Source organism: Aquamicrobium defluvii, assembly GCF_004363725.1.
Lineage (GTDB): Bacteria > Pseudomonadota > Alphaproteobacteria > Rhizobiales > Rhizobiaceae > Mesorhizobium > Mesorhizobium defluvii.
On sequence record NZ_SNZF01000006.1, the window covers coordinates 1 to 184,175 of the forward strand.

A 184,175-nucleotide genomic window follows, 5' to 3' on the forward strand; every position below is an offset into this window, starting at 1 on the left:
CCCTGCAATCAACCAGCAGGGGTGGGTTCAAACATGGGTCACTTCTCAATGGAAAAATCCCTCAATCCCGGGTCAGCTCTCAGCGGAAATCAACACGCCGAGAACGGCGCGACATTCCACACCTCGGCCCAGTAGCCATCGCCTGGCGCGCGCTGGACAGGCGGCCTTGTCCGGATCGAATTCGCGTTGCTCGATGTCGTCGGGCCGTGCATTGCGGTAGATGCGGATCGGTATCCGATGTGTCGGCGTGCCGATGGCCGTGTCCGTTGCCGTTACCCCCTGAGGGTGACCGGCATGAAACGCGCGGCACATGCTGTCACAGGTGTGCCGCTGCCCGCCAACGCTCCGTTCGACTGCGTCGGCAGGATAGAAGCTGTTGGTGCGCTCGATGAAAGCCCATGTCTCGGCATCGATCAGCTTCGAATAGTCCGTCCTCTCATCTGCCCTTCCAGACAGGATCGCGGCCTTCGGCGAAGGCACGCGGACCTTCCGCATGATCCTCCGAATCATAAAGGATATCGACGGCCGGCAATTGCCGGCGCGTCACCTTGTTCATCGCCTCCTGGAAGGGCAGTCCTTCGGCGGCACGCACCGTTTCCTTGATGGCCGCGAAAACCAGCGGCGGGCCGCTTTCCAGAAGCCGGGCGACCTCCCACACGCGCTCTTCCAGCCTGTCGGCCGGCAGCACCTCGTTGACGAGCCCCCAGCGCTGGGCTTCCGCGGCATCCATCCAGCGGCCGGTGAAGAGCAGATCCATCGCGACATGATAGGGCATGCGCTTCGGCAGCTTGATCGTGGCCGCATCGGCCAGCGTGCCGGCGCGGATTTCCGGCAGCGCGAAGCTGGAATGCCCGGAGGCGTAGATGAGGTCGCAGGAAAGCGCCAGCTCGAAGCCTCCGCCAACTGCCATGCCGTTGACGCAGGCGATCACGGGCTTGTTGAGGTCGCGCAGTTCCTGCAAGCCGCCGAAGCCGCCGACGCCATAGTCGCCATCCACCGCATCGCCGCCTGCGGCCGCCTTCAGGTCCCACCCGGCGCTGAAGAATTTCTCGCCGGCCGTCCGCACGATGGCGACGCGCAATTCCGGATCGTCCCGAAACGCCTTGAAGGTTTGCCCCATCAGCCGCGATGTGGCGAGGTCGATGGCGTTGGCCTTGGGCCGGTCGAGCGTGACCTCAAGAATGCCTCCTTCGCGGCGGGTTTTCACGACATCGGACATAAAGCCTCCTCCTTGTCCGGGACCGCGACAGGGGCCGGACGCACCACCAGCAGCGCATCGGCAATCCACGCGCCCCTTCCCTGTTCGCAGACGATCAGCGGATTGATATCCAGCTCCTCAATCTCCTGCGCGTGGTCTAGGACGTAACCGGCCAGCGCATGGATCGCATCGACAGCCGCACCAAGATCGGCTTTTGCGCGTCCGCGATAACCATCCAGAAGCGGGAACAGCCGAAGACTGCGCAAGCCGGCTTCGATCTCTGCCGGCGTGGCAGGCAGGAGCAGGGTTGTGCTGTCCCGAAGAAGCTCCACCAGAACGCCACCACTGCCCAGCGTCATCACCGGCCCGAAAACCGGATCGCGCGTCACGCCGACGATCAGTTCCGCCACCGCGCCCGAAACCATGCGCTCGACATAGAGGCCCTGCCCCGTAACCACGAGCTTTTCAGCCTGCGCACGAACCTCCTCACCTGATTTCAGGTTGAGTTTCACCGCGTCCAGTTCGCTCTTGTGGCCCACGCCAAGCGCCTTGAGCGCTACAGGAAAACCCAGCCTTTCCGCGGCAGCCACGGCTTCTTCCACAGCAGAGGCGCGCAGGCCGGCAGGGACCGGAAGCCCGGCGGCGGCAAGACGCGATTTCGCCTCGGCTTCATCGGGCACCGTTGCCTGCGCATGCCGGGTGCCGTCCACGCCAGCCGCAAACACCTTCTCGGGAGCGGGCTTTGCCCATGCCTCTCCGATGAACGCAGCAGCCTCCGCCGCCTCCAGCGCTTCCGCAATGCCATGCAAAGGCACGATTCCGCGCTCGATCAGCTGTTCGGCATGATGCTCCGGCAGATTTTCCGGCATGGTGGCGACGATGGCCCCGCGCGCGTCATTGGCCTTCAATGCCGCCTCGAAGGCAGCGGAGGCGGTCGCCCAGTCGGCATCCGAGCAACGGTCCGCGCGCGGATAGTCGAGCACCAGCATGTCGAGATCGAAGCCGCCTTGCACGAAAATGCCGAAGGCCGCCTGCATCGCCGGGCCGTCGTTCCAGATGAAGGTGTGGTAGTCGAGAGGATTTGCCGGCGCGACCAGCGGGCCCAGCACATCGCGCACCCGTTGCCGGTGCCCCGCAGAAAGCGCCGGGAAGCCGACTCCCCGGCCGACCGCAGCGTCCGCGATTACCGAGGCTTCCCCGCCAGAACAGCTCATCGACGACAGGCGGCGCCCCGGCAGGGGGCCATGGACATGGACGAGCTTCAGCGCTTCCAGCAAGGAGGGGATGGAGCCGACACGGGCAATGCCCAGCCGCCGCAGAAAAGCTTCGGAGCCGGCATCGGAACCGGCCAACGACGCCGTGTGCGAGATGGTGGCCGCGCGTGCCTGTTCGGAACGGCCAACCTTCATCGCAATTATGGGCTTGGCGAGTTCGCGGGCGCGCGCGGCCAGCCTTTCGAACCCGGAAACGCTGTCGAACCCTTCGATATGCAGGCCAAGGCAGGAAACGCGTTCATCCTCGATCAGGCCCAGCGCCATGTCGGACAGGCCGGTCTGCGCCTGATTGCCCGCCGTCATCAGATAGGCCACCGGCAAGCCGCGCTGCTGCATCGACAGATTGATGGCGATGTTGGAGGACTGGGTGATGATGGCAGCGCCACGTTCGCCGGGTTTCAGCCGCCGCCCGCCATGCTGGTCCGGCCACAGCAGCGCCCCGTCGGCATAGTTGATGAGGCCATAGCAGTTCGGGCCGATGACGGGCATGTCGCCCGCCGCGGCAATCAGCTCCCGTTGCAGGCGTGCGCCTTCCCCCTCGTCCTCTCCGGCTTCCAGAAAACCGGAGGCGAAGCAGATGGCCCCGCCAGCCCCCATCGCCGCCAGTTCCCGGACGATGCCGATGGTGGCGAAGCGGTTGACGCCGATGAACACCGCATCCGGCGCGCCCGGCAATTCCGCCAGCGAAGCATAGGCGCGAACGCCCTCGATCCCGGTGCGCCTGGGATGCACCGGCCACACCTCGCCGGCAAACCCCATTTTCAGCGATTGCACGACCACATTGGGAGCGTATGCCCCGCCGCCGATCACGGCGATGGACTTTGGCCGCAACAGGCGTTCGAGGGGGTTTACCGACACATCAGCCTCCCACCGCCCTCAACAAGGCACGCGAAATGATGTGGCGCTGGATTTCAGACGTGCCTTCCCAGATGCGCTCGACACGGGCGTCGCGCCAGATGCGCTCCAGCGGCAGGTCGTCCATCAGGCCCATGCCGCCATGGATCTGGATCGCCTCATCCGCCACGAAAGCCAGCATCTCCGTGGCCTTCAGCTTGGCCATGGCCATGTCCTGATCGGTGACGGTGCCCTGATCGTATTTCCAGCCAGCCTCCAGAACCATCAGCTCGGCCGCCTTCAGTTCCGTCGCCATGTCGGCCAGCTTGAACGAGACGCCCTGGAACTTGCCGATCCGCTGGCCGAACTGCTCACGCTGCGCGGCGTAGTCGATGGCGTGGGAAAGCGCCCGTTCGGCTCGCCCGAGACAGGTGGCCCCAACCTGAAGGCGCGTTGCGCCCAGCCAGCTGTTGGCCACCTCGAAGCCTTTGTGGACCTCCCCCAGCACCTGGCTCTTCGGCAGCCGGCAATTGTCGAACTCCAGCACCGAATTGGTGTAGCCGCGATGCGAGACGTTGCGATAACCGTCGCGCACGGTGAAGCCGGGCATGCCCTTGTCGACGAAGAAGGCGGTGATCTTCCTGCGCTTGCCGCGCGGCCCGTCCTCCTCGCCGGAGGCCATGAAGCAGATGGCGAAATCGGCAATGTCTGCATGGCTGATGAAATGCTTGGTGCCGTTGAGCACCCAGTCGTCGCCATCCTGCACGGCGCTCGCCTTCATGCCGCGCAGGTCCGAACCGGCGCCCGGCTCTGTCATCGCCAGGCAATCGGATTTTTCGCCACGAATGCAGGGATAGAGATATTTCTCCTTCTGCTCGTCCGTTCCCGCAAGCAGGATGTTGGAAGGGCGCGCCACGCAGGTCCAGTGCAGGGCATAGTTGGCGCGGCCAAGTTCCTTTTCGTAAAGCAGCCACGTGACCGTATCGAGACCCGCGCCACCCACCTCTTCCGGCATATTGGCGGCGTAAAGGCCGGCAGCGATGGCCTTTTGCCTGATCTCCGCAACCAGTTCGGGGCGCAGATGCCCTGTGCGTTCCACCTCCGTCTCATGCGGGTAAAGCTCGTTTTCGACAAAAGCGCGTGTGGTTTCGACAATGGCGCGCTGTTCCTCGCTCAGCCCGAAATCCATCGCCTTACACCTTCTGCCCGGAAGCCAGCTTCGCCAGGCGGGCCGTGTAATCGTTGAGCAACTCGCCTGCTCCCCAGCCCTTGCCGTCGTTCTGGCGGCCGAGGGCCTGCATCATGGCGACGAGGTTGTCGTCGCGAATCTGCTCCAGTTCGCGGATCGACCATTTTCCGGACTGCTCGTCGGACTGACCGGCAATCAGATCCACCAGTTCATCGTTGAATTCCGGCACATCGGTCAGCTTCGTCCACGGCCATTCCAGGCAGGGGCCGAACTGGGCCATGAAATGACGCATGCCGGCCTCGCCGCCGGCAATGCGGTAGACCTGGAACATGCCCATCTGCGCCCAGCGCAGGCCGAAGGAATAGCGCATGATGTCGTCGAGTTCCTCGACGGTACAGATGCCGTCCTTGATCAGCCACAGCGCCTCGCGCCACATGGCTTCAAGCAGCCGGTCGCCGACGAAAGCCTCGATCTCCTTGCGCACCACCACCGGCTTCATGCCGATGGAGGCATAGATTTCCCTTGCCTTTTCGATCGTATCCCGCGCGGTCGCCTCACCGCCCACCACCTCCACCAGAGGCAGCAGGTAAACCGGATTGAACGGATGGCCGACCACCAGCCGCTCCGGATGCTTCTTCATCGCGGACTGCATATCGCTCGGCTTGATGCCGGAGGTGGACGAGCCGATGACGGCATGCGCAGGGGCATGCGCATCGATCTCGGCCAGCACCTTGTGTTTCAGTTCAAGCCGTTCCGGCACGCTCTCCTGAATGAAGCCGGCATCCGCCACAGCCTCCGCGATGGTTTTTGCGAAGGTGAGCGTGCCTTCCCGCGGCAAGCCTTCCGGGCACATCTGCCGGTAGGCGCGGCGTGCGCCCTGCATCACCTCATCCACCTTGCGGGCGGCTTGCGGATCGGGATCGAAAATCGAAACGTCGATGCCGTTGAGCAGCAGGCGCGCCACCCAGCCAGCGCCGATCACCCCGCCGCCGACGGCGGCTGCCTTGTGAATGGTCATGATTGCGCCTCCCTCAGATCGCCAGCGGCGCGCGCTTGGTGAGATTGAGCTTCCTGCGCACCTCTTCCGGCCCGATGACGCGCGCACCCAGATTTTCCACGATGCTCACAGCGCGTTCCACAAGCTGTGCGTTGGTGGCGAGCTGCCCCTTGCCGAGCCACAGATTGTCCTCCAGCCCGACGCGGACATTGCCGCCGGCAAGAACCGCCGCCGCCGCATAGGCCATCTGGTTGCGGCCAAGCGCGAAGGCCGAGAATGTCCATTCCTTCGGCACGTTGTTGACCATGGCCATGAAGGTGTTGAGGTCGTCCGGCGCGCCCCATGGCACGCCCATGCAAAGCTGCACCAGAGCATCAGGGGCCAGAACGCCTTCCTTCACCAGTTCCTTCGCGAACCACAGATGGCCGGTGTCGAAGGCTTCGACCTCAGGCTTGACGCCCATTTCGGTCATCATGGAGCCCATCGCCCGCAACATGCCGGGCGTGTTGGTCATCACATAGTCGGCCTCGGCGAAATTCATGGTGCCGCAGTCGAGCGTGCAGATTTCCGGCAGGCACTGGCGCACATGCTCCACGCGTTCCGCAGCACCCGCCATGTCGGTGCCCTGCTGCTTCAGCGGCAACGGCGCCTCGGGGGAGCCGAACACCATGTCGCCGCCCATGCCGGCGGTGAGGTTCAGCACCACGTCGACTTCCGCCGCGCGGATGCGCTCGGTCACCTCGCGATAGAGGTGGATGTCGCGGCGGGGCGCGCCGGTCTCGGGGTCGCGCACATGGCAGTGCACGATTGCCGCCCCTGCCTTCGCGGCCTCAATAGCGGACTCGGCAATCTGCTGCGGCGAGCGTGGCACGTGCGGGCTGCGGTCCTGCGTGCCGCCCGATCCGGTGACGGCACAGGTAATGAACACCTCGCGATTCATCTCGAGCGGCATGGGGGCGTCTCCTCCAATTGACGTGCGCCATCATTGCACGCTTGCAGGCTTCTGCTTTGCGTTTTACGAACGCAAAATGGCAAAAAGCGAAAAACCGAGCATATTCCGGGCCGAGCACGCCCCGCTCAAACTGACGTTCCTGCTATTCTCCGGATCGTCGATCATGTGCGTGGCCTCGGCCATCGACCCGCTGCGCGCCGCCAACCGCATCGCTGGCGAGCGGCTGTTCGATTTCAAGCTGGTGTCGATGAACGGCGAGCCCGCCATGACCACCAGCGACCTGCCGGTGCCGGTGAGCGGACGCTTCGACCCGCGCGAGGCCACCGACGTGCTGGCCGTCATCGGCGGTTTCGGCGCAAAGAATCACGGCACCGCCGCGCTGCTTTCGGGACTGCGCCAGGCGGCACGCCCGGCGCGCGCCATCGGCGGCATCGAAGCCGGCACATGGCTGGTGGGCCGTGCCGGCCTGCTGGAAGGCCGCGCCGCCACCACGCACTGGGAGGATCTGGAGGATTTCGCCGCCGCCTTTCCCGGTGCCGATGTGCGGCCCGACCGCTACGTCATCGACGGTCCGGTGTTCACCTCGGGCGGCGCCTCGCCCACCTTCGACCTGATGCTCCACCTGATCCGCACGAGGCTCGGCATGGCGGTGGCGCTGGATGTCGCCAGCGTCTTCATCTACGACCAGACCCGCGCCGCAACCGACGCCCAGCCGCTGGTCTCGCTCGGCCGCCTCGACGGCTACGATGCGCGGTTGGCACAGTCGATCCGGCTGATGGAATCCCATATCGACCAGCCGCTGACCATCGCAAGCGTGGCACGGCGCGTCGGCCTCACCCCACGGGCGCTGGAGAACATCTTCCGTTCCTCGATCGGGGAGACGCCCGGCGCCTATTATCTGCGTCTGCGCCTCAACGCGGCGCGCCGGCTGGTGGCCGACACGCGCCTGCCGATGGCCGACATCGCGGCCCGCACCGGCTTCTCGTCGGCCACGACCTTCTCGCGCGCCTTCGCCAAGGGGTTCGGCAAGGCGCCATCCATGTTGAGGAACGGTTGATCAGGCTGCGTTTCGGCTGCGTTGCCCGCCCTGCTCCAGAAGGGCCCGCATCTGCCTGGACAGGTGTGCCTGAAGGCGGCTGGCGACGGCGCGGTCCCACTCGTCGCAGGCTTCGCTGGCGGCCGGGCGCGGCAGCGCCATCAGCCGGTCGAAAATGGAACCCGTGCCCCCGTTCGACAGAAGGGCGTCGATTTCGCGATCCTGTTGCATATCGGCTCGCCTCGTTTCAGCCAGTTACGAGGCTCGTTTATAGGATATGCGTGACGGCCACATGAAGGCAGCACGGCGGCATTGTGGCGGCAATTCGGGGACCCTTTTTCCAGGTTGCCACGATTGCGCGAAAACCGCCAAACCGGCTATTCGGGGTCGCCTAATGCCTTTTCGAAAAGGACCGTGGTGAGGCCGCTCTGCCATTCCTCGTCCGGATAGCGCCCCATCTCGACATAGCCCAACGCCTTGTAGAAGCTCTGGCTCTGCTCGTTGAAGGTGTCGGTTTCCAGCCGTGCCTGGCGGAACCCCTTCGCGGCCATCTCCCGCTCCGCCAACTCCATCAGGCGTCGTCCCACGCCCCTTCGCTGAAAGCCGGAAGACACATGCAGCGCATCGACGAAATCGTCGACGCAATGGATCAGCCCCGCGATCTCGCCGCCGATCTCGGCCACCAGCATATCCGCTCCGCAGCGCTCCACAAAGCGGCCGCCGATATCGGTGTCGACATAGCGACGGATGGAGGCTTCCGTGATCTGAGGCCGCCAGGTGCTTTCGAACGTATCGCGCAATATGGCCTTCATGGCCGGAAAGTCCCGCGGACGCGCGGGCCGCACAATAATTTCATCCGTCATTTCATCCCGCGCGCTTTACCTTACACATAGCGGTTGACCACATTCTCCAGATATTCCTGTCGGCCGGAGCGCGGCTGCGGCTCGATGCCATCCTTCACCACGCGCTCGGCCACCTGTTCCAGCGTGCGCTTGCCGCCAAGAATCGCGTTGGCCTCCTCGCCGTTCCAGCCGGCATAGCGCTCTTCGAGCGGCTTGATAAGGGCCTTGTCCTCGATCATGCGGGCCGCCGCCTTCAGGCCGCGCGCGCAGCAATCCATGGCGCCGACATGGGCGATCAGCAGGTCTTGCGGGTCGAGCGACTGGCGGCGCAGCTTGGCATCGAAATTTGTGCCGCCGGTGGTGAAGCCGCCGGCCAGCAGCACCTGATAATAGGCCAGCGCCATTTCCGGCACATTGTTGGGGAACTGGTCGGTGTCCCAGCCGGACTGGTAGTCGTTGCGGTTCATGTCGATGGAACCGAAGACGCCGAGGGCACCCGCCAGCGCCAGCTCATGCTCGAAGGAATGGCCGGCGAGGATGGCATGGCCCTGCTCGATGTTGACCTTCACCTCCTTCTCCAGCCCGAAATCCCGGAGGAAGCCGTAGACAGTGGCGACGTCGTAGTCGTACTGGTGTTTTGTGGGCTCCTGCGGTTTCGGCTCGATCAGGATCGTGCCCTTGAAACCGATGCGGTGCTTGTAGTCGACGACCATCGACAGGAAGCGGCCGGCCTGCTCGCGCTCGCGCTTCATGTCGGTGTTGAGCAGCGTCTCATAGCCTTCACGCCCGCCCCACAGCACGTAATTCTCGCCGCCGAGCCGTTTCGTGACATCGATGCAGGATTTCACCGTGGCGGCCGCATAGGCGAAGACGTCCGGATCGGGATTGGTCGCGGCACCCGCCATATAGCGGCGGTGCGAGAAGAGGTTGGCCGTGCCCCACAAGAGCTTCACGCCGGTCTCGGCCTGCTTCTTTTCGAAGACGCCGGCGATCTCGTCGAGGCGCGCGGCGCTCTCGGCAAAGTTCTTCCCTTCCGGGCGCACATCGGCGTCGTGGAAGCAGTAGTAAGGCACGCCGAGCAGCGAGAACATCTCGAAGGCCACATCCGCCTTGAGGCGCGCCTTGTCCATGTCCTCGTCCTTGCCCCCTTTTGGGAACCATGGCCGCTCGAAGGTCTGGCCGCCGAAGGGATCGCCGCCCGGCCAGGCGAAGGAATGCCAGTAGGCGACGGCAAAGCGCAGATGGTCCTCCAGCCGCTTGCCAAGCACGATCTCGTCGGGATCGTAGAAGCGATAGGCGAGCGGATTGGTGCTTTCCGGGCCTTCGTAGCGGACGGGCGCGATGTCGCCGAAGAAGCCGGTGCTCATGCTGTAACTCCCTTGATGGCAGGATAGAGGGCGCGGTAGCGCCGATAGGCATCCGCATAAGCCTGGGCCAGCGCGGCATCCGGCTCGGTGGTGGCGCTGGTGGCGGGCGGGGTGCAGATAGTGCGCGGATCGGCCCCGGTCGCGGCGATCAGGCCAAGGCGCGCCGCGCCGAAGGCTGCCCCGAAATCGCCATCGGCCGGCACGTCCACCGGAATGCCAAGCGCCGTCGCAATCGCCTTCAGCCAGTAGAGCGAGCGCGAGCCGCCGCCGATGGCGGTAACCCGCTCCAACCGCGTGCCGGCGCTGGCCAGCGCCTCCAAGCTGTCGCGGAAGGCGAAGGCGACACCTTCCAGAACTGCCTGCGTCAGCGCAGCGCGGCCGCTCTCATGGGCGAGACCGGCGAAGACGCCGCGGATGGTTGCGTCATTGTAGGGCGTGCGCTCGCCCGACAGATAGGGCAGGAAAGTCAGGCCCGAAGGCGCCCTGAGATCATCTCCAAGCTCCGCCGTCAGCTCGGCCGCCTTACGGTCGGTGATGCCGGCCAGCCAGTTCAGCGAATCCGTGGCCGACAGGATGACGCCCATCTGGTGCCAGGTCTGCGGCAGGGCGTGGCAGAAGGTGTGCACGGCGCTGGCCGGATTGGGCAGGTAAGCTTCATTGGCGGCGAACAGCACGCCGGAGGTGCCGAGCGAGACGAAGGCATGGCCTTCGCCCACCGTGCCCATGCCGCAGGCCGAGGCCGCATTGTCCCCTGCCCCGCCGGCAATCGGGATGCCCGCCTGCATGCCCCATTTGGAAGCGAGTTCCGCGCGCAGCGCGCCGGCCTGTTCCGTTCCCTCGACAAGGGCGGGCATGCGGCTCTCGTCCAGCCCGGTCGCGGCGAGCAGTTCGCCGGACCAGCGCCGCTTTCCGACATCCAGCCATGAGGTGCCGGCCGAATCCGACATTTCTGACATGCGCTCCCCGGAGAGCCACAGGCGCAGATAATCTTTCGGCAGCAGCACTTTCGCGATACGCGCGAAAATCTCCAGCTCGTTGGCCTTCACCCAGACGAGCTTGGGCGCAGTGAAGCCGGGAAAGACGATGTTGCCGGTGATCCGGCGAAAGTGCGGATCGGCGTCGAGGCTGGCCGCTTCGGCATGGCTGCGCACATCGTTCCAAAGGATGCAGGGGCGCAGCACCCGGTCGTCGCGGTCGAGCAGCGTCGCGCCATGCATCTGGCCGGAGAGGCCGATGCCCTTCACCGCCGCCAGTTCCTTCGGATGCGAGGACTTCAGCTCGCCGATGGCGCGCTCGCAGGCTTCCAGCCAATCGGCAGGGTCCTGCTCCGACCAGCCGGGATGCGGGCGCGAAACGTCGAGGTCGCCATGACCGGAGGCGACCGGCCGCTGATCGCCATCGATCAGCAGCGCCTTGACGCCGGACGTGCCGAGGTCGAGCCCGAGATACATGCACTTCCTCCCGATCCGCGACGATAGCGGAAAACCGGAAACGCAAAACGACCCTTGTCGTTCGATATTCCGATTTATTTCGAATATCGTAAAAATTCGCGGTTCGCCAGCCAAATGTGTCCCGGACGACAAGCCGCGATGGTCGCCAACACATTTTTCCCTTCCACGGGTGATTTGCCATCTTGCCGTCACGAAGCACAATGTAATAACATCACATCACTCGATCCCTCGACGGACCCGCATTCGCCACATGGCTGACGCCTGCATCACATTCCGCGACCTGACGCTGGGCTACAACAGCCATCCGGCCGTGCATCATCTGTCCGGCACTGTGCGCAAGGGCTCGCTCACCGCCGTTGTCGGCGCCAACGGCTCCGGCAAATCCACGCTGATGAAAGGCGTGGTCGGCATGCTGAAGCCGATGGCCGGCTCGGTCGCCGTGACACCCGGCACGCGGGTCGCCTATCTGCCGCAGCAGTCCGAGCTCGACCGCACCTTTCCCGCGCGGGTGGCGGACCTCGTCTCGCTCGGCCTGTGGCCGAAGCGCGGCCTGCTTGGCCGCCACACGGCGCAGGATCGCACAGCCGTATCGGAAGCCCTGATGGCGGTGGGGATGGAAGGTTTCGAACAGCGGCCCATCGATACGCTCTCCGGCGGCCAGCTCCAGCGCGCCCTGTTCGCGCGGGTTCTGGTGCAGGATGCGGAGCTGATCCTGCTCGACGAGCCCTTCAACGCCATCGACGCCCGCACCCTCACCGACCTGATCGCGCTGATCAAGCGCTGGCACGGCGAGAACCGCACCGTCATGGTGGTCGTGCACGACCTCGACCTTGTGCGTACCCATTTCCCGGAAGCGCTGCTTCTGGCCCGCAGTCCCGTCGCCTGGGGCGAGACGAAAGCGACGCTGGCGCCTGAAAACCTGCTGCGCGCCCGCCAATTCCACGAAGCGTGGGACGAAAATGCGCCATGGTGCGCCGCGGATGGCGATCACGACCACGCGCATGAGCACGATGGACATGAGCATCACCATCATGCCCATGATGAGGCCGGGCACGCGGCGCGCGAGAAGGTTGCCTGATGGACGCGCTTCACCAGTTCCTCGTCGCGCCGTTCACCGAATTCGCCTTCATGCAGCGCGGACTGCTGGGCACGGTGCTGCTGTCGTTCAGCGCCTGCCCGATCGGCGTTTTCCTGATGCTGCGGCGCATGAGCCTGACCGGCGATGCCATGGCGCACGCCATCCTGCCGGGCGCCGCCGCCGGCTTCCTGCTCTATGGCTTGCAGATCGTGCCGATGACCATCGGTGGGCTGCTGGCCGGCGCCATCGTGGCGCTCGGGGCCGGCGCGGTCTCGCGGCTGACGATCCAGAAGGAGGATGCCTCCATGGCCGCCTTCTATCTGATCTCGCTGGCCCTCGGCGTCACCATGGTGTCGTTGCGCGGCTCCAGCGTCGACCTGATGCATGTGCTGTTCGGCACCGTTCTGGCGCTCAACAACGCCGCGCTCACGCTGATCGGCATCGTTGCCGCAGTGACGCTTGCCGCCCTTGCCGTGTTCTGGCGCGCGCTGGTGGCGGAATGCCTCGACCCGCTGTTCCTGCGTTCGGTGTCACGGCTCGGAACGCCGGTGCACTTCATCTTCCTCGGGCTGGTCGTGCTCAACCTCGTCGCCGGCTTCCAGGCACTGGGAACGCTGCTTTCGGTCGGCCTGATGGTGCTGCCGGCCGCCGCCGCCCGCTTCTGGACGCAGCGCGTCGAGACCATGGCCGTGCTGGCCATCGCCTTCGGGCTCGTCTCGTCCATCAGCGGCCTGCTCTTGTCCTATCACGCGGCGCTGCCCTCCGGCCCGGCCATCATCCTTTCCACCGGCATGCTCTATTTCGTGTCGGTGCTGTTCGGCACGCGCGGCGTGCTGGCAACCCGCCGGCCGCGCCACGCCCACCGGATCGCCTGACAACAGGAAACCTCACGAATGACACTCTTCAAAAAGCTCGCCTCGGCTTTGATTGTTATAACATTCACGCTGCCTGCCTCGGCGGCGGAAAAGCTCAATGTCATCGCCAGCTTCTCCATCCTCGGCGATTTCGCGCAAAAGGTCGGCGGCGACCGCATCGAACTGCGCACCATCGTGGGACCCGACAGCGACGCCCATGTCTACGAGCCGAAACCGGCCGATGCCATCGCGGTGGCCAGGGCCGATGTGGTGCTGGTCAACGGGCTGCTGTTCGAAGGCTTTCTCCAGCGCCTGATCGAGGCCAGCGGCACTTCGGCCGAGGTGGTCGAGGTCAGCCAGGGCGCTGAAATCCTCAACGACCCGGCCGGGGGACACTATCACTACAATGGTGGCAAGGCCGTGTTCCATGAAGCCCCTCTCGACCCGCACGCATGGCAGTCGGTGGCCAATGCCCGAACCTATGTGAAGAACATAGAAGCGGCCTTCTGCGAGACGGACGCCGAAGGTTGCCCGGCCTATCAGGCGAATGCGAAAGCCTACGATGCCGAGCTCGACGCGCTGGACAGGGAAATCCGCGACACGCTCGCCTCGATCCCGCAGGATCGCCGCGTCTTCGTGGTCGCGCACAATGCCTTCCGCTATTTCGAGCACGACTACGGCGTCACCTTCCTCGCTCCGCAGGGTGTCTCGACCGACTCGGAAGCCTCGGCGGCCGATGTCGCCGGCGTCGTGCGCGAGATCGCCGGCCAGCGCGCCACCGCCGTGTTCGCGGAAAACATCTCGAACTCGCGGCTTGTAGAGCAGATCGCCTCGGAGGCCGGCCTGAAACTCGGCGGCTCGCTCTATTCGGATGCGCTGTCGAAGCCTGACGGAAAGGCCGCGACCTATATCGACATGATGCGCCGCAACCTCGCCACCATCAGGGATGCGGCCGGCTCCTGACCGCGAAGCCGCCGTACCCCCGGGTCGGCCGGCGCCGTGCCTGAGCAGCCGGCCGACCCTGCCCGCCCCCCCCCGCCCCGCGGCAAGGACACCGGACGCCCGATTTGCGTCCTTTTTTCCTCACATTTGTAACGTAATAACATTAAGGAGAGAGATATGAGAAAATTCTTCTACGCAGCCTCTGCGCTGGCGCTGGGAGCCTGCCTGTGGACCGGCCCGGTGCTGGCCGACGAGGACGATGTGACCGCATGGCGGCTTTTCGTCACCGATCATGAGCAGCCCGTGGTGAACGTGATCGACGCGCTCGACGGCGACAAGCTCGACACGTTCACGATCAAAGGCCCGGCTTCGCTCTACCGCACCGAGAGCGGCCAGACCGTTTTTGCTGTGCAAGGGTCAGCCAGCGTGGTCTCGGTCATCTCGACCGGCATCGCCTTCCAAGATCATGGCGACCATGGCGACATCGACGTGGACGATCCCGAACTGCTCGACACCACGCTGGATGGTTCCAAGCCGGCCCACTTCGTGGAGCGCCAGGGCAATGTCGCGCAATGGTTCGACGGCGAGGATAAGGCGCGGCTGTTCACCGAGAAGGCAGCCCTTGAGGGCAAGCCGCAGGTGCGCGAGGTCAGTGTCGTCGCCCCGCATCACGGCGTGGCGGTGCCGTTCGACAAGCATGCTGTGGTGACCATCCCCAACCCCGAGGATGCGTCGAAGCGCCCGATCGGCGCACGTCTCGTCGATCTCGACGGCAAGCAGATCGGCGAGGATGTCGCCTGCCCCGGCCTGCACGGCTCGGCCGGATCGGGCAGTCTCTATGCGCTCGCCTGCGACACCGGCCTGCTTCTGATCTCGCAGGATGGCGACGTGCCCGAAATCCGGCACCTGCCCTATTCCGACAAGCTGCCCGAAGGCAGTTCCTCGACGCTGATCGGCGGCAAGGGCCTGCAATATTTCGTCGGCAATTACGGTCCCGACCGCATCGTGCTGGTCGATCCTTCGGAACAGGACGCCTTCCGCCTGGTGCAGCTTCCGACGCGCCGGGTGCATTTCGCCGCCGATCCGATCCGTTCGAAATTCGTCTACGTCATCACCGAGGACGGACAGCTTCATCAGGTCGACGTGCTGAGGGGCGAGATCGCGCATTCGCTCAAGCTGACCGAACCCTATTCCATGGATGGTCACTGGAGCGACCCGCGCCCGCGCATCACTGTCGCCGCAGACAAGGTGTTCGTCACCGATCCGCTCAACAGCAAGATCCACATCGTAGACGCGAACTCCTTCGAGAAGGCCGGTACCATTACGGTGGAGGGCAAGCCCTTCAACATCGTGGCCGTGGGCGGCACGGGCAAGGCGCATGAGGGCGAAGGCCACGAACACGCCGGAGGCGACCATGCCCATGAGGAAGGCCACAAGCACGACTGATCGAAGACCCGGCATCCGCCACCGGCGGGTGCCAGCCCAACTCATCCTGCGGAAAGCGCCATGCCAGACACAGCCACGCAAAACCGCCGCCTGCCAGTGACCGTGCTCTCCGGCTTTCTCGGAGCCGGGAAGACCACGCTTCTCAATCACATTCTCAACAATCGCGAGGGCCGCCGCGTGGCGGTGATCGTCAACGACATGAGCGAGGTCAATATCGACGCCGCGCTGGTGCGCGACGGCGGTGCGAACCTGTCGCGCACCGAGGAGCAGCTCGTGGAGATGACCAATGGCTGCATCTGCTGCACGTTGCGCGACGACCTGCTGCAAGAAGTACGGCGGCTGTCGCAGGAAGGCCGCTTCGACTATCTGCTGATCGAGGGCACAGGCATTGCGGAGCCGTTGCCGGTCGCCGCGACCTTCGATTTCCGTGACGAAAACGGCGAAAGCCTGTCCGATGTCGCCCGTCTCGACACCATGGTCACGGTGGTCGATGCCGCAAACCTGCTCACCGACTACGGTTCGCAGGATTTCTTGCGCGATCGCGGCGAGATCGCCGGCGATGGAGACGACCGCGCCATCGTCGATCTTCTGGTCGAGCAGATCGAGTTCGCCGATGTCGTCGTCCTCAACAAGGTATCCGACACACCGGCTCACAATCTCGACATGGCGCGCCGGATCGTGCGCTCGCTGAACCTCGACGCCGAGCTGATCGAAACCGATTTTGGCGAGATTTCCCTCGACAAGGTGCTCGACACCGGCCGCTTCGATTTCGAGAAGGCCGAGACCCATCCGCTCTGGTTCAAGGAACTCAACGGCTTCGCCGACCATGTGCCGGAAACCGAGGAATACGGCATCCGCTCCTTCGTCTATCGCGAGCGCCGGCCGTTCGACCCGGTGAAGCTGAAGGCTTTCGTCAACCGCTCATGGCCGGGCGTGGTGCGCGCCAAGGGCTTCTTCTGGCTGGCCACGCGCCCGCATTATGTCGGCGAACTCAGCCAGGCCGGGGCGCTGGTGCGCACCGGAAAGCGCGGTCTGTGGTGGGCTTCGGTGCCGAAACGGCGCTGGCCCGACCATCCCGAATGGCACGCGGCGATGCGGCCCTATCTCGACGAGGTCTGGGGCGACCGGCGGCAGGAAATCGTGTTCATCGGCTGCGATCCGATGAACGAGGCGGAGATCCGCGCGGAACTGGATGCGTGCCTCGTTCCGGAGCGGAATTTTCTGCCGGGGCGCTGGCGCAGCCTGTCCGACCCTTTCCCGAGCTGGGAGCCGCAAGCGGCCTGAGGCCGGACGGAATTGCAACCGTTCCGCGAGATGCTTCACGGTTTGTAAACCATGAATACCGAAAATACCTGCGAATGCCGGACCGAGGGGGCCCGGCCGGTATCGCAGGAACGAGTGCATGTCAAAGCTGCCACGCGACCCGTCGTCGCCAGTTGCCGGGCCAGTTGCCGGGCCAGCCGCCGCGCCAGCCGCCGCGCCAGGCACCGGCGGGGCCGGTTCGTCGAGCGCCCTTCCCCGCCGCCTGCTGCTGCAAGGCATGGGCGCGACCGCCCTGATGGCCGCCGGCGGCTGCACCACCGGCTCGTCCGGTTTCGATGCCCTGAACCTCGACTACACTTCGACCGGCTCGATCCGCCCGATGCGCCCCTCCATCAGCGTCGACCGGCAGATCACCAGCCCGGACGTCATGTATGCGGGCCTGACCGATGGCGGCTTTTCCGTCCCGGAAGTGCCCTACCAGAAGATCAAGCCGCAGTTCCGGCGCCAGATCGTGGTCGATCCGACCGGCGAGGCGCCCGGCACGATCGTCGTCCACACCAAGGATTGCCTGCTCTATCTGGTGCAGCCCGGCGGCGAGGCGATCCGCTACGGCGTTGGCGTCGGCAAGGCGGGCTTTTCCTGGTCCGGCCGCGCCAACATCCAGTATGGCCGCGAATGGCCGACCTGGACGCCGCCCCGCGAAATGATCCAGCGCCGGCCTGAACTGGTGAAGTGGCAGAACGGCCAGCCCGGCGGACTCGACAATCCGCTCGGCGCCCGCGCCCTCTACATATTCCAGAACGGGCAGGACACGCTCTACCGAATCCACGGCTCGCCCGAATGGTGGAGCATCGGCCAGTCCGTGTCCTCGGGCTGCGTGCGGCTGATCAACCAGGATATCATCGACCTTTACAACCGCGTATCCAAGCGCAATCCGATTGTGGTCATCTGACCCCGTAGCGAATCGATTTGAATATACGGCTGCGCGTCGATACAAGACGCGCAATCGTATATATTTCGAGCATTCGGGAGGTCGAAATGGCCGGAACTTTCGTTATCGCGCAAGGCGGCGGGCCGACGGCTGTCATCAACCAGACACTGGCGGGTGCAACTCTGGAAATCCGCAAAAGGCATCCCGGTGCGCGCGTGCTGGGTTCCCTGCATGGTGTGCGCGGCATCCGCGACGGCAACTATGTCGACCTCACGGACCTGCCCGAGGAACAGTTGCGCCTGATCGCCGGAACACCCGGTTCGGCGCTGGGTTCCACCCGCGACAAGCCGGATGCCGCCTATTGCGAGCTGATCCTGTCCGGCCTGAAGAAGGTCGACGCCGAAGCCTTCATCTATATCGGCGGCAACGACACCGCCGGCACGCAGCAGATTCTCAGCAGTGCCGCAGGCGGCTCCATCGCCATGGTGCACGCCCCCAAGACCATCGACAACGATCTGGTGGAGAACGACCACACGCCGGGCTTCATCTCCGCGGCCGAGTTCGTGGCCGGCGCGTTCTTCTCGGTCGATCTCGATTTCCGCGCCCTGCCCGGCATCTATGTCGGCATCGTCATGGGGCGTCATGCCGGCTTCCTCACCGCCGCTTCGGCAGCATGGCAGCAGGACGAAGCGAGCGGACCGCACCTCATCTATGTGCCGGAGCGCGCCTTCGACATTCCACGCTTCATCGACGATGTCCGCGCGACCTGTGACCGCCATGGCCGCTGCGTGGTGGCCGTGTCCGAAGGCGTGTCCACCGCCGATGGCAAGGCGCTGGTGGAAAGCCTCGTGCCGCCGGAGCGGCTGGAGCGCGACCAGCATGGCAACGTCAAGCTCTCGGGCAGCGACCTGACCGCCGCTCTGGAGCGGGCTCTTGCCGAGCATCTGCCCGGCAAGCGGGCGCGCGTCGATGCCTTCGGGTTCCTCCTGCGCGGCTATGTCGGCGCAATCAGCCAGACCGACGCGCGCGAGGCGTTCGAGGCAGGGGCGTTTGCCGTGGAAGTCGCCGGTCAAGGCGGCGGCTCGGTGGCGCTTCAGCATGACGGCAGCACGGTGCTGAAGAACGTGCCGCTCACCGCCGTCGCCGGCAAGACAAGGCATATGCCGGACGATTTCCTGCACCCACAGGAAAACCGTCTCAGCGAAGCGGGCCATGCCTATCTGAAACGGCTGGTGCCGCCGAAATTCAAGGTCGGACGGCCCTTCGTCTGAGGCGCCGGCAAGAAGCAGCAGGCCGGCCGCTCAGGGGCGGCTGTGCCAGTCGTGCGGAATCCCGAAGGTTTGCGCCAGCCCGCTTTCGCCCGCCTTCGTGATCCTGAGCGCACGGCTGTCCGGCGTGCGCGCAATCCATTTCAGGTCGAGAAGCCGGGTCAGCAGTGCAGCACCCAGCCGGCCGGCCAGATGCGGGCGACGCTCGCTCCAGTCGAGGCAGGTGCGGCATAGCGGCCGCTTCGACGGCGAACTGTCGAGATTTATGCCGGTTTCCGCAAGGAAACGCGTTCCCGCCGATGTGATAATGCCCGCGCCGTCCGCAAGGACGATATGGCCGCATTCCTGCATCGAATCCGCCAGCGCAAGACCAAGCCTTCCGGCGATGTGATCGTAGCAGGTGCGTGCCCGGCGCAACGCCTCGTCGCGGGGACCGACCGGATGGTGCCGCTTCGGCCCTTCAGCGGCGAGAACCGACAGGGCCTCGATGACCCGTGCCACCTCCGGTGAAGCCAGCCGGTAATAACGATGCCGGCCCTGCTTCTGCGGAACCACCAGTTCGGCATCGGCCATCCGGGCAAGGTGCCCGCTGGTGGTCTGGGCCGTCACGCCTGCGTGGCGCGCCAGTTCGCCGGCGGTCAGGGCCTGCCCGCCCATCAGCGCCGAGAGCATGTTGGCGCGTGCGGGATCGCCGATGAGTGCGGCCACCGCCGCGATTGTGTTGCCGGAAGCAATGTTCGACATGGCCGCATCCTACCCGTCATTGCAGCCGCCGTCAGCCAGCGACATTTCGGCCAATGCCGAAACATGGGGCGAACGACGCGGGATAGAGTATGCCATGTCCTGCACGCCCGATCCCCTCAACGACCATTCCGCTTGTGCCAGCCCCAGCCCGGATGAGCGGCCCGACGTTTCGCAAAGCCCGGCCATTCGCCGATTCGTACGGCTGATCTGGCACATCTGGCCCGATCGATACCGCCAGCGCAGCCACCTGCGTGAAATGGAGGCGCATCGGCTCGACGACATCGGCGTCAGCCGTGTCGAAGCCGAGCGTGAAGGCCGCAAGCCTTTCTGGCTTTAGGACCTCACCGCTTTTCCCCGGACCATAAGCCTGCGTCGCATGTCCGCCGGATGGCGCCGGAAGAAGCCCGACCGGGGCCTCTCAGCCCGCCGCCTCGTCCCAACCGCTGACTGCCTTCACTTCAAGAAAGTCTTCCAGGCCCCACTTTCCGCCTTCGCGGCCAAGGCCGGACTGCTTGTAGCCGCCGAATGGGCTGCCATAGGGGCGGCTGGTGCCATTGAGCTGCACCATGCCGGCCCGCAGCCGGCGCGCCACGCGCTGCGCCTTCGCCTTGTCCTGCGTCTGCACATAGGCTGCCAGCCCGTAGGGCGTGTCGTTGGCAATGGCGACGGCCTCCTCCTCATTGTCGAAGGGAATCATCGCCAGAACCGGCCCGAAGATCTCCTCGCGCGCGATGGCCATGTCGTTGTTCACGTCGGCGAAAATGGTCGGGCGCACGAAGTAGCCGCGATTGAAGCCTTCCGGCCGGCCAAGGCCGCCAGCGACCAGACGGGCGCCTTCCCTGATGCCCTTCTCGATCATCGCCTGCACCTTGGTGAACTGCATTTCCGACGACAGCGGCCCGATATGATCACCCTCCTCGGCCGGATTGCCGACCTTGACCGTGGCGGCCACATCCGCCGCAATGCCCACCGCACGATCATAGACCGGGCGCTCGACCAGCATCCGGGTCGGCGCGTTGCAGGACTGGCCCGTGTTGTTGAAGCAATGCCGAACCCCGCGCGCCACCGCCTTTTCCAGATCGGCGTCGGCAAAGACGATGTTGGGCGACTTGCCGCCAAGCTCCAGCGCCACACGCTTGATGGTTTCCGCCGATGCCCTGGCAACGGCGATGCCGGCGCGCGTCGATCCGGTAAAAGACATCATGTCGATGTCGGGATGGCGTGACATCGCCTCGCCCACGGTCGGCCCGTCGCCATTGACCATGTTGAAAACGCCGGCAGGGAAGCCTGCCTCCTCCATGATCTCGGCAAAGACGATGGACGAGACCGGTGCGATTTCCGAAGGCTTGAGCACCACGGTGCAGCCGGCGGCGATGGCTGGAACCACCTTCAGCGTTACCTGGTTCATGGGCCAGTTCCACGGGGTGATCAGCCCGCACACGCCGATCGGCTCGTGCACGATCCGCTCCTGCGGGTTGCGCTCGTCGAGAGGGGTCTCGAACCGATAGTTCCGCAAGGTTTCGATGAACGCGCGGATGTGGCCGGCGCCGCTTGCTGCCTGTGCGTTGAGTGCCAGCCTGATCGGCGCGCCCATCTCTTCCGAGATGGCCTTGGCCATGTCCTGCATGCGGGCCTCATAGACGTCAGCCAGCCGCTCCAGCGCCGCAACACGCTGCTCGCGGCCGGTCACGCTCCAGCTTTCGAAGGCGCGCTTCGCTGCCGAGACTGCCTTGTCGACATCGGCGGAAGAGCCCAGCGAAATGACGGCGAACGCCTGCTCGTCAGCAGGATTGATGACTTCCAGCTCCCTGGGTTCGACCGGTGCGACCCATTTGCCGTCGATGAAGAAATCCGTCTTGCGCAGCATGTCCATCTCCTCTCATTGCCTGCCCGGCAATCCCTGACGTCCGTTCTAGTCGGGGAACGGGGCAAGGCTCAAGGCACCAGCCCGCTTTATGTTGAGGCCAGCCGCTCGCGTGCGCTGCGAGACGGAGCCGGCAGGATGACCGCCGGCAATGTCCTCACCGCCAGCCCGCGTCCCAACGCACCCGCATTGCCGGCATGGCCGGACAGTGCCAGCGCCTGCCCGCGAGGCAAAAGCAGGCCCTGCGTCAACGGGCCGGGCCTGCGAAAAACCCTTGCGAGAAATGGCGTTGGTTGCGAACGGTCCCTCGAAAACCGCGCCGCCATCGCCGAACGCGCGGCATGGATGGCGACAGCCTCCGTCCAGCCATCGAGCAGGCGGGCGCCGGGTTCGAGCAACAGCAGCCAATCCCCCTTTGCAGCCAGCACCGCCTCGCCGATACCGCCGGCGATCCATACGCAGCCCGCATGATCTGCGACCGCCTTTGTCCCGTCCACGGAGCCGCTGTCGCAAACGACGACATCCCGCACCAGCCCTTCGACCGCGCCCGACACCAGCGTGGCCAGCGTGCGGGCAAGGCCCTCCTCGTCGTTCCCGGTCTCGATGATGACGCTGAGCATAACCGCCTGATAGCTTAAAGGAACGGCACGCGCCAGTTGCAAGCCGCTCCATTCCTTGCCCGGATCAAACAAAGTTCTTGATTTGTTCTCTTTTCCGGATAGGAATAATTTCATGGCAATAGCGATTCGACAGTCTCAACCCACACCGTGGGAGAAGGCCAGAATGGAACAGATCGTACAGGCCGACGTTGCAGCCTTCGGAACAGGGCGCGCCGAAATGGGCAATGCAATGATCGAACAAGGCGGGCTGCGCGCACGACCCGACTGGATTCGCGGGCGCGCGGCCGGCATCAATCCCTCGGGGCGTTACGAGCCTGTCAGCCGACACGTCTTCGACGACGGCTGGGAGAGCCTTGAGGAACTGCCGCCGTTCCGGACGGAGGTGCAGGTGGAACGGCCGCGCACCATCATCACCCGCAACACCTCGCCCGACATTTCCTTCGACCGCTCCATCAACCCCTACAGGGGGTGCGAGCATGGCTGCGTCTACTGCTTCGCCCGGCCGACCCATGCTTTCATGGGCCTGTCGCCGGGGGTGGATTTCGAGGCGAAGCTGTTCGCCAAGCCCGATGCCGCGCGCCTGCTCGACAAGGAACTGTCGAAAAACGGCTATACGCCGCGCACCATCGCCATTGGCACCAATACCGATCCTTATCAGCCAATCGAAAAGCAGTATCGCATCATGCGCGAGATACTGGAGGTGCTGGAGGCGCGCGGCCATCCGGTCGGCATCGTCACCAAATCCGCACTGGTGGCGCGCGACATCGACATCCTGGCGCGCATGGCCGAACGGGGGTTGGCCAAGGTGGCGCTGTCGATCACCACGCTGGACCGCAAGCTCGCCCGCACCATGGAGCCACGCGCAGCCACGCCGGCGAAGCGGCTGGAAACAATCCGCCAGCTTTCTGATGCAGGCATCCCGACATCGGTGATGGTGGCGCCCATCATCCCCGGCCTGAACGATCAGGAGATCGAGCGCATCCTCGATTCCTCTCTCGCCGCGGGTGCGCGTGAGGCCGGCTATGTGGTGCTGCGCCTGCCTCTGGAAGTTGCGCCGATCTTCAAGGACTGGTTGCTGCGTCACTATCCGGACCGCTACCGGCATGTCATGTCCCTGATCCGCTCCATGCGCGACGGCAAGGACTACGATGCGGAGTGGGGCAAGCGCATGAAAGGTGCAGGTCCCTATGCCTGGCAGATCGGCCGCCGCTTCGAGATCGCGGCAAAGAAGCTCGGCCTCAACACGCGGCGAACGACCCTGCGGACCGACCAGTTCATTGCGGGCAAACAGAGCGAACAGCTGATGCTGCTCTGAACCCGGAAACCCGGCACCTGACCGGCCATCGCACGCGCAGGCATGTTTCCTTCGATTTCCCGCGATGCCGGAGTTGCAAGAGTTTTGTACCGCCGCCCGCTTGCCACGCGGGAGAAACGGCAATGCGTATGCGTTCCTGAGTTCCCCGTCCTGATGAACTGACGTCCCGGTTCGTCATCGGCCGGCCGGCGTTCCCCTCGCCGCCGGCTTCCCTTCCCGACGCTTCCCCGGCGGCCGGAAGGGGCTTGCGGAGAATCGGGGCCGGTGCGAACCTCGCCGCATTATGGTTCGTACGCGCCCCGATTCTCCTCTCCTGTTCGAAATCGTTCAACGCCCCGACTTTTCTTTCGAGACTTCGGCGGAAGCCGAGGGCTTGTGGCCTGTCGCCGGCATGGATGAAGCCGGACGCGGCCCGCTCGCCGGCCCCGTGGTGGCGGCAGCGGTGGTGCTTGATCCGGACAACATTCCGGCCGGCCTTGACGATTCCAAGCGGCTGAACCACGCGCAGCGCGAGGCCCTGTTCGAAACGATCCTGCATTCGGCCAGGGCGGTGGCCGTTTCTTCCGTATGCGCGGAAAGCATCGATACCACCGACATCCGCAAGGCCAGCCTTGAAGCGATGCGTCGTTCCGTATGCGGACTTTCAGTCCGGCCGAAGCTGGCGCTCGCCGATGGCCGCGATGTGCCTCCCGGCCTGCCCTGTCTCGGCCGGGCACTGGTCAAGGGCGACCAGCGCTCCCAGTCGATTGCCGCGGCTTCGATCGTCGCCAAGGTCATTCGCGATCGCATGATGATGGATTGCGGACGGCGTCACATGCATTATGGCTTCGAAATCCATATGGGCTACGCCACCGTGCGCCATCGCTCCGCTATCGTCGCCCACGGCCCGGTGCAAAGGCTGCATCGCATTTCCTTCGCGCCGTTCCGTACGGCCGACAGCGACGCGTAAGCGAACAGCTCGTACCATCCCAAGCTTCGCCAAAGTCAAAGCGAACGTTTCCGGTATGGAGACCTGAACTCCGGCGCACAGAGTTGGGGGCGAACCGGGTGGCGCTGCGGACGTCGGGACAGATCAGGGCTGCCACTCCATCCGTTTTCTTTCGCCGTATTTGTGCTGCGTGAGGTAATTCCACCTGACGTGAAATACTCTGGCCCCGCTGTGTGTACAAAAAAACCGCCGGGTTTCCCCGGCGGTTTTTCAGATTCAGAGTTTCCGGCTTCGCTCAGTTCAGGCGGGCCTTGACTTCCTCAACCGACTTTTTGAACAGGTCGGCATCGGCCTTGCTGTCCGTCTTGTCACCAAGAACCTTGCGGGCGGCTTCGACCGCCAGATCGACGGCCCGAGCCCGAACCTCGCTGACAGCGTCGCGTTCGGCCTGGGCGATCTTCTGCTCGGCCATGCTGGTACGGCGCGCCACATAGTCTTCGGTCTTGCGCTTGGCCTCGTCAGCCAGAGCGACAGCCTCGCGCTTTGCGATCTCGACGATCTCGGCAGCTTCCTGCTCGGCTTCCTTGCGCTTCTTCTGGTATTCGGCCAGCAGGGCGTGCGCTTCCTCGCGCAGACGCTTCGCTTCCTCAAGCTCGTTGCGAATCCGTTCGGCACGCTTGTCGAGCGCCCCGGAGACCATTCCCGGAACCTTGAGGTAAATGCACAGCGCGATGAAAATCACCAGCGCGATCGTTGCCCAGACTGTGGCGAGAGATGTTGCGTCCATGTCCCCTGCCCTCAACCTGCGACGGATTTGACGGCGGAAGCCACACCGGCCTTGTCGGCCTTGCCGACGAGCTGCTCGATGATGGCGGAGGCCGTGGATTCTGCAATGGTTCCGACGTCCTTCATGGCGCTGGACTTGATCGAGGTGATGTGTGCCTCGGCCTCGGCCAGCTTCCTGTCGAGCTCGGTCTCGACCTTCTTGCGGGCAGCGTCGGCCTCGGCTTCCGCGGCTTCGCGGGCCTTCTGGCCGATGGCCATGGCGCCGGCGCGGGCCTGCGCCAGTTCCTGTTCATAGGCGGCCACCGCAGCGTCCGCCTCTTCCTTCAGCCTTGCGGCCTGATCGAGGTCGCCGGCGATCTTGCCGGAGCGCGTCTCGACGATGCCGGCAAGCCGCGGCATCGCAACCCGCTTGAGGAACAGGTAGAAGAGACCGAACGTGATGGCCAGCCACACAAGCTGAGAAGCGAAGCTCTCGGGATTGAAGGGCGGAAACAGACCTTCCTCAACGGCCTCATGCGGAACTTCCGTTCCGATGACGATACCCGTCTCGGTCGCGCCCTGATCCGCAGGCGCCGTTTCTTGCCCGTAGGCTGGTGTCACGAACATCTTTCGTCCCTGTCATTCGGGCCGGCCGATCTGCAGCGCGGCCCCGGTCGAAGGCAAATCAGCCGAACAGCGCCAGCAGGGCGATGAGCAGCGAGAAGATGCCCAGAGCTTCCGTCACGGCGAAGCCGAACACGAGGCGGCCGAACTGGCCGTCAGCGGCGGACGGATTGCGCAGCGCGCCGCCCAGATAGCTCGAGAAGATGTTGCCGAGGCCGATGGCCGCGCCGCCCATGCCAAGGCACGCGATACCGGCACCGATGTACTTTGCTGCTTCAGCTTCCATTTCTTCAACTCCTTGTGGAATGGCTTTTCAGGTTTCGTCGACGCAGACCGTCTGCGAGCGATTTCGTCAGTGCCCCGGGTGCAGGGCGTCGTTGAGATACATGCAGGTCAGGATGGCAAACACATAGGCCTGCAGGCAGGCGACCAGCACTTCAAGGCCGGTGATCGCGACCGTCATGATCAGCGGGAGCACGGCGCCGGCGACACCCACGCCGCCCAGCGCGCCCAGCGACACGATGAAGCCGGCGAACACCTTCAGCGTGATGTGGCCAGCCAGCATGTTTGCAAAAAGACGCACGGAGAGACTGACAGGGCGCGAAAGGAAGGAGACGACCTCGATGATCGCGACCAGCGGAATGAGAATGGCGGGGACGCCGCTTGGCGCAAACAGCTTGAAGAAGCCGAGGCCATGCTTGGCAAGACCGTAAACCAGCACCACGCCGATAACCAGCACCGATAGAGCGAAGGTGACGATGATGTGGCTGGTGACGGTGAAGAAATAGGGGAACAGGCCAAGCAGGTTCGCGACCAGAACGAACATGAACAGCGAGAACACGAACGGGAAGAAGCGCATGCCCTGGCTGCCCGCCGAATCCTTCAGCATGTTGGCGATGAACTCGTAGGTCAGCTCGGCCGAAGACTGCCAGCGCGTCGGCACCAGATGGCGGCCGGAGGTGGCGAGGTAGAGGAACGCCGAGGCCACGACGACGGTCACGACCATGAACAGCGAGGAATTGGTGAAGGAAAGATCGTAGCCGCCGATCTCGATCGGGACGATCTTGTTGATATGGAACTGGTGGATCGGGTCGACCTTGTCAGCAGCTGCCACGTTCAGTCCTCATACGGCCGCTTGCGGCCTTGCCTTAAATTGCCTTCGCGCCCGAGGCGCCTACTCATCCTTCGGACCGGCTGGGGGCTTACCCTGCCCAAAACCGGCCATCAAGCCTGCGGAACGCAGAACGTTGAGCACGCCAGCCGCAAATCCGACAAGCAGGAAGACTACGAGACCCCAGGGCGAGGTTCCGGCAAGGTGATCCACCATCCAGCCAATGGCGATGCCCACCACCACGCCGGCGATGAACTCGCTGGACAGCTTGAACGCCTGGCCGTAACCAGTCGAACCGCCCGCTTGCGCGTTGTCTTCCCCCTCAAACGCCTTCGGATGCCGTGCTGCCAGAGATGCCCCAAGCTCACGCCGACGGCGCTCAAGTTCGTCGTCGCGGATGTCGCCTTTGCGGTCATTCCGCGGGCCGGTCTCTCCGGTTCCGTCTGGCCCATTGCTGCCGGCCATCGTAACCTCCCTGCCCAACGTCAAGTCCGCCGTCGGTCTGCATCCAGTTGGCGCGCAACATAGTTACAGCCCTCCCGCCCGTCAAGCCACGCAGGGGTTTTCAAAAGCAAAGTATTCAACCTGTAAAATCAATTACTTACGGAGATGCGACATACTGCCCATCAACAGGGGGCGATATGGGAGAGAGAATCTCCCCCTCCTACCGCCGGCGGGAAGCGCCTCAGCTCCAGCCACCGCCATAGGTGCGATAGAAGATGTGGAGACCGATCCTGGTCATCTTCTTCATGCTGCGCGCCCAGCCCGGATTGACGTAGCTGGCGTAGTAATGGGTTGCCGATCCGACCTCCGGCAGGAAGATCTTGCCGGCCGTCACGGCAAGGGCGATTTCTTCCGCAACCTTGTAGTGACGCGGCTCTGTCACGCGCTTCTTGCGGCCATCGCAGGCGAAGGAGAACTGGCAGCGGTTGAGCCAGTGGTCGTTCTGATAGACAACGCCGCAGATCGATGCCGGGTAGCTCGGGTTGCGCACCCTGTTGAGCACGACCTGTGCGACCGCGGCCTGTCCACGCAGGGATTCGCTGCGCGCCTCGAAATAGATGGCGTTGGCGAGACATTTCTGTTCCGCCTTGGAGAATACCGATGCAGGGAGCGGATTGCGCATCCAGGCATGGTCGCCCTTGCTCATCGGCGGAATGAAGCGGCCGCCGCCGGGCTCCTCTTCCTGCAACAGCGCCTTGAACGGAGAGGATTTGGCATAATCCACTTCGGCCGGCGCATAGGCGGTGGCCAGAATGTCGGGCTTGTCGTTGGTGACGAGGCTTGCCAGCATGCTCGAAACGCCCCTGGCCGGCTTCGGCTCCTCGCGCAGGTGGAAGGCCGACGCGATCTGCACTTCCTTGCCTTTGATCTTCGGCTTGGCGAAGGCCATCTTCATGCCGCCGTCGAGTCCCGGGCGCAACAGCGAGGATGTGCGCTGGAAAATCGAACCGGCGCTGAAGTTCTTCGGCGGGGCAACGGGCGCAATGTTGACCAGCCGGCCGCTCTTGCCCTGCCTCACGACGCGATCCTCGTCCGGCGTTTCGTCGATGATGCCGCTTTTGGAGCGGAAGGCCACCTTGCCAACGCCCGGCAGCGCCACGCCCGAACCGGAGAACGAGGCTACGGTCCCGGCCGAAGCGGCGGATGCCTGGAACGGCATTTCGGCAGCCTGTGTCGAGCCGACGACGGACTTCTCGATATAGGCGTTCCATCGCGCATTGGCGTCGAGCCCCGAAACGAGGCTTGTCATATCCTGAAAGGCGGTGACGGTAGGGGAACCGACCCATATGCCAAGCCCGACGACCAGAGGCGCAAGGAAAGAACGCTGCCTGCCACCGGCGGCGGCCAGCGGCCGCGTCAACACACGTCGATGCACGAAAACTCTCCAGAACGCTACGGAACCCACTGGAGATGAAAATGATGCATTAACCTTGATGGGCGGTTAACGGGAGAGGATTTCCCGTCGCAAATCCGGCCTGACAAGTGCGGGCGAATCGGCTTCAGTCCGCGCAATCATTTCAGTGTGAGGAAAGTCAATTGACGATCACCATGTACGGCATCCCCAATTGCGACACGATCAGGAAGGCACGGAACTGGCTGGAAGGCCACGGCATTGCCTATGGCTTCCACGATTTCCGCGCCGACGGTCTGGACAGGGGCACGCTGGAAGGCTGGATCGGCAAGGTCGGCTGGCCGGTGCTGCTCAACAAGGCCAGCACGACGTTTCGCAGCCTTTCCGAGGCCGAAAAACAGGATCTTGGCGAGGACAAGGTCAAAGAGCTGTTGCTTGCCCACCCGACGATGATCAAGCGCCCGGTGCTGGACATGGGCGGGAAGGTTCTGGTCGGCTTCAAGCCCGATATTTACGCAGCGGAGGTCGCAAAGGCGTAGGCCGGCAACACCCGGCAGCATTTGCAGGCGAGGTTCCGGCAAGCATTCCGGAACCTCGGAGGGGAAATATCAGGCTTCCCTGAGATAGGCCGCCAGTGCGACGGCATTGTTGTGCTCTTCGTCATGGGCGGCAAACAGCAGCGTAACCTTGCCTTTGGCCGTCAAGGCACGCAACGCGGCAAGCGCCTCCCCTCTGCCTTCCAGTTCTGCCCGGTAGCGCTTCTGGAACTCATCCCAAAGCGCGGGATCATGGCCGAACCAGTGGCGCAGTTCGTCGCTGGGCGCGATGTCCTTCAGCCACAGGTCGAGATGCGCCTTCTCCTTGCTCAGACCCCGTGGCCACAGCCGGTCGACCAGAACGCGCTGCCCGTCGCTTTCCGCAACGGGCTCATAGACGCGCTTGACGGCCAGCGCAGCCATGGCTCAGGCCCACTCGCCGGCGCGCATCACCGGCACAGTGCTGCCATCCTCGCGGATGCCGTCGATGTCGACCTTGTCGGAACCGATCATCCAGTCGATGTGGATGAGGCTCTTGTTGCCGCCGCGCGCCGCTATTTCCTCAGGAGTGAGCTTGTCGCCGCCGACAAAGCACTTCGAGTAGCACTGGCCGAGCGCGATGTGGCAGGAAGCGTTTTCGTCGAACAGCGTATTATAGAAAAGAATGCCGCTCTTCGAGATCGGCGAGGAATGCGGCACCAGCGCCACCTCGCCCAGCCGGCGCGCGCCTTCGTCCGTATCGAGCACCTTGTTCAGCACATCCGCGCCCTTCGAGGCTGTCGCCTCGACAATGCGCCCATCCTCGAAGCGCACCGAAATCTCGTCGATCAGCGTGCCCTGATAGGATAGGGGCTTGGTCGAGGAGACATGACCGGAAACGCGCAGGCGGTGCGGCGTGGTGAACACTTCCTCGGTCGGGATATTGGGATTGCAGGTGACGCCGTTCTTCGCGGTGGACGCCCCGCCCATCCATTCATGCCCATCGGCAAGGCCAAGCGTCAGATCGGTGCCCGGCCCCTTGAAATGGAGTGAGTGGAAGCGGTGGCCGTTCAGCCATTCCGTGCGCTTTGCAAGGGCTGCATTGTGCTCACGCCATGCGCCCACCGGATCGTCATTGTCCACACGGCTGGCCGCGAAGATGGCGTCGGCAAGCTTCCTGACAGCGACCTCGTCGGTTTCGCCCGGGAAGACCTGCCGCGCCCATTCCACTTCCGGATAGGCCAGGATGGTCCAGTTGATGTCGAAGCCGGTGATCTTCTCGAGAGCGGGCTGGTAGGCGGTGGAATTGGCCTTGTTGGCACGCGCCACTTTCGCCGGGTCCTGCCCCGACAGCAGGGACGGGTTGTCGCCGCGCACGGCAAGGCGCGCCGCATTCTGCGAATAGGCCCTGGCCATGCCCTCATGCAGCCAGCCGGCGGCACGGTCGAAGCTGGCGTCCGAGCCATAGCGGAAACGGGCGAGCGTGATCTCGTCATCGGAGAAGATCGGCGTCACCAGACCCGCGCCGGCCTTGTAGGCCTGCTCGACGATCCTGCGCGTCAGCGGCAGGGCGGCGATGGAGGAGGTCAGCACCAGATCCTGCCCCGGCTGGAGCTGGAGGCCAACCCTGATCGCAACCTCGGCCAGCCGGTCGAGCTTCACCGGGTCGATGACGCCGGAAAATTCGCCGGCGGATGCAATCGAGGGAGCGTGTGCTGTCATTGTCCTTGAACCCTGAAGATTGGGGCATGTCGCCCGAAAGTGGGAACCGGTTTCGGGCGACATGCGCAACAAAAAGTACTTAAAGCGTAAGGAGCGAATCTGAAAGACCGCGCCGCGCTTCAAGCGCGCCAAGGCTTCTAGATAGACCCGCCGGGGACGCCTTTCCAGCTTTATGCACAGAAGCCTCGCCACTGCTGCTCTGGCCCAATGAAAGCCGGATTGTATCGGCAGCGCGCATACATATGGTGCGAACCATGAACGTCGTACCCGATCCGCCTTTGCGTCTTGCCCCCCTGCGCTTTGCCTTTTCCGGCATGGCTGCCCTTGCCGTTGCCATGGGCATCGGGCGGTTCGTCTATACGCCGATCCTGCCCGGCATGATGGAAGGGCTCGGCATGTCGGCGTCGGATGCGGGGCTGATCGCTTCGGCAAACTATCTGGGTTACCTCGTCGGCGCGCTGGTGGGAGCCGGGGGCTGGGCGCACGGACGCGAGCGGCAGGTTGGGCTGGCCAGCCTTGCCGCCAGCGCAGCGCTGGCAGCGGCAATGGGGCTTTTCACAGGGCTCATTCCCTTCCTTGTCATCCGTTTCCTCGCGGGCGTGGCCAGCGCCATGACGATGGTGTTCATGACCAGCATCGTCTTCAGCCACCTCGCGCTCGCACGCCGCAACGACCTGCAGGCCCTGCATTTCGGCGGCACCGGCCTCGGCATTGCGGTGTCGTCCCTGCTGATGATGGTTCTGGCCACCGTGCATGCACACTGGACCGCCGGCTGGTACTGGTCGGGGGTGCTTTCCCTTGCCGGACTATGTCTCGTCGCGGTTCTTGCCGACGAAGGACCCGTCAACGGCGCCAACTCGGGCCGGGAACCGCGCCTGCCGCGCGATCCGGGGCTCTACAAGATCATCTTCTCCTACGGGCTCTTCGGTTTCGGCTACGTGATCACCGCAACCTTTCTTGTCGCCATCGTGCGCCAGAACGGGGAGACGCGGGTGTTCGAAGCGCTGGTATGGCTGGTGACGGGCGCGGCGGCGGTGCCGTCCCTGTTCCTGTGGCAGAAACTGGCCGACCGCAGCAACATCTACACCGCCTATGCATTGTCCTGCCTTGTCGAAGCCGTCGGCGTCGCCGCAAGCGTCATGATTTCCGGGCGGCCGGGGCCGATCATCGGCGGCGTGCTGCTCGGCGCCACATTCATGGTACAGACGGCCCTCGGCATACAGGCGGGCCGCCAGTTTGCACCGCTGGCCACGCGCCGCGTCTTCGCCATCATGACCGCATCGTTCGGGCTTGGCCAGATTATCGGGCCGCTCGTTGCCGGCATCCTCGTGGAATGGTCCGGAAATTATGTCTCCGCTTCGCTGCTGGCCGCCGGCGTGCTGGTGCTGGCGGCCGCCACAGCCTGGTGGGCTGCGCCAAAATCGCCATGATTTTGATCTTGCTCGGTCAAGACGAAATGTGACCTTATGGCCGCCACCCGGCCATAGCGCCGTTGCGCGCCAATAAGGAACCGCCCTTGTTCGTATCCTTCTTTCCCAAGCCGAAGCTGTTCTTCATGTCGGTGGTGCTGTGGAGCGCCGTGCTTGTTGCTGCATGGTTTCTCGGCGGGGCGCAGCTCGGAGCCCTGATCGGACTGCCGCCGGCCGCGCCGGATGCGCCGCCGATCATCGGCGTTTCGATCTTCTGGTCGCCGCCCTTCATCTGGTTCTACATCTATTTCCTTTTCGGCGTGCTGCTCTTCTATGGCTTCTGGCGCTGGTATTCGCCCAATCCATGGCTGCGCTGGTCGATCCTCGGCTCCGCCCTCATCCTGTTCGTCGTCTATTTCCAGGTGCAGGTCTCGGTGGCGGTCAATGCCTGGTACGGGCCCTTCTACGATCTCATTCAGGCCGTCCTTTCCAAGAGCGAGACCGCCACGCCGGAACAGCTTTACCGCGAGGTCGGCAGTTTCGCGGGGCTCGCTTTGGTGGGCATGAACGTGGCGGTGCTGAACGCGTTCTTCGTCAGCCACTGGATATTCCGCTGGCGCACCGCGATGAACGACTACTATGTCAGCCACTGGGAGAGGCTGCGCCATATAGAAGGAGCCTCGCAGCGCGTTCAGGAAGACACGATGCGCTTCAGCCAGATCATGGAGAGCCTGGGCGTCGCCTTCGTCGATTCGATCATGACGCTGATCGCCTTCACGCCGGTGCTCATCAATCTCTCCCGGCACATCGGCGAGCTGCCCATCGTCGGCGAGGTCGCGCAACCGCTGGTTCTGGCAGCCATCGCATGGTCGCTTTTCGGAACCATTGCCCTGGCCGTGGCCGGCATCAGGCTGCCTGGCCTCCAGTTCCGCAACCAGCGCGTGGAGGCCGCCTACCGCAAGGAACTGGTCTATGGCGAGGACCATGAGGACCGCGCCCAGCCCGCCACCCTTGCCGAATTGTTCTCCAATGTGCGCCGTAACTATTTCAGGCTCTATTTCCACTACGTCTATTTCAACGTCGTGCGCTACACCTACCTGCAAGCCAACAACATGTTCTCCCTGCTGATCATGGTGCCGTCGATCGCGGCGCAGAGACTGACGCTCGGCCTGATGAACCAGATCAGCTACGCCTTCTCGCAGGTGACCAGTTCCTTCCAGTTCCTCGTCAACTCATGGTCGACCATCGTGGAACTGTTGTCGGTCTACAAGCGCCTGCATGCTTTCGAGGCCACACTGTCGGGCGACGAGCTGCCCAAGCTGGACCAGGAATACATCGAGGCCGGAGGTGTCGAGGAGCGGGCGTGAGCAGGTTTCCCGGCCGTTTGCCCCGACTTGCCCATGGCAAGGCGCCGCAGCCGGGGTGAATTTCGGCTGCGCCCCTTCCATGCCGGCGAAATTCAGCTAAAACGCAGGCAAACGACCGCCATGCGGCACAGAAACGGTTTTGAGTGAATGGCCGACGACAGCTTTATCCGGGAAGTCAACGAAGAGATCCGCAAGGAGCAGGCCAAGGCCGTCTGGGACCGTTTCGGCCCGCTGATGATCGGCATCGCCGTTCTCGTCGTGCTGGGGACATCCGCCTTTGTCGGCTATCGCCATTGGGACGAAAGCCGTGCCAATCGTTCGGGTGACGCCTTCTCGCAGGCACTGACCCTCGCCAACGAGGGCAAGGAGGAGGAAGCGCTGGCGGCGCTCGCCCAACTCCAGAAGGACGGCTACGGTGCCTATCCGGTTCTCGCGCGCCTGCGCGCCGCCACCTTCAAGGCCGACAGCGGCGATGTGGCGGCCGCCGTCACCGAACTCGATGCCGTCGCCGCCGACAGCGCCATTCCGCAGGGCCTGCGCGACATGGCGAAGCTGCGCGCCGCCCTGCTTCTGGTCGACAGCGGCTCCTACGCCGATGTTTCCACCCGCGTCGAGGCGCTGGCCGTGGATGGCAATGCGCTGCGCCATTCCGCCCGCGAGGCGCTGGGGCTTGCCGCCTGGAAGGAAGGCAAGGCCGCCGACGCGCTGAAGCTGTTCGACCAGATCGTGGAAGATCAGCAGTCCCCGCAGAATATTCGCCAGCGCGCCACTCTCATGTCCGAACTGATCCGCGGTTCGGGCCACGCGTCGTGATGCATGACCTTCAAAGCCGCCATCATAGGCCGGCCTAACGTCGGCAAATCCACGCTCTTCAACCGGCTGGCGGGACGTAAGCTGGCGCTTGTCGACGACACGCCGGGCGTGACCCGCGACCGCCGCGTCCATGCGGCAAAGCTCTACGACCTCGCCTTCGAGGTGATCGACACGGCCGGTTTCGAGGCTGCGCCCGCAGCCACCCTGCCCGGCCGCATGCGCGCGCAGACCGAGATCGCCATCGACGAGGCCGACGTCATCTTCTTCGTGGTCGATGCCAAGGCCGGGCTGATGCCCGACGACCGCACCTTCGCCGACATCGTGCGCCGCTCCGGCAAGCCGGTGGTGCTGGTCGCCAACAAGGCCGAAGCGCGCGGTGCGCAGGGCGGTTTGCTGGAAGCGTGGGAACTGGGGCTCGGAGAGCCGGTGCCGGTCTCGGCCGAGCATGGGGTCGGCATGCCGGACCTGCGCGACGCCGTGGTCGAGGCGCTTGGCGAAGAGCGCACGCTTGGCAAGGATGAGGAAGAAGATGAAACGCTTGCCGCCAGCGAAGTGCTGATCGGCGAGGACATCGCCGATCCCGAAGCCGAAGCGCCGGCCTATGACGAGACCAAGCCGCTGCGCATCGCCGTGGTCGGCCGTCCCAATGCCGGCAAGTCCACGCTCATCAACGCGCTGATCGGCGAGGAACGTTTGCTGACAGGGCCGGAAGCCGGCATCACCCGCGATTCCATTTCCGTCGACTGGGAATGGCGCGGACGGCAGATGAAGCTGTTCGACACCGCCGGCATGCGGCGCAAGTCGAAGGTGCAGGAGAAGCTGGAGAAGCTTTCGGTGGCCGACGGGCTGCGCGCCATCCGCTTCGCCGAAATCGTCATCATCGTGCTCGACGCAACCATCCCCTTCGAGAAGCAGGATTTGCAGATCGCCGACCTCATCATCCGCGAGGGTCGCGCGCCGGTCATCGCTTTCAACAAATGGGACCTGATCGACAACCCCCAGCAGCTTCTGGCGGAACTGCGCGAGAAGACCGAGCGGCTTCTGCCGCAGGTGCGCGGCATACAGGCGGTTCCAGTCTCGGCAGAAACCGGCCGTGGCCTCGACAAGCTGATGGATGCCGTGGTGCGTACCCACAAGGTCTGGAACAGCCGCGTTTCCACCGGCAGGCTGAACCGCTGGCTGGAAGGCATCCTCGCCCACCATCCGCCACCGGCCGTGGCCGGGCGCCGGCTGAAGGTCAAATATGTGACGCAGGCCAAGACCCGCCCGCCGGGCTTCGTCGTCTCCTGCTCGCGGCCGGAAGCCATGCCGCAATCCTATGTGCGCTATCTGGTCAACAATCTTCGCGAAGCCTTCGACATGCCCGGCGTGCCGATCCGGGTCGCATTGCGCACCTCGGACAATCCCTTCGCGAACCGGGCGCGCAAGAAGGGCTGACTCCCGGCCGGCCGGGCGCGGCTTGGCAAGTCGGCATCCTCCCGATATGGTGTCTTCTCAGGACGGTTCGGTCCGCACGAACCGCAGGGATGGCGCCGGGGGGACGCATGGTTTTTGCTTGCTCTCGGGAGCCTTCCGCAGGCTTCAATGGGGGCAAGTTCAGAAATTCCGGGGAACAGGACATTCCGGTCCCGACGACCGCTGACCCGACACAATGCGCGCAGGCAGCGCCGCCTCTCCCGCCCTCCTGACATTATCATGGATTGCCGCGCCGGGGCGCGGCTCGCATGCGTGCGGTTCCTGGAGCATTTCCGCTTTTCCTCGAATCGCAGAAACGCTCTAACCTTTTGTTTTTACACAATTCCGAACGCAAAACCGCTTCGCACTTTTGCTGGAATTGCTCTGGCGGGCCCGCCGCGTCCCTCACCCCTATGTTCAATCAGCCCGGAGGTATCAATTGAGTGAAGCGATCAGGGAAGTGCTGGACTGGCTCGAGAGTCGGCCGGACGTCCAGAGTCTGAGGGCCGCGGTCTGCGACCTGAACGGCATCATGCGGGGCAAGCGCATTCCCGTCGATCAGGCAGTCAAGGCACTGGAAGGCAAGCTGCGCATGCCGTTTTCGGTGTGTGGCGTCGATGTATGGGGCGAGGACATCGTCGGCAACAAGCTGGTGTTCTCCACCGGCGACGCCGACGGCATCTGCCAGTGGACAGGACGCGGCATCCTGCCGATGGAATGGACCGCGCACCCCACCGCCCTCATCCCGCTCTGGCTCACCGACGAGAGCGGCGCGCCCTTCCTCGGCGATCCGCGCCAGGTGCTCGCCCGTATCCTCGACCGCTACAAGGCGCTGGACCTGACGCCCGTGGTCGCCACCGAACTGGAGTTCTATCTGGTCGATCCGAAGCCTGAACGCCCGCGCGGCCCCGTCTCGCCCGTCACCGGGCGACGTCTCGATTCCGACGCGGCGCTGTCCATCGACGAGATCGACGATTTCGAGGGCTTTCTGCACGATGTGTACGCGGCCTGCCGGGCACAGGACATTCCCGTCGATTCGGCGATCGCCGAAAACGGCGTCGGCCAGTTCGAGATCAACCTCAACCATGTCGACGATGCGCTGCGCGCCGCCGACGACGCCATCCTGTTCAAGCGCACGGTGAAGGGCATTGCACGCAAGCACGGCTTCATCGCCTCGTTCATGGCCAAGCCCTACGGCAAGCGCTCGGGCAGCGGGCTGCATGTCCACTTCAGCCTGATCGACAAGGACGGCAACAACGTCTTCGACGACGGCACGGCGCGCGGTTCCGACATATTGCGCCACGCCGTGGGCGGCCAGCTTGCCGCGATGGCCGAAAGCACGCTGGTGTTCGCACCGCACTTCAACTCGTTCCGCCGCCTGCGCCCCAACTCCCACGCACCGACCGCCGTCGCCTGGGGTTACGAAAACCGCATGGTGGCCATCCGCATTCCGGGCGGACCCGCTTCGGCGCGCCGCATCGAGCATCGCGTGGCCGGAGCCGACGCCAACCCCTATCTTGTGCTGGCGGCGATCCTGGGGGCAGCGCTCATCGGCATCGAGAAGAAGCTGAATCCCGGCGAGCCGGCAACGACCGATGTCTATGAACGCGACCTGCCCAAGCTGCCGCCGGACTGGGCCTCGGCCATCGCCAGTTTCGAAAGCGGCAACCTCGTGGCGGAGATATTCCCCGATGCGCTGCGCGGCTGGCTCGTCGCGTGCAAAAGGCAGGAACTGGAAACCTTTGCGCTGAGGGTCAACAATTTCGAGTTCGAGACCTATCTGGAAGCGGTCTGATTCCGTGGCGGCGGCGGATCGGAAACCCGCCGCCGCCACGGCGGACTTATACCCATGTTTATCTTTTGCCGGGTGTTCCACCCGGCACCGAAATGCTTCAGGAAGACGGTGGCGACGAATGCCGTCCGATATTACACACGCAAGGGTCATGCACGGGCAGCCTTTGGATAGCGTGGATAAAATCTTCCGGCGCCGATAAATTTCACGCTAGATGTTGACAGCAAAAAGCACCCTGATACTAAATGTAGTTGTCATGGTTCCTTTCAGATCCCTTGCGGTTCGGAAAGGCTAAGAGGGAAGCCGGTGCCCTTTCGGGGAATTCCGGCGCTGCCCCCGCAACTGTAAACGGTGAGTTGCTGTCTCTTTCGTGTCACTGGTGCCAAAAGCACCGGGAAGGCCCGACAGCGACGACGATCCGTGAGCCAGGAGACCTGCCGTGACGTTGCACGAAACTCGGGCGGGGTGTCCCAGAGGTGCGCCTGCCAGCGTGGCATGAACCGCGCCTTCCGGCATGCGTTGCCATCCGTTCCCCCGTCCACAGCGCCACGGGGACAAGATGCCGGCGACCACTGCACTCCAGACGAACGGAACCGACAAGGTTCCGCCTTCCATTGAAACCGATGCCCCCACCCCGACCGAGCCGGGATACCGCATCATTCGCCGCAACGGGTCGGTCACGCCCTTCGACCCGACCAAGATCACCGTCGCGCTGACCAAGGCGTTTCTGGCTGTCGAGGGTTCGGTGGCGGCCGGCTCGCGCCGCGTGCACGACGTGGTCAAGGACCTGACCGAACAGGTCGTGTCGAACCTCATGCGCCGCATCGGCGAGGGCCGCACCTTCCACATCGAGGACGTGCAGGATCAGGTGGAACTGGCGCTGATGCGCTCGGAACACCACAAGGTCGCCCGCGCCTATGTGCTGTATCGCGAGGAACGCGCCCGCGAGCGCGCAGCGGCCAAGGCTGCCGTTGCCGAGACGGCGGCACCTTCGCTCCATGTGACGCGCGCCAATGGCGAAAAGGCCCCGCTGGACGAGGCCCGCTTCCGCCGCATCATCGAGGAAGCCTGCGAAGGGCTGGAGGCTGTCTCCACTCAGCCGATCCTGACCGAAGCGCTGCGCAACCTCTATGACGGCATCACCGAGGACGAGCTGTCGCTGGCGCCGATCCTCGCGTCGCGCACGCTGGTCGAGACCGAACCGAACTACAGCTTCGTTTCCGCCCGCCTGCTGCTCGACCGGCTGCGCCGCGAAGCGCTGAGCTTCGTCACCGGCAGCCCCGAGCAGGCGACGCAGGCCGACATGGCCGGGCGCTATGCCAGCTATTTCCCGGAATTCATCCGCACCGGCATAGAGGCCGAGCTGATCGACCCCGAACTCGGGCGTTTCGACCTCAAGCGCATCGGCGCGGCACTGAAGGCCGAGCGCGACCTGAACTTCCAGTATCTCGGTCTTCAGACACTTTACGACCGCTATTTCCTGCATACCAGAGGCAAGCGCTTCGAGCTGCCGCAGGCATTCTTCATGCGCGTCGCCATGGGTCTCGCCGCCCGCGAGATCGACCGCGAGGGGCGCGCCATCGAGTTCTACAACCTGTTGTCGTCCTTCGACTTCATGTGCTCGACGCCGACCCTGTTCAATTCGGGCACGCTGAGGCCGCAGCTTTCGTCCTGCTTCCTCACCACCATCGGCGACGATCTCGACGCCATCTTCAAGGGTGTCAAGGACAATGCGCTGCTGGCCAAGTATTCGGGCGGCCTCGGCAATGACTGGACCCCGGTGCGCGGCCTCGGCGCCCACATCAAGGGCACCAATGGGGAGAGCCAGGGCGTCGTGCCGTTCCTGAAAGTGGCCAACGACACGGCGATTGCCGTCAACCAGGGCGGCAAGCGCAAGGGTGCGGTCTGCGCCTATCTGGAAACGTGGCACGTCGACATCGAGGAATTCCTCGACCTGCGCAAGAACACCGGCGACGACCGCCGCCGCACCCACGACATGAACACCGCCAACTGGGTGCCGGACCTGTTCATGGAACGGGTCGAGGCCGATGGCGAGTGGACATTGTTCTCGCCCGACGAGGTTCCGGACCTGCACGATCTCTACGGCACGGCCTTCCGCACCGCCTACGAAGCCTATGAGGCCAAAGCCGCGGCCGGCGAGTTGCGGGTCTGGCGCAAGATCCGCGCGCTCGACCTGTGGCGCAAGATGCTGACCATGCTGTTCGAGACCGGGCATCCGTGGGTGACGTTCAAGGACCCGTGCAACATCCGTTCGCCGCAGGGCCATGTCGGCGTGGTGCACTCCTCCAACCTGTGCACGGAGATCACGCTCAACACGTCGAAGGACGAGGTGGCCGTCTGCAATCTCGGCTCCGTCAACCTTGCCAATCACGTATCGGAAAAGGGCCTCGACCTCGACCGGCTGGCAAGGACGGTGGGCACGGCGATGCGCATGCTCGACAATGTCATCGACATCAACTTCTACACCATCCCGGAAGCGCGTGCCTCGAACCTGCGCCACCGCCCGGTCGGCCTTGGTCTGATGGGCTTCCAGGACGCGCTTCAGGCCATGCGCATCCCCTACGCTTCGGAAGGTGCCGTCGAGTTCGCCGACCGCTCGATGGAAGCGATCAGCTACCACGCCATCTCCGCCTCGGTGGATCTCGCCGCCGAGCGCGGCCGCTATCCGAGTTTCGAGGGCTCGCTGTGGTCGAAGGGCATCCTGCCGATCGACTCCATCGGGCTTCTGGAGGAAGCGCGCCCCGGCGTGGACATGGATTCCACGTCCACCCTTGACTGGGCGAGCCTGCGCGAGCGGGTGAAGGAAACCGGTATGCGCAACTCCAACACCATGGCGATTGCGCCGACGGCGACGATCTCCAACATCTGCGGCGTGGCGCAGTCGATCGAGCCCGCCTACCAGAACCTGTTCGTCAAATCGAACATGTCGGGCGACTTCACCGTGGTGAACGCGCAACTCGTCCACGACCTCAAGGCCCGTGGCCTGTGGGACGAGGTGATGGTCTCCGACCTGAAATATTTCGACGGATCGGTGGGCCAGATCGACCGCGTGCCGGATGATCTGAAGGCGCTCTATGCGACGGCCTTCGAGATCGACACGGCATGGCTGATCGAGGCGGCGTCGCGGCGGCAGAAGTGGATCGACCAGGCTCAGTCGCTCAACCTCTACATCGCCAATCCGTCGGGCAGGAAGCTCGACGAGCTCTACCGGCTGGCTTGGCGAAAGGGCCTGAAGACGACCTACTACCTGCGCTCTCGCTCGGCCACCCATGTCGAGAAGTCGACGCTGAAGGGCACCGACGGCAAGCTCAACGCCGTTTCGCCGGCAAGCGTGTCGGCAGCGGAAGCTGCCACGCCGATCGTGGTCGACCCAAGTGCGGCATGGGGCAATGCCTGCGCCATCGACGACCCCGACTGCGAAGCCTGCCAGTAAGCAGGCTCCCGCCCTCCCCGCCGGGCAGGGCAAAGCTGACAGGCCGGGATGCGGAGACATCGCCCCATCCTGCGCCATCACCATTCATGCGATCCCGACCGGCCTCCGGCCGATGCCTGAAGCGTCAGGGATGGGGTGCGCCAAGCCTAACCGGAGAATGAGATGCTCGACTGGTCCGAACCCAAAAACACCCCTTCCATCCCGCTTCCGGGCAAGGATGCACCTGCCGGCGACGCCACCGGCCTTGGCGAAATCGAGCGTGGCGCGGCGCGCGTGACCGTCGATGAAAAGCGCATGATCAATGCGCGCGCCGACGTGAACCAGCTCCTGCCGCTGAAATACCGCTGGGCGTGGGAAAAGTATCTCGCCGGCTGCAACAACCACTGGATGCCGACCGAGGTTTCCATGCAGGCCGACATCGCGCTGTGGAAGTCGAAGGACGGGCTGACCGAGGACGAGCGGCGCATGCTCAAGCGCAATCTCGGCTTCTTCGCCGCCTCCGAATCGCTGGTCGCCAACAACATCGTGCTGGCCATCTACCGCCACCTCACCAACCCCGAATGCCGCCAGTACCTGCTGCGCCAGGCATTCGAGGAGGCGATCCACACCCACACCTTCCAGTACATCGTGGAAAGCCTCGCGCTCGACGAGGGCGAGCTGTTCAACATGTACCGCGAGGTGCCGTCGATCACCGACAAGGCGGCATGGGCGCTGAAGCACACCCAGAACCTCGACAATCCCGACTTCAAGACCGGCACACCGGAAGCCGACCAGTCGTTCCTGCGCGATCTCGTCGCCTTCTACGTCATCTTCGAGGGCATGTGGTTCTACACCGGCTTTGCGCAGATCCTGTCGCTCGGCCGCCGCAACAAGATGGTCGGCATCGCCGAGCAGTACCAGTACATCCTGCGCGACGAATCCATCCACCTGAACTTCGGCATCGACGTCATCAACCAGATCAAGCTGGAAAACCCGCACCTGTGGACGAAGGCGTTCCAGGACGAGGTGCGCGGCATGATCCTCTACGCCGCCGAACTGGAAGCAGCCTACGGCCGCGATACGATGCCGCGCGGCTTCCTCGGCCTCAATGCAGCGCTGTGCGAGCAGTACATGCACTTCATCGCCAACCGGCGCTGCGCCCAGCTCGGCCTTGCGCCGGTGTTCGCCGAGGCCGAAAATCCGTTCCCCTGGATGAGCGAGGCCATGGACCTGAAGAAGGAGAAGAACTTCTTCGAGACCCGCGTCATCGAATACCAGAACGGCGGCGCGCTGGCCTGGGACTGACGACGGAACGATAAACGGAAGAAGGACATCGCCTGTCGTCTTTGCGCCGGGGCGATGTCGTTTCCTCATGCTCCTCACCACCGCGAATGGTGTTCAGATCGAAATGCTTAAGGTGCCCGACCGCATCGCGGAAGGGAGAATTGGGAAGCCGGTGCCCTCGACAGGAGGAACCCCGGCGCTGCCCCCGCAACGGTAGCGGAGCGCAAACCTCGACGGTGAGCCACTGGGGAAACAGCCCCGGGAAGGTGTCGAGGCGGTCCCCTAAAGGGACGGCTCCGGAGCCCGGAAACCAGCCTTGGGCACGTTGGTCTCGACTGATCGCGGTGGGCGGTCAAGGAGCGAATGGCGCGCGACCCCGTTCCGGCGTCGGGCGGTTGCCGTTCCTTCCCCAAATCACCACCAAGTTCAGTCCTTTAACGAGGACAGGACATGGACGCCCGTAACGAAATGCTCTCGCTGATCCGCTCCCGCAGGCAAGGCTGGTCGCTGGAGCAGCCCTTCTACACCGATCCCGATTTCTTCAGGCTCGACATGGAGCTGATCTGGTATCGCGACTGGCTGTTCGTCGGCCACGATTGCGAAGTGGCCAAGCCGGGAAGCTTCTTCACGGTGCAGATCGGCACCTATCCGGTCGTGGTGGTGCGCGACCGTGAAGGAAAAATCAGGGCATTCCACAATTCCTGCCGCCATCGCGGCAGCCGCGTATGCACGACGGCCAAGGGCACCTCGGCGCGGCTCGTCTGCCCCTATCACCAGTGGACCTACGACCTCGACGGCAAGCTCCTTTTCGCCCGCCAGATGGCCGACGATTTCGATCCCTCCGCCCATTCGCTGAAGCCCGTCGCCTGCGAAAGCGTGGCCGGCTACGTCTTCATCTGCCTGGCCGACGAGCCGGCCGATTTCCAGCCGTTCCGCACGCTGATGGAGCCCTATTTCGCGCCGCACAAGCTTTCCGAGGCGAAGGTCGCCTATGAATCGACCATCATCGAGAAGGGCAACTGGAAGCTGGTCTGGGAGAACAACCGCGAATGCTACCACTGCGCCGGCAACCATCCGGAACTGTGCAAGACCTTCCCGGAAGCGCCCAATGTCACTGGAATCAGCGGCGCCGAGAGCGACCCCGAAATGGTGGCGCATTGGCAAAAATGCGAAGCGGCGGGCTTGCCGGCGCGCTTCCGCATCGACGGGGCGGGCCAGTTCCGCGCCACCCGCGCGCCACTGCTGCGCGATGCGGTGAGCTACACCATGACCGGCAAGCCCTCGGTGAAGCGCAACCTCTCCGACCGGGTCAATGCCGACCGCATCGGCACGCTGATGCTCTATCACTACCCGGCGACATGGAACCATGTGCTGATCGACCATGCTGTGACCTTCCGCGTCATCCCGCTCGGACCGGAGGAGACCGCGGTGACCACCAAATGGCTGGTCAACAAGGATGCGGTCGAAGGCGTGGATTACGACTTGCAGGAACTCATCCATGTGTGGACGGAGACCAACGATCAGGACCGCCGCATCGTGGAAGAGAATGCCTTCGGCATCCGCTCGCCCGCCTACGAGCCCGGCCCCTATTCGGAGTTGCACGAGGGCGGCGTGATCCAGTTCATGGAATGGTATGCGCACTTCATGGAACCGCGGCTTTCCGAGGGTGCGAAGCCCCGTCTCAAGAACGTCGCCTGAAGGAGGAGACGGTGAACGCCATGACCGATCCCGGCCTCTACCGCCATCTGGACGAGATGGTGCCGTGGAACGACCGACTTCAGGTTCTGGAGGTGATTGGCATCGTGGACGAGGCCCCGGAGGTGAAGACCTTCACCTTCCGCTCCGATGCGCAGACATGGTTCCGCTACAAGCCGGGCCAGTTCATCACGCTCGAACTGCCGCTGGACGACGGGCCGATCATGCGCACCTATACGCTGTCGTCGTCGCCGTCGCGCCCATTTTCCATCGCGGTGACGGTAAAGGCGCAGCCGGGCAGCGTCGGCACCCGCTGGATGTTCGACAATCTGGGCATCGGCGCACGGCTGAAGGCGTTCGGACCGGGCGGCGATTTCACCCACCACAACCACCCGGCCGCCAAATATCTGTTCATATCGGCCGGCTCCGGCATCACGCCGATGATGTCGATGCTGCGCTGGCTGAACGACTGCGCGCCGGGCACGGACGTCTCCTTCGTCAATTGCGCCAGGCGGCCGGAAGAGATCATATTCCGCAAGGAGCTTGAACTGCTGGGCTCGCGCATGCCCGGCCTTTCGCTGTCGTTCCTGATCGAGGAGCGCTCGTCGCGCGAAAGCTGGTTCGGGCACATGGGGCGCATCGATGCCGTGCGCCTGCCGTTGCTGTCGCCGGACTTCCGCGAGCGGGAGGTGTTCTGCTGCGGTCCCGAGCCCTTCATGCGCGCAGTGCGCGAGATGTTGCAATCCACCGGCTTCGACATGGCTTTCTATCATCAGGAAAGCTTCGGAGTGCCGCCGGTCGAGCCCGTTCCGGCTCCCTTCCCCGAACTGCCGGCCAATGCGGACGCCGATGCGGCCCCTGCCGCGGCGGCCGTCCCGGTACGGTTCAGCCTCTCGGACGTGGAAGGCGAATGTCTTCCCGGCCAGACCGTTCTTCAGGCAGCGCGCGCCAGCGGGGTGCGCATTTCGGCGGCCTGCGAATTTGGGCTGTGCGGCACCTGCAAGGTCAGGAAGCTCTCGGGCGAGGTCGAGATGAACCACAATGGCGGCATTCTCGACGACGAGATCGCCGAGGGCTTCATCCTCGCCTGCTGCTCCAAACCCCTCTGCGACCTCGAGATAGAATCCTGACCATGGAAAAAGACGAGGCGGCCGTAGTCCTCACACCGCACGATCCGGAGCGGGCGGCGAAAATCTCGCCGCTGCCGCCGCCTGAGGAAGTGTTTGTCGACTGGCTGATGTCGGTGCCGCCGCATGCCTGTCTCGAAGACGAGGCACGCCGCCAGGTCGAACTGATCGACAGCCGCCCCACCCTGCACCCGGATGTGCGCTGCCTGCGCGCGCTGCTGGTCGCCGTGGCCGGCGAGGGAGAGTGGCACAGCCCTGCGCCCCGCAATCTCTGAAGCATGTCGCCCGAAAGGGGAACCGGTTTCGGGACGAAGACATGCAAAAGCATGAACCTGAAGCGCAAGGAGCGAATCTGAAAGATTCGCGGCACGGCTGGCTCCGGCAATTTTCAGCCAGAGCGGTGCCTGCCGCCGGAAGCCGGCGACAGGCGGGGCGATCATGCGGCCAGCGCCCGCAATTCGCGCGCGGCCGCCACCATGTTGACCAGATCCGGCCTGACCTCTTCCCATTTGCGGGTCTTGAGGCCGCAATCGGGATTGATCCAGATCTGGCTGTCGGCCAGCCGCTTTCGGGCCAGCTTGAGCAGAGCGGTCATCTCGCCGGTACAGTTGCGGGGGCAGCGCCGGCTTTCCTTTCAAAGGCACCGGCTTCCCTCTTGGCTTCAGGGCGCGAAATACCCCGAAGAACCACGACGAGGGGCAGTGTCGTGGTATCAGTCGCCGATGTCAATATCACATAAAGAAATGTTTATATCGTGATCTGATCTTTTCGGATTTTTCTTATCAGGATCGCAACGCCTGCGCCGGTGTCTGGCGATAAGCGATGAGCGCGGGAAGCAGGGTCGCTGCCGCGCAGGCGGCGAGCAGGAAGAGCAGTGTCCACAGGTCCGCCGTCTGGAACTCCACCGGCATGGCCACGCCGCTGTTTCTGGCCAGATAGCCGGATATGGCCCGCACGATCGCATAGCCGATGGCGAACCCGCAGATCACGCCGGCCGCGACAAGGATGAAGACCTCCATCCAGACCATGCCCATCACCACCGGGCGTGGTGCGCCGAAGGCCCTCAGCGCACCGATCTGGCGGCGGCGCTGGAGCACGTGAACGGCCACGACCATGAGGATCGCCGCCCCGACCAGCACCTGCGCACCGGTCGCCACGAAGCCGAGGATGCGGCGGGCGTCGCCCAGGGTGCCGTAAAGCCTTGTCAGCACTTCACCGGGAAAGACGGCCAGCGTCGTTTCCGTGCGGTAGTGCTGGCGCAGATTGTAGGCGTCGGCAATGCTCTTCGGCTTCACGAGAATCGCAGGCACTCCGGGATTGTCCGTGTGCAGCAATCCGGATTCATCGACCGCTTCGCCCGCAAAGCCCGGGCCGTGGTCATGATCGTGGGGAACGCTGGCCACAGCGGCAAGCCCTGCCGTCTGCTCCGGCTCATGGCCGTGTTCGTGATCGGCGTGAGTGGCCCACACCGACTGGATCGGCACGAGGATGGCCCGGTCCCACGGCGTTCCCGTAGGCGCCATGCGGCCGACCGCCCGGTACTCCACATGCGAATGCACCTCGCCGGCTTCGCCAACCGCCCCGTGGAAGGGATGGAAGCTGTCGCCGATGGCGCGGCTGACCTGAGCGCCGACGATGGCGTCGCCCATGTGGCTGAACCCTTCGCCCTCGCCCAGCCCGCCAAGCATCTCAACCGCGTCGGAGGTCGTGCCCACGATCGGATAGCCGGCCACGAAATCGCCGAAGCCGACGGGAACGGCATTTTGCACGCGCGGATCGGCCCGAAGCGTGGCCAGCGTTTCAGGCGGCAGCAGAGGCAACGGAGCGGATTGCAGAAAGATCGACGACAGGATGAGCTGCGTTTCCGAACCCGCAGCGCCGACGACCAGATCGAAGGCGGCTGCGGCACGGGCGCTGCCCAGCCGCAATGCGCGCTCCTGCAGCGTGACGGTTACGCCAAGCGCCGTCGCCAGCGCGATCAGCAGGGCGAGGATCAGCGCACCGATCCAGTTGCGGCGAAGGTCGGCAAGAATGAAATGGAACACTTCTTTCTCCGCTCACGCCGCAAGGCGGCCGTTCGCCAGCCGCAAGGTGCGGCCCATGCGTTCGATCAGCCTGCCGTCATGGCTGGCAACGATCAGCGTCGAGCCGGCCTCCTGTGCCAGTTCGACCAGCAGGTCGGCGACGGCAGCGCCGGATTCGGCATCGAGGCTGGCGGTCGGCTCATCGGCCACGATCAGGCCGGGCCTGCCGGCCAGCGCGCGGGCGACCGCCACGCGCTGCATCTGACCGCGCGACATGGTGCCGACAAGCTGCTCCGGACGCTCGATCCCCACCCTTGCGAGCAACTCCCGGGCCCGCGGCTGCATCCCCGCCGGCAGGCGCAGGTGCGACAGGCGTTGCGGCAGAAGCACATTCGCCTCGGCGGACAGACCGGGAAAGAGATGAAAGTCCTGCATGACGAGACCGACATTGCGGGCACGCCAGCGGTCGCGCCCGCCTTCCGGCAATCCGGCGATGTTTTCGTCATTCCATGCAACGCGCCCCGAGCCGGCCCGCTCCATGCCGGTGACGATGTTGATGAAGGTCGTCTTGCCCGAACCCGAGGGGCCGACAAGCGCCGCCGTCTCGCCCGCAGCGAGGCTGAGCGAAGGCAGATCGAGCGCAGGAACCGGCAATCCCGGATAGCGTACCTGCAAGCCGTCGACGGAAAGCGCCAGCACGTTCAGACGCTCCGGAAATCAGCGCCGACGATGCGCAGCAGGCTGACGAAACCGGTCTCGGGGTCGGTCCAGGAGCCGACCTCGAGCTTGCCCGAAACCTCGATGACGCCGTTGGCCTGCTCGAAGGTCTGGGTCCGGTCGAGATAGACCACGATGATGTCGTCGGGCCAATCCGCATCCGAGGAGCAGAAGGGACACAGCGCCATCGGCATTTCGGTGAGCACGAAGAAATTGGCTTCCGCCTTCAGCGGCGGCGCCATGAAACCGCGCATGGCGACGGACTTTCCTTCCAGCGCCTTCACCTTGTCGGAGAAGGTGAGGCCGAGAACGCTGATCTTGCCGTAAAGCTCGTCGAAGGAAATCGTGTCGATGGCGGCGCATGCCGGGCGCACGGCCAGCGAAAGCGCCGCACCGCCCATCGCAGCCAGCGCCTGCCGGCGTCCGATCTTGCGGGAATTCATTGCAGCCTCCTTTGCAAAACCTGCACGAAGCGGAAACGGGTGCAGGCCCGGAGAAACTCCGGGCCCGTTTCCCATGTTTTCGCGCTTACTGCGTCTGCTTCGAGCCGAGGGCCAGAGCGTCGGCCAGCACGCGGTACACATCGCTCTGCTCCATGTAACCCCTGAAGTTCTCGGAGCCGGGGCCGGTGGCCTGCAGAACCACGTCGTCGACGGCATGGACGCCGGTATCGCCATCGCGCGGAATGTTGCCTTCCACGAACACCGCACCGGGAACGTCCTTGTAGGCTTCGTTGGCGATGTACTTCTTGTTCTCGTCCTGAATGGCCGGAACGAAAGGACCGTCAAGCTTCGGACGGAAGGTTTCGTAGTGGTCCGGGCCATTGTTGGCGGCAAGGAACAGACGACGCGAGACATCGACGCTGTCGGGATAGCCGTCGCCGTTGGAGTCGACGTAGTTCGGGAAACCGGCCTCGGCATAGGTGCCGACCTTCTCGCGCATCTCGTCGCCGGGCTTCTCGTCGTCGACCGTGCCGATGATGGAAACGCCGTGAGTGTGGTCGCCGGTCACGACGATCAGCGTATCCGGGTTCTTCTCGGCGAATTCGCGGGCAACGCCGATCGCCTTGTCGAACTCGATGGTGTCGACGACTGCACGATCCCAGTCGAGCGGGTGGGACATCTTGTCGACATTGGCCGCCTCGACGATCAGCACGAAGCCTTCGGCGTTCTTCGAAAGCTGGCCGATGGCTGATTTGGTCATGTCGACCAGACCGGGCTGCTCGGGGAACTTGTCGACGGTGCCCTTCTTGAGGAACTCACGGTCGAGGGTGGTGTCCATATTGCCGGTGTGGAACAGTCCCAGCACCTTGCCGGTGTTGGAACCGGCGGCGGCCTCAAGCTCGCCCTTGGTGGTGGCCAGCGTGTAGCCGGCTTCCTTGAAGCCTTCGATGTGATCGGTGTCGTCCTTGCGCTTCGAGCCGGCAACGGACTGCGGCAGGAAGTAGGCCGAACCGCCGCCAAGGATGACCTCGGGCTTCAGATCGAAGATCTGCGTGTTGATGGCGGCCTTCTCGGCGCGGCGGCGGGTGTGAGCGAAGAGCGCGGCAGGCGTCGCGTCCTGAAGCTCGGAGGTGGTGACGATGCCGACCGACTTGGAGGTCTGGCGGCGCAGCGCCTCGACCAGCGTCTCGACCTTCGGGTCATCGAACGGATCGGCGGTGCGGTCCGCATAGACGCCAAGCGCGTTCACGGCGCTCTTGTGGCCTGTCATGTAGGCCGACATGGTGTTGGCGCTGTCGGTAGCGACCGATCCGGTGGACGAGGTGCCGATGAAGGCCATGCGATCCAGTTCGTCCATGTTGAGGCGGCCGTTGGCCTTGCCCTCGGTCATGCCCTTGGACATGATGCGCGCGGCGGTGCGGTGCGCGACCGACAGACCGTCGGCGATCAGGAAGATGACGTTTTTGGCCTTGGGCTCGGCAGCGGTGCCGTAAACTTCCCAGGTCACGGTCTTCTCGTCATCACCGGCTTTGGCAATGACGGTGTAAGTGCCGGGTTCGGCAATCGTCACGCCTTCCAGACGCACGGCGGAAGCCTCGACACCGTCTTCCTTCTCGATGAAGGTGGCTTCCTTGCCAAGCACTTCCGCAGCCGGCTTGCCATTGATGGTGACGGTGACGTCCGAACCGGCAACGATGCCGTCGAACTCCACCTTCACGTCGAAAGGCGAAGCGGTGAGGATGGTCGCCCTGTCGAGCGGGTAGACCGTAGCGGCGCCGGCAACAGCCGGGACCAGTATGGTGGTTGCGGTCAGAATGGCGAGCAGGCTTCGCATGATCGGGTTCTCCGTGAGCGTCGAAAAGAGACCCGCTAGCTAGGGCGCGCACATTACAGCGCGATGACAACTCGCAGACAGGCTGATGACAAAGCCGGCCGGAGCGCCCGGCAGTTCACTTCGCTTGACAGAACCCGGCGCTTGAAACATAGATGGCTTCATTCCGAGGGGGGCGCCGTACGGCGCTGAGATGGCAGTGAGCCGGACCCTTGAACCTGATCCGGGTTATGCCGGCGTAGGAACGGAAAAAGGGCCTCCGGGCAATCCTGCCAATTCTTCGCACACCTGGATCTCCATGATGACAAGTCGGGAGATCGCCATGCAGCATCGATACGAGTTCCGCCCGCCGACACAGCGCCTTTCGTAAGGCTTCGGCGTAATGAGTGCCGTCCCGGCAGCGTTGCGCACAGCCGTGGTGCTGGTGGCTTCATGGCAGGTGATCGTCATCGCCTTCGCCCCGCCGCGCTACATATTGCCTGCGCCGCTCGACGTGGCCGCCGCCTTTCATCGGCAGCCGCTCTACCTTCTCGACAATGCGCTGGTGACCCTGGCCGAGATCGCGGCAGGTTTCATGGCGGGCACGCTGGCCGGCATCGTCACCGCGCTCGGCATCGCCAGCTTTCCACGCCTTGGCCGCGCGGTGTGGCCCATCGTGCTGGTCCTGCAAGCCTTTCCGGTCTTCGTCATCGCGCCCCTGCTCGTGCTGTGGTTCGGATTCGGGATGGCCTCCAAGGTGGTGATGACCTCGCTCATCATCTTCTTTCCCGTCGCTTCCGCTTTTGCCGACGGCCTGCGCCGCACACCGCCGGAAATCGTCGATGCGGCCGCCCTCACACCGGCCAGCCACCGCCAGACGCTGTTCCTGCTGCGCGTGCCGCTTGCCATTCCGGCTCTGGTTTCCGGGTTGCGGGTCGCCGCCCCGCTTGCCCCGCTGGGTGCGGTGATCGGCGAATGGGTGGGGGCATCGGCAGGGCTCGGCTTCGTCATGGTGCAGGCAAATGCCCGCATGCAGACCGACACCATGTTCGCGGCCATGGCCTTCATCGCCGTTCTCACCCTCATGTTGCGCCGGGCCGTCGACGCACTTTCTCCCTTTCTCACGCCCTGGGCGCGGGAAGGCGAATTCTCTTCCGATCGCAAGCAAAGGAAATCCCCATGATCCGATCCTGCGCACTCGCGCTTCTTCTTTCTGTCGCCACGGCAGGTGCTGCCCATGCGGCCGACAAGCTCACCGTGATGCTGGAATGGTTCGTCAATCCCGACCATGCGCCGCTGGTGGTGGCGAAGGAACTCGGCCTGTTCGGGGAAGCCGGGCTGGAGGTGGAACTGGTGCCGCCGGCCGACCCCTCGATCGTGCCGCGCGCGGTTGCGTCCGGCAAGGCCGAGATCGGCATCCACTACCAGCCGAACCTCTATCTCGACCATGACGCCGGCGTGTCCCTCGTGCGCTTCGGCACGCTGGTGGAGACCCCGTTGAACACGCTCACGGTTCTGGCCGACGGGCCGATCAGGGAACTGAAGGACCTCGAAGGCAAGAAGATCGGATTCTCCGTTTCCGGCTTCGAGGACGCCATCATTTTCCGCATGATGGGCAATGCCGGGGTGGACAAGGACAAGATCGAGCTGGTCAACGTCAATTTCGCCCTGTCACCCTCGCTGATCAGCGGCCAGGTGGACGCCACCATCGGCGGCTACCGCAATTTCGAGCTCACCCAGATGAAGCTCGAAGGCCATGAAGGCCGCGCCTTCTTCCCCGAGGAGCACGGCATTCCGGTCTATGACGAGCTGGTCTTCGTCACCCGCCCCGAACTGGCCGGGGACGACCGCCTCACGCGCTTCCTCGCCGCAGTGGAAAAAGGCGCGATCCACCTCACCAACCATCCCGAAGATGGCTGGAAGCTGTTCATCAAGGCCCATCCGGACCTCGACAACGAGCTGAACCGGCAGGCATGGATCGACACGCTGCCGCGCTTCGCCAAGCGGCCCGCAGCGCTCGACCGCGCGCGCTACGCCCGCTTCGGCGCATTCCTTGAGGAGAGTGGCCTGATCAGGAAGGCTCCTGCCGTCGAGGAAATCGCGGTGGAACTGCAATGAACGCGGTTCTCCCCGAACGTGCGGCAGCGCTGCTGGACGAAGTGCGCCAGCGCCGCCCCCGCGTCCATTGCCTGATGAACGGCGTGGTCCCCAAATTCGTGGCTGACGGACTTTCGGCGCTGGGCGCGATCCCCTCCATGACCTCCTCGCCGGAGGAGGTAGGCCATTTCGTCGCCAAGGCGGATGCGCTGCTGGTCAATCTCGGCACGCTGGATGCCCGGCGCCGCGAGGCCATCGGCATTGCGGTGGGTGTCGCCGCAGAGCGCGGCCGGCCATGGGCGCTCGACCCCGCCCATTGCGATTACTCGCCACCGCGCGCCGCCTTCGCACAGGAACTGCTGGCACGAGGCCCCGCGGTGCTGCGCGCCAATGCGGCCGAATACGACCTGCTTTCCGTACCGGCCGGAGTCGTGGCGGTCAGGACCGGCAAGCAGGACCGCATCGCGCAAAACGGCGCGGCGTTCTCGGTGACCAACGGTCATCCGCTGGCGGCGATGGTGACTGGAACCGGGTGTCTTTCCGGTGCCGTGATTGCCGTCTTCCTCGCCATCGAGGCCGATCCGTTCATCGCCGCGAGCGCCGCGATGGTCGTGTTCGGCATTGCGGCGGAAATGGCCGGCGAGACGGCGACCGGACCGGGCAGCTTCGAGCCTGCCCTTCTGGATGCGCTGGCCAATCTCGGGGGCGCTCACATTCTTCAGTTCGCAAAGGCAGATCATGAACAGGATTGACTACAGGCTGAACGCCATCGTCGACGGCGGGCTGCGCCCGGTCGGCAAACTGGCCGATCTTGCCGGCATTGCCGCGCGCAACGGCGCAACGATCATCCAGTACCGTGACAAGGATGCCTCGACGCGACAGATGATTGCGGAGGCGGAGAAAATCCGTGCCGCCCTTGCCGGAACCGGGGTGCCTCTGGTGGTGAACGACCGCGTGGACGTCGCGCTGGCGTCGGGTGCGGACGGCATCCACATCGGCCGCGACGACATGCCGGCCGAAACCGCGCGCCGCCTGCTCGGCCCCGATGCCATCATCGGCCTGACGGTGAAGAACGAAGCGGATGCAGATGCGGCAATCGCCGCTCCCATCGACTACGCCTGCATCGGCGGCGTGTTCGAAACACTTTCCAAGAAGAACCCGGATGCGCCGGTCGGGCTCGACGGATTTCGTGCCCTGCGCGCACGCATACGCGCAGCGAAGCCCGGACTGCCGGTCGGCGCGATTGCCGGCATCGACGCTGCACGCGCCGGCGTGGTGGTGCGGGCGGGCGCATCGGGCGTGGCGGCGATCTCGGCCATCTTCCGCGCCGCCGACATCGCCGCCGCCGCCCGCGAACTGCGGGCAGCCGTGGACGATGCCGGAGACGGGGCCGGAGACGGGGCCGGAGAGAAGCCATGACGGCAATCGCGCTCACCATCGCCGGTTCGGACAGCGGCGGCGGGGCCGGCATACAGGCCGACCTGAAAACCTTCTCGGCGCTCGGCGTCTTCGGCACCAGCGCGATCACCGCGATCACCGTCCAGAACACGCAAGGCGTGCGCGATGTCGAGGACATCAGCCCGCACATCGTCGCCGGCCAGATCGATGCGCTCTACGAGGACATGGAGATCGGCGCGGCCAAGATCGGCATGGTCTCGCGCATCGACACCATCATGGCCATCGCCAGCGCCCTGCGCCGCCACAAGGTGCGGCCGGTGCTCGATCCGGTGATGGTCGCGACATCGGGAGACCGCCTGTTGCAGTCCGACGCCATCGATGCGCTGCGCAGCGAGTTGCTGCCGCAGGCCATCATCGTCACGCCCAACCTGCCCGAGGCAGCGCTGCTGAGCGGCATGCCGGTGGCCAAGGATGAGGCGCAGATGATCGCGCAGGCCGAGATCCTGCTGCGCGCCGGCGCGGGAGCGGTTCTGGTGAAGGGCGGTCACGGCACGGGACCGGAAAGCACCGACCTGCTGCTGGACGGCAATTCCCTGATACGGCTTTCGCGTCCGCGAATCGACACGCCGAACACGCACGGCACCGGCTGCACGCTCTCGGCAGCCATCGCCGCCGGTCTGGCGCGCGGTCTGCCGCTTGCCGACGCCGTTGCGCAGGCAAGGGATTACCTGCACGGGGCGTTGCAGGCCGGAGCCACGCTCGCCATCGGCAAGGGCAGCGGGCCGGTCCATCACTTCCATCGCTGGTGGCGCTAGAATGAACCGCGCCGCGCATTGGGGAAGCTGTCTCCAGCGCATGCAGGGGCGCTGCTGCGGAGCGGTGCTTGCCCTGATGCTGGCGGCGGTGACGGCCACCACCCTGCAACGCTATCTGCTGGGCTCCGGCTTCCTCGGCATGGAGGAAGCGGTGACATGGCTGCTTTTGCTGCTTGCCTGCCTCGGGTTCCCCATGATTGCCGATGGCGCACTGGCAATGCGCGTCGACCTTTTTGGGCCTGGCCGCGGGACGAGATGGGGCATCCTGCGCGGGATCGTGGCGGAAGCCTATGCCCTTGCCGCCTGCGCGGTGCTGGCCATCGCCGGTGCGAAGGCAGCGCTGGAGGTGGGCGGGCAGTCCACCCTGCTTGGCCTTGGCGAATGGCTGCGTCCCGCCGCCCTTGGCTTTTCCGGCGTGCTGGGACTTGCCATGCGGGTTCTGGTGCTAACCGGCGAGCGGCGTATGAGGCTTCTGCTTGCCGCAGGTGCAGTTGCGACGCTGATCCTTGCGCCGGTTGCCGCAGGATTGTCGACGTCTATGCTCCAGCCCAGCCCTGCCGCGCTCATCGTGATCGGCATCGGCATTCTGGCCGGGGCACCGCTGGTCCATGCCTTCGTGCTTGCCGGCTATATCGCGCTTGCCTTCGGCAGCATGCTGGTCGAGCCGGCTCTGGCCCTGTCGCTGCTCGGCGGCATCGGCCGCTACCTGCTGCTTGCCATACCCTTCTTCCTGCTGGCCGGCGGCCTGCTGACCATCTCGGGCGCGGCCGGCGATCTGGTGCGCTTCGCCTCCGCCATGGTCGGCAGGCGCCGCGCCGGGCTCGGCCAGACGGTGCTTCTCACCAGCGTACTGTTTTCAGGCGTATCCGGTTCCTCCATCGCCAATGCGGCGTTCAGTTCCAAGACCTTCATGGAACCGCTGACCGCAGCCGGCTATACGCCCGAACGCGCCGGCGCGATCATCGCCTCGACCGCCGTTCTCGATAACATCATCCCGCCCTCCATCGCCTTCCTGATCCTTGCCGCCGCCACCAGCCTGCCGGTCGGCCCGCTGCTGACGGGCGGGCTGTTCGCCGGGCTTGCACTGGCGGCCGCACTGGCAGTGGCCATCCATTTCCGGGCAGACCTCAGGGGCTCCGCAATCAGCAAGCCGCAAGCCTCGCGCTGGCGGCTGGCGTTGCGGGCGGTGCCAGTCTTCGGGCTCGGCCTGATCGTGGTGGCCGGTATCCGCCTCGGCATCGTCAGCCCCACCGAAGCCTCGGCACTTGCCGCCGCCTACACATTCGTGCTGGCGCTGTGGGGACGCGACAGCCGCGCCGGCATCTTCCCTGCATTGCAGCAGGCCGGGGTGGAAACCGCCGCCATCACCATGCTGATCGGCGCGGCGACGCCCCTCGCGTTCCTGCTGGCGGTGGACGGCATCGGCACATGGGCCACCGGCCTTGCGCTCTCGCTCGGCGAAAATCCGTTCATGGTCATGCTCGCCGCCAATCTGATCCTGCTCGGCGTCGGCCTCGTGCTCGACATCGGCGCCGCGATCCTGCTGTTTCCGCCCATCCTTCTGCCTGTCGCAGTTGCGGTCGGCATCGACCCGGTCGCCTTCGGCGTGATGGTGGTCGTCAACCTGATGATCGGCGGGCTCACGCCCCCGGTCGGCATACTGGTGCAGGTCACTGGTGCTGCCACCGGTGTGCCGGCAACCCGTCTGTTTGCCGCCACCCGCCCCTATCTCGCCGCGCTATTGCTGGCGCTGCTGTGCATCGGCATGGGCATCGCCGCCCACGCCGCCTTCCTCCGCCCCTGAAAGGAGCAAGCTCATGCGAACCGACCGCCGCGCCTTCCTTGCCAGACTTGCCGCAATGCCGTTTGCGATACCCGCCCTGAAACGAGCCCATGCGGCGACACCCATCGTCGCCGCCTCCCTGCTGGGCGACGACAAGCCCGAAACGCTGGTCTGGACGCATATAAAGGAGACGGTGGAACGCGAACTGCCGGGGCGATTCGCCTTCAACATCGTGCCCAATGCGGCCCTTGGCGGTGAAAAGGAAGTCGCCGAAGGCATCCGCCTCGGCTCCATACAGGCCAGCCTGTCGACGCTTTCCAACCTGTCCACATGGGTGCCGGAAACCCAGCTTTTCGACCTGCCCTTCCTGTTCCGGGACGCGGCCCGTCTGCAAGCCTCGCTGGAAGGTGCGTGCGGCGGCGATCTGGGCGAAAAGCTGGCGGAGCAAGGCATCGTTGCCCCCGCCTTCATCAATTACGGCGCGCGTCATCTGCTGGCACGCGAGCCCCTGCTTTCACCGGATCAGGTGAAGGGAAAGCGCATCCGCGTGATCCAGAGCCCTCTGCATGCGCAATTGTGGGAAAGTTTCGGCGCACATCCCATCGCCCTGCCGATCACCGAAACCTACAACGCGCTCTCCACCGGCCATGTCGACGCCATGGACCTGACCATATCCGCCTATGCGGGGTTCCGCCTTTACGAGGTGGTGCCGCATGTGACGCTGACGGGCCATATCCATGCTGCCGGAGCGGTCATCTTCTCGGGCCGCTTCTGGAAAGGGCTGGACGAGGAATCCCGCTCCGTCCTGCAAAAGGCAGCTACGGAAGGCGCGCGTCATTTTAACACGCTGATGGCGGCCGATGAGAAAACGTCGATGAAGGCGGCCTCCGAGTCCGGGGCAAGCTTCCATGAAGTGACGGATCGCGCGGCATGGGAAGCACCGGCCCGCAAGGTCTGGGAAAGTTTTGCCGGCCGTTTGGGCGGCATGGCGCGGATCGAGGCCGTACAGAAAAACACCTGCGGGTCCTGACCGGCGCCGCGGGTCAGGCAGCGCCGGGGCCGGGATCGTCGTCCGGGTCGATGCCGGCCGGAGGGAAAACCGGCGCGGCGCGACGCGGCCGGAAGCTCACCACATTATGCGCCAGATGGGATGCCGCACGCGCCTGCGCTTCCGGCTGCGACTCGATTTTGAGAACCTGGACAAGCGCGGGGCCCCCATCCGCGGTTTCGAGGCTGAGCGATGCACCCTCCGCCAGCCCCAGCAGGGCAAGACCGCGCAGCGAATGCAGCGGCAGGGCGCCGGAATCTTCATCCGCCGCATCCTGCACGATTGTATGCGGCCCATGCCGGATGTTGTCGAGCAGGTAGGTCAGCCGCGTGTTGAGCGTCACCACATTCGCGGGGATATCGTCGCTGAAACAGATGACGCTTTCCCGCACCTTGCGTTCGAGGAGCGACGCAAAGGCATCGTAGGGCCCTCTGTGCCGTTCCAGCATGGTCTGGAGGATCGCATGATCCCTGGTCGTCAGTTGGAAATGAGGCTCCGTCACCATGGCAAATCTCCCGCAGGAACGGGACCAAGCCGTTCCGACGCCAATCCGTTATGGCTTGCTGGATCGCTCCCCTGATGCGGACCGGCCGCACCAGGGGTCAGGAGCCTGCGACAAGGCAGCCCGCATGATGGAAAAACCTGTGCGGCGCAGCGCAAACGAGATGCCTGCGCACCTTCATTGCCATGGGTTCAGACCATGCCGCGTGCATCCGCACAGCCCGCCTCAGGAAGCTTCGACGACGTCTTCAACCGAAGTGATGGTAAGACGGTGCGAGCGACCGTCATTGGCGGTCCAGTCGATGGACTGTCCGACCTTGAGGCCAAGCAGCGCGGTGCCGATCGGGGTCAGGATGGACACCTTGCCCTGCGCGATGTCGGCGTCGGCCGGATAGACGAGCGTGACACGGCGCTTGTTGCCGTCGTCGGATTCGTAGTCGACGGTTGCGCCCATCTGGACGGTGCCTTGCAGCGAACCGGCAGCAGAGGCCACCTTGGCGCGCTCGAGCTCGTTGAGCAGCGCGTCGGCCACTTCCGGCTTCTTTTCCAGAAGGCCGTTAGCCAGTGTGGTCAGCCGTTCGTGGTCGGCCTTGCTGATGATGATACTCGGTTTGCGCATGGCGTTTTCTGTCTTCGCTCTGCCGCCCGCAAGGGCGGTATGTTGAGCCCGAAGGTTTCCGCCTCGGGGCCTTCCGGTTGAAGGTTTTGGTGCTGTCCTGCACCGCGAAATTTAAGGATGAAACTCCCCCGGTCTCGGGGGGACGGCCCGAGCCGGGTCAGCATCCCATCAAGGGATGGCTCCGAAACATGATATGGGCCCACGTGGTACTCATGCCTGATAGCTTGGATCATATTGGCCATTTGTCAAGCAGGGCCGTGTCGCGAAGATGTCACTTGAACTTCAGGGGGGGGTCCATTAACTTCCGCGCCATGAAGACGACCCTGAGACCCAGACAGGAGCCCGCGAGGTAAGCGGGCGTGTTGCCCGGACGCTGAAATCGAGCGTCGCCGGGTCGTCATTTTCCATTCAAACGAATCTGGAACAATCCGCTTGGAGCGGCGAGAAGGTTCCAAACAGCGTTTCCCCGAAATCCCGATTTTTTGAAGACAGCCAGCGAGGCGGACTTCAGCGAGCAAGGCCGAATGACCCTTCAGACCCCCTACTACCTGATCGACAAGGCAAGCCTTCTCCGCAACATGGAGAAAATCGCCCGTGTCCGCGAGAAATCGGGGGCGAAAGCCCTGCTGGCGCTGAAGTGCTTTGCCACCTGGTCGGTGTTCGACTTCATGCGCCAGTACATGGACGGCACCACCTCCTCCTCGCTCTACGAAGTGCGGCTCGGGCACGAGAGATTCGGCGGCGAGACGCATGCCTATTCGGTGGCCTATGCCGATTACGAGATCGACGAAGTCGTCTCCCACGCCGACAAGATCATCTTCAACACCATCGGCCAGATGGAGAGGTTCGAAGACCGCGCCGGCAACATCGCGCGCGGCCTGCGCCTCAATCCCGGCATCTCGTCGTCCTCCTTCGATCTCGCCGATCCGGCCCGCCCGTTCAGCCGGCTGGGCGAATGGGATGCCGGCAAGGTTGAGAAGGTCATGGACCGCATCAGCGGCTTCATGATCCACAACAATTGCGAAAATTCGGATTTTTCGCTGTTCGACCGGATGCTGTCGCAGATCGAGGAGAAGTTCGGCTCTCTGCTCGGCCGGGCGCAATGGGTCAGCCTTGGCGGCGGCATCCATTTCACCGGCGACGACTACCCGCTCGACGCCTTCTGCGAGCGTCTGAAGGCGTTCGCAGACCGCTTCGGCATCCAGGTCTATCTGGAGCCGGGCGAGGCTTCGATCACCAGAAGCACGACGCTGGAAGTCTCGGTGCTCGACACGCTGTTCAACGGCAAGCAGCTCGCCATCGTGGATTCCTCCATCGAGGCCCACATGCTCGACCTGCTGATCTATCGCGAGAGCGCCAGGGTGGCGCCGAACGAAGGCCCGCACCGCTACATGGTGTGCGGGAAGTCCTGCCTTGCCGGCGATATTTTCGGCGAATTCGACTTCCCGGCCGAACTGAAGATCGGCGACCGCATTTCCATTCAGGATGCCGCAGGCTACACGATGGTCAAGAAAAACTGGTTCAACGGCGTGAAGATGCCGGCGATTGCGATCCGCGAACTGGACGGATCGATCAACGTGGTGCGCGAATTCAGCTTCGCGGACTATGAGCAGAGCCTCTCCTGAGGCCCGCACCCTCCTCTCCAGCCAGAAGGAAACATCCCCCGGAATGAAAAAGAACGTGCTCATCATCGGCGCCGGTGGCGTGGCGCAGGTCGTGGCGCATAAGTGCGCGCAGAACAACGATGTGCTCGGCGACATCCATATCGCCTCGCGCACCCTTGCGAAGTGCCAGTCCATCGTGGACTCCGTCCGGGAAAAGAAGGCTCTGAAGACAGGCGGCGTGATCGAGGCCCACCAGCTCGACGCCATGGATGTCGAAGCCACCAAGGCGCTCATCAGGAAGACCGATGCGAAAATCGTCATCAATGTCGGGTCGGCCTTCCTCAACATGTCGGTCATGTCGGCCTGCATCGAAACCGGCGCGGCCTATATCGACACCGCCATCCATGAAGATCCGGCCAAGGTGTGCGAGACGCCGCCATGGTATGCCAACTACGAATGGAAGCGCCGCGAGGAGGCCGAAAAGGCCGGCGTAACCGTCATTCTCGGCGCGGGCTTCGATCCGGGCGTGGTCAATGCCTATGCCAAGCTTGCCTATGACGACTATTTCGACCGCATCGATTCGATCGACATCATCGACATCAATGCCGGCAGCCATGGCCGCTGGTTCGCGACCAATTTCGACCCCGAGATCAATTTCCGCGAGTTCACCGGCCGCGTGTGGTCCTGGCAGGACAGCAAGTGGACCGAGAACAGGATGTTCGAGATCGGCAAGGAATGGGACCTGCCCGTCGTCGGCACGCAGAAGGCCTATATGACCGGCCATGACGAGGTGCATTCCATCTCCCAGATCCTGAAGGTACCGAATGTGCGCTTCTGGATGGGCTTCGGCGATCACTACATCAACGTCTTCACCGTGCTGAACAATCTGGGGCTCCTGTCCGAAAAGCCGGTGAAAACGGCGGAAGGGCTGGAAGTTGTGCCGCTCAAGGTGGTCAAGGCCGTGCTGCCCGATCCGGGCTCGCTGGCCCCCGATTACACCGGCAAGACCTGCATCGGCGATCTGGTGAAGGGCGTGAAGGACGGCAAGGAGCGCGAAGTCTTCATCTACAACGTGGCCGACCACAAGCAAGCCTACGAGGAAGTTGGATCGCAGGGCATTTCCTACACCGCCGGCGTGCCGGCCGTGGCGGCCGCGCTCCTGATCGCCACCGGCGAGTGGGACGTGAAGAAGATGGCCAATGTTGAGGAACTGCCGCCGCGTCCCTTCCTCGATCTTCTGGGCAGGATCGGGCTGCCGACCCGCGTGCGCGAAGGCGACGACGACCGGGCGCTGTAACAGAAACTGTCCGACACTGGACGGAAAGGCGGGCGAATCCATATTCGCCCGCCTTTTTCATGGAACGTGGACAGCCGCTTTCAAGTCTTGAAAATGTGCGCCCTTGCCGCCATCTGGGAGCCGGACAATTCAGGGGCAATCCGAAATGACGACTACCGACATGGAAACCAAAAGCTTCGAGGCCGATGTCGCCCGGCTTCTGCACATGATGGTGCATTCGGTCTATTCCGAGCGTGACGTGTTCCTGCGCGAGCTGATCTCCAACGCCGCCGACGCCTGCGAGAAGCTGCGCTATGAGGCCATCGCCCGGCCGGAACTGCTGGGGGACGACCCGAAGCCGCGCATCACCGTTGTCGCGGATGCCGAAAACAAGCGCCTCAGCATCGAGGATAATGGCATCGGCATGAACGGCGCGGAAATGACCGAGGCGCTGGGCACCATCGCCCGCTCCGGCACCCGCGCCTTCATGGAAAGGCTGGAGGCCGCCAGGGGCGGTGAAAAAGCCGAGCTTGTCGGCCAGTTCGGCGTCGGCTTCTACTCCGCCTTCATGGTGGCCGAAAAGGTCGAGGTGGTCTCGCGCCCGGCGGGCTCGGAAGAAGCCTGGCGCTGGACCTCCGACGGCAAGGGTTCCTATTCGGTCGGCCCGGCCAAGCCGGAAGACGCGCCGCAGCGCGGCACGCGCGTCGTGTTGCACCTGATGGAGGATGCCGTCTCCTACACCGAGCCCTACCGTCTCGAGCGGCTGGTAAAGTCGCATTCGGGCCATGTTCCGGTGCCGGTCTCGCTGGTAGACAAGTCCGGCGCGGAGCCCCGCGAAATTGCCGATGGCACCGCGCTCTGGGTCAAGTCGAAGAACGAGATCAAGCGGGAAGACTACACCGACTTCTACCGCAGCGTGGCCGGCCAGTATGACGAGCCCGCCGCCACCATCCATTTCCGCGCCGAAGGCAGGCAGGAATACAATGTGCTGGCCTTCATTCCGGGCTCGCGTCCCTTCGACCTGTTCGACCCCGACCGCAGCGGCCACATGAAGCTTTATGTGCGGCGTGTCTTCATCACCGACGATGCCGAGCTTGTGCCGCGCTATCTGCGCTTCGTGCGCGGCATCGTCGATTCCGCCGACCTGCCGCTCAACATCTCGCGCGAGATGATCCAGCAGAATCCGCTGCTGGCCACCATCCGCAAGGGCGTCACCAGCCGGGTGCTCAACGACCTCGCCAAACTGGCCGAGAACGACGCGGAAGCCTATGGCAAGATCTGGGAAAATTTCGGAGCGGTCATCAAGGAAGGGCTCTACGAGGACTTCGAGCGCCGCGAGCAGATCCTGAAGCTGGTACGGTTCGGCTCCACCACCACGGGCGAAGCATCGCGCAGCCTTGCCGACTATGTGGCGGGCATGAAGGAAGGCCAGAAGGCCATCTACTTCATGACTGGCGACGACCGCGCCCGCCTCGAAGGCTCGCCGCAGCTCGAAGGCTTCAGGGCGCGCGGCATCGAGGTGCTGCTGCTTACCGATCCCATCGACGCCTTCTGGACCGCCAATGCGCCGGAATTCGACGGCAAGCCGTTCAAATCGGTCACGCAGGGCGGAGCCGATCTGACCGAGATTCCACTGAACAAGGCGGAAGCGAAGGACAAGCCGGAAACCCCGGCGGAAGTCGACGGCTTCCTCGCCTTCGTGAAGGAAACGCTGGGCGACGACGTGTCGGATGTCCGGGCCTCGGACCGCCTGACCGAAAGCGCCGTCTGTCTGGTCGCGCCGGAAAATGCGCTCGACCGCCAGTTCGAGAGGCTGCTCAGCGCCGCCGGCCGGCTGGACAAAGCCTCGAAGCCGATCCTCGAGATCAACCCGCGCCATCCGCGCATTGCGGCGCTGGCCAAGCTTGGCGAAGCGGAGCCGGACTTCCGCGCCGACGTGGCGCATCTGCTCTACGACGAGGCCCGTGTTCTGGACGGTGATCGCCCGCTCGATGCCAAGGCGTTTTCGCAGCGCCTTGCCCGATTGATCGACCGCGGGCTGAGCGCATAAGCAGCCTGCTCCAATACCAGACGGCGGGGAAATTCCCCGCCGTTTTCATTTCAGCAATTGTGCGTCCGCCTCATACCGTCTCGATGGCGATGGCGATGCCTTGCCCGACGCCAATGCACATGGTGGCGAGCGCCCGCTTGCCGCCGCGCAGCTTCAGTTCCAGAGCCGCCGTACCGGTGATGCGCGCGCCCGACATGCCGAGCGGATGTCCGAGCGCGATAGCCCCGCCATTGGGGTTCACATGCGCGGCATCGTCGGCAAGACCCAGCTCGCGCAGTACCGCAAGCCCCTGCGCGGCAAACGCCTCGTTGAGTTCGATCACATCGAAGGCGGTCGGCGCGAGACCCAGCCGCGCGCACAGCTTCTGCGTGGCGGGCGCCGGGCCGATGCCCATGACGCGCGGAGCAACGCCGGCGGTCGCGCTACCCAGCACGCGTGCGATGGGCGTAAGGCCATATTTCTTCACGGCCGCTTCCGAAGCGACGATGAGCGCCGCGGCACCGTCATTGACGCCGGAAGCGTTGCCGGCGGTGACCGTACCGCCTTCCTTCCTGAACGGCGTCGCCAGCTTCGCCAGCGTTTCCACCGTGGTGCCGGCACGCGGATGCTCGTCTTTTGAGACGACCACCGGATCGCCCTTGCGCTGAGGGATCGTCACAGGCACGATTTCCTGCCCCAGACGTCCGTTCTCCTGCGCCGCGACCGCCTTGTCCTGACTGCGCACGGCAAAGGCGTCCTGATCGGCGCGGCTGACGCCGAAATCGGCCGCCACGTTCTCAGCCGTCTCCGGCATGGAATCGACGCCATACTGCTTCTTCATCAGCGGGTTGATGAAACGCCAGCCGATGGTGGTGTCGTGGATTTCGGCGGCGCGTGAGAATGCCGTCTCGGCCTTGGGCATGACGAAGGGCGCGCGGCTCATCGACTCCACGCCACCTGCAATCATCAGCTCGGCTTCACCGGCCTTGATGGCGCGGGCAGCGCTCATCACCGCATCCATGCCCGAGCCGCACAGGCGGTTGATGGTGGCCCCCGGCACCACCTGCGGCAAACCTGCCAGCAGCAGCGCCATGCGCGCGACGTTGCGATTGTCCTCGCCGGCCTGGTTGGCGCAGCCATAGAGCACGTCGTCGACCGCTTCCCAGTCGACAGAGGCATTGCGCTCTATCAACGCCTTCAGCGGCACCGCGCCAAGATCGTCGGCGCGCACCGACGAAAGCGAACCGCCAAAACGGCCAATCGGCGTGCGGATATAGTCGCAGATATAGGCTTCAGGCATGTCAGAGCTCCGGAACAACAAGATCGGCAATGGTCCCCTCGACGACCAGTCCGGCTCCGGTGAGCCCCTGCAATTCGTCAAGACTGATGGCTGCCAGCTTTTCGCGCACAACGAAGCGCTGCGCAACGATGTCGATGACGGCAAGGCTGGTGTAGACGCGCGTCACACAGCCGACGCCGGTGAGCGGCAGGCTGCACGCCCTGACCAGTTTCGGCCGCCCGTCCTTGGTGACGTGATCGGTGATGACGGCGACGCGCTTGGCGCCATGCACGAGGTCCATGGCCCCGCCCACGGCCGGCACGCCTTTTGGCCCGGTGCTCCAGTTGGCAAGGTCGCCGGTCTCGGCCACTTCATAGGCGCCAAGGATCGCGACATCGAGATGGCCGCCGCGCACCATGGCGAAACTGTCGGCATGGTGGAAGAATGAGGCGCCGGGGTTCAGCGTTACCGCCTTCTTGCCGGCATTGATGAGGTCCCAGTCCTCCTTGCCTTCCGGCGGGGCCTTGCCGAAATTGAGAATGCCGTTTTCGGTGTGGAAGATCGCCTGCCTGCCGGGCGGCTGGTATCTGGCGACCATTTCGGGAAAGCCGATGCCGAGATTGACATAGGCGCCGTCCTCGATGTCCTGCGCCGCGCGCCAGGCGATCTGGGCGTTGGTGAGCTTGGTGGTCATGCGTATTCCACTCCCGCGCGGATCAGCGCTTCTTCCTGAGCCGCATCCCGAACCTCGACAACACGGTCGACAAAAATTCCCGGCGTCACCACATGTTCGGGCTCGATCTCTCCGGCTGGAACAATCTTCGCGGCCTGAACGATGGTGGTGCGCGCGGCCATCGCCATCAGCGGCGAGAAGTTGCGCGCCGCCTTGCGGTAGGTGAGGTTGCCGTGCGGATCTGCGAGTTCGGCCTTGATCAGCGCCACATCGGCCTTCAGCCAGCGTTCCTGCACATAGTTGCGGCCCTCGAACTCGGCCACCGGCTTGCCCTTCGCAAGGTCGGTTCCGTAGGTGGTGGGCGTGTAGAAGGCAGGGATGCCCGCGCCGCCGGCGCGGATGCGCTCGGCCAGCGTGCCCTGCGGCACCAGTTCGAGCTCGATCGCGCCGGCCAGATATTTCTCCGTGAAAGCGCGCGGATCGGACGAGCGCGGGAAGGAGCATACCATCTTCGCAACCATGCCCTCGTCGATCATGGCGGCGATGCCGATGCGGCCGTTGCCGGCATTGTTGTTGATCACCGTCAGGTTCTTCGGGCTGCCGGTGGCGCGGAACCGGTCGATCAGGGCGTGGATCAGCTCGATGGGCGCACCCGCACCGCCGAATCCGCCGATCATCACGACCATGCCATCCTCGATGCCGGCGACCGCTTCGGGAAGACCGGCGACTGTCTTGTCCATGTCTGCATCCTTTCCGGACGGGCGAAATACGGCCCGATCCTGCGGGCAGCAGACTAGGCAGGCCCGGCCTCTTCCGGCAATGGCATTTGTGCGATATAGTGTATTTGTTGACTTATCGCACAGATCGAAAGGCGCGACATGACCATTCAGGAGCGCGACATCATGGGCGGCCTGGCCAAGGGGCTGGCGGTGATCGAGACCTTCACCGCGGAGCGCCCGCGCCAGTCGATCTCGGAAGCGGCTGCCGCCTCCGGGCTCGACCGGGCGACGGCGCGGCGCTGCCTGCTCACACTGGCCCATCTGGGTTATGCCGATTATGACGGCAAGTTCTTCACCCTGAAGCCGCGCGTGCTGCGGCTGGGCACCGCCTGCCTTGCAACCATGCCCCTGCCCCAGCTCGTCCGGCCGCAGCTCGACGCGCTTTCCGAACAGCTCGGCGAAAGCTCCTCCGTGTCGATCCTCGACGGGGGCGATATCGTCTATGTGGCCCGGGCGGCGCAGAAGAAGGTGATGTCGATTGCCCTGATGCCCGGCTCGCGACTGCCCGCCTATTGTACCTCCATGGGCAGGGTGTTGCTCGCCGCCCTGCCCGGCGATGAAGCGCGCGTGCTTCTTTCGTCAGCACCCTTGCCCGCCCGCACCCCGCACACGCTGACCGCGCCCGAAGCGATACTGGCCGAACTGGATCGTGTGAGAGAGCAGGGTTATGCGCTGATCGATCAGGAGGTGGAAATCGGGCTGCGCTCCATCGCCGTTCCGCTGTTCAATGCGCGGGGCCTGGTGGCCGCAGCCGTCAATGTCGGTGTCCCGGCCATGCAGGTCGGCGTGGAAGAGCTTGTTCCCTTGTATTTCGAGGCACTGCGCGGCCTTCAGTCGAACCTGCGCGCCGTCCTGAGATAGAAAGGGGGTTCCGTGCGACCTGACGCGCGGCATTGCGGGGACGCAAGCCGGTCGAAAGACTTCCGGTCAACCAAGGTCGCCGCCGCTGACCGGCAAGGTGACCCCGGTAATGTAGGATGCCTCGTCCGAGGCCAGGAAGAGGATTGCGCCAGCCTGTTCGTCCAGGGTGCCATAGCGTTTCATCAGGCTGGACCCGACGGTCTGATCCACAATGGTCCGATACCAGTCCTCCCGTTGATCCTCGGCGGCATTCGGATTTCGGGGAATTGCTCGCGGCGGGGCATCGGTGCCGCCGGGCGCTGTCGCGACCACGCGGATTCCGCGTTCGGCGACCTCCCATGCAAGGCTGGCGGTGATCGCATTCACGCCTCCCTTTGCGGCCGCATAGGGAACTCGGTTCAGGCTGCGCGTTGCTATGGAACTGACATTCACGATCACTCCCGCTCCTGCCGGGAGCATGTGGTCGAGCGTCGCGCGACAGCAATACAGCGTCGGAAACAGAGAACGCCGTATTTCGGCGTCGATCTGTTCGGGCTCATAATGTTCGAAGGGTTTTGCCCAGATCGTTCCTCCGACGTTGTTCACCAGAATATCGATGCCGCCCAATCGTTGCGCTGCGAAGGCCAGAGCGTCCTTGCAGCCTTCCCAGGTCTCGAGATCGCCCGGGAAGCTCTCAGCAACGCCCCCTTCGGCCCGGATGGCTGCCACGACATCGTGGCGCGCATCCGAACGGTCAACGACCATCACACTGGCGCCTTCGCCGGCCATGCGCTCCGCGACACGGCGGCCGATCCCTTGCGCGGAACCGGTCACCACTGCACGCTTACCCTCAAAACGTCGCATCATCTGTCTCCGCGCAGGAGGACTTCCTGCTCACTTGCAAAATTTCCTCAAGGTTCCTGGCCGAAGGATGATGCCCGCCGGCTAACCGCCAACCACTCAACCCCCGGAAAATCCCGGCTCCGAACTCACCGCCAAGCTACGGCTTTCATACATGGCTTCTTCAGCGTCGGGTGAAATTCCGTTGCGTTTCTGCCAGGATGCCAGCCATGCGACGAGGAAGGGCATTGTGAATGCGGTGCAGACAACGGCCGCCGCAACCTGAGCCGTCGCAATGCCCTGAATCGGCGCCAGCGAGGGGTCGATCATGGCAATGGCGGCAGGCGTGGCAATTGCATTGCCTGCGGTGCTTGCTTCGGCGGCGCCAGCGATCAGGTTCCGTGTCGGCCTCGGATGTCCACGCAGCAAGTGCCAGACATAAAGGCAAAGCACCGCGGCGCCGCCGGAGAAGGCGACCGTGGCGAGACCGAGAAGAATGCCAACGGCGCCGGAGCCGAGGAGCACGCCGAAGTTGATGCCGGCACCGATCGCAAAGGCGGCAAACGGAATGATCAGCTTCTCGCCGGGAGCCAGGAAGGTCCGTGCCATCGGGCTGGTATTGCCCAGAATGAAACCGAAGATCATCGGGAAGATCGCCGAGAACAGGGCCATGGCCGGGAACTCCGCCAATCCCGCAGCGCCCAGCGCGATCATGGTGAGAAAGGGGCCGTCGTTGATCGACAGAATGGAGATCGCGCCCTTGTCACTCTTGTTGCCGAACTGGCTGGTCAAGGCGACATAGAGCGAACCGTTCGAGTTGGACATGGCCGCGATGATGGCCAGCGGCAAGAGACCCCAAAGGGTGCCGTTGGGCATGAGGAAGGCCACGGAAAGCCCGGAAACTACAGCAATCCCGTACTTGGCGAGCAGGAGAACAATGCCCTTCTCGACGGCGGGAACGGCAGCCCTGACGTCGATCTGCGATCCCACGCACACAAAGAAAAGGCCGATCAAAACGGGGGTGCCGCTCTTGAAAAGCGCCGTGGTGAAGCTGCCTATTTCAAGCGCTTGGGGTGCGAAGGTCGCGACCACTGCGCCCAAAAAAAGGGGCACGATCATCAGCGCTCCCGGTATGCGCGCGAGATACTTCAAAAATGCGTCCATGTTATGTGCTTCCTCCCGATAGCGATATGGACCCAACCGGGCTTCGCAGCAGCGAGTCCCGGAACCATCCCTGCACCGTTGGAGGCACAGGGGTGATTCTGAAGCCGGCAGGCTCAAATCAAGAAAATTCAACGCGCCGCAGCGCTCCCCAACAACAGGTCGCCTCACGACCTGCTCGCAGCCGCCACCTTGGAAAAATCGGCCAAATTCGTCAATTTCAAAGCGGGTATCAGCCAATACTCGGAGACCGGGGATGATTGCCGGCCTGAAGCCGCCTCTGCGGCGGCAGGATCGCGGGCCGACTGGATGGCGGCTCTTGAGCGTGGAACCCATGCTCCTGGGCATGAGCCATGCGCGGTATCGCGTCAGACCTGCCGAGTATTGGACAATCCGGCGCGCCACCTCGAAACTTGCAGCATCGATTGCATTGAAGAAACGGGCGCGACGTGATCACCATCGACCATATCGAAAGCATTATCATAGACGTGCCGACGGTGCGCGGCCATGTCCTGTCGATGACAACCATGATGACCCAGTCCGTTGTGCTGCTGCGTGTCCGCTTCTCGGACGGATCGGAAGGCTGGGGCGAAGGTGCTTCCATCGGCGGTCTCTCCTACGGCCCCGAAAGCGTGGAAAGCATCAAGCTGGCCGTCGACAGCTATATCGCGCCGGTGCTGCTGGGAAGGGACGCCGACCGCATCGCCGCCGCTTCCGGGCTGATGGCGCGTGCGGTGAAGGGCAATCACGCGGCCCGCGCGGCCGTGGAAACCGCGCTCTGGGACGGCCTTGCCCGCCGCCTCGGCACATCCGTGGCCCAGCTTTTCGGCGGCTGCATCCATGAGCGGCTGCCGGTGGCCTGGACGCTCGCCTCCGGCAACAGCGAAACCGACATTGCAGAGGCCGAGCAGATGCTTTCCGAGCGCCGGCATCGCGATTTCAAGCTCAAGATCGGCAAGCGCAAGGTGAAGGACGACCTCGCCCATGTCGCGGCCATCGCCCGCGCCGTCGGCGACCGCGGCACCATCCGCGTCGACGTCAACCAGGCGTGGAGCCTGACCGAGGCCCGCTACGGCGTGAAGGGCCTGCAGGAGATCGGCTGCGTGCTGGTCGAGCAGCCGGTGCCGCGCGAGCGTCTCCACGGCCTGCGCGCCCTTTCACAGGGCTATGAGATCGCCATCATGGCCGACGAGGTGCTGCAAGGCCCCGCAGACGCCATGCGCGTGGCAGCCGAACGCGCCGCCGATGTGTTTGCGGTCAAGGTCTGCCAGTCGGGCGGACTGATGCCGGCCGCCGAGGTCATCGCCATCGCGCGGGCAGCCGGCATCGGCCTCTATGGCGGCACCATGCTGGAAAGCGGGCTCGGAACCGCCGCCGCCGTGCAGCTCTTCGCCACCGTGCCGGAACTGGCATGGGGCACGGAACTGTTCGGCCCGCTGCTGTTGACCGAGGAAATCCTTGCCCAACCGCTGGAGTACCGCGACTTCTCCGTTGCAGTCCCGACCGCACCCGGCATCGGCGTCGCGCCCGATCCGGACAAGGTGAAATTCTACCGCCGCGACCGCAGCGACACCTTGCGTGCCGTCGGCGCTCCCTGATCAGACGACCTTGCGCGACACCTTTTGCGCCAGCGTCACGAAATTGTGGACGTGGATGCCCTGCTCGTCGATGCGGTGATTGACGGAAATGCCGGTGCGTATCGTCAGGCCAGCGATCTCGTGATAGCGCACGCCGTTACGCTGCGCCGTGCCCACAGAAGCCGGCACCAGCGCCACCCCCTCGCCCACCGAGACCAGCGCAATCGCCGTCTGGAAATCCATGGTGAAGACCCGGCGCGAGGTATCGGCGCCCACGCTCTCACAGGCGGCGATGACCACATCGGCGAATGATGGACGCGGATATTCAGGATAAAGAATGTAGCTCGGCTGGCCGAGATCGGGCAGCGAAACCGGGCCGGGCGTGGTGATCAGCGCATCGGGGGCGGCCAGCACCAGCGGTTCGTCGATGAGCTTGCGGGTGACGATCTCACTGTCGTTGAGGGCGGGGCGTGCAATGGCGATGTCGATGTCGCGGCGGATGAGCGAGCGCTGCAATTGTGCGTTGTTCATAGGCACCAGCGAAAGATTCACCTCCGGCCAGGAAGCCCGGAACGATTTCAGGATGGTCGGCAGCATGCCGTAGGTTGCCGAACCGACGAAGCCGATGCGCAACCGCCCTTCCGCGCCCTGCCCGATGCGCCGGATCTCCAGCCTGATGTCGCCCAGCTCCGCCAGCAGGGCCGAGCCACGCTCATAGAAGCGCTCGCCGGCCTGCGTCAGCGAAATGGCGTTGCGGCCGCGGTTGATGAGCTGCGCGCCGAGATCGGCCTCGATCTGCTGGATCTGCCGCGAAAGCGGCGGCTGCGCCATGCCCAGCCTTTCGGCGGCCCGGCCGAAATGCAGCTCCTCGGCAAGTGCGATGAAATATTCGATCTGCTTCAGGTTCATGCGTCGGCTCCCTGTGCCCCAAGCTGACGAAATGCCATGACCATGGCAAGCTGCGCTTATGGATCGGACCAACGCAAAATGCCGCGCCACTTGGGGCGCCGGACCAGGCCAGCGCAAAATGCCGCGCCCTTTGGGGCGCGGCAGTGGCGGCACAACAGCCTGTCTTGGGAATTTCAGCTTATTCGGCGGCCAGCCTCTGCTCCTCGGCCTGCGGCTTCAGCGTGAAGTCGAAGCGGACATAAAGATCTGTATCGTCACCCGGCCGGCCCTTCTCGAACTTCGCGACAAGGCTGTTCTTGACCGCGAAGACAGAGTCTTCGTCCAGCCACGGGCTGTCGGCGTCGAAGACCTGACTGACCAGCGTGCGATAACCGTCCTTGGCGAGGATGAAATGGAGGTGGCCCGGCCGGTTCGGGTGGTGGCCCATGTAGCGGATGAGTTCGCCGGCGGTTTCGTTGTCCGGGATCGGATAGGGCACCGGGCGCACGGCACGCAGAACGAAATGGCCATCCTCATCGGTCACGAAGCGACCGCGCAGATTGTATTCGGGCTGGTCCGGATCGTGGTTCTCATAAAGCCCGTTCGGCGCATCTTCCCAGATGTCGAGCGTCACGCCTGCCAGCGGCTTTCCTTCCGTATCGGTGACATAGCCTTCGACGAGCACCGTTTCCTCGTCGTCGAAATGCTTCTGCACGGTCGACGCGCCCTTGGGCAGGACCGGCGGGTTCTCGCGGTAGAACGGCCCGAGCACGGTGGATTCGCTTTCGCTGCCTTCGACCGGGTTCGACAGCATGTCGACCAGCACCTCGACGCCCAGAATGTCGCCGAGCAGGATGAATTCCTGACGTTTGTCGTCGCACACCTTCCCGGCCCGGGCGAGGTAGTCGCAGGCCTGAAGGAACTCGTGGTGCTGGAGCTTCACATCGCGGCAGAAGCCATGCAGATGCCTGAGGAGCGACGTCATGATCTCGCGCTGGCGCGGCGAGATTTCGCCATGCCTGCCAAGCGAATCGATGACGGCGTCTGTCACTGTGTCGATGGTTACGTTGCGCATGCCTATCCTCCCGGGTCTGCGGTCACGGGCCCTGCCTGCCCGCTGTACCGTCCCAAATATTCATGCCTCCCCCGGCCCGCCAATGCACCGTCCGGTATCGCCCGATACCCCCGCCCTCCCAGCCCCCGGGGCCTGCCGCATGCCGGTATCGGGGCATACCCCGGCCAGCATTGCCAGAGAGGTGCGACTGCTCTTGATGGAATGATGCCGTATTGCTCCGGATACGTCGATGCGGCCTGGAGGACAAACACACCATGCTGGAAATCCTGTTGACGATGCAGCAGCGGCTCGATGCTTCGCCGCACCTCCTGCGCCTTGGAAAGCTGTTTTGCGAAACCGTGCTCATCGAGGTCGAGGACCGGTCGTTCTATCTGCAATTCCGCGACGGGCATCTCGTGTCGATCACCCCCGGCCCCTCCGCCAAAACGCCCTGGCGCTTTGCGCTGCGCACCGACAAGGCGGCGCTGGCTGCCTTCTGGGAGCCGGTGCCGAAACCCGGCTTCCACGACATATTCGGACTGGTGAAGATCGGTCGCGGCCGCATCGACGGCGATATACTGGCGTTGGTCAAGAATTTGCGCTTCTTCAAGGAGTTCATGGCGCTGGGCCGCCCGGCCGCCGGCGGGGAGAAGCCGGCATGACATTCGAACCGATCACGGGAGGCTATATCCACGTCACCGTCGCCGGACGCGCGCACCGCATTTATGTCGAGATGGCCGGTGAAGGCCGCCCCGTCCTGTGCCTGCACACTGCCGGTGCGGACACACGCCAATGGCGGCATATCCTGAACGATGCCGATCTCACAGGTTCGCACCGTTTCTTCGCTTTCGACATGCCATGGCACGGCAAGTCGCTGCCGCCGCAGGGCTTCGAAACGGAAGAATATCTGCTCACAACGGAAGCCTATATCGAGACCGTTCTGGCGGTCGCCGATGCGCTGTCGCTGGACAGACCCATTCTCGCCGGCTGCTCGATGGGCGGGCGCATCGCGCTCCAGATCGCGGCGCTGCATCCCGAACGATTTTCGGGTTTCATCGCCATCGAAGCCTCGGATTTCCAGCCGGCCTGGTACGACATCGACTGGTTCCACCGGCCCGATGCCCATGGCGGGGAAATGGGGGCAGCCCTCGTCTCCACCAATATCTCACCCTGCGCGCCGCCGGCGGACCGCTGGGCGACGCTGTGGATGTTCATGCAATCCGGCCCCGGCGTGTTCCGTGGCGACCTCTCCTTCTACACCATGGATGCGAGCCTGATCGACCGCCTCGGCATGATCGACACCAGCCGCACGCCGGTGCATCTGCTGGTGGGAGCCTATGACTTGACCTGCACGCCGGACGATGCAAGGCGCACCGCCGATGCCATTGCCGGTGCGACGCTCACGGTCATGCCGGAGCTCGGGCACTTCCCCATGTCGGAGCATCCACAGGCATTCCGCCCCTACTTCATCGATGCGCTGAAGCGAATGGGCGAAGGCGCGGGACACCTGAAGGAGCGCCCGCGCCCGTAACCGGATCAGCCGAAGTGGTAGCGATCGCGGCTGCGCATGCCGAACAGACCGGCGAATGCCGCCACGCCGGCACCGATCAGCGAGGCGAGGAACCCCCACAGAGCGGCACTGGAGGCCGCCGATGCAGCGGCATCTGCCTGACGGCGGGCTTCCGCTTCCATCTCGTCGAGACGCTGGCGGGCACTGGCAAGCGTCTGCTCAGCCCGATCTATACGGGCGGTGATCGCATCGCGCGCCTCGGTGTAGGTCCCGACAGCCTTGTCGGCGGCCTGTTCGGCCTCCTCGCGGGTCATGCCGTTGTTGACCAGCGCATTGATCACGTCATCACGGTTGATATCGCCGGCGACAGAATCGACGCGCTCCTTCAGCTTCTTGCCGAGATCTTCGGCAATGCGGCCGAACTCACCCGGATTGAAGGCCAACTCACGTGCGGCGGCGGTCACGTCGTCACGCGCGCCTTCCAGAACCGGCTCAAGGTTTTCCGGCTGCAAGGCGTCGATCTGCGTGTTGCGAAGCTGGCTGCGCAGGTCGCGGCGGGTCCGGTCGAGATCGAAGTCGCCGATCAGCTTGTCATCGATCGCGCCAGCCAGAGAGGCAGCCGCACCACCGGCCACATTGCCCGCCGCGCCGGCCACGCCGCCAGCCGCCGAGGCGACCGAGCCGACGGCCGATGCCGTGGTGCGCGCTGCGCCTGTAACCGCCATGACGCTGAGCACGATTGCGACCAGCATCGACACCGCCCAGGTCAGGAAACCATGGGTAAAGCCGGCGCGGCCAGCCAGCCGGCCAGCCACGAAACCGCCGGCCGCGAGGCTGATCAGCACGGCCACGGCCGACGAAAATCCCACCGCGGTGCCCACACCTTCAAGCGGGTTGCCGGACTGCGCATCGACCATGCCGAGCCCCAGAGAGGTGGTGAGCATGGAAAGCAGGACGGACACTGCCAGCACGGTCACCGCGCCGGCAATGATCGCACCCCACGAGGCCGCACGAGCATGCTCGTGGGTCGTCGTCACTTCTATCATGTCTGAACTCCAACAGATGTTGCCGAGAATGGCTGAACACCCGCTGGATGGAAAAGTTCCGCTGCGAAGAGCTTACCCAGCGGGAGGAACCGGCAAGGTATCCACGCTGTGCAATACAGAAAGCAGGCGCCCGCCCCCGGTGCCCGGAGCAAAGAAAGTACGCATCGTGCGCTCGTCGCGCCGGGTGACGGCAAGCAGGTCGCCAGCCTCGCAGAGCGCCGTGATCTCGCGCAGCACGAGCGCATGCTCGATGCCGAGCAGCCGCGCAAAGCTGCGGCTGTCATGGGCGATGTCGAGATGCACGGCAGCCAGCAGACCGGCCTGCAACAGGCTCAGCCGCGGATCGAGACGGGCCAGCCTTTCCGCCATGGCGACAAAGGCTTCGGCATCCGGCTCCGCACGCGTCACGCAGCCTCGCGATCGCGGAACGTGACCATGATCGACTTCGAGGTCGGCGTGTCGCTTTCCTCGCCCGCGCTGCCCAGCGGCACCAGAACGTTCAACTCGGGATAGTAGCCGGCAATGCTGCCGCGCGGGATGTCGTAGGGCACGAAGCGGAAGTTCCGGGCCACGCGCTCGATGCCGTCGTCATGCACACCGACCACATCGATGCGGTCGCCGGCTTCTGCGCCCAGTTCATGCAAATCCTGCGGGTTGATGAAGATCACCTGCCGCTCGCCATAGACGCCGCGATAGCGGTCGTCGAGGCCGTAGACCGTGGTGTTGTACTGGTCGTGCGAGCGGAAGGTCTGCAACGCAAAGCGGTTGTTTTCACGTCGCGCCCGCTGATGCACGGTCTCTTGCGGCAGAGGCCCGGTGAAGAAGGTGGCCTTGCCGGCAGGCGTGTCCCACTCGCGATGCGCGGCAGCGTTGCGCAGATGGAAACCGCGCGGCTTGCGCAGGCGCCTGTTGTAGTCCTCGAAGCCGGGAATCGTTGCGGCGATATGGTCCCGGATCAGATCGTAGTCTTCAGCCAGAGCCAGCCAGTCGACCCGGCCGGAGCCGACCGTGGCGGCAGCGATGCCGGCGATGATCGCCACTTCCGAGCGCAGGTGACGCGATGCCGGCCGATTGATGCCACCCGAACCATGCACCATGCTCATGGAATCCTCGACGCTGACAAGTTGGGACTCGCCGCGCGAATTCAGGTCGATCTCGGTGCGGCCGAGGCAGGGCAGGATGAAGCTCACCTCGCCCGGCATGAGGTGCGAATGGTTGGGCTTGGTGGCGATGTTGACGGTCAGCTTCTGCCGGCCGAGCGCCTGCGACACCAGCGCGCTGTCGGGCGTAGCACGGGCGAAATTGCCGCCGAGCGCGATGAATGCCTGCGCACTGCCGTCCAGCATGGCGCCGATGGCGGCCAGCACATTGTGCCCATCCTTGCGCGGTGCGGTGAAGCCGAACTCCTTTTCCAGTGCTTCGAGGAAGGCTGCCGGCGGCTTCTCGTTGATGCCGACCGTGCGGTCTCCCTGCACGTTGGAATGGCCGCGCACGGGGCACAGTCCCGCGCCCGGCCGGCCGACATTGCCGCGCAGGAACATGAAGTTCGCGATCTCGCGGATGGTGGCGACCGAATGCAGATGCTGGGTGACGCCCATGGCCCAGGTGCAGATGACGCGCCCGGCCTTCATATAGACCTGAGCCGCCCGCTCGATCTCGGCGCGGGTCAGACCGGACTGGTCCTCGATCTCGTCCCAGCCGGTTGCCTCGACGGCGCGGCGATAATCGGCGAATGCGACGCAATGCCCGGCAAGGAAAGCGTGGTCGAGGACGGAAGGCTCACCGGCCGCCACAGCCGCATCCTCAGCTGCCAGAACCACCTTGGCCATGCCGCGCACGGCAGCCATGTCGCCACCCAGCGCCGGCTGGAAATAATGGCTGGCGATGTCGGTGGAGCCGCCACGGATCATCTCGATCTTGTCCTGCGGGTCGGAGAAGCGCTCCAGCCCGCGCTCGCGGACCGGGTTGAAAACCACGACGCGCGCGCCGCGCATGGCCGCCCGGCGCAGGTCCCCCAGCATGCGCGGGTGATTGGTGCCGGGATTCTGGCCGATGACGAAGATGGCGTCGGCCTCCTCGAAATCTTCCAGCAGCACGGTGCCCTTGCCGACGCCGATGGCCTGTTTCAGGCCCACGCCGCTCGCCTCATGGCACATGTTGGAGCAGTCGGGAAAATTGTTGGTTCCGTACATGCGCACGAAGAGCTGGTAGAGGAAGGCCGCCTCGTTGCTCGCCCGGCCCGACGTGTAGAACTCGGCACGGTCAGGGCTGTCGAGCCCCCGCAGGGTCGTGCCGATCTCGGCGAAAGCCTGCTCCCAGTCGACGGGTAGATAGCGGTCGCTTGCCGCATCGTAGCGCATGGGATGGGTAAGCCGGCCGTTCAGCTCCAGCTCGTAGTCGGAAAGCGCGCGCAGCTCTCCAACCGTATGGGCGGCAAAAAATTCCGGCGTGGCGCGCTTTTCGGTCGCTTCCCAGGCGACCGCCTTGACGCCGTTCTCGCAGAACTCGAAGGATGAGCCGTGCTCAGGGTCGCCCCAGGCACAGCCCGGACAATCGAAGCCGTCCGGCTGGTTGGTCTTGAGCATGGTGCGCGCGCCGGTCAGCGGCGAACCGCTTTCCAGCAGCTTCCTGCCGCAGCTCTTGAGCGCCCCCCAGCCGCCGGCGGCGGCCGATTTCTTGCCGATGAATGTCGTAGCCATGCGCCATAAGTCGCGCATTCCGAAACAGGGTCAAGTAGGCTGACATAGTGGCTTGATAGAAAATTTCTATCAAAATTATGCTTCTGAAACAATCCACTAAAGGAAACGAAGGCAATTCCTGCGATGTGGGCCCATGCACGACACGGGCTTGCTTGGCTGCGCCGGCAACACCCCGGCACAGTTGCGGGCAGTGGAAAATAGCTGCGGCCTGCGCCGAAAATGCCGGCTGTTCGCCTATGGTTTTCCGGCAGCCCGCGCCTTTACTCGCGCATAGTCGAGCCATTGGCGCAGAAGATAGCGATCCTCCTTTGAGAAAGCGGAACGGTGAACGAGATCTGCGAAGCTGTCATCCGGATGGCAACGGTCATAGCCCTCCCGGGCGATCTCTTCGATGTCGGCTTCGGTTGCAATGACGCTGCCTGTATCCATCATCAATCTCCGCTCCTCAGATGCCTTCCACCTTTCCCGTCCGCAAGGGCACGAATTCGACATGCTCGGAAACCACCACGCCGTCCGGCTCCACTATGGCCTGCCACCGGCGGTTGCCGCAACGCACGCCAAGTCGCCACCTGCCCTCGTCGTCGCCCTCGCCACGCTCGACCGTGCTTGAAACCATCCCGCGGCGCATGAAATCGCGCAGCGTTTCGGCCGGCCAGCCGAAATGCCGCGCCAGCATATCGGCATCGAGCGTGAAAGCTCCGGCCGAATCCCGCGCCACCACCGGCCGTTGCACGAAGGCGGTCATGCCGGCCTCCCCGGCGGCTGCGACACGCGCTTGGGCTTCAGCTTGGGCCGCAGCAACATGCCGCCATAGCGCAGGCAGAAGCCGAGGAAGGCGAGGGTCCACAGCCCTGCCGAAAGATGCAGCAGGCCGGCCTGCTCGGGCATGAAGGCCGCGACGATGCGGACCAGCGCCGCAAGCACGATGGCGGCATAGATCAGCTGCGTCGCGATATCGGCCTTGAGGTCGCGGCCGGTGTGGCCGAGCGTGGCCCGCGTCATCACCGCCAGCGTCATGGTGCCGATGGCGCCGACGCCGAAGGCATGCAGGGCGGCCACAGCCGGAACGGCGGCGAGGTCGAACGCGGACAGCCCGGCCAGCAGCAAGCCGGCCGGCACGAACAGATAGGCGACATGCAGGATCAGCACGAGCCTGTCGCGCCCCGCACGGTCGCCTGCCCAGCGCGTCATCCGTGCAATGTTGAGCATGCCGGCCGCGCACAGCAAAACGCCGGACACCAGCCCCTCGGGCAGGACCGTCCAGCCGAGCAGGGCGAGGACCGAGACGAGCAGCACGATGCGGTCGAAGCCGTTGAAGGGGATCGGCAGCCGGCCCGGATTCTCGCGCACCATCCAGTTGCGGGTGAAGGAGGGAATGATGCGGCCGCCGATGATGACGATCAGCACCACGGCGGCGGCGATGGCCAGGCGGCGTGCATAGTCACTGCCGCCCCAGAGACCGGCCTCGATATGGAAGAGCACGTTCGAGAGCAGGAACACGGTGACGGGCACGACCACCATGAGGTTGCGCCAGTTGCGCCCGGCGACGATCTCCTTGGCGGCCGAGGCGGCGACGGCACCGAGGAACGCGCAGTCGATGACGGCAGCGGCGACCCAGCCGATCTCTGCGGAGAAGAACACCGCGAAGCGTCCCGCCAGCCACAGGAGCACCAGCACCAGAAGCGGCGCGCCCTGCACCGGCAGGCGGCCGGTCCAGTTCGGAATGGCGGTGAGCAGGAAACCGGTGACGATGGCCGCCACATAGCCGAACATGGTTTCATGCACATGCCAGTCGACCGGCGCGAAGGTGCTGAAGGTCTCCAGCGTGCCGCTGAGGATGGGCAGCCAGGCCAGCACGATCAGTCCTGAATAGAGCGCGCCGAGCAGGAAGAACGGCCGGAAGCCGTAGGAAAGCACGGCGGGCCAGTCGCCGCCCCGCCTGCCTTGCGCACCCGCCGGCAGGCGTCTCGCGTCGGCACTCATCACAGCGTCTCCTCGACGATGGGGCGAACCAGCACGGTGTCCTCGCCGCGGCTGAAGGCGATGGCCAGCCGGAAGGAATGGGCGATGCGCATGGCACGGTCCATGAACAGCACGGCAACGTCGGGCGGACACAACTCATGCACCGTGGCCCTGAACAAGGTGAGCCAACGCCGGAAATGCTCCTCGCCAAGCCCCGGCAGCGCCAGATGCGGGGGCAGCGGCCGCCCTTCATAACGGCCGGTGCGCAGCAGCGTGGCAGACCAGAAATCGCACATCTTGCCGAGGTGATGCGGCCAGTCCTGCGGGGCGATGGCACCGTTGAAGACAGGACCCAGCAGATCGTCCTTGCGGATCTCGTCGTAGAAGCCATGGACCACGGCGGCAATCATCGCCTCGTCCAGCACCTGCGGCAACGGCTTGCCATCCACGACGATGGTACGTTGCGGTGCGGGGCGTCCTTTCATCGGGTTTCTCCCTGGCCGTTTTCTTAACCGATCTATGCCGCCATCGTTTCGATACCCAGCAGGAAGCCGAGATGCCTCCTGTTGCGTACGATGTCGGCGAGCGTATATTTGTCCAGCACGGCCAGCCACGCGCCGAGCGCTTCGGAAAACATGCCCTTCAGTTCGCAGCAGGGCGAGATCACGCAGTGCCCGCCCTGAGCCTGCATGCACTCGACCAGCGACAAATCCTCCTCGATCAGGCGCACCAGCGCACCGATGCCGATCGTTTCTGCTTCACGCTCCAGCCTTATGCCGCCGGAGCGGCCCCGAACCGTCTCGATGAATCCGTGTTCGCGCAGCGTCTGCGCCACCTTGAGCAGGTGGTTTCGCGACAACCCGTAGGCTTCGGCCACGTCGCTGACCGTGCAGGACCGGTCGGGCCGCGTCGCCGCATAGATCAGCATGCGCAACGCATAGTCGGTATGCAGGGTCAAACGCATGGTTCCGTCCTTTCCGGGAGCCGGTTTACGGAGTAACGGTCGAAGGGCATCCGTCTTTCCTGACTGGGCAGCAGCCCGCCTTAAACAGGTATATTCAATACCTCTTTTATGGAAAAATTCCCGACAGGGAATGTGCGGTAAGGTCGCAGTGCTGCGCACAAGCACCCCTGATCGCACGCATTAGACTATAGTCGCAGAACCTGTTCCACCCATCGCAGAGGCGGCCGGTTGCGCTGGACACGCAAGGGTTGGCGTGTATTGTCTGTGCAGCGCCCGCCGTGGGAAATCAAGGGCTTCCAGCGGAACGTTCCTGCTGACTGACGGCCGGCTACCACATCTGCAAAGGGAGGACATTCATGGATCGTCGTTCATTCATCAGAAAGGCCGGCGCGACCGGCGCCGGGGCGGTAGCCGCCGGCGCAGCGTTTGCTGCCCCGGCCATTGCGCAAAGCAATCCTAAAATCACCTGGCGCATGGCGTCCTCCTTCCCCAAATCGCTCGAAACCGTCTACGGAGGCGGCGAAGTGATGGCGAAGATGCTGTCGGAAGCAACCGACGGCAATTTCCAGATTCAGGTTTTTGCCGCCGGCGAGCTGGTTCCTGGTCTTCAGGCTGCCGACGCAGCCAGTGCCGGCACGGTCGAGGTTGCACACACGGTTGGCTATTATTACTGGGGCAAGGATCCGGCATGGGCGCTGGGCTCCGATGTTCCATTCTCGCTCAACGCGCGCGGCCGCAATGCCTGGCACTATCATGGCGGCGGCATCGAGCTTTACAACGAATTTCTTGCCAAGCAGAATCTGTTCGGCCTGCCCGGCGGCAACACCGGCACCCAGATGGGTGGCTGGTTCCGCAAGGAAATCAACACGCTCGACGACCTCAAGGGTCTCAAGATGCGCATTGCCGGCTTCGCCGGCGCGGTGGTGGAGAAACTTGGCGTGGTGCCGCAGCAGCTTGCCGGCGGCGATGTCTATCCTTCGCTGGAAAAGGGCACCATCGACGCTGCCGAATGGGTCGGTCCCTTCGACGACGAGAAGCTGGGCTTCCAGAAGGTGGCGCCTTACTACTACTATGCCGGCTGGTGGGAAGGTGGTCCGACCGTCCACTTCATGTTCAACAAGGACAAGTATGAAGAGCTGCCGGCGGCCTACAAGGCGATCTTGCACACGGCATGCCGTGCGGCAGACGCCGATATGCTGCAGCGCTACGATTACCTGAACCCGAAGGCGCTGCGTTCGCTGGTTGCCAATGGCGCACAGCTTCGCCCCTTCAGCCAGGAAATCCTGTCGGCCTGCTTCGATGCCGCCAATGAGATTTATGCCGAGATGACCGCCAAGAATGCGGAATTCAAGAAGATCTGGGATTCAATGGCCGCGTTCCGCAAGGACCACTATCTGTGGGCGCAGGTGGCCGAATACAATTTCGACACCTTCATGATGCTCCAGCAGCGGGCCAACAAGCTTTAAGCTGCCTGAACCTCAACAAGAAAACCCCGGAGCATCGCTCCGGGGTTTTGTTTTTGCTACCGCTTTCTCAGTTGAAGCTTGGCGGTTGCGAAAGATCGGGGGCGGACGGAACCGGCGCGGTGGGCGGTGCGCCAAGGTCCGGCGACGGCCCGCCAAGTGGCGGCAGCCCGAGCCCGCCTCCTCCCAGTCCCGGCAGGTCCGGCATCTTGATTTCGACAGTGCCCGGATCAATCACCTTGCCCTTGTAGTGCATGACCATGGCCGGCACTGCGATGGTCAGCGCAATCATGAAGATCTGGATGCCCACGAACGGCACTGCGCCCCAGTAGATCTGGCCGCTGGTGACAGGCGCGATCTTCTGGCGCGTGATCTTGTCGACATAGGACGAACGCGGCGCCACCGAGCGCAGGAAGAACAGGGCGAAGCCGAAGGGCGGATGCATGAAGCTGGTCTGCATGTTGACGCCCAGAATGACGCCGAACCAGATCAGGTCGATCCCCAGCTTCTCTGCGGCTGGCGCAAGCAGCGGCACGATGATGAAGGCCAGTTCGAAGAAATCGAGGAAGAAGGCGAGGAAGAACACCAGCAGGCTGACCACGATCAGGAAGCCAAGCTCTCCGCCGGGCAGCGAGGTGAGCAGATGCTCCACCCACAGATGGCCGTTCACGCCATAGAAGGTGAGCGAGAAGACGCGCGCGCCGATCAGGATGAACAGCACGAAGGATGACAGCCGTGTCGTGGAGGCCAGCGCCTGCCGGACCAGATCGAGCGACAGGCGGCCCTTGACGGCGGCCATCACCAGCGCGCCGACAGCACCCATCGCACCGCCCTCGGTCGGCGTCGCGATGCCGAGGAAGATGGTGCCGAGCACCAGGAAGATAAGGGCCAGCGGCGGGATCAGCACGATCACCACCTGCTGCGCCAGCTTCGACATCAGGTTGAGGCTGAAGTGCTTGTCGACGATCGCGGCGAGATAGATGGCGATGACGCCCACCGTGCCGCCCAATATGTCCGCATTGGCGCCGTGGGTCGGCTCCAGATAGCGATAGGCGGCCCAGCCTATGCCACCCGCCAGCAGCAGGGCAACCAATAGCGATGTGATGCCATGGCCAAGGGTGCGCGCCTCCGGCGGAAGCGCCGGCATGGAGTTCGGCCTGATGAACGACATCACCAGCACGTAGAGCATGTAGAGGCCGGTCAGCACCAGACCGGGAATCAGCGCGCCCTTGTACATGTCGCCGACCGAGCGGCCGAGCTGGTCGGCCAGAACGATCAGCACCAGCGATGGCGGGATGATCTGCGCAAGCGTGCCCGACGCCGCGATGACGCCCGACGACAGTCTTCTGTCATAGCCGTAGCGCAGCATGATCGGCAGCGAAATCAGGCCCATGGCGATGACGGAGGCCGCAACCACACCGGTCGTTGCCGCCAGCAGCGCGCCGACGATGATGACTGCATAGGCCAGGCCGCCGCGCACCGGGCCGAACAACTGACCGATTGTATCGAGCAGATCTTCCGCCATGCCGGAACGTTCCAGCACGATGCCCATGAAGGTAAAGAACGGCACAGCCAACAACGTTTCGTTTGCAAGAACGCCGCCGTAGAAGCGTTCAGGCAGCGCATAGAGCAGCGGCCATGCCAGATTGATCGATCCGCCGGAATATGGCGCCAGTTCCACGCCGATGAAGAAGAACAGCAGCCCGTTGGCCGCGAGCGCAAAGGCGACGGGATAGCCGGACAACAAAAAGAAGATCAGCGAAATGAACATGATCGGCGCCATGTTCTGCGCGATGAATTCGATCATGAACGAACCTCATCGGCAAGATTTTGCGCGTCGATTTCTGCCTGTTCATGCGCCGAGACGAATGGATTGGGATCGTCCATTTTGCCGCGCATGACGGCGATCTTCTTGATGATTTCGGAAACGCCCTGAACCGCCAGCAGCACGAAGCCGGCCAGCAACAGCGCCTTGGCCGGCCAGATTATGAGGCCGCCTGCATTGGTCGACATTTCCCCGCTGCGGACCGAACGCAGCGTATACGGTACGAGGTAATAGACCATCAGCAGCGTAAACGGCATCAGGAAGAAGATATGGCCGATGAGGTCGATCCAGTGCTGCACGCGGCGCGACCACAGGCCGTAGACGATATCGATGCGGATATGCTCGTTCTGCTTGAGCGTATAGGCGGCGGCCAGCAGGAAGGCTGCGCCAAACAGATACCATTGCAGTTCAAGCCACGCATTCGACGACATGTTGAATGTCTTGCGCACAACGGCGTTGATGGAACTGACCAGGATGGATGCCAGGATCAGCCAGGATACCGTCTTGCCGATGAATTCATTGAAGCGGTCGATGGCGCGGGACAGAGCGAGAAGCCCTTCCATGCAAGTCCTCCCTGATACGGGCGCGCCGCTCCCCCCGAATCTCGGCACCGCCTGAGGGGAAAACCTATGGCTTGCACGATCGTACCGGTCAACAGCATGGCTGCAAGCTTCCCCTGCGCATCCGGGGAAAGCACGCAACGTCATGCGACGAAAGTCGCATGACGTTGCCGGTTTTCTCAGTATCCGCCGGCGTTCAGCGCGGAGCCGGCTTCCTTCAGGCACAGGTCGAGCCGGTCGAGGAGCATGTCGATATCGTCGGCTTCTATGGTGAGCGGCGGCCTGATTTTCAGAATATTGTCCGCAGGCCCTTCGCGGCCGACGAGAATGCGCATGTCGCGCAGCCGGTTCATCACATAGTCCGCAATCCCGGTTGCAGGCGCCCGGCTCTCGCGATCCGTCACGAGGTCGAGGCCCGTAAAGAGGCCGATACCCCGTACGTCGCCGATCACTTCGTGACGCAGGCCAAGTTCGCGCATGCCGCGAAGCAGACGCTCGCCCATGGTGGCCGCGTTGTCCTGCAGGCCCTCGTCGTCGACGATGTCGAGGACTTCCGAAGCGATCCGGCACGACAGGTTGGAGCCCCCGAAAGTGGAGAAATATTCCGGCCCTTCGGCAAAACGTCCGGCAATCTCTCGTGTGGTGATCACCGCCCCGACCGGATGGCCATTGCCCAGCGGCTTGCCAAGAACCACGATGTCGGGGCGCACCTTCTGCTGCTCGAAACCGAAGTAGTATTCTCCCAGCCGGCCGAGCCCGGTCTGCACTTCATCGGCAATGCAGATTCCACCGGCGGCGCGGATACGCCGGTAAACCTCGGCGAGATAGCCCTCCGGCGGAATGATCTGGCCGCCGACGCTCGGGAACGTCTCGGCGATGAAACCGGCAAGCTTGCCGCCATTCTGCCCGATTTCCGCCAGCGCGGCATCCACCTGCCCGGCATAGCGCGCGGCCCTGTCGGGATCATCGCGGCGGAAACGCCCGCGATAATCGTCCGCCACATCGATGAGATGAACCCAGGTGCGGCGTCCGTGCATGCCCGGCTTGTTGAACTTGTAGGCCGAGATGTCGATCGCGCCGGTGGTGTTGCCATGATAGCCGTGATCGGGAGTCACGATGTCGTAGCCGCCACTGGCGGCGCGCGCCAACCGCAGCGCCAGTTCGTTGGCTTCCGAACCGGAATTGACGAAGAAACAGATTTCCAGTTCCTGCGGCAGCCGCGCTGTCAGACGCTCCGCCAGCGCCATCTGGGCCGGATGCAGATAGCGCGTGTTGGAGTTCATGCGGGCGAGCTGGTCGCAGGCCACGGCGCGGATGCGCGGATGCGCGTGGCCGACATGCGGCACGTTGTTGTAGGCATCGAGATAGGGTCTGCCCATCTCGTCGAAAAGATGATGGCGCCAGCCGCGCAGAAGGGTGACGGGCCGCCGGTAGCTGAGCTTGAGGTTGGCGCCGAAACGGGCCTTGCGCTGCGCGAGGAGCGCCTGCGTATCGACGGTTTTGCACGCCACGCGATCGTCGGGCAGGTTCAGCAGCGCCGCCGGGTTCGGGCACAGCGCCTGCCACAGCGTCCAGTCGTCCGGATCGGCCACGCCCGGCCAGTCGTGGCCCATGCCGTCGAGCGTCAGGGCAAGCTGAAAGTGCAGGTGCGGCTCCCAGCCGCCATTTCCCTCCGGCTCGCCGAAACTGGCGAATGCGGCGCCCGCCGCAATCTCGTCTCCGACCTTGAGGCTCTCGCAAACGGCAGGGTCGAGATGGCCGTAAAGGGCGTAGAAAACGTCACCTTCGCCGGTGCGATGCTCCAGAATGACGACCCCGCCGTAATCCAGCGGACTGGCGCGATATTCCACCATCGCCACCTTGCCGGCCAGCGGCGCTTGGACCGGCTGCCCGGCCGGCGCGAATATGTCGACCGCCATATGGATCGTGCGCCGGTTCGATGCCTTCCAGGGTCCCTTGCGGAACGCATGGTCGGTATAGATCAGGCGCGGTTCGCCATAGCGGCCAAGACGAATGGCGTCGTCGCAGGCGCCGGTGAGGCGGCGCGCTTCATCCGGCCGCAGCGCAAACGGATTTTCCGGCAGGATGCAGTCCTCGACGGCGAGGCTTACCCCCCCGGCTTTTTCGAGATCAACGCCGATCACGGGCGCGAAGCTGCCGCGATTGCGGTCGAGCCAGTCGAGAATCCGCCCGGAGCTGTCGGTCGCGGGCAGGCCGCAGGCCGTTCGCAGGCGCGCGCCCATCAGCGCGCCATCGACCGCGTGGTTTTCCAGCAGCCGCCAGGCAGGCGCCTGCGAGATGGTCACATAAGGATCGTCGGGACGGTCGGCCGCTTCTATGGTGGAATTGACCACGCTGACCGCCAGCCTCATGCGAAGAAGCAGCCAGATCAGATCGATCTCCCCGGCAGCAAGCGGCGATACGGCATGATAACCGGCAACGAGTGCCGCCAGCGCCTCTTCCGGCCGCTCATGGTCGAATATGGCATAGGCGCCGGCAATGGCGAGGCTGCACAAGCGCGGACCGGTCATCATATCGCCAAAGTCGATGATGCCGGTGATCCTTGTCGGCACCGAAAGTCCCGGCGTGACGAGGATGTTGTAATCGTTGAGATCGTTGTGCAGCGCCTGAACCGGCAGGGCCGACAGATGCGGCAGCGCCTTCTCGTAATCGGCCAAGATATCCGCGATCAGTTGCCGGCGTCTGCTCTCAAGCACATCGAGGCGGCTTCCGATCCAGCCAGCCCTCAACAGGTCCCATTTGGCAGCCTCGGTCACGGGCTCCAGATCGAGCCCTTCCATGGCAAGATCGAGCCGGGCGGCCAAAGCGCCCAGTTCGGCCAGGACGGCAGGCTGCTGCGGTCCTGCCTCGCCCATGGCAATTCCCTCCAGCGCCCGCTGCACCCAGACGATCCGGACTTGCCCGGCGCCATCGCTTGCGTCCAGCCACAGCCGGCCATCGCAAAGGGCAAGCACCTGCGGCAACGGCAGATCGGGATCGGAGGCGCGGGCGAAGGCAATCGCCTTGCACTGGCGCTCGACAAATGCCGCATCGCTCCCCGGCCGCATCGCCTTGACGATGACGTCGCCTTCATCCGTCGCGGCACGGAAATTCAGATCGTGCTCGCCTCCGAGCCGCCGGAGCGGCCCAACGACACCGAACTGCCCCAACACCCCGAGCAACCAATCCTGATCCCCGCCCAGACCGTTCATAAGCATTCTCCCGAATTTTCCGGAACCAGTCCTAGCCCGCAAGCGCCGGGGCTGTAATCCGCCTAAAGGAGGAAAGGCTCGGGCCAGGGCCCGTCGCGGAGTTACCGGGGCGCAAGCGCGTCCTTCGTCTGCAACGAGCGGATGAACAGGGAAAACAGTTCCTGCTGGGTGGCGAGGCCAAGCCGGGCGTAGAGGTTCTGCCGGTGCGTCTTCACCGTGGCGATCGAGATTCCAAGATTGCGGGCGATCGATTCGCTCGAATGGCCTTTCAGGATCATCTGAGCCACCTCGCGCTCGCGGGGGCTGAGCTGGCCCTTGCCGAAATCTTCCAGCAGACGGTCCAGCGGAGACGCCTTGCGGCCTTCCTGTGCGCGGCGCGGACGATGTTGCCATATGCGACGATAGATAGAGCCGACCAGCGGCTCTATGAGCCGCAGCATGGCGCAATCTTCCTCGCTGAAGCCGCCACGGCTCGCCTGCCTGTAAAGACAGATCTCGCTGAGTTCGCCATGCGGCAACTCAACGGCAATCAGCACCTCTTCCATTCCGGCCGGCCAGCCATGTGTGCGGTAGCCGATCTCCTCGTCGTCATGGCGGCGAACCTTGAACTGGCGATAATGATCCGAAGTGAAATAATTGTCGGGCGCCAGTTCGCGCAGGCGATGGACCCCCGCCTTCAGCCCGGCCAGATAGGCATTGTAGACAGGATTGAGGATGTAGGTGCTTTCCAGATAGAGTTGCAGCGCCCGCTTCGCTTCTCGATCGACGAAGGTGTCGACCACATGATCCGGCAAGCCTTCGCGCCGGTAGACCACCGACATTGCGAAGGCAAAGGGCACGACACGCCCTATCGCATCCAGAAGGAACCTCGGAGCCTGCTCGCTTTCGCAATCGTCGAGCGCACGGGCGGCATGAGCGCTGAACCCGGCCGCGCCGTTCCCGATTTCTGCGATCATGCGCGTTTTTCCCCGGCAGACAAACGGCGGCCCTTCGAAGCCTCAGGCAGGCACGCCCACCTGCCCCGCGACGAGTTCGGACAGGGCAACGAGCGTACGTTCGACCTCGGCATTGGTGTTGTAATGTGCAATGCCCAGCCGCACCACACCCTCGTCCTCATCGAGGCCGAGCAGACGGGAGGGCTCCAGCGCATAGTTGTGCCCCGACCAGGCCCATATGCCACGCGCGGCGAGCCCTTCGGCGATAACATGGGTGGAAACCGTCGCATGGGTAAAGGAAACGGTGGGCACTCGATGCTCAAGGGCCGCCGGATCGGTGATGCCCTGAACGGCAACTCCCGGCAGGGCGAGCAGCCCTTCGATCAGGCGGCGGGTGAGTGCATCCTCGTATGCGGCAAAGCTGCGATAGGCTCCCAGCAGCTTTTCGCGACGCGAACCCGAATGTCCGGTCGCCTCGCCCAGCCATTCGATGTAACCGACCGTCGCTGCGAGGCCAGCCAGCAGCTCCGTCTGCGGCGTGCCAGCCTCGAAGCGGCCGGGCAGTTCTTCCGTCGCGCAGCGCACCTTGTAGGCTTCCAGTCCGGCAAGCAGTTCCTCCCTGCCCCACAGCACGCCGAGATGCGGGCCGAAGAACTTGTAGGACGAGCAGGCGAGGAAATCGCACCCGAGCGACTGCACGTCCGGCAGGCGATGCGGCACGAGTTGCACGGCATCGACATAGACCAGCGCGCCGGCTTTCTTGGCCAGCCCGGCGAGCGCCGCCACATCGTTGACCGAGCCGGTCATGTTGCTGGAGAAGTTGAGCGCCAGAAGCCTCGTGCGTTCGCTCAGGAGCGGCGCCAGATCGGCCGGCTCGATGCGCCAGCTTTCACGATTGAACGGAAGCCACTTCACCGTCAGGCCGAGATCACGCGCCAGCAGCAGCCATGGAGAGACGTTGCCCTCATGGTCCATCCGGGTGAGGATGATTTCATCGCCCGGCCTGAACAGCCTTCCGATGGAGCGGGACAGATGCAGCGTGAGCGCCGTCATGCTCTGGGCGATGACGATCTCGCGATAGGAGGAAGACCCCAGCATGTCGGCCATCGCCTGATGTGCCTCCAGCCAAAGCCTTTCCGCGCGCTTTGATCCCTCGAAAAAGCCGCCGAGATTGTGAGTGGCGCTCGCCATGGCATCGGCCACCGCGTCGATCACCTGTTGCGGCACCAGCGTGCCGGCCGGGTTGTCGAAATAGACCGGCGGATTCGCCAGCTTCGAAAGGGCCGGAAAGCGGCTCCGCACCTGATCGATCGGGAAAGCTGGCAAGGTGTGCACGGTCATGGCTGGCCTCGGACTTCGGTAAATGGGGCGCGGCACCCGCCGCTACCCATTGCCCTAACCGATTGCAGCTCCCAGCGCCATCATCCTCAAGGTGGAGGCCGGAAGACCTGCCGGTACAGCGACGGATTCACAAGGGGATGCGATGCACCACCGTGCGAAGTGACTGTCGGTTTCCATGAGCGGTGTGCCGGGTCGCGACGGAGCCGGCACGGTTCTCACAGATATCGCAGTCAAAGCGGCAAATGGTCTCTGGGACTTTTTCGCCGATTGACCCACATGCCCGATGTTGAAATCCATACACGCGGGAGTGCAGTCCCGGCGCGCTCCATGTCCTGTTTTTACCGGAGGGAATATCTTGAAGACGTTCTATGCCGCCGCACTGGCCATTGGCCTGGCCATGCCATGCTCCGCATTTGCCGCGGACCACGAAGTAAAGATGCTGAACAAGGGGTCGGATGGCACGCCGATGGTATTCGAACCCCTCGTGGTGAAGGCCGCGCCCGGCGACACCATCACCTTTGTCCCGACCGACAAGAGCCACAACTCGGCCAGCATGAAGGGTGGACTGCCCGAGGGTGCCGACGCCTGGAAAGGCAAGACCAACGAGCAGATTACCGTCACCGTGAACGCCGAGGGCATCTACATGTATCAGTGCACGCCGCATCTGGGCATGGGTATGGTCGGTGCCATCGTCGTCGGTCAGCCAACCAATCTGGAAGCGGTCAAGGGGCTGAAATATCCGGGCAAGGCCAAGAAAACCGCCGAGAAGATTTTCGCCGAGATCGAAGCGGGTTCCTGATGGCATGCGGCCCGCGCGCTTCCGGGCGTGCGGGCCGCTCTGTCTGCCTGTGTGCCTCGACGTTGTGCGGCGGTCCGGGACTTCCTGCGAACCATCGCGGCAACGGAGCCGTTCATCCGCGCAGACGGATAACGCTATTCCGGCTCTCTTTCCTTTTCAGCAGCAGCTCTCTGCCGGAACCGGTTCTGCCTGATGCCAGGCAGCATTCTGGCTGAACGTTCAGGGGCATCCATCGTCTGGCCATCGTGATGTCGCCGATGCCTCAAAATGCCCCGTCAGGACACTCGTCCTGCTAGCGCGGATGCGTCGCGTGCGATCCGCCGACCGGCGTATAGCCGGGAAACATGTGATTGATCTTGAATGCAACTTCGGTGCGATTGGTCGCCTTGAGCTTGCGCATGATATTGCGGATATGAACCTTGACGGTGCTCTCCCGCAGATTGAGTTCATAGGCGATGATCTTGTTGGCCTTGCCCCGCCGCAACGCCTCGACCACTTCGGCCTGGCGCAAGGTGAACATGCCCGACAGCGGGCGCGCCTCCGAACCGGCTTCCACCATCCGGCGCATGGCCATGACACTGCTTGCGGGCACGAACACGCCACCGGCCATGGCCAGTCCGATGGCCTCGATGCAGACATCTATGCCAACGGAGGTGGGAATGAATCCCCGCACGCCATATTCGAGGGCCTGGAGGATCTGCGGCAGTTCATCCGTGTCAGCCAGAAGGATGAGCGGGACCTTTCCAAATTCGGCGGACAGCCGCCGGATTTCATCCCCCACCTGCGGATCGCCGACCCGCCTGCCGCCAAGATTGAGCAGGATTGCGCAAACGGGCGGCACCTGATCGCGTCTGGCCGTATAATCCTCGATCCTGCCAACCGGAAACACCTCCAGTCCCACGCCCCGTGCGATCAGGCTCTGGGCGAAGCATTCGCGTTCGAGCGCGCGACTGTCGATGATGACGAGCGTACGGTCGAGTTGATCCAGTTCGTGCGCCACACCGGGGGGCTCATTGCCGGGATCATGTATTCCATGTGGTGAAATCGGAGAATTTATTGGTGTCTTGGAGATCGACGCTTTTGCGCCATTGGAAGCGATACCCATACTCATAGGTTTAATCCCCTTTGAACGGTAAGTTCTGGCATCGGCTCTGAGTGGTAATTCGCGACGATAAAATCCCAACCGTTGTGATGTCATGGCCGGGATCTCCCCCCCGAAGCCAACTGCAACCATAGCGTTTTTCGTGGATCATAAAATTAACCCAGATTAACTGGTCGTTAATCAAGCTAAATCGGGCAGTACATCTTATGGAGGCAGGAGTTCATCCTCCGACGGAATACGAATTGCAGCCGGACAGGCGGGAAGCGCGGAATATCAATTCCTTACACGGCCTGTATGCATACCTCTTCCGACTCGCCCGGCACTATCCGGACAGGCTGAGCGTACCTCATATGAGCTATGTTTTTCACACTGTGTTTTTATTGACACATTTTCTGGAGTTTAAACGGAAACAAAACCACGTCGGCAAAGGCATAGATCGCCGCTTCAACGAATAGGGGATTTTTTTATTTATTGATTCAAGTTAACCTTGAACAACCTTTGGTAGCCCATTTCGGCTTTGGCGGATGAAAACCGTCTTGCAGCAGCAATCGCTTGTAGCGTGAGACTTTTGGGGAGGAAGCAACAAGAAGGGGTGTCGGATGAATGAATGGCACGACGCGCTCACCCGGAAACTGCAAGCGTTCAAGGGCCTGGGGCCCGAAGACATGGAAATGCTGCGCGAACTGCAGAAGCCACGCTCGCTGATAGAGTCCGGCAAGGAAGTCGTCTACGAGGGACAATATCCGCATTCAGCCTATATACTGCGCGAAGGCTGGGCATGTTCCTACAAGAGGCTGCGCGATGGCAGCCGCCAGATCATCGACATACAGATACCGGGCGATTTCCTGGGGCTTCGCAGTCTGCTGCTCAGGGCTTCCGATCACAGCTTCCTCACCATAACCGATGTCGAGGTGGCGCGGCTCGACAGGCAGCGGATGCTGGATGTATTCCGCCGGACCCCAAGGCTTGCGGTGGGGCTCATGTGGGCGGCATCCCGCGACGAGGCCATGGTAGTGGAGCATCTGGTGAGCATCGGCCGGCGGGGCGCGTTCGAGCGTACCGCGCATTTCCTGCTTGAATTGGGCGAGCGGCTGAAACTGGTCGGCATCGGCGACGGCCGCACCTATCCATGTCCGATCTCGCAATCCATTCTGGCCGACGCGCTTGGCATGACCGCAATTCACATCAACAGGGTGCTGCGCCAGTTGCGGGAGGCGAAGATCGTCGTCTTTCGCGACGGCATCGTCGAGTTCCTCGACATCAAGCGCGCCGCCGAGATAACGGGTTTCGAGATGGCTTATCTCGATCAGGTGCCTGTGAACTGACCCCTCTCCCTGTCGGTGCGCGGGAATCGGCTATTTCCGAACCCGGAATATCCCGTCCGCCCGGGCACTGATACCTTCACGAAAACGCGCCGCGGCTTCCGACCGGTTCTGGACGCCCAGCTTGCCGATGATGTTGTGAAGATGGACCTTGACGGTATGTTCCGACAGGGAAAACTCCGCCGCAATCGTCTTGTTCTGCAGGCCGCGTGCGACCATTTCGAGAATCTGGAGCTCCCGCGCCGTCAGCGTCGCCAGTTCGTCGTCATCCGCAATCGCTCGTGATTCATCAGTCATGCCTGACGCAGTGCCCGGAGATGCCCCGCCGGCGATCTGGCTGAAGAACATCCGGGCCGGGAAATATTCCCCGCCATGCAGAAGAAGCCGGACGACAGAGAGCCAGACATCCAGCCTGAGGTTCATCGGCAACACGCCCCGCACCAGACGCGAGCGCAGCGCATCCTTCAGATGCAATGACGGTTCCCGGTCTCCATGCTCTATCGCCGCGGCGCTCGCGAGCGGATGGATGCGGAGTATCTCGGATGCAATCGCTTCCACCGCAGGCAGTGTATGCGGTTCGCAAAGGATCAGCGCCAGCGGCTCGTCGAAGGGCTGACACGCGGCGGCGACATCCAAACGCTGCTCCACGACGACCCAGGGGAATTCGAGTTCGATGGCCCTGATCAGGCTTGTCGAGATGACGCCCGGCATGGCGACCATCAACATGACCCGACGCGCGGCGTCGGTCTCGTCCGGCTGCTCGCCGGAAGCAGCCGGCCCCGCGCCCGTATGGATCGGATCGGTCAATGCAGTCCCTCCCCTGCCCCTCTCGACAAGACGGCGCAGCCCGGCAAGATCGCCTCGGCGGACCGGACCGACGAACCGGAATCCGTCAGTTCCCGACGATAAGCGCAGAAGCGAGATGCGGCGATGCCGCAATAGGCGGCAGGGCCAATCCTTCAAGGGAGAATGAAACGCGCCCGTCAGGCCAACCGGCTGCGCCTTTGGGTGGCCGCCGCCTGTGCCGGCCATCCTTATGGATGAGCTGGCTGGCCTGCGTTCATCTGGCGAACTTCCGGGCGCCGGCAACACAAAAGACGATGGCGACGGTGACGCCGATCATTGCTGGATTCACCTCCTCGTGGAGCAGAAGGCCAGCGAGCGCCAGACCGAAGAAGGGCTGGAGAAGCTGAAGCTGGCCAACGGCGGCTATGCCGCCCTGCGCGAGGCCACGATACCAGAAAACGAAGCCGATCAGCATGGAAAACAGCGACACATAGGCGAGCCCGAGCCACGCCGGGCCACCGACACCTGCAAGCGTGTCCGGTCTGGTTGCAAATGCTATTACCAGCATCACCGGCAGGGAAAGCACGAGCGCCCAGGAGATGACCTGCCATCCGCCGAGCCTGCGCGACAGCTTCGCACCCTCGGCATAACCCAGCCCGCAAACGACTATCGCCGCGACCATCAGCAGATCGCCCGCCGGCGCGGCCGTTATGCCCTGCGAAACCGCAAAACCCACGACCAGGGCGCTGCCGAGCAGGGAAAATGCCCAGAAGGCAGGGCGGGGACGTTCGCCGCCGCGCACCACGCCAAAGATGGCAGTAGCGAGCGGCAGCAGGCCGATAAACACGATCGAATGCGCGGAGGTGATATGCTGCAAGGCAATGGCCGTAAGCAGCGGAAAGCCGACCACAACGCCCAGCGAAACGATGGCGAGCGACATCAGGTCGCCCCGCTCCGGCCGACGCTCCCCCAGTGCAGCCAGCAGCAGCAATGCGATCGCGCCTGCGATCGCCGCACGCGACGCGGTCAGGAATACCGGCGCGAAGTCCGCCACCGCCACGCGCGTGGCAGGAAGGGAGCCCGAAAAAATCAGAACGCCCAGAAATCCGTTCACCCAGCCGGCCGCTGTCCTGTCCATGTTCCTCACCCGTTGTCCAGACCATGCGTATCGAACAGGTGGCCATGGATTTTCCAGATACAGTACAGTACGATTTTATAGAACTGTACTGGTTCGAAAAGCAGGACGGATGAATATGGACGCGACGCAGACGGTGCCGGCGCATGGGGACACGCTGATTGCCACGGTCATGGCGTCGGTGCGCCAGCGCATAACCTCGCGCAGCCTGACGCCCGGCATGCGCCTGCCCTCGATCCGTGCGCTGGCCACAAGCATGGGCATCTCCAAATCGACGGTGGTCGAAGCTTATGAAAGGCTGGCCGCCGAGGGTGTCATCCGCTCCCGCCCCGGCTCCGGCTTCTACGTCGCTGCACCCATGGCACCGCTTTCACTTTCCGAAATCGGCCCGAGGCTAGATCGCGAGGTCGATCCCTTGTGGATTTCGCGCCAGTCGCTCGATGCCGGTGACACCATGCTGAAACCCGGTTGCGGCTGGCTCCCGGCCTCATGGATGCCGCATGAGGCGTTGCGGCGGGGCCTGCGCTCGCTTTCACGCGCGGCCGATGCCACGCTTGCCGACTACGGCACGCCGCTGGGCCTGCGGCCGCTGCGCGAGCTGCTGGCCCGGCGCATGGGCGGGCACAATATCGCGGCAGGGCCGGAACAGATCATGCTGACCGAATCCGGCACCCAGGCCATCGACCTGATCTGCCGCTACATGCTCGACGCGGGAGACACGGTGCTGGTCGACGATCCCTGCTATTTCAATTTTCATGCGCTGCTGCGTGCACACCGTGCAAGGGTGGTTTCGGTGCCCTATGGCCCGGATGGACCGGACATCGGGCAACTGGCAACGGTGCTGGAAGAGCACAGGCCAAGGCTCTATCTGACCAACAGCGGCATCCATAACCCCACCGGAGCCAGCCTTTCGCCGGTGACCGCGCACCGGCTGCTGAAGCTTGCCGAGCAGCATGACCTCATCATCGTCGAGGACGATATCTTCGCCGATTTCGAACTGACGCCGGCACCTCGTCTTGCAGCTTTCGACGGACTGGAGCGCGTCATCGCCATCGGCAGCTTCTCCAAGACCCTGTCGGCATCGCTACGCTGCGGTTATATCGCGGCAAAACCGGAATGGATCGAGGGGCTGGTCGACCTCAGGATCGCCACCAGCTTCGGGGGCAGCCATTTCGCGGAGGCGCTGGTTCAGGCGGTGCTGACCGACGGCGGCTATCGCAAGCATCTGGAAGGTCTTCGCACGCGGCTGGCGCGCGCCATGGCCGAGACTGCCGTGCGGCTTGAAGAAACCGGCATTGTGCCCTGGCTGATGCCGCAGGCCGGGATGTTCCTGTGGTGCCGGCTACCGGCGGGCGCGGATGCGGGCAAGGTCGCCCGCCATGCGCTTTCCGAAGGGATCGTGCTGGCGCCCGGCAACGCCTTCAGCCTCTCGCAGACTGCCCATGGCTTCATGCGCTTCAACGTCGCCCAGTCCGGCGACGCGCGCATCTACCGAATGCTGAAAGCGGCCCTGTCCGGCTGAGATCAGTGCGCGGCAGGGGCTGCCGGCGAGCGCATCAGCATGCCGAACAGATCGCGCGGATCGTCCGGGTCGGCAATCAGGTCGAGGAATTCGAGCGCAGCGCCGCCGACCGTCAGATCGTAGACATAGCGCAGCGCCGAAAAATCCTCGATGGCGAACCCTACCGAGTCGAACAGGGTGATCTGGCGTTCGTCGCGCCGGCCGATGGCATGGCCTTCTATAACGTCCCACAGTTCGGTTACGGCATGGTCTTCCGGCAGTTGCTGGATTTCGCCCTCGATGCGCGTCTGCGGGGGAAATTCCACGAAGATATCGGAGCGCAACAGAATGTCCCGGTGGATCTCGGTCTTGCCGGGGCAATCGCCGCCCACCGCGTTGATGTGCACGCCGGGGCCGACCATGTTGTCTGTGAGGATCGTGGCATATTGCTTGTCCGCGGTGGCGGTGGTGATGATCGCGGCCCCCTCGACCGCCTCGGCCGCCGCATCGCAAATCTCGATCGATGCAAAACCCTGACGGGCGAGGTTGCCGGCGCATTTGCGCGACGCTGCCGGGTCGATGTCGTAAAGGCGCAGCCTGTCGACGCCCAGCAGCGCCTTGAAGGCAAGGGCCTGGAATTCGGACTGCGCGCCATTGCCGATCACCGCCATGGTCCTCGCACCTTTCGGCGCAAGATATTTGCCGGCGACGGCCGACATGGCGGCGGTGCGCAGGGCAGTCAGCATGGTCATTTCAGACAGAAGCACAGGATAGCCGGTCGAGACATGCGACAGCAACCCGAAGGCAGTCACGGTCTGAAGCCCTTCACGCGTGTTCTTCGGATGGCCATTGACATATTTGAAGCCGTAGAGCGTGCCGTCGCTGGTGGGCATCAGCTCGATGACGCCGTCGACGCTGTGAGAGGCGATGCGCGGCGTCTTGTCAAAGCTCTGCCAGCGGCGGAAATCCTCCTCGATGTAGCCGGCCAGTTCGGTGAGAAAGCGCTCTATCCCCACCGAATGCACCAGTCGCATCATGCGGTCGACGCTGACAAACGGCACGACATTCAGTTGCTTTTCCATTCAGGCGGCCCTCCTCCTGCCCGTTATCGTCTTGCCGAGCAGGCTGCCCACCAGTTCGATGGCGAGGCCTGCCGTGCGGCCACGCTCGTCGAGCGTGGGATTCAGTTCAACCACGTCCAAGCTGGTGACCAGCCCGCTTTCGTGAAGCATTTCCATGGCCAGATGCGCCTCGCGGAAGGTTGCGCCGCCCTGAACCGGCGTGCCGACGCCCGGCGCCAGCGGCGGGTCGAGGAAATCCACATCGAACGAGACATGCAGCAGCCCGTTCGCCGCACGCACCTCGTCGAGGAACGATTCCAGCAAGGGGCCGATGCCCTTGCGGTCGATGGCGCTCATGTCATATGCGCGCACGGGGGAGCCAGCCAGCGCCTCGCGCTCCGCCTTGTCCACGCTGCGCAGTCCCAGGATGCAGACGCGCTCCGGCGCCAGCGGGGCGGGGAGCGGCGGGAAGTAATTTTCGAAGCCGGGCAGGCCGCACAGATAGGCGAGCGGCACGCCGTGCAGGTTGCCGCTGGTGGTGGTGTCCAGCGTGTGGAAATCAGAGTGAGCGTCCATCCACAGCACGAACAGCGGACGGCCCTGCTCGGCGGCGCGGCGGGCCAGACCCGACACGGAGCCGGCCGAGATGCTGTGGTCGCCGCCGAGGAATATCGGGAAGCCATCCGCGCCCGCCTCATAGGCAACCGCGGCGGTCGCCTCGATCCAGGCGCTGATTTCGGGCAGGAATTTCAAATGGTTGGGATGATCCGGGACACAACGCGGCTGCGGCCCCGGAACGGGGCCGAGGTCAACCACCTCATGGCCGAGGTCGCGCAGGGCAGCGGCAAGCCCCGCTCCTTTCAACGCCTCCGGACCGAGCGCGCATCCGGGAACGGGCTGTCCCTGCTCGACCGGTACGGAAATCAGCTTGCAGTTCATGGCCGCCCTCATTGTCGCCTTCTCCCCGTCAAGAAGACCCAATTTTCGCGGCATCCGGAAGCAACCAGATTGCCTAATCCGGCCGCAGGACTTACCATAATGGCAAGGCATATCGATCAGATTGGACAGCGGAAATGGACGCGACAGACCAGCGCCTCATCACCATACTGCGTCATGACGGGCGATGCAGCCTTTCCGACCTCGCCGCCGAACTCGGCATCACCCGCGCCACCGTACGGGCGCGGCTGGAACGGCTGAAAAAAACCGGCGAGATCATCGGCTTCACCGTCATCCTGCGTTCCGACGCCATCGACCTGCCGGTGCGCGGCATCATGATGATCGAGGTCGGCGGCCGCAGCGCCGACTCCGTGATCGGAGCACTGAACGGATTCCCGGAGGTGAGCTCCATCCACACCACCAACGGAAAATGGGATCTGGTGGTGGAACTGGGAACGTCCGACCTGATCGAGTTCGATCAGGTGCTGCGGCGCATCCGGCTGATACCGGGAATCACGAATTCCGAAACCAGCCTGCTGCTGGCCACGCCGCGCAGCGTCAGGGCGCGGCTTTAAAAAGGAGTCAGGGCGCGCCGCCGCGAAGGGAGTGAAGCTTCACGGTCAGGCGCTTCGGCATGACCAGCGACAAGGCGTGCAGGAACTCGCTTCTGGCGATCAGGGCGAGCGCGCCCACATAGACCGCTGCGCCCACCGACACCAGAATCGCCAGTGAAAGGACGGGAGCGAAGCCGGCTGGCAGCACCGCGCGAACGAGCAGCACGGCGAGCAGCATGGCAATACCGGCTTCTATGGGAGCGCGCATGATGCGAAGATGCTCGTGCCGGCCGACGCCCGTCATCTGGCCCGCCGCGATGAAGGCCAGCGGGCTGAGCAGCACGGCCCTCAGCAGCATGGCGCAGGCGATGGCGACGATGCCGAAGGACGCGGCGGCTACGATGACGGCCATGTTGGCCACGGTGTGCACCACCTGTATGCGGAACCAGACGCCGGGCCGGCCGCCGCCCTGCACCACGGATCGCTGCACCCCGCTGATCGCCCCCAGCATTCCCATGAACACGAAGGCGTACATCACCGGGGCCGCATCGAGCCATTTCTCGCCGAACAGCACACGAATGGAGAGGTCGCCCACCGCCAGCAGGCCGAGATTCATCGGAACGGCCATGATCATGGCCAGCGACAGGGTCTGCACATAGGCGGAGCGCAGCCGCTCGACATTGCCCTGGATGGAGGCGATCAGCGGCGTGGTGACGCTGATCGACGGCCCGATGATGGCGTCCGTCATGAGGTCGTTGAGCCGGCGTCCGATGGAGTAGAGGCCGAGCGCATGCGGCCCCAGCAGGGAGCCGATGATGCCCCTGTCGATCTGCGAATTGGCGACATCGAGACCCTGCTGCCCGAACATGACCAGCAGGGTCGAGCGCGCGGCTCCGACGGCGCGTGGCGACACCCGCCACAGCGGCGTCCAGCCGGCGCAGTACCAGTTCAGGACGCAGGTGATGCAGTGATAGATGAGGGCCGTCATGACGGCGCTGAGGGCACCGTAGCCCTGAAGCGCCATGACCACGGTGACCGGGGCGAGCGCCAGCGACAGCACTCCCGTCTGCATGCCGATGCGGGCGAGGTCCCGCTTCACGATACGGATCGCGCCCGGAACGCCGCCGATGCCGTTGGCGAGGATGGAGCCGGCCACGACCCACATCAGCGTTTCGAATTCGGGCGTGTCGAGAATGCGGGCGGCCGGGGCGGCTGCCAGCGCGCATCCGGCGGCGACGATGACGGACAGGCCGAGGCTCAGCCAGAACATCGCCGATACGGCGTCGCGCCCGAGGTCCTGCCGCACGATCAGCGTTTCACGAAATGCGGCGGTCGTCACCAGCGTGCCGATGAAGAAGACGACCGTCGAAAGGGTCATCAGGCCGAACTGGTAGATTTCGAGGATGCGGGCGAGGAAAACGGCGAGCAGGAACGCCGTCACCATGTTGACCACCTGCGACCCCACCAGCCAATAGGCGCCCAACCTCGCCTGCTGCTTCAGCACCATTGCGGCTTTCCCCCATCGCTGGCGCACGGCCGGACATTTGCCCGACCGGACTTGCGGAGCACCGGCAAGAATGCGGCCGCCGGCGGCGCAATGGCAAGCGATCAGCCGAGGTAGCAAGTCAACAGCTTGGCGAGGGGGCTACCCCTTATTGTTGCGTTGATGCTTCGTGGAGAGGCGCGGAAGCTGATCGTGCAGACCAGCATCCGCCGACCGCGCAACCCGCTGCCGGCAAACCACGGGGGGTACGTGGCATGGCTGTCAGGCAGGCAGTCTTCCTCGTCGGGGGCAAGGGAACGCGTCTCGGTACGGTGACGGCCGCCACGCCGAAGCCGTTGCTTCCGATCACGCCGGACATGCTGCTCATCGATCTGCTGATCGAGGAGGCGGTGCGCCACGGCTTCACCGACATCGTGCTTCTGGCCGGCCATCTGGGCGACAGCGTCGAGCGCCTCTATCACGGACGCCGGATCAGGGAGGCGACCGTCCGCGTGATCCGCGAGCCGGAGCCGGCGGGCACCGGCGGCGCGCTGCGCCACGCCGCAGGCATCCTCGACCCATGGTTCCTGCTGGCGAACGGCGATTCCTGGTTCGACATCAACCTGCGCGCCCTGACGCTCGCGCCGCCGCGAGCCGGCCTTGCGCGCATCGCCCTGCGCCCGATGGCGGACACGGCGCGCTACGGCTCGGTCGAGCTGCACGGCAGGCGTATCACCGCCTTCACCGAAAAGAAGGCCGCCGCCGGATCGGGGCCCGTTCCGGGGCTCATCAATGGCGGGCTCTATCTGCTCAGGCGCGCGATTCTCGACCGTATCGCCGGCCCCTGCTCCATCGAGCAGGACGTGTTTCCGGCCCTTGTGCGACAAGGCGCCGTCGAGGGCCGGGTGTTCGACGGCTATTTCCTCGACATCGGCCTGCCGGAAACTCTGGCGCAGGCGCGGCGCGAGCTGCCCATGAGGCTGGCGCGCCCCGCCGCCTTCCTCGACCGCGACGGCGTGCTCAACATCGACCACGGCTACACCCACCGGCCCGAGCAGCTGCGGTGGATGGAAGGCGCGCGCGAAGCCGTGCTCGCCCTCAACGAGGCGGGCTATCTTGTGTTCGTGGTCACCAATCAGGCCGGCGTCGCCCATGGCTTCTACCACGAGGCGGACGTGCATGCCTTCCACGCGCGCATGCAGGCGGAACTGGCCGACATGGGCGCTCATATCGACGCCTTCTACCATTGCCCCTTCCATCCGGACGCAACGATCCGCCGGTACAGGCATCCCTCGCATCCCGACCGCAAGCCCAATCCGGGCATGCTGCTGAAGGCGCAGCGCGAATGGCGCATCCGCGACCGCGGCAGCTTCCTCATCGGCGACCGGGAAAGCGACATCGAGGCCGCGAACCGGGCCGGCATACCGGCCATGCTGTTCGACGGCACCAACCTGCTCGCCACGGTGCGGCAGGCGCTGGCCGCCGTCCGCCCGGCCCCGGGCGCGCCGACGCCGATACCGATTTCCATCGAAACTCCAGCCATGCAGGCAGGTTGACCATGCCGTATCTCACAGCCACGCGCCAGAAAATCGCCATCGATCACGGATGGCAGGCCGATACCGCCGTCCAGCGGGCCAGCCGGTGGCTGCTCGATTGCGCCATTCCGCTGTGGGCCGCAAACGGGGTCGACCGCAAGCGCGGCGGCTATGTCGAGCAGATGGCCTTCGACGCGTCGGCGCGGCCGGTCGACTTCAAGCGTACGCGGGTGATCGGGCGGCAGATCTACGTCTTCAGCCATGCGGCCCTGCTCGGCCAGAAAGACGCGCTCGAATGCGCCCGCTTCGGCCACGATTTCCTCACCCGCAATGCGTGGCTCGGGCCGGACGGCGGCTGGGCGCGGCTGCTCACCCCCGACGGGCGCGTGAAGGATGCGACGCCCGACCTCTACGACCTCGCCTTCATCCTCTACGCCTTCGGCTGGTATCGGCGCGCTTCCGGGGACGAGACCGTCGACCAATGGGCGCTCAGCACGCTCGACTTCATCGAGACGCATATGCGCCATCCGGGCGGGCAGGGTTTTCTGGTCGAGAAGCCGGCCTCCGGCGCGCGGCTCCAGAACCCGCACATGCATCTTCTGGAAGCCGCCCTGATCAATCTCGAAGCCAGCGGCGACGCGCGCTTCCGCCGCCTCGCCGACGAGATCGTCGAACTGTTCGCAACGCGCTTCTTCGATCCTCGCACCTCGACGCTGGGCGAACAGTTCGACGAGCGGTGGAACCGGCTGCGCAATGCCGCGGGGCGCGCCATCGAGCCCGGCCACCAGTTCGAATGGGCGTGGATACTGGCGCGCTACCAGCGCCTTACCGGCCGCGACATGCGGCCCTTCGTGGAGGGGCTGACATGGTTTGCCGAGACCCATGGCGTGGAGCACGGCGACTGGCTGGCCCTGAACACGGTTCGCGACGACGGCGTCGTCCTCGATGCCGGCTCGCGCGTGTGGCCCAACACCGAGCGCATACAGGCGGGGGTGGCCATGTTCGAACTGTTCGGCATCGACCCGCGCCCGGTGTTCGCCAGCAGCACGCGCGTGCTGTTCGACCATTTCCTCGATCGGGGCCATTCCCCCGACCGCAAACTGGCCGGAACGTGGATGGACCGGATCGACGCGGAGCGGCGGCCGGTGACGGACCATGTGCCCGCCTCCACACTCTACCACCTGACGATCGCCTTCGCGGAAATGATCAGGATCGCGCCGGAGGTGGAGGACGCCTTTCCATCGTGAGGGGTCCATCGTGACGGGTCCAGCGTGACGGGCCCTTCGTGACACAGGGACAGCTTTTTTTCTTTTCACGAATTGTCGGGGGATGACGATGCACATACTGGTTACCGGCGGGGCCGGCTATATCGGCTCGGTTCTGGTCCCGACACTGCTGGAGCACGGGCATGGCGTGACCGTGCTCGACACCTTCGAGCGCGGCACCACCGAGCTTGCCTCCTGCTGCCGCCATGCGGGCTTCGAGCCGGTTCGCGGCGACGCGCGCGACGAGCGCCTTCTGGACGAGCTGGTGCCCAGGGCCGACGCGGTGATCCCGCTCGCCGCCCTTGTCGGCGCGCCGCTGTGCAAGCAGGACCCGATCACCGCCACGACCCTGAACCGGGATGCGGTGGTGGCGCTGACGAAACGCGCCTCGCCGGCGCAGATGATCGTCTACCCCACCACCAATTCCGGCTACGGCATCGGCGAAAAGGGCATTTTCTGCACCGAGGAAACGCCGCTCAACCCGATCTCGCTCTACGGCACCACCAAGGTGGAGGCCGAGGCAGCGGTGCTGGAGAACGCGCAAGGGGTGACGCTGCGGCTGGCGACGGTGTTCGGCATGTCGCCGCGCATGCGCATCGACCTCTTGGTCAACGACTTCACATGGCGGGCCGTGACCGACCGCGCCGTCGTCATCTTCGAGGGCCATTTCAAGCGCAACTACATCCATGTGCGCGACGTGGTGAAGGGGTTCGAGCACGCGCTGGCCAATTTCGACGCCATGCGCGGCCAGCCCTACAATCTGGGCCTGTCCAGCGCCAATCTCTCCAAGCTGGAACTGTGCGAGCGCATAAGGGCGCATGTGCCGCAATTCGTCTATCTGGAAGCGCCCATCGGCGAGGACCCGGACAAGCGCGACTACATCGTTTCCAACGAGAAGCTGGAGCGCACCGGCTGGATGCCGGACTGGAGCCTCGACGACGGCATCGGGGAACTCATCCGCGGCTACAGGATGATCCGCAACTCGCGCTACGCGAATGTGTAGTACCCGCGAATACGCCCGAAGGCCGGACGCTCCCCCAAAGAGGGTAGCCCGACCGCCGAACGCCCGGTTTGCGCGGCGAAACGCCCACGGAAATACTGGTTACGGCCCGAAGGCCATCGCCTGCCGGACCGATTGCTGAATCTCTGGCATTGGGGGCATATCCATGATCATCGTCAGAAGTCCCTTGCGGGTGTCCTTCTTCGGCGGCGGCACCGATCATCCGACCTGGTTCAACCGGCCCGAGCCGGGAGCCGTGCTTTCCACCACCATCAACAAGTACATCTATGTGCAGCTGCGGCGGCTGCCGGCCGTGTTCGACTTCAACTACCGGGTCGCGTGGGGCATGCTGGAGGAAGTGCGCTGCATGAACGAAATCCGCCATCCGGTGGTGCGTGAGGTGCTCAAGCACTACGGTGCTGCCGACGACAGCGGCTATGAGGTGATCTACAACGCCGACCTGCCCTCGCAGACCGGCCTCGGCTCCTCCTCCGCCTTCACCGTCTCCCTGCTGCACGCCTATTTCGGCAATCTCGGCCGGCTGAGCCCCAAGCATGTGCTGGCCCGCGAGGCGATCTTCGTGGAGCAGGAACTGCTGAAGGAGACCGTCGGCTGCCAGGACCAGATCGCGGCCGCCCATGGCGGGCTCAACCGCATCGACTTCAGCCCCGGCGGCGATCATCGGGTGCGCCCGGTCAACATCACGCCGGCGCGGCGCGCGCTGCTGGAAGATTCGCTGATGATGTTCTTCACCGGCTTCACCCGCTCCGCCGACGCCATCGAGAAGAAGAAGGTGGCCCGCTTCGATGACCGCGCGCGCGAGCTGCGCGCCATGTACGACATGGTGGCCGAGGGCGAGCGCATCCTGACCGATCCGAACTGCCCGCTCACGGAGTTCGGGCGGCTGCTGCACCACGCATGGATGGAGAAGCGCAAGCTCGACAGCTCCGTCTCCAACCCGACCATCGACGGCTGCTACGATGCCGCACGCAAGGCGGGCGCGCTGGGCGGCAAGCTGCTGGGCGCCGGCGGCGGCGGCTTCCTTTTGATGTTCGTGCCGCCGGAGGCGCGCGCATCCGTGCTTTCGGCGCTGGCCAGCCTCACCTTCGTTCCGTTCCGGATGGAGCACGACGGCACATCGGTGGTTCTCTACAACCCCGACCTGACGTCGAATTATCTTACCTCGGCGGCAAGGGTGTCGTAGCCATGAACCTCCATGTGACAGGCACGCAAGCGGCGGCTGACGGTTTCGTCTGCCGCGCCACGGACAGCCTGTGGACGGCCATCGAACGCGCGCTCGACAACGGGTTCGGGCTGGTCTTCGTGACCGGCGGCGATGGCGAGGCATTGGGCCGCCTGACGCTCGGCGACCTGCGGCAGGCGTTGCGCGAGGGCGCGCATCTCGGCAACGCCAGCCTTAGCGGGATCGTCAGGCCCGGCAGCCTCGACGATGCGGATTCGCCCGTTGCGCCGGTGCTGGATGCGCGGCGGCGCATTGTCGGCATCGAGAAGCGGCCGGGCGCTGCGTTCCTGCCGGTGGCCGAGCCCGATCTTTCCCATGCCGAACTGCGCAATCTCATGGATGCGTTCCTCTCGACATGGATTTCCTCGACCGGCGATTACATCACGCGGTTCGAAACCTCCTTCGCCGCGCGCACCGGCATGAGCCACGGCGTCGCCACCTCCAACGGCACGGTGTCCCTGCATCTGGCGCTGGCCGCACTCGGCATCGGCCCCGGCGACGAGGTGATCGTGCCGGACCTGACCTTCGCCGCCTCGGCCAATGTGGTCATCCACCTTGGCGCAACGCCGGTACTGGTCGATGGCGATCCGCTGACCTGGTGCGTTTCGCCCGAGGCCATAGAGCGCGCGATCACGCCGCGCACGCGGGCGGTGATGCCGGTGCATGTGTTCGGCCGGCCGGCTCCGATGACCGAAATCCGCGACCTCGCGCTGCGGCACGGCCTGTTCGTCATCGAGGATTGCGCGGAGGCCCATGGCGCAAGCTATGACGGCCAGCCGGTCGGATCGTTCTCGGATGTGGCCAGCTTCTCCTTCTTCGCCAACAAGATCGTCACTACCGGTGAAGGCGGCATCTGCGTGACAAACGACGCCGACCTCGCCCGGCGCATGCGGATGCTGCGCGACCACGGCATGCGCCCGGAGCGCCGCTACTGGCACGAGGAAGCGGGCTATAATTTCCGCATGACCAATCTCCAGGCATCGATCGGCTGCGCCCAGCTCGACCGCATGGACGCCTTCCTGAACATGCGCCGCAAGGTGCATGAGGGCTATGAGGCGGCGCTCGGGCACCTGCCGGGCATCGCCTTCCCGCCACCCATGCCGTCAAGGCATGCGCCGGTGACGTGGTTCTCCTGCGCGCTGGTGCCGGCGGAAGCGCGGCCACGGCTCATCGAGGCGTGCAGGCAGGCGAACATCGACCTGCGGCCTTTCTTCCACGGCCTCTCCTCCATGCCGGCCTACCGGCGCTATGCCCGGAAATGTCCGGAAAGCGCGCGGCTTTCGGCCTGCGGCATCAACCTGCCGACCTCACGCAAGGTGGACGCACAGACGACCGCGCGGATTGCCGAAATTTTTGCGAGCGTGCTCACGGGAGGTGGGGGCTGAAGCGCGCCGCGATCTTCGCGATCGCTCCTTGCGCTTTAAGCTCTTGTTTTTACGCATGTCGTCATCCCGAAACCGGTTCCCACTTTCGGGCGACATGCTTTGGAGCGAGGCGCCATGATCGCACGGCTCTGCATGGCTCTGGCCGGGCTGCTCGGCGTGACCGCCGCGTGGAGCGCCGACCTTCAATGGGGCGTGAACGGTCACCCCTTCACGGCCTATCCCGACATCTCCTTCGAGCAGCAGCTCGACTATGTGCGCGATCTGGGCATGACATCCTACCGGGTGAACGTTTCCAGCCTCGACCATATTGCCGGGCTGGCGGCGCTGGTGAAGCAGGCAAAGGCGCGCGGCATCGACATCTTGCCGGTGATCACGCCCGATCTCGACCTCGACGCGGAGACGGCCGGCGATCTCTACGCAAAGTCCTACGCCATGGCGGTGACGCTGGTGTCGCGCTTCAGGGACGACATACGCGTGTGGGAGCTCGGCAACGAGATGGAAATCCACGCGCTGATCACGGCCTGCGAGATGCGCGACGACGGCACGCAATACGACTGTTCGTGGGGGACGGCCGGGGGCGACGATCCTTCGCATTATTTCACGCCGCGATGGAAGCAGGTGAGCGCCGTGCTGCGCGGCCTCTCCGACGGAGCCGAGGCGGCGGACCCCACGATCCGCAAGGCGATGGGCACCGCCGGCTGGGGCCACACCGGGGCCTTCGAGCGCATGAAGGCGGACGGCATCGACTGGGACATATCGGTCTGGCACCATTATGGCGACGACCTGAAACGGCCGCTCGAATATCTCAGGCAGTTCGGCAAGCCGGTCTGGATCACCGAGTTCAACCGTTCCAGCGAAAAGGGCGAGCAGGACCAGGCCGACGGGCTGCTGGACATGATGCGCCAGTTTCGCGACCTGCGGGCCGAATACCGCATCGAGGCCGCCCACATCTACGAGCTTCTGGACGAGCCCTACTGGGCACCGAGCTTCGAGGCGGTGATGGGCCTCGTGCGCCTGCGCAAGACGGAGGACGGCAGATGGACGCCGGACGGTGTCAAGCTGGCCTACGGCACGGCCAGGGGGTTCATCGCGGGAGGCGGCAATGCGGAAGCCCTGACGACCGCGCCACCCGCCGCCGCCGGTTGCGACCGGAAGTCGCTGAACAGCACCGTGGTCAATCGTGCCAATCAGGTGGCCTATCTCTATTGCCTCGCCCTGCACCGCCTGCCGACCCCTGCCGAGCAATGGCGCGATTCACTGGCAATGAAACGCGGACAGGGCATCACCGAAATGCTGGCAAAGCTTATGGAGACGCGCGAGTTCCGGCAGGCGCAACCCGTCGAGCGCATGACGAACGCGGATTACATAAAGGGCATCTATATGCTGCTGCTCGGGCGCGAGCCCGATGGCCGGGGCCTGTCGGATTATCTTGCCCGCCTCGGCCGCCGCGAGCTGACGCCGCTGCAACTGGCGCTGGAACTCGCCGGCTCGGACGAGTTCCGCGCGGCCCATCCGCTGCTGTTTTCAGAAATCAAGGCGCAACCTTAAGTCCGCGTGGACGGCAGCGAGGCCATGGCCTGCAATATCTCGCGGTCGAAACGCGCCTCCGAAAAACGCTCGGCATTGAAGTGGCAGGCGAGCGGCGTGACCGTCGCTTCGTTGGCCTCGAAATGTTCGATCGCCTCGGTGAGGCTTTGCGCGTCCTGACGGGAGAAAAGCACGCCGGTCGGCTTTCGCGCCTGCCCGAGCGGCCTCACGATGTCGGCGGCGCCCCCCCGGCCGAAGGCGATCAGCGGCGTTCCGCAGAACTGCGCCTCGGCCAGCGTGATGCCGAAGTCCTCGCAGCCGGCGAACACCATCGCACGCGCATGGGCGATATGGCTTACATAGTCCTTGCGCGGCAGATGGCCGGTGAAGCTGATATTGGGACCGGCGCGCGAGCGCAGATGCTTCGACTGCGCCTCGTCGCCCACCACCACGAGGCGCCGCGACGGCATGCGGGTGAAAGCGTCGATGACGACATCCAGCCGCTTGTAGGGCGCGTGGAAGGCGGCGGTGACGTAGTAATCCTCCTTGGCCGGCACATAGTAGAGCTCGCCCGTGGGCACCGGCGGATGGACAACCATGGCCTCGCGCCCATAGATGCGCCGGATGCGCGAGCGCACATAGCTCGAATTGGCCAGCATCAGGTCCGGCCCGTGGGCCGTGCGCATGTCCCACATGCGCAGCTTGTGCAGCAGGTAGCGGAAGGCGAGGCCCTTCGGCCCGAAGCCGAACCGGCCCTGCCGGAGGTAGGAGAACTGCTCGTCCCACGCATAGCGGATGGGGCTGTGGACGTAGCACAGATGCGGCTGGTCCGGCCGGGTCAGCACCCCTCTGGAGAAGGCCGCCGAGGACGAGATGACGGCATCGTAGCCGGTGACGTCGAACTGCTCGATTAGGAACGGGCAGAGGAAGAACAGCGCCCGGTGATATTTGCGCACCAGCGGCAGCCTGTTGGCGACCGAGGTGTGGAAGGTCACATCGGGGAAATATTCCTCCTTCACCTCGCGCGGGAGGAAGTCGAACAGGGTGAAGACCTCCGCGTTCGGAAACACGGCGCATATGCGCGCCAGCACCCGTTCGCCGCCGCGAAAATTCGGGCACCAGTCATGGACCACGGCGATGCGCGCGTTGCGGTCGACCGCAGGCGCGTGAAGTTCGCTGTCGGCCGGCCCTTCCCACTGTGCGTCGAGACGCGCAACGCGCGCCCATTCGGTCTGGCGTGCCTGATGCATGACGGAAACCCACCCCATTCGAGCGCCCGTTCCGCGAAGGGCGTGAGCCCGAGTTTCCTATGGGGCAAGGTGAAGGAACAAGCTGGTCTAATGGCGTGAAGGGTGAAGAACGGCGATGCCGGCACAGCCCAAAGGCGTAAAGCCGCTACCTCCATGGAGCTATGAACGCCGCAACCGACACCTTATTAGCAGGCTGTTTCCCGCGCCCGCGACAACTAGGATCGTTGCCGGCGACAGTGTGCCTCGGGGCAAGGGGGAAGCGTATAATGGCACTTTCACATGCGGTGATCATCCCGACCTATGGACGCCGGGAAGTTCTGGCCCGCCTGCTCCAGTGGCTTGGAAAGCAGAGCAGATTGCCGGACGAGGTCATCATCTCGACGACGGACGAGACGCAGGTTCCCGATGTCGGGACGCGCTTTCCCGTCCGCACGGTGTTCGGCGTCAAATGCATTGCGGCGCAGCGCAATCGCGGTCTTGAGATGGCGCTCGGGCGCTTCGATTTCATCACCTATCTCGACGACGACCTGATCCCCGCGACGGACTATCTGGAACGCGCCGGCCGCGCGCTGGCGCAGAACCCGGACTGGGCGGTGGTGATGGGCAATATCATATGGGATGGCGCGACGACCGGGGAAATCCCGTGGGCGGACGGGGTGGAGGCGCTGCGCACGGCCGAAGCCCGCGGAAAGGCAGACAGCCGCGCGTTCGATCAGGTGGGCGCGCAAGGCGGCAACATGACGATCCGCACAGCGATGATCGGCGACCTGCGCTTCGACGAGCGGCTGGCGCTCTACAGCTGGCAGGAGGATATCGACTTCACCACCCAGCTTGGTCGGCGCGGCAGGGTGGTCTGCCTGCCGGCCATCCGCAGCGTTCACATGGCGGTCAGAGGCGGGCGCGTCAGCGGCATGCGCTTCGGCTATTCGCAGGTCGCCAACCCCGTCTACCTGCTGCGCAAGGGCACGATGCCCGCCGGCTTCGCGCTGAAGCTGATGGCGCGCAACATCGCCGCCAACACCGTGCGCAGCATCCGCCCCGAAACCCACATAGACCGGCGCGGGCGCCTGCGCGGCAACCTCATGGCCCTCGGCCATCTGCTGAAGGGGCGCGTCGATCCGGAATACATCCTCGAAATCTAGCGACGGAACAGGAACCATGCTGCGCTTCACCCCGATCATCTCATCGCGTCCCGGCACCTTCCTGTCGATCTGCGTGGCCTCGGCCACGCTTGTGCTTGGCGCTGGACCCACCCATGGCGAAGACTACCGGCTGGGTGCGCAGGACAAGATCCGCGTCAAGGTCTACGAATGGCGCGCCTCGCGCGACACCGTGTTCGAATGGACCGCGCTCAACGACGTGTTCATCGTCAGCGCCTCAGGCTCGCTCTCGCTGCCGCTGGCCGGCGAAGTCGATGCGGCCGGGCGCACCACCGCGGAGCTTGCCGGCATCATCGGCGACAGCCTCGTGCGCAACATGGGGCTTGGCCGCAAGCCCGACACCGCCGTCGAAGTGGTGCAGTACCGCCCCTTCTACATTCTGGGGCAGGTCACCCAGTCCGGCGAATTCGCCTATCGTCCCGGCCTGACCGTGATGCAGGCGCTGGGCATCGCCGGCGGCATCAAGGTGCGCGAGGAGCGCATGGACCGCTACGAGCGCGAGATCATCCAGGGGCAGGGCGAAGCGAAGCTGATCGGGCTCAGCAAGATCAACCTGCTGGCGCGCAAGGCGCGGCTGGAGGCGGAACTGGCGCAGGCCATCGCTATCGACTTCCCGCCGCAACTTGCCGCACTTCGCGACGACAGCGAGGTCGCCCTGCTGATGAGGCAGGAGGAATCCATCTTCAAGGCGCGCAAGGAAGGTCTTGAGACGCAGGTGCGGGCCCTGAGCAACCTGCGCGACTTCCTCGAAAAGGAAGTGACCTCGCTCGGGGCGCAGCTGGTGTTCCTCGACAAGCAGATCGAGCTTGTCCAGAAGGAACTGGGCAGCGTGTCTTCGCTGGTGCAGCGCGGGCTTGCCGCCGCCCCCCGGGAGCTTTCCCTCGAACGCGCGCTGGCGCAGATACAGAGCGAGCGGCTTGCCGCCGAAACCAGCCTGCTGCGCAGCCGGCAGGAAATCAGCCGGACCGAAATCCAGATCATCGAATTGCAGGATTCGCGGCGCAACGAGATCACCGGCGCGCTGCGCGACACGCAGGTGGAACTCGACGCGCTCGACCGCAAGGCCGAGACCACCGCGCGGCTGATCTTCGAATCGGAACTGGCCGCGCCGCGCCTGATGGCCCGCCGCGCCAGCATGGAGCAGGCCGAGCCGCTCTATACGATCTACAGGCCGGCTGCCGACGGAACCGTATCCGAAATCGAGGCGACCATGGCGACCCCGGTGCTGCCGGGCGATACGGTGAAGGTCGAGATCCCGATGCCGCCGGAGTACCTGAAGGCGATCGGCAGCGCGACGGATGGCGGGCCGGGAACCTCGGCCATCGGCCCCACCTCGCTGGAGGTGGGTTCCGCCGACATTGCCGGCGGCAGTTCCACGGCTCGATAAAAAAGACCGTTACCCCGACGCCGGAAGCAGCGGGCCGGGCTGGCCGAACGCCTGCCCGTGCGGCGGCGGGCTCACCCATATGCGCGCGCAGCAGGCCATCACCACCGCCAGCGGCACAAAGAACCCCATGCCCGGATCGGCAAGGCCGCCGGCGAGCGATGCCGCCAGCAGCGAGGCCAGCGCGCCTGCCCGCGCGCTCGCCATGATCGCATCCGCCTCGGCGTCGACAGCGCGCCGCGCCCGGCCGGGCAGCCACAGCAGCGCCGCCAGCAGCATGGCGATCAGCGTCGCGCCGACCACGCCGAGCTGCGACAGCACCGCGATCGGCCAGCTCGACGCGCGCGAGCTTCCGAGGCCGATGCCGAGCCCGCTGGTGTCGAAGAAAGCCTGCATGCTCTTGTAGTTCCAGTAGGCGCGCTCCTGCCCGGAAGCGGAGGCCATCTTGTGGGTGACCATCTGGTCGATGAGCCGCAGCAGCGGCTCGAAGAACTGCGCGCTCCAGAGGCTGACGGCCATCACCGCGAGGCAAAGGAAGGCCATCACCGCCACCAGAAGGACGTCCTGCCGGGTGGGCCTGGCCGAGGCCAGCGAGCGGGCGAGCGACAGCGCCACGGGAATGCCGATCAATGCAAGCCCGACATAGGCCGTCGTCGAGGTGGACAACAGGAGCAGCAGGAACAGCGCCGCTGCAATCGCTGCCGCGAAACGTGAGTTCGTCCTGCGCCAGTAGGTGTAGCTGAAGGCCAGCCCGGCCAGCGACACCGCGCCGAAGGTGGACGCCTCCGAATAGGAGCCGGCGATGCGCCAGAAGCCGCCCTCCCTGGTGAGCGTGAGCATCGCATAGCTGGCGGTGCGGATCGGGGCCAGCACGTCCCCCGCCCCCGCCATCTTGCCGGCGAGGTCCAGCACGCCCATGGCCGTGTGCAGCCCGAACCAGAGGAAGAACCCCCGCTTGACGTCGACAAGCGCTTCCCGGCGGCGCAGCAGCAGGCAAAGGGCGACGAAGACGAGAACCCCGAGCGTGAAATAGGCGGTCTGGGTGACATTCGCGGAGGACGGCCCGAGCGCCGTCTCATAGACGCCGCGGCTGGTGCGCGATGCGATGAAGACGCTGGTCTGCCCCGCAAACAGCCTCGGAAACAGGATCGCTCCGATCAGCGCATGGAACATCAGCACCACGATCACCGGGGCGGCGCCGATACGGCTGAAAACCGCCGCCAGTTCACGCCAGATGCCCTTGCGCGCCACGGCCGTCACCAGAAGCAGCACGGCAAAGACCGTGTAGATCTGCGGCGAAGACCCGCCGAGCGCGGAGAGCGTTCCGATGGCCGTGGCTCCGAAGGCAAGCGAAGCCATGAAGGCCACGACCATCGACCACCCCATGAGACGCACGAAAACGACGATGCACGCGCACACGACGATCCCGGCGACCGAGGGCTGCATGGCCTTTCAGCCCCCGCAGGCCGCGATGCGACCGTATCCGGCGCGCCCTGTGGCGTTAAAACCCACTTCACAGATGGCGGCGAGTCTGGTTGTTTCTGCAAGAGGCGGGTCACGATGCAAATGCAACACGAAGGAGAGCTGTGTGACCCTGGCACTCATCGCGGTCGGCGCGGCTGGGATTTTCATCGGCGCACGTTTCCTCGCGCCTGCAATCCTCGTCTTCACGCTCATCGTGGTCATGGTGTCGATCCTGACCGGCGTCTTCCTCGGTTCGTCGCTCAAGCTCATCTTCCTCAGAACCCTTTACCTGATCCTGACCTTGCAGGGGTGCTACCTGATCGGCCTCGGCCTCACGGTGCTCACCCATCGCAGGACGGACAATCGCAGCACGGACACCGGGGGCAGGACCGACATCGACACCGCTTCCGACAGCGATCCGGATCGGCCCGGCCGGCCATCGGCACGGCAGGCCGGCCTCAGGAAGCCCGGTCGAACTTCATCACCGCGCCGGCCGTCCGGATGAGGATCAGAAAGTCGGTGCGCATCGACCAGTTGCGCACATATTGCGCATCGAGCAGCACGCGTCCGGCATAGTCGACCGAATCGCGCCCGGTGACCTGCCACAGGCCGGTGAGGCCGGGCCTGGTGCGCAGGTAGTCCTTCGCGACGGGGCCGTAGCGGCGCAATTCCTCGGCAACGATCGGCCGGGGACCGACGCAGCTCATGTCGCCGCGCAGGATGTTGAAGAGCTGCGGCAGTTCGTCGAGGCTGGACTTGCGCAGCAGGCTGCCCGGTACCGTGAGGCGCGGATCGCGCTTCAGCTTGCGGGACCTGCGCCATTCCTCGGCGGCCTGCGGATCGGCGGCCAGATGCGCATGAAGGCGCTCCTCGGCGTCCCTGACCATGGTGCGGAACTTGTAGCAGCGAAACGTGCTGCCGTTGAAGCCGATCCGCTGGTGGGAGAAGATGACGGGCCCTCTGGAGGTCAGCCTGATGAGCAGGGCGACCACCAGCATCAGCGGCAGCGCCGCGATCAGCGCCGTGGCGGCGACCGCAATGTCGAGCGCCCGCTTCGGCCTGCCGCCCAGCGGATGCGACCAGACGTGGACGAAGCCGCTCGATGCGGCCGCCGGTATGGAAACCGCCGCATCCTGCATCTCAGCCGGCTTTTGCCGCTGGAAACCTGAAGCCGGAATGCGCCTGCGGTCCAGAAATGACCGCCCCCGTCCCGGAAGCGCGCTGCTTCCGGCATAAGATCTTTCCCTGATCGACATGCCAAAAACGCCCCTTGCCGCCCGTTTGTGCCCGCTTGTTCTTGTCCATGCAGGATGTCGAAGAGGGCGGCCCACCCGCAAGCGGCTCAATAGTGGTAGCGATGCGGAGGGGTGGAGCAGGGATTACGACAAAATGCTGGCCTGGCTGTCCGGCCGGTTGTGTTGGCAGCCCCTGCTAACCTCCTTTGGCGACCCGGCTCACCTCGCGCCACAGCGCATCGGCCGTCCTTTCCCATGTGTAGCGCGCGGCCATCGCCTGCCCCCGCGCCACCATGCCGGCGCGCAAGCGCGGCTCGCGCCCGAAGCGCTCGATGGCCCCGGCCCACGCTTCCGGCGAATCCGCATCGGCATAGACGACATCGTCGCCCAGCACTTCCGGCATGCTGCCCAGCGCGCAGGTGATGACGGGCGCGCCCGAATTGAGCGCCTCGAGCTGGGTCATCGCGAACCCCTCGGTCCGCGCCGGCTGCACGAAAACCAGCGCATGCTGGTAGAGCGCACGCAAATCCGCGTCGCTGACGTCGGAGACGACGACGAGCCTGTCGCCGACCTCCTGCACGGCACCGACAGCCTTGCGCAGATCGGCCCTTGCAATCACCGCCAGCCTGATCGGGCTTTTTCCCATGCGGGCGAAGGCGCGATAGATCACCTCGACATTCTTGTAGGCAAAGGCGCTGCCCAGCATCAGCACATAGCCGTGCGGCCGCAGGCCGAACCGCGCAAGCACGGAATTGTCGGGCGAGACCCGCAGGATATGGTCCGCGCCATTGTGGATGACGGCGATCTTCGAAGCCGGCGCGATCCCGAAGCGCTGGAGCATGCGGCTCGAAAACTCCGAAACGGTGACGACCCGGCGCGACATGCGCCCGGCAAGCCGCATCAGCGGGCGATGGGTGCGCAGTTCGCCGGGCGGATAGGACTGCGGATAGAGGAACATCTGCGCGTCGTGCAGATAGGTGAGCGCGCGCGGATGCCAGAGCGGGGCGACATTGGCGAAGTTCACCAGCGTTCCCTTCCATGCCATCAGGCCGAGGTCGACCGGCTCCCAGAACTTGCCGCCGATAAGGTCCCGGCGGCGGATCGGGATCGCCTTCAGCGGCAGCGAGCGCACGGCATTGCCCGGACACAGCACCTCGATCGAAAAGCCGGAAAAACGTTCGTCGCCGGCCGCTATCGCCCTGTCCCATGCGGCCAGAACCTCCTCGGCCACGCGTGAGGTTCCGGTGATGGGCCCGCGCAGGAAACGACCGTTGATAAAAATTCTTGCCCGCTGGCCACCCTCGCCCATTTCATTGCCCCGGCTGTTGCGCCATCCATATCGGGATCATCCGGAAACGGTAGGCCATTGCCTCACGATCCGTTTGACTCGTCAATGATTTCGGATTGAGATTCCGCCGACACTGCCCGGAAAACCGAAGCCGCGGGAGGCACGAGTGGAGAAGCGGAATCTCGCTATCTTCTTCTTCGCAGGCTGTTTCAGCACCATGACCGACGGCTGCCATGTGCGCGCCTGCCAGGACCTTGAAATGCTGCTTGCCCTTGGCTGGCGCGTGGCCGTCTATTCCTATCGCAACCATAGCCAATGGCCGTGGAACGCGAAGGGCATCGACACCTTCCGTGCCCGTTTTCCCGGCGTCGACCTCGTGCTCGACGAGTGGAACTGGAAGCTGGCCTTCGTCCAGAAGCTCAAGGGCGTGATCGCCTATTTCGGCAGCTGGCCGGGCAACCGCGCCCTGCGCACCTGGCTGCCACGGCTGACGCCGGAATTCGACAGGTTGCAGCGCGACCCCGACCTGAAGCTGGCGCTGGTCAGCTATCCATGGGGCATTTCCCATCTCAACGGCACGCCCGGCCCGCGCATGATCGTCGACACGCACGACCTGTCGGCGCTGGAGGCGATGGCCGGGGCGCCGGCGGGGCGGCTGAACGCGCGCTCGATGCTGACGCTCAGGCGCGAGCTCTTCTATCTCGGCCAGGCCGACGAAATCTGGTCGATCTCCTATGGCGAAGGCCAGTTCCTGCGCTCCATGCTGGCGCGCGAGCGCGTGCGCATCGTGCCGCCCTCGCTGCGAAGCTGGACCATGAAGGCGGCAGCGAATGCGCAGCCCGTCTACGATCTCGTCTTCGTCGGCTCCAACAACCGCTGGAACGGGGACGCGATCAGCGGCTTCCTCACCGCATACGAGAAATGGAACCTGCCGCTGAAGATCGCCATTGCCGGCAGCGTGTGCCGCGACCGGCGGCTGACGCCGGGAAACGGGGTGCAACTTCTGGGCTTCGTCGATGATCTTGCCTCCCTCTATGCAAAAGCCCGCGCCGCGATCTGCCCCGTCGAGGGCACCGGCACCAAGATCAAGCTGATCGAGGCGCTTTCGGCCGGCCGTCCGGTCTTTGCTGCGCCCGGCGCGCTCACCGGCCTGCTGCCCGGCTACGAAGGCTGCGTGCTGCCGCTCGACCGCGAAAGCATCGCCACCCTGCTCGGCAACCCCGATGCGCTGCGCGCCGCGCAGGAAGCGGCGGCGCGCTACGCCGGGGCCTACAGCTTCGAGCGCGTGGTCGCCGAAACGAGCGAGGGTCTGGCCGGCGCGCCGATGGATCATTTCATCGTTTCACGGAATCGATGAAATGACCTGTCTGTTTGTTTCCGCGCAGTTCCGGACGCAAAACCGCTTCCCACTTTTGCCGGAACCGCTCCAGCGGCGAGCGGCAGCCCGTCCATACCGGCCATCAACTCCAGATAACGCTTCGCCGTGTCGTCCCAGCTGAATTTTTCGGCCTGCCCCCGGCCGCGCGCGATCATGGCGTGCCTCAGCGCCGAATCCTCGGCCAGTTGCATGAAGCGCTCGAACCAGATGTCGGCACGGTCGGGCGGCGCGTAGAGCACCGCATCGCCGCCGATCTCGGGAAGGCTGGCGCGATCCGACGCCACCACCGGGCAGCCCCGGACCATGGCTTCCAGCATGGGAAGGCCAAAGCCTTCGACCAGCGAGGGAAAGGCGAGGCACAGGCAATCCTCAAGCAAGGCGGCAAGCTCGTCGTCGCCGATCCGGCCGAGCCAGCCAATGTTGGCGGCTTCCCGCTCCTGCGCCTTGCCGAAGACGCGGCCATCCGAAAGCCCGACCACGGCGACCCGCAGCCCGGCCTGTGCAAGGCGCTCGCCCATGCCCAGGATAAGGTCGATGTTCTTGTGAGGAGCGCGGCTGCCCAGGAGCACGACGGTGCCGGGACCCGCCGCAAGCTGCGTGCGGATCGAATGGCGCGACGCCCAGCGCAGGGCGTGCTCGTGACCGTCCGGCGCTATCGTGATCTTCTGCGCCCTGCACAGGCCGTAGCGCACAAGTTGCCCGGCCGAGCATGCGGACACCGTCGTGACGTGCCGAACCCTTGCGGCAAGTGCCGGGACCAGCGTGCGATAGAGCAGGCGGAACGGCAGCGCATAGCTTTGCGGACAGGCGCGCGTGTTGAGGTCGTGGATGCACAGGATCTGCCTGCCCGTCGCCAGAGGCCCGGTGTTGCACAGGCTGACGAGGCCGCCCCTGACCTTCGCCGGAAGCACGGCCTGCTCCCAGCCATGGCCGCCGAAGCTGCCGATGACGCGGGTGCGGATCGCGCCAAGCGCAAGCTCGTCCTTGCGGTCCGGCGGCACCAGCAGCTCGACGCTCAGGTTGCGCGCCAGCGGATCGCCGGCCGCGATGCGGGCATCGAGCGCGCGCACCACCTCGCGCGCATAGCGCTGCACACCGGTGACGGGCTGCGCCAGGAACCGGCCGTTGATCGCCCAATGGCGCGCGCCCGTGCTCATGCCGGCCGGAGCGGCGGGTTGCCGCCGCGCCGGCGACGCAGGCGCAATCCGGGAAGACGCCGCGCATGCGCCAGCAGGACGCCCATTATCGGCGCGTTGGCGATACGCAGGGTGCGGGCAAGGTCGGCGAGCGTGTCCAGCGGCGCGCGGCCGCGCTCGGCCACCACCATGACGCCATCGAGAAGCGGGCAGACAAGCAACGCGTCGGCCCCGTGCTCATAGGCAGGCAGATCGACGACGATCACCGTGTAGCGGTCCAGCGTGTCGAGCAGCGCCTGCATGTTGGGCCGCAGGGCAAGGCTGTGCGCCCCGCGCTCCCCGTTCGGCAGGAAGTCGAAGCCCGCGAGAGCAGCGGTCTGGATGGCGGCCACCGCCGGGTGGCCGGTCTCGCTTCCCTTGCCGGCGGGGGAAAGGGGGCCGGCGGGGGAAAGCTGGCCGGCGGGGGAAAGCTGGCCGGCGGGGGAAAGCTGGCCGGCGGGGGAAAGCTGGTCCTGCAAGGCCCGCGTCAGGGCCGCTTGCGTATCCAGATCGATCAGCAGGGTCGGCACACCGGATGCGGCGTAAAGCGCTGCAAGATTGCCGGCGACCGCGCTTTTCACCCGGCCCGGCAGGGCGGAGGTGACGCCGATGCAAAGCTGCGTCCTGCCGGTATCGGCCAGGCTTATGACGGCCCGCGCGCCCCTCAGGCCGGTGCTGAAGGGGGAGTGCGGATGGCGGATCACCTCGTCGCAGAGGCCCGCCGCCTTGCGGAAGCCGCGATGCGGCAGCTCGCCCATGCACACCAGCCCCAGCTCCTCGCCGATCTGGCGTGGCGTGCGCAGGGTCCGGTCGAGACTGTGGCGCACGAAGGCAGCCCCGACACCGAGCATCAGCCCGGCGAAGGCGCCGAAGATCAGGGTCAGCCGCTTGCGCGGATGGCTCTGCACCGTCGGCTGCACCGCAGGCGTGATGACACGCGAATTGGCGATGAGGAAGGGCTGCTGGTTCACGGCGCTGGTGTAGGCGGCCAGAAGGCTCTCATACATCTTGCGATAGGTCTCGGCCGTAACCTCGAGCTGTTCCAGCGTGGGGGCGTCGGTGCGGCTGTCCGTGCCGGCCGCCTCGTCCGGCCGGTCGACGCGGTAGTCGTAGGTGGCGCGGAATTCCTGCGCGATCTGTGTCGCCTTGTTCATCTGGGCGCCGGCCTCGTCGATGCGCTTTTCCAGCCATGCCACGCCCTCGCGGGCAGAGGCGGCGCGGTTTTCCATCTGCTCGCGCACGAAGGCGTCCGCCGTGGCGTTGGCGATGCGCGCGGCCAGCGTCGGGTCCCGCGACCTGAAATGGATGTCGATGGCATAGGAGACGCCGACGCGCTGGACATCGAGATTGGCGGCGAAGATCTCGGCCGCCCTCTGCTGCGGGGTCAGCCCGTCATCGACGTCTTCGGCGCGTGGCGCAACATAGGGCGTGCCGGTCGCCAGCGCCCGCAGCTTCTCCAGCCTCTGCCCGAGGCGCGAGCCGCCCGGACCCGTGAAGACCGGGTTGTGCGCGAGGTCGAGCCGGTCGATCACCATCATGGCGATCTTCTGCGAGCGCAGCAGCGCAAGCTGGCTTTCGATCTGGGCCGTGTCGAGGGAGAGATGCACCTCCACCATCTGCTGCTGCATGAACTGCGGCAGCTTGGGCTCGATCAGGATCTGGGTGCGGGCGGTGAAAATGCGGTCGGAGGTGGCGAGGTAGAGGCTGGCTCCCGCGACGCCGACCAGCGCGCACATCAGGATCGAGACGATGTACCTGCGGAAAAAGGATAGGATGTCCGACAGGTCGACGAAATCGGCCGAACCGCCGCCGCGCCATTCGGTTCTGGCTGCCGCCGCCCATTGCCGTTCCAGCATGGCCTAGCCCCCTGCCTGCTCCTGCCCCTGCGCCTCAAGACTAGCGCCGCGTCCCGTGTGCGAAAACACGGCCAATCGAGGTAGGCGCCATCAGGCGATCTCGCGCAGAGCCGGGCGCGCCGTCTCTTGCGCCTGCCCCTTGTCCGCGACCGGCAGCGGATGGACGAGCGCGCCTTCGGTCTTGTCGAGATACTGCATCAGCGCCGTCACCAGATGGTAGAAGATGCTGGCCGGCACCTCGCTGGCCACGGCCCTGCCGCGCTCGTCTATGCGGTCGATCCAGAAGCCGGTCGGCGCCGGATCGATGTGCCAGCGGAACAGGCGCGCGACGCGGGCCTCGATCTCCGGCTTCAGGTCCGGCCCGTCGGCGCGGTCGAGCGCGATGGCCGCCTTGATCGCTTCGGTCTGCGGCCAGCTTCGCGAGATCAGGTCGAGCGGCAGCCCGTCGCGCGACACGGCGCCATAGGCCAGCCCGGTGGCGCGGTTCAGCCCGTTGGCCACGGCCGAGGCATAGAGCTTGCGTGCATAGCGGATGAGGTCGGACTGCTTGCTGCGGGCCGCGAAATCGACCAGCAGCGAGGCCCATTCGAAGTGATGGCCGGGCTCGGTCCACAGGCCCTGCCCGCCCTGCGCCGGCTTCCACTCATTGTCGAAATATTCGCCGAGCGTCCAGCTTTCGGGGTCGAAGAAATGCGTCCTGAACAGGTCGACGATGCGCGCGGCACGGCGCAGATAGCCGCGCTCGCCGGTGACCTCATGCCAGGCGAGGAACGCTTCCAGCATGTGCATATGCGGGTTGGAGCGGCGCAGATCGGTGCCGTCGCAGGTTTCGAGGAAGCCGGTCAGCCGCTCGTCCTCCAGCCAGGTTTCGACGAAGGCCATGGCCTCCCCGCCGCGCGCCAGCGCATCCCTGTTGCCGGCGCGGTGGGCCCAGGCGAAGGCCAGCAGCACGCAGGCATGGTCGTAGGCGTCCTCGCAAGGGTCTGCGATGGAGCCGTCGACATTGAGCGTGCGCGCCCAGCCGCCGCGTTGCGTGCGCCCCTTTTCCATGAAGGCGATGCCATGCGCGATCAGCTCGTCCGCCGGCCCATCCCAGCCGCGCAGCCTTGCGACGGAATAGGCATAGACCTGACGCGCCATGGTGCGCATGCGCTTGGGCTTGCCGAGCGGCGTGCCGTCGAAGGCGACGGCCTCGTGGAAGCCGCCATGGCGCTCGTCCACGCCGGCCGTCGACCAGCGCGGCAGCGTCTCCTCGAACAGCCAGTGGGCGACGCGCTGGCGCCATGCGCCGGGCAGCACGACGCGGTCATGGGCGGGGGTGAACTTCACCTCCAGCCGGCCCCATTTCTCAAGCTGCTCCACGACATGCCTGACATTCTGGCTCTCGGCGACGGGGGCGACGAAGGTGGCGTCGTCGGTCGCCACCACGGCGACGTCCCTCAGCCCGACAGCCGACAGGAGCCTGCCGCTGCTGCGCAGATAGGAACGCTCGCAGTCGATGGCGACGACATCGCCGGTCACCACATTGCCGCGCTCGTCGGTGGGGCTCGCCTCCAGCAGCGACTGCCACGATCCCAGATCGCTCCAGCGGAAACCCGCCGGCACCATGGCGATGTTGCACAGATGCTCCATGATGGCATAGTCGACCGAGATGGAAGGGATCGAGGCATAAGCCTCCAGCGGCAGCCAGATGCCCGACAGGTCGCGCACGGCGATGTCGAGCGCGCGTTCCGCATGCAGCCAGATATCGCGGTGATGGCGAAGGAAGGCGGCGCGGATGACGCTCGCCCTGAACAGGAAGATGCCGGTGTTCCAGAAGAAATCCGAGGTCGCCACGTAGCGTGCGGCCGTTTCGGCGTCCGGCTTCTCGACAAAACGGACCACGCGGCGCACGCCGGGACAATCGACGCCGTTTCCCGCGCGATCCTGCGCGGCAAAAGCCTCGCCCGCCTCGATATAGCCGTAGCCGGTTTCCGGGCGCATCGGCTTCATGCCGAACACCACCACCTGCCCGGCCTGAGCTGCGGGAACGCCGGCTTCGACGCTTTCCCAGAAATCCCGGTCGGTTGAAATGACGTGGTCCGACGGAACGATGAGCACCATGCCGTCGCCATGGCTGGCGATGGTGTGCAGGGCCGCGATTGCCACCGCCGCGGCGGTGTTGCGTCCGACAGGCTCGAAGACGGGGCCGCCGCCGCTGAAATCCAGCCCGGCAAGGTCGGTGCGGATCCGCTCCGCATTGCGCTCGGCGGCGATGACGTGGATGGGCGTATGGCCGGTCTCACGCGCCTTCAGCCGCCGCACCGTCTTCACCAGCATGGAACCGTCGCCCGACAGATCGTGGAATTGCTTGGGATTGTCTTCCCGCGAAAGAGGCCACAGACGCGACCCCACCCCGCCGCTCATCACAAAACACGAAATGCGTTCGGCCATGACCAGCTCCCCATGATCCACCTTGTTCGACAGAATCTTCGCCCCGCCCGGCCCACGCCCCGCATGAGGGGATGCGAACCGGTTCAGGGCCGGACCATAGGCGAAGTCGCAAAGGGTGCCGGTTAACCTGGGTTAGCGATTGCCAGAAGGTGTTAAAGCGCGCCGCGATCCTTCAGATTCGCTCCTTGCGCTTTAAGCTCTTGTTTTTACGCATGTCGCTGCCCCGAAACCGGTTCCCGCTTTCGGACGACATGCTCCGGCCTACCGCCGGAAGGCTTATCGCGCAGCATAGCAAGGGGAATTGACGATGCCTGACAGGTGCGGATTCAGGTCCGGCTCAGGCGGCGCGGCGTTCGCCCCGCCCCTGCGCGTCCGTGTCGCCATCGGCGCCGGCCAGCCTGACGAATGCCTTGATCGGCAGGTGATCGGAAGCGACCCGCGCCAGGGGCGTGTCGTGCACCGTGACCGGGGAGACGATGTCCGAGCGGTTGGCGATGATGCGGTCGAGCGCCAGCAGGGGCAGCCGCGACGGGAAGCTCGGCACCGCCTGCGGCAGCGGCCCGAACGCCTCCTCGAACAGGGCGAGCGCCGAGCGGTCGTTGAGGCGCCATTCGTTGAGATCGCCCATAAGCAGCGTCGGCGTGTCGGCGCTGTCGCTCATGATGTCGAGGATGGCGCGCGCCTGCAATGCGCGCGAATGGCGCAGAAGGCCGAAATGGGCGGCCACGATCCTGATGCTGCCGCCGGCTTCCAGGTCGATCTCGGTCATGATGGCGCCGCGCGGCTCCAGCCCCGGCAGCCTGAACTGGTGGACGTCACGCACCATGCCGCGCCTGAACAGCACGACATTTCCGTGCCAGCCATGCGCCCTGGCCTTGCCGAAGACCGGCACAAGCGTAAGCTCCGCCTCGCGTTCGAGACGCGCCAGATCGAGAAGCCCTTCCCTGTTGCCGAAGCGCTTGTCGGCCTCCTGAAGGGCGATGACATCGGCGCCGATCTCATGGATGACGCGGCCCGTGCGCTCGGGATCGAAGCGGCCGTCCGTGCCGATGCATTTGTGCACATTGTAGGAAGCCACGACCACGCCGGGCTCGCCGCCGCGTTCCACGGCCGGCACACGGCCCGGATGGTCGCGGCGCATGCGAAGCCGCTCCAGGATGCTGGCCGGAAGCCCATTGCCGAACTTTTGCATTGTTCCTTGCCGTCTCCCTGCTGCTGGCGCAGACCGGTTGGAGAATTTCCGCTTTTCTGCCAATCGCGGAAACGCTCCAACCTCTTGTTTTACGCAATTCCGAACGCAAACCGCTTCGCACTTTTGCCGGAATCGCTCTGGCGATGCGAGTCGGAGCTTTCCCCTAAAATTAGGAAAGCACGAATCGCGATGCAACGCCCGATGTGCATGAAACTGTTTTCCGTCAAAGATAGGGCGAACCGAGCCACAGGAGACGATCCACCAGACGCACCGGAAACGGCCGCGCCCGCAACTCGGTCATCGTAACCGGCGTCGCCCTGTCGATGACCGCGGCGATGCGCGCATCGATATTCCCGGCAAATCCGGCATCCAGCACCTCCAGATCGATCTCGAAGTTCAGCCGCAGCGAGCGCGGGTCGAGATTCGAGGAACCGACGAAGGCCCATGTGCCATCGATGGCCAGCAGCTTGGAATGGTCGAACGCACCCTGCGCCCGCCAGACGCGGCAATAGCTGCGCAGCACCTGGTCGAACTGGGCGGTCATGGCCCTGTCGACCAGCACGAGATTGTTAGCGGCCGGCACCACGATGTCGATGTCGACCCCCCTGCGGGCCGCCGTGGTCAGCGCGCTGATCAGTTCCCGGTCGGGCAGGAAATAGGGCGACATGATGCGGATGGAGCGGCTGGCGACGGAAAACGCGCCCATCAGCATCTTGTGGTTGGTTTCGAGGCTGGCGTCGGGACCGGACGGCAGCGCGCGCATGAAGACCGGACTTCCGGGTTCGACCGCCACCTCCTCGACACGCCATGCCTCGCCATCGAGCCTCTCGTCGGTGGCGAAGTTCCAGTCCTCGGCGGCAATGGCGAAAATATCGGCCACCACCGGCCCCCGGATGCGGAAGTGCGTGTCGCGCGCGCTGGCCCCGCCGGCAAACTCGGTGGTAAAGCCCTGCCTGATGTTCATGCCGCCAGCGAAGGCGACCGCTCCGTCCACGACGAGAATCTTGCGGTGCGTGCGCAGATTGGCATAGGGCAGGCGCAATCCGACGATGATCCTGCCGTTGAACACTTTGGCATCGACACCGCCCTCACGCAGATAGCCGACGATGCTGGGCACCGAATAACGGGCACCCACCGCGTCGATAAGCACACGCACGGCGACCCCGCGCCTGACGGCCGCGATCAGCGCATCGGCAAAACGCAGGCCGACAGGGTCGCGGTCGAAGATATAGGTTTCGAGGACGATGCTGCGGTGCGCGCCCCCGATGGCCCCGACCATCGCCGCATATGCCTCGTCGCCGCTTCCCAGCATGTCGATGGTGTTGCCGGCAACCATGCGGTGATGGGTGAGCTTGTCGCCGACCTTCCCCAGCGCGGCGAACCGGGCGCCGAAACGCTCCGTCACCAGTTCCTCGCTCACATCGGCTCCCGGATGCGACGCCTTCTCGTGGCCGGCCGCGGAGCGTTCCGCCGCAATGCTGTCGCGCCGCATGCGGTTGACGCCGGCGACCGCATAGATCAGCGCGCCGACAAAGGGTGAAAGGATGATGACGCCGACCCAGCCGATGGCCGAACGCACCTCGTCCTTGGTCATGGCCGCGTGGATGCCGGCCACCGCCGCGACCACCACCGAAAGGGCAGCAAGCAAATGCGGCCAGTAAGCCAGCAGGATATCCCACATGAACGCTCGACTCCGACAATCATGCCTTGCAAGCAAAACTAGATCATGTATCGCCAAAGTGGAAATCGCTGTACGCTGAAAGTCCACAAACGGGAAAGCGCGGCGCAGAAAAAGGAGGTTTCACCGTTCGTCCAGAGTTCTTGCGCCAGATCAATGACGCAAAGCCCGTCCAGCGCCACACAGGTCTCCCCTGCAATGCCGGACGGTTCCATCCCACATTGCCCTGTCTGCCAGGGTTCCCTTCAGGAGAAACGAACATGAAGCTCAGGCTCATCGCCAGCACGATTCTCGCGGCTTCGCTGCTTGCCGCGAATATCGCGGAAGCATGCACGCGGGTGGTCTATCACGGCCCCGAAGGGCGCAACCTCACGGCCCGCTCCATGGACTGGAAGGACGAGATGATCTCCAACCTGTGGGCATTTCCACAGGGAATGAAGCGCAACGGGGCGGCAGGCCCGCGATCGGTCGAATGGACCTCGCGCTATGGCAGCGTGATCGTGTCGGGCTACGACATCTCGACAACGGACGGCATCAATGAAAAGGGCCTCGTGGCAAACGTGCTGTGGCTTGTGAACGCGCAGTATCCCGAGGATGACGGGCAGACGCCGCGCATCTCGCTCTCGGTCTGGGCGCAATATTTCCTCGACCAGTTCGCCACCGTTGCCGAGGCGGTCGAGCATGCGCGCACCACACCGCTCTATCCGGCCACCGGCGAAGTGCCCGGCCGTCCCGGCAAGCTCACCACGCTGCACCTGTCGCTGTCCGACGCGACGGGCGACAGCGCGATCTTCGAATGGATCGACGGCAAGCTGGATATCCACCACAGCCGCGACTACCAGGTGATGACCAACGAGCCCCGCTTCGAGGACCAGCTCGCCATCACCCGCTACTGGGGCAAGGTTCCCGGAAACGTGTTCATGCCCGGCACCAGCCGCGCGGAAGACCGCTTCGCGCGCGCCTCCTTCCTCATCAACGCGATTCCGAAGACAGACGACATGCGCGAGGCGGCCGCCGCCGTGTTCAGCGTCATCCGCAACGCCTCGGCGCCATGGGGCATCTCGATCGACGACCAGCCCAACCTGTCGACCACGCGCTGGCGCACCGTGGCCGACCACAAGGACATGCTCTACTATTTCGAGTCCGTGTATTCGCCGAACGTGTTCTGGGTGGATGTGAAGAAGATCGACTTCGCCGAGGGCAGCGGCGTGCGCAAGCTCGATCTCGGCCCCGACCAGCGCCACATTTTCAGCGGCGAGGTTTCCGGAAAGTTCGAGGCCGCCGAACCCTTTACCTTCGAGCCCGCCGAGTAACAGGCGGCGGATCATCCTCCCGGTTCCCATGCGGGCGCCGGGGGGAAGGCGACACGCATTGGAACCGGGTGGGCGATCAGCCGGGAAGAGCGCCCGACAGGACGGCGGCGACGAGAGCGATCACCACCGCCGGCACGCGCCGGCACGCATTGCCGGCGCCGGTCAGCGCATAGGTCAGCGCGCCGATGAAGATCACGCTCAGACCATCTGATGCCGGCGGCAGCCGTGCCGTTCATCGAAAATTGCGTGTATGCCACCACCGTCGATGACATCGTGGCGAAAGCCGGCGTCGCGAAGGGCACCTTCTACCACTACTTCGCCACCAAGGCGGACGTGCTGCTGGCGCTGCGGGCGCGCTTTTCGCAGGATTTCACCGCACGCGCCGCCATCGCCATAGAGGCCGCCCCGCAGGGCGATCATCACGCGCGCTTCCTTGCGTGGCTAAGGGCTGCGGTTGCGACCTATGTCGCCAATTTTCCCCTGCACGACCTCGTTTTCCACGATTTCACCCATGACCGCCGCCGCTCACAGGACAAGGACAAGGACATGGTGATCGACCAGCTCAGCCAGTTGTTGTCCGCGGCCAGCAGGCAGGCGCGTGGGACCTGCCGGATGCGCGGGCTGCCGCTCTCATATTGTTCGATGGAATGCATGGCGTGGTGGACGACGCCATCGCGGCCGGACGCCTCGACCCCGAGCCGCTGTGCAGCACGCTCGAACAGATGCTGGGCAGAATGCCGGTTCGCTGGCGGGACCGGCGTCAGGGCGCGGCGCGATCCTTCAGGTTCGCTCCTTGCGCCTTAAGCGCCTGTTCTTACGCAACTCCGAACGCAAACCGCTTCGCACGTTTGCTGGAATTGCTCCAGCGGCGGCTCATCGTGCCGCCGCCTGCACGGCATGCAGCGTGCGATAGCGCCCGTCGGGGCGGGCGAGCAGTTCGGCATGGCTGCCCTCTTCCACGATGCGGCCTTCCTCGACCACCAGAATGCGGTCGGCATTGGCGATGGTCGCCAGCCGGTGGGCGATGACCAGCGTGGTGCGGCCTTCCGACAGATCGGCCAGCGATTGCTGGATCGCCCGCTCGGTTTCGGTGTCGAGCGCGGAGGTCGCCTCGTCGAGGATGAGGATCGGCGGATTCTTCAGGAAGATGCGTGCGATCGCCAGCCGCTGCTTCTGGCCGCCCGACAGCTTCACGCCGCGCTCTCCGATCACCGTATCGAGTCCGGCCGGCAGCGAGGCGATGACCTGATCGAGCCGGGCGCGCCGCGCCGCCTCCGCGATCTCGGCTTCCGTGGCGTCGAGCCTTCCATAGGCGATGTTCTCGCGGATGGTGCCGGCAAACAGGAAGACGTCCTGCTGGACGATGCCGATATGCGAGCGCAGCGATTTCAGCGTCATGTCGCGTATGTCGATGCCGTCGATCAGGATCGAGCCGGCCTCCACCTCGTAAAAGCGCGGCAGCAGCGAGCAGATCGTGGTCTTGCCCGCCCCGGACGAGCCGACGAAGGCCACCGTCTCACCGGCATTGACCTTCAGGTTGAGGTCCCCGAACACCGGCCTGTCCGAACCGTAGCCGAAGCGGACATGACGGTATTCGATGTCGCCTTTCAGCCCGCTCGCCTCGATGGCGGCGGGACGGTCGGCGATGTCGGGCCGCGTGTCGAGGAAGCGCAGGTAGTGCTGGAAGCCGGCAATACCCTTGGGATACATCTCGATGATCGTGTTGATCATCTGGAGCGGCTGGAAGAACACGTTCACCAGCAGAAGGAAGCCGACGAAGCCGCCGGGCGTCAGCTCGCCATGCACCACGAAGTACGAGCCGGCCAGCATCACCACCACCTGCACGAAACGCATGGAGAGGTAGGAGAGCGACATGGAGGCCGCCATCACCTTGTAGGCTTCCAGCTTGGTGGCCAGATAGTTGCGGTTGTTCTCCGCGAACAGCTTGCGCTCGTGGTCCTCGTTGGCGAACGCCTGCACCACGCGGATGCCGCCGACATTTTCCTCGATGCGGGCGTTGAACTCGGCGACGCGCCCGTAGATCGCGCGCCAGGTGCGCGTCATGCGGCCACCATAGTACATGGTGATCAGCGCCGACAGCGGCAGGATGATCGCCGTGACGAGCGCCAGCGGAACGTGCACCCACAGCATCAGAAGGAACGCGCCGATCAGCGTCATGACGGCAATGAACACGTCCTCCGGACCGTGATGGGCCACCTCGCCGATCTCTTCCAGATCCTTGGTCAGACGCGCCACAAGATGGCCGGTCTTGATGTTGTCGAAGAAGCCGAACGACAGCTTCTGGAGATGGTCGAACGCCTTGCGGCGCATCTCGGTCTCGATGCGGATGCCCAGCATGTGCCCCCAGTAGGTGACGATGACATGCAGGCCGGCGCTCAGCGCATAGACGAGCAGCAGGCCGAGCGCCGCCAGCGCGATCACGCCGAGATTGCCGGTCGGCAGCAGCCGGTCGATGAACACGGTGACCGCCATGGGGAAGGCCAGCTCCAGCAGGCCGGCGGCGACCGCGCTGCCGAAATCCAGCGCGAACAGCTTGCGATGCGGCCGGTAATAGGCGGCGAAGCGCTTCATCAGGTCGCGCTTGCCGAGCGGCTGGTCAGCAGTCCGCAGTGCCGTGTCGGTCATTGCCGCATCCTTCCTCGCGCTGGCGTCGATTGAATGGGTTTCGCCCGACCACATCCTCCCTGCCGGGAGATGAAGGACGGCGGCGCCTGTCGGTTTTTCCTCTGCCAGCCCGGCCTGTGCGCATATGCGACGGCCGGGAGGTCCGGCAGCCGCAGCTTCCGGGTCGAGGCGGCGCACTATCGTGCGCCTGCCGGATTTCTTCAAGACACCCTGAAAAAATTTGCAAAATACCCCTTGAACCTCCAGTCGCTAGAGAAACTACATTGGCCGGACTGGAAGAAGGAACTGCATCATGACCCGGCCCGGAACATCGCGCGCGAGCAATGCGGAGGCACTCGTTTTCCGTGTCGAAGGCATGGACTGCGCCAGTTGCGCAGGCACCATCACCGCTGCGCTCGGCCATCTGCCCGGCGTTTCGGACGTAAATGTGTCGGTGACGCGGGAGCGCCTGGCGCTGTCGCTGGATGCCGTGCAGACGCCGGTCGCTTCCATCGAGAAGGCCGTGCGCAGCCTCGGTTTCGTGCCGACCCTGCTGGATGGAAAGTCCGGCCCCTTGCAGCCGTCCGCCGAAACCCGCGACCATGAGCACGATCACGCGCACAGCCACGATCACGGCGCGGACTGCGGGCACGACCATGCCCACGCGCCAGCGGAGGTCGCGGCCTCCCCCGCCCCGTCGGCATCCCCTGCGGCGCGCAGCGAAAAGCCGTGGTGGCAGAGCGTGAAGTCGCGCCATGCGGCCATCGGCGTGGTGCTGGTGGCGCTGTCCTTCGCGGCGGAGTTCTTCTGGCCGCAAAGCAGCCGCTACGTGTTTTCGGCGGCGACGCTGGTCCTCGTCGCCCCGATCGCGAAGCGTGCCTTCGCGGCCGCCCGCATGGGCGCCCCCTTCACCATCCAGATGCTGATGAGCATCGCCTCCATCGGCGCGCTGATCATCGGGGCGGTCGAGGAGGCGGCTGTCGTGGTGCTGCTGTTCCTGATCGGAGAGGTGCTTGAGGGACTTGCGGCGGCACGCGCCCGCTCGGGCATCAAGGCGCTGGGCTCGCTCATCCCGCGCACCGCCATGGTGGAGGACGGCAACAGCCTGCGTGAAGTGCCGACCGACCGGCTCGCCATCGGCCAGACAGTGGTGTGCCGGCCCGGCGACCGCATTCCGGCCGACGGCGTGGTGCTGGCCGGCATGTCGAGCGTGGACGAATCGCCGATGACCGGCGAGAGCGTGCCGGTGGCCAAGCAGGAAGGCAGCGCGGTCTATGCCGGCTCCATCAACCATGACGGCTCGCTGCGCATCAAGGTGGAGCGCGCGCCGTCCGACAACACCATCGCCCGCATCATCGCGCTGGTCGAGGACGCACAGGAAGCCAGGGCCCCGACAGAGCGCTTCATCGACCGCTTCTCGCGCGTCTACATGCCGGCCATCGTGGCGCTGTCGGCGCTGGTCGCCATCGTGCCGCCGCTGGCCGGATTTGGCGCATGGGACGAATGGATCTATCGCGGACTTGCCCTGCTGCTGATCGGCTGCCCCTGCGCGCTGGTCATCTCCGTTCCGGCAGCCATCGCCTCCGGCCTTTCCGCCGGCGCGCGCCACGGCATGCTGATCAAGGGCGGGTCCGTGGTCGAAACGCTGGCCGGGACCAAAACCATCGCCTTCGACAAGACCGGCACGCTGACGCTTGGCAGGCCAAAGGTGACCGACGTGGTCGCGGCGGATGGCGACGCGGCGCGGCTGATCGCCGTCGCGGCGGCGATAGAGCGCGAATCCAGCCACCCGCTGGCCACGGCCATCGTCGACCATGCGAAAGAGACCGGGGCGTCCTTCATCGCCGGCGAGGACATCCGCGCCATTGCCGGCCGGGGCATGGAAGGCCGCGCCGGCGGGCAGGCCATCTTCATCGGTGCGCCACGCTTTGCCGGAGAAGCGGGCCGCGTGCCGCCCGAACTGGCCGGAGCCGCCACCGCGCTGGAAAGCGACGGCAAGACCGTGGCCGTCGTCGTCGCCGATGGCGTGGCGGCCGGCCTTGTCGCCATGCGCGACGAGCCGCGCCCGGACGCCGCCGCGGGCATCGCCGAACTGGCCCGGCTCGGCATCGACAGCGTGATGCTGACCGGCGACAACGCCCGCACCGGCAATGCGATCGGCAAAAAGCTCGGCATGCAGGTGCGGGCCGAACTGCTGCCGCACAACAAGGTGGAGGAGATCCGCAAGCTCGCCACCGACGGCACGGTGGTAATGGTGGGCGACGGCATCAACGACGCCCCTGCCCTTGCCGCAGCCAGCGTCGGCGTCGCCATCGGTTCGGGCACCGACGTGGCCATGGAAACGGCCGACGCCGCCCTGATGGGCAGCCGCATCCGCGACGTCGCCGGCATGATCCGCCTGTCGCGCGCCACCATGCGCAACATCCACCAGAACGTCGCCATCGCGCTCGGCCTCAAGGCGGTGTTCCTCGTCACCACCGTCACCGGCCTGTCGGGTCTGTGGATGGCGGTGCTGGCCGATACGGGCGCGACCGTGCTGGTGACGATGAACGCCATGCGCCTGCTGGCCTTCCGGCCCGGCAGGTGAGGCAGGCGAATTGTCAGGAGACAGGAGCGGCGGCGCGATTTTCATGAAACCCTCGCAGGGTTAACGCGTTACAGATCCTCGACCGGTGAAAGCCACCCGTCCAGAAGAGGGGTTTCCTTGCGATGTTTCCGATCAGAACCTTAGCCGTGGCCGCATTGTCGCTCGGCCTTTCCGCAGCATCCGCGAGCGCGCAGGTCGTCGTGTCGTCCAAGATCGACACGGAAGGCGGCGTGCTCGGCAACATCATCCAGCTCGTGCTGAACGCCAGCGGCATCCAGACCAGCGACCGCATCCAGCTCGGCGGCACGCCGGTGGTGCGCCAGGCCATCCTCGCCGGCGAGATCGACATCTATCCCGAATATACGGGCAATGCCGCCTTCTTCTTCGAGAAGGCCGACGAGCCGGTGTGGAAGGACGCCGCGCAAGCCTATGAAGAAGCGAAGAAGCTGGATTACGACGCCAACAGGATCGTGTGGCTGAGCCCCTCGCCCGCCAACAACACATGGGCCATCGCGCTGCGCAAGGACGTGGCCGAGGCCAACAACCTCGCCACGCTGACGGACTTCGGCAAATATGTCTCGGGCGGCGGGCAGGTGGTGCTGGCGGCGTCGTCCGAATTCGTCAATTCGGCCGCGGCATTGCCGGCGTTCCAGACCACCTATGGGTTCACGCTGAAGCCGGAGCAACTCATCACGCTCTCGGGCGGCGACACCGCCGCCACCATCGCCGCCGCCGCCAACCAGACCAACGGGGCCAATGCCGCCATGGTCTACGGCACGGATGGCGGAATCGCGCCTTCCGGCCTGGTCGTGCTCGACGACGACAAGCATGTGCAGCCGGTCTACCAGCCGGCACCCGTCATCCGCGAGGCGGTGCTGAAGCAGAACCCGCAGATCGCGGAACTGCTGAAGCCGGTGTTCGAGAAGCTCGACCTCACCACGCTTCAGGACCTCAACGGCCGCGTGCAGGTCGGCGGCGAGCCGGTGAAGGCGGTGGCCGAGGACTTCCTGAAGCAGAACGGCTTCCTGCAATAAAGCGCAGGACGGGGCGGTGGGCACAAGGTTCGACAAGCTCGGCGCGGTGATCGCCGCGATTGCCGCCTATGCCTGCCTTTTCGCGCCCTTCGCCACCTTCCGCGCCAACCGCATCGTGCCCGGCGAAGCGCGCTCCATGCTGGAATCCTTGCCGCCGGCCGCCGGCTGGGCGCTGATGGCCATCGTGACCGCCGCCGCGCTCGTCGCCCTGTTGCGCACGCCGCTCATGCTTCGCCTCGGCGCGAGCCTCGCGGCACTCGTGGCCCTTGCCGTGCTGATCGGCGTGGCGGGCAGCTTCCTCACGCCACAGGACAACACTTACGCCCGCGTCTCCCCGGCGCACGGGTTCTGGCTGCTCGTCTTCGCCTTCACCCTGCTGCTCGCCGATGTGCTGACGCGCCTTGCCCTGTCGCCATGGGCGCGCATGCTGACGCTGGCCGGCGCCGCCGCCTGCCTCGGCCTGCTGCTCGCCTCGGGCAGCTGGGACAGCCTTTCCATCCTCAGGGAATATGCCGGCCGCGCCGACAGTTTCAGGGCCGAGGGCGGCAAGCACCTGACGCTTGCGCTGGGCTCGCTGGCCGCTGCGGCCATCGTCGGGCTGCCGCTCGGCATCCTGTGCCACCGCGTCGACGCGTTGCGGGCGGGCGTGCTCAACGTGCTGAACGTCATCCAGACGATCCCGTCCATCGCGCTCTTCGGCCTGCTGATCGCGCCGCTCGGCTGGATCGCTGCCCATGTGCCGGGCGCAGCGGCGCTCGGCATTCGCGGCATCGGCACGGCGCCGGCCTTCCTCGCGCTGTTTCTCTATTCGCTGCTGCCGGTGGTGGCCAACACGGTGGTGGGGCTGGCCGGCGTGCCGCGCGCGGCCAACGACGCGGCGCGCGGCATGGGCATGACCGGCCGCCAGCGGCTCCTTCGCGTCGAACTGCCGCTCGCCCTGCCGGTGATCCTCACCGGCATCCGCATCGTGCTGGTGCAGAACATCGGCCTCGCCACCATCGCCGCGCTCATCGGCGGCGGCGGGTTCGGCGTGTTCGTGTTCCAGGGCATCGGCCAGATGGCGATGGACCTCGTGCTGCTGGGCGCGCTGCCGACCGTGGCGCTCGCCTTCGCGGCCGCGATCGTCCTCGACGCCGTTGTCGAACTCACCTCCATCCGGAAAAGCGAGGTCCCGTCGTGATCGAAATCGAAGGCATCACCAAGCGCTATGGCGAATCGACGGTCGTGGACGATGTGTCGATGGTCATCGAGCCGCGCAGCATCACCGTCATCGTCGGCACCTCGGGCTCGGGCAAGACGACGCTGCTGCGCATGATCAACCGGCTGGTCGAGCCGACAAGCGGGGCGATCCGGCTCGACGGCGCGGACAACCGCTCGCTGCCGGGCTACGAGTTGCGCCGCTCCATCGGCTACGTCATCCAGGGCCACGGCCTGTTCCCGCACCGCACGGTGGCGGAGAACATCGCGACCGTGCCCCTGCTGCTCGGCTGGGATGACGAGCGCATCAGGGCCCGCGTCGAGGAGCTGATGAGCCTGTTCCAGCTCGATCCGGGCGAGTTCTCCGGCCGCTATCCGCACGAGCTTTCGGGTGGCCAGCAGCAGCGCGTCGGCGTTGCCCGCGCGCTGGCGGCGGGGCCGAACGTGCTTCTTATGGACGAGCCGTTCGGCGCGCTCGATCCCATCATCCGCAACAAGGCGCAGGAGGACCTGCTGGCGATCCAGAAGCGGCTCGGCACCACCATCGTGCTGGTCACGCACGACATGGAGGAAGCCGTGCATATGGGCGACCGCATCGCCGTGATGGATGGCGGCAGGCTGCTGCAATACGACACGCCGGACCGGATACTGGCGCATCCGGCCAGCACCTTCGTCGACACGCTGGTGGGGGCCAGCGAAAAGCCGTTCCGCCTGCTCTCGCTCGGCCGGGTCGGCGACGCGGTGGAGGAAGGCCCGGCCGAAGGCGAGCCCATCGCCGCCGACGCCAGCCAGCGCGACGCGCTGGCCGAGCTGCTGTGGTCCGGGCGGCCGGCCCTGCCGGTGCGGAACGCCAACGGAAGGCTGATCGGCAAGGTGACCGTGGACGGTCTGGTGCGGCGGGCGGCGTGTCCCGCATGAGGAAGCCGGCATGAAGGGGCCGGATACGGGAGGACCGGCATGAAGTGGCTGCCGACGATCGCCAGGCTGGCGCTTCTGGCCCTGCTGGTCGCCTTCGTGACCAGCCCCGGCTGGTTCGAGCCCCTGCTGAAGCCGCTGACCGAGAACAACGCGCCGGCGATCTACAATCAGGGCAGCCTGCTGACGCTGACGCTGCTGCATCTGCGCACCGTGGCCATCGCCACGCTTGCAGCCATCGTCGTCGCAGTCGGGCTGGCGATCCTCGTCACGCGGCCGTTCGGGGCCGAGTTCCTGCCGCTGTCGCGCAGCCTCGTCAATATCGGCCAGACCTTCCCGCCGGTGGCGGTGCTGGCGCTGGCCGTGCCTGCGGTGGGCTTCGGTGAGAAACCGACGCTGATCGCGCTGTTCCTCTACGGGCTTCTGCCGATCTTCGAGAATGCGCTGACCGGGCTCACCACCCTGCCCGCCAATGTGGTGGAGGCGGCGCGCGGCGCCGGCATGACGCCGGCCCAGAGGCTCGTGAAGGTGGAACTGCCGCTGGCCCTGCCGGTGATGCTGGCGGGCGTGCGCCTGTCCGTCGTCATCAGCCTCGCCACCGCGACCATCGGCTCCACCGTTGCCGCAAAGACGCTGGGCGAGGTCATCATCGCCGGGCTGCTCTCCAACAACCTCGCCTTCGTCCTGCAAGGCGGCCTGATCGTGGCGGCCATCGCCGTGCTGATCCACGACGGATTCCTGGCCCTTGAGCGGATGGCGGCGCGGCGCATGGGCCGCGAGCGATAAAGCGATTCAGGTTCGGATCGAATTGCCCCTCTTCCCCTGCCGGGACCTTCTTCCCGCATACGGGGAGAGGGCAATTTACGGCAGAACCGAAATCGTCCCATCCCCACAAAGACGAAAGCCGGCGATTTGCGCCGGCTTCCGCCCCTCCCCGCTCCCGCGCGGCCCGTCAGACGCGCCCTTTCCATGGAATGAAGATCTTCTCGAGATAGCGGATGAGCAGGTCGAAGGCGAAGGCGAACACGCCGATCACGATGATGCCCATGATGACGGTGTCGCTGGCCAGATATTCGGCGGCGTTCAGCACCATGAAGCCGAGGCCGCGGCTGGCGGCGACCATTTCGGCCGCGACCAGCGTGGTCCAGCCCACGCCGATGCCGATGCGCATGCCGGTGAAGATTTCGGGCAGCGCCGCCTTCATGATGACCTGCGTGATCACCTGCTGGCTGGTCGCGCCCATCGCGTAGGCGGCATGGATCTGTTCGGTCGAGACGGAGCGGACGCCGGCGCGGGCGGCAATCGCCATCGGCGCGAAGATGGCCAGGAAGATCAGGAAGACCTTGGGAAATTCGCCGATGCCCAGCCAGATGATGACCAGCGGCAGATAGGCCAGCGGCGGCAAGGGACGGTAGAATTCGATGATCGGGTCGAGAACGCCGCGCACGAAGCGGTTGACGCCCATGAGGATGCCGACCGGGATGGCCGTGAGGCAGGCCAGCGCGAAGGCGCCGAACACGCGGCCAAGGCTGGCCAGCGTGTGCTCCACGAGCGTGGAATTGGCAACGCCGTCGGTCATGGCAAGGATGAACTTGTTGTAGACGGCAATCGGAGAAGGCAGGAACAGCGGCCTGACCCAGCCCATCGAGGTGACGAGGAACCACAGCCCGATCAGCACCAGCGCCGTGATGAGGCTGATGTGTCCGCTGTAGCCTTCGCCCGGTGCGCCATAGACCTTGCCGGGTTTTGCGGATTTCGCCTTCGACAGCCTTTCAAGCATTGACCAGCTCCGGATTTCCCGATGCTCGCTCGTCGCCATAGATGATCCCCAGTATGGTTTCCCGCATCTCGATGAAGTCGGGGCTGGACTTGATTGCGCGCGCGTCCCCGTTTTCGAGGAACCGGCGGTTGAAATCGAGATCGTAGGTGTGGGTGATGCGGCCCGGCCGGGGCGACATCACGATCAGCCGCGATCCGAGGAACAGGGCCTCCTCGACGCTGTGGGTGATGAAGAAGAACATCTTGTGGGTGTGCTGCCATACCCTGAGCAGCAATTCCTGGATGGTCTCGCGCGTCAGCGCGTCGAGCGCCGCCATCGGCTCGTCCATCAGCAGCATGGCCGGGTCGCAGGTCAGCGCCCGCGCGATGCCGACCCGCTGCTGCATGCCTCCCGAAAGCTGGTAGATCATGTGCCTGTGGAAATCCTGGAGGCCGACCAGCGCCAGATTGCGCACCGCGCGCTCGCGGCGCTCCTCCTTGCGCACCCCTTGCAGCTTCAGGCCGAACTCGGTGTTGTCGATGACGTTCAGCCAGGGCAGAAGCGCATGTTTCTGGAAGACGACGCCACGGTCGGCTCCCGGCCCGGTGACGAGGCGGCCGCCCAGCCTGATCTCGCCGGCGGTGGGCGCCATGAAGCCCGCCATCAGATTGAGCAGCGTGGTCTTGCCGCAGCCCGACGCGCCCAGCGCCACCACGAAGTCGCCGCTATCGATCGTCAGGCTGACGCCCTTCAGCGCGATCACCGCTTCATCCGAGTGAAGCCCCGGATAGGTGAGGTTCACATTGCTTACACTGAGCGTTTCCATGTCCTGCCTTCTCGCGTCGTGTCCTGCGGGCATGCGCCGGAGGCTACGGGCCCGTGGCGGGCCCGTATGGGAAGAACCGGCGGCCGCCGCCGCCGGACGGCACTCAACCGCTACTTTGCAGCCGACGCCGCGAAATCCGCGTTGACGAAGGAGGTGTAGTCCTCCAGCGCGTGGTCGATCTGCTTCTGCTCGACAAGGAACCTAGCACTTTCCGTGAAAGCCTGCACCGCCCCGCTGCCGGCGCCTCCGCCGAGCCAGACATCGGAAGCCTGCTCATCGGCAGTCGGGAAGACAAGAAGCTGCAAGGCTTCCACCGCGCCTTCGGGACTGCCGCCGATGAGCTTGACGATGTTCTTCACCTCGTCGGAATCCGCCGTCCACTTGTCCTTGTTCTGCGCATAGTCGGCATAGGCGTCGGCCAGAACCCTGGTGAAGGCATTCATGAAGTCGGGATTGTCGGCGGCGAACTTGCGGTCCACGACGATGCCGTCGAAGGTCGGAACGCTTTCCTTGCCGATCACCTCGGAATCCGAGATGACCTTGCCGTTCTGCAGGATTTCGGTCAGCGCCGGCGGCCACACATAAGCGGCATCGATGTCACCGCGCTGCCAGGCGGCCACGATCTGCGGCGGCTTCATGTTGAGGATGTCGACCTCGCGCGGGTCGATGTTCCACACCTTCTCCAGCCCGACCAGCAGATGGAAGTGCGACGTCGACACGAACGGCACGCCCACTTTCTTGCCCTTGAGGTCCTCCGGCTTTTCGATTCCCGAACCTTCGCGGGCCACCAGCGCTTCCGATTTGCCGATATTGTCGAGAATCCAGAAAAGCTGCATGTCGACGCCGCGCGTGGCCGCCGCCGCGGCCCCCGTCGAGCCGATGACGCCGATGGGCACATTGCCCGAAGCGAGCGCGGTGGAAATATCGCCGGCGGATGAGAACTGGCGCCAGTCGACCTTGAAGCCGGTGTCCTTCAGCGCCTCGTCGAAACGCCCGTCCGCGATGGCGGTGACGAACGGGCCGACGATCTGCTGGTAGCCCACGACGATGGTCGTCTGGGCGAAGGCAGCCCCCGCATAGAGGACCGATGCCGTGACCGTGGCGACGCGTGCAATCCCCTTCAGTGCCTGAAATGGTTTCATCGATTTTCTCCCATTGAAACTGCGGAAATCCCTGGTCCGCCCCAGGCTGCAACCTTGCCGGTCGTTCTTTCTGGCCTGCCTGACTTTAGGTGAGCCCATGCCCTCACCTTATATCCAATCTGAAACTTCAATGAGTCCAGATATGGCCGCATGGGTGCAGGGTGCCGCCCCCCGGACCGGATACCTCCGAACCCTGTTTTCATTTGAGATTTTTAACCTGCGAAATGCTAGTGCTGTCACCCGTGCCCGATGATGGCAGCGCGTGCAAGCGCGCAGGAACGGACCGGATAGTGCAGGATCAGTGATGGGTTCACGACCATTGTCTCGCAACTTGTGCCTCCCCCTGATCGGCGCTTTTGCCATGGCTGCATCCCTCCCCTGCGCCCATGCCGAAAATCTGCCCGTCACCGTGCAGAAGGTCGAGTATGCAAGCTATGCCGCACCGCTCGAACTGTCGGGGGACATCCACGCCCGGCTGAATGTGGACCTGTCCTTCCGGGTCAGCGGCCAGATCGTGGAGCGCAGCGCCGATGTCGGCACGCATGTGCAGCCCGGCGACGTTCTGGCGCGGCTGGACGATGCCGAGCAGCAGACCAATCTGCGCGCCGCGCGGGCCTCGCGCGATGCGGCGCAGGCGATGCTGGTCGAGGCGGAGGCCGCCTACCAGCGCCAGCGGCAATTGCTCGATCAGGGTTTCACCACAAGAAGCCGTTTCGATCAGGCCGAGCAGCAGTGGCTGACGGCCAGGAACACGCTGACCAGCGCCGAAAGCGCGCTGGAGAACGCCCGGGACGAGCTTTCCTATACCGAGCTGCGCGCCCCTTCGGCCGGCATCGTCACCTCGCGCGACATCGAGGCGGGACAGGTGGTGCAGGCCGCACAGCCCGCCTTCGCACTGGCCGAGGATGGCGGACGCGACCTGGTGCTGGACGTGCAGGAAACGCTTGTCAGCCATGGCCCCCCGGGCACGCGCGTCACGCTTGCCCTGCTCTCCGACCGCGCGGTGAAAGCCGAAGGGCGCGTGCGCGAGGTATCGCCGGTCGTCGACGCCCGCACCGGCACGGTGCGCGTCAAGGTCGAAATCATCGACCCGCCGCCGCAGATGACGCTCGGCGCGGTGGTGACGGCTTCGGTGCATCTGCCCGGCGAAAGGGCGGTGGTGCTGCCGTGGAGCGCGCTGACCTCCGACGCCGGCAAACCGGCGGTCTGGCAGGTCGAGCCGGATACCGGCATCGTGTCCCTGGCCCCGGTCGAGGTGCTCGCCTATGAGCGCGAAAGGCTCATCCTGCGCTCCGGCCTCGAAGAAGGCACCACCGTGGTGGTGAAAGGCGGCCAGATGCTGCATCGGGGGCAGGTGGTCGACATTCTGGATGCAGCGACGCAAAACGGAGGACAGTGAGCATGAACCGCCTGCGCCTGCTGCTTTCCTGTGCGCCCCTGCTGCTCCTGTCCGCCTGCAATGAAACGCCGGCGCCGCAACAGGAAGTGCTGCCGCGCCCGGTGATCTACACCGTGGTGGAACCGCATGCCGCGGCCGAGACCGGCTTTACCGGAACGATCGAGCCCCGCTACAGCACCGCGCTTGCCTTCCGTGTGCTTGGCCGCATCACCAGCCGCCCGGTGAGCGTCGGCGATCTGGTCGCAAAAGGCGAGGTCGTCGCGACCGTCGATCCGGCGGCGCTCGATCTGGCCGTGCAGTCGGCGCGCGCCGACCTCGCCAGCGCCGAAGCCCAGTTCGCCAGCGCCTCGGCCAGCGAGGAGCGCCAGCGCGCGCTGCTCGCCGCCAACAGCGTTTCGCAGGCGATCTACGACACCGCAAAGCAGGCGCGCGACAGCGCTGCCGCCGGCCTTGAAAAGGCGCGCGCGGGGCTGCGCAAGGCGGAGGACCAGCGCGGCTACGCCCAGCTTCGCCCCGATTTCGACGGCGTCGTCTCGGCTGTCCACGCCGAGGTCGGCGAAACCGTCGCCGCCGGCCAGCCGGTGCTGACCGTGGCCCGCCCCGACATCCGCGAGGCGGTTGTCGATGTGCCCGATACGCTGAACGGCCTGCTGACGCCCGGCACCGGATTCGAGGTGCGGTTGCAGGCCGATCCCGCCGTGACCGGCAAGGGAACGGTGCGCGAGGTGGCGCCGCAGGCCGACCCGCAGACGCGTCTTCGCCGCCTGCGCATCACCCTCGACGATCCCGATCCGGGCTTCCGTCTGGGCGCCACCGTGCGCGTCGCCCACAGGGCGGCCGCGACCGCGCCGGCGATCCTGCCCGCCAGCGCGCTCGTGGAGAAGGACGGCGCGACTTCCGTCTGGCTGGTGGACCCGCAGGCGCTCCAGGTCAAGAGCCTGCCGGTCAATGTCGTGCAGCGCACCGGCGCAGGTTTTTCCACCGGCGACGTGCCGGTGGGCAGCTATGTGGTGACAGCCGGCGCGGGCGAACTGACCGAAGGCCAGAAGGTGCGGCTTGAAGGCGAGGGAACGCGGAATTGAAGGGCTTCAATCTTTCCGACTGGGCTTTGAACCACCGTTCGCTGGTCTGGTATTTCATGGCCGTATTCCTGATCGCCGGCGTCGTTTCCTATGTGAAGCTCGGGCGCGAGGAAGACCCTCATTTCACCATCAAGACCATGGTGGTGCAGGCCAACTGGCCCGGCGCCTCGGTGGAGGAAACGCTCAATCAGGTCACCGACCGCATCGAGAAGAAGCTGGAAGAACTGGACGGGCTGGACTTCACCCGCTCCGTCACCACGGCGGGCCAGTCGGTCGTGTTCGTGAACCTCAAGTCCACGATCAAGGGCAAGGAGGTGGAGCCGAACTGGGTGCGCGTGCGCAACATGCTCGACGACATCCGTTCGACCCTGCCGGAGGGCGTCTACGGCCCCTACTACAACGACCGCTTCGGCGACGTGTTCGGCAACATCTACGCCTTCACCGCCGACGGGCTGTCGATGCGCCAGCTGCGCGACTATGCCGAGGACGTGCGCTCGCGCATCCTGACCATTGCCAATGCCGGCAAGGTGGAGCTCATCGGCGCGCAGGACGAGGCGATCTATCTGGAGTTCTCGACGCGGCAGGTGGCGGCGCTCGGCCTCGACCAGCAGGCGATCCTCGACAGCCTTCAGGCGCAGAACGCCATCACCCCCTCGGGCGTGGTGCAGGCCGGCCCCGAGCGCATCAGCGTGCAGGTAAGCGGCCAGTTCACCTCCGAGGAGGATCTGCGGGCGGTGAACCTGCGCGTCAACGACCGTTTCTTCCGCCTTTCCGACGTCGCCACCATCACACGCGGCTATGTCGATCCGCCGAAGTCGCTGTTCCGGGTCAATGGCGAGACGGCAATCGGCCTGGCCATCGGCATGAAGCCGAACGGCAACCTGCTGGAGTTCGGCACAGCCCTCGAAGCGCTGATGCAGAAGACCATGAACGACCTGCCGGTCGGCATCGCCGTCACCAAGGTGGCCGATCAGCCGGAGGTGGTCGACCATGCGGTGTCCGGCTTCACCAGAGCCCTGTTCGAGGCGGTCGTCATCGTTCTGGCCGTCAGCTTCGTCAGTCTCGGCTTCCGCGCCGGGCTTGTGGTGTCGCTGTCCATTCCGCTGGTGCTGGCCATCACCTTCCTGACCATGTCCTACATGGACATATCGCTCCAGCGCGTGTCGCTCGGCGCGCTCATCATCGCGCTCGGCCTTCTGGTCGACGATGCGATGATCGCGGTGGAAATGATGGTGGCGCGGCTGGAGCAGGGCGATCCGCTCAACAAGGCGGCCACCTACGTCTATTCGCACACCGCCTTCCCGATGCTGACGGGAACGCTGGTGACCATCGCCGGCTTCATTCCCATCGGGCTGAACTCCAGCCAGGCGGGCGAATATACCTATACGCTGTTCATCGTGATCGGCGTTTCGCTGCTGGTGTCGTGGATCGTGGCGGTGCTGTTCGCGCCGCTGCTGGGCGTGACGCTGCTGCCCGCGGCCATGAAGCACCACAGCGAGGAACCGGGCCGGGTGATGCGCGCCTTCAGCCGCGCGCTGCTGGCCGCCATGCGCTTTCGCTGGATCACGATCGTCATCACGGTCGTGCTGTTCGCTGTCGCGCTCTTCGGCATGACCTTCATCGAACGTCAGTTCTTTCCCGAATCCGACCGGCCCGAACTGGTGATCGACTGGCGGCTTCCCGAAAACAGCTCCATCGCCGACACGAGCGAGCAGATGGTTCGTTTCGAGGAAACGGTGCTCAGGAACAATCCCGATATAGACCACTGGAGCAGCTATATCGGGCAAGGCGCGGTGCGGTTCGTGCTGGCTTTCGACGTGCAGCTCTCCAACCCCTATTACGGGCAGATGGTGATCGTCGCCAGGGATATCGCGGCGCGCGACAGGCTGCGCCAGCAGTTCAACGACGTGCTGCGGCGCGAATTCGCCGGCACCGACGCCTTCGTCAAATATCTGGAGCTTGGACCGCCGGTCGGCCGCCCGGTCCAGTATCGCGTCTCGGGACCGGATATCCAGACGCTGCGCGGCTACGCCCAGCAGCTCTCCGCCATTCTCGACACCGACGAGCGGCTCGGCGTGGTCGCCTATGACTGGAACGAACCCGGCCGCGTCGTGCGCGTCGACGTGTTGCAGGACAAGGCGCGCAAGCTCGGCATCTCGTCGAAGGACATCGCCACCACCCTGAACGGCGTGGTCGGCGGCATCCCCATCACCCAGGTGCGCGACGCCACCTATCTGGTCAATGTGGTGGTCAGGGCGCGCGAGGCCGAGCGCAACTCCATCGAGACACTGCAAAATCTCCAGATCGCCACCGGGACGGGCAATTCCGTGCCGCTGGCCGCCATAGCCGACTTCCGCTACGAGCTGGAGCAACCCGTGGTGTGGCGGCGCGGCCGCATCCCCACCATCACTATTTCCGCCGGCATCGTCGACAAGACCATGCCCGACACGATCGTGACGGATATTGCGCCGGAGGTGGACGCGTTCGCCGCAGGGCTGCCGGCCGGGTACAAGGTGGAGACGGCCGGCACGGTCGAGGAAAGCGCCAACAGCCAGGGACCGATCGCAGCCGTGGTGCCGCTGATGCTGTTCGTGATGGCGACCATCCTGATGCTGCAATTGCAGAGCTTCCAGAGCCTGTTCCTCGTGGTGGCGGTGGCCCCGCTCGGCATCATCGGCGTGTCGGTCGCCATGCTGCTCGCCGACAAGCCGCTCGGCTTCGTCGCCATACTGGGCGTGCTGGCGCTGATCGGCATCCTGATCCGCAACTCGGTGATCCTGATCGTGCAGGTGGAGGACCACATCCGCGACGGCGCGCATCCGTGGGATGCGGTAGTGGACGCCTCCACCCACCGCATGCGCCCCATCGCGCTCACCGCCGCCGCCGCCAGCCTGGCGCTGATCCCGATCTCGCGCGAGGTGTTCTGGGGACCGATGGCCTTCGCCATGATGGGCGGCATCATCGCCGGCACCGCGATCACGCTGCTGTTCCTGCCCGCCCTCTATGTGGCGTGGCACCGGGTGAAGGAGCCTGTCCGGAACGAAGAAGAGGCAGTGGAAGCATAAGCGCGGGCAGAGGGCGCGGGCGCTACTCTTCCGCGTTCTCCGCGTCGTCCCCCGTGGCGATCGACAAGGGAATCTCGCCCGCCAGAAGCTTGTCCCGGGAAAGCAGGCCGGCATCCTCCAGCGCCTCGAAATCGGGCAGGTCGCGCAACGTATCGAGCCCGAAATGCGACAGGAACGTCCTCGTCGTCACATAGGTGTAGGGCGCGCCGGGCGTCGGGCTGCGCGGACCGGAAGCGATGAAGTCCTGACCGCGCAGCACGCCGATGAGGTCGCGGCTGATCTCGCGGGCAAAGAAGGACGAAAGCTCGGCGCGGGTGATGGGCTGGAAATAGGCGATGGTCATCAGCACCAGCGCCTCGGTCTGCGACAAGGGGCGGCCCGCCTTGCCGGCTGCCTGTCCCGAAGCGGCGCGGATGGCATCGGCAAAGGCCGGGCGGGTGCGGTGCTGATAGCCTCCCGCGACCCTGACCAGATCATAGGGGCGGCCACGCAACTCCTGCCTGATGTCGTCGACGATGAGGTCGAGATTGCAGTCGCGCCCCACCACCCTGGCCAGCACCTCGCGCGTGACCGGCTCGGAAGCGGCGAAAATGACCGCCTCGACCCGGTTCATCCATTCGCGCCAGCGCAACTCCGGCGGAAGATGCTCCAGCTCCGTGTCGATGAGAGGCGACTGCTTCGCCGCCCGTTCTCCCGCCTCGTCCCGATCCGCGGCCATGGTCACAGCCCGTAGATCCTGAAACCGGGACGGCCGGTGAGCTCGCGCACCGCCTCGAACTGCTCGAGCCGTGCGAACAGCCGCCGCGAGGCAAAGCGCGAAAGCCGGCGCGTGGCCAGCGTGCCGGCCACCGCATCGTCGCCCAGCAGCAGGTCGAGCGCATCGCGCGCGCCCTTGGCCCTCAGCTTCGGCGCCACCTCCAGAAGACGCTGCGCGCGGCGCGCAAGGATCGCGGCCTCGCCAAGGGCCGACGCCACGCCCTCCACACAGGCCAGACACAGCGCCTGTTCGAAGCCGGGATCGTTCGGCCTGATACGCTTCGAGCGGCCACCTTCGACCCGCAATACCGGGTCGAAGGCCATGGACATCGTCATCGGCACCGCGCGGTCCCAGCCAAGGCAGCGGGCCAGAACCAGATCGGCCAGCCACCAGCACAGCAGTTCCGTGCGCGACTCGAGCGCCATGATCCGCGCCGCAGCGGCTGCGGCGGCAACCGGCGCCGGCTTGCCGGACGTCGCTTCCGCCTCGACCGCACCGGCCAATGCCTGCCAGTCCATATCGCCCGACAGGCCCATGAGCCCGGCCGTGGCGGCCAGACCGTCGGCATCGACATGCGGGCGCTGCGACGCAAGCCTGCGCCAGGCGGAAAAGAGGTTGCCGGCGGGACCCGGATCGGACCCTTTCGGGCACAGATACCACGCGTCGCGCAACGCCTCCGGCGTCTCGGTGCGGCCGGCAAGGCGGCAGGCGCGCCCGGCGCAGGCAAGCGCCAGCCGGTTGCGCCAGGCGCCGGCCCAGATCGGTTCCGCGCGCACCAGCGTGTCCATGGCGTGAAGGGCTGCCCCGGCAACGAACAGCGCCGTGGCGGGGTCGGCTGCATCGCGGCGCGCGCTCACCCAGCCCGGCAGGCGCGGAACCGCCTGCGGCATCGCCAGCGCCGGCTCGTAACCCGGCAGCGAATCGGAACGCTTTCTCATGGCGCGAGCTTAACCGCACCGTGCGGATCGTCACAGATTGCCTGTTTCGATCCGCACAATTTATAGCGGGCGGACCATCTTGCGCCGGGCGGTCAGAAGCTGTTCCGCTCGTGATAGGTCTTCAGGAACGCCTGGATGCGCGGATCTTCCGGGTGATGGAGAATGCCCGAAGGCGCATCGACGCCAACCAGCTCGCCCTTTTCCATGAACGCCACCTGATCGGCCACATGTGCGGCAAAGCCCATCTCATGGGTGACGACGACCATGGTGATGCCTTCCGACGCCAGCGCCTTCATGACGTTGAGCACCTCGCCGACCAGTTCGGGGTCGAGCGCCGAGGTCGGCTCGTCGAACAGCATCAGGCGCGGTTCCATGGCGATGGCGCGGGCAATCGCCACGCGCTGCTGCTGGCCGCCCGACAGCCGCGAGGGGTGGTTCGCCATCTTGTCGGCCAGCCCCACCTTCTTCAGCGCCTCGGCGGCGCGGGCCTCGGCCTCGGCCTTCTTCATGCCGCGCACACGGATCAGGCCCTCGGCCACATTCTGGAGCGCGGTCATGTGCGGCCACAGGTTGAACTGCTGGAACACCATGCCGATGGAGCGGCGCATGTCGCGCAGCTTGCGCCCGCTCATCCTGCGCCCGCCCGGCGTGTCGTAGCCGATCAGGCTGCCGTCGATCAGCACCTCGCCGGAATCGTATTCCTCAAGGAAGTTGATGCAGCGCAGCAGGGTGGACTTGCCGGAGCCCGAAGGGCCGATCAGGCAGGTCACCTTGCCCGGCGGGATCGACAGGTCGACATCCTTCAGCGCCTGAAACTTGGCGTAGTATTTGTTGACCTTGCGGATTTCGACGGATGACGCGGCGAGCATCTTACGTCCTTTCGATGAGATAACCGGTGATGCGCTTTTCCAGCCGGCGGCCGAAGCGCGAGATGGTTTCGACCAGGGCCCAGAAGAACAGCGCCAGCACGAGGTTGGCTTCCAGATAGCGGAAGGTTTCGGTGGACATGCGCTGGGTCTGATACATCAGCTCGGGCACGGTGATGATCGACAGGATCACCGTTTCCTTGGTGAGGATGATGGAAAAGTTGACCAGCGCCGGCAGCGCCGAAACCAGACCGAGCGGCAGCAGGATGCGGCGCACGATCGTCGGCTCGGCCATGCCGATGGCCCGCGCGGCCTCGATCTGGCCGTTGGGCACGGCGCGGAAGCCGGAGCGGAAGATTTCCGCGAAATAGGGGCTGCCATAGATCGTCAGCCCCAGAATGCCCGCCGGCAGCGCGTCGAGCCGCAGCCCGACCAGCGGGCCGCCATAGTAGAGCACGAAGAGCTGGACCAGGAAGGGCGTGCCGCGAATGACCTCGATATACGCCTGCACCAGCCAGCCGACGGGGCGCGGGGCATAGCGCTGCACGAGTGCGATGACCAGACCCAGCACCATGCCGAGGACGGTGCCGAGCAGCCAGCACAGTATGGTGAGGCCGAAGCCGCGCAGCAGCATCGGCCCGTATTGTTGCAGGATGCTCCATTCCATCAGACAGCCATCCTGTGTTCGAGGTAGCGCCCGAAAGCCGCCAGGCACAGATTGATGATGAGATAGATACAGGCGGCGGCGAGATAGACTTCGAGCGGGCGGAATGTGGTGGCCGCCTGCGCCTGGCTGGCGCGCGTCAGCTCCAGAATGCCGACGACCGAGACCAGCGACGACGCCTTGACCAGCAGGATCAGCTCGTTGATCAGCGCCGGCAGCGACAGGGTGATCGCCTGCGGCAGCACGATCCGGGTCCAGATGTCGGGCGGTGCCATGCCGATGGCGGTGGCGGCCTCGGTCTGCCCTTTGGGCAGGGCGTTGATGGCGCCGCGCCAGATCTCCGAAATATAGGCGCTGGCGCAGATGCCGACCGTGACCACGGCGGCAAATATCGCCGGCACGTCGATGCCGATGACGGGCAGCAGGTAGTAGAACAGCAGGAGCTGCACGAGCAGCGGAACGCCGCGCAGGAAGCTGACCCACAGACCGGCAATGCGGCGCAGCCAGACGACGGAAGACAGCGCGGCGGCGCAGACCAGCGCGCCGATGACCAGCCCGAGGCCGATGCCGAGCACGGAGATCAGCAGCGTGTAGCGCGCCGCCCAGAAGAGCGGTCCGAAACTGTCGAGAAAGGTCGGGATCGAGAACATCGCGCCTCCGCTTGTCCTTCCGGCGGTCCGGGAAAAGCGCGGGCGGGTTTACCCCGCCCGCAGCACAGGATTACTTGGCCGGCACTTCGCGCGGCAGCTCGGTGTAGGAGCCCAGCCACTTCTCCTGGATGGCCTTGACGCGGCCGTCGTCGGTCATCTTCAGCATGGCGTCGTTGATGGCCTTGGCGAAGCTTGCGCTGTCCTCGCCCTTGCGCAGAACCCAGGCGAAATAGGTCGGCTGGCCGAAGGAGGCCGGCTCGAACAGGGCGAAGGTCTCGCCACGGTTCTTGACGAGGTAGGTCAGGTTCGGCAGCGAGCCGGCAACGGCGTCGAGACGGCCGGCGGCGAGGTCGGCATAGGCCTCGTCGGTGGTGCCGTATTCCTTGACGTTCACGCCGCCGAGTTCCTTGCCGTAGGCTTCAAGCTGGCGGAACTGCGCGGTGCCCTGCTGGACGCCGACGGTCTTGCCCTTGATGTCCTCGGGCTTCTTCAGCTCGGTGTTGCTGACAGCGCGCACCAGCGAGACGGTGGCGTCGGCGATCGGCAGGGTGAAGGTGTAGCGCTCGAGGCGCTCCGGCGTGATGGTGACCGGCGCGATGACGATGTCGAACTTCTTGACCTCGAGGCCCGGCAGTTCGGCGGTCCACGGGATGTCCTGGTAGACCGGCTCGACGCCGATTTCCTTGGCGACCTCGTCGAACAGGTCCTTGGTCATGCCCTGATAAACGCCGTCGATGAGCATGTCGAAGGGCGCGTAGTGCATGTCGGTCGCGGTGACGATCTTGCCCGCGGCCTTGATGTCGGCGAGCTGGTCGGCGCTGGCAGGAGCCGCAAGAGCCATCAGCGCGATGCCGGCGAGCGCCGACTTCAGAATTCCGGAAAGTGTCATTTCGTTCTCCTTGCTGGACAGGTTCATGTCGCGAATTCATGGACCTGACCGCAACGGCCGCGTTTTGCGGATACCGGGCCGGCATTTGCCTCAAGATGCCATTGCCGGGCGGTTGCCATTGCGCTCATGTCCGTGAGTCCTGGACCTCGTTATTGTTCATTTTTCAACGCGCCACCAGTGACCGTGGCGTGAAGCCTACCAAAGTATTGCCTTTCGCTCAGGCAAGCATGTTGCCCGAGATGATGATACGCTGGATTTCGCTCGATCCCTCGTAAATGCGCATGATGCGGAGATCCCGGTTGATGCGCTCGACCGGAAAGTCGCGGGTATAGCCATAGCCGCCATGCAGTTGCAGCGCCGTGTCGGCGATCTTGCCGGCCGCCTCCGAAGCGCCGAGCTTGGCCATGGACGAGGCCAGCGAGAAGCGGCCGCCATGCTCATGCGCCAGACCGCGCTGGCGTGCAGCCTCCTGCGACAGGAGCAGCGCGGACCGATAGGCGAGGCCCATATCGGCGATCATCCAGCGGATGCCCTGCCGCTCCGACAGCGCGATGCCGCCGATGACGCGCTCCTTCGCATAGCCGATGGCGGCATCCATCGCGGCTTTCGCCATGCCGAGGCACTGCGCGGCCACCTCGATGCGGCCGTTGTCCAGCACCTGCATGGCGGTGCGGAAGCCCTTGCCTTCCTCGCCCAGCAGCGCATTCGCCGGAAGCTCGCAATCGAGATTGATGGTGAAGACATGACCGCCCCTGAGACCCATGGTCCTTTCGGGCGGACCGGCTTCGAAGCCCGGCGTGCCCCTGGGCAGGATGAAGGCCGAAATGCCGCGATGGCCCTTGTCCGGGTCGGTCACCGCATAGACGACGAGGAAATCGGCCACGCCGCCATTGGAAATGAAGCACTTGCTGCCCTTGAGATGCCAGCCCTTCTCCGTGCGGCGCGCGCGGGTCTTCATGTCGGCGGGATCGGAGCCTGCGGTGGGCTCGGTCAGCGCGAAGGCGCCCAGCGCCTCGCCGGAAGCAGCCTTCGGCAGCCATTCCTGCTTCTGCCCGTCGGTGCCGCCGATCAGGATCGAATCGGTGGCCAGATAATGCGCGGTCAGCGCCGAGGCGGTGGAGCCGCAGGCACCGGCGACGATGGACACCGCCCGCAGCAGCGCCGGCGCGGAAATGCCGCCACCCTCATAGGCTTCCGGCAGGTTGGCACCCATCATGCCCGCCTCGCCGAGCGTGGCGAGCTGTTCATGCACGAAGCGCGAGCTCTCGTCGGTTTCGGCGGCCAGCGGCGCGATCCTGTCGGCGCAGATGCGCTCCAGCACCTCGCAGAACATGCGCTCTTCCCCGGAGAGCATATGCCAGGGATCATCAATCTGAGTCATGCGGGTACTCCAGTCCAAATTCCTTTAGAACCGCCTCGATGTCGCCGCCGAGGCGCGGCGCGGAGGTCGGGCTGACGGGCTTGACGCCGTCGAAACGCACGGGCTGGCCGACCGTCGGCGCCTGCCCGAGAACGGGATGCGGCAGTTCGCTCACCAGTCCGCGCCGGGCGGCGTGCTCGTTGCCGGCGGCCTGGGCGATGTCCCAGATCGGCGCGGTGGGCAGCCCCTGCGCCGACAGGGCGGCGACCGCTTCCTCCGTCGTCAGCGTGCCCGACCATTCCTCGATCAGCGCGCGCAGCGCCGGCTCGTTTTGCGTGCGGCTGCTGTCGCTTGCAAAGCGCGGATCGTCGGCGATCTCCGGCTTGCCGATCAGCGCCGCCAGACGCTGGAACTGGCCGCCGTTCAGCACGGCAATGACCACCTGCCCGTCGCTCGTCGCGAAGCAGCCGAAGGGCGTCGAAAGCGGATGACGGTTGCCGACGCGGCCAGGCATGACGCCGTCGTAGAGATACTGGGCATGGCTGGTCGTCAGCATGGAGAACAGGGCGTCGTACATGGCGACGTCGAGGGTGGCACCCTGCCCCGTCGCGTTGCGCTGCACCAGCGCGGCCATGATCGACCAGCTTGCGAAAAGGCCGGCGATCAGGTCGGCCACGCTTTCCCCGGTCTTGAGCGGCGCGCCGCCCTCCTCGCCCGTCGAGGCCATCAGGCCGGACATGGCCTGCACGACCAGATCGTAGGCGGGCAGGTCCGTGAACGGCCCTTCCTGACCGAAACCGGAAATCGAGCAATAGATCAGGCGTGGATTGGCCGCACGCAACGCCTCGGCGCCGAGCCCCAGCCGCGCGGCGACGCCGGGACGGAAATTCTCGACCACCACATCGACGCGGGCGGCCAGATCCTGTGCGAGCTTCAGATGGGAAGGCTTCTTCAGGTCGAGCGCGAGGCTCTTCTTGCCGCGATTGTTCAGCGTGAAAAGCGCGCTTTCGCCATCCCTGAACGGGCCGATATGACGGTAATCGTCGCCCGCCGGCGGCTCCAGCTTGATGATTTCAGCCCCAAGATCGGCCAGAAGCGCGGTGCAATAGGGACCAGCCAGAACGCGCGAAAGGTCGAGGACCCTGATTCCGTTCAGCGGCCGGCTCATGCGCATGCCCCCGACGCGGGCACGGCGATCCGCCGATATGTGACCAGAACGGATTGCATGTCAGCCTCCAGGCACGCAGGCACGCATGGGGCGAACCCGATGCGGCAGGAAAATACTGGCAGGGCCCGGATAACCCGGCCGCCTGACCGGCGCCGCGATCGTTCTCCTCACCCGCCGCGACCCTAGCAACAATGGCGCCTCTATGTCTATACTTATCTTGCGTCTATGTATAAACTTATTTCGACATATTGCCCTGAAGGGTTCGCGAGGATGCGTTCGCGGCAGCCTAGACGGGTTGCCCGGAAAGCTGTGGAGGAGGCGGCTTTCCTGCGGTATCAGGCCATCTCATGCCGATTTGCGTGAGAAGGTCGGCCACGGGAGGAGAAACGGATATGACCGACAGACCGGCCGGATCGACGTCCCCCAAGGCGCTGAACATCGCCAGGGAGGTGCGCCGCCGCATCGTCGAGCGCGAATGGCGGCAGGGCGAGCGCATCCCCGATGAAGCCGATCTCGCCATCGAGTTCGACGCGGCGCGCGCAACCGTCAACAAGGCGCTGCAGCTGCTGGCCGACGAAGGGCTCCTCGACCGTCGCCGCAGGGCCGGAACGCGCGTCACCGTCAACCCCACGCGCAAGGCGACCGTATCGATTTCCATCGTGCGCGAGCAGGTCGAGCAGGCCGGCATGGCTTACAGCTACCGCGTGGTGGCGCAGCGCCGCAGTCCCGTGCCCGCCGACATCGCCGCGCGCCTCGCGCTTCCCGAAGGCAAGCTGCTGGTCCACATGCGCGCGGTGCATTATGGCGATGGCCGCCCCTTCCAGTTCGAGGACCGCTGGATCAACACCTGTTCGGCGCCGGGGCTGGAGGGGGTCGATTTCTGGCAGCTCAACGCCAATGAATGGCTGGTGCAGAACGCACCCTATCTTCACGCCGAACTCGCCTTCACAGCCGCGAACGCGGACAGGCGCGAAGCGCGCCTCCTGCAAACGAGGCAGGGCCAGGCCCTGCTCATCATGCAGCGCACGACATGGAACGATCTGGGGCCGATCACCACCGTGCGGGTCGCCTGCCAGCCGGGACACCTGATCAGCACCGATGGCGGCTATGCAAGAAGCAGCTGGCCCCGGGGCGAGACGCGCACGCCGGACACCCCCTGACCATCGGCGGCTCCCCGGCGGATTAACCCGCGTAGCCTGACGGTCGTAATCCCCTTCCCTAATCCCCATCCTCGCGGATGAGGAAACGCACGCCCATTGCCCCATTGCGCATGGTGTTACGACGCAGGTGCAACTGTTCAATGGAAGTTCCCGGCGCGACAGTTCAGGCGCCGGACAAGCCAGAACTTCCGGAATGGGATCGAGGGTTCCTGACCAGGGGGGTTCCGCGTTTCCGGGAAGAAAGCTTCCGGCCAACAAGCAGTGCCTGAACATGCAGTGCATTGTCCATCTTCGTGGGGGGGATGCACACAGAGCAGACGGCGCCCGTTACGGTCGCCGAACCAGTGGAACCGTGCCGGCACCATATCGCCTGACAGATGACGGGTGATCGTGTCGCACGGTTCTTTAATCGAGGACACGATCATGGGTAACAATAACGGGTTAGGCGGGTTTGGCCTTTATCTTCCTGGCTGGCCACTCGGCGATCAGGACCAGAGCCAGGATCAGGACCAGCATCAGGACCAGGGTCAGGACCAGCATCAGGACCAGGACTCCTGGCAGAACCAGGGACAGGAACAGACGGCGCAGAATACGGCCAGCAACGAGGCCAGCAACGCCGCCGGTAACAATGCGGCCAACACCGCAGCGAATACCGCCGGAAACGCCGCCCAGAACGGCGCATCGAACCAGGCTGGCAACGCCGCGAACAACGCGGCCAGCAACGCAGCGTCCAACGCGGCCGGAAACGTTGCCGAGAACGTGGCGACCAACACCACGGATGTGGCCACCAATGTCGCGACGTCCGTGTCGACATCCGTGAATGTCGGCCTGGACGGCATCATTCCCAGCGACAACGATTTTGCCGACGTCGATATTTACGGCGGCGCCAAGGTCGATCAGCTGTTCATCAATCGCGACGGCGTGATCTCCTACGATCCGGGCGACGACGTGTCCTTCGAGGATATCCTCAACGGCTCGCTGAACGGGTCCGGCAACAATGCCTTCGTGTTCAACCAGGTCAACGATCTGGTCGACAACGACACGCTGAAGGACCCGCAGGTCCAGAACAACGGCAATTTCCAGCAGCAGGGCAGCGCCTCGGGCGGCTTCGCCAAGACCGGTGACGGCATCGACGCTGGCGGTGGCGGCGGTGGCGGCGGCGGCAGCGCCGATGCCGATGGCGGCAGCGGCGGACGCGGCTCGGCCTACGGCGCGGATGCCTTCGGCGGCTTCGGCGGCCACTCCGGCGCGCTCGCCGGCGACGGCACCGGTGCCGATGGCGGCGCAGGCGGAGCCGGCACTGGCACCGGGCTCGGCCTTGGCGGCCTCGGCGTCGGTGTTGGCTCCGGCGGTGATGGCGGCGCTGGCGGGGCTGGCGGTGATGGCGGCGGCGGCGGGGCCGGTGGTGCCGGCGGCGCGGGCTATGGTGGCCCCGGCGGTTCGGGCAGCGGCGGCTCCGGCGGCAGCGGCACGGGCGGCTCCGGTGGCACGGCCGGCAACGGCGCCATGGGCGGCAATGGCGGCAATGGCGCGGCGGCGGCAGCTGGTGCGGCCGATGCAGCGGCAGCGCTCGGCGTGGCCGATGCGGCGGCGGCGGCTGATGCTGCTGCGGCTGCTGGCGGCCCGGGTGGCGCAGGCGGTGCTGGCGGCATGGGTGGCGCAGGCGGTGTCGGCAATGGCGGCCTGGGCGGTGACGGCTTCGGCGGTGCCGGAGGCGGTGGCGCCGGTGGTGCCGGCGGAACCGGCGGCAATGGCGCGGCCGGCGGAACCGGCGGCGATGCCGACGGCGGTGCCGGGCTCGGCTTCGGCGCTGGCCAGGGCATCGGCCTTGGACTCGGCGGCGGTATCGGCGGTGCCGGCGGTGATGGCGGCGCAGGTCTTGGCGGCTGGGCCCTTTCGGCCGGCGGCGACGGCGGTGCGGCCTATGGCGGGCCGATTTCTGGCGGCAATGGCGGCTTCGGCGGCATGGGCGGCATCGCCACCACGGGTGCCGGCGGGGCCGGCGGCGCAGGCGGCATGTGGGGCTCGAACAATGGCGATGACGGCTATGTCAACGGCCTGTCGCAAGCCAGTTCCGACGCCCTGGTCGATACCAGCGCGTTCAACCAGCAGATCGTCATGGGCGCCAACGTCCTTGGCAACACGGTCGACATGACTGTGGTTGGCGGCGATCTGATCAGCACAGTGGTCGGCGAAGACGACGGATAAAAGCCGTCCACGGGTCCGGCGTCCTCTCCCCCCCAAGGACGCCGGGTTCTGGAGCTGTGCATGGTCCCCGTGCACAGCTCCGCACTTTTCACTTCATGCCCCGGCAGGAATGCCTTTGAAAAGCCGGGCGAGAACAAGGGGGGAGGCAGATCTGGACTGAAGCCCTGCGCCGCCCGCGAAAGCGGCGCGCCGGGCATCGCATGGGGCGGGCGGCCCTGACCAACGGTTCTGCTGGCAAGCCAGCGAGGTAGTGCACCATGCATATGGACTCGACCACCGAGATCATCGCCCATTTCATCGGAGTGTTTTCCCAGACAGTCGAGGATGTGCGGCTGCGGCTGGACTATGCGAAGTTCGCCGCCGAGCGCGAAGCGCCGCCCGAAACGGGCGACCTGCTCGACATAAAGCTCACCATGACCAGCCCCTACACGCTGGGGCAGTTCGCGCCGAAGGTGACCTATGCGCCGCCTTCCTTCGACATCGTGCCGACGGTGGCCATCAGCTTCCTTTCGCACCAGCCGGTCCCGCTGCACATGCCGCCCGGCAACATGACCAAGGTGTTCGCCGCGCCCCATCAGCACCACATGCCCGGCATGTCGGAGCGGATGATCCCCGAATATGAGCCGATCGGCTCGCTGGCGCTCTACCTGCGGCAGGAGGCGCACCTCACCGACAACGACATGCTGTCGATCGGCGATCACGGGCTTGCCATGAAAGCGGTAGGCGACCCGGTCGCCGCGCTCGCAAAGCTGATGGGGGCGGCCTCGCAGCTTCAGCCGCTGGCCGACATGGACGGCCTGCACACGGAAGCCGACGCGGGCGGCTTCATCCAGCATGTCACGCAGGCCGTGGACACGCTGCCCGATGCCGCGCCCGCCGGCGGCACCCTGTTCGTGGCGCAGGGCGCGGCCGCGGCGGGCATCCATGTCAACGGCGAAAGCGTGGAGGAAGCACCGGTCCTGGAGGACCTCCTGCCGGCCAAGTTCCAACCTCCTGCCGAGGAGACGTCCGAAGACGGCGACGGCGACGCGCCCGTGCCGACCGGCGTCGACTATTCGCTCAGTTCGATGATCGAGCTGGAAGCGGGCGGCAACCTGCTGGTGAACGAGGCCGTGCTGGCGAACAACTGGTACGGCGTGCCGGTGGTCGCGGCGGCGGGCGACTACGTCCACGTCAACGCCATCAGCCAGACGAATGTGTGGAGCGACTGCGATGCGGTCTCCGATGCGCTGGGCGGCTGGCAGAGGCTGACCGATACGCCGACGCAAGCCTTCAACGTGGCCACCATCGAGACCATCGCCAACCCGGCCTACGGCGAAGCCGCGGGCGGCGCCGGCTTCCCGTCCTACTGGCAGGTCTCGCGCATCGACGGCGACCTGCTGATCGCCAACTGGATCAAGCAGGTCAGCTTCGTGCAGGACAACGACGTCACGGTGATGTCGGCCTGCGGCGGCGGCACGACCATCACGCTCGGCGACAACACCGTCGTCAACATCGCCTCGCTGGCGGAACTGGGCGTGTATTACGACCTCATCATCGTCGGCGGCAGCATCTACCACGGCAACATCATCAGCCAGACCAACATCCTGCTCGACGACGACCTCGTCGGCACCGTGGGCGACTTCCAGACCTCGGGCGAGGCGTCGCTCTCCACCGGCGGCAACCTCTTGTGGAACCAGGCGTCGATCACCCAGTACGGAACGATGAGCTTCGAGGGGCTGCCGCCATCCTTCCAGGCGGCCGCGGACACGCTCGCGTCAGGCCCCGCCGACGCGCCCGACGACCTGCTCCATCACGAAGCGTTCGGCGGGCTGGCCGGCCTGAAGGTGCTCTATATTTCCGGCGATGTGATCGACCTCCAGTACATCAGCCAGACCAACATCCTCGGCGACGCCGATCAGGTGGCTCTGGCGATGGATCAGGCGGGCGCCTACGCCGATGCCGACTGGACCGTCTCCACCGGCACCAACGCGCTCGTCAACTATGCCCATATCGTCGACGGCGGCGTCGATTCGACGGTCTATGCCGGCGGCGACGTCTATTCGGACGAGCTGCTCATCCAGGCCGAGCTGATCTCGAACGACAGCGGGCTCTACATGCAGGACGCGACCGCGCTCGTGAACGAGGCGGTGGTGTTCCTCAGCGACGACCTGCTGGCGCCGGATGCCGCCGACGACGGCGCGCCGGTTCATGACGGCGCGGGGCCGGGGGCCGGTTCGGCCGATGTGATGCAGACCATGCTGAGTTGAGGGCCGGAGCGGGCTGGCGGGGAGCGGGGGAGCACGTCTTCATGGAAAGGTTTCAGGCAACGGTGGCGTTTGGCGTCGCATCAGGCGACACGCCGTCGCGCGAGCCCGACACCGGGCCGCTGACGCAGGTGCTGGCGGCGCTCGAAAGAGAGATCGGGCTCTCCCTCGAGGAAGCCGTCTCGGAGCACCGGTGCACGAAGGAACAGCAGGATCGCCAGGCCGCACCCGAAGGGACGCGCGGCGGTCCGGAGGCGGAGACGAAGATGCGAGAACCGCAACAATCCGGGGCGGAGCCGGTCCGGCCGGGCGCAACGGTCATCCTCGAAGGCGAGAGCGGCCCGGTCGCGGCGCGGCCGCAGCCGCAGGACCGGGGCGCGGGCCAGCCCCCCTCCCCGGCCGGCCGTTACGCCGTGGCGGACGACAAGGCCGGCGGCCAGAAGAATGGCACAGGAGGAGGCACCGGCCCCTTCCACCGCCGCCTCGGGCCGGTGGACCTGTCGAAAAGCCTCAGCGCCGGGCTGGGCGCCGTGCGCAAGAACCTCCTGATGGTGTTCCTGTTCACCAATGTCAGCAACATCCTGGTTCTGGCCATCCCGGTCTATCTGTTCCAGATTTCGGACCGGGTGCTGACCAGCCGCTCGACCGACACGCTGGTCATGCTCACCATCGTCATCGTCGGCGCCGTGCTGTTGCAGGCCACCTTCGACGCCATCCGCCGCTTCATCCTCATGCGCACCGCCGTCGAGGTCGCGGCGCAGCTCGGCGCGCCGATCCTGAGCGCGGCCGCCCGCGCCTCGCTGCACGGCTCGGGCCGCGAGTACCAGACGCTGGGCGACCTCCAGCAGCTGCGCTCCTTCCTCGTCTCGGGAACCCTTCTGTCGTTCCTCGACATTCCCTTCGCGCCGCTGTTCATTCTGGCCGTCTATCTGGTGCATCCGCATCTGGGCAGCATCATCATACTGTCCGGCCTGCTCCTGCTGGTCGTCGCCTTCATCAACCAGCGCATGACGGCCGCGCCGTTCGGCGAGGCCAACGTCTTCCAGAGCCGCGCCAACCTGCATCTGGATTCCATGGCCCGCAACTCGCAGATCATCAACGCGCTGGCGATGATCCCCGAAGCGGTGAAGATATGGGGCAAGGACACGGCCGGCTCGCTGAAGGCGCAGGTGAAGGCGCAGGACCGCAACATCGTCTCCGCCGCCACCTCGCGCGCCATCCGCCTGCTGACGCAGGTGGCGCTGCTCGGCTGGGGCGCGTTCCTCGCCATCGAGGGCGAAATCACCGGCGGCATGGTGATCGCCGCCTCCATCATCGCCGGCCGGGCGCTCGCCCCGATCGAAGGGTCAATCGAGGGCTGGAACCAGTACATCCTCTCGCGCGGCGCCTATAGCCGCATCAGTGCGCTGCTGCGCTCCTCGCCGCTCAATCTGGAACGGCTGGTGCTGCCCAATCCCGAAGGCCGGCTCGACGTGGAGCGCGTGCTCTATGTGCCGATGGGCACCAAGCGCGTGGTGCTGAACGGCATCAACTTCTCGCTCCAGCCGGGCGACTCGCTCGCCGTCATCGGCAATTCCGGCGCGGGCAAGACGACGCTCGGCAAGATGCTGGTCGGCTCCATCCTGCCGACTTCGGGGGCCGTGCGCCTCGACCTGATGGACCTGCGCAACTGGGACCAGCGCCAGTTCGGCGACAATATCGGCTATCTGCCGCAGGACGTGCAGCTCTTCCCCGGCTCGATCAAGGCCAACATCGCGCGCATGCGCGACGATGTGGACGACGCCGAAATCTACCGCGCCGCGATCCTTGCCGATGTCCACGAGATGATCGCCACCTTCCCGCAGGGCTACGAGACGCAAGTGGCGGCCGACGGCTCGCCGTTGTCGGGCGGGCAGAAGCAGCGCATCGCGCTTGCCCGCGCCTTCTTCGGCGATCCGCGCATGATCGTGCTCGACGAACCGAACTCCAATCTCGACGCATCCGGCGACGCGGCCCTTGCGCGGGCGCTGCGCCACGCCAAGGAAAACCGCATCACGGTCATCGTCATCACCCAGCGGCCGTCGCTGCTGCGCCATGTCGACAAGATCCTGCTGATGACCAACGGCACCGTTTCCATGTTCGGCCGGCGCGACGAGGTTCTGCGCGCGCTGGCGGCCCACACCGCCACCCAGCCGCATGACAGCCCGTTCGGCGAACGGCTTCCCCAGCCCGGCATGGCCCAGCCCGGCATGACCCAGCCGGCGATGGCGCAACCGGCAATGGCCAAGCCCGCTGTCCCGGCCGGCATGGCTTCCGCGAACATGACGAAGGCAGGTGTGGCATGAGCAGCACGGACGTCGCCAAACTCCACGACATCACCTGGTATGAAGAGGTTCCCCGCTCCATTGCCAAACAGAGCGTCGTCGGCGTGATCCTGCTGGTGGTGTGCTTCGGCGGCTTCGGCATCTGGGCCGGTTTCGCGCCGCTTGCCGCCGCCGTCATCGCGCAGGGCAGTTTCGTGGCCACCGGCCAGAACAAGATCGTCCAGCACCTGGAGGGCGGCGTCATCAGGGAAATCCTCGTTTCCGAGGGCGACCATGTGATCGAGGGCCAGCCGCTGGTTCAGCTCGACGAAACCTCGGCGCTGGCCAACGAACGCCAGCTTTTCCTGCGGCGCGCGCGGCTCGACGCCATCGTCGCGCGGCTTACCGCCCAGTCCGAAGTCAAGACCGCCATCGCTTTCCCCGCCGAACTGACCGGCAGCGCGGTCGATCCCGAGATCGCCGAAATCCTCGCCAGCCAGCGGCTCAATTTCGAAGCCTCGCAACGCAAGCTCAACAGCGAGATCGAACTGCTGAACAACAACATCTCCGCGCTCGAATTCCGCGTCGGCGGCTATGAGGCCCAGCAGCAGGCGCTGACGCTCCAGATCCGTTTCCTGCACGACGAATATGCCGGCAAGAAGCAGCTCTACGAGCAGGGGCTGCTGCGCAAGCCGGAGATTTCGGCGATCCAGCGCGCCATGGCCGAGGCGGACGGGCAGAGCGGGCGGCTGGCGGCCGAGATCGACGAGACGCGGGCGCAGATGGCACGCTACCGCCAGCAGAAGCAGCAGACGCTCGCCGCCTATCGACAGGCAGCACTGGACGAATTGCAGAGCGTCGAGGCGGAGCTGGATTCGGTGCGGGAGCAATCGCGCGCCGCCGAGAACGTGCTGCGCCGCGCGACCATCAACGCACCTGTCAGCGGCACCGTGGTGCGGCTCTACTACCATACGGCCGGCGGCGTCATCGAAAGCGGCAAGAGCATCGCCGAAATCCTGCCTTCGGACGTGCCGCTCATCATCGAGGCGCAGATACCGCGCACCAAGATCGACGCCGTGCGCACCGGCCAGGAGGCGACGGTGCGGCTGACCGCGCTGAATCAGCGCACCACGCCGGTGCTGACCGGCACGGTCTACTACGTCTCGGCCGATGCGCTGCGCGAGCAATCCATACAGGAGGTGCGCGAGATCTACCTCGCCCGGGTGCGCCTTCCCCCCGGCGAGCTGGCGCGCGTACATGGCTTCCTGCCGACGCCCGGCATGCCGGCCGAAGTGCTGATCCAGACAGCGGAGCGCACCTTCTTCGACTATCTGTCGAAGCCGATCCGCGACAGCATGAACCGCGCTTTCCGGGAAGATTAGACGGCGGCGGGGCGCAGTGGTAGGATCGCGGCGAACGTGGGCAATCGGGCAGCCTCGCGATGAACCGACCGGTGCCGCCTTTCAGGGATGTGCTGACCCTTCTGGGGCAGCTCAACTATACCTGGACCAACACCGAAAGCCTGCTCATCCACCTGATCGCCGGGCTCGCCGGGGTGGACAAGGAAACCGCCACCATCGTCTTCCTGACCCTCAACACGACACGCGCACGCGTCGATCTGGTGGAGCGGCTGGCCAAGATGGCGCGCACGCCCTCACCCGTGCGCAGGGACGTTCTGGAAGTCACCCGCAAGATGATGGCCGAAGCGAAGCTGCGCAACAAATACAACCACTGCATCTATTCGTTCGACGACACGGGCGACAATGTCTCCACCCTGCTGATGCGGGTCTCCGAATCCGGCGACAGCCTCAGATACGGCAAGATGGACGCCATCGACGCCGACGAGATCGCCAACATCACCCGCTCGATCAGCCGCCTGGCGCAAACCAATCGTGAAATATGGGCGCTGGCACGCCGGCACGGTTTTCCCCTCTGAGGCATGTCGCCCGAAATCGGGAACCGGTTTCGGGCGACATGCGTAAAAACAGGAACCTGAAGCGTCATGGCGGCCAGACCGGCTGGCGCGGAAAGCACGCAATTCCTCCGGCGTGAATGCCCCCGATAGCTGTCGGGGATGCCGATGACGATGCATTCGGCAACGTGCGGATGCTCATAGATCGCCTCCTCGATGGTGCGCGGATAAACGTTGAAGACCCGCTCAGCATCATGTCCTTCTTGCGATCGGTCAGGAAGGCGAAGCCGTCCCTGTTCATGTGGCCTACGTCGCCGGTCATGAACCAGCCGTCCCTGAACGAAGCGGCGGATTCTTCCGGCCGGTTCCAGCAACCGGGGAAGAGATTGGGCCCACGCATCCTGATCTCGCCGGTTCGGCCCGATGCGAGCACGCGTTGCGGGTCCTTCATGTCGACGACCTGAGGCTCGATGCCCGGCAAGGGCTGTCGATGGAGCCGGCGCGGATTTCGCCACCGCGCGAATGCCGGCAGCCGATGGCCGCAGCCTCGCTCATGCCCCGGCCGGAGTGGAGCAATTCCAGCAGAGGTGCGAAGCGGTTTTGCGTTGCTTCGGCGGCCTACCGGCTTGCGAATGCCAGTTGCGCCGCCAGACCGGCGAACGCGGCGGCGAAGCCGCGGCGCATCCATGTCTGGACGGAAGCGCTGGAGATGACATGCCGCCGGACAGCCGCGGCAAAGACGCCATAGGCGGCGAAGATCACGAATGTCAGCGCCATGAAGACCAGACTGAGTTCCAGCATCCGGTTCACCGGCGAGGCTTCGTCGGCGCGCACGAACTGCGGAAGGAAGGCGAAAAAGAAGATCGACAGTTTCGGATTCAGCAGGTTTACGAGGATGGCCGAAACGATGATCTGCCGGACATTCTTTTTGTCCGCCTCGCCGTTCAGGCTGAGCATCCCGCGATCCCGGAACATGGCATATGCCATGTAAAGCAGGTAGGCGACGCCGAGATATTTGAGAAGCTGGAAGGCCAGCGCGCTCGTGTGCAGCAGCGCGGCAAGCCCGCTGATCGCCGCCAGCGTATGGGGAACGATGCCCAAGGTGCAGCCGAAAGCGGCAATGAGGCTCGCGCGCGCGCCTCCCGAAAGACCGGCCGCCACGGTGTAGATCGCGCCTGTGCCGGGCGATGCGACGATGACAAGGGAGGTCAGGAGAAATTCCAGCGTCATAGCGGCTCCATTTCCGTCACCGCGGCGGCGGCACGGATCGCGGCGATCTCCCCCCGGCAACCGTGCGCGGGAGCGAAGTTGCGGAAACCGGCGCGGAATTTCAGGGGCGTAGCGAAACTGTGCGGGCATATTCCTGGCTCGACTGTTTTCGAGCCATATGGACAAGCCTGCTTCGCCCTGTCTTGAAGGAAATTGCGGGTCAGTTCATGGCGGCCGCGTAGACGCCCGGCGATATGCCGTAGGTGCGCACGAAAAGCCGGGTCATGTGGCTCTGGTCGGCGAAGCCGGCGGTATGCGCCGCATCTGCAAGGGCAATGCCTTCCGCGATCATCTTGCGCGCCTTTTCAAGCCGGCGCTGGACGAGATAGGCATGCGGTGTCAGGCCGGTCGCCTTCGAGAAGCCGCGCACGAGCTGAAACTGGCTGATACCACCGATCGCGGCCAGTTCGTCAAGCGACACCTGCGCGCAAGGATCGTCGTCGATGCGCGCGCGGGCCTGTTCGATGGGCCTGGGCGCTCCCGGCCGCTCCCGTTTCCGGCGTTCGACCAGCCTCGCCAGAAGCAGCAGGAGATTTTCCCGAACCTCGATTTCGCTCTGCCCGCCGCGCGGATCGGTCATCGCGCGAAACAGGGACTGAAATTGCGCCGCCGATGCCGCGTCGCGCAGCGCCGGATGCGAAAGCTCGGCACTGCCCGCGTTGCCGTCCGTCAGGGCGCCGATCGGTTCGACCAGGGCGGCAGGATCGAAATAGAGCATCCGCCATGAACGGCCACCCTCTCCGAGTGGCGAGCCGTCATGCACCTCGCCGGGATTGACGGTGATGACGTCGCCGGCTTCCGCCTCCACCACACCGCGTCCGCTCATGGATTTTTGCGCGCCGCGCAGGATGACCCCGATGCCGAACTGGTCGTGCGTATGCCGGCCAAACGTGTGAGAGGTATCGGCGCAAACCGCATCCACGCCCCTCATCCCGCAACGAATTATCCTGAAACGACCGCTTGCCATCGTGCCTACATTACACCGCAACCGCGGCCCGGACCATGCACAACGCCAAACCTTCCCGACGCATGACCGGCGAAGCCGTACGGCGTAAGCTCAGGGGTCCCGGCGGTGGCGATGAAAGGCTCTCACCGGCACAACGGCAAATCCGAAAGCTTTCGGTCGACGGATCTTCGCCTGCAACGCAGCCCATCTCGTGCAGGCATCATATCTGGTGGGGTGCAACTATTGGCAGGCAGATGCGCCTCGCTCGCGCGCCCGGCCGGGAAATGCCGAAAAGCCATCAGCGGGGGCCGAGCCGGACGATTCCGGTTTCCAGCGCCACGCGCGCTGCCTGGACGCGCGAGGTCACCTTCAGCTTCCTGTAGATGCTCTTGAGATAATCGCCGACCGTATGCTCGGATATTCCGACAATTTCGGCGATCCGCATATTGGTGTGGCCTTTGGCCAGTTCCGCCAGCACCTGTTTTTCGCGCGGGCTGAAATGAATGTCGCAATCCGCGGGCTGACTGTCGTCATGCAGCCGGACCCTTTCGACGAGGCTTAGCTTGGAGCGCACCTTCATCTGCAGCATTTCGAAATCGACCGGCTTGGTCAGATAGTCATCCGCTCCAAGCCGCAGTCCGTCCAGAATATGGGACCTGTCGGCCAATGCGCTCAGAAACAGGAAAGGGGTGCCATCCAGATGCCGATGGCTGGCGCGGATCGTCCTGAAGAAATCGAGGCCGCTGAGGCCCGGCATCAGAATGTCGCAGATGATGAGCGCGGGGTGCTCGGTCCTGAGAATATCAAGCGCCTGACCGCCATCGGCAGCCAGAAGCACGTCAAAACCCGAATGCGAAAGCTCCTCGCCGATCTCGGTGCGGATATCCAGCTCGTCCTCGATGCAGAGGATCTTATCCGCCTTGCGGTTGTCGGGCATGATGAAGGTCGCTCCCTGGCAGTTTCAGAATGAACCGTGTCCCCCCCGGGTCGATTGATTCGCAGTGGATATCGCCGCCATGGAGCCGGGCCAGCGTTTGCGACAGACTCAGACCAAGCCCCGTTCCCGACAGATGGGCGACATTGGCAGCGCGATAGAAACGGTCGAAAATCCTTGCCCGCTCCGCCGCCGGAATGCCTATGCCACGGTCGCTGACAGCGCAGATGCAGAACTCCCCCTGCCGTTCGAGCACAACGCTGATCGGCTGGCCGGCCGGCGAGTATTTTTCGGCGTTGGAAAGAAAATTCGTCAGGATCTGCTCGATCAGAATCGCGTCGCCCTCGAACTGCATCGCCCTGTCCGGCAACACAACCTCGACAGGCCGCAGGGGATGGAGTTCCCGATGATCGGCGCACACGCTCCTGACAAGCTGGCGAAGGTCGAAAACCTCCCTTTTCAGGGGCAGGCCCTGCTCGTTGAGCGTATCGTTGCTGATGGTGCTGTCGATGATGAGGGTCAGACGCTGCACGGCATGGCGAATCCGCTGCGACCGCTCTGTCAGGACTGCCGGGGTGATGTCGTGCGAGCGACGGATGAAACGCTGCGCGATCATGTCGATGATCGTGATCGGCGTCCTGAACTGGTGCGACACCGTGGTGAGGAAGTTCTTGTAGATGGCGTTGGTCAAACGCTCGTTCTCAAGGGCTGTCCGCAAGGCGGCCGTGCGCTCCTCAACTGTCTCCTCCAGGAGATGCGTGTGCTCGTTCAGCGCCGTGTTCGCCTTGTCGAGGGCGCGCAGGTTGGCGAGCAGCTGCCATGCCATGAAGCCGCCCGCCGCCAGAATGCCGGAAATGGAAATCATGACGAGGTAGAGCGTCTGCAACTGGTGGTCGCGCTGCTCGCCACCCTCATCGCGCTGGGCCAGCATCACCTTGTTGCTCAGCCGGACGAGCTCATCGAATGACGAGGAAATCCTGTCATAGAGTTCCAGTCCGAAGGCGGGATCGGTCATGCGTCCCCTGTCCAGCCCGGAAAGGTTCCCGATCAGCCCGTCGAGAGGCTGCGTCGACCCATCGAGCCCGGTGAGATAGTCGTATTGTGGATTGTCCTTCAGCAGGCTGAGCCGGCTGATGAGAATATCCAGCTGTAGCAGGATCGCATCGTCGTCGCGCAATTCTTCCGGCAACAGCATATGGCTGGCCAGCTTGCGCGCTTCGCGTTCGGCCTGCGTCACGTTCCACAGCATGTTTTCGCCGGTGTAGTTCCCGAGTTCACGGTGGATGCTCATGAGCTGAAGAAATGCGTAGGACAGCGTCAGCGCAAAGCCGACGATCGCCAGCCCGGCAACAGCATAGCTGCGCCGCACTCTCATCTGATCCGAAGTTCCTTGAGCTGCCAAGCCCAGCGATGATCGAAACGTGAATCCTGAAGCTCCTGGAAATCATCGCGCGGATAGACGACCCAGTAAGGTCCCTTGTCGCTCACATGCAGCCGCTCGCCATCCATATAAGCCGCGATCAGGACATCGTAACGGGCGACATCGGCCAGCGGGAACTCGACCTCGTAGTCGTTGAGCGCAATCGCCGTGACCACGGAATCGGGATGGTCGTCCGGGTCGATGCCGGCCGCTTCCAGTACTGTTCGAAGGGACACTCCTTCGAACAGATGAGGACCTTCCGTCCAGGCGGTGCTGGTGGCGATCCTGCTTCGTGGCAGGGCAAGCAGCCGATCTTCTGTCAGAACGGTTTCCTGCCCGTCGGCGGACACGATTCTGAGGCTGCCAATGGCACCGGCATCAAGGGTCTGGGCCATGATGAGAAACAACCCCGCGAACAACAGCCGCCATCCCGAACCCATGCGCATGCCTTTCAGTCGTCATACTCAGACTTGGCGACATGCATAGCCAAGGTTCGAAGTGTTTTCGACCCGGCAAGGCAAGATTCTTTGGGCCAGACAGAACGGTCCGGTCAGCGCAGGCATGGTCGGAACAGGCCGGGCCGGCGCGGAAACTGACAGGCACCGCTACAAATCCGCGTGCCGGTCCAGAGCCGACGAGAAGCCTTTCAGGGAAACGGAGAAGGTAAGCTCCTTTTCATCGGTGCTGGTCACCTTCAGCCTGAGCGTCGATCCGGATCGCAGGGTCTTGAGAGCCGCAGCGTCGAACTCGACGGGAAGAATGCAGCCGGCGGGCAGACAGGTCGAGAAATGCGCTGCCGGAAGCGCTGGCTCGTCATCGATCTGGAAGGCGACCCCCTCCTGTAGTTTCAGCCCGAAGGGAAGAACGGCAACGCCCTTGATGCCGCCCTCCGACTGGGACTGGACCTCAATGGCGAGAATGCGCTGGCCGCCCTGCTGGTATTGCTGCTGCAACACCGCGCATTGCTTGGCACCGTTGGCAATCTGGCAGCTGATCTGCCAGTCCTCATGCGTCTCCTGCAGCGAGGTCGCCCCGCCCGGCAGGACGGCGGCTTCCTGCGAAACGGCGGAAGGCACGCCCAGTGCACCTGTAGCGAACAGCAGCGCCGCGAGAAATGTCGATTTTGCAGTCTTCATGTCGAAATTCCGGTTTCAGTGGTCCGGGATCTGCATCCCTGTGAAATGAGGCAACCCCGGCCGGACCAGATGGCCGGGGTCGTGTCGATGCGGAAGCGGGGCGTCAGAACTTCCAGCGCAGGCTGACGGAGCCGCTGTGCACATCCGTGTAGCTGCCGAACTGGCCCTGATAGCCTGCTTCCACGCTCCAGCCCTTCAGGCTTTGCAGTTCGGCCGACGCACCGATCTTCCAGTTCGACCTGTCAAGCGGTGTCACAATCATGGCCGGGGCGGCAGCCGTCGAGGCGCCGATGAAGCTGATCGGCGTTTCGATCATGTCGGCCGAACGATAGGCCCAGCCGCCGCTCAGCGACAGGAGACCTTCCACGCCGTCTCCCGCGTCGAAGCGGTATCCCAGCGACAGCTTCGGCTCCACCTCGCCGATATACTGCGTGTGCGAGGACATGCGCACACCGATTCCGCCGAGACCATGTTCGGCATAGCTGCCGGTATGCAGGGCGGTTCCGGTGAAGGCCAGCGCAGGACGCAGGGTCAGGCTCTCCGCCTCGGCCGTGTAGCCGATCTCCGCGGAGAGCTGGCCATAGCCGCTGTTTCCGCTGGCAGTTCCCAGCCCAGGCTCGAACACATTGACGGAGCGAGTCGTGTCGTACCACTGCCATCCACCCGTCGCGGTGAAGGCGAGGTCGAAGCCGTTGCCGAATGCACGGCGTGCGCCGAAACCGACGTCGAAACCGTGCCCCTGCCCGTTGAACCGCTCGTCGTCCACGAACAGCCGGTCCATACGGTTGTAACCGAGGGCGCTCGACACCGACCACCCGCCTTCGAGACGATGTTCGAAGCCGGTGCGCAGGGAAAGGGTACGGCTGCTTGCGCCCCAATAGTCCTGCGTCGCCTTCTGATCGAGCTTCGCCACGCCGGCATCGGCCCACAGGCAGTTTTCGGCATCGCTTCCGGACCAGCGGCATTCCAGCATCCGGTCCCTGAAGCCGGCGGCCGTGCGATACTGCGTCTGAAGGGGAGCGACATGACCCTCGGGATTGAGCTCGCCGAAGACGGTCTTGTAAAGCTCTTCCTGGCCTTCCTCCATGTTGCCGAGAGCGGCCATAAGCCGGCCGATCCCGGAAGCGTCGCCAACCTGCAGGGCAGAATCCATGTGAGCGCCGAGCCGCCGCTCGTTCGGACGCAGGAATTCGCGCCCGAAATCGCTCTGCACCGTCAGATGGATGCCATCCTCGTCGCCGACGATGCCATAATCCAGCGCAAGCGTGCCCGGAACGGAAAGCCCGTTGTCGACACCCTGCCCCTCTGTCGCGAACAGGGTCACCGGGCGGGCGTTCTCCAGCCACATCAGGTTGATGCGGCCGGTGCCCGCAACCAGCGCATCGCCGGTCACATTCACCCGGTCGGACGCATAGGGACCGAAGGCGACATCGAACTCCATGTGGCCGGTATCGGTCTGGACGAAATTACCGTCCAGCGCGACCTCGCTCACCACCCGCGAACCGAACAGCATGTTGGTCGCGGGATCCTCCTCGCCGTCGTAATGGGGGAAGACATAGCCGGAAGCCAGGTCTTCGGCCCAGCGCGGCGCCGACAGCCCCATCAGGAACGTACCGTCATTGGTGAAGGTCGCGACCCCATCCGCAACCGCGGCGGGAAGAGCCCCGTCCGCGCCATCGCGCAGGCCGATCGTGTCGAAGGCCATGAAGACGGCGTCGGCACGGTTGAGGAAGCGGTTTTCGCCGCTGCCGAGATCGACATTGCCGATCGTCAGGCCGGTGTTCTCGACCGTATCGTTGCCGTCGCCGCCACGCACCGCCCATCCGGACACCGCCGACAGCGAGCCTGAGGCGAGCAGGTGATTGTCGGCACCGCCGTCCACCACGACAGCCGCGCCCCGGCCCGAGCCGCCGCGCACCATGCCGCCGAGGGTCATGGCGATGTCGCCCGCGCCGTCCTGCCCCTTGCTCTGCGCAAAGACGCCGATGGAATTGGCGCCTGCGGCAAAGATCAGATCCGAGATGTCGAGACCGATCGCGCCGCCGGCCCCCTCGCCGCCGGCGGAACCGGCGAAGATGCCGTCGACCCAGCCGCCGCCGCCGCCGAGGCTCTGGGCGATCACCCCATAGGCATCGTCGCCAAACACCACGATCTCGTCGGACTGGGTGAAGGACACGGCGCCGCCGTTGCCCCGGTTCTCACTGTTGAGCGCAACGGTCGTCTGGCTGTCCGCGCCGAAGACGCTGCCGCCGCCACCGCCGATGCTCTGAAGCACAACGCCGTGGGCGCCGGCGCCCGCCGTCACGATCGCGCCATCGTTGACGAGCGAAACCATGCCGCCGTCGCCCACGGCGTTGTTGCTTCCGCCGAGCGACACCGACGCGATCCCCGCGCCGGCGACACGGACATCGCCGCCGCCCGCACCGATGGATTGCAGCATCAGGCCGACCGAACCGTCGCCCGTCGTCACCGCACCGCTGAAGATGCCCTCGACCGCGCCGCCATGGCCGCCGGCAGCATCCTTCGCCCCGAGCGACGCGCCAAGATTCCCGGCCGCACCCGAGACCGAGGCGACCGCTGCGCCGCCGCCTGCCCCAATGCTCTGCAACAGGGCGGCTGTCGCCCTGTCCCCGGTCGTCGCAATGCGCCCGATCTGTTCACGCACGACATCGCCGGCCTGTTCGCCCTGGCTGCCGAGAGCGCCCAGTTCCAGACGAATGTCGCCGAACGCCGCATCCGTGTCGTTGAGGAAATTGCCCACCGCGACGCCGCCGCCGCCGCCGATCGACTGGCTCAGAACAGCCGCCGACAGAAGGCCCGTCGTAACGACCTCGCCTGTCTGCGAGGCGACGATGTCGCCTCCCCTGTTGCCGGTGCCGTCCTGACCGCCGAGGGCCAGCTCGAAATGAAGCGGGACCGCATCCGGATCGCCGTTGTCCGCGCCGAGGCGCGCACGCACGTCCACCGTACCGCCGCCGCCGCCGATTGCCTGAGCCAGATCGCCGAACGAGAGATTGCCCGCAGCGCCGAAGGTGCCGGTGGAATTGACCGTCACCTTGCCGGCGTTCATGCCTGTGGCCCCCTGCGCACCGGCGCGGGCCACGACCATCGTGTCGGGAATTTCCGGGTTTCCGCTTGCACCGATCACCGGCGCCCCCGGGAGGCTCTTCACACCGTCGAGGTCGAGCGCAAGCGTGCCGCCGCCGCCGTTGATGCTTTCAGCCTTTATGGCCACCGATCCATCGCCCAGCACCGTGATGTCGCCGGAATGGGTGACGACGACCTCGCCCCCCGCTCCGCCGGTTCCGCCGCCGACCGCGCCGAGCAAGCTGTTGATCACCCCCGAGAGGCCGGGACCGGAAACATCGTCGAGAGCCGTCAGGACCATGTTGGCATTGCCGCCGCCGCCGCCGATCGACTGCGCGACCACGCCATGCGCATTGGCGCCCTGCGTGAGGATGCTGCCGCTGTTGCTGACGACGACCTTTCCGCCGTCGCCGCCATCGGCGCCGAGGCCACCCACCGAAATCAGCTGAGCGGAGCCTTCCGTCGCGATCAGCGAGTTCATGACCAAAACGAGACCGCCATTGCCACCGCCGCCGCCGACCGACTGAGCGATGATGCCATGGGCGCCATCGCCGGAGGTCTGGATGATCCCCTCGTTTTCGACCGTGACATCGCCGCCGCTTTCACCGGTGCCGCCCGCGCCGCCGACATTGAGGCCGGCGACCGTGCTGCCCGTATCCGCGACGAGGCCCTGAACGCTCACGATGGACGAACCGTTGCCACCGCCGCCGCCGATCGACTGCGCCATGATGCCATGGGAACCGGCGCCTTCGGTGACGATCCAGCCGGTTTCATCGGCGTCGGCGGGCTTGTTGGTTACCCGTACGTCACCACCGGTTCCGCCGGCACCGCCATCGCCGCCGAGATTGACGGCGTAGCGCTGCGACTGGTCGCCGCTGGCAAGGTCGAGGACGAGGTTGATCATGACGCCAGCGTCGCCGCCGCCGCCACCGATGCTGCTGGCACCGATGCCAACTGCGTTGATGCCCTTCGTGTAGATCAGTCCGGTGTTGTCAACCACGACCTCGCCGCTTGCGGCCCCGTCGCCGCCCGAACCTCCCAGGTTAAGCTCCACAGCCTGGCTTTGATAAGGTCCCTGAACCGTCGCCGAGATCACCGACCCGCCGATGCCGCCGCCGCCGCCAATCGACTGGGCGCGGACGCCGAAGGCGCCGTCTCCCTGCGTGGAGATGATGCCGCTGTTGGCAACGGTGACAGAGTCCGCAACGGCTCCCTCGCCGCCGTTTCCGCCGACGCTGAGCGTCGCCGTATTCATCGTCGACCCCTTGGTATAAACCTGCACGCCGATGGTACGGGCAGAACCGCCGAGGCCGCCGCCGCCGCCGATGGACTGGGCGAGAATGCCGTCGGATGCCTCGCCCCCGGTCAGGATCGTACCGGCATTGCCGACGCGCACCGTGTCGGAGCGCGCACCCTTGCCGCCCTTGCCGCCAATCGCGATGTTGGCCGAATTGGCCGCCATGACGATGGTCGATCCTGCGGTGCCGGCAATGCCGCCGCCGCCGCCGATGGACTGGGCGACGATACCGCGCGCCTCACCGCCCGTGGTGGCAATGACGCCTTCGAAATCGACCTCGACCGCACCGGATATGGCGCCTTCGCCGCCATCGATCCCGACCGCCACGCTCGCACTGGTGCTTTCACCGGCCGCATTCTTGGACGAGACGCCGACCGACGTTGTGGAAGAGGTTCCGCCGCCGCCGCCGATGGACTGGGCCAGAATGGCCGTCGATCCGTCGCCAAGCGTCTGGATGCGGCCATTGGCGGACACGGACACGGCGTCGCCCTCGCCGCCGATGCCGCCCTCGCGGCCGATGCCGATGCTGACGGAACTGTTTGCCAGAATGCCGGTCGCCATGCTGGTTGCGGTGTTGCCGCCGCCGCCGCCGATGGACTGGGCCACAAGGCCATAGGAATTTTCACCCTGGGTCAGAATATCGCCGACATGATCGACGGTGACCTTGCCTCCTGCACCCGCGGCCCCGGCCGCGCCGCCCACGGCGACGTTCATGGCAAGGTGCGCTTCACGCATGACGCCCGCGCCGATGTTGTAATTCGCGTTGCCGCCGCCCCCTCCAATCGACTGGGCGACCAGACCATGCGAAACCGCGCCATCGGTGACGATGGTGCCATTGTGGCGCACGTCCACCGTGTCGCCGGCGCCTGCACCCGCACCCGAGCCGCCGACTGCGATGAGAGCTGCGAATTCCTGCCCCTGCGCCCCGCTGCCCAGGGGTTTGACGCCGGCCACGAAATTTGCCCCGGCCTGGCCACCGCCGCCGCCGACGGACTGCGCGACAAGGCCGCTGGTGCCGTCACCGAAGGTGCGGATCAGACCGGGCGCTGCTGTTTCCACACCACCTTCCTGCCCGTAACCGCGTGTGACGGTGACACTGCCGGCATGGCCGCCCGAACCGCCCGAGCCGCCGACGCCCAGCGACACCGGCGATCCCTGCAACGAAACGACGCCGGTGACATTCATGCCACCCACGCCGCCGCCGCCACCGATGGACTGGACGAGAACGCCCGCGCCGCCGCCCGTGTAATCCGTGGCTTCGAGATTGTCCTCGTCCGCCCCCGCATCGGCAACGATGCGGCCATTGACGATGACATCGCCCGTGCTGGTGAAGGACACATCTCCGGCATCGGCACCGGTTCCGCCGGTTCCGCCGACACCGCCCGCCAGCGCAATCGACTTTTTCTGTCCCGCCGAAAGATTGCCCGACACATTCAGCCCGCCGGAGCCGCCGCCGCCCGCGACGGACTGGACCAGCGCGCCAATGCTGTCGGTGCCTTCCACGTAAATCTGGCCGTTATGGGAAACGTTCACGTCGCCGCTTATGTTGCCGGCTCCACCGAACCCTCCGACGCCGAACACCACCGAAGGCTTATTGGTGTAACGGTCTGCCTGAATGCCGCCAGCGATGTTGATGGCGCCCGCGCCGCCGCCGCCGCCGACCGACTGGGCCAGAAGGCCCCGCGAGAACGAACCCGCCGCATAGAGATCGGCATCCACGGCAACCTGGACGTCATCGCCCCTGCCACCATCGCCGCCGAAGCCACCCACTCCAACAGTCACGGCGCCGTCCAGCGTCAGCCCGCCGGAGACATTGATGCCGCCGGCGCCGCCGCCGCCGCCAACCGACTGCGCAATCACCGCCGAACGGTTGTCGCCATTTGCCTGTATCTGGATACGGTCCGCTCCCGGCGCAGCGACCATGAGGTCGACGGTCGACGCATTGCCGCCCGCGCCGCCAAAGCCGCCCACACCCAGGGTCGCGGCCCGCGTCTGCGTGTTCACCGGCAGGCCAAGGGCCAGGCTGCCCGACACGTTGAGGCCGCCCGTGCCGCCACCACCGCCGACCGACTGCGCAACCACACCATTGGAGCCGCCCGACCGTGTGCGGGTGGCGAGTATCCCGCCGTCATCGTCCATGTCATAGACGATGAGGTCTTCATCCGCGCCCTTCGCCCAGACGTTTCCGGTCACGGTCGCGGTGACCGATCCCGCCGCGCCGCCACCGCCCCCGAACCCGCCGAGACCCAGGCTGACACTGGTCGCGCTGAGCTCGTTGGTCGCCGAAAGCGAACCCGCAACATTGAGACCGCCCGCGCCGCCGCCGCCGCCGACCGATTGCGCCAGCACGCCATCCGCGTTGCGGCCCTCGGTCTGGGTGTCGCCGCTGCGTGTCAGCACCACATCGCCGCCATCGCCACCGTCGCCGCCGAAGCCGCCGACACCGGCCGCGACAGCCACTGCCTCGCCGCCGGCAACTGTGACGGCACCGGAAATGTTGATGCCGCCGGACCCGCCGCCGCCGCCGATGGACTGGGCGGACACACCAAACGCGTCCGCACCACGCGTCAGATAATCGCCCACGACGGTTCCGGTGACACCCCCGGCGTGCCCGCCGCCGCCACCGAAACCGCCAAGGCCAAGGCCAATGGTGGCCGCGGCCGAAAGCCCGTCGCCGGTCGTGAGGCTGGCGCCGCCCGTCACGTTCAGGCCGCCTGCGCCACCCGCGCCGCCGACCGACTGCATGAGAGCGCCGAACGAACCTGTGCCACGGGTCTCGACATTGCCGGCCAGGCTTGCCACCACGATGCCGGCATTGCCGCCGCCGCCGCCGAACCCGCCAATGCCGATACCGATATTGCCGGAGCCGTTCTGACTGCCGGTGATGCCGCCAGTGACATTGAGGCCACCCGAGCCGCCACCGCCGCCGACCGACTGGATCAGCGCCGCATGGGCCTGTTCGCCGCCGGTGAAGATATTGCCGGCATGGATGAGCGCGACCGAGCCGGCATCGCCGCCATCACCGCCAAAACCGCCGATGCCAAGGCCGGCCGTGCCGGCCATCTTCGAGATCGCAATGCCGCCTGTGACATTGAAGCCGCCCGAACCGCCGCCGCCGCCCAGGCTCTGATAGGTCAGGCCGTAGCTGTTGTCGCCTTCCGTGAAGATGTCGCCTTTGACGATGCCGCTGACGGCCGCGCCATCGCCGCCATCGCCGCCAAAACCGCCAATGCCGACCATCAGATTGCCGGCTCCCTGCGCGGCAGCGGAAATGCCGCCCGCGACACTGAAGCCGCCCGAACCGCCGCCGCCGCCGGCAGACTGCGCAAGGATCGCACCGGCGTTATCACCGCGCGTGATGACAGCGCCATCCACATTCGCCGTGACCGAGGCCGCGTTTCCGCCGCCGCCGCCGCCGCCGCCAAGGCCGATGCCGACATTTCCGGCTCCCTGACCTGCGCCGGAGATGCCGCCCACAACGCTGAAGCCGCCGACGCCGCCGCCGCCGCCGAGCGACTGGGCGATGATGGCCACCGATCCGTCGCCTTCCGTAATGGCCGCGATCTTCAGATCGTCGTCGGCACCGGTCGCGCCCTCGACCCTCAGCGAGACCGTTCCGCCGTCGCCGCCTGCGCCGCCCTGTCCGCCCAGCGAGACGCCGATGGTGCCGGCACCCGCGCCGGAAACGGCAATACCGCCGCTCACGTTGAAACCGCCGGCGCCGCCGCCGCCGCCGACCGACTGCGCCAGAATGGCCGTGCTGCCGGCACCCGCCGTGGCGGTGCGCCCGGTGACGCCGAGGGTGACCCTCTTGCCGTCGCCGCCGCCGGCGCCCGAGCCGCCAAGACCGACATTGACCGTGCCGGCACCGTTCCCCGCAGCCGCGATTCCTCCGGACACATTGAAGCCGCCCGAGCCGCCGCCGCCGCCGAGCGACTGCGCGACGATCGCATTCGAGCGGTCGCCCAGCGTCGTCACATCGCCATCGACCAGCGCATTGACGGTGCCGCCATCGCCGCCGCCGCCACCCGAACCGCCAAGGCCGACGCTGACCGCGCCGCCGCCGGTGGCCGCCCCCATGATCGAGCCGGACACGTTGAACCCGCCCGAACCGCCGCCGCCGCCGACCGATTGAGCGAGGAAACCGGTTGCGTCATCCCCCCCGGTAAAGATGGAGGCCGCGTGCGCCACCACATTGCCGGCATCGCCGCCGGAATCGCCCTTGCCGCCCAGACCGACAGAGACCACACCGGCACCAACCCCGCCGCCGATGGACCCCGAAACATTGAAACCGCCGGCACCGCCGCCGCCGCCGATCGATTGCACGATCATTCCCGACGACTGGTTGCCGGTCGTATGGATCGTGTCTTCCGCATAACCGGATGCATTGCCGCCGGCGCCGCCTTCCCCGCCGCTGCCACCGATACCCACGGAGAGCGCCGCGGCTCCGACACCGCCGGAAATCGACCCGGACACGGAGAACCCGCCATTGCCGCCGCCACCGCCTACCGATTGCACGAGGAATGCGCTGGATTGCTCGCCTTCGGTGATCACGGGACCCTTCACGCGGCCAGTGGCCGTACCACCGTCACCGCCCTTGCCGCCGGCTCCGCCGATGCCGACCGAGACCGAACCGGCACCGAGGCCACCCGATATGGTGCCGGCCAGCGCATATCCTCCGGACCCGCCGCCGCCGCCGACCGACTGCACCACGACCCCGCCGGACCGATCCCCCGTGGTGTGCACGCCACCCCCGATGGTTCCGGAAACCGAGCCGCCATCGCCACCGTCGCCGCCGCTGCCGCCAATGCCGGCGCTGATCGCTCCCGCCCCGCCGCCGCCGGAAGCCGACGCCGCAACGCTGAAGCCCCCCGCTCCGCCGCCGCCGCCGATGGACTGGAGAAGCGCGCCTGCCGCATTTGCGCCCGTCGTCACGATGGTTCCGTCGAAATCGATATCGACCTTGCCGCCGGCGCCGCCACCGCCGCCGCTTCCGCCAATCGTCGCGGTCACGGCAAGGCCGGCGCCGCCATAGGCGGTGGCACCCACGGCAAAGCCGCCCGAACCGCCGCCACCGCCTATCGACTGAGCCAGGAGCCCCGTCGAGAAATCACCGGCGGTATTGATGAGGCCGCCGCCGTTACGCAGGATCACATTGCCTGCGGCACCGCCGCCGCCGCCGCTGCCGCCGATGCCGACACTGGCCGAAGCGCCGATTCCCACACCGATGGTTCCCGCAATGGAGAAGCCGCCGGCGCCGCCGCCGCCGCCGATGGATTGCAGCAGCATGCCTTCCGAGAAATCGCCGCCGGTCCAGATCTCGGTGAAACCGCTGGCGTTGACATCGCTTGCCGCGCCGCCATCGCCGCCAGAACCGCCCAGAGCCACCGCCGCGGACCCCGTGAAGCCCACGGACGAGGCCACGGACCAGCCGCCATTGCCGCCGCCGCCGCCGATGGACTGGGCGAACACGCCCCGCGACCGCTCGCCTTCGGTGGAGATATAGGCGGGCTCCTCGTCCGCACCGGCGAATGTCAGGTCGACCCTGCCGCCCTTGCCACCGTCGCCGCCATCGCCGCCGAGGCTGACGGACGCAATGAGGCCGGCGCCGACCGTCCAGCCGCCATTGCCGCCGCCGCCGCCAACCGACTGCGCAAAAATGCCATGGGAATCCGCTCCCCTGGTGGCGGCGCTGCCGCTGTGGACCACCTCCACCCTGCCGGCATCGCCACCTCCACCACCCCGGCCGCCGATCGTCAGGAATGCCCCGCCCGCATTGCCGCCGTCGCCGCCGCCGCCGCCGATCGACTGCGCCTGGATGGCCGAGGACAGATCTCCGCCCGTGATGACGGCGCCGGTGTTTTCGACGCGAACGGCGCCACCGGAGCTTCGCGTCTCGGAGGAGCCGCCAATCGACGCATCGCCGCCGGAGCCGCCGGAGCCGCCGCCGGAAAAGGCACCGCCGCCCCTGCCGCCCGAACCGCCGCCGCCGCCGACGGATTGCGCAAAGATGCCCCTGGCCATCGCGCCGGAGGTGATGATGGTGCCACTGTTGGTCACCGTGACCGAGCTGCCATCGCCGCCGGCCTCGCCGTCACCGCCGAGGCTGACGAAACCGTTGCTGCGCCCGCCGGAGCCGCCGCCGCCGCCGACCGACTGTGCGAATATGCCGTCGGACCCGGTGCCCTGCGTGGTGATCTTGCCGGTGTTGGCAACGATGACCGTGCCGCCATTGCCGCCGCGCGCACCTTCGCCGCCGAGGCTGACCAGGCCGCCGGCGCTGCCGCCGTCGCCGCCCTGCCCGCCAATGGACTGGGCGAAAATGCCATGGGAGCCGGCGCCGGTCGTCAGGATCGTTCCGCTGTTGGCGAGATCGACCGTTCCGCCATGCCCGCCGGCTCTGGAATTGCCACCGTCACCGAAGAGCCCGTAAGACGCGCCGCCATTGCCGGCACCACCGCCAAGCGACTGGCCGAATATGCCATGGGCACCCTCGCCTGCCGTGGTGACATCGAGACTGTTCCGCAGAACCACCCTGCCGCCATTTGCGGCGCTCCCGCCCGAACCCCCGCCGCCGGTGGCATAGCCGCTTCCGCCCGAACCGCCCACGCCTGCACGGCTCTGGACGACGATGCCATGTGCATCGTCACCGTTCGTGGTCACCTTGCCGCTGCCGGTCAGCGTGACGGTCACGTCGCCGCCGGAGCCGGCATCGCCGCCTGCCTGGCCGCCAGTTCCGACATAGCTGTTGCCACCCTTGCCGCCATTGCCGCCGATGCTGGCAATGATGATGCCGGGGGCATTGCTTCCGGTCACAGCGCCATTGACCTCACGGTCGATCTCGATGGCCGCGCCTGTCTTGCCGTCTCCACCCGACCTGGCAGGGACGAACAGAGCGCCGTGCCGTCCGTTCTTCCCGTTCGCAGCCCGCCGGATGTTGATGATGCCCGCATCACCGGGAAGATCGGTGTTCGCCACATCCGTACCCGGATCGTCCAGCGGGGTGCCGACGTCCATGGAGCTTGTTATGACGGGTTCTGTATTTTCGCCAGCCGGCGTGCCGAAGGCGATCCCGGTGATCGGCGCGCCATTCGGCGCGACGGGCCGGCCATTCGAATCCAGCGAGAAGCTGGTCACGAGATTGTTGCCCGCCCAATAGCCGGCAACGGTCTCTTCCACACTCCCCTGCTCTGTCGGGAACTCCATCTTCGAGCCCACCGCCGGCACGTCCAGAATGCGGTATTCCTGCCCGTCCGCCCTCTGGGCGACAACGCCATAGGGAATTTTTTCCGTGACCGTGAGCCGCGTACCGTCCGGGCTGACGATGACATCGCCGATATTGGCTGCCATCGTCGCCGCTGCGGACGACAACAGGGGAACGCAGGCCAGCGCCGTGGTCAGCAGCAACTCCTGAACACGCCGGGCAAGGAAGGATCCACTCCGGGCCTTTGCGTTTCCTGCGTCCGAGATCGGTCCCGCAGAATTCGTCACATGATGAGCAGCCAATTCCGCCTCCTTCCCACATCCTGCTGCGCAGGAAGAAATCCGAAGCAATCACACGCACCCATCAAATGGGGCAGGAAAAGGCTACAGTTCATCAAAACGACAAATGCAAACTCCCGCTAACGAGAGCCTTTCCATGTGTATTCCGAGCCGAATTCTTCCAGGCCAAGCACTGCCGCGAGTTTTGCAACAGCACGCGGAACCGTTTCAATTCCCGTAAATGGGGGGATGGCATCAATCCATCCCGGAACGCGGCGGCGGGATGATGCCGGACTGTGACAGCACCCTGAAGACGCTATCTTCCGGGGAAAGCAGGTCCGGATAACCCCCGCGGCCACGAGACTAGCAGTAAAGCGCTTCGTACATTTTCGCCGCTTTCTGGTCGATCGTCTCGACAAGGCGGTCGTAACCGGACCGGGGAATCTGCGGCGCGGGGCGGATTGTCGTGCCTGCTTCCTCCAGAAGCTGCTGGGGTGCTTTAACGCACCGCTTTCCGATCTCATCGGTCCAGCCGATCCCATCGAGCAATGCCTCCCCAACGGAAGTCAAAACGGCGCTGTCGTTTTTCATCGTTCGTCTATGCCGATCGGGAAGCGTTCCGAGAAGGTCGAACAGCGAAAGGAGACCATTGTGCAACCGGTCATCCCTCAACAGTTCGGTCAGGTTGCTCTCGGCTTCATCGCAAGTCACGCCGCAAGATTGCCAGTGCCGAAAAACCGCGACGACAAATGCCTCGTCATCCGTCAGATCGGAAAATCCGAGCGAGATAAATCCATGGCTTCCATAATTCCAGCCCGGCAAGCGTGCAGGCCCTTTCTAACCGCTCGAAGCCGAATCCAAAGTACTATTTTTCAGCGTATGGAGGACCTTGTCCGCGGGCTTGCGTTGGCGTACTCGGAGGCCATCGGATTTTTGGGCTGACTGGCGGTACCGGTGAGTGGTGCTGCGTTCCAGCTTCATGACATTGGGGATGTGATGAAACTCTACGCGGACTATCTGGCCGAAATCAGCAACCGGAAAGATCAGGGGCTGGCCCCCAAGCCGATCGACGACGGGGCGCTCACCAGCGAAATCATCGCCCTGATCGAGGATAGCGGAAACCCGCAAAGGGACGACGCCCTGAAATTCTTCATCTACAACACGCTGCCGGGCACGACCAGCGCGGCCGGCGTCAAGGCGGCCTACCTGAAAAAGATCGTGCTGGGCGAAGCCATCGTGCCGGAGATCACCCCGGACTTCGCGCTCGAACTGCTCTCGCACATGAAGGGAGGGCCTTCGGTTGCCGTGCTGCTCGACATAGCCCTCGGCGATGACGCGACCATCGCCGCCAAGGCCGGCGACGTGCTGAAGACGCAGGTCTTCCTTTACGATGCCGACATGTTCCGGCTGCGCGATGCCTACAAGGCCGGCAATGCCGTCGCCACCGATATCCTCGAAAGCTATGCGAAGGCCGAGTTCTTCACCAAGCTTCCCGATGTGGAGGACGAGATCAAGGTCGTGACCTTCATCGCCGCCGAAGGCGACATCTCGACCGACCTTCTTTCCCCCGGCAATCAGGCGCATTCGCGCTCGGACCGCGAACTGCACGGCCAGTGCATGATCTCTCCGGAAGCGCAGCAGGAAATCGTCGCCCTGCAAAAGCAGCACCCGGACAAGCGCGTGATGATGATCGCCGAGAAGGGCACGATGGGCGTGGGCTCGTCGCGCATGTCGGGCGTGAACAACGTGGCGCTGTGGACGGGCAAGCAGGCCAGCCCCTATGTGCCCTTCGTCAATTACGCGCCGATCGTGGCCGGCACCAACGGCATTTCGCCGATCTTCGCGACCACGGTCGACGTGACCGGCGGCATCGGCATCAACCTGAAGAACTGGACCAGGAAGCTCGGCGAGGACGGCAAGCCGATCCTCAACAACGACGGCAACCCCGTGCTCGAGCAGCAGTTCTCGGTCGAGACGGGGACGGTGCTCAAGATCGACACGAAAAACCGGAAGCTGCGCGACGAGGACGGCAACGAACTCGTCGACGTCGCCTCCGCCTTCACGCCCCAGAAGATGGAGTTCATGAAGGCCGGCAGTTCCTACGCCATCGTCTTCGGCAAGAAGTTGCAGACCTTCGCCGCCGCCACGCTGGGCATCGAGCCGATGCCGGTGTTCGCACCCAACAAGGAAATCTCCGTCGAGGGTCAGGGCCTGACGGCGGTGGAGAAGATCTTCAATCGCAACGCCGTGGGGGTCACGCCGGGCAAGGTGCTGCATGCCGGCTCGGACGTGCGCGTCAAGGTCAACATCGTCGGGTCGCAGGATACGACCGGCCTGATGACCGCGCAGGAACTGGAGGCGATGGCGGCGACCATCATCTCGCCGCTGGTCGACGGGGCCTACCAGTCCGGCTGTCACACGGCCTCCGTCTGGGACAAGAAGGCGCAGGCGAATATCCCGAAGCTCATGTCCTTCATGAACAATTTCGGCGTGATCACCGCCCGCGATCCCAAGGGCATCTATCATTCGATGACCGACGTTATCCACAAGGTGCTGAACGACATCACCGTGGACGACTGGGACATCATCATCGGCGGCGACAGCCACACCCGCATGTCCAAGGGCGTGGCCTTCGGCGCGGACTCCGGCACAGTGGCGCTGGCGCTGGCCACCGGCGAGGCGACCATGCCGATCCCGCAATCGGTCAAGGTCACTTTCACGGGCAGGATGAAGCCGTGGATGGACTTCCGCGACGTGGTTCATGCAACCCAGGCGCAGATGCTCAGGCAGCACGGCGACAACGTCTTCCAGGGCCGTATCATCGAGGTGCATATCGGCACGCTGCTGGCCGATCAGGCCTTCACCTTCACCGACTGGACCGCCGAGATGAAGGCCAAGGCATCGATCTGCATCAGTCAGGATGAAACGCTGATCGAGTCGCTGGAGATCGCCAAGTCGCGCATCCAGATCATGATCGACAAGGGCATGGACAATGCCGCCCAGACCCTCAAGGGCCTGATCGCCAAGGCCGATGCCCGCATCGGCGAAATCCGCAGCGGCGAGAAGCCGGCGCTCGCCCCGGACGACAACGCAAAATACTTCGCCGAGGTCGTCGTCGATCTCGACCTGATAGACGAGCCCATGATCGCCGATCCCGACGTGAACAATGCCGATGTGTCGCGGCGCTATACGCACGACACGATCCGCCCGATTTCCTACTATGGCGGAACCAAGAAGGTCGATCTCGGCTTCGTCGGCTCCTGCATGGTGCACAAGGGCGACATGAAGATCGTCGCCCAGATGCTGAAGAACATCGAGAAGGCCGAGGGCAAGGTCGAGTTCAAGGCGCCGCTGGTCGTCGCCGCCCCGACCTACAACATCATCGACGAACTGAAGGAAGAAGGCGACTGGGAAATCCTCCAGCGCTATTCCGGCTTCGAGTTCGACGACGTCCTGCCGAAGAGCACGGCGCGCACCGAATACGAGAACATCCTCTATCTGGAGCGCCCCGGCTGCAACCTGTGCATGGGCAATCAGGAGAAGGCAGAGAAGGGCGATACCGTGCTTGCCACCTCGACCCGCCTGTTCCAGGGGCGCGTTGTCGAGGACACCGCGGAGAAGAAGGGCGAATCGCTGCTTGCCTCCACGCCGGTCGTCGTGCTTTCCGCCATCCTTGGCCGCACGCCGAGCGCCGACGAATACAAGGCCGCAGTCCTCGGGATCGACCTGACAAAATTCGCGCCGCCCAAAGCCGCGCCGATCGATTCCCTGTCGGTGCATTTCTAGGATTCTGTCTCGTCGGTCGTCAAAGCCGGAAGATGTCCGGTCCGACAGGAGGGCGAGCAGCCTGCTGGCGTGTCGGGCTGCCTCCGGTGCCTGTCGCCACACATGGATATGCGTGCGGTGCGTACCTGCATGCGAAGTTTCCCGAATGCTGACAATTGGCTTTCCGGCCTGTCGTCAGCCTTGTCTCTTGCCTGGCGCATGTCGCGTTTAATCGGCCTCATATCCATCTGCTTTGAAGAAATTTCTGCATTGCTGTGGCTCGAAGAGGTCACAGATATCCTTGAGGGCATCGCAGATGGCGTCGAAGGATCGTGCGGCGCGCTTGCGGAGCAGTGTCTTCAGTTTTGAGAAGGCCATCTCGAAGGGGAGACCTGTGCGCGGGTAGCTGTGGACGGCATTTGCTGTTTGTGATTCGCTCTTCTTGAACGAGAGATTGAGGGCAGCGATGGCACGGCGGCGGATTGGTCAGGAAAGTTTCGGGTTTGGCGACTTTCGGGCGCGCCGCCAGTCATCGT

The 184,175-nt window shown here is 65.1% G+C and carries 151 protein-coding genes, 1 pseudogene and 4 riboswitches; of the genes and pseudogenes, 69 read left to right on the forward strand and 83 right to left on the reverse strand.

Going from position 1 to position 184,175, the window contains the following annotated elements:
* Window positions 1-72: 72 nt before the first annotated feature.
* Genes DES43_RS23250 through bcoG form a run of 6 tightly spaced genes read right to left on the reverse strand, consistent with a single transcriptional unit; the run spans window position 73 to window position 6,444 of the window.
* A complete protein-coding gene (locus DES43_RS23250) occupies window positions 73-480 on the reverse strand; it encodes a hypothetical protein (protein ID WP_035024660.1) in 408 nt (135 codons plus the stop codon).
* Entirely contained in the window at window positions 437-1,219 is a 783-nt protein-coding gene (locus tag DES43_RS06080; RefSeq protein ID WP_035024661.1) for a carnitinyl-CoA dehydratase, read from the reverse strand. Before DES43_RS06080 ends, DES43_RS23250 begins: the two co-directional genes overlap by 44 nt.
* On the reverse strand, window positions 1,204-3,330 hold the full coding sequence (locus DES43_RS06085; protein WP_051520442.1) for an acetate--CoA ligase family protein: 2,127 nt from the start codon (window positions 3,328-3,330) through the stop codon (window positions 1,204-1,206). The genes DES43_RS06080 and DES43_RS06085 overlap by 16 nt, the downstream gene beginning before the upstream one ends.
* Before the next feature lies 1 nt (window position 3,331).
* A complete protein-coding gene (locus tag DES43_RS06090) occupies window positions 3,332-4,495 on the reverse strand; it encodes an acyl-CoA dehydrogenase family protein (protein ID WP_035024663.1) in 1,164 nt (387 codons plus the stop codon).
* A 4-nt stretch (window positions 4,496-4,499) separates the two neighbouring features.
* Window positions 4,500-5,516: a carnitine 3-dehydrogenase gene (locus DES43_RS06095; RefSeq protein ID WP_133674870.1), complete on the reverse strand. Its 1,017-nt coding sequence runs from the start codon at window positions 5,514-5,516 to the stop codon at window positions 4,500-4,502.
* Between the two features lie 10 nt (window positions 5,517-5,526).
* Window positions 5,527-6,444 carry a 3-dehydrocarnitine:acetyl-CoA trimethylamine transferase BcoG gene (gene bcoG, locus DES43_RS06100; RefSeq protein WP_035024665.1) on the reverse strand — a complete coding sequence of 306 codons (918 nt, stop codon included), beginning with the start codon at window positions 6,442-6,444 and terminating at the stop codon, window positions 5,527-5,529.
* A 76-nt stretch (window positions 6,445-6,520) separates the two neighbouring features.
* On the opposite strand from bcoG, the gene DES43_RS06105 reads away from it, so the two are divergent.
* On the forward strand, window positions 6,521-7,501 hold the full coding sequence (locus DES43_RS06105; RefSeq protein ID WP_035024667.1) for a GlxA family transcriptional regulator: 981 nt from the start codon (window positions 6,521-6,523) through the stop codon (window positions 7,499-7,501).
* Here the strand turns inward: DES43_RS06105 and DES43_RS06110 are convergent, their stop codons facing one another.
* The 4 genes from DES43_RS06110 to xylB all read right to left on the reverse strand — a co-directional run bounded on the left by DES43_RS06110 (window position 7,502) and on the right by xylB (window position 11,140).
* Window positions 7,502-7,711, reverse strand: coding sequence for a hypothetical protein (locus DES43_RS06110; protein WP_035024668.1), 210 nt, complete (start codon window positions 7,709-7,711; stop codon window positions 7,502-7,504).
* A gap of 146 nt (window positions 7,712-7,857) precedes the next feature.
* A complete protein-coding gene (locus DES43_RS06115) occupies window positions 7,858-8,343 on the reverse strand; it encodes a GNAT family N-acetyltransferase (protein WP_035024669.1) in 486 nt (161 codons plus the stop codon).
* Window positions 8,344-8,363: 20 nt separating this feature from the next.
* On the reverse strand, window positions 8,364-9,689 hold the full coding sequence (gene xylA / locus DES43_RS06120; RefSeq protein WP_035024671.1) for a xylose isomerase: 1,326 nt from the start codon (window positions 9,687-9,689) through the stop codon (window positions 8,364-8,366).
* A complete protein-coding gene (gene xylB / locus DES43_RS06125) occupies window positions 9,686-11,140 on the reverse strand; it encodes a xylulokinase (protein ID WP_035024672.1) in 1,455 nt (484 codons plus the stop codon). The genes xylA and xylB overlap by 4 nt, the downstream gene beginning before the upstream one ends.
* Window positions 11,141-11,390: 250 nt before the next feature.
* Between xylB and aztA the strand changes: the two genes are divergently transcribed.
* From aztA to DES43_RS06160, 7 genes are all read left to right on the forward strand, one after another.
* Entirely contained in the window at window positions 11,391-12,218 is an 828-nt protein-coding gene (gene aztA, locus DES43_RS06130; RefSeq protein WP_035024674.1) for a zinc ABC transporter ATP-binding protein AztA, read from the forward strand.
* Entirely contained in the window at window positions 12,218-13,093 is an 876-nt protein-coding gene (aztB, locus tag DES43_RS06135; protein WP_035024675.1) for a zinc ABC transporter permease AztB, read from the forward strand. The genes aztA and aztB overlap by 1 nt, the downstream gene beginning before the upstream one ends.
* An 18-nt stretch (window positions 13,094-13,111) precedes the next feature.
* Complete coding sequence (gene aztC, locus DES43_RS06140) at window positions 13,112-14,035, forward strand: zinc ABC transporter substrate-binding protein AztC (RefSeq protein WP_035024677.1); 924 nt, start codon at window positions 13,112-13,114, stop codon at window positions 14,033-14,035.
* Between the two features lie 156 nt (window positions 14,036-14,191).
* Window positions 14,192-15,460 carry a zinc metallochaperone AztD gene (gene aztD, locus DES43_RS06145; protein WP_035024679.1) on the forward strand — a complete coding sequence of 423 codons (1,269 nt, stop codon included), beginning with the start codon at window positions 14,192-14,194 and terminating at the stop codon, window positions 15,458-15,460.
* 60 nt (window positions 15,461-15,520) lie between these two features.
* A complete protein-coding gene (zigA, locus tag DES43_RS06150; protein WP_035024681.1) occupies window positions 15,521-16,744 on the forward strand; it encodes a zinc metallochaperone GTPase ZigA in 1,224 nt (407 codons plus the stop codon).
* Window positions 16,745-17,000: 256 nt separating this feature from the next.
* Window positions 17,001-17,675, forward strand: a complete 675-nt coding sequence (locus DES43_RS06155) for a L,D-transpeptidase (protein WP_051520443.1) — start codon at window positions 17,001-17,003, stop codon at window positions 17,673-17,675.
* Window positions 17,676-17,761: 86 nt separating this feature from the next.
* On the forward strand, window positions 17,762-18,925 hold the full coding sequence (locus DES43_RS06160) for a diphosphate--fructose-6-phosphate 1-phosphotransferase (RefSeq protein ID WP_035024683.1): 1,164 nt from the start codon (window positions 17,762-17,764) through the stop codon (window positions 18,923-18,925).
* Between the two features lie 30 nt (window positions 18,926-18,955).
* On the opposite strand, the gene DES43_RS06165 is transcribed toward DES43_RS06160, so the two are convergent.
* Window positions 18,956-19,666, reverse strand: coding sequence for an ArsR/SmtB family transcription factor (locus DES43_RS06165; protein WP_063608050.1), 711 nt, complete (start codon window positions 19,664-19,666; stop codon window positions 18,956-18,958).
* On the opposite strand from DES43_RS06165, the gene DES43_RS06170 reads away from it, so the two are divergent.
* Window positions 19,665-20,003, forward strand: a complete 339-nt coding sequence (locus DES43_RS06170; protein ID WP_035024684.1) for a DUF1127 domain-containing protein — start codon at window positions 19,665-19,667, stop codon at window positions 20,001-20,003. The two genes, DES43_RS06165 and DES43_RS06170, sit on opposite strands and share 2 nt — an antisense overlap.
* 81 nt (window positions 20,004-20,084) lie before the next feature.
* On the opposite strand, the gene DES43_RS06175 is transcribed toward DES43_RS06170, so the two are convergent.
* Window positions 20,085-21,533, reverse strand: coding sequence for an aldehyde dehydrogenase family protein (locus DES43_RS06175; RefSeq protein ID WP_035025003.1), 1,449 nt, complete (start codon window positions 21,531-21,533; stop codon window positions 20,085-20,087).
* A gap of 86 nt (window positions 21,534-21,619) precedes the next feature.
* Window positions 21,620-22,192: a glycosyltransferase family protein gene (locus DES43_RS06180; protein WP_342585378.1), complete on the reverse strand. Its 573-nt coding sequence runs from the start codon at window positions 22,190-22,192 to the stop codon at window positions 21,620-21,622.
* A gap of 121 nt (window positions 22,193-22,313) precedes the next feature.
* On the opposite strand from DES43_RS06180, the gene DES43_RS06185 reads away from it, so the two are divergent.
* Window positions 22,314-23,465: a PA0069 family radical SAM protein gene (locus tag DES43_RS06185; protein WP_035024686.1), complete on the forward strand. Its 1,152-nt coding sequence runs from the start codon at window positions 22,314-22,316 to the stop codon at window positions 23,463-23,465.
* Window positions 23,466-23,748: 283 nt separating this feature from the next.
* Window positions 23,749-24,414: a ribonuclease HII gene (locus DES43_RS06190; protein WP_035024687.1), complete on the forward strand. Its 666-nt coding sequence runs from the start codon at window positions 23,749-23,751 to the stop codon at window positions 24,412-24,414.
* A 274-nt stretch (window positions 24,415-24,688) separates the two neighbouring features.
* Here the strand turns inward: DES43_RS06190 and DES43_RS06195 are convergent, their stop codons facing one another.
* From DES43_RS06195 to DES43_RS06220, 6 genes are all read right to left on the reverse strand, one after another.
* Window positions 24,689-25,180: a F0F1 ATP synthase subunit B gene (locus DES43_RS06195; protein WP_035024688.1), complete on the reverse strand. Its 492-nt coding sequence runs from the start codon at window positions 25,178-25,180 to the stop codon at window positions 24,689-24,691.
* A gap of 11 nt (window positions 25,181-25,191) precedes the next feature.
* Window positions 25,192-25,785 carry a F0F1 ATP synthase subunit B gene (locus tag DES43_RS06200; RefSeq protein ID WP_035024689.1) on the reverse strand — a complete coding sequence of 198 codons (594 nt, stop codon included), beginning with the start codon at window positions 25,783-25,785 and terminating at the stop codon, window positions 25,192-25,194.
* Between the two features lie 58 nt (window positions 25,786-25,843).
* Window positions 25,844-26,068, reverse strand: coding sequence for a F0F1 ATP synthase subunit C (locus DES43_RS06205; protein ID WP_035024691.1), 225 nt, complete (start codon window positions 26,066-26,068; stop codon window positions 25,844-25,846).
* Window positions 26,069-26,134: 66 nt separating this feature from the next.
* Window positions 26,135-26,896: a F0F1 ATP synthase subunit A gene (locus tag DES43_RS06210; protein WP_035024693.1), complete on the reverse strand. Its 762-nt coding sequence runs from the start codon at window positions 26,894-26,896 to the stop codon at window positions 26,135-26,137.
* A gap of 60 nt (window positions 26,897-26,956) precedes the next feature.
* Window positions 26,957-27,358 carry an AtpZ/AtpI family protein gene (locus tag DES43_RS06215; RefSeq protein ID WP_035024695.1) on the reverse strand — a complete coding sequence of 134 codons (402 nt, stop codon included), beginning with the start codon at window positions 27,356-27,358 and terminating at the stop codon, window positions 26,957-26,959.
* A gap of 220 nt (window positions 27,359-27,578) precedes the next feature.
* Window positions 27,579-28,772 carry a cell wall hydrolase gene (locus tag DES43_RS06220; RefSeq protein WP_035024697.1) on the reverse strand — a complete coding sequence of 398 codons (1,194 nt, stop codon included), beginning with the start codon at window positions 28,770-28,772 and terminating at the stop codon, window positions 27,579-27,581.
* Window positions 28,773-28,933: 161 nt separating this feature from the next.
* Between DES43_RS06220 and DES43_RS06225 the strand changes: the two genes are divergently transcribed.
* On the forward strand, window positions 28,934-29,287 hold the full coding sequence (locus tag DES43_RS06225; protein WP_035024698.1) for an ArsC family reductase: 354 nt from the start codon (window positions 28,934-28,936) through the stop codon (window positions 29,285-29,287).
* A gap of 69 nt (window positions 29,288-29,356) precedes the next feature.
* Here DES43_RS06225 and DES43_RS06230 read toward each other — a convergent pair whose 3' ends face one another.
* Both DES43_RS06230 and DES43_RS06235 read right to left on the reverse strand, forming a co-directional pair.
* Complete coding sequence (locus tag DES43_RS06230) at window positions 29,357-29,707, reverse strand: DUF488 domain-containing protein (protein WP_035024701.1); 351 nt, start codon at window positions 29,705-29,707, stop codon at window positions 29,357-29,359.
* 3 nt (window positions 29,708-29,710) lie between these two features.
* A complete protein-coding gene (locus tag DES43_RS06235) occupies window positions 29,711-30,985 on the reverse strand; it encodes an aminopeptidase (RefSeq protein ID WP_035024703.1) in 1,275 nt (424 codons plus the stop codon).
* Between the two features lie 254 nt (window positions 30,986-31,239).
* Here DES43_RS06235 and DES43_RS06240 point away from each other — a divergent pair, with 254 nt between their 5' ends.
* From DES43_RS06240 to DES43_RS06290, 10 genes are all read left to right on the forward strand, one after another.
* The gene (locus DES43_RS06240) at window positions 31,240-32,415 is read left to right on the forward strand and encodes a YbfB/YjiJ family MFS transporter (protein ID WP_245264659.1); all 1,176 of its coding nucleotides are present in this window, start codon (window positions 31,240-31,242) and stop codon (window positions 32,413-32,415) included.
* An 86-nt stretch (window positions 32,416-32,501) separates the two neighbouring features.
* The gene (sbmA, locus tag DES43_RS06245; protein WP_035024705.1) at window positions 32,502-33,761 is read left to right on the forward strand and encodes a peptide antibiotic transporter SbmA; all 1,260 of its coding nucleotides are present in this window, start codon (window positions 32,502-32,504) and stop codon (window positions 33,759-33,761) included.
* A 147-nt stretch (window positions 33,762-33,908) separates the two neighbouring features.
* Window positions 33,909-34,574 carry a tetratricopeptide repeat protein gene (locus DES43_RS06250; RefSeq protein WP_035024708.1) on the forward strand — a complete coding sequence of 222 codons (666 nt, stop codon included), beginning with the start codon at window positions 33,909-33,911 and terminating at the stop codon, window positions 34,572-34,574.
* Between the two features lie 3 nt (window positions 34,575-34,577).
* Complete coding sequence (gene der / locus DES43_RS06255) at window positions 34,578-36,011, forward strand: ribosome biogenesis GTPase Der (RefSeq protein WP_035024710.1); 1,434 nt, start codon at window positions 34,578-34,580, stop codon at window positions 36,009-36,011.
* 457 nt (window positions 36,012-36,468) lie between these two features.
* Window positions 36,469-37,824, forward strand: a complete 1,356-nt coding sequence (locus DES43_RS06265; protein WP_035024713.1) for a glutamine synthetase family protein — start codon at window positions 36,469-36,471, stop codon at window positions 37,822-37,824.
* A 237-nt stretch (window positions 37,825-38,061) separates the two neighbouring features.
* Window positions 38,062-38,277, forward strand: a riboswitch (cobalamin riboswitch).
* A 103-nt stretch (window positions 38,278-38,380) separates the two neighbouring features.
* The gene (locus DES43_RS06270; protein ID WP_035024714.1) at window positions 38,381-41,275 is read left to right on the forward strand and encodes a ribonucleoside-diphosphate reductase subunit alpha; all 2,895 of its coding nucleotides are present in this window, start codon (window positions 38,381-38,383) and stop codon (window positions 41,273-41,275) included.
* A 162-nt stretch (window positions 41,276-41,437) separates the two neighbouring features.
* Window positions 41,438-42,559, forward strand: coding sequence for a ribonucleotide-diphosphate reductase subunit beta (locus DES43_RS06275; RefSeq protein ID WP_084496420.1), 1,122 nt, complete (start codon window positions 41,438-41,440; stop codon window positions 42,557-42,559).
* Window positions 42,560-42,652: 93 nt separating this feature from the next.
* Window positions 42,653-42,871: riboswitch (cobalamin riboswitch) on the forward strand.
* A gap of 117 nt (window positions 42,872-42,988) precedes the next feature.
* Window positions 42,989-44,236, forward strand: a complete 1,248-nt coding sequence (locus DES43_RS06280; RefSeq protein ID WP_035024721.1) for an aromatic ring-hydroxylating oxygenase subunit alpha — start codon at window positions 42,989-42,991, stop codon at window positions 44,234-44,236.
* A 20-nt stretch (window positions 44,237-44,256) separates the two neighbouring features.
* Window positions 44,257-45,363 (forward strand): FAD-binding oxidoreductase, encoded by a 1,107-nt coding sequence (locus tag DES43_RS06285; protein ID WP_035024722.1) that lies wholly within the window; start codon window positions 44,257-44,259, stop codon window positions 45,361-45,363.
* A 2-nt stretch (window positions 45,364-45,365) separates the two neighbouring features.
* The gene (locus DES43_RS06290) at window positions 45,366-45,635 is read left to right on the forward strand and encodes a hypothetical protein (RefSeq protein ID WP_035024724.1); all 270 of its coding nucleotides are present in this window, start codon (window positions 45,366-45,368) and stop codon (window positions 45,633-45,635) included.
* A gap of 242 nt (window positions 45,636-45,877) precedes the next feature.
* Window positions 45,878-46,066, reverse strand: a riboswitch (cobalamin riboswitch).
* Between the two features lie 76 nt (window positions 46,067-46,142).
* On the opposite strand, the gene DES43_RS06295 is transcribed toward DES43_RS06290, so the two are convergent.
* The 4 genes from DES43_RS06295 to DES43_RS06310 all read right to left on the reverse strand — a co-directional run bounded on the left by DES43_RS06295 (window position 46,143) and on the right by DES43_RS06310 (window position 50,378).
* Window positions 46,143-47,405, reverse strand: coding sequence for an FtsX-like permease family protein (locus DES43_RS06295; RefSeq protein ID WP_035024726.1), 1,263 nt, complete (start codon window positions 47,403-47,405; stop codon window positions 46,143-46,145).
* 12 nt (window positions 47,406-47,417) lie between these two features.
* Window positions 47,418-48,083 carry an ABC transporter ATP-binding protein gene (locus tag DES43_RS06300; protein ID WP_035024728.1) on the reverse strand — a complete coding sequence of 222 codons (666 nt, stop codon included), beginning with the start codon at window positions 48,081-48,083 and terminating at the stop codon, window positions 47,418-47,420.
* Between the two features lie 2 nt (window positions 48,084-48,085).
* A complete protein-coding gene (locus DES43_RS06305) occupies window positions 48,086-48,544 on the reverse strand; it encodes a hypothetical protein (protein WP_035024731.1) in 459 nt (152 codons plus the stop codon).
* A gap of 85 nt (window positions 48,545-48,629) precedes the next feature.
* Complete coding sequence (locus DES43_RS06310; RefSeq protein ID WP_035024732.1) at window positions 48,630-50,378, reverse strand: alkaline phosphatase; 1,749 nt, start codon at window positions 50,376-50,378, stop codon at window positions 48,630-48,632.
* A gap of 156 nt (window positions 50,379-50,534) precedes the next feature.
* Window positions 50,535-50,637, forward strand: a riboswitch (TPP riboswitch).
* Between the two features lie 120 nt (window positions 50,638-50,757).
* Here DES43_RS06310 and DES43_RS06315 point away from each other — a divergent pair.
* The 7 genes from DES43_RS06315 to DES43_RS06345 are packed head-to-tail and all read left to right on the forward strand — an operon-like array spanning window position 50,758 to window position 57,477.
* Window positions 50,758-51,537: an ABC transporter permease gene (locus DES43_RS06315; protein ID WP_035024734.1), complete on the forward strand. Its 780-nt coding sequence runs from the start codon at window positions 50,758-50,760 to the stop codon at window positions 51,535-51,537.
* Window positions 51,534-52,472, forward strand: a complete 939-nt coding sequence (locus tag DES43_RS06320; protein ID WP_133674863.1) for an ABC transporter substrate-binding protein — start codon at window positions 51,534-51,536, stop codon at window positions 52,470-52,472. Before DES43_RS06315 ends, DES43_RS06320 begins: the two co-directional genes overlap by 4 nt.
* The gene (locus DES43_RS06325) at window positions 52,469-53,203 is read left to right on the forward strand and encodes a hydroxyethylthiazole kinase (protein ID WP_035024738.1); all 735 of its coding nucleotides are present in this window, start codon (window positions 52,469-52,471) and stop codon (window positions 53,201-53,203) included. The genes DES43_RS06320 and DES43_RS06325 overlap by 4 nt, the downstream gene beginning before the upstream one ends.
* The gene (gene thiE / locus DES43_RS06330; protein ID WP_035024740.1) at window positions 53,190-53,870 is read left to right on the forward strand and encodes a thiamine phosphate synthase; all 681 of its coding nucleotides are present in this window, start codon (window positions 53,190-53,192) and stop codon (window positions 53,868-53,870) included. Before DES43_RS06325 ends, thiE begins: the two co-directional genes overlap by 14 nt.
* Window positions 53,867-54,664, forward strand: a complete 798-nt coding sequence (thiD, locus tag DES43_RS06335) for a bifunctional hydroxymethylpyrimidine kinase/phosphomethylpyrimidine kinase (protein WP_035024742.1) — start codon at window positions 53,867-53,869, stop codon at window positions 54,662-54,664. The genes thiE and thiD overlap by 4 nt, the downstream gene beginning before the upstream one ends.
* A gap of 1 nt (window position 54,665) precedes the next feature.
* Complete coding sequence (locus DES43_RS06340; RefSeq protein ID WP_051520444.1) at window positions 54,666-56,468, forward strand: TRAP transporter large permease; 1,803 nt, start codon at window positions 54,666-54,668, stop codon at window positions 56,466-56,468.
* A 13-nt stretch (window positions 56,469-56,481) separates the two neighbouring features.
* On the forward strand, window positions 56,482-57,477 hold the full coding sequence (locus DES43_RS06345) for a TRAP transporter substrate-binding protein (protein ID WP_035024743.1): 996 nt from the start codon (window positions 56,482-56,484) through the stop codon (window positions 57,475-57,477).
* 13 nt (window positions 57,478-57,490) lie between these two features.
* On the opposite strand, the gene DES43_RS06350 is transcribed toward DES43_RS06345, so the two are convergent.
* The gene (locus tag DES43_RS06350) at window positions 57,491-58,000 is read right to left on the reverse strand and encodes a hypothetical protein (protein ID WP_035024745.1); all 510 of its coding nucleotides are present in this window, start codon (window positions 57,998-58,000) and stop codon (window positions 57,491-57,493) included.
* A 222-nt stretch (window positions 58,001-58,222) separates the two neighbouring features.
* Entirely contained in the window at window positions 58,223-58,615 is a 393-nt protein-coding gene (gene rnk / locus DES43_RS06355; protein WP_035024747.1) for a nucleoside diphosphate kinase regulator, read from the reverse strand.
* A gap of 524 nt (window positions 58,616-59,139) precedes the next feature.
* Between rnk and DES43_RS06360 the strand changes: the two genes are divergently transcribed.
* The 3 genes from DES43_RS06360 to htpG all read left to right on the forward strand — a co-directional run bounded on the left by DES43_RS06360 (window position 59,140) and on the right by htpG (window position 63,545).
* The gene (locus DES43_RS06360; RefSeq protein ID WP_035025008.1) at window positions 59,140-60,240 is read left to right on the forward strand and encodes a carboxynorspermidine decarboxylase; all 1,101 of its coding nucleotides are present in this window, start codon (window positions 59,140-59,142) and stop codon (window positions 60,238-60,240) included.
* A 43-nt stretch (window positions 60,241-60,283) separates the two neighbouring features.
* Complete coding sequence (locus DES43_RS06365; protein WP_035024750.1) at window positions 60,284-61,516, forward strand: saccharopine dehydrogenase family protein; 1,233 nt, start codon at window positions 60,284-60,286, stop codon at window positions 61,514-61,516.
* A 145-nt stretch (window positions 61,517-61,661) separates the two neighbouring features.
* Window positions 61,662-63,545: a molecular chaperone HtpG gene (htpG, locus tag DES43_RS06370; RefSeq protein ID WP_035024752.1), complete on the forward strand. Its 1,884-nt coding sequence runs from the start codon at window positions 61,662-61,664 to the stop codon at window positions 63,543-63,545.
* Between the two features lie 70 nt (window positions 63,546-63,615).
* Here htpG and pcaF read toward each other — a convergent pair whose 3' ends face one another.
* The 3 genes from pcaF to DES43_RS06385 are packed head-to-tail and all read right to left on the reverse strand — an operon-like array spanning window position 63,616 to window position 66,216.
* A complete protein-coding gene (gene pcaF / locus DES43_RS06375) occupies window positions 63,616-64,824 on the reverse strand; it encodes a 3-oxoadipyl-CoA thiolase (RefSeq protein ID WP_133674864.1) in 1,209 nt (402 codons plus the stop codon).
* 1 nt (window position 64,825) lies between these two features.
* On the reverse strand, window positions 64,826-65,497 hold the full coding sequence (locus DES43_RS06380) for a 3-oxoacid CoA-transferase subunit B (RefSeq protein ID WP_035024755.1): 672 nt from the start codon (window positions 65,495-65,497) through the stop codon (window positions 64,826-64,828).
* Complete coding sequence (locus DES43_RS06385; RefSeq protein ID WP_035024756.1) at window positions 65,494-66,216, reverse strand: 3-oxoacid CoA-transferase subunit A; 723 nt, start codon at window positions 66,214-66,216, stop codon at window positions 65,494-65,496. The genes DES43_RS06380 and DES43_RS06385 overlap by 4 nt, the downstream gene beginning before the upstream one ends.
* A 138-nt stretch (window positions 66,217-66,354) precedes the next feature.
* On the opposite strand from DES43_RS06385, the gene DES43_RS06390 reads away from it, so the two are divergent.
* On the forward strand, window positions 66,355-67,116 hold the full coding sequence (locus DES43_RS06390; RefSeq protein ID WP_035024758.1) for an IclR family transcriptional regulator domain-containing protein: 762 nt from the start codon (window positions 66,355-66,357) through the stop codon (window positions 67,114-67,116).
* Window positions 67,117-67,182: 66 nt separating this feature from the next.
* Here DES43_RS06390 and DES43_RS06395 read toward each other — a convergent pair whose 3' ends face one another.
* Window positions 67,183-67,962 (reverse strand): 1,6-dihydroxycyclohexa-2,4-diene-1-carboxylate dehydrogenase, encoded by a 780-nt coding sequence (locus DES43_RS06395; RefSeq protein ID WP_035024759.1) that lies wholly within the window; start codon window positions 67,960-67,962, stop codon window positions 67,183-67,185.
* 93 nt (window positions 67,963-68,055) lie between these two features.
* On the reverse strand, window positions 68,056-69,336 hold the full coding sequence (locus tag DES43_RS06400) for a 2-keto-3-deoxygluconate permease (RefSeq protein WP_245264660.1): 1,281 nt from the start codon (window positions 69,334-69,336) through the stop codon (window positions 68,056-68,058).
* 209 nt (window positions 69,337-69,545) lie between these two features.
* Here DES43_RS06400 and DES43_RS06405 point away from each other — a divergent pair, with 209 nt between their 5' ends.
* A complete protein-coding gene (locus DES43_RS06405) occupies window positions 69,546-70,694 on the forward strand; it encodes a muconate cycloisomerase family protein (RefSeq protein ID WP_035024761.1) in 1,149 nt (382 codons plus the stop codon).
* On the opposite strand, the gene DES43_RS06410 is transcribed toward DES43_RS06405, so the two are convergent.
* Complete coding sequence (locus DES43_RS06410) at window positions 70,695-71,582, reverse strand: LysR family transcriptional regulator (protein ID WP_035024763.1); 888 nt, start codon at window positions 71,580-71,582, stop codon at window positions 70,695-70,697.
* A 178-nt stretch (window positions 71,583-71,760) separates the two neighbouring features.
* The gene (locus DES43_RS06415) at window positions 71,761-72,636 is read right to left on the reverse strand and encodes a dioxygenase family protein (protein ID WP_035024765.1); all 876 of its coding nucleotides are present in this window, start codon (window positions 72,634-72,636) and stop codon (window positions 71,761-71,763) included.
* Between the two features lie 254 nt (window positions 72,637-72,890).
* On the opposite strand from DES43_RS06415, the gene DES43_RS06420 reads away from it, so the two are divergent.
* Window positions 72,891-73,277, forward strand: coding sequence for a hypothetical protein (locus tag DES43_RS06420; RefSeq protein WP_035024767.1), 387 nt, complete (start codon window positions 72,891-72,893; stop codon window positions 73,275-73,277).
* A complete protein-coding gene (locus DES43_RS06425) occupies window positions 73,274-74,146 on the forward strand; it encodes an alpha/beta fold hydrolase (protein WP_035024769.1) in 873 nt (290 codons plus the stop codon). The genes DES43_RS06420 and DES43_RS06425 overlap by 4 nt, the downstream gene beginning before the upstream one ends.
* A gap of 5 nt (window positions 74,147-74,151) precedes the next feature.
* On the opposite strand, the gene DES43_RS06430 is transcribed toward DES43_RS06425, so the two are convergent.
* From DES43_RS06430 to DES43_RS06465, 8 genes are all read right to left on the reverse strand, one after another.
* Window positions 74,152-75,171: a TIGR04086 family membrane protein gene (locus DES43_RS06430; RefSeq protein WP_051520445.1), complete on the reverse strand. Its 1,020-nt coding sequence runs from the start codon at window positions 75,169-75,171 to the stop codon at window positions 74,152-74,154.
* Window positions 75,172-75,243: 72 nt separating this feature from the next.
* The gene (locus DES43_RS06435; RefSeq protein WP_425352068.1) at window positions 75,244-75,579 is read right to left on the reverse strand and encodes a hypothetical protein; all 336 of its coding nucleotides are present in this window, start codon (window positions 75,577-75,579) and stop codon (window positions 75,244-75,246) included.
* Entirely contained in the window at window positions 75,576-77,870 is a 2,295-nt protein-coding gene (locus DES43_RS06440) for an FdhF/YdeP family oxidoreductase (RefSeq protein ID WP_035024770.1), read from the reverse strand. The genes DES43_RS06435 and DES43_RS06440 overlap by 4 nt, the downstream gene beginning before the upstream one ends.
* Before the next feature lie 234 nt (window positions 77,871-78,104).
* The gene (locus tag DES43_RS06445; RefSeq protein ID WP_036993303.1) at window positions 78,105-78,302 is read right to left on the reverse strand and encodes a hypothetical protein; all 198 of its coding nucleotides are present in this window, start codon (window positions 78,300-78,302) and stop codon (window positions 78,105-78,107) included.
* Between the two features lie 13 nt (window positions 78,303-78,315).
* The gene (locus tag DES43_RS06450) at window positions 78,316-78,615 is read right to left on the reverse strand and encodes a DUF6522 family protein (RefSeq protein ID WP_035024775.1); all 300 of its coding nucleotides are present in this window, start codon (window positions 78,613-78,615) and stop codon (window positions 78,316-78,318) included.
* A complete protein-coding gene (locus DES43_RS06455; protein ID WP_051520446.1) occupies window positions 78,612-79,853 on the reverse strand; it encodes an NnrS family protein in 1,242 nt (413 codons plus the stop codon). The genes DES43_RS06450 and DES43_RS06455 overlap by 4 nt, the downstream gene beginning before the upstream one ends.
* On the reverse strand, window positions 79,853-80,317 hold the full coding sequence (locus tag DES43_RS06460) for a group III truncated hemoglobin (protein WP_036993304.1): 465 nt from the start codon (window positions 80,315-80,317) through the stop codon (window positions 79,853-79,855). Before DES43_RS06460 ends, DES43_RS06455 begins: the two co-directional genes overlap by 1 nt.
* A 32-nt stretch (window positions 80,318-80,349) precedes the next feature.
* The gene (locus tag DES43_RS06465) at window positions 80,350-80,796 is read right to left on the reverse strand and encodes an Rrf2 family transcriptional regulator (protein WP_035024778.1); all 447 of its coding nucleotides are present in this window, start codon (window positions 80,794-80,796) and stop codon (window positions 80,350-80,352) included.
* 356 nt (window positions 80,797-81,152) lie between these two features.
* On the opposite strand from DES43_RS06465, the gene DES43_RS06470 reads away from it, so the two are divergent.
* Complete coding sequence (locus DES43_RS06470; protein ID WP_035024780.1) at window positions 81,153-82,262, forward strand: TRAP transporter substrate-binding protein; 1,110 nt, start codon at window positions 81,153-81,155, stop codon at window positions 82,260-82,262.
* A gap of 67 nt (window positions 82,263-82,329) precedes the next feature.
* Here the strand turns inward: DES43_RS06470 and DES43_RS06475 are convergent, their stop codons facing one another.
* The 5 genes from DES43_RS06475 to DES43_RS06495 form a co-directional block, all read right to left on the reverse strand.
* On the reverse strand, window positions 82,330-84,066 hold the full coding sequence (locus tag DES43_RS06475; RefSeq protein ID WP_035024782.1) for a TRAP transporter large permease: 1,737 nt from the start codon (window positions 84,064-84,066) through the stop codon (window positions 82,330-82,332).
* A complete protein-coding gene (locus DES43_RS06480; RefSeq protein WP_035024785.1) occupies window positions 84,063-84,647 on the reverse strand; it encodes a TRAP transporter small permease subunit in 585 nt (194 codons plus the stop codon). Before DES43_RS06480 ends, DES43_RS06475 begins: the two co-directional genes overlap by 4 nt.
* 176 nt (window positions 84,648-84,823) lie before the next feature.
* Entirely contained in the window at window positions 84,824-87,856 is a 3,033-nt protein-coding gene (locus DES43_RS06485; protein ID WP_035025020.1) for an aminotransferase class III-fold pyridoxal phosphate-dependent enzyme, read from the reverse strand.
* A gap of 101 nt (window positions 87,857-87,957) precedes the next feature.
* Window positions 87,958-88,812: a helix-turn-helix transcriptional regulator gene (locus tag DES43_RS06490; RefSeq protein WP_051520447.1), complete on the reverse strand. Its 855-nt coding sequence runs from the start codon at window positions 88,810-88,812 to the stop codon at window positions 87,958-87,960.
* A gap of 42 nt (window positions 88,813-88,854) precedes the next feature.
* On the reverse strand, window positions 88,855-90,132 hold the full coding sequence (locus DES43_RS06495; RefSeq protein WP_035024793.1) for a cysteine desulfurase-like protein: 1,278 nt from the start codon (window positions 90,130-90,132) through the stop codon (window positions 88,855-88,857).
* 397 nt (window positions 90,133-90,529) lie between these two features.
* On the opposite strand from DES43_RS06495, the gene DES43_RS06500 reads away from it, so the two are divergent.
* Window positions 90,530-90,931 carry a pseudoazurin gene (locus DES43_RS06500; RefSeq protein WP_035025022.1) on the forward strand — a complete coding sequence of 134 codons (402 nt, stop codon included), beginning with the start codon at window positions 90,530-90,532 and terminating at the stop codon, window positions 90,929-90,931.
* Window positions 90,932-91,223: 292 nt separating this feature from the next.
* Here the strand turns inward: DES43_RS06500 and DES43_RS06505 are convergent, their stop codons facing one another.
* Window positions 91,224-92,036 carry a LuxR C-terminal-related transcriptional regulator gene (locus DES43_RS06505; protein WP_084496422.1) on the reverse strand — a complete coding sequence of 271 codons (813 nt, stop codon included), beginning with the start codon at window positions 92,034-92,036 and terminating at the stop codon, window positions 91,224-91,226.
* Window positions 92,037-92,632: 596 nt separating this feature from the next.
* Here DES43_RS06505 and DES43_RS06510 point away from each other — a divergent pair.
* Window positions 92,633-93,358, forward strand: coding sequence for a Crp/Fnr family transcriptional regulator (locus tag DES43_RS06510; RefSeq protein ID WP_035024794.1), 726 nt, complete (start codon window positions 92,633-92,635; stop codon window positions 93,356-93,358).
* A gap of 30 nt (window positions 93,359-93,388) precedes the next feature.
* Here the strand turns inward: DES43_RS06510 and DES43_RS06515 are convergent, their stop codons facing one another.
* The gene (locus tag DES43_RS06515) at window positions 93,389-94,162 is read right to left on the reverse strand and encodes a helix-turn-helix transcriptional regulator (protein WP_245264661.1); all 774 of its coding nucleotides are present in this window, start codon (window positions 94,160-94,162) and stop codon (window positions 93,389-93,391) included.
* A 253-nt stretch (window positions 94,163-94,415) separates the two neighbouring features.
* On the reverse strand, window positions 94,416-95,279 hold the full coding sequence (locus DES43_RS06520; protein WP_035024796.1) for a DMT family transporter: 864 nt from the start codon (window positions 95,277-95,279) through the stop codon (window positions 94,416-94,418).
* A 115-nt stretch (window positions 95,280-95,394) separates the two neighbouring features.
* On the opposite strand from DES43_RS06520, the gene DES43_RS06525 reads away from it, so the two are divergent.
* On the forward strand, window positions 95,395-96,798 hold the full coding sequence (locus DES43_RS06525) for an aminotransferase-like domain-containing protein (RefSeq protein ID WP_035025029.1): 1,404 nt from the start codon (window positions 95,395-95,397) through the stop codon (window positions 96,796-96,798).
* 2 nt (window positions 96,799-96,800) lie between these two features.
* Here DES43_RS06525 and DES43_RS06530 read toward each other — a convergent pair whose 3' ends face one another.
* Window positions 96,801-97,859 (reverse strand): ornithine cyclodeaminase, encoded by a 1,059-nt coding sequence (locus DES43_RS06530; RefSeq protein WP_035024798.1) that lies wholly within the window; start codon window positions 97,857-97,859, stop codon window positions 96,801-96,803.
* Entirely contained in the window at window positions 97,860-98,777 is a 918-nt protein-coding gene (gene rocF, locus DES43_RS06535) for an arginase (protein ID WP_035025031.1), read from the reverse strand.
* Between the two features lie 134 nt (window positions 98,778-98,911).
* Here rocF and DES43_RS06540 point away from each other — a divergent pair, with 134 nt between their 5' ends.
* Window positions 98,912-99,349 carry an Lrp/AsnC family transcriptional regulator gene (locus tag DES43_RS06540; RefSeq protein ID WP_035024800.1) on the forward strand — a complete coding sequence of 146 codons (438 nt, stop codon included), beginning with the start codon at window positions 98,912-98,914 and terminating at the stop codon, window positions 99,347-99,349.
* A 7-nt stretch (window positions 99,350-99,356) separates the two neighbouring features.
* On the opposite strand, the gene DES43_RS06545 is transcribed toward DES43_RS06540, so the two are convergent.
* The gene (locus DES43_RS06545; protein ID WP_133674865.1) at window positions 99,357-100,835 is read right to left on the reverse strand and encodes an oligosaccharide flippase family protein; all 1,479 of its coding nucleotides are present in this window, start codon (window positions 100,833-100,835) and stop codon (window positions 99,357-99,359) included.
* A 251-nt stretch (window positions 100,836-101,086) separates the two neighbouring features.
* Here DES43_RS06545 and DES43_RS06550 point away from each other — a divergent pair, with 251 nt between their 5' ends.
* From DES43_RS06550 to DES43_RS06575, 6 genes are all read left to right on the forward strand, one after another.
* Complete coding sequence (locus DES43_RS06550) at window positions 101,087-102,367, forward strand: HAD-IIIA family hydrolase (RefSeq protein WP_063608052.1); 1,281 nt, start codon at window positions 101,087-101,089, stop codon at window positions 102,365-102,367.
* 2 nt (window positions 102,368-102,369) lie between these two features.
* Window positions 102,370-103,593, forward strand: coding sequence for an AGE family epimerase/isomerase (locus tag DES43_RS06555; RefSeq protein ID WP_051520449.1), 1,224 nt, complete (start codon window positions 102,370-102,372; stop codon window positions 103,591-103,593).
* Between the two features lie 88 nt (window positions 103,594-103,681).
* On the forward strand, window positions 103,682-104,614 hold the full coding sequence (locus DES43_RS06560) for an NAD-dependent epimerase/dehydratase family protein (protein WP_035025035.1): 933 nt from the start codon (window positions 103,682-103,684) through the stop codon (window positions 104,612-104,614).
* A gap of 163 nt (window positions 104,615-104,777) precedes the next feature.
* Complete coding sequence (locus DES43_RS06565) at window positions 104,778-105,815, forward strand: GHMP family kinase ATP-binding protein (RefSeq protein ID WP_035024804.1); 1,038 nt, start codon at window positions 104,778-104,780, stop codon at window positions 105,813-105,815.
* A 2-nt stretch (window positions 105,816-105,817) separates the two neighbouring features.
* Entirely contained in the window at window positions 105,818-107,239 is a 1,422-nt protein-coding gene (locus DES43_RS06570) for an aminotransferase class I/II-fold pyridoxal phosphate-dependent enzyme (RefSeq protein ID WP_133674866.1), read from the forward strand.
* Between the two features lie 114 nt (window positions 107,240-107,353).
* Window positions 107,354-108,787, forward strand: coding sequence for a DUF4214 domain-containing protein (locus tag DES43_RS06575; RefSeq protein ID WP_035024808.1), 1,434 nt, complete (start codon window positions 107,354-107,356; stop codon window positions 108,785-108,787).
* Here the strand turns inward: DES43_RS06575 and DES43_RS06580 are convergent.
* A complete protein-coding gene (locus DES43_RS06580) occupies window positions 108,784-110,016 on the reverse strand; it encodes a glycosyltransferase (protein ID WP_035025036.1) in 1,233 nt (410 codons plus the stop codon). The two genes, DES43_RS06575 and DES43_RS06580, sit on opposite strands and share 4 nt — an antisense overlap.
* Before the next feature lie 266 nt (window positions 110,017-110,282).
* Between DES43_RS06580 and DES43_RS06585 the strand changes: the two genes are divergently transcribed.
* Window positions 110,283-111,158, forward strand: coding sequence for a glycosyltransferase family 2 protein (locus tag DES43_RS06585; RefSeq protein WP_035024811.1), 876 nt, complete (start codon window positions 110,283-110,285; stop codon window positions 111,156-111,158).
* A gap of 16 nt (window positions 111,159-111,174) precedes the next feature.
* Entirely contained in the window at window positions 111,175-112,563 is a 1,389-nt protein-coding gene (locus tag DES43_RS06590) for a polysaccharide biosynthesis/export family protein (RefSeq protein WP_051520450.1), read from the forward strand.
* A 9-nt stretch (window positions 112,564-112,572) separates the two neighbouring features.
* On the opposite strand, the gene DES43_RS06595 is transcribed toward DES43_RS06590, so the two are convergent.
* Window positions 112,573-114,006, reverse strand: a complete 1,434-nt coding sequence (locus DES43_RS06595) for a hypothetical protein (RefSeq protein WP_063608053.1) — start codon at window positions 114,004-114,006, stop codon at window positions 112,573-112,575.
* 142 nt (window positions 114,007-114,148) lie between these two features.
* On the opposite strand from DES43_RS06595, the gene DES43_RS22665 reads away from it, so the two are divergent.
* On the forward strand, window positions 114,149-114,529 hold the full coding sequence (locus tag DES43_RS22665) for a hypothetical protein (RefSeq protein ID WP_036993307.1): 381 nt from the start codon (window positions 114,149-114,151) through the stop codon (window positions 114,527-114,529).
* On the opposite strand, the gene DES43_RS06605 is transcribed toward DES43_RS22665, so the two are convergent.
* Both DES43_RS06605 and DES43_RS06610 read right to left on the reverse strand, forming a co-directional pair.
* A complete protein-coding gene (locus DES43_RS06605) occupies window positions 114,483-115,163 on the reverse strand; it encodes a sugar transferase (RefSeq protein ID WP_084496435.1) in 681 nt (226 codons plus the stop codon). The two genes, DES43_RS22665 and DES43_RS06605, sit on opposite strands and share 47 nt — an antisense overlap.
* Before the next feature lie 292 nt (window positions 115,164-115,455).
* Entirely contained in the window at window positions 115,456-116,490 is a 1,035-nt protein-coding gene (locus DES43_RS06610; protein ID WP_166647711.1) for a glycosyltransferase family 4 protein, read from the reverse strand.
* Window positions 116,491-116,713: 223 nt separating this feature from the next.
* Between DES43_RS06610 and DES43_RS06615 the strand changes: the two genes are divergently transcribed.
* Window positions 116,714-117,904 (forward strand): glycosyltransferase, encoded by a 1,191-nt coding sequence (locus tag DES43_RS06615; RefSeq protein WP_035024814.1) that lies wholly within the window; start codon window positions 116,714-116,716, stop codon window positions 117,902-117,904.
* Here the strand turns inward: DES43_RS06615 and DES43_RS06620 are convergent.
* The 5 genes from DES43_RS06620 to DES43_RS06640 form a co-directional block, all read right to left on the reverse strand.
* Window positions 117,877-119,082, reverse strand: a complete 1,206-nt coding sequence (locus DES43_RS06620) for a glycosyltransferase family 4 protein (RefSeq protein WP_133674867.1) — start codon at window positions 119,080-119,082, stop codon at window positions 117,877-117,879. The genes DES43_RS06615 and DES43_RS06620 overlap by 28 nt on opposite strands.
* The gene (locus tag DES43_RS06625; RefSeq protein ID WP_035024817.1) at window positions 119,079-120,956 is read right to left on the reverse strand and encodes a GumC family protein; all 1,878 of its coding nucleotides are present in this window, start codon (window positions 120,954-120,956) and stop codon (window positions 119,079-119,081) included. The genes DES43_RS06620 and DES43_RS06625 overlap by 4 nt, the downstream gene beginning before the upstream one ends.
* A 90-nt stretch (window positions 120,957-121,046) precedes the next feature.
* Window positions 121,047-123,389 carry an AGE family epimerase/isomerase gene (locus DES43_RS06630; protein ID WP_035024819.1) on the reverse strand — a complete coding sequence of 781 codons (2,343 nt, stop codon included), beginning with the start codon at window positions 123,387-123,389 and terminating at the stop codon, window positions 121,047-121,049.
* Window positions 123,390-123,726: 337 nt separating this feature from the next.
* On the reverse strand, window positions 123,727-124,581 hold the full coding sequence (locus DES43_RS06635) for an endonuclease/exonuclease/phosphatase family protein (RefSeq protein ID WP_035024821.1): 855 nt from the start codon (window positions 124,579-124,581) through the stop codon (window positions 123,727-123,729).
* Window positions 124,582-124,804: 223 nt separating this feature from the next.
* Window positions 124,805-126,262 (reverse strand): phospholipase D-like domain-containing protein, encoded by a 1,458-nt coding sequence (locus DES43_RS06640; RefSeq protein WP_035024823.1) that lies wholly within the window; start codon window positions 126,260-126,262, stop codon window positions 124,805-124,807.
* Between the two features lie 257 nt (window positions 126,263-126,519).
* Between DES43_RS06640 and DES43_RS06645 the strand changes: the two genes are divergently transcribed.
* Window positions 126,520-127,572 carry a linear amide C-N hydrolase gene (locus DES43_RS06645; RefSeq protein WP_035024826.1) on the forward strand — a complete coding sequence of 351 codons (1,053 nt, stop codon included), beginning with the start codon at window positions 126,520-126,522 and terminating at the stop codon, window positions 127,570-127,572.
* 210 nt (window positions 127,573-127,782) lie between these two features.
* Window positions 127,783-128,376 (forward strand): TetR/AcrR family transcriptional regulator, encoded by a 594-nt coding sequence (locus tag DES43_RS06650; protein ID WP_051520452.1) that lies wholly within the window; start codon window positions 127,783-127,785, stop codon window positions 128,374-128,376.
* Window positions 128,377-128,445: 69 nt separating this feature from the next.
* On the opposite strand, the gene DES43_RS06655 is transcribed toward DES43_RS06650, so the two are convergent.
* Window positions 128,446-130,218 (reverse strand): ABC transporter ATP-binding protein, encoded by a 1,773-nt coding sequence (locus tag DES43_RS06655; protein ID WP_051520472.1) that lies wholly within the window; start codon window positions 130,216-130,218, stop codon window positions 128,446-128,448.
* Window positions 130,219-130,510: 292 nt separating this feature from the next.
* Between DES43_RS06655 and DES43_RS06660 the strand changes: the two genes are divergently transcribed.
* The 5 genes from DES43_RS06660 (at window position 130,511) to DES43_RS06680 (ending at window position 136,716) form a co-directional block, all read left to right on the forward strand.
* Window positions 130,511-132,784 carry a heavy metal translocating P-type ATPase gene (locus tag DES43_RS06660; protein ID WP_035024829.1) on the forward strand — a complete coding sequence of 758 codons (2,274 nt, stop codon included), beginning with the start codon at window positions 130,511-130,513 and terminating at the stop codon, window positions 132,782-132,784.
* 122 nt (window positions 132,785-132,906) lie between these two features.
* Complete coding sequence (osmF, locus tag DES43_RS06665) at window positions 132,907-133,818, forward strand: glycine betaine ABC transporter substrate-binding protein OsmF (RefSeq protein ID WP_035024831.1); 912 nt, start codon at window positions 132,907-132,909, stop codon at window positions 133,816-133,818.
* A gap of 16 nt (window positions 133,819-133,834) precedes the next feature.
* Window positions 133,835-134,998, forward strand: a complete 1,164-nt coding sequence (locus tag DES43_RS06670; protein WP_035024834.1) for an ABC transporter permease — start codon at window positions 133,835-133,837, stop codon at window positions 134,996-134,998.
* Window positions 134,995-135,933, forward strand: a complete 939-nt coding sequence (locus DES43_RS06675; protein ID WP_035024837.1) for an ABC transporter ATP-binding protein — start codon at window positions 134,995-134,997, stop codon at window positions 135,931-135,933. The genes DES43_RS06670 and DES43_RS06675 overlap by 4 nt, the downstream gene beginning before the upstream one ends.
* A gap of 39 nt (window positions 135,934-135,972) precedes the next feature.
* Window positions 135,973-136,716, forward strand: a complete 744-nt coding sequence (locus tag DES43_RS06680) for an ABC transporter permease (RefSeq protein ID WP_035024840.1) — start codon at window positions 135,973-135,975, stop codon at window positions 136,714-136,716.
* Window positions 136,717-136,882: 166 nt separating this feature from the next.
* Here DES43_RS06680 and DES43_RS06685 read toward each other — a convergent pair whose 3' ends face one another.
* From DES43_RS06685 to tauA, 3 genes are all read right to left on the reverse strand, one after another.
* A complete protein-coding gene (locus DES43_RS06685) occupies window positions 136,883-137,710 on the reverse strand; it encodes an ABC transporter permease subunit (RefSeq protein WP_035024842.1) in 828 nt (275 codons plus the stop codon).
* Complete coding sequence (locus DES43_RS06690) at window positions 137,703-138,515, reverse strand: taurine ABC transporter ATP-binding protein (protein WP_035024844.1); 813 nt, start codon at window positions 138,513-138,515, stop codon at window positions 137,703-137,705. The genes DES43_RS06685 and DES43_RS06690 overlap by 8 nt, the downstream gene beginning before the upstream one ends.
* A 110-nt stretch (window positions 138,516-138,625) precedes the next feature.
* Complete coding sequence (tauA, locus tag DES43_RS06695) at window positions 138,626-139,657, reverse strand: taurine ABC transporter substrate-binding protein (RefSeq protein ID WP_035024846.1); 1,032 nt, start codon at window positions 139,655-139,657, stop codon at window positions 138,626-138,628.
* Window positions 139,658-140,018: 361 nt separating this feature from the next.
* On the opposite strand from tauA, the gene DES43_RS06700 reads away from it, so the two are divergent.
* The 3 genes from DES43_RS06700 to DES43_RS06710 are packed head-to-tail and all read left to right on the forward strand — an operon-like array spanning window position 140,019 to window position 145,203.
* On the forward strand, window positions 140,019-141,056 hold the full coding sequence (locus DES43_RS06700) for an efflux RND transporter periplasmic adaptor subunit (protein WP_245264663.1): 1,038 nt from the start codon (window positions 140,019-140,021) through the stop codon (window positions 141,054-141,056).
* Between the two features lie 2 nt (window positions 141,057-141,058).
* Window positions 141,059-142,138 carry an efflux RND transporter periplasmic adaptor subunit gene (locus tag DES43_RS06705; protein WP_035024849.1) on the forward strand — a complete coding sequence of 360 codons (1,080 nt, stop codon included), beginning with the start codon at window positions 141,059-141,061 and terminating at the stop codon, window positions 142,136-142,138.
* 56 nt (window positions 142,139-142,194) lie between these two features.
* Complete coding sequence (locus tag DES43_RS06710; RefSeq protein ID WP_245264665.1) at window positions 142,195-145,203, forward strand: efflux RND transporter permease subunit; 3,009 nt, start codon at window positions 142,195-142,197, stop codon at window positions 145,201-145,203.
* Between the two features lie 22 nt (window positions 145,204-145,225).
* Here the strand turns inward: DES43_RS06710 and scpB are convergent, their stop codons facing one another.
* The 8 genes from scpB to DES43_RS06750 all read right to left on the reverse strand — a co-directional run bounded on the left by scpB (window position 145,226) and on the right by DES43_RS06750 (window position 152,495).
* Window positions 145,226-145,921 (reverse strand): SMC-Scp complex subunit ScpB, encoded by a 696-nt coding sequence (scpB, locus tag DES43_RS06715; protein WP_035024853.1) that lies wholly within the window; start codon window positions 145,919-145,921, stop codon window positions 145,226-145,228.
* Window positions 145,922-145,923: 2 nt separating this feature from the next.
* Window positions 145,924-146,898, reverse strand: coding sequence for a DUF1403 family protein (locus DES43_RS06720; protein WP_084496423.1), 975 nt, complete (start codon window positions 146,896-146,898; stop codon window positions 145,924-145,926).
* A gap of 92 nt (window positions 146,899-146,990) precedes the next feature.
* On the reverse strand, window positions 146,991-147,767 hold the full coding sequence (locus DES43_RS06725; protein ID WP_035024855.1) for an amino acid ABC transporter ATP-binding protein: 777 nt from the start codon (window positions 147,765-147,767) through the stop codon (window positions 146,991-146,993).
* Window position 147,768: 1 nt separating this feature from the next.
* Window positions 147,769-148,431, reverse strand: a complete 663-nt coding sequence (locus DES43_RS06730; RefSeq protein WP_035024857.1) for an amino acid ABC transporter permease — start codon at window positions 148,429-148,431, stop codon at window positions 147,769-147,771.
* Window positions 148,431-149,078, reverse strand: coding sequence for an amino acid ABC transporter permease (locus DES43_RS06735; protein ID WP_035024859.1), 648 nt, complete (start codon window positions 149,076-149,078; stop codon window positions 148,431-148,433). Before DES43_RS06735 ends, DES43_RS06730 begins: the two co-directional genes overlap by 1 nt.
* A 70-nt stretch (window positions 149,079-149,148) precedes the next feature.
* Entirely contained in the window at window positions 149,149-149,967 is an 819-nt protein-coding gene (locus DES43_RS06740; protein WP_035025067.1) for a transporter substrate-binding domain-containing protein, read from the reverse strand.
* Window positions 149,968-150,184: 217 nt separating this feature from the next.
* The gene (locus DES43_RS06745; protein WP_198027477.1) at window positions 150,185-151,348 is read right to left on the reverse strand and encodes an acyl-CoA dehydrogenase family protein; all 1,164 of its coding nucleotides are present in this window, start codon (window positions 151,346-151,348) and stop codon (window positions 150,185-150,187) included.
* Entirely contained in the window at window positions 151,335-152,495 is a 1,161-nt protein-coding gene (locus DES43_RS06750) for a CaiB/BaiF CoA transferase family protein (RefSeq protein ID WP_063608056.1), read from the reverse strand. Before DES43_RS06750 ends, DES43_RS06745 begins: the two co-directional genes overlap by 14 nt.
* Window positions 152,496-152,887: 392 nt before the next feature.
* On the opposite strand from DES43_RS06750, the gene DES43_RS06755 reads away from it, so the two are divergent.
* The 6 genes from DES43_RS06755 (at window position 152,888) to DES43_RS06780 (ending at window position 162,327) form a co-directional block, all read left to right on the forward strand.
* A complete protein-coding gene (locus DES43_RS06755) occupies window positions 152,888-153,655 on the forward strand; it encodes a histidine utilization transcriptional repressor HutC (protein ID WP_051520454.1) in 768 nt (255 codons plus the stop codon).
* A 423-nt stretch (window positions 153,656-154,078) separates the two neighbouring features.
* On the forward strand, window positions 154,079-155,863 hold the full coding sequence (locus tag DES43_RS06760) for a hypothetical protein (protein WP_051520455.1): 1,785 nt from the start codon (window positions 154,079-154,081) through the stop codon (window positions 155,861-155,863).
* A 257-nt stretch (window positions 155,864-156,120) separates the two neighbouring features.
* A complete protein-coding gene (locus DES43_RS06765) occupies window positions 156,121-158,112 on the forward strand; it encodes a hypothetical protein (RefSeq protein ID WP_035024863.1) in 1,992 nt (663 codons plus the stop codon).
* Between the two features lie 41 nt (window positions 158,113-158,153).
* Entirely contained in the window at window positions 158,154-160,433 is a 2,280-nt protein-coding gene (locus DES43_RS06770; RefSeq protein WP_342585379.1) for a type I secretion system permease/ATPase, read from the forward strand.
* Window positions 160,430-161,773: an HlyD family type I secretion periplasmic adaptor subunit gene (locus DES43_RS06775; RefSeq protein WP_035024865.1), complete on the forward strand. Its 1,344-nt coding sequence runs from the start codon at window positions 160,430-160,432 to the stop codon at window positions 161,771-161,773. The genes DES43_RS06770 and DES43_RS06775 overlap by 4 nt, the downstream gene beginning before the upstream one ends.
* Before the next feature lie 59 nt (window positions 161,774-161,832).
* On the forward strand, window positions 161,833-162,327 hold the full coding sequence (locus DES43_RS06780) for a hypothetical protein (protein WP_035024867.1): 495 nt from the start codon (window positions 161,833-161,835) through the stop codon (window positions 162,325-162,327).
* A gap of 149 nt (window positions 162,328-162,476) precedes the next feature.
* On the opposite strand, the pseudogene DES43_RS06785 reads toward DES43_RS06780, so the two are convergent.
* From DES43_RS06785 to DES43_RS06825, 9 genes and pseudogenes are all read right to left on the reverse strand, one after another.
* Window positions 162,477-162,818 (reverse strand): annotated as a pseudogene (locus DES43_RS06785) (hypothetical protein); the annotation flags it as partial.
* A 103-nt stretch (window positions 162,819-162,921) separates the two neighbouring features.
* On the reverse strand, window positions 162,922-163,533 hold the full coding sequence (locus DES43_RS06790) for a LysE family translocator (protein ID WP_035024873.1): 612 nt from the start codon (window positions 163,531-163,533) through the stop codon (window positions 162,922-162,924).
* Between the two features lie 199 nt (window positions 163,534-163,732).
* Window positions 163,733-164,539 carry an AraC family transcriptional regulator gene (locus DES43_RS06795; RefSeq protein ID WP_035024875.1) on the reverse strand — a complete coding sequence of 269 codons (807 nt, stop codon included), beginning with the start codon at window positions 164,537-164,539 and terminating at the stop codon, window positions 163,733-163,735.
* Between the two features lie 277 nt (window positions 164,540-164,816).
* Window positions 164,817-165,455 carry a response regulator transcription factor gene (locus DES43_RS06800; protein WP_035024877.1) on the reverse strand — a complete coding sequence of 213 codons (639 nt, stop codon included), beginning with the start codon at window positions 165,453-165,455 and terminating at the stop codon, window positions 164,817-164,819.
* Entirely contained in the window at window positions 165,430-166,827 is a 1,398-nt protein-coding gene (locus DES43_RS06805) for a sensor histidine kinase (protein ID WP_051611558.1), read from the reverse strand. Before DES43_RS06805 ends, DES43_RS06800 begins: the two co-directional genes overlap by 26 nt.
* The gene (locus tag DES43_RS06810; RefSeq protein ID WP_166647712.1) at window positions 166,824-167,267 is read right to left on the reverse strand and encodes a putative pterin-binding protein; all 444 of its coding nucleotides are present in this window, start codon (window positions 167,265-167,267) and stop codon (window positions 166,824-166,826) included. Before DES43_RS06810 ends, DES43_RS06805 begins: the two co-directional genes overlap by 4 nt.
* Window positions 167,268-167,477: 210 nt before the next feature.
* On the reverse strand, window positions 167,478-168,008 hold the full coding sequence (locus DES43_RS06815; protein WP_035024880.1) for an invasion associated locus B family protein: 531 nt from the start codon (window positions 168,006-168,008) through the stop codon (window positions 167,478-167,480).
* 103 nt (window positions 168,009-168,111) lie between these two features.
* Window positions 168,112-179,898, reverse strand: coding sequence for an autotransporter outer membrane beta-barrel domain-containing protein (locus DES43_RS06820; RefSeq protein WP_133674868.1), 11,787 nt, complete (start codon window positions 179,896-179,898; stop codon window positions 168,112-168,114).
* 339 nt (window positions 179,899-180,237) lie between these two features.
* Entirely contained in the window at window positions 180,238-180,696 is a 459-nt protein-coding gene (locus DES43_RS06825; RefSeq protein ID WP_133674869.1) for a hypothetical protein, read from the reverse strand.
* Window positions 180,697-180,870: 174 nt separating this feature from the next.
* On the opposite strand from DES43_RS06825, the gene DES43_RS06830 reads away from it, so the two are divergent.
* Window positions 180,871-183,660 carry a bifunctional aconitate hydratase 2/2-methylisocitrate dehydratase gene (locus DES43_RS06830; protein WP_035024890.1) on the forward strand — a complete coding sequence of 930 codons (2,790 nt, stop codon included), beginning with the start codon at window positions 180,871-180,873 and terminating at the stop codon, window positions 183,658-183,660.
* 102 nt (window positions 183,661-183,762) lie between these two features.
* Window positions 183,763-184,008: a hypothetical protein gene (locus DES43_RS22320; RefSeq protein ID WP_166647713.1), complete on the forward strand. Its 246-nt coding sequence runs from the start codon at window positions 183,763-183,765 to the stop codon at window positions 184,006-184,008.
* Window positions 184,009-184,175: the final 167 nt, after the last annotated feature.

Excerpts from the sequence above, each read along its gene's own strand:
- DES43_RS06725 (WP_035024855.1), bottom strand. The coding sequence starts at position 147,767 with ATGCTCGCCGCGTCATCCGTCGAAATCCGCAAGGTCAACAAATACTAC.
- aztB (WP_035024675.1), top strand. The coding sequence starts at position 12,218 with ATGGACGCGCTTCACCAGTTCCTCGTCGCGCCGTTCACCGAATTCGCC.
- thiE (WP_035024740.1), top strand. The coding sequence starts at position 53,190 with ATGAACAGGATTGACTACAGGCTGAACGCCATCGTCGACGGCGGGCTG.
- DES43_RS06770 (WP_342585379.1), top strand. The coding sequence starts at position 158,154 with ATGGAAAGGTTTCAGGCAACGGTGGCGTTTGGCGTCGCATCAGGCGAC.
- DES43_RS06365 (WP_035024750.1), top strand. The coding sequence starts at position 60,284 with ATGAAAAAGAACGTGCTCATCATCGGCGCCGGTGGCGTGGCGCAGGTC.
- DES43_RS06090 (WP_035024663.1), bottom strand. The coding sequence starts at position 4,495 with ATGGATTTCGGGCTGAGCGAGGAACAGCGCGCCATTGTCGAAACCACA.
- DES43_RS06115 (WP_035024669.1), bottom strand. The coding sequence starts at position 8,343 with ATGACGGATGAAATTATTGTGCGGCCCGCGCGTCCGCGGGACTTTCCG.
- DES43_RS06595 (WP_063608053.1), bottom strand. The coding sequence starts at position 114,006 with ATGCAGCCCTCGGTCGCCGGGATCGTCGTGTGCGCGTGCATCGTCGTT.
- tauA (WP_035024846.1), bottom strand. The coding sequence starts at position 139,657 with ATGAAACCATTTCAGGCACTGAAGGGGATTGCACGCGTCGCCACGGTC.
- DES43_RS06465 (WP_035024778.1), bottom strand. The coding sequence starts at position 80,796 with ATGCGTTTGACCCTGCATACCGACTATGCGTTGCGCATGCTGATCTAT.
- DES43_RS06450 (WP_035024775.1), bottom strand. The coding sequence starts at position 78,615 with ATGACCGCCTTCGTGCAACGGCCGGTGGTGGCGCGGGATTCGGCCGGA.
- DES43_RS06660 (WP_035024829.1), top strand. The coding sequence starts at position 130,511 with ATGACCCGGCCCGGAACATCGCGCGCGAGCAATGCGGAGGCACTCGTT.
- DES43_RS06500 (WP_035025022.1), top strand. The coding sequence starts at position 90,530 with ATGCCATGCTCCGCATTTGCCGCGGACCACGAAGTAAAGATGCTGAAC.
- DES43_RS06525 (WP_035025029.1), top strand. The coding sequence starts at position 95,395 with ATGGACGCGACGCAGACGGTGCCGGCGCATGGGGACACGCTGATTGCC.
- DES43_RS06745 (WP_198027477.1), bottom strand. The coding sequence starts at position 151,348 with ATGACTCAGATTGATGATCCCTGGCATATGCTCTCCGGGGAAGAGCGC.
- DES43_RS06710 (WP_245264665.1), top strand. The coding sequence starts at position 142,195 with ATGGCCGTATTCCTGATCGCCGGCGTCGTTTCCTATGTGAAGCTCGGG.
- DES43_RS06760 (WP_051520455.1), top strand. The coding sequence starts at position 154,079 with ATGGGTAACAATAACGGGTTAGGCGGGTTTGGCCTTTATCTTCCTGGC.
- DES43_RS06250 (WP_035024708.1), top strand. The coding sequence starts at position 33,909 with ATGGCCGACGACAGCTTTATCCGGGAAGTCAACGAAGAGATCCGCAAG.
- DES43_RS06540 (WP_035024800.1), top strand. The coding sequence starts at position 98,912 with ATGGACGCGACAGACCAGCGCCTCATCACCATACTGCGTCATGACGGG.
- DES43_RS06585 (WP_035024811.1), top strand. The coding sequence starts at position 110,283 with ATGGCACTTTCACATGCGGTGATCATCCCGACCTATGGACGCCGGGAA.
- thiD (WP_035024742.1), top strand. The coding sequence starts at position 53,867 with ATGACGGCAATCGCGCTCACCATCGCCGGTTCGGACAGCGGCGGCGGG.
- htpG (WP_035024752.1), top strand. The coding sequence starts at position 61,662 with ATGACGACTACCGACATGGAAACCAAAAGCTTCGAGGCCGATGTCGCC.
- DES43_RS06200 (WP_035024689.1), bottom strand. The coding sequence starts at position 25,785 with ATGTTCGTGACACCAGCCTACGGGCAAGAAACGGCGCCTGCGGATCAG.
- DES43_RS06750 (WP_063608056.1), bottom strand. The coding sequence starts at position 152,495 with ATGAGCCGGCCGCTGAACGGAATCAGGGTCCTCGACCTTTCGCGCGTT.
- DES43_RS06280 (WP_035024721.1), top strand. The coding sequence starts at position 42,989 with ATGGACGCCCGTAACGAAATGCTCTCGCTGATCCGCTCCCGCAGGCAA.
- DES43_RS06700 (WP_245264663.1), top strand. The coding sequence starts at position 140,019 with ATGGCTGCATCCCTCCCCTGCGCCCATGCCGAAAATCTGCCCGTCACC.
- aztA (WP_035024674.1), top strand. The coding sequence starts at position 11,391 with ATGGCTGACGCCTGCATCACATTCCGCGACCTGACGCTGGGCTACAAC.
- DES43_RS06325 (WP_035024738.1), top strand. The coding sequence starts at position 52,469 with ATGAACGCGGTTCTCCCCGAACGTGCGGCAGCGCTGCTGGACGAAGTG.
- DES43_RS06425 (WP_035024769.1), top strand. The coding sequence starts at position 73,274 with ATGACATTCGAACCGATCACGGGAGGCTATATCCACGTCACCGTCGCC.
- DES43_RS06775 (WP_035024865.1), top strand. The coding sequence starts at position 160,430 with ATGAGCAGCACGGACGTCGCCAAACTCCACGACATCACCTGGTATGAA.
- DES43_RS06680 (WP_035024840.1), top strand. The coding sequence starts at position 135,973 with ATGAAGTGGCTGCCGACGATCGCCAGGCTGGCGCTTCTGGCCCTGCTG.
- xylB (WP_035024672.1), bottom strand. The coding sequence starts at position 11,140 with ATGTATCTCGGGCTCGACCTCGGCACGTCCGGCGTCAAGGCGCTGCTG.
- DES43_RS06620 (WP_133674867.1), bottom strand. The coding sequence starts at position 119,082 with ATGAGCACGGGCGCGCGCCATTGGGCGATCAACGGCCGGTTCCTGGCG.
- DES43_RS06385 (WP_035024756.1), bottom strand. The coding sequence starts at position 66,216 with ATGGACAAGACAGTCGCCGGTCTTCCCGAAGCGGTCGCCGGCATCGAG.
- DES43_RS06420 (WP_035024767.1), top strand. The coding sequence starts at position 72,891 with ATGCTGGAAATCCTGTTGACGATGCAGCAGCGGCTCGATGCTTCGCCG.
- DES43_RS06530 (WP_035024798.1), bottom strand. The coding sequence starts at position 97,859 with ATGGAAAAGCAACTGAATGTCGTGCCGTTTGTCAGCGTCGACCGCATG.
- DES43_RS06175 (WP_035025003.1), bottom strand. The coding sequence starts at position 21,533 with ATGCTGCGCAAGACGGATTTCTTCATCGACGGCAAATGGGTCGCACCG.
- DES43_RS06470 (WP_035024780.1), top strand. The coding sequence starts at position 81,153 with ATGGATCGTCGTTCATTCATCAGAAAGGCCGGCGCGACCGGCGCCGGG.
- DES43_RS06790 (WP_035024873.1), bottom strand. The coding sequence starts at position 163,533 with ATGACGCTGGAATTTCTCCTGACCTCCCTTGTCATCGTCGCATCGCCC.
- aztD (WP_035024679.1), top strand. The coding sequence starts at position 14,192 with ATGAGAAAATTCTTCTACGCAGCCTCTGCGCTGGCGCTGGGAGCCTGC.
- DES43_RS06275 (WP_084496420.1), top strand. The coding sequence starts at position 41,438 with ATGCTCGACTGGTCCGAACCCAAAAACACCCCTTCCATCCCGCTTCCG.
- DES43_RS06235 (WP_035024703.1), bottom strand. The coding sequence starts at position 30,985 with ATGACAGCACACGCTCCCTCGATTGCATCCGCCGGCGAATTTTCCGGC.
- DES43_RS06655 (WP_051520472.1), bottom strand. The coding sequence starts at position 130,218 with ATGACCGACACGGCACTGCGGACTGCTGACCAGCCGCTCGGCAAGCGC.
- DES43_RS06635 (WP_035024821.1), bottom strand. The coding sequence starts at position 124,581 with ATGCAAAAGTTCGGCAATGGGCTTCCGGCCAGCATCCTGGAGCGGCTT.
- rnk (WP_035024747.1), bottom strand. The coding sequence starts at position 58,615 with ATGCGCAAACCGAGTATCATCATCAGCAAGGCCGACCACGAACGGCTG.
- DES43_RS06690 (WP_035024844.1), bottom strand. The coding sequence starts at position 138,515 with ATGGAAACGCTCAGTGTAAGCAATGTGAACCTCACCTATCCGGGGCTT.
- DES43_RS06735 (WP_035024859.1), bottom strand. The coding sequence starts at position 149,078 with ATGTTCTCGATCCCGACCTTTCTCGACAGTTTCGGACCGCTCTTCTGG.
- DES43_RS06285 (WP_035024722.1), top strand. The coding sequence starts at position 44,257 with ATGACCGATCCCGGCCTCTACCGCCATCTGGACGAGATGGTGCCGTGG.
- DES43_RS06165 (WP_063608050.1), bottom strand. The coding sequence starts at position 19,666 with ATGTCGAACATTGCTTCCGGCAACACAATCGCGGCGGTGGCCGCACTC.
- DES43_RS06390 (WP_035024758.1), top strand. The coding sequence starts at position 66,355 with ATGACCATTCAGGAGCGCGACATCATGGGCGGCCTGGCCAAGGGGCTG.
- DES43_RS06230 (WP_035024701.1), bottom strand. The coding sequence starts at position 29,707 with ATGGCTGCGCTGGCCGTCAAGCGCGTCTATGAGCCCGTTGCGGAAAGC.
- DES43_RS06505 (WP_084496422.1), bottom strand. The coding sequence starts at position 92,036 with ATGGGTATCGCTTCCAATGGCGCAAAAGCGTCGATCTCCAAGACACCA.
- DES43_RS06565 (WP_035024804.1), top strand. The coding sequence starts at position 104,778 with ATGATCATCGTCAGAAGTCCCTTGCGGGTGTCCTTCTTCGGCGGCGGC.
- DES43_RS06740 (WP_035025067.1), bottom strand. The coding sequence starts at position 149,967 with ATGACACTTTCCGGAATTCTGAAGTCGGCGCTCGCCGGCATCGCGCTG.
- DES43_RS06490 (WP_051520447.1), bottom strand. The coding sequence starts at position 88,812 with ATGATCGCAGAAATCGGGAACGGCGCGGCCGGGTTCAGCGCTCATGCC.
- DES43_RS06590 (WP_051520450.1), top strand. The coding sequence starts at position 111,175 with ATGCTGCGCTTCACCCCGATCATCTCATCGCGTCCCGGCACCTTCCTG.
- DES43_RS06195 (WP_035024688.1), bottom strand. The coding sequence starts at position 25,180 with ATGGACGCAACATCTCTCGCCACAGTCTGGGCAACGATCGCGCTGGTG.
- DES43_RS06550 (WP_063608052.1), top strand. The coding sequence starts at position 101,087 with ATGGCTGTCAGGCAGGCAGTCTTCCTCGTCGGGGGCAAGGGAACGCGT.
- DES43_RS06645 (WP_035024826.1), top strand. The coding sequence starts at position 126,520 with ATGAAGCTCAGGCTCATCGCCAGCACGATTCTCGCGGCTTCGCTGCTT.
- DES43_RS06730 (WP_035024857.1), bottom strand. The coding sequence starts at position 148,431 with ATGGAATGGAGCATCCTGCAACAATACGGGCCGATGCTGCTGCGCGGC.
- der (WP_035024710.1), top strand. The coding sequence starts at position 34,578 with ATGACCTTCAAAGCCGCCATCATAGGCCGGCCTAACGTCGGCAAATCC.
- DES43_RS06830 (WP_035024890.1), top strand. The coding sequence starts at position 180,871 with ATGAAACTCTACGCGGACTATCTGGCCGAAATCAGCAACCGGAAAGAT.
- DES43_RS06415 (WP_035024765.1), bottom strand. The coding sequence starts at position 72,636 with ATGCGCAACGTAACCATCGACACAGTGACAGACGCCGTCATCGATTCG.
- DES43_RS06605 (WP_084496435.1), bottom strand. The coding sequence starts at position 115,163 with ATGCAGGATGCGGCGGTTTCCATACCGGCGGCCGCATCGAGCGGCTTC.
- DES43_RS06575 (WP_035024808.1), top strand. The coding sequence starts at position 107,354 with ATGATCGCACGGCTCTGCATGGCTCTGGCCGGGCTGCTCGGCGTGACC.
- DES43_RS06510 (WP_035024794.1), top strand. The coding sequence starts at position 92,633 with ATGAATGAATGGCACGACGCGCTCACCCGGAAACTGCAAGCGTTCAAG.
- DES43_RS06580 (WP_035025036.1), bottom strand. The coding sequence starts at position 110,016 with ATGCATCAGGCACGCCAGACCGAATGGGCGCGCGTTGCGCGTCTCGAC.
- DES43_RS06765 (WP_035024863.1), top strand. The coding sequence starts at position 156,121 with ATGCATATGGACTCGACCACCGAGATCATCGCCCATTTCATCGGAGTG.
- xylA (WP_035024671.1), bottom strand. The coding sequence starts at position 9,689 with ATGAGCACCGGCTTCTTCGGCGACATCGCGCCCGTCCGCTACGAAGGC.
- DES43_RS06705 (WP_035024849.1), top strand. The coding sequence starts at position 141,059 with ATGAACCGCCTGCGCCTGCTGCTTTCCTGTGCGCCCCTGCTGCTCCTG.
- DES43_RS06240 (WP_245264659.1), top strand. The coding sequence starts at position 31,240 with ATGAACGTCGTACCCGATCCGCCTTTGCGTCTTGCCCCCCTGCGCTTT.
- DES43_RS06360 (WP_035025008.1), top strand. The coding sequence starts at position 59,140 with ATGACCCTTCAGACCCCCTACTACCTGATCGACAAGGCAAGCCTTCTC.
- DES43_RS06170 (WP_035024684.1), top strand. The coding sequence starts at position 19,665 with ATGGCCGCATCCTACCCGTCATTGCAGCCGCCGTCAGCCAGCGACATT.
- DES43_RS06640 (WP_035024823.1), bottom strand. The coding sequence starts at position 126,262 with ATGTGGGATATCCTGCTGGCTTACTGGCCGCATTTGCTTGCTGCCCTT.
- DES43_RS06625 (WP_035024817.1), bottom strand. The coding sequence starts at position 120,956 with ATGCTGGAACGGCAATGGGCGGCGGCAGCCAGAACCGAATGGCGCGGC.
- DES43_RS06495 (WP_035024793.1), bottom strand. The coding sequence starts at position 90,132 with ATGACCGTGCACACCTTGCCAGCTTTCCCGATCGATCAGGTGCGGAGC.
- DES43_RS06780 (WP_035024867.1), top strand. The coding sequence starts at position 161,833 with ATGAACCGACCGGTGCCGCCTTTCAGGGATGTGCTGACCCTTCTGGGG.
- DES43_RS06350 (WP_035024745.1), bottom strand. The coding sequence starts at position 58,000 with ATGGTGACGGAGCCTCATTTCCAACTGACGACCAGGGATCATGCGATC.
- DES43_RS06105 (WP_035024667.1), top strand. The coding sequence starts at position 6,521 with ATGGCAAAAAGCGAAAAACCGAGCATATTCCGGGCCGAGCACGCCCCG.
- DES43_RS06480 (WP_035024785.1), bottom strand. The coding sequence starts at position 84,647 with ATGGAAGGGCTTCTCGCTCTGTCCCGCGCCATCGACCGCTTCAATGAA.
- DES43_RS06430 (WP_051520445.1), bottom strand. The coding sequence starts at position 75,171 with ATGATAGAAGTGACGACGACCCACGAGCATGCTCGTGCGGCCTCGTGG.
- DES43_RS06720 (WP_084496423.1), bottom strand. The coding sequence starts at position 146,898 with ATGAGAAAGCGTTCCGATTCGCTGCCGGGTTACGAGCCGGCGCTGGCG.
- DES43_RS06570 (WP_133674866.1), top strand. The coding sequence starts at position 105,818 with ATGAACCTCCATGTGACAGGCACGCAAGCGGCGGCTGACGGTTTCGTC.
- DES43_RS06460 (WP_036993304.1), bottom strand. The coding sequence starts at position 80,317 with ATGAAAGGACGCCCCGCACCGCAACGTACCATCGTCGTGGATGGCAAG.
- DES43_RS06440 (WP_035024770.1), bottom strand. The coding sequence starts at position 77,870 with ATGGCTACGACATTCATCGGCAAGAAATCGGCCGCCGCCGGCGGCTGG.
- DES43_RS06395 (WP_035024759.1), bottom strand. The coding sequence starts at position 67,962 with ATGATGCGACGTTTTGAGGGTAAGCGTGCAGTGGTGACCGGTTCCGCG.
- DES43_RS06815 (WP_035024880.1), bottom strand. The coding sequence starts at position 168,008 with ATGAAGACTGCAAAATCGACATTTCTCGCGGCGCTGCTGTTCGCTACA.
- DES43_RS06310 (WP_035024732.1), bottom strand. The coding sequence starts at position 50,378 with ATGCGAAGCCTGCTCGCCATTCTGACCGCAACCACCATACTGGTCCCG.
- DES43_RS06410 (WP_035024763.1), bottom strand. The coding sequence starts at position 71,582 with ATGAACCTGAAGCAGATCGAATATTTCATCGCACTTGCCGAGGAGCTG.
- DES43_RS06475 (WP_035024782.1), bottom strand. The coding sequence starts at position 84,066 with ATGATCGAATTCATCGCGCAGAACATGGCGCCGATCATGTTCATTTCG.
- DES43_RS06755 (WP_051520454.1), top strand. The coding sequence starts at position 152,888 with ATGACCGACAGACCGGCCGGATCGACGTCCCCCAAGGCGCTGAACATC.
- osmF (WP_035024831.1), top strand. The coding sequence starts at position 132,907 with ATGTTTCCGATCAGAACCTTAGCCGTGGCCGCATTGTCGCTCGGCCTT.
- DES43_RS06315 (WP_035024734.1), top strand. The coding sequence starts at position 50,758 with ATGAGTGCCGTCCCGGCAGCGTTGCGCACAGCCGTGGTGCTGGTGGCT.
- DES43_RS06290 (WP_035024724.1), top strand. The coding sequence starts at position 45,366 with ATGGAAAAAGACGAGGCGGCCGTAGTCCTCACACCGCACGATCCGGAG.
- DES43_RS06185 (WP_035024686.1), top strand. The coding sequence starts at position 22,314 with ATGGAACAGATCGTACAGGCCGACGTTGCAGCCTTCGGAACAGGGCGC.
- DES43_RS06795 (WP_035024875.1), bottom strand. The coding sequence starts at position 164,539 with ATGGCAAGCGGTCGTTTCAGGATAATTCGTTGCGGGATGAGGGGCGTG.
- aztC (WP_035024677.1), top strand. The coding sequence starts at position 13,112 with ATGACACTCTTCAAAAAGCTCGCCTCGGCTTTGATTGTTATAACATTC.
- DES43_RS06485 (WP_035025020.1), bottom strand. The coding sequence starts at position 87,856 with ATGAACGGTCTGGGCGGGGATCAGGATTGGTTGCTCGGGGTGTTGGGG.
- DES43_RS06190 (WP_035024687.1), top strand. The coding sequence starts at position 23,749 with ATGGTTCGTACGCGCCCCGATTCTCCTCTCCTGTTCGAAATCGTTCAA.
- DES43_RS06160 (WP_035024683.1), top strand. The coding sequence starts at position 17,762 with ATGGCCGGAACTTTCGTTATCGCGCAAGGCGGCGGGCCGACGGCTGTC.
- DES43_RS06155 (WP_051520443.1), top strand. The coding sequence starts at position 17,001 with ATGGGCGCGACCGCCCTGATGGCCGCCGGCGGCTGCACCACCGGCTCG.
- DES43_RS22320 (WP_166647713.1), top strand. The coding sequence starts at position 183,763 with ATGGATATGCGTGCGGTGCGTACCTGCATGCGAAGTTTCCCGAATGCT.
- scpB (WP_035024853.1), bottom strand. The coding sequence starts at position 145,921 with ATGGCCGCGGATCGGGACGAGGCGGGAGAACGGGCGGCGAAGCAGTCG.
- DES43_RS06205 (WP_035024691.1), bottom strand. The coding sequence starts at position 26,068 with ATGGAAGCTGAAGCAGCAAAGTACATCGGTGCCGGTATCGCGTGCCTT.
- DES43_RS06215 (WP_035024695.1), bottom strand. The coding sequence starts at position 27,358 with ATGGCCGGCAGCAATGGGCCAGACGGAACCGGAGAGACCGGCCCGCGG.
- DES43_RS06110 (WP_035024668.1), bottom strand. The coding sequence starts at position 7,711 with ATGCAACAGGATCGCGAAATCGACGCCCTTCTGTCGAACGGGGGCACG.
- pcaF (WP_133674864.1), bottom strand. The coding sequence starts at position 64,824 with ATGCCTGAAGCCTATATCTGCGACTATATCCGCACGCCGATTGGCCGT.
- DES43_RS06345 (WP_035024743.1), top strand. The coding sequence starts at position 56,482 with ATGCGAACCGACCGCCGCGCCTTCCTTGCCAGACTTGCCGCAATGCCG.
- DES43_RS06455 (WP_051520446.1), bottom strand. The coding sequence starts at position 79,853 with ATGAGTGCCGACGCGAGACGCCTGCCGGCGGGTGCGCAAGGCAGGCGG.
- rocF (WP_035025031.1), bottom strand. The coding sequence starts at position 98,777 with ATGAACTGCAAGCTGATTTCCGTACCGGTCGAGCAGGGACAGCCCGTT.
- DES43_RS06685 (WP_035024842.1), bottom strand. The coding sequence starts at position 137,710 with ATGCTTGAAAGGCTGTCGAAGGCGAAATCCGCAAAACCCGGCAAGGTC.
- DES43_RS06545 (WP_133674865.1), bottom strand. The coding sequence starts at position 100,835 with ATGGTGCTGAAGCAGCAGGCGAGGTTGGGCGCCTATTGGCTGGTGGGG.
- DES43_RS06380 (WP_035024755.1), bottom strand. The coding sequence starts at position 65,497 with ATGACCACCAAGCTCACCAACGCCCAGATCGCCTGGCGCGCGGCGCAG.
- DES43_RS06320 (WP_133674863.1), top strand. The coding sequence starts at position 51,534 with ATGATCCGATCCTGCGCACTCGCGCTTCTTCTTTCTGTCGCCACGGCA.
- DES43_RS06305 (WP_035024731.1), bottom strand. The coding sequence starts at position 48,544 with ATGAATTCCCGCAAGATCGGACGCCGGCAGGCGCTGGCTGCGATGGGC.
- DES43_RS06810 (WP_166647712.1), bottom strand. The coding sequence starts at position 167,267 with ATGGCCCAGACCCTTGATGCCGGTGCCATTGGCAGCCTCAGAATCGTG.
- DES43_RS06555 (WP_051520449.1), top strand. The coding sequence starts at position 102,370 with ATGCCGTATCTCACAGCCACGCGCCAGAAAATCGCCATCGATCACGGA.
- bcoG (WP_035024665.1), bottom strand. The coding sequence starts at position 6,444 with ATGCCGCTCGAGATGAATCGCGAGGTGTTCATTACCTGTGCCGTCACC.
- DES43_RS06560 (WP_035025035.1), top strand. The coding sequence starts at position 103,682 with ATGCACATACTGGTTACCGGCGGGGCCGGCTATATCGGCTCGGTTCTG.
- DES43_RS06630 (WP_035024819.1), bottom strand. The coding sequence starts at position 123,389 with ATGGCCGAACGCATTTCGTGTTTTGTGATGAGCGGCGGGGTGGGGTCG.
- DES43_RS06270 (WP_035024714.1), top strand. The coding sequence starts at position 38,381 with ATGCCGGCGACCACTGCACTCCAGACGAACGGAACCGACAAGGTTCCG.
- zigA (WP_035024681.1), top strand. The coding sequence starts at position 15,521 with ATGCCAGACACAGCCACGCAAAACCGCCGCCTGCCAGTGACCGTGCTC.
- DES43_RS06650 (WP_051520452.1), top strand. The coding sequence starts at position 127,783 with ATGCCGGCGGCAGCCGTGCCGTTCATCGAAAATTGCGTGTATGCCACC.
- DES43_RS06520 (WP_035024796.1), bottom strand. The coding sequence starts at position 95,279 with ATGGACAGGACAGCGGCCGGCTGGGTGAACGGATTTCTGGGCGTTCTG.
- DES43_RS06340 (WP_051520444.1), top strand. The coding sequence starts at position 54,666 with ATGAACCGCGCCGCGCATTGGGGAAGCTGTCTCCAGCGCATGCAGGGG.
- DES43_RS06080 (WP_035024661.1), bottom strand. The coding sequence starts at position 1,219 with ATGTCCGATGTCGTGAAAACCCGCCGCGAAGGAGGCATTCTTGAGGTC.
- DES43_RS06805 (WP_051611558.1), bottom strand. The coding sequence starts at position 166,827 with ATGAGAGTGCGGCGCAGCTATGCTGTTGCCGGGCTGGCGATCGTCGGC.
- DES43_RS06800 (WP_035024877.1), bottom strand. The coding sequence starts at position 165,455 with ATGCCCGACAACCGCAAGGCGGATAAGATCCTCTGCATCGAGGACGAG.
- DES43_RS06445 (WP_036993303.1), bottom strand. The coding sequence starts at position 78,302 with ATGATGGATACAGGCAGCGTCATTGCAACCGAAGCCGACATCGAAGAG.